183 protein-coding genes, 6 pseudogenes and 4 riboswitches (2 of these 193 running past the window's edge) are annotated in these 230,686 nt (G+C 37.3%); of the genes and pseudogenes, 125 read left to right on the top strand and 64 right to left on the bottom strand.

All coding sequences use genetic code 11. From position 1 onward, the window contains the following. The 4 genes from tnpB to KHA87_RS13870 form a co-directional block, all read left to right on the top strand. Positions 1-403, top strand: the 3' portion of a protein-coding gene (gene tnpB / locus KHA87_RS13885) for an IS200/IS605 family element RNA-guided endonuclease TnpB (protein ID WP_213094755.1). The gene continues 773 nt to the left of window position 1, outside the view; only the last 403 of its 1,176 coding nucleotides appear in the window; its start codon lies off the left edge, out of view; it ends in the stop codon at positions 401-403. Between the two features lie 381 nt (positions 404-784). Beyond that, positions 785-997: a VOC family protein gene (locus tag KHA87_RS22215; RefSeq protein ID WP_249310393.1), complete on the top strand. Its 213-nt coding sequence runs from the start codon at positions 785-787 to the stop codon at positions 995-997. A 168-nt stretch (positions 998-1,165) separates the two neighbouring features. Continuing rightward, positions 1,166-1,888: a DsbA family oxidoreductase gene (locus KHA87_RS13875; protein ID WP_213094754.1), complete on the top strand. Its 723-nt coding sequence runs from the start codon at positions 1,166-1,168 to the stop codon at positions 1,886-1,888. A gap of 276 nt (positions 1,889-2,164) precedes the next feature. Next, on the top strand, positions 2,165-2,674 hold the full coding sequence (locus KHA87_RS13870; RefSeq protein WP_213094753.1) for a DinB family protein: 510 nt from the start codon (positions 2,165-2,167) through the stop codon (positions 2,672-2,674). A 622-nt stretch (positions 2,675-3,296) separates the two neighbouring features. Here KHA87_RS13870 and KHA87_RS13865 read toward each other — a convergent pair. Beyond that, positions 3,297-3,800 carry a ferritin-like domain-containing protein gene (locus KHA87_RS13865; protein WP_249310392.1) on the bottom strand — a complete coding sequence of 168 codons (504 nt, stop codon included), beginning with the start codon at positions 3,798-3,800 and terminating at the stop codon, positions 3,297-3,299. A gap of 282 nt (positions 3,801-4,082) precedes the next feature. Between KHA87_RS13865 and KHA87_RS13860 the strand changes: the two genes are divergently transcribed. Then, a complete protein-coding gene (locus KHA87_RS13860; protein ID WP_213094752.1) occupies positions 4,083-4,787 on the top strand; it encodes a YjjG family noncanonical pyrimidine nucleotidase in 705 nt (234 codons plus the stop codon). An 87-nt stretch (positions 4,788-4,874) separates the two neighbouring features. Here the strand turns inward: KHA87_RS13860 and KHA87_RS13855 are convergent, their stop codons facing one another. Together KHA87_RS13855 and KHA87_RS13850 are read right to left on the bottom strand one after the other, a co-directional pair. Further along, entirely contained in the window at positions 4,875-5,012 is a 138-nt protein-coding gene (locus tag KHA87_RS13855; protein ID WP_213094751.1) for a hypothetical protein, read from the bottom strand. A gap of 92 nt (positions 5,013-5,104) precedes the next feature. Next, positions 5,105-5,998, bottom strand: a complete 894-nt coding sequence (locus tag KHA87_RS13850) for a LysR family transcriptional regulator (RefSeq protein WP_213094750.1) — start codon at positions 5,996-5,998, stop codon at positions 5,105-5,107. 131 nt (positions 5,999-6,129) lie between these two features. On the opposite strand from KHA87_RS13850, the gene KHA87_RS13845 reads away from it, so the two are divergent. After that, entirely contained in the window at positions 6,130-7,029 is a 900-nt protein-coding gene (locus KHA87_RS13845; protein WP_213094749.1) for a 3-hydroxyacyl-CoA dehydrogenase, read from the top strand. A 409-nt stretch (positions 7,030-7,438) separates the two neighbouring features. On the opposite strand, the gene pstA is transcribed toward KHA87_RS13845, so the two are convergent. From pstA to KHA87_RS13830, 3 genes are all read right to left on the bottom strand, one after another. Continuing rightward, a complete protein-coding gene (gene pstA, locus KHA87_RS13840) occupies positions 7,439-8,302 on the bottom strand; it encodes a phosphate ABC transporter permease PstA (RefSeq protein WP_213094748.1) in 864 nt (287 codons plus the stop codon). 4 nt (positions 8,303-8,306) lie between these two features. Then, positions 8,307-9,236, bottom strand: coding sequence for a phosphate ABC transporter permease subunit PstC (gene pstC, locus KHA87_RS13835; protein ID WP_213094747.1), 930 nt, complete (start codon positions 9,234-9,236; stop codon positions 8,307-8,309). A 97-nt stretch (positions 9,237-9,333) separates the two neighbouring features. Then, positions 9,334-10,188 (bottom strand): phosphate ABC transporter substrate-binding protein, encoded by an 855-nt coding sequence (locus KHA87_RS13830; RefSeq protein ID WP_213094746.1) that lies wholly within the window; start codon positions 10,186-10,188, stop codon positions 9,334-9,336. Between the two features lie 318 nt (positions 10,189-10,506). On the opposite strand from KHA87_RS13830, the gene KHA87_RS13825 reads away from it, so the two are divergent. After that, positions 10,507-11,142 (top strand): hypothetical protein, encoded by a 636-nt coding sequence (locus tag KHA87_RS13825; protein ID WP_213094745.1) that lies wholly within the window; start codon positions 10,507-10,509, stop codon positions 11,140-11,142. 553 nt (positions 11,143-11,695) lie between these two features. Here KHA87_RS13825 and KHA87_RS13820 read toward each other — a convergent pair. Continuing rightward, the gene (locus KHA87_RS13820) at positions 11,696-11,884 is read right to left on the bottom strand and encodes a Fur-regulated basic protein FbpA (RefSeq protein WP_213094744.1); all 189 of its coding nucleotides are present in this window, start codon (positions 11,882-11,884) and stop codon (positions 11,696-11,698) included. Between the two features lie 71 nt (positions 11,885-11,955). After that, positions 11,956-12,059, bottom strand: a riboswitch (SAM riboswitch). Positions 12,060-12,226: 167 nt separating this feature from the next. Here KHA87_RS13820 and KHA87_RS13815 point away from each other — a divergent pair. From KHA87_RS13815 to lepB, 16 genes are all read left to right on the top strand, one after another. Continuing rightward, on the top strand, positions 12,227-12,748 hold the full coding sequence (locus tag KHA87_RS13815) for an N-acetyltransferase family protein (protein WP_481748361.1): 522 nt from the start codon (positions 12,227-12,229) through the stop codon (positions 12,746-12,748). A 1,071-nt stretch (positions 12,749-13,819) separates the two neighbouring features. Next, positions 13,820-14,089, top strand: coding sequence for a hypothetical protein (locus KHA87_RS13810; RefSeq protein ID WP_213094742.1), 270 nt, complete (start codon positions 13,820-13,822; stop codon positions 14,087-14,089). A gap of 313 nt (positions 14,090-14,402) precedes the next feature. Further along, entirely contained in the window at positions 14,403-15,590 is a 1,188-nt protein-coding gene (locus KHA87_RS13805; protein ID WP_213094741.1) for a M20 family metallopeptidase, read from the top strand. Positions 15,591-15,949: 359 nt separating this feature from the next. After that, positions 15,950-17,173 (top strand): MFS transporter, encoded by a 1,224-nt coding sequence (locus tag KHA87_RS13800; protein ID WP_213094740.1) that lies wholly within the window; start codon positions 15,950-15,952, stop codon positions 17,171-17,173. 535 nt (positions 17,174-17,708) lie between these two features. Next, a complete protein-coding gene (locus KHA87_RS13795) occupies positions 17,709-21,164 on the top strand; it encodes a S8 family peptidase (protein WP_213094739.1) in 3,456 nt (1,151 codons plus the stop codon). 149 nt (positions 21,165-21,313) lie between these two features. After that, positions 21,314-23,038: a transglycosylase SLT domain-containing protein gene (locus KHA87_RS13790; protein ID WP_213094738.1), complete on the top strand. Its 1,725-nt coding sequence runs from the start codon at positions 21,314-21,316 to the stop codon at positions 23,036-23,038. A 437-nt stretch (positions 23,039-23,475) separates the two neighbouring features. Next, a complete protein-coding gene (locus tag KHA87_RS13785; RefSeq protein ID WP_213094737.1) occupies positions 23,476-24,027 on the top strand; it encodes a signal peptidase I in 552 nt (183 codons plus the stop codon). Positions 24,028-24,067: 40 nt separating this feature from the next. After that, positions 24,068-24,976, top strand: a complete 909-nt coding sequence (locus tag KHA87_RS13780; protein WP_213094736.1) for a hypothetical protein — start codon at positions 24,068-24,070, stop codon at positions 24,974-24,976. A 78-nt stretch (positions 24,977-25,054) separates the two neighbouring features. Beyond that, positions 25,055-25,582, top strand: coding sequence for a hypothetical protein (locus KHA87_RS13775; RefSeq protein WP_213094735.1), 528 nt, complete (start codon positions 25,055-25,057; stop codon positions 25,580-25,582). A 180-nt stretch (positions 25,583-25,762) separates the two neighbouring features. Then, the gene (gene pxpB / locus KHA87_RS13770) at positions 25,763-26,455 is read left to right on the top strand and encodes a 5-oxoprolinase subunit PxpB (protein ID WP_213094734.1); all 693 of its coding nucleotides are present in this window, start codon (positions 25,763-25,765) and stop codon (positions 26,453-26,455) included. After that, positions 26,437-27,363 (top strand): 5-oxoprolinase subunit C family protein, encoded by a 927-nt coding sequence (locus tag KHA87_RS13765; protein ID WP_213094733.1) that lies wholly within the window; start codon positions 26,437-26,439, stop codon positions 27,361-27,363. Before pxpB ends, KHA87_RS13765 begins: the two co-directional genes overlap by 19 nt. A 2-nt stretch (positions 27,364-27,365) precedes the next feature. Next, entirely contained in the window at positions 27,366-28,100 is a 735-nt protein-coding gene (locus KHA87_RS13760) for a 5-oxoprolinase subunit PxpA (protein ID WP_213094732.1), read from the top strand. Between the two features lie 411 nt (positions 28,101-28,511). Beyond that, the gene (locus KHA87_RS13755; RefSeq protein ID WP_213094731.1) at positions 28,512-28,955 is read left to right on the top strand and encodes a hypothetical protein; all 444 of its coding nucleotides are present in this window, start codon (positions 28,512-28,514) and stop codon (positions 28,953-28,955) included. 26 nt (positions 28,956-28,981) lie between these two features. Continuing rightward, complete coding sequence (locus tag KHA87_RS13750) at positions 28,982-29,749, top strand: hypothetical protein (RefSeq protein ID WP_213094730.1); 768 nt, start codon at positions 28,982-28,984, stop codon at positions 29,747-29,749. Positions 29,750-29,819: 70 nt separating this feature from the next. After that, the gene (locus KHA87_RS13745; protein ID WP_213094729.1) at positions 29,820-30,404 is read left to right on the top strand and encodes a hypothetical protein; all 585 of its coding nucleotides are present in this window, start codon (positions 29,820-29,822) and stop codon (positions 30,402-30,404) included. Between the two features lie 20 nt (positions 30,405-30,424). Next, on the top strand, positions 30,425-30,946 hold the full coding sequence (gene lepB, locus KHA87_RS13740) for a signal peptidase I (RefSeq protein ID WP_213094728.1): 522 nt from the start codon (positions 30,425-30,427) through the stop codon (positions 30,944-30,946). Positions 30,947-31,451: 505 nt separating this feature from the next. On the opposite strand, the gene KHA87_RS22525 is transcribed toward lepB, so the two are convergent. Then, the gene (locus KHA87_RS22525; protein WP_213094727.1) at positions 31,452-32,768 is read right to left on the bottom strand and encodes a C40 family peptidase; all 1,317 of its coding nucleotides are present in this window, start codon (positions 32,766-32,768) and stop codon (positions 31,452-31,454) included. A 142-nt stretch (positions 32,769-32,910) separates the two neighbouring features. Here KHA87_RS22525 and KHA87_RS13730 point away from each other — a divergent pair, with 142 nt between their 5' ends. Together KHA87_RS13730 and KHA87_RS13725 are read left to right on the top strand one after the other, a co-directional pair. Further along, complete coding sequence (locus tag KHA87_RS13730) at positions 32,911-34,920, top strand: penicillin-binding transpeptidase domain-containing protein (protein ID WP_213094726.1); 2,010 nt, start codon at positions 32,911-32,913, stop codon at positions 34,918-34,920. A 447-nt stretch (positions 34,921-35,367) separates the two neighbouring features. Further along, positions 35,368-36,081 carry a polysaccharide deacetylase family protein gene (locus KHA87_RS13725; RefSeq protein ID WP_213094725.1) on the top strand — a complete coding sequence of 238 codons (714 nt, stop codon included), beginning with the start codon at positions 35,368-35,370 and terminating at the stop codon, positions 36,079-36,081. Between the two features lie 67 nt (positions 36,082-36,148). Here the strand turns inward: KHA87_RS13725 and tagU are convergent, their stop codons facing one another. Further along, the gene (gene tagU, locus KHA87_RS13720; protein WP_213094724.1) at positions 36,149-37,144 is read right to left on the bottom strand and encodes a polyisoprenyl-teichoic acid--peptidoglycan teichoic acid transferase TagU; all 996 of its coding nucleotides are present in this window, start codon (positions 37,142-37,144) and stop codon (positions 36,149-36,151) included. A gap of 442 nt (positions 37,145-37,586) precedes the next feature. On the opposite strand from tagU, the gene KHA87_RS13715 reads away from it, so the two are divergent. Together KHA87_RS13715 and KHA87_RS13710 are read left to right on the top strand one after the other, a co-directional pair. After that, positions 37,587-39,371, top strand: coding sequence for an N-acetylmuramoyl-L-alanine amidase (locus tag KHA87_RS13715; protein WP_213094723.1), 1,785 nt, complete (start codon positions 37,587-37,589; stop codon positions 39,369-39,371). 631 nt (positions 39,372-40,002) lie between these two features. Next, entirely contained in the window at positions 40,003-42,753 is a 2,751-nt protein-coding gene (locus KHA87_RS13710; protein ID WP_213094722.1) for an Ig-like domain-containing protein, read from the top strand. Positions 42,754-43,246: 493 nt separating this feature from the next. Here the strand turns inward: KHA87_RS13710 and KHA87_RS13705 are convergent, their stop codons facing one another. Further along, positions 43,247-43,669, bottom strand: a complete 423-nt coding sequence (locus KHA87_RS13705; RefSeq protein WP_213094721.1) for an OsmC family protein — start codon at positions 43,667-43,669, stop codon at positions 43,247-43,249. 1,203 nt (positions 43,670-44,872) lie between these two features. Here KHA87_RS13705 and KHA87_RS13700 point away from each other — a divergent pair. Beyond that, positions 44,873-49,297, top strand: coding sequence for an OmpL47-type beta-barrel domain-containing protein (locus tag KHA87_RS13700; RefSeq protein WP_213094720.1), 4,425 nt, complete (start codon positions 44,873-44,875; stop codon positions 49,295-49,297). A gap of 498 nt (positions 49,298-49,795) precedes the next feature. Next, a complete protein-coding gene (locus tag KHA87_RS13695; protein WP_213094719.1) occupies positions 49,796-50,158 on the top strand; it encodes a hypothetical protein in 363 nt (120 codons plus the stop codon). Between the two features lie 159 nt (positions 50,159-50,317). Here the strand turns inward: KHA87_RS13695 and KHA87_RS13690 are convergent, their stop codons facing one another. The 5 genes from KHA87_RS13690 to KHA87_RS13670 all read right to left on the bottom strand — a co-directional run bounded on the left by KHA87_RS13690 (position 50,318) and on the right by KHA87_RS13670 (position 55,298). Further along, the gene (locus KHA87_RS13690) at positions 50,318-50,500 is read right to left on the bottom strand and encodes a DUF2187 family protein (protein WP_213094718.1); all 183 of its coding nucleotides are present in this window, start codon (positions 50,498-50,500) and stop codon (positions 50,318-50,320) included. Positions 50,501-50,595: 95 nt separating this feature from the next. Then, positions 50,596-50,681: riboswitch (cyclic di-GMP riboswitch) on the bottom strand. A 456-nt stretch (positions 50,682-51,137) separates the two neighbouring features. Beyond that, on the bottom strand, positions 51,138-52,247 hold the full coding sequence (locus tag KHA87_RS13685) for a GerAB/ArcD/ProY family transporter (protein ID WP_213094717.1): 1,110 nt from the start codon (positions 52,245-52,247) through the stop codon (positions 51,138-51,140). A gap of 107 nt (positions 52,248-52,354) precedes the next feature. Then, positions 52,355-52,579, bottom strand: a complete 225-nt coding sequence (locus KHA87_RS13680; RefSeq protein WP_213094716.1) for a hypothetical protein — start codon at positions 52,577-52,579, stop codon at positions 52,355-52,357. Positions 52,580-52,601: 22 nt separating this feature from the next. After that, positions 52,602-53,756 (bottom strand): Ger(x)C family spore germination protein, encoded by a 1,155-nt coding sequence (locus tag KHA87_RS13675; RefSeq protein ID WP_213094715.1) that lies wholly within the window; start codon positions 53,754-53,756, stop codon positions 52,602-52,604. Between the two features lie 12 nt (positions 53,757-53,768). Further along, positions 53,769-55,298, bottom strand: a complete 1,530-nt coding sequence (locus tag KHA87_RS13670; RefSeq protein WP_213094714.1) for a spore germination protein — start codon at positions 55,296-55,298, stop codon at positions 53,769-53,771. 401 nt (positions 55,299-55,699) lie between these two features. Between KHA87_RS13670 and KHA87_RS13665 the strand changes: the two genes are divergently transcribed. After that, complete coding sequence (locus KHA87_RS13665) at positions 55,700-56,212, top strand: DUF3189 family protein (RefSeq protein WP_213094713.1); 513 nt, start codon at positions 55,700-55,702, stop codon at positions 56,210-56,212. A 56-nt stretch (positions 56,213-56,268) separates the two neighbouring features. On the opposite strand, the gene KHA87_RS13660 is transcribed toward KHA87_RS13665, so the two are convergent. The 5 genes and pseudogenes from KHA87_RS13660 to KHA87_RS22660 form a co-directional block, all read right to left on the bottom strand. After that, positions 56,269-56,949, bottom strand: a complete 681-nt coding sequence (locus KHA87_RS13660) for an ABC transporter ATP-binding protein (protein WP_213094712.1) — start codon at positions 56,947-56,949, stop codon at positions 56,269-56,271. After that, positions 56,949-58,070 carry an ABC transporter permease gene (locus KHA87_RS13655; protein ID WP_213094711.1) on the bottom strand — a complete coding sequence of 374 codons (1,122 nt, stop codon included), beginning with the start codon at positions 58,068-58,070 and terminating at the stop codon, positions 56,949-56,951. The genes KHA87_RS13660 and KHA87_RS13655 overlap by 1 nt, the downstream gene beginning before the upstream one ends. 158 nt (positions 58,071-58,228) lie before the next feature. Then, entirely contained in the window at positions 58,229-58,747 is a 519-nt protein-coding gene (locus KHA87_RS13650) for a PadR family transcriptional regulator (protein ID WP_213094710.1), read from the bottom strand. 150 nt (positions 58,748-58,897) lie between these two features. Then, positions 58,898-59,461 (bottom strand): methyl-accepting chemotaxis protein, encoded by a 564-nt coding sequence (locus KHA87_RS22665; protein WP_481748372.1) that lies wholly within the window; start codon positions 59,459-59,461, stop codon positions 58,898-58,900. Positions 59,462-59,665: 204 nt separating this feature from the next. Beyond that, positions 59,666-60,148: pseudogene (locus KHA87_RS22660) on the bottom strand (protoglobin domain-containing protein); the annotation flags it as partial. Between the two features lie 305 nt (positions 60,149-60,453). On the opposite strand from KHA87_RS22660, the pseudogene KHA87_RS22655 reads away from it, so the two are divergent. The 3 genes and pseudogenes from KHA87_RS22655 to KHA87_RS13635 form a co-directional block, all read left to right on the top strand. Beyond that, positions 60,454-60,852 (top strand): annotated as a pseudogene (locus KHA87_RS22655) (PAS domain-containing protein); the annotation flags it as partial. A gap of 177 nt (positions 60,853-61,029) precedes the next feature. Further along, a pseudogene (locus tag KHA87_RS22650) lies at positions 61,030-61,383 on the top strand (methyl-accepting chemotaxis protein); the annotation flags it as partial. Positions 61,384-61,616: 233 nt separating this feature from the next. Beyond that, on the top strand, positions 61,617-62,516 hold the full coding sequence (locus KHA87_RS13635) for a MerR family transcriptional regulator (protein ID WP_213094707.1): 900 nt from the start codon (positions 61,617-61,619) through the stop codon (positions 62,514-62,516). A 121-nt stretch (positions 62,517-62,637) separates the two neighbouring features. Here the strand turns inward: KHA87_RS13635 and KHA87_RS13630 are convergent, their stop codons facing one another. Next, positions 62,638-63,216: a DUF421 domain-containing protein gene (locus KHA87_RS13630; protein ID WP_213094706.1), complete on the bottom strand. Its 579-nt coding sequence runs from the start codon at positions 63,214-63,216 to the stop codon at positions 62,638-62,640. Positions 63,217-63,552: 336 nt separating this feature from the next. Between KHA87_RS13630 and KHA87_RS13625 the strand changes: the two genes are divergently transcribed. Both KHA87_RS13625 and KHA87_RS13620 read left to right on the top strand, forming a co-directional pair. After that, positions 63,553-64,590 (top strand): threonine aldolase family protein, encoded by a 1,038-nt coding sequence (locus KHA87_RS13625; RefSeq protein WP_213094705.1) that lies wholly within the window; start codon positions 63,553-63,555, stop codon positions 64,588-64,590. A gap of 359 nt (positions 64,591-64,949) precedes the next feature. Further along, the gene (locus KHA87_RS13620) at positions 64,950-65,480 is read left to right on the top strand and encodes a hypothetical protein (RefSeq protein ID WP_213094704.1); all 531 of its coding nucleotides are present in this window, start codon (positions 64,950-64,952) and stop codon (positions 65,478-65,480) included. Positions 65,481-65,509: 29 nt separating this feature from the next. Here KHA87_RS13620 and KHA87_RS13615 read toward each other — a convergent pair whose 3' ends face one another. Next, positions 65,510-65,914: a helix-turn-helix domain-containing protein gene (locus KHA87_RS13615; protein WP_213094703.1), complete on the bottom strand. Its 405-nt coding sequence runs from the start codon at positions 65,912-65,914 to the stop codon at positions 65,510-65,512. Between the two features lie 239 nt (positions 65,915-66,153). Here KHA87_RS13615 and KHA87_RS13610 point away from each other — a divergent pair, with 239 nt between their 5' ends. From KHA87_RS13610 to KHA87_RS13590, 5 genes are all read left to right on the top strand, one after another. Next, complete coding sequence (locus KHA87_RS13610) at positions 66,154-67,206, top strand: PIN domain-containing protein (protein ID WP_213094702.1); 1,053 nt, start codon at positions 66,154-66,156, stop codon at positions 67,204-67,206. A gap of 25 nt (positions 67,207-67,231) precedes the next feature. After that, complete coding sequence (locus tag KHA87_RS13605; RefSeq protein WP_213094701.1) at positions 67,232-67,699, top strand: hypothetical protein; 468 nt, start codon at positions 67,232-67,234, stop codon at positions 67,697-67,699. Positions 67,700-67,724: 25 nt separating this feature from the next. Continuing rightward, positions 67,725-68,870, top strand: a complete 1,146-nt coding sequence (locus KHA87_RS13600) for a hypothetical protein (RefSeq protein WP_213094700.1) — start codon at positions 67,725-67,727, stop codon at positions 68,868-68,870. A gap of 122 nt (positions 68,871-68,992) precedes the next feature. Continuing rightward, the gene (locus KHA87_RS13595; protein WP_213094699.1) at positions 68,993-69,325 is read left to right on the top strand and encodes a hypothetical protein; all 333 of its coding nucleotides are present in this window, start codon (positions 68,993-68,995) and stop codon (positions 69,323-69,325) included. Between the two features lie 30 nt (positions 69,326-69,355). Further along, complete coding sequence (locus KHA87_RS13590) at positions 69,356-71,539, top strand: WG repeat-containing protein (protein WP_213094698.1); 2,184 nt, start codon at positions 69,356-69,358, stop codon at positions 71,537-71,539. Positions 71,540-71,888: 349 nt separating this feature from the next. On the opposite strand, the gene KHA87_RS13585 is transcribed toward KHA87_RS13590, so the two are convergent. After that, complete coding sequence (locus KHA87_RS13585; protein ID WP_213094697.1) at positions 71,889-72,584, bottom strand: hypothetical protein; 696 nt, start codon at positions 72,582-72,584, stop codon at positions 71,889-71,891. A 192-nt stretch (positions 72,585-72,776) separates the two neighbouring features. Between KHA87_RS13585 and KHA87_RS13580 the strand changes: the two genes are divergently transcribed. Next, positions 72,777-73,592, top strand: coding sequence for a hypothetical protein (locus tag KHA87_RS13580; RefSeq protein ID WP_213094696.1), 816 nt, complete (start codon positions 72,777-72,779; stop codon positions 73,590-73,592). Positions 73,593-73,666: 74 nt separating this feature from the next. On the opposite strand, the gene KHA87_RS13575 is transcribed toward KHA87_RS13580, so the two are convergent. Beyond that, the gene (locus KHA87_RS13575; protein WP_213094695.1) at positions 73,667-74,104 is read right to left on the bottom strand and encodes a YfmQ family protein; all 438 of its coding nucleotides are present in this window, start codon (positions 74,102-74,104) and stop codon (positions 73,667-73,669) included. A gap of 410 nt (positions 74,105-74,514) precedes the next feature. On the opposite strand from KHA87_RS13575, the gene KHA87_RS22200 reads away from it, so the two are divergent. Next, positions 74,515-74,724: a GntR family transcriptional regulator gene (locus tag KHA87_RS22200; protein WP_481748360.1), complete on the top strand. Its 210-nt coding sequence runs from the start codon at positions 74,515-74,517 to the stop codon at positions 74,722-74,724. Between the two features lie 328 nt (positions 74,725-75,052). Here the strand turns inward: KHA87_RS22200 and KHA87_RS13565 are convergent, their stop codons facing one another. Together KHA87_RS13565 and KHA87_RS22645 are read right to left on the bottom strand one after the other, a co-directional pair. Further along, entirely contained in the window at positions 75,053-75,424 is a 372-nt protein-coding gene (locus tag KHA87_RS13565; RefSeq protein WP_213094694.1) for a VOC family protein, read from the bottom strand. A 90-nt stretch (positions 75,425-75,514) separates the two neighbouring features. Then, positions 75,515-75,619 (bottom strand): annotated as a pseudogene (locus KHA87_RS22645) (IS1595 family transposase); the annotation flags it as partial. An 18-nt stretch (positions 75,620-75,637) separates the two neighbouring features. Here KHA87_RS22645 and KHA87_RS22195 point away from each other — a divergent pair. Beyond that, a pseudogene (locus KHA87_RS22195) lies at positions 75,638-75,811 on the top strand (enoyl-CoA hydratase); the annotation flags it as partial. 508 nt (positions 75,812-76,319) lie between these two features. Here the strand turns inward: KHA87_RS22195 and KHA87_RS13560 are convergent. The 5 genes from KHA87_RS13560 to KHA87_RS13540 all read right to left on the bottom strand — a co-directional run bounded on the left by KHA87_RS13560 (position 76,320) and on the right by KHA87_RS13540 (position 80,634). Next, positions 76,320-76,853, bottom strand: a complete 534-nt coding sequence (locus tag KHA87_RS13560) for a hypothetical protein (RefSeq protein WP_213094693.1) — start codon at positions 76,851-76,853, stop codon at positions 76,320-76,322. A gap of 451 nt (positions 76,854-77,304) precedes the next feature. Then, entirely contained in the window at positions 77,305-77,613 is a 309-nt protein-coding gene (locus KHA87_RS13555) for a hypothetical protein (RefSeq protein WP_213094692.1), read from the bottom strand. A 95-nt stretch (positions 77,614-77,708) separates the two neighbouring features. Then, complete coding sequence (locus KHA87_RS13550) at positions 77,709-79,439, bottom strand: hypothetical protein (protein WP_213094691.1); 1,731 nt, start codon at positions 79,437-79,439, stop codon at positions 77,709-77,711. A gap of 3 nt (positions 79,440-79,442) precedes the next feature. Further along, positions 79,443-80,354: a hypothetical protein gene (locus KHA87_RS13545; protein ID WP_213094690.1), complete on the bottom strand. Its 912-nt coding sequence runs from the start codon at positions 80,352-80,354 to the stop codon at positions 79,443-79,445. 1 nt (position 80,355) lies between these two features. Next, positions 80,356-80,634, bottom strand: coding sequence for a hypothetical protein (locus KHA87_RS13540; RefSeq protein ID WP_213094689.1), 279 nt, complete (start codon positions 80,632-80,634; stop codon positions 80,356-80,358). A 346-nt stretch (positions 80,635-80,980) separates the two neighbouring features. Between KHA87_RS13540 and KHA87_RS13535 the strand changes: the two genes are divergently transcribed. From KHA87_RS13535 to KHA87_RS13525, 3 genes are all read left to right on the top strand, one after another. Continuing rightward, the gene (locus KHA87_RS13535; protein WP_213094688.1) at positions 80,981-81,553 is read left to right on the top strand and encodes a dihydrofolate reductase family protein; all 573 of its coding nucleotides are present in this window, start codon (positions 80,981-80,983) and stop codon (positions 81,551-81,553) included. A 59-nt stretch (positions 81,554-81,612) separates the two neighbouring features. Further along, entirely contained in the window at positions 81,613-81,936 is a 324-nt protein-coding gene (locus KHA87_RS13530) for a YnfA family protein (RefSeq protein WP_213094687.1), read from the top strand. Positions 81,937-82,207: 271 nt separating this feature from the next. Further along, a complete protein-coding gene (locus tag KHA87_RS13525; protein ID WP_213094686.1) occupies positions 82,208-83,080 on the top strand; it encodes a YitT family protein in 873 nt (290 codons plus the stop codon). Positions 83,081-83,277: 197 nt separating this feature from the next. Here the strand turns inward: KHA87_RS13525 and KHA87_RS13520 are convergent, their stop codons facing one another. After that, the gene (locus tag KHA87_RS13520) at positions 83,278-84,282 is read right to left on the bottom strand and encodes a DUF3231 family protein (RefSeq protein WP_213094685.1); all 1,005 of its coding nucleotides are present in this window, start codon (positions 84,280-84,282) and stop codon (positions 83,278-83,280) included. Between the two features lie 970 nt (positions 84,283-85,252). On the opposite strand from KHA87_RS13520, the gene KHA87_RS13515 reads away from it, so the two are divergent. The 5 genes from KHA87_RS13515 to KHA87_RS13495 all read left to right on the top strand — a co-directional run bounded on the left by KHA87_RS13515 (position 85,253) and on the right by KHA87_RS13495 (position 92,873). After that, positions 85,253-86,635 (top strand): L,D-transpeptidase family protein, encoded by a 1,383-nt coding sequence (locus tag KHA87_RS13515; RefSeq protein ID WP_213094684.1) that lies wholly within the window; start codon positions 85,253-85,255, stop codon positions 86,633-86,635. A 534-nt stretch (positions 86,636-87,169) separates the two neighbouring features. Next, on the top strand, positions 87,170-88,795 hold the full coding sequence (locus KHA87_RS13510; protein ID WP_213094683.1) for a GGDEF domain-containing response regulator: 1,626 nt from the start codon (positions 87,170-87,172) through the stop codon (positions 88,793-88,795). 39 nt (positions 88,796-88,834) lie between these two features. Further along, positions 88,835-89,203, top strand: coding sequence for a response regulator transcription factor (locus tag KHA87_RS13505; RefSeq protein ID WP_213094682.1), 369 nt, complete (start codon positions 88,835-88,837; stop codon positions 89,201-89,203). Between the two features lie 94 nt (positions 89,204-89,297). Next, complete coding sequence (locus KHA87_RS13500) at positions 89,298-92,054, top strand: ATP-binding protein (RefSeq protein ID WP_213094681.1); 2,757 nt, start codon at positions 89,298-89,300, stop codon at positions 92,052-92,054. 423 nt (positions 92,055-92,477) lie between these two features. Then, positions 92,478-92,873 (top strand): hypothetical protein, encoded by a 396-nt coding sequence (locus tag KHA87_RS13495; protein WP_213094680.1) that lies wholly within the window; start codon positions 92,478-92,480, stop codon positions 92,871-92,873. Positions 92,874-92,933: 60 nt separating this feature from the next. On the opposite strand, the gene KHA87_RS13490 is transcribed toward KHA87_RS13495, so the two are convergent. Both KHA87_RS13490 and KHA87_RS13485 read right to left on the bottom strand, forming a co-directional pair. Further along, complete coding sequence (locus KHA87_RS13490; RefSeq protein ID WP_213094679.1) at positions 92,934-94,172, bottom strand: polysaccharide deacetylase family protein; 1,239 nt, start codon at positions 94,170-94,172, stop codon at positions 92,934-92,936. 36 nt (positions 94,173-94,208) lie between these two features. After that, positions 94,209-94,940 (bottom strand): AAA family ATPase, encoded by a 732-nt coding sequence (locus tag KHA87_RS13485; protein ID WP_249310391.1) that lies wholly within the window; start codon positions 94,938-94,940, stop codon positions 94,209-94,211. A gap of 379 nt (positions 94,941-95,319) precedes the next feature. Between KHA87_RS13485 and KHA87_RS13480 the strand changes: the two genes are divergently transcribed. The 3 genes from KHA87_RS13480 (at position 95,320) to KHA87_RS13470 (ending at position 97,695) form a co-directional block, all read left to right on the top strand. Next, entirely contained in the window at positions 95,320-95,799 is a 480-nt protein-coding gene (locus KHA87_RS13480; protein WP_213094678.1) for a hypothetical protein, read from the top strand. A 147-nt stretch (positions 95,800-95,946) separates the two neighbouring features. Beyond that, positions 95,947-96,492, top strand: coding sequence for a DL-endopeptidase inhibitor IseA family protein (locus KHA87_RS13475; RefSeq protein ID WP_213094677.1), 546 nt, complete (start codon positions 95,947-95,949; stop codon positions 96,490-96,492). A gap of 234 nt (positions 96,493-96,726) precedes the next feature. Then, entirely contained in the window at positions 96,727-97,695 is a 969-nt protein-coding gene (locus KHA87_RS13470; RefSeq protein ID WP_213094676.1) for a nuclease-related domain-containing protein, read from the top strand. Between the two features lie 434 nt (positions 97,696-98,129). On the opposite strand, the gene KHA87_RS22640 is transcribed toward KHA87_RS13470, so the two are convergent. After that, complete coding sequence (locus tag KHA87_RS22640; protein ID WP_481748371.1) at positions 98,130-98,759, bottom strand: methyl-accepting chemotaxis protein; 630 nt, start codon at positions 98,757-98,759, stop codon at positions 98,130-98,132. Between the two features lie 1,400 nt (positions 98,760-100,159). Further along, positions 100,160-101,719 (bottom strand): stalk domain-containing protein, encoded by a 1,560-nt coding sequence (locus KHA87_RS13460; RefSeq protein ID WP_213094674.1) that lies wholly within the window; start codon positions 101,717-101,719, stop codon positions 100,160-100,162. 172 nt (positions 101,720-101,891) lie between these two features. Continuing rightward, positions 101,892-101,978, bottom strand: a riboswitch (cyclic di-GMP riboswitch). A 721-nt stretch (positions 101,979-102,699) separates the two neighbouring features. Between KHA87_RS13460 and KHA87_RS13455 the strand changes: the two genes are divergently transcribed. The 7 genes from KHA87_RS13455 to KHA87_RS13425 all read left to right on the top strand — a co-directional run bounded on the left by KHA87_RS13455 (position 102,700) and on the right by KHA87_RS13425 (position 122,166). After that, on the top strand, positions 102,700-105,717 hold the full coding sequence (locus KHA87_RS13455) for an ATP-binding protein (protein ID WP_249310390.1): 3,018 nt from the start codon (positions 102,700-102,702) through the stop codon (positions 105,715-105,717). Further along, positions 105,714-106,811 (top strand): response regulator, encoded by a 1,098-nt coding sequence (locus tag KHA87_RS13450; protein ID WP_213094673.1) that lies wholly within the window; start codon positions 105,714-105,716, stop codon positions 106,809-106,811. The genes KHA87_RS13455 and KHA87_RS13450 overlap by 4 nt, the downstream gene beginning before the upstream one ends. Positions 106,812-106,974: 163 nt before the next feature. Continuing rightward, positions 106,975-111,201: an InlB B-repeat-containing protein gene (locus tag KHA87_RS13445; protein ID WP_213094672.1), complete on the top strand. Its 4,227-nt coding sequence runs from the start codon at positions 106,975-106,977 to the stop codon at positions 111,199-111,201. An 80-nt stretch (positions 111,202-111,281) separates the two neighbouring features. Further along, positions 111,282-114,284, top strand: a complete 3,003-nt coding sequence (locus KHA87_RS13440) for a tandem-95 repeat protein (RefSeq protein ID WP_213094671.1) — start codon at positions 111,282-111,284, stop codon at positions 114,282-114,284. A gap of 12 nt (positions 114,285-114,296) precedes the next feature. Continuing rightward, a complete protein-coding gene (locus KHA87_RS13435) occupies positions 114,297-116,150 on the top strand; it encodes a cohesin domain-containing protein (RefSeq protein WP_213094670.1) in 1,854 nt (617 codons plus the stop codon). 189 nt (positions 116,151-116,339) lie between these two features. After that, on the top strand, positions 116,340-116,504 hold the full coding sequence (locus KHA87_RS13430; RefSeq protein WP_213094669.1) for a hypothetical protein: 165 nt from the start codon (positions 116,340-116,342) through the stop codon (positions 116,502-116,504). Between the two features lie 331 nt (positions 116,505-116,835). Next, entirely contained in the window at positions 116,836-122,166 is a 5,331-nt protein-coding gene (locus tag KHA87_RS13425; RefSeq protein ID WP_213094668.1) for an InlB B-repeat-containing protein, read from the top strand. A gap of 247 nt (positions 122,167-122,413) precedes the next feature. Here the strand turns inward: KHA87_RS13425 and KHA87_RS13420 are convergent, their stop codons facing one another. Beyond that, positions 122,414-123,202 (bottom strand): CsxC family protein, encoded by a 789-nt coding sequence (locus KHA87_RS13420; RefSeq protein ID WP_213094667.1) that lies wholly within the window; start codon positions 123,200-123,202, stop codon positions 122,414-122,416. Positions 123,203-123,319: 117 nt separating this feature from the next. After that, the gene (locus KHA87_RS13415) at positions 123,320-123,916 is read right to left on the bottom strand and encodes a hypothetical protein (protein ID WP_213094666.1); all 597 of its coding nucleotides are present in this window, start codon (positions 123,914-123,916) and stop codon (positions 123,320-123,322) included. A gap of 602 nt (positions 123,917-124,518) precedes the next feature. Between KHA87_RS13415 and KHA87_RS13410 the strand changes: the two genes are divergently transcribed. The 6 genes from KHA87_RS13410 (at position 124,519) to KHA87_RS13385 (ending at position 130,558) form a co-directional block, all read left to right on the top strand. After that, positions 124,519-126,600, top strand: a complete 2,082-nt coding sequence (locus KHA87_RS13410; RefSeq protein WP_213094665.1) for a BglG family transcription antiterminator — start codon at positions 124,519-124,521, stop codon at positions 126,598-126,600. 6 nt (positions 126,601-126,606) lie between these two features. Continuing rightward, positions 126,607-126,894, top strand: coding sequence for a PTS sugar transporter subunit IIB (locus KHA87_RS13405; protein ID WP_213094664.1), 288 nt, complete (start codon positions 126,607-126,609; stop codon positions 126,892-126,894). A 30-nt stretch (positions 126,895-126,924) separates the two neighbouring features. Further along, complete coding sequence (locus KHA87_RS13400; RefSeq protein WP_213094663.1) at positions 126,925-128,292, top strand: PTS ascorbate transporter subunit IIC; 1,368 nt, start codon at positions 126,925-126,927, stop codon at positions 128,290-128,292. A gap of 10 nt (positions 128,293-128,302) precedes the next feature. Beyond that, positions 128,303-129,013 (top strand): transaldolase, encoded by a 711-nt coding sequence (locus tag KHA87_RS13395; protein WP_213094662.1) that lies wholly within the window; start codon positions 128,303-128,305, stop codon positions 129,011-129,013. 165 nt (positions 129,014-129,178) lie between these two features. After that, positions 129,179-130,099, top strand: a complete 921-nt coding sequence (locus KHA87_RS13390; RefSeq protein ID WP_213094661.1) for a helix-turn-helix transcriptional regulator — start codon at positions 129,179-129,181, stop codon at positions 130,097-130,099. 201 nt (positions 130,100-130,300) lie between these two features. Further along, a complete protein-coding gene (locus KHA87_RS13385; protein ID WP_213094660.1) occupies positions 130,301-130,558 on the top strand; it encodes a zinc ribbon domain-containing protein in 258 nt (85 codons plus the stop codon). Between the two features lie 250 nt (positions 130,559-130,808). On the opposite strand, the gene KHA87_RS13380 is transcribed toward KHA87_RS13385, so the two are convergent. The 5 genes from KHA87_RS13380 to KHA87_RS13360 are packed head-to-tail and all read right to left on the bottom strand — an operon-like array spanning position 130,809 to position 133,123. Then, the gene (locus tag KHA87_RS13380) at positions 130,809-131,108 is read right to left on the bottom strand and encodes a spore coat protein (RefSeq protein WP_213094659.1); all 300 of its coding nucleotides are present in this window, start codon (positions 131,106-131,108) and stop codon (positions 130,809-130,811) included. Between the two features lie 17 nt (positions 131,109-131,125). Then, positions 131,126-131,320, bottom strand: coding sequence for a hypothetical protein (locus KHA87_RS13375; RefSeq protein ID WP_213094658.1), 195 nt, complete (start codon positions 131,318-131,320; stop codon positions 131,126-131,128). A gap of 17 nt (positions 131,321-131,337) precedes the next feature. Further along, a complete protein-coding gene (locus KHA87_RS13370) occupies positions 131,338-132,474 on the bottom strand; it encodes a zinc-dependent alcohol dehydrogenase (RefSeq protein WP_213094657.1) in 1,137 nt (378 codons plus the stop codon). A gap of 17 nt (positions 132,475-132,491) precedes the next feature. Continuing rightward, positions 132,492-132,860, bottom strand: coding sequence for a spore coat protein (locus KHA87_RS13365; protein ID WP_213094656.1), 369 nt, complete (start codon positions 132,858-132,860; stop codon positions 132,492-132,494). Then, complete coding sequence (locus tag KHA87_RS13360; protein ID WP_213094655.1) at positions 132,857-133,123, bottom strand: spore gernimation protein GerQ; 267 nt, start codon at positions 133,121-133,123, stop codon at positions 132,857-132,859. The genes KHA87_RS13365 and KHA87_RS13360 overlap by 4 nt, the downstream gene beginning before the upstream one ends. Before the next feature lie 346 nt (positions 133,124-133,469). Here KHA87_RS13360 and KHA87_RS13355 point away from each other — a divergent pair, with 346 nt between their 5' ends. Further along, positions 133,470-134,366 carry a DMT family transporter gene (locus KHA87_RS13355; protein ID WP_213094654.1) on the top strand — a complete coding sequence of 299 codons (897 nt, stop codon included), beginning with the start codon at positions 133,470-133,472 and terminating at the stop codon, positions 134,364-134,366. Positions 134,367-134,609: 243 nt separating this feature from the next. Here the strand turns inward: KHA87_RS13355 and KHA87_RS13350 are convergent, their stop codons facing one another. After that, positions 134,610-136,301 carry a methyl-accepting chemotaxis protein gene (locus tag KHA87_RS13350; RefSeq protein ID WP_213094653.1) on the bottom strand — a complete coding sequence of 564 codons (1,692 nt, stop codon included), beginning with the start codon at positions 136,299-136,301 and terminating at the stop codon, positions 134,610-134,612. 597 nt (positions 136,302-136,898) lie between these two features. After that, on the bottom strand, positions 136,899-137,585 hold the full coding sequence (locus KHA87_RS13345) for a hypothetical protein (RefSeq protein ID WP_213094652.1): 687 nt from the start codon (positions 137,583-137,585) through the stop codon (positions 136,899-136,901). A 301-nt stretch (positions 137,586-137,886) separates the two neighbouring features. On the opposite strand from KHA87_RS13345, the gene KHA87_RS13340 reads away from it, so the two are divergent. The 11 genes from KHA87_RS13340 to KHA87_RS13290 all read left to right on the top strand — a co-directional run bounded on the left by KHA87_RS13340 (position 137,887) and on the right by KHA87_RS13290 (position 152,786). Further along, the gene (locus KHA87_RS13340) at positions 137,887-138,603 is read left to right on the top strand and encodes a cell division site-positioning protein MapZ family protein (RefSeq protein ID WP_213094651.1); all 717 of its coding nucleotides are present in this window, start codon (positions 137,887-137,889) and stop codon (positions 138,601-138,603) included. 81 nt (positions 138,604-138,684) lie between these two features. Then, entirely contained in the window at positions 138,685-138,960 is a 276-nt protein-coding gene (locus KHA87_RS13335; protein WP_213094650.1) for a hypothetical protein, read from the top strand. A gap of 417 nt (positions 138,961-139,377) precedes the next feature. After that, positions 139,378-141,429, top strand: coding sequence for a glycosyltransferase (locus KHA87_RS13330; protein ID WP_213094649.1), 2,052 nt, complete (start codon positions 139,378-139,380; stop codon positions 141,427-141,429). A gap of 1,353 nt (positions 141,430-142,782) precedes the next feature. Next, entirely contained in the window at positions 142,783-143,058 is a 276-nt protein-coding gene (locus KHA87_RS13325) for a DUF4190 domain-containing protein (protein ID WP_213094648.1), read from the top strand. 113 nt (positions 143,059-143,171) lie between these two features. Next, positions 143,172-143,660 carry a zinc ribbon domain-containing protein gene (locus tag KHA87_RS13320; RefSeq protein WP_213094647.1) on the top strand — a complete coding sequence of 163 codons (489 nt, stop codon included), beginning with the start codon at positions 143,172-143,174 and terminating at the stop codon, positions 143,658-143,660. A 129-nt stretch (positions 143,661-143,789) separates the two neighbouring features. Further along, positions 143,790-145,421, top strand: coding sequence for a zinc ribbon domain-containing protein (locus tag KHA87_RS13315; RefSeq protein WP_213094646.1), 1,632 nt, complete (start codon positions 143,790-143,792; stop codon positions 145,419-145,421). Positions 145,422-145,435: 14 nt separating this feature from the next. Next, positions 145,436-146,818: a zinc ribbon domain-containing protein gene (locus KHA87_RS13310; protein WP_213094645.1), complete on the top strand. Its 1,383-nt coding sequence runs from the start codon at positions 145,436-145,438 to the stop codon at positions 146,816-146,818. 290 nt (positions 146,819-147,108) lie between these two features. Next, a riboswitch (cyclic di-GMP riboswitch) is annotated at positions 147,109-147,191 on the top strand. Between the two features lie 80 nt (positions 147,192-147,271). Further along, positions 147,272-147,697, top strand: a complete 426-nt coding sequence (locus tag KHA87_RS13305; RefSeq protein WP_213094644.1) for a hypothetical protein — start codon at positions 147,272-147,274, stop codon at positions 147,695-147,697. A gap of 11 nt (positions 147,698-147,708) precedes the next feature. Further along, positions 147,709-148,224: a PilZ domain-containing protein gene (locus KHA87_RS13300; RefSeq protein ID WP_249310469.1), complete on the top strand. Its 516-nt coding sequence runs from the start codon at positions 147,709-147,711 to the stop codon at positions 148,222-148,224. 442 nt (positions 148,225-148,666) lie between these two features. Beyond that, positions 148,667-151,033, top strand: coding sequence for an EAL domain-containing protein (locus KHA87_RS13295; protein WP_213094642.1), 2,367 nt, complete (start codon positions 148,667-148,669; stop codon positions 151,031-151,033). A gap of 58 nt (positions 151,034-151,091) precedes the next feature. After that, positions 151,092-152,786, top strand: a complete 1,695-nt coding sequence (locus tag KHA87_RS13290; protein WP_213094641.1) for a methyl-accepting chemotaxis protein — start codon at positions 151,092-151,094, stop codon at positions 152,784-152,786. Between the two features lie 257 nt (positions 152,787-153,043). On the opposite strand, the gene KHA87_RS13285 is transcribed toward KHA87_RS13290, so the two are convergent. Continuing rightward, positions 153,044-154,393, bottom strand: coding sequence for a helix-turn-helix domain-containing protein (locus KHA87_RS13285; RefSeq protein ID WP_213094640.1), 1,350 nt, complete (start codon positions 154,391-154,393; stop codon positions 153,044-153,046). 299 nt (positions 154,394-154,692) lie between these two features. Between KHA87_RS13285 and KHA87_RS13280 the strand changes: the two genes are divergently transcribed. Beyond that, on the top strand, positions 154,693-155,412 hold the full coding sequence (locus KHA87_RS13280; RefSeq protein ID WP_213094639.1) for an EAL domain-containing protein: 720 nt from the start codon (positions 154,693-154,695) through the stop codon (positions 155,410-155,412). Between the two features lie 30 nt (positions 155,413-155,442). Continuing rightward, entirely contained in the window at positions 155,443-156,009 is a 567-nt protein-coding gene (locus KHA87_RS13275; protein WP_213094638.1) for a hypothetical protein, read from the top strand. 396 nt (positions 156,010-156,405) lie between these two features. On the opposite strand, the gene KHA87_RS13270 is transcribed toward KHA87_RS13275, so the two are convergent. The 3 genes from KHA87_RS13270 to KHA87_RS13260 all read right to left on the bottom strand — a co-directional run bounded on the left by KHA87_RS13270 (position 156,406) and on the right by KHA87_RS13260 (position 158,193). Further along, positions 156,406-157,278 (bottom strand): IS3 family transposase, encoded by an 873-nt coding sequence (locus tag KHA87_RS13270; RefSeq protein ID WP_213092307.1) that lies wholly within the window; start codon positions 157,276-157,278, stop codon positions 156,406-156,408. Next, positions 157,275-157,565 (bottom strand): helix-turn-helix domain-containing protein, encoded by a 291-nt coding sequence (locus KHA87_RS13265; protein WP_213092306.1) that lies wholly within the window; start codon positions 157,563-157,565, stop codon positions 157,275-157,277. The genes KHA87_RS13270 and KHA87_RS13265 overlap by 4 nt, the downstream gene beginning before the upstream one ends. 130 nt (positions 157,566-157,695) lie before the next feature. After that, the gene (locus KHA87_RS13260) at positions 157,696-158,193 is read right to left on the bottom strand and encodes a sigma-70 family RNA polymerase sigma factor (protein ID WP_213094637.1); all 498 of its coding nucleotides are present in this window, start codon (positions 158,191-158,193) and stop codon (positions 157,696-157,698) included. Between the two features lie 283 nt (positions 158,194-158,476). Here KHA87_RS13260 and KHA87_RS13255 point away from each other — a divergent pair, with 283 nt between their 5' ends. After that, the gene (locus KHA87_RS13255; protein ID WP_213094636.1) at positions 158,477-158,743 is read left to right on the top strand and encodes a hypothetical protein; all 267 of its coding nucleotides are present in this window, start codon (positions 158,477-158,479) and stop codon (positions 158,741-158,743) included. Positions 158,744-159,112: 369 nt separating this feature from the next. Here the strand turns inward: KHA87_RS13255 and KHA87_RS13250 are convergent, their stop codons facing one another. Then, positions 159,113-160,051 (bottom strand): hypothetical protein, encoded by a 939-nt coding sequence (locus tag KHA87_RS13250; protein ID WP_213094635.1) that lies wholly within the window; start codon positions 160,049-160,051, stop codon positions 159,113-159,115. Between the two features lie 350 nt (positions 160,052-160,401). Here KHA87_RS13250 and KHA87_RS13245 point away from each other — a divergent pair, with 350 nt between their 5' ends. After that, on the top strand, positions 160,402-161,958 hold the full coding sequence (locus tag KHA87_RS13245; RefSeq protein ID WP_213094634.1) for a M14 family metallopeptidase: 1,557 nt from the start codon (positions 160,402-160,404) through the stop codon (positions 161,956-161,958). 118 nt (positions 161,959-162,076) lie between these two features. Here the strand turns inward: KHA87_RS13245 and KHA87_RS13240 are convergent, their stop codons facing one another. After that, positions 162,077-163,741: a C39 family peptidase gene (locus tag KHA87_RS13240; protein WP_213094633.1), complete on the bottom strand. Its 1,665-nt coding sequence runs from the start codon at positions 163,739-163,741 to the stop codon at positions 162,077-162,079. Positions 163,742-164,006: 265 nt separating this feature from the next. Between KHA87_RS13240 and KHA87_RS13235 the strand changes: the two genes are divergently transcribed. The 5 genes from KHA87_RS13235 to KHA87_RS13215 all read left to right on the top strand — a co-directional run bounded on the left by KHA87_RS13235 (position 164,007) and on the right by KHA87_RS13215 (position 167,422). Further along, positions 164,007-164,459, top strand: coding sequence for a hypothetical protein (locus tag KHA87_RS13235; RefSeq protein ID WP_213094632.1), 453 nt, complete (start codon positions 164,007-164,009; stop codon positions 164,457-164,459). 3 nt (positions 164,460-164,462) lie between these two features. Next, the gene (locus tag KHA87_RS13230; protein ID WP_213094631.1) at positions 164,463-164,855 is read left to right on the top strand and encodes a DUF5684 domain-containing protein; all 393 of its coding nucleotides are present in this window, start codon (positions 164,463-164,465) and stop codon (positions 164,853-164,855) included. Positions 164,856-164,988: 133 nt separating this feature from the next. Next, on the top strand, positions 164,989-165,657 hold the full coding sequence (locus tag KHA87_RS13225; RefSeq protein ID WP_249310389.1) for a L,D-transpeptidase family protein: 669 nt from the start codon (positions 164,989-164,991) through the stop codon (positions 165,655-165,657). A gap of 45 nt (positions 165,658-165,702) precedes the next feature. After that, entirely contained in the window at positions 165,703-166,533 is an 831-nt protein-coding gene (locus KHA87_RS13220) for a glycerophosphodiester phosphodiesterase family protein (RefSeq protein WP_213094630.1), read from the top strand. Positions 166,534-166,912: 379 nt separating this feature from the next. Then, positions 166,913-167,422, top strand: coding sequence for an SH3 domain-containing protein (locus KHA87_RS13215; RefSeq protein WP_213094629.1), 510 nt, complete (start codon positions 166,913-166,915; stop codon positions 167,420-167,422). Positions 167,423-167,630: 208 nt separating this feature from the next. On the opposite strand, the gene KHA87_RS13210 is transcribed toward KHA87_RS13215, so the two are convergent. The 3 genes from KHA87_RS13210 to KHA87_RS13200 all read right to left on the bottom strand — a co-directional run bounded on the left by KHA87_RS13210 (position 167,631) and on the right by KHA87_RS13200 (position 170,208). Then, entirely contained in the window at positions 167,631-168,056 is a 426-nt protein-coding gene (locus KHA87_RS13210; RefSeq protein WP_213094628.1) for a hypothetical protein, read from the bottom strand. A gap of 161 nt (positions 168,057-168,217) precedes the next feature. Further along, positions 168,218-168,355, bottom strand: coding sequence for an RNA-binding protein (locus KHA87_RS13205; RefSeq protein ID WP_213094627.1), 138 nt, complete (start codon positions 168,353-168,355; stop codon positions 168,218-168,220). Between the two features lie 206 nt (positions 168,356-168,561). Next, positions 168,562-170,208, bottom strand: coding sequence for a glycerol-3-phosphate dehydrogenase/oxidase (locus tag KHA87_RS13200; RefSeq protein WP_213094626.1), 1,647 nt, complete (start codon positions 170,206-170,208; stop codon positions 168,562-168,564). Positions 170,209-170,417: 209 nt separating this feature from the next. Here KHA87_RS13200 and KHA87_RS13195 point away from each other — a divergent pair, with 209 nt between their 5' ends. Genes KHA87_RS13195 through KHA87_RS13185 form a run of 3 tightly spaced genes read left to right on the top strand, consistent with a single transcriptional unit; the run spans position 170,418 to position 174,073 of the window. Then, the gene (locus tag KHA87_RS13195; protein ID WP_213094625.1) at positions 170,418-170,792 is read left to right on the top strand and encodes a MerR family DNA-binding protein; all 375 of its coding nucleotides are present in this window, start codon (positions 170,418-170,420) and stop codon (positions 170,790-170,792) included. 50 nt (positions 170,793-170,842) lie between these two features. Further along, positions 170,843-172,330, top strand: coding sequence for a class I adenylate-forming enzyme family protein (locus tag KHA87_RS13190; protein ID WP_249310388.1), 1,488 nt, complete (start codon positions 170,843-170,845; stop codon positions 172,328-172,330). Between the two features lie 3 nt (positions 172,331-172,333). Then, entirely contained in the window at positions 172,334-174,073 is a 1,740-nt protein-coding gene (locus KHA87_RS13185; RefSeq protein ID WP_213094624.1) for an acyl-CoA dehydrogenase family protein, read from the top strand. 97 nt (positions 174,074-174,170) lie between these two features. On the opposite strand, the gene KHA87_RS13180 is transcribed toward KHA87_RS13185, so the two are convergent. Further along, positions 174,171-174,878, bottom strand: a complete 708-nt coding sequence (locus KHA87_RS13180; RefSeq protein WP_213094623.1) for an SH3 domain-containing protein — start codon at positions 174,876-174,878, stop codon at positions 174,171-174,173. A 254-nt stretch (positions 174,879-175,132) separates the two neighbouring features. On the opposite strand from KHA87_RS13180, the gene KHA87_RS13175 reads away from it, so the two are divergent. After that, positions 175,133-176,098, top strand: coding sequence for a bile acid:sodium symporter family protein (locus KHA87_RS13175; RefSeq protein ID WP_213094622.1), 966 nt, complete (start codon positions 175,133-175,135; stop codon positions 176,096-176,098). Between the two features lie 410 nt (positions 176,099-176,508). Here KHA87_RS13175 and KHA87_RS13170 read toward each other — a convergent pair whose 3' ends face one another. Then, positions 176,509-178,818, bottom strand: a complete 2,310-nt coding sequence (locus KHA87_RS13170; RefSeq protein WP_213094621.1) for an Ig-like domain-containing protein — start codon at positions 178,816-178,818, stop codon at positions 176,509-176,511. Positions 178,819-179,014: 196 nt separating this feature from the next. On the opposite strand from KHA87_RS13170, the gene KHA87_RS13165 reads away from it, so the two are divergent. Next, positions 179,015-180,265: an ATP-binding protein gene (locus tag KHA87_RS13165; RefSeq protein WP_213094620.1), complete on the top strand. Its 1,251-nt coding sequence runs from the start codon at positions 179,015-179,017 to the stop codon at positions 180,263-180,265. Positions 180,266-180,385: 120 nt separating this feature from the next. Here KHA87_RS13165 and KHA87_RS13160 read toward each other — a convergent pair whose 3' ends face one another. Next, entirely contained in the window at positions 180,386-181,483 is a 1,098-nt protein-coding gene (locus tag KHA87_RS13160; protein ID WP_213094619.1) for a site-2 protease family protein, read from the bottom strand. Positions 181,484-181,720: 237 nt separating this feature from the next. On the opposite strand from KHA87_RS13160, the gene KHA87_RS13155 reads away from it, so the two are divergent. Continuing rightward, the gene (locus tag KHA87_RS13155; RefSeq protein WP_213094618.1) at positions 181,721-182,716 is read left to right on the top strand and encodes a zinc-binding dehydrogenase; all 996 of its coding nucleotides are present in this window, start codon (positions 181,721-181,723) and stop codon (positions 182,714-182,716) included. A 93-nt stretch (positions 182,717-182,809) separates the two neighbouring features. Here KHA87_RS13155 and KHA87_RS13150 read toward each other — a convergent pair whose 3' ends face one another. Beyond that, the gene (locus tag KHA87_RS13150) at positions 182,810-183,682 is read right to left on the bottom strand and encodes a LysR family transcriptional regulator (protein ID WP_213094617.1); all 873 of its coding nucleotides are present in this window, start codon (positions 183,680-183,682) and stop codon (positions 182,810-182,812) included. A gap of 152 nt (positions 183,683-183,834) precedes the next feature. Between KHA87_RS13150 and KHA87_RS13145 the strand changes: the two genes are divergently transcribed. The 3 genes from KHA87_RS13145 to KHA87_RS13135 all read left to right on the top strand — a co-directional run bounded on the left by KHA87_RS13145 (position 183,835) and on the right by KHA87_RS13135 (position 186,657). Continuing rightward, positions 183,835-184,518 carry a CoA transferase subunit A gene (locus KHA87_RS13145; protein ID WP_213095165.1) on the top strand — a complete coding sequence of 228 codons (684 nt, stop codon included), beginning with the start codon at positions 183,835-183,837 and terminating at the stop codon, positions 184,516-184,518. A gap of 26 nt (positions 184,519-184,544) precedes the next feature. Continuing rightward, the gene (locus KHA87_RS13140; protein ID WP_213094616.1) at positions 184,545-185,204 is read left to right on the top strand and encodes a CoA transferase subunit B; all 660 of its coding nucleotides are present in this window, start codon (positions 184,545-184,547) and stop codon (positions 185,202-185,204) included. 130 nt (positions 185,205-185,334) lie between these two features. After that, positions 185,335-186,657, top strand: a complete 1,323-nt coding sequence (locus tag KHA87_RS13135; RefSeq protein WP_213094615.1) for a TIGR00366 family protein — start codon at positions 185,335-185,337, stop codon at positions 186,655-186,657. An 86-nt stretch (positions 186,658-186,743) separates the two neighbouring features. Here KHA87_RS13135 and KHA87_RS22520 read toward each other — a convergent pair whose 3' ends face one another. After that, positions 186,744-188,951: an Ig-like domain-containing protein gene (locus tag KHA87_RS22520; protein ID WP_213094614.1), complete on the bottom strand. Its 2,208-nt coding sequence runs from the start codon at positions 188,949-188,951 to the stop codon at positions 186,744-186,746. A 370-nt stretch (positions 188,952-189,321) separates the two neighbouring features. Here KHA87_RS22520 and KHA87_RS13125 point away from each other — a divergent pair, with 370 nt between their 5' ends. Then, entirely contained in the window at positions 189,322-191,538 is a 2,217-nt protein-coding gene (locus KHA87_RS13125; protein WP_213094613.1) for a phosphodiester glycosidase family protein, read from the top strand. Between the two features lie 40 nt (positions 191,539-191,578). Here the strand turns inward: KHA87_RS13125 and KHA87_RS13120 are convergent, their stop codons facing one another. Further along, entirely contained in the window at positions 191,579-191,944 is a 366-nt protein-coding gene (locus KHA87_RS13120; RefSeq protein WP_213094612.1) for a transporter, read from the bottom strand. Positions 191,945-192,257: 313 nt separating this feature from the next. Here KHA87_RS13120 and KHA87_RS13115 point away from each other — a divergent pair, with 313 nt between their 5' ends. The 24 genes and pseudogenes from KHA87_RS13115 to KHA87_RS13000 all read left to right on the top strand — a co-directional run bounded on the left by KHA87_RS13115 (position 192,258) and on the right by KHA87_RS13000 (position 220,152). Continuing rightward, entirely contained in the window at positions 192,258-193,196 is a 939-nt protein-coding gene (locus KHA87_RS13115; protein WP_249310387.1) for a S66 peptidase family protein, read from the top strand. A 335-nt stretch (positions 193,197-193,531) separates the two neighbouring features. Beyond that, the gene (locus KHA87_RS13110) at positions 193,532-194,251 is read left to right on the top strand and encodes a GntR family transcriptional regulator (protein ID WP_213094610.1); all 720 of its coding nucleotides are present in this window, start codon (positions 193,532-193,534) and stop codon (positions 194,249-194,251) included. A 153-nt stretch (positions 194,252-194,404) separates the two neighbouring features. Next, entirely contained in the window at positions 194,405-195,586 is a 1,182-nt protein-coding gene (locus tag KHA87_RS13105; RefSeq protein ID WP_249310386.1) for an SIS domain-containing protein, read from the top strand. A gap of 20 nt (positions 195,587-195,606) precedes the next feature. After that, positions 195,607-196,314, top strand: coding sequence for a glucosamine-6-phosphate deaminase (locus tag KHA87_RS13100; RefSeq protein WP_249310461.1), 708 nt, complete (start codon positions 195,607-195,609; stop codon positions 196,312-196,314). Positions 196,315-196,692: 378 nt separating this feature from the next. Continuing rightward, a complete protein-coding gene (gene agaB, locus KHA87_RS13095) occupies positions 196,693-197,160 on the top strand; it encodes a PTS galactosamine transporter subunit IIB (protein ID WP_213094607.1) in 468 nt (155 codons plus the stop codon). A 12-nt stretch (positions 197,161-197,172) separates the two neighbouring features. Then, a complete protein-coding gene (agaC, locus tag KHA87_RS13090) occupies positions 197,173-197,973 on the top strand; it encodes a PTS galactosamine transporter subunit IIC (RefSeq protein WP_213094606.1) in 801 nt (266 codons plus the stop codon). Then, on the top strand, positions 197,963-198,784 hold the full coding sequence (gene agaD, locus KHA87_RS13085) for a PTS galactosamine transporter subunit IID (RefSeq protein ID WP_249310385.1): 822 nt from the start codon (positions 197,963-197,965) through the stop codon (positions 198,782-198,784). Before agaC ends, agaD begins: the two co-directional genes overlap by 11 nt. A gap of 1 nt (position 198,785) precedes the next feature. Next, entirely contained in the window at positions 198,786-199,211 is a 426-nt protein-coding gene (locus KHA87_RS13080; protein ID WP_213094605.1) for a PTS sugar transporter subunit IIA domain-containing protein, read from the top strand. Positions 199,212-199,308: 97 nt separating this feature from the next. Further along, the gene (locus KHA87_RS13075) at positions 199,309-200,250 is read left to right on the top strand and encodes a hexose kinase (RefSeq protein ID WP_213094604.1); all 942 of its coding nucleotides are present in this window, start codon (positions 199,309-199,311) and stop codon (positions 200,248-200,250) included. A gap of 12 nt (positions 200,251-200,262) precedes the next feature. Continuing rightward, positions 200,263-201,252, top strand: a complete 990-nt coding sequence (gene lacD, locus KHA87_RS13070) for a tagatose-bisphosphate aldolase (protein WP_213094603.1) — start codon at positions 200,263-200,265, stop codon at positions 201,250-201,252. Positions 201,253-201,540: 288 nt separating this feature from the next. Then, complete coding sequence (locus KHA87_RS13065; RefSeq protein ID WP_213094602.1) at positions 201,541-202,542, top strand: LacI family DNA-binding transcriptional regulator; 1,002 nt, start codon at positions 201,541-201,543, stop codon at positions 202,540-202,542. A gap of 104 nt (positions 202,543-202,646) precedes the next feature. Continuing rightward, a complete protein-coding gene (locus KHA87_RS13060; RefSeq protein ID WP_213094601.1) occupies positions 202,647-203,597 on the top strand; it encodes a substrate-binding domain-containing protein in 951 nt (316 codons plus the stop codon). 76 nt (positions 203,598-203,673) lie between these two features. Then, entirely contained in the window at positions 203,674-205,179 is a 1,506-nt protein-coding gene (locus KHA87_RS13055; protein ID WP_213094600.1) for a sugar ABC transporter ATP-binding protein, read from the top strand. Positions 205,180-205,223: 44 nt separating this feature from the next. Further along, complete coding sequence (locus tag KHA87_RS13050) at positions 205,224-206,198, top strand: ABC transporter permease (RefSeq protein WP_249310384.1); 975 nt, start codon at positions 205,224-205,226, stop codon at positions 206,196-206,198. A gap of 12 nt (positions 206,199-206,210) precedes the next feature. After that, on the top strand, positions 206,211-207,140 hold the full coding sequence (locus tag KHA87_RS13045) for a sugar kinase (protein ID WP_213094599.1): 930 nt from the start codon (positions 206,211-206,213) through the stop codon (positions 207,138-207,140). Positions 207,141-207,183: 43 nt separating this feature from the next. Then, a complete protein-coding gene (lacD, locus tag KHA87_RS13040; protein ID WP_213094598.1) occupies positions 207,184-208,173 on the top strand; it encodes a tagatose-bisphosphate aldolase in 990 nt (329 codons plus the stop codon). A gap of 298 nt (positions 208,174-208,471) precedes the next feature. Beyond that, complete coding sequence (locus KHA87_RS13035; protein ID WP_213094597.1) at positions 208,472-209,155, top strand: response regulator transcription factor; 684 nt, start codon at positions 208,472-208,474, stop codon at positions 209,153-209,155. A gap of 1 nt (position 209,156) precedes the next feature. Then, on the top strand, positions 209,157-210,158 hold the full coding sequence (locus KHA87_RS13030; RefSeq protein WP_213094596.1) for a sensor histidine kinase: 1,002 nt from the start codon (positions 209,157-209,159) through the stop codon (positions 210,156-210,158). Positions 210,159-210,333: 175 nt separating this feature from the next. After that, entirely contained in the window at positions 210,334-211,017 is a 684-nt protein-coding gene (locus KHA87_RS13025; RefSeq protein ID WP_213094595.1) for an ABC transporter ATP-binding protein, read from the top strand. Beyond that, entirely contained in the window at positions 211,014-213,611 is a 2,598-nt protein-coding gene (locus KHA87_RS13020; RefSeq protein ID WP_213094594.1) for an FtsX-like permease family protein, read from the top strand. The genes KHA87_RS13025 and KHA87_RS13020 overlap by 4 nt, the downstream gene beginning before the upstream one ends. Before the next feature lie 370 nt (positions 213,612-213,981). Continuing rightward, positions 213,982-215,003 (top strand): annotated as a pseudogene (locus KHA87_RS13015) (asparaginase). Between the two features lie 284 nt (positions 215,004-215,287). Then, positions 215,288-215,581 (top strand): DUF5658 family protein, encoded by a 294-nt coding sequence (locus KHA87_RS13010; RefSeq protein ID WP_213094593.1) that lies wholly within the window; start codon positions 215,288-215,290, stop codon positions 215,579-215,581. A 248-nt stretch (positions 215,582-215,829) separates the two neighbouring features. Next, positions 215,830-218,625 carry a sensor domain-containing phosphodiesterase gene (locus tag KHA87_RS13005; RefSeq protein ID WP_213094592.1) on the top strand — a complete coding sequence of 932 codons (2,796 nt, stop codon included), beginning with the start codon at positions 215,830-215,832 and terminating at the stop codon, positions 218,623-218,625. Between the two features lie 172 nt (positions 218,626-218,797). Continuing rightward, a protein-coding gene (locus KHA87_RS13000; RefSeq protein ID WP_213094591.1) for an IS3 family transposase occupies positions 218,798-220,152 on the top strand; the annotation gives its coding sequence in 2 pieces (ribosomal slippage) (positions 218,798-219,251 and positions 219,251-220,152; 1,356 coding nt in all). 58 nt (positions 220,153-220,210) lie between these two features. Here the strand turns inward: KHA87_RS13000 and KHA87_RS12995 are convergent. Next, positions 220,211-222,508: a glucosaminidase domain-containing protein gene (locus KHA87_RS12995; protein ID WP_213094590.1), complete on the bottom strand. Its 2,298-nt coding sequence runs from the start codon at positions 222,506-222,508 to the stop codon at positions 220,211-220,213. A 424-nt stretch (positions 222,509-222,932) separates the two neighbouring features. On the opposite strand from KHA87_RS12995, the gene KHA87_RS12990 reads away from it, so the two are divergent. Next, positions 222,933-224,117: a metallophosphoesterase gene (locus KHA87_RS12990; protein WP_213094589.1), complete on the top strand. Its 1,185-nt coding sequence runs from the start codon at positions 222,933-222,935 to the stop codon at positions 224,115-224,117. A gap of 17 nt (positions 224,118-224,134) precedes the next feature. Here the strand turns inward: KHA87_RS12990 and KHA87_RS12985 are convergent, their stop codons facing one another. Both KHA87_RS12985 and secA2 read right to left on the bottom strand, forming a co-directional pair. Further along, positions 224,135-225,010 (bottom strand): accessory Sec system S-layer assembly protein, encoded by an 876-nt coding sequence (locus KHA87_RS12985; RefSeq protein WP_213094588.1) that lies wholly within the window; start codon positions 225,008-225,010, stop codon positions 224,135-224,137. 14 nt (positions 225,011-225,024) lie between these two features. Next, positions 225,025-227,439, bottom strand: coding sequence for an accessory Sec system translocase SecA2 (secA2, locus tag KHA87_RS12980; protein WP_213094587.1), 2,415 nt, complete (start codon positions 227,437-227,439; stop codon positions 225,025-225,027). Positions 227,440-227,776: 337 nt separating this feature from the next. Between secA2 and KHA87_RS12975 the strand changes: the two genes are divergently transcribed. Together KHA87_RS12975 and KHA87_RS12970 are read left to right on the top strand one after the other, a co-directional pair. Next, positions 227,777-228,508: a WecB/TagA/CpsF family glycosyltransferase gene (locus KHA87_RS12975; protein WP_213094586.1), complete on the top strand. Its 732-nt coding sequence runs from the start codon at positions 227,777-227,779 to the stop codon at positions 228,506-228,508. Positions 228,509-228,826: 318 nt separating this feature from the next. Continuing rightward, positions 228,827-229,879: an MraY family glycosyltransferase gene (locus KHA87_RS12970; protein ID WP_213094585.1), complete on the top strand. Its 1,053-nt coding sequence runs from the start codon at positions 228,827-228,829 to the stop codon at positions 229,877-229,879. A 242-nt stretch (positions 229,880-230,121) separates the two neighbouring features. On the opposite strand, the gene KHA87_RS12965 is transcribed toward KHA87_RS12970, so the two are convergent. After that, on the bottom strand, positions 230,122-230,686 hold the 3' portion of the coding sequence (locus tag KHA87_RS12965; protein ID WP_213094584.1) for a YigZ family protein. It continues 68 nt past the right edge of the window; only the last 565 of its 633 coding nucleotides appear in the window; the start codon falls outside the window, past its right edge — the gene reads right to left on this strand; it ends in the stop codon at positions 230,122-230,124.

Raw genomic sequence — 230,686 nt, 5'->3', positions numbered from 1 at the left:
AAAGATTGCGAATGCAAGAAAAGATTATTTGGACAAGCTTTCTACCGAGATTGTCAAAAACCACGACACGATTGGAATGGAAGACTTGTCAGTAGTCAACATGTTAAAGAATCATCATCTTGCAAAAGCCATTAGCGATGTATCATGGTGGCAATTCAAAAGCATGCTTGAATACAAAGCAAAATGGTACGGTAAGCAAGTCATAACCGTTTCAAAACACCTCGCCAGTAGCCAACTGTGCTCTCATTGTGGCTACAAAAATCAAGAAGTTAAAAACCTCGCAACTCGTGAATGGAATTGCCCCAACTGCGATACTCATCATCATCGCGATATGAACGCAGCAATAAATCTTAAGAATGAAGCGATAAGACTTTTAACCGCAGGAACTGCGGGGATCGCCTAATCAATAACTGGTGGGTACACCGGTGTTCTTAGGAATCCCCTTCTTCAAACAACCCGTTAAGGGGGTTAAGAAGGGGTAGTTCAAGGTGATAGGCTTAATCGCTTATAAACACGATATTTCTAAATTTAGAGAGAATAAAATAAGGTTTTTAAAAAAGTGTTTTGGGAAATAACATTCGAACATTAATTGAAAAAATAGAAAAATAATGTTGAAAAAGGAGCTCTATATATGTCGGATCTGTTCAAAAGAATTGATACTGTTTTTCAACCTGTTAAGGATTTTGAAAAAGCAATAGACTGGTATTGTGAGGTTTAAGGTTTCCAAATTGGCTGGAAAGATGAAATTGGCGGTTATGCGGCATTAAATATTGTAGAAACACCATTGACCCTAGTACGGACTGCAGAGGATGAAATACGGAACAAAAAGAGTCTTGTTACCTTCAATTTCTTTACTCCAAATATAGAAAAGGCACATGAACACTTAGTGAATAATGAGGTCGATATTGAACCCATCCATGATGAAGGGGATGTCAAATGGTTCAAATTTAAGGGCCTAGAAGGAAACCCTTTGGAAGTCTGCCATTTTAAAGAATAAATTACAAAATGAAAAGCCGATGCTTTATCGGCTTTTCATTTTGTGTGCACTATCTAACAGGGAGAAACAGAACCTCTGAATCATAATATTTGAAATATGATGTGTGAAAGATAATAATGAAGAGAATGTTTAACATCTATTATGGAATTAGAAATCGGAGGTTTTAGGATGAAGGTAGAAGTGTGGTCTGATTTTGTCTGCCCTTTTTGTTATATAGGTAAACGTCATTTTGAAGAGGCATTGAAGCAATTTGAGGGTAAGTCCAATGTAGAAGTTGTATTTAAAAGCTTTGAGCTGGATCCGAATGCGAAATTACATTATGACATGGACATGCATCATTTGCTTGCAGCGAAATATGGCATGAGTCTGGAGCAAGCAAAAGCAGCTAATGAGAATGTTGGACGACAGGCGGCTCAAGTAGGTTTAACCTATCATTTTGATACAATGAAGCCGACAAACACATTTAATGCCCACCGCTTAACCCATTTCGCAGCACAACATGGAAAGATGACGGAAATGGCAGAGCGCTTATTTAAAGCGTATTTTACCGAGTCAAGACATATTGGTGAACACGAAACATTAAAGGAACTAGCAGCCGAAATTGGCTTGGACCCGGAGAAGGTATCGGAAATGTTAAACGGAGATGCTTTTTCGAAAGAGGTTCGTGCAGATGAACAGGAAGCTGGAATGTTAGGTATACAAGGTGTGCCATTCTTTGTCATCAATAGAAAATATGCTGTTTCAGGGGCGCAGCCGGTAGATGTATTTGTTAATGCATTACAAAAGGCAAGCGAAGAGGAAAGCTCATTTACAATCCTAAATGACAGTAAGAATGAATCCAATGATCCGTATTGTGCGGATGGGAAATGTGAAGTTCCTAATAATAAATAAGAAAAAAGAAGATTTGGAGCCGTATCCAAGTCTTCTTTTTTTGTTAAAATGCCTAAATGAAAACAATAAATTATGTTATTTCATATGGAAAGCGTAGAACACTTTATACGGATGTTGGATTATTAGTTATTTCAGTATTTCTTCCACGCCACAATTCCATAAGGAAGACTAAAAGGAATTAAAATAATTTTACAGAATATATAGAAAAGATGGTTAGGATTAATCCCGTGCGCAGTGATATGGCACAAGGATATTACAGTAAAAGGTGGGGATAAATTGAGTGATTTTAAAATGCTAGAAACATTCAAAAGCGATTTGTTAAATTATTCGTTGGAAAAACTAAGATATATTTCGGCTGAAGGTGTTTGGTCCATTGGTCAAATGTATGATCATTTAATCGTTGTAGCACATGAGTACCTAGATAACGTAGAAATTTGTGCATCTGCAAAGGATGAACAAACGCTTGGGAAAACGGAGTTTGGAGAGAATTTATATAAAATGGGGGGATTCCCGCCAATTAAAATCAAATTGCCGGATGAATTAAATTCCCCACCCAATAATGCGGATAGCAGAGAAGAACTTATGAAGAGGATGGATCAGTTAATTCTCAGAATGAAACAATGGGAAACAAAAGTAGATGCCATCCATCCAAATTACAAGGTGAAGCACGGGGGATTTGGCTGGCTAAATACTAGAGAGTGGTATGATTTAGTTTTTATGCATTTCCGTCATCATCTTCGTCAAAAGGAAGAATTAGAGGAAAGTCTTGAGAAAGTATTTAAATAAATGTAAAGAGATATCGATAGTTAGAGTGCTAGTTTTGTTGTGGTGAATTAGGCGATAGTCAGAGTTTCCTAAACAATATATAAAATGAATTTTTACTAGGGGTTTATGTGATGAATCTTAAATTATTGAAATATAGCATATTTATATTAGGTTTAATATCAGTATTCTATGGTTGGACACAAGGGTTCTCATTCAGTGCTATGTCGTCTGAATACACTAATTTATTGATGCTAAGAACTGTAAGACATTATGTATTTCTCGCTTCAGGAGGAATTTTAATTATCCTTAGTTTCATAATAGAGTTTATTGAGAATAAATTTAAAGATTTAACAAACCTTAGCAACAAATAATTTTATATTTTGATGGAATGAATTCCAATATAAGGGGAGCCTCAAGGAACAACGTTTTTCTTATAAAATGGAATTTGGGTTGATTTTATTGAATAGGTATAGTTCCTATTTATGGATGTTGCATTAGGTATTTATATAGCTAAATAACTATATTACGGAAATATATAGTAAGCAAATAAAAGTGGTGCTAGGCACCACTTTTTTCATTGAGATTTGATATTGATATACATATATCTTGCCGAGTTTTCCCTAGCCTTTAGTTTGTTCTTTCTTTATATATACCTCATGAAGTACAGAAACCAAACAGCGTGATTTTGTTCGTCAAGCGCTGCTTGTTGAAATGGTTCTTTTAGATACTTCTCCTTTATATTCCGTGCAACAGCATGGTAAAAGTCCGTCGTATTTTGTTCATCCTTAAAGGCGGCTATTATTCCGCTTTTAAAATCCGGAGGGCATTTTTTGGTCATGGAAACAGGCGGGTGGGTATTTGTAAGAGAAAGATAAAGATTGTAGAAAGTTTCGTAGTGGCAAATTTCATCATTTCTAATTTCTATCAATTGCTCTCTTATCTCAGGATTAGTAGTTTGGTTTATTAAATACTCGTAACATTGGATCGCTTCATATTCGCCATTAATAGCTTTTGATAAATCCGAAATTAACTCTGGCGTAAAATGGGAACCAAGATTACTATAAGGACCAGCAGAATTGTAATAATGCTTGGCAACACACCCTCCACCTTTAGGATGAGGCCCGGTTACAATCGTATGATCGGGCAATGAAAACACCTCCAAGAATGCTTTTGAACCATAATATGACGACTGGGCATTTTTAGTGCGCCTTTGGTACTTGGCACCACAATGCAAGATTCGAAAAGAATAAATACATCATCATCATAAAAAACATGGAAATACACAGGAGATTTACAATTTGCATTACAAATTATTTGGAAATAATTGATACAAGCGTAATTATACTAATCTAGTACAAATATGTTTTCAAGGCAGGCAAAAATTATGTAAACTAATAAAGGTATAAACACATCGAGGGAGACGATATCGGTGAAAACATATAAAGCCTTATTTTTTGATATAGATGATACATTGTTGGATTTTGGTGCTGCTGAGAGTGCAGCATTGAGAATGCTTTTTCAAGAGGAGCAAATTACGCTCACACCTCAGATGGAACAGCATTATAAAACAATAAATCAAGCACTTTGGAGAGAGTTTGAAGAAGGAAAACGTAATAGGGACCAAGTGGTTAATACCCGATTCGCTGCATTTTTTAAAGAATACGGGAAAGAAGTGGATGGAGTATTATTGGAAAATAAATACCGCACTTACTTGGAACAAGGCCATCAGCTTATAAGTGGCGCACTGGAATTAATTATGGAACTGAAGGAACATTATGAATTATATATCGTGACTAACGGTGATTCTGCAACACAGGACAAACGTCTTCGTGCTTCGGGTTTACAGCCACTATTTAGACAGATTTTTGTTTCGGAGGAAATAGGTTACCAGAAGCCGATGAAGGAGTTTTTCGATTATGTGTTTGCACGCATTCCGGGATTAACACCGGAACAAGGACTAATTATTGGTGATTCACTAAGTGCAGACATAAAAGGCGGCAATCTGTATGGACTTGATACATGTTGGTTTAACCCTGGACGAAAAGCAAACAACACAGGTATCAAACCAACGTATGAAATTGAAAAGCTTAGTGATCTGTATGCTATTATTAATATGTATATGGTGGAAGGATAAACTAATCATCCATCCAAAAATCTCAATCATAAATCAGTTACCATTACAGAGAGAAAGAAACCGATCGATATGACCGGTTTCTTTTTCTTATATTACGCCGTCGGTCTTGTCTCTCTTATCCTTATTTCTCTTATTCCCTTTACTATTATCCCCGCTAACTGGGTTTTGCCCGTGAAGGGAAGGAGAATTTTGATTGCCGCTGCCTTTATTGAATTTCTTTGTCATATGCTTTCAGCTCCTTTCATATATCAACTACAGTTTGTCCGATTTCTTCAAACTTATGATAACTGGTGCCATGCACCTTTTTAACACTTTCTCTAAATATCCAACCGCAGTCGATCTATGAATGTTTTAGCTATTTGCGAGGAGGGTTTGCTTTTGTGGCGGACCCACCCGTATGGAATCGTTTGGTTTTCGGGAGTTTTTAAATCGATGGTAATGATTTGCTCGTGGTTCCCGCGATTTTTATGAAAGGAAAAATCGAGGCCGATAGTCACCGCAGCGCCTTCCACGACGGCATAATCAATTGCGTAAGTATTATTGGTTGAGAACAAGACATCCAACTTATCATATTCTGCGATATTTTTTTCTATAAAATTTCTGATGATTTCATCCTCGTAAAGGACTAGTGTTTCTTCCTTCAACATGTCCGGAGTAACGAATTTTTCTGTTGATAAAGCGGAATTTTTGTTCACCCCAACGACCATTTTTCCTTCCAAAGCAATTTCAAAAACTAAATCATTGCTCTTCGGAACGTGGTCCTCATCCAACACCATTAAGCCAATATCCATTTGATTGGCAAGAATGTTCTCAACGATTTCCTTCGGTCCCTTTTCCAAAATTTCAATTTTCACATTGGGATAGTCCTTTTTGAACCGCGCTACCGTTTCGACAAGTAAATGGGTTGGCCCGGGAATCGTAGCAATTCTTAATTCGCCAGCTAATGTATGATTAAATTGATTTGCTTCCTCTTTAAGCTCATTTACTTTCATTAGGATTTTCGTTGCTTTTTCGATGATTCGTTGTCCCTCAGGCGTTGGCACTGCACTTTGCCCACGTGAACGAGTGAACAACGTAACCCCTAATTCATTTTCCAATAAGGATATGGACTGGCTGATGGCGGATAACGTAATATGGGATTTTTGTGCGGCCATCGTAAGGGAACCCGATTTCGAGACTTCCATAATATATTGCAGTTGCTCTAGATTCATTTTTCTCATCCTTATATTAAGTTTTAATTAATTATTAATTAGTATATATAAATTTTTTTAAATATAACAGACTGTTAAAATAAAGAGGTAATGATATTTATAACCTTTCTTTGGAAAAGAGGAGAATTGTGATGAATTACAAGAATATCACGGTTGCCGGCAGCGGCGTATTAGGAAGTCAAATTGCGTATCAAACGGCATTCAAAGGATTTAATGTGTGTGTATATGATATAAATGATGAAGCACTAAATCGTGCAAAAGATAGAATCACAACTTTAAAAGATCGTTATCAAGAAGATTTAGGAGCTTCAGAGGAAGAAGTAAATGCTGCTTTTAATCGTATTTCCTTTTATTGTGATTTAGCGAAAGCGACTGCAGATGCGGATCTCGTGATCGAGGCAATCCCTGAAGTGGTTAAAATAAAAATAGATTTTTACAAGCAATTAGGAAAAGTAGCACCTGAAAAAACTATTTTCGCAAGCAACTCATCTACATTATTGCCAAGCCAATTCGCAGAGGCTACCGGTCGTCCGGAAAAATTCTTGGCACTGCATTTTGCCAACGAGATATGGAAGAACAATACCGCAGAAATCATGAAGCATCCAGGCACAGATAAGAAAGTGTTTGAGGAAGTCATTGAATTTGCAAAAGCCATTGGCATGGTTGCATTACCTCTCCACAAAGAGCAGCCTGGTTATATTTTAAATTCCTTACTTGTTCCACTATTAGATGCAGCACAAATGCTGTTATTAAAAGAAGTTGCAGATCCTGAAACCATCGATAAGACATGGATGGTCGCAACAGGAGCTCCAATGGGACCTTTTGCTATCTTGGATGTTGTTGGAATCACAACTGCTTATAATATTACACTTGCAAAAGCGGAAGCAACAGGAGACGCAGAGTATAAAAAGCTTGCTGATCTACTGAAATCAGAGTATATCGATAAAGGAAAGCTTGGAAGAGGAACTGGCGAAGGCTTTTATAAATATCCGAATCCAACATTCATGGATCCAAATTTCTTGGAAAATTAATATAGAGATGGAGCTACCGCTGCAGGTAGCTCTTTTTTTGTAGTGTGTTATCCAAATGAATGTTGAACTCTTTTAAAAAGTATTAAGTTGCGGGTGTTAAAAAATGACCCATATAATGGAGTGTTCCAACAAAAAGGCATTTTTCATCGTGTCTTTCTTTAGGGTTACTTAGCCGCAACCCATGTCATGATGAACCACTTTTTAGGAGGACACAGAGTACGTTATTTGGATGAAAAAAGCTATTTTGGAGGAGTTCACGGACACAGGATACGCTATTTGCCGAAAATTGCGTTAAAATGACAACATGGAATAAAGGAACGTGTGCTCGCTAAAAACGTAATACCCCCCACTTTTTTCACAGATAACGGAACCCCTGTCCGCCAAGAACCCTTTACTATTAGATGTGAAATTATTTTCTCAACCGATACCCACGGATCCATGCCGGAATTCGGATGGCGATGCTCATGAGTAAAATGATGATCACTAAAACAGCTGCTGATTTATCCGCGATTTGCTTGGCATCCGGTACCAGTGCCTCTGACTGCACATACCATAAATGGACAGGTAAATTGGCGCCTTGGGAAAGTAAATCGAAATTCCACATCGTATCGGATGCGGCAGTTCCACCCGCAATTAAGATAACAGCCGATTCTCCAAAAGCACGGCAGGCAACTAAGCTGATTCCTGTTAAAATTCCCGATAATGCCGCAGGTAACACTACTTTCAGAATGGTAGCGGATTTCGTAACTCCAAGTGCATAGGAGGCTTCCCGTATATTTTGCGGGACATTATGGATGGCTTCCTCCGTTACTCGTGTGAGGATTGGCAAATTTAATAATGCTAAGCTGATTCCAGCGCCAAGAACACTTAAGCCAAGATGAAAAAAGTTAACGAATAATACATATCCAAATAACCCAAAGATGATAGAAGGAACCGATGCCAGGCTCTCAATACAGGTTCGAATAATCTCTGTTACCCGATTATTTGGGGCATACTCCGCCAAATAGATGCCAGACCCGATTCCGATGGGCAAGGAAACGGCTAAGGAAATAACTAGTATGTAAAAAGAATTGAATAAAAACGGTCCGATTCCGCCACCTGCATTAATTTCACTTGGAAGTCCAAACAAAAAGGAAAAGGAAAGATGACGAAGTCCTTTAGATAATATGAAATATAGGATAACGAGAAGAATCCCGACAATGAACAAACTGACGACCCAAAGTAATCCCGTAAAGATTCGGTCTGTAATAAGTCTTACATTTTTGTTCTTCATTCTATTAAACTCCTTTTGCCCTAAGTTTGCGGATGATGACAATGCTTAAGGTGGAAATGATTAATAATAAAAATGCCATCATGAATAAAGCCTTGTACCAGGTAGAATCGAACGGAACCTCCAAAATTTGCATAACGATATTGCTAGTTAACACCGCTGTCGGAGTGGTTAAACTATGTGGAAGCTGTGCCGTATTTCCGATTACCATCACTACTGCCATTGTTTCCCCAAGTGCGCGCGCCATCCCTAATATAGAAGCGGTTAAAATTCCCTTTTTGGCAGCGGGAAGTATGGTTCGAAACACGGTTTGAAAACGTGTAGCTCCTAGTGCGTAGCTGGCTTCACGAACCTCTGTCGGCACTGAAGCAATAGCATTGTCGCTTACCTGAGTAATAGTCGGAAGCACCATAAAGGCTAATACCAGTGCAGATGCCAGCAAGCCTTCTCCCATTATCGAACCAGTCACTTGCATAATAAGTGGGATAAGAATCGTCAATCCTAAATATCCGAAGATGATGGATGGAATCCCTACTATGATATCTAATATTGGCCGCAGGATTTTCTTCACCCAATTTGGTGCCACCTCTCCGATAAAAATGGCCATGGCAATCGATGCCGGAACTGCAATCAGCATCGTAAGTACAGTTAAGGCAATCGTTCCAATAATGAAAACAGCTGCCCCGTAATGATCTGTGCTCGGATCCCAATGCTTGGAAAAAAAGAAAGTAAAGACGGAAACATGCTTAAAAACGGACAACCCGCTTTTTCCAACAAACAAAATAATCGCTAATAGAATGATGCATAGTATAATTGCACAGCCAAAGGTTGCTCGTTGAAAGAGTGCATTTTTTACATATTTCATCTTCAATTTCTTTTCTGGAAGGGTGTCGCTGGTGAGGATGCCCCCATTTTGAACCTTTTCAATGCTCGCCATATAAACCTCCAATTAAGAAAAGGGGCTACCCCATAGGGTGCAAGGCACCATTGGAACAGCCCTCTCTATATATTTGAAAAATTAGGGGAAACAATTATTACTTAACGTTTTTAAAAGGAACAAAGTCTAACTTCTTTAAAGAACCATTTTGGAACTTGTTACTTTGCATGTATTGAATGAACTTAAGATTATCGCCTTTGGCAGCTCCTTTTGTAAGCAAGTAGCCGTAGCCCCAAACTGGGTATTTGCCATTTTTAACATTTTCAACAGTAGGAGAAACATTATTGTATTGTAGGGCCTTTACGGACTTGTCAACATAAGCTAAATCCACATATCCAATTGCATTTGGATTAGATTGAATGCTAGCGATCATTTCTCCGCTTTTTCCAACCTCTTTGTAGTTGCCGGATGTCATGAATTTCGAACCCTTCAATGCTTTAGCTTGGAAGTTTACACGAGTACCAGAACCAAATTTTCGATTCACGACTACGATTTTTGCATCTTTTCCGCCAACTTCCTTCCAGTTTTTGATCTTTCCAGAAAAGATACCTTGTAATTGCTTCGTTGATAAATTCTTCACTTTATTTGATTTATTAACAATCGTTGCAAATGGAGTTACCGCAACCTTGTATGCTCTTAATTCTTTGTATGCCTTGAACCCTCCTTGAGCAACGGTAGCATCCCAATCACATGCTCCAATGGTAGCGGTTCCTTTCATAACAGATTCCGGACCATCGATAGAGGAGGAGCCAGATACGGAAATTGAAACATCTTTATTTGTTTTTTGATATTCTACTTTTGCTTGCTGAGTAAGTGGAAGCAAAGCAGTGGAACCAGCTACCACTACATTGGATGAGGCAGCCTTTGCTTGATAAGAAAAGCCTCCAAAAAGCAACCCTGTAGTAGCTGCTACCGCAACCGCAGTAGACGTAATTCGTTTTACAAGTTTCATACTTAACATTCTCCTTTGTTAATAGAATTTAAGATTGTAATACGGATTAATAGTAAAAAACGTGTCTTCCCCCCCTTAAATATGTACGGATGTGTAATTAGTAAGCTTGGATGCCTGGAGAACTAAGTCGTTTTTACTAGTACAATGCCATTATATTGGGTGAATATTAAGACAATATGGACAAAAGGTAAATTTTGTGAATTTAATGTAATATGAATATTAAGATTTTTTAATGGTTTGTTAAAGATAAATAGAAGAAATGAGGGGGGAGAAATACTTGAAAAATATAAATGTGATTTGGGGGTATGTTTTCTAGTTTTGGTTTTTTTATATATTCATTCTGAAAGCGAGAGAAAGTCTTATGAAAGATTCCTTTCGGATAAGCTTGCAAATGAAATTGCCGTGATATCACAATATCCGTTATACAGCTTGGGATTATTGCAAGAGGTTTTAAAAAGCGGGGAGATTACACAAGGGCAGCTTGCGGAACTTCAAATAGCCTTTCGTGATATCGCCATGCAAACACAGGAAGTTAGGGAAATGGGAGTATCGAATGGTCGATTATCAAATGAAAGGGACAATAATGTAATATCCATAAATAATAATTACAGCTTATTTTTTGTAAAAATAAATAATGAAAAAGAAAAAATTCAATTATCAAACGATCAAATAGAAAGCTTAAGGAAAATGGAAGATTTGATGAAGGAATATAATAAGATTGTCAAAGATACAATGCCCGTTAGAAAGGAAATAGGAGTAAAAGGTGTTCCGGACAAATTCATGATCTATTATCGGGAAAAAGGAATTACCGATGATTATCGGATCAAGCTGATAGATGGGTTAAAAAGCGTTACGGATTCGAGTTACCGAATTTTTAGTATATGTGTCGACAGTCCCAAAAAAACCCCCCAGCTACTGAGTCTAGAGGGATTAAAGGACATTTTTCAAGGATAAGTCGGCATTTTGTCTTTGCATCTAGTTGATGAAGGACATTTTTTAGGGTAAAGCCGAAATTTTGTCTTTCATCTGGTTGATGAAGGACATTTTTTAGGGTAAAGCCGAAATTTTGTCTTTCATCTGGTTGATGAAGGACATTTTTTAGGGTAAAGCCGAAATTTTGTCTTTCATTTGGTTGATGAAGGACATTTTTGTAGGGTAAAGACGAAATTTTGTCTTTCATACGGTAGATGAAGGACATTTTTGTAGGGTAAAGCCGAAATTTTGTCTTTCATACGGTAGATGAAGGACATTTTTGTAGGGTAAAGCCGAAATTTTGTCTTTCATTTGGTAGATGAAGGACATTTTTGGAGGTAAAGCCGAAATTTTGTCTTTCATTTGGGTGATGAAGGACATTTTTGTAGGGTAAAGCCGAAATTTTGTCTTTCATTTGGGTGATGAAGGACATTTTTGTAGGGTAAAGCCGAAATTTTGTCTTTCATCCCGCGGATATTTTGGCATCTGGTATGTGATAAAAGCTTTATTTAAACAAACATATTTTAAAATATTGCTACTCGATGGACTCCACTCTGCTATGTGTATCGTTTTTGGATTGCATTTTAAAATATTCAAGCTCAAGGTCGGATAAAGTTAATTCAAATAGATGCTTATCGTCTTTTTTATATTGTCCGAGCTTAATCAATTTGTTAATCAATTCGTTCCGTCTCGATTCCACTGCTTCTCTAAGTAATTTTCCCATAAAAAAAATCCACTCCTTTTTTCATTCAATAAAAGATAAGAAGAGGATTACTTATATATTTTACTCGCCTCAACTCATCTACCAAGCAATTGCTTGCAGGAATTAGCACAGGATTCAATAAGAATCTGCTGCTGAGGCTTCATAGGGCCAGTCCCTCCGCCTCTCTTGATAAGTTTGGTGTATGCTATTGTAATTTTAATATATTATTATATCCAATAAATCCGACTTGTCAACTTATCATTTAGTTTTAGTAATAGACAAGTTTTAAGGCGAATATTCTTTTTGTGGAAACTAAAGAGAAAAAAAGTTTTGCTAGTGATTTTACAATAAGGGGGTATGGGTATGTCCAATATTATTATTCGGACGGCGACCATAAAGGATGCAAAGCAAATCTTGGATTTGGAGTACGAAGTAATTTCAGAGGGCAAGTACTTCATTTCCGTGCCGGATGAATTAGAAAAGCCGGCATTAAGGAAGCAAAAAGAGTGGATCCAAAGCATTTTGGAAAATGAAAAAGAAACCTTAATGGTTGCTGAATTGAATCTTGAAGTTCTCGGATGGATCGTATTTCAATCGAATAATAAAAAGAGATTATCCCATATGGGTACTATCACCATGCTGGTTGGGGAAGGACATAGAGGGAAGGGAATTGGAAAAATGCTGTTAAAAGCATTACTTGCTTGGGCCGAGAATAATCCTTTCATTGAAAAGGTAAGCCTAGGAGTTTTTTCTACTAATGAGCGGGCAATATCTCTGTATAGGAGTATGGGATTTATAGAAGAAGGCCGCAAAGTAAAAGAGTTTAAATTAAGTGATAACGAGTATGCGGATGATGTTCTTATGTATAAATTGGTCAAAGAATGATTTTAAAAAAAGAATAGAGTCATTGGGTAATCAGCCGATATTTAAGTGAACGAAAAAGACCGTAGCAGAGCGAAAAGGGCAACCAAACGTGGTGATTGGTGACCGAAAAAGAGGAAACGGAGTCAAAAGGGTAACCAAACGTGGTGATTGGTGACCGAAAAAGAGGAAGCAGAGCGAAAAGGGTAACCAAACGTGGTGATTGGTGACTGAAAAAGAGGAAACAGAGCCAAAAGGGTAACCAATTACCGAGATAGGTGACCGAAAAGGAGGAAGCAGAACCAAATGGGTAACCAATCACCAAGTTAGGTGACCGAAAAAAGAAAAGCAGAGCCAAAAGAGTAACCAAACGCCGAGTTAGGTAACCGTAAAAGAGAAAGCGAAGCCAAAAGGGTAACCAAACGCCGAGTTAGGTGACCGAAAAAGGAAAAGAGGAACCAAAAGGGTAACCAAACGTGGTGATTGGTGACTGAAAAAGAGAAAGCAGAGCGAAAAGGGTAACCAAACGCCGAGTTAGGTGACCGAAAAAGGAAAAGAGGAACCAAAAGGGTAACCAAACGTGGTGATTGGTGACCGAAAAAGAGGAAGCGAAGCCAAAAGGGTAACCAAACGCCGAGTTAGGTGACCGAAAAAGGAAAAGAGGAACCAAAAGGGTAACCAAACGTGGTGATTGGTGACCGAAAAAAGAAAAGCAGAGCCAAAAGAGTAACCAAACGCCGAGTTAGGTGACCGAAAAAAGAAAAGCAGAGCGAAAAGGGTAACCAATCGCCGAGTTAGGTGACCCAAAAAGAAAAAGCGTAGCGAAAAGGGTAACCAATCGTGGTGTTTGGTGACTGAAAAAGGGGAAGCAGAGCCAAATGGGTAACTAACCGCCGAGTTAGGTGACCGAAAAAGGAAAAGCAGAGCCAAATGGGTAACCAACCGCCGAGTTAGGTGACCGTAAAAGAGAAAGAGGAGCATTATGGATAACTAAACTAGGTAAAAACCCATTTTGATAAAAACTATGCTCCTTTCCTAGGTAATTCGCATAGCATGAAATTGGTTAAACATTCTAATAAAAAAGTAGGTGAAAAAATGCTACCAGATCAAAGAATTTATTATGGGATGGGAGTTAACCCCTATATGATGGGGTACGGATATCCTTCCTCCTATGGAATGGGTTATCCTATGATGGGATATCCATCCTACGGAATGATGCATGATCCGTACCATCACTGTGGGCATCATCACTGGGGACATCATCACCATGGGCACCACCACCATCATGGGTATCCGGAAAATACCCAGATGCAAGCTCAATCCATGTCTCTTCACATGGGGATGCCAGGTATGATGTACAACTAATATAGAAAGATTTTTCGCTGTACAATAATATGTTTATTTTAAAAGTGGATTAGGTGTGATTAAATTTTTCGAGGTTTCAATATTTTAGGCATATAACTTTATGCTTTTGTTCTGAAAACGTTACACGTGAGATGCTACTTTGCCCTTTGGATATAAGTTATTTGGTAATATCATTTCCACTAAAAACAGCCCAATTTCAGTTGGGCTCGTTTTTTTGTTTTTCAGTTAAACCTACGACCCCCTTTTACGAAAATCCTCCATCCTGCATACGATTAAACTAAAGTGGTATAACTAAATCAGAGGTGTTTAAATTATGCTACTAACAGAAATAATGGAAAAATTAGATGCTAAAAAGGAGCGGATGATTGAAATACGCCGTTACCTTCATGAGAATCCTGAGCTATCTTTTCAGGAGGAAAAAACAGCTACATATATTAGAGATTTCTATAAAAATGTGCCAGTAGATGCAGTGGAAACGGATGTAGGCGGACAGCGAGGAATCGTAGTTACTATTAAGGGAGCGAAGCCTGGGAAGACCATTGCTATTCGTGCAGATTTTGATGCGTTACCGATTCAAGAGGAAACGGGGCTTCCATTTGCTTCAAAAAATGATGGAGTCATGCATGCATGCGGTCATGATGCCCATACTGCCTATATGCTCGTGCTTGCAGAAACATTGGCAGAGGTGAAACATCAATTGGCAGGTGTTGTGAAAGTAATCCATCAGCCGGCGGAGGAAACACCCCCTGGCGGAGCAATTGGGATGATTAAGGCTGGTGTATTAGATGGAGTGGATGCTATATTTGGAATTCATGTTATGTCGACAATGAAGACAGGCAATATTTATTACCGAAGCGGAAATACCCAAACTGGAAGAGCCTATTTTAAGCTACATGTGCAGGGAAAAGGAGGTCATGGCTCTTCACCACATATGGCTAATGACGCTATCGTTGCCGCTAGTGCATTTGTTATGAATTGCCAAACCATTGTCAGCCGTAGAATTAATCCATTTGATACCGCGGTCGTTACTATTGGTTCCTTCGATGGGAAGGGGCAGTTTAATGTGATTAAGGATGCTGTAACATTGGAGGGAGACGTCCGCACGATGTCGCAGGAAGCGCAGCAAATCGTGGAAGAGCAAGTTCGGCAATTTGCTGAAGGTCTCGAGGCTTCCTATGGTGTAAAGGCAACCATAGAATACGAAAATGATTATCCAGTGCTATACAATGACCCGGAAATCACTGAACAGGTTCGTAAAGCATTAGAGTCTGCCAGGATTCCTGAGGTGGATGCCGTTGTGGAAGCAGAACCTCAGCCCCCATCTGAGGACTTCGCCTATTATCTGAAGGAAAAACCAGGCTGCTTTTTCTATGTGGGTGCAATGCCTCGATCAAAAGAATGGTACCCACATCACCATCCAAAATTCGATATTGATGAAAGCAGCTTAATTATCTGTGCAAAGGCAATGGCCACAGTAGTCGCATCCTATTGTGGTGCCTGACACCACATGAAAATACAATTGTGGGATTTTGTTGAAAAAAATCCTATTGATTGTTAAAAACAAATCGGTTAAACTGAAAACACCAATACAAAGGGAGTGAACCAAAGGGCGATGATCTACTAATCCTATTCTTTAGAAAACATTCGTATATTCACGGTGCTTTTTCGGAAAATGGGATTAGTCTATGCATTAATATATGTGATATTGGTACAGAAAAAAGATGTGTACTGTGTCCTTTTATGGTTCATGACGGCTATTGACCCCCTATTTTTGCGAAAAGCAGGATAGGGGGCTTTTTATGTGGATATAACTATTTTAGGTCATTCATAAAAAAATTCGATTATAAAGAGGAGAATGTTATGAAACAATTATTAGGAAATCGGTTTGTTCAGGCTATTTTTATCTCAGCCTTATTTTTGCAAGTAGGAATTTGGGTTCGAAACTTTGCAGTACTTTTATTCGTTATGGAAAAAACAAATGGAGACGCGTTTGCGATTTCTATGATTTCCGTAGCGGAATTTGCACCAATATTTATTTTTTCCTTTATCGGAGGAACATTCGCGGACCGCTGGCGTCCAAAAAGAACGATGATTTGGTGTGATGCTTTAAGTGCGGTTTCCGTTTTTGCCGTTATTTTAGCTTTAGTGTTTGGAACGTGGAAAGCGGTGTTCTTTGCAACGTTAATTTCGTCCATTCTATCTCAGTTCTCCCAGCCATCAGGGATGAAGCTATTTAAAATGCACTTGCCGGAAGACTTAATTCAGTCTGCTATGTCTATTTACCAAACAATTTTTGCAATCTTTATGATCTTTGGACCAATTGTTGGAACCTTTGTATACCAGACCTTTGGTATTAAAGTTTCGATTATGGTTACAGGGATTGCCTTCATTTTATCCGCCTTATCCTTGATGCTTATTCCTGCCGATCATTCCGTAGAAAAGGCAACGAAGCAGTCAACACTTTGGCAGGAAATGAAAGGCGGAATCCAATATGTTTTAGCGAAAAAAGAGCTGAGACTATTGGGAATTTGTTTTATGGCGGCTGGACTTGCGATTGGATTAATGCAGCCATTAAACATATTTTTAGTTACAGAACGGTTAGGGCTAGCTAAGGAACATTTGCAATGGCTACTCACTGTTAACGGTATCGGGATGATTTTAGGTGGAGCGGCTACGATGGGATTTTCGAAAAAAGTCACACCAGCTAAGCTGCTTGTGATTGGGATGCTGGTGAATGCAATCGGTGTTGGTATTATAGGATTTTCCACAACACTTTGGATTACGCTAGTAACGGAATTCTTCTGCGGCTTGTTCATGCCTTGTATCCAAATCGGAATCAACACACTCATTCTGCAAAACACAGAAGCGGATTTTATTGGCCGTGTGAATGGAACATTGAGTCCGTTATTCACAGGGGCGATGGTTGTTACGATGAGTATAGCCGGCTCTCTTAAAAATTTATTATCGCTAGTAACTATCTTTGAAATCTCAGCTGTTTTATTTATCATAGGACTCCTATTTATTGTGCCTCTTTATAACAAAGCAGTGCCAAAAAAGATGGAGATTCAGAAGGATAGTATGTAAATAATATAAGGAAAAAAGATGGGCACCTTCAGTGGACGTTTATGTAAAAGTTCATGGGGGTGCTTTTTTAATTGTACTATTTTATTTTATTCCACTCTACCAAAATGTGAGAGGGGAGTGCTATACGGAAAAATGCCGGTGATGGAGAGAGCGGTCACGAAAGAGGAGGAACAGGTTCACACGTGGTAATTGGTACAATTTCACCACTAACCGTTGCAAGAAAATACTGTGTAAAATGGTTCGCCGGTCGGGAACAAATACCTACAAATGGTGCCAGGCACCATGTAATTTGTCGGAAAAAAATCCTTCCAATATTACCAATTGTTAGTGTATGATATTGCTAGTTTTATATTTTGGGCTGTTTTCAAAGGATAGCTGCTTTTAAGAATTGGTTATAAATCCTACCATAGACAAAGTTTGGGGATATCTATTTCCGAATAGGACATCTATCCTATCCCGAAAAGGATTTTTACAAATGAGTATCATTAATAAAAGCATCCGATTGTGAAAATAGCCATATGAAAAGAGGGAATGTATGAAGCGAGTATTGAAAAAGGTAACTGCACTCGGCCTTGGGGCCACTTTGGTTGCAACATCATCGTTTCTATCAACAAATGCATGGGCTGCATCGTCTGCCCCAACTGTGAAAAAGCAATCTATTACTCTCGAACACAAAGTGAAAGCGTTACAGGATAAAATGGGTGATGCGAAAACATCACCATTCAGTGAAGACACCTTTTTGGTGAAGTATAGTCCATCCTTTTCCGTCGGCACTGTTAAGGGGAATGGCAGGGATTTCAATGTCATTGAAAAAGTGGACAAGCTGCAATATATGGTTATCAAAGTTCGCCAAAAGGATAATTTGGCGAAGGTAATGGAGGCATTTCAGAAGAATAGCCGCGTTCTTTCGGTAAGTCGAAGTGCACTTTATAAAACATATAGCGGTTTCGGGGATCCTAAAAAGTCAGAACAATACCAATTGTCACAATTGAAAATTGATGAAGCCCAAAAATTAGCTGGCAAGCATAAGGTAACTGTGGCAGTCATCGATACTGGTGTGGATAAAAATCACCCGGAATTAAAAGGCATTTTTACAAAGGATAGCTACAATGTAATCAATCCAATGGGCCAGGGAACACCTGATGTACATGGAACACATGTATCAGGAATTATCGCTGCCAAAAAGGGAAATGGCATTGGCGGATATGGCATTAATCCGAATGTGAATATACTATCGATCGATGTTTTTGACCGTGGCTTTTTTACTTCAGACTATACCATTGCACAGGGGATACTTTATGCCGTACAGCACGGTGCAAAGGTCATCAATATGAGCCTTGGTTCATCTGTCCCTTCTCCTCTTTTAGAGGAAGCAGTTAAATCCGCAATTTCGAAAGGGGTAACAATCGTAGCATCTGCAGGTAATAACGGCAATGATGCTCCTAATTATCCAGCAAGCTATGAAGGAGTAATTAGTGTTGGCTCCGTCAACAAATCCAAGCAATTGAGCTATTATTCCAGCTATGGGCCTTCCCTTGATATCGTGGCACCTGGAGAAAACATCTATGCCCCAATCTATGATTTGGAGAAAAAATCCAGCTTTGAAACATTGAGCGGTACTTCGATGGCATCTCCAATGGTTGCTGGGACAGCATCATTGCTGCTATCTAAATACCCTAACCTAAAGCCAGAGCAAGTGGAGTATATTTTAGAGCATACTGCTACTGATTTGGGAGCAAAGGGATATGATTTAAAATACGGAAATGGCCTTGTCAACCCAGTAGCGGCACTGAAATATAATGTGAAAAAGCTACCTACATTTGTAAAGAGCACATGGTCCAAAAAGGAAATTTTAGAAAAAGCGGCACCATTAGCTTTTTCCAGCACTATTTCCAAAGAAGGCAATATCACAAAGCCATTTGAGCAAAAATGGTATCAATTTAGAGTGGAAAAAGGAGAATACATCCAAACGCAGCTAACAAGTGCTCCTGAATATGACAATAAATTGATGATTCGTTTTTATTCAGAGGATGGTTCACAATCTCAAACGATGGATGTCAATGATGTAAGAGCAGGAAAAACGGAAGGAAAACTGGTCAAAGCACCTTTTTCCGGAACGATAGCAATCGGTGTGAAGGATGTAAACGGCAATTACGATGATTCTTCCTCCAAAAAGTCAAAATATAAGCTTTCCTTAACCCGTACAATAGACGGACCGCAGTCTGAGTCAACATTAGAGAACCCGCTGGAAGTAAAAGGCTTCCCATATCAATCTGGACCGTTGAAATTATTCGGAGAAAATGGCGATGACGACTATTTCACTTTTAAAACCAATGATGAACAAGTAGTAAGAATGACCGTTAGTGGTATCCCTGGAGTAACCTCGGCCATTGAAGTATATACAAAGGAATCGCTCGGTTTACCAACAGGTGGGGAAGCTGATCAGGAACAACCTTCATCCGACGATCCAGCTCCTTCTATCCCAATCGATCAAGTTCAGCCTCAGTGGCAAACAAACAGCAGTGAGGTAGGATCTGGAGAAACATTAACGATACCGACAACACCGCAAACCGAATATATTGTAAAGGTGACGAATAAAGTAACCGTGTCCCCTTGGGATTTTTGGTCCTTTATGGGATCTGGAATTTCCTTCATGGGAAAACAAGCGGAACCACAATCATCTCTCTTACCGTATACTTTGAATATGGAAGGAAAGGTAATTCCACCTGATGAGGATACTTTGCCAATTCAGGATGATGGGCAAAATCAAAATAACTATATTCAAACTGTACTCGATAATGCTCTTCCATATACGCTAGGTGGTACTATATCCGGATATATTCAAACAGGTGATGATGAGGATTGGTACAAGTTTGTTCCTAGTAAAACAGGAGTCTATCAGTTTACGATACCTCAGCCTGCATCTAGCAAACCATATGTGGAAGTAATGAAGGTTGTGAAGGAAAAGGATGATAAAGGTAAACCGTATTTAGATGCAGAGATTATAGGATTCAATGATTCCTACGACTACAATGGCTTTACGATGGCTGGAAGCTTTTATACCGGATTGAAAAAAGGAGAGACATATTTAATTCATTTAAGCGGAAATCCGTTTGGGACAGGAAATATTTCCTTTGACCCGTATAAATTGCAAACGAAGCTGATCGAGACGAACTTGGGAAAAACGTACGGCTACAGTAACGGGGAAGCTATCAAGAACATCTCGACGAAGACATTCCAAGGAACCTTTGCCATGCCATATGAGGACCATCTCTTCTATCTAGAGGGTAAGAAATCAGCAGTTTACAGTCTGCTTTTTGAAGGCGGAAAACCTTCGCCGGAATTACTGCGCAAATATCCGAAGGAATTGCTTTCCGATGTGTATGGAGTTGCGATTATTTATGAGGATGTGAATAAGAACCGCAAGCTGGATGACGCAGATATCGAGCGTGGAAATATTATTGCCACATCTCTTTATACAGGATCAAGTACGAACTATGGTTCATTTAAAGTAACAAAAGGCAAAAACTATATTATTGATTTCATCGGCTTGATTGATGGAATTGCGCCAATATCGCTGGTTCCTTATAAAGCAACCGTTGTACCAGTGGCAACGAAGGATGAGGATAAAGGCTCTGTCGTGAAAAAGAATGTGCCATCCAAACCGTTGAAACTGAAGAAGGTAAAGACAAATACATGGACCGCTACCGGTCAATTGAACAGTGGCGTAGCCTTTGGTGATGATGATTGGTACGTGCTCGACTTGAAGAAAGATTTCACAGGGTATATTTCCCTTGAAACTGGTAAAGAAGTCGACGGGGTTATCTCACTCTATCAGAACGGCAAACGCATTCAGTATTCCAACTATTACGGTGCCGGTCAAACAGAAGCCATGCCTGTTAAACTCAAAAAGGGCAAGTACTACATCAAAGTAAACGACTTCTTCGGCAACTCCACCATCACGCCATACACACTCAAGGTTGGCAAATAATAGTGAAAAATAAAATGGTGCCTGGCACTACCTGTGGACAATGGTTCGCGTGGTGCCGCACCATTTTTGTTTTAACGTTAAGATGATTCCAATATTTTCAATTTACAAGTATAATAGGTTAGGAGAGAATGGAAATCGAGGTGAAGTAGTTGAAATTAATACGAATTGCTTTAATCATGGCTTCCGTCCTTTTATTTTCAACGGTTGGACATCACTATACAGAGGCGGCCAGCAAAACAGACAGTTTAGTAGCTTCCGCTGTGAAAGCCGCAAAGGTTTTATCCAATGCCACAACAGTTGAAAATAAAGCGACCGGAAAAAATATACCGACAAAGGAATACAACGATGCCAAAAAGAAATACAACACAGCACTTGCTGCTGTAAAGAAACAAACAGGTAAGCAAAAGAGCACGAATCTTTCCAAGCTCAAGGATGTAAAAACAAAGATCGATAGAGGAAAAAAATATATAGACGCAGTCACATACGGAAAAAAGCTTTTAGCGAAAAAAGCAACTTTAGACAAGTATGTTAAGACTGGAATCATGGACACTAATACAATCAATGCCTACACATCCCTGTCCAGCACTCTTAAGAGCTATGCTCCAAAATTCACCGCTGTGTATGGAAAAAAGACACAGGATAAAATAAAGTCACTTTATAAAACACCAGTAGACAAGGTGCTGAGCGACCTTCAGTATCCTGTTACCGTAAAACAAGCTTTAAATGAAACCAATAAACTTGTAAAAGCGTCTGCAGCTCCAAGCAAAATAGCCGATTCATACAAAAAAATCGTCTTTAACATCGATCTTATAAAACAAGCAAACTATCAAAAGCAGCTTTACTCAGAACTTCATCAGCTAAATGAGGGAATCCCTGAAAATCTAAATACGGGAAATCTCTCCAATTTGATGACGATTGAAGCACAGTTCGAGCAGCTAGACGGGCTTGTTTCAAAAGGAAAATCCGATGAAAAAGTGCCTGGGATCTATCAATCTTTAAAAACAGGGATTGCAGATTTTAATTCAAGTGCCGATCAAGCTCTCCTAAATAAACGATTCACACGTATTATGGATCAATTAAAAGTGAGCACTTCAGAGTTGAAGGGAATGCTGACAAGTGCAGCGGTTGCAAAAGGGGTTCCTCCCGAAATCGTTAAAGCGATTGCCGTAACAGAGAATAGCAAGCTTCAACAATTCCTAACAAACGGAGAGGTTTTTAAAAGCGATGATAATGGCTACGGTATCATGCAGGTAACTCCAACCTCGGAGGATGATCAACGCTTTAATTGGGATCGGGTAAAATACGATTTGCGATACAATATTGAGGTAGGCATTGACATTCTGCTTGAAAAATGGAATTATGCATTTTTGACGAAGCCAATCATACCAACGATTAATAAAGGCGAAAAAAACGTCCTGGAAAATTGGTATTTTGCGATTATGGCTTATAATGGGCTGTCCTTTAAAAATGATCCAAATAAAAACAGCAAGGCATACCAGTTAAAAGTCTATTCGAATTTGAAGGACCGAACTATGATGGAGCCGGAAGTAATGAAGGGAGTTGTAATGACTTTGGACCCGATCACTCAACTTCCATCCTTTCAGCAAAAAATGTCCTACTCAACGAAAAAGAGAACATTATCAACCCAGCTTTATAAAAAAGACAAGCAAATTACTCTATCTGCAAAAGCGAACTTTAGAAAGGTACCTTCTACCGTCAACAATACGCCAAAATCATTTCCTGCCGGCACAAAGGTAACCCTTCTCAGCGGACCAATCGAAGACAACAGCAGCGCAAACCTCTTCGCCTGGTACAAAGTTTCGATCAAAGGCACAACCGGTACCTGGTACCTAGCCTCCAGCAACTTGCAGTAATTCGAAAGTAAGGAGCCAAGCACCCCTAATTAGGTGCCTGGCTCCTTTTATTGTGTGTGAAATCCCCAAAATAAAAAAATGTTCTCTCAAAAGCACAAAATTTAATAAAAACACTTGAATGATTCTGTATTATCCGCTAAAATCAAATTAATTGTTCTTCATCAAGAACAAAATAGATATTCAAAACTATGAAACTAGTCATTTTTAAAGGAGGGACTAATCAAAAAATACCTTTGTGAATATTTCCTATATCGGACAAGCTACTAAAACGATCGTTTGATTGGAAATACTCCAAAAATGAATCCTTTTATATTTTTCATCTATGGGATGATACAAAAGTAGTGTAACACGGATAGGGGAAGGGAAACTTTACCTTGGTTTGTTGTTGTCTTGTTGTTCTTTAATGAGAACAAAATGTAATAAAAGGGGGCTATATAGTGATCAAGAAATCTATTAAATGGTTCGGGAGACTCATCTTTATTGTACTGCTAATTCTCGGTATTTCTTCCGTCTATTCCATTTATCAAGCAAAAAAACATCCGGGAGAGCTGCCATCCATCTTAGGCTACAAGGTGATGACGGTGTTATCGGGCAGTATGTCCCCACGGGTGGAAGCGGGAGACGTAGTGATAGTGAAACCATCCGATCCTATGCAGGCAAAGGTGAATGATGTCATTACCTATAAGCTTGATTCCAACACATTAGTTACCCATCGAATTGTAAAAGTAATGAACAAGGATGGGAAAGTATTTTTTCAAACAAAGGGTGATGCAAATAATGTGGCGGATGAAAAGTTAGTAGCGACGGACCAAGTAGTAGGATCACTATTTTTCCATATTCCGAAAGCGGGGTATGTAGCCAACTTTTTAAGAAGCTCTACCGGTTTAATGATTCTTTTTGCAATTCCTTTGCTTCCAATTACAATCGGTGCATTAAAGAACATTTTTTCCATAAGGAAAAGAGAAGAAAACACTGACCTAAAAGCTTAAACTATATTCTTTTGAAAATAATTAGAGGGGGAAAATGAAAATGAATAAGAAGAAACTGTTTAGCTCCTTTGCTGTTCTACTATGTGTAGCTGCGATTATGGGGACGATGGCTTATTTTACAAAAAATTTCTCTAGTGATAATAACGTGGCGAAGGCGGCAATCTTTGATGTAGATGCAGTCAACGCACAAGGAAAGACAATTGGAAATGCTCAATTTAACCTAGGCGACAAATTATACCCTGGAATGGATCCATTAGAAGTATATAGCTTTCAAATCAACAAAAATAACACCGAAGTTCCTGTTGCATATAAGTTGGATGTAAATCCTAGTGGAGATCTTTTCCCGCAAAGCGGAGCATCTCCGGTTAAAATTACAATGCAAAGAAAAGTGAATAATCAATGGGTGAATTTTGACTATACCAATAGCTTTAAACCGGACAGTGGTACAGAAAGCTTTAAAATTCTTGTAGATTGGCCACACGGAAATAATGACATTGACTTCCAAGGGAAAACAGGAAATGTTCGCTTAGGAGTAACAGCAACACAAGTAGATAAAGAACAAGGGCCGACGGGACCTCCTTATTTTACAAAGAAGATTGAATTTAAGGCTACCCCAAATGGATCGACACGTACTACAACCAATAAAGAAGTGAATTTCTACCTTGATAGTAAGGGAGAAAAAGTAATTGAGGTTAAAATGGGAGACGGTAACGGGGATTTTGAAAAAAATGTAGGTAATTTTACTGTGACAACAGAATATACAAATGGTGTTAAGTATTACCGAGTGATTACAGATAAGGAATACTATGCAAGCAAGACACAGCTTTGGAGAATAAATGCAGAAAGAGTGGATACATCTGTAAAAGGAACTATTAAATTCCCTGGAGTACTCGCAGATTATTTACTAATCGAATCTGACGAACTTTACAATTGGTTTATTAAAAATTAATAGATATCTCATACTAGCATAGGGTTTCATTACCTATGCTAGTATAGCTGTAAATAATGCAGGGGGGCTTGAATTTGGATGAATTCTAGAAAGCAAGGTTTTGGAATGATGTTTCTTTTAACTTTAAGCTTAATTCTTTATCAAATGGTTATTTCAAATGGAAAAACATATGCCCTTTTTTCCAATAGTTTTCAAGAGGAAATTCAAGTGTCCGCTGCATCAGCTGAAGATACAATAAAAGATGTAGAAATTAATGAACAACCAAACGATGAACTGGAGATAGAAATTGAAAAGAGTGACAGCAATGGCTACCAGCCGGAAATATCTATTGATGTAGAGGGAGAATTAGGAAAATACATAGAACCAATTGATCCAATTACTGTAAGTGAATCTGCGAGCTACCCATTAGAAATGTTGCCTATGGTAGGGGCCAAACAGGACCTAATGCAATTGAAGTCCAGTGGTGAAAAAACACTTTCCGGGTCGTTAGTGGTGAGGAACTTTAACGGGAAAAAGATAACTTCAAAGAAAATGAAAATAAGTGTGGATTCCCTATTAAGCAAAATGAACAAGGAATCGGAAGACAGTGAAAAGGAAGGAAATTAGATTCTTTAACAGTATGGTGCCAGGAACCTAAACACAACAATCGAATACTTCTTACCTCCATCCTTAGATAGGGTGGAATTTTATTTTTGTTTGAAGTCATGTGTCAAACCAACTTCTTATTCCACTGGTCGTCGGAATAATGGTACAATTCTATCAAAATGAGCGAATGGAGGGGATTGGATGTTTCCGCTTGGAGATTCAGCCATCATGATAGAGTTTGGGAGTGAAATATCCAAGTCCGTTAATGAGAAGGTCCTGCAAGCAGCGGATTATTTTATTCGCAACCCTTTTCGCGGCATGGTGGAAGTTGTGCCGGCCTATACTACTCTAACTATCCATTACAATCCAATCGAAATACAATATGAAAAAGTTTGCCACACGATCAAAACAGGGTTATCCAATTTGAAGATCATTCCTATTAAAAAAGGAAAAAAGATACGAATTCCGGTCTGCTATGAACAGGAATTTGCTCTCGATATAGACCTCGTGGCGGAGGAAAACCAACTAACCTCTAACGAAGTCATTTCTATTCACACAAAGAAAATATATGATGTGTACTTTCTCGGCTTCGCACCCGGTTTTCCCTTTCTCGGAGGAATGGACCCGAGAATCGCTGCACCAAGGAAGCAGTCTCCGAGGTTAAAAATTCCAGCTGGATCCGTCGGTATCGCAGGTGGTCAAACAGGAGTCTATCCTCTTGCAACACCTGGCGGCTGGCAGATTATCGGGCGAACACCTGTCGAGCTTTTTTCCTTAGAAAAAACACCTCCTACCTTATTGGAGCCAGGAGATAAAGTTCAGTTCGTTTCGATAACCAAGCAAGAGTATAACCGTATCGAAAGGGGCGAGCACAAGTGGGCATTCGAATTTTAAAAGGAGGCATGCTGACAACTTTGCAGGATAGCGGCCGTACGGGATTTCAACGGTTCGGCTTCGTCGTCAGTGGTGCTATGGATTCATGGGCCATGCAATTAGCGAATAGTTGCCTCGGCAATAATCAGAATGAGGCAGTGCTTGAAATGACCCTTTTGGGTGCAACGTTCGAGTTCGAGGCAGATACCGAAGTATGCTTTTGTGGTGCAAATATGAATCCGACTTTAAATGGTAAACCGGTTTACAATGGCACACCTATTTCCGTAAAAAAAGGGGATATACTTGAGTTTCATAACGCTGAACATGGCTGCCGAGCGTATCTAGCTGTAAAAGGCGGTTTTATATCAGAGGATATTTTACATAGTAAAAGTACATACATAAAGGCTGGAATTGGGAAAAAGCTTGAAGCGGGAGATCGGCTATTAATTCGTGAAATACCCATGACGGCCAATAAAAAATGGAGGCTAAGCCCTTCCCTTTTCACCTATATCAATTCAGAGACCATTCGTTTTACTGAAGGACGGCAGTATGGCTGGTTATCACCGAATGCATTTGAAACGCGATCGTATCAAGTAGAAGTAAATTCCGACAGAATGGGCTACCGATTAAACGGCGATCCTGTTTTTTTACAAGAAAAAAGAGAGCTTATCACGGAGGGGGCAGCCTTTGGAACGATTCAAATACCGCCAAATGGACAGCCTATCATCCTTATGGTCGATCGGCAGCCGACTGGGGGGTACCCGAAAATAGGTGAGGTCATCACAGCAGACTTGCCAAAAATCGCACAGCGCAAACCGGGAGATTTTATTCGTTTTCAAAAGGTTTCGATACAAGAAGCGCAAGCAACACTCCTCGAAAGAAACAAATTGCTGAATATGCTACAGACCATCATCAGGAAAGGAAGATAGATATGCGTAAAATCGATTTGAACTGTGACCTTGGCGAAAGCTTTGGCCGCTATACGGTTGGCAATGATAAAGAGATCATGAAATATATTACGTCCGCAAATATTGCTTGTGGTATGCATGCAGGGGACCCGGATATCATGAATGAAACCGTGCAACTTGCAATGAAGCACGGGGTTAAACTTGGTGCACATCCTGGCTATCCTGATCTCCAAGGCTTCGGGCGACGTAATATGAACCTTTCTGCTAAGGAAACATACAATCTGATTATCTATCAAATTGGAGCACTAGATGCATTTGTAAAAATGCATGGCGGTGTTCTGCATCATGTGAAGCCGCACGGGGCTCTGTATAATATGGCTGCAGTGGATCCACAGCTTGCGGAGGCAATCGCTAAATCGGTGTATGATTACAATCCTGCTCTGAATTTATACGGATTATCCGGAAGTGAACTGACAAAAGCCGGTGAGAGAGTAGGGCTGAAAGTAGCTCACGAAGTCTTCGCAGACCGAACCTATCAATCAAACGGAACACTAACACCAAGAAATCAACCTAATGCTCTAATCCAAAACGACCAAGATAGCATCAATCAAGTTCTCAAAATGGTGAAAGAAGGGAAAGTAACCACCGCTGATGGTCGGGAAATTACCATCCAAGCGGACACCATCTGCATCCACGGCGACGGCCCCCACTCCCTCACCTTCGCCAAACTGGTGTCACAAGTACTGTCTTCTTGTTAGGAGGTAGCGCCATCTAAAAACCAGATTCTCTTTAGGAATCTGGTTTTTATTTATAGAAAAGAAAGTATAAAATTTGTGGTCTACCATAGTCTTATGGACTGTTTTATACATATCCTTTACTGTTTTTGTAACATTGACCACCTAAAATGTTCATATACCTCGCTACTGCTACTAATAATATTTTTTTCAATCCCTCTCGATAATTCAATATAAAGAACAAAACAGTTCAACAAAAAGAACAAAATAAAGAGATAGAATAAGAATTAAATAGGAATGATGAGAAAAACCTATTTTTTCCTTGGATATTTCCGGAATTTGGAGGTTTTCATATCAAAATATGTTCTATATAATCGACTTGTAGGTTCTTTATAAAGAACAACTAAATGGATAATCACAATCAAAAGGAGGGCGGTGAACATTCACAAACTGGCAAAAGTCAGCATTGCAGGCATTCTAATTCTCAGTATCAGCACCACTTTTGCATTCCCTGACGAGGCAACAAAGCTTAGAAACTGGTACAAGCATCAATTGGAAGAAAGTGCAGTCTCCATTGGTGTCTCAACGATGAACAAATTAGCCACAACATTCAAGCAGATACAAAACGCTCTACAGCAAAACAAGTCAAATTCAGACAAATCCATCCTAGATTACCAATCTACTTTACTCCAAGATTCATCCAACACCATCACGAAACATAACGAACATTACATCCTTCAGTTACACACCGTCACCAAAAACCTCGAAGAACAAAGCGACCAGCAAATGGCGGCATACACAAAACAAAAGACCCAAGAGGAAACAGAACAAATCACCCAAGACGTGCAAGATATTTTAGAAGATTTATTAAAAAATTAATTTTAAAAAGGAAAGGGAGTATTTAAATGTTTAAAACAGTGAAGGGGAAAATCGTAGCAGGAGTTGTATCAGTTGGATTATTATCAGGGGTTGGGGCAGCATTCGCGAGTGTGAATATTGCTGACCAGTTGCAAAATTGGTATGACAAAACATTTGCGAGTTTCGTGAATACCCTTAAGGATGATGTAACAGAGTATGCTATTAAAAAGACTGCAGGTCTGCCTGCAGAATATGATAAACAAAAAACAGATACAGGAAATAACATTGATGCTGCGAAAGTGGATCAAACTAAGTGGGCTCAGAATGAAATTTCGAATGCTACGACTAGTCGTATAAAGGATTTGAATGCGAAATCAGAAGAAATTAAAGGGGGAATGGAAGCTCAATTTAATCAATTAGTTACTGATGCTCAGGCTGAAATTAATAGAGCATTTAGAGTAGCAGGTGAGTTAGCAGAACAAGACTTAACCAATTATACATCTGATAAAGGAACAAAAGCGCGTGCTGAAATGGATGCTGAACTTAATAAAGCTAAGGATCAAGCGACTAGTGATTTACAAAAAGCTATTACTAGTGCCAAAGCACAACTTCAAGGACAGCTAAAGATCAATTCAAGCACTTCCAAAAAGAAATTAACGGATACAATCGACGCTAAAATCAGCGAGCTAAGAGCCCTTATTACGAAAAAAGCAGATGAACTACTGGAAAAAGAAAAACAACTAATCGCCGAAAGAGCGGATCAAGACGTACAGGCAGCAAAAGATGCATTAGACCAAGTGATTTCAGGAATCTAAAGAACAACACCGCTATCAGGGTTCCGTATCGGGACTCTGATAGCTTTAAAAAGTTGGAGGAATGACGCTGATGAAAAAAGTAAAAATTCTAATTGGAGTTCTTTTTTTAACCGTATCCATCGGAGGGGGAATCGGGGTCGCATTTGCCGACTCGGATATCAACGGTCTTTTAACGAGTTGGTTTAAGCAAAAGGGAGAGGAATCCATCTCATCGATGGAGCAAGCCATCCTTTCGGAAAAAGAAACACAAAAACAACGCTTAAAGGATGAATTGCAATTAGAAATACAAGCGTCTCAAAAAAAGCTATCTGATTTTACTAAAGAAGAAACATCCATACGTGTGCAAGAGATACAAGACTATGCGGAAAAACTGATCGCTAATTTGAAAATCGATACGTTCGCGGATGAGCAGCAAATAAAAGCGGAGTTAGATGCCATTGTGGAAAAAGCAAAATCGGATATGGATAAGATAGGAAGCAATCCAGTAAATGAATCTGGTGAAAAGGATAACAGTGATTCATCTGATAACCCGGTTGATGGAAAATCAGATCAACCTGTGCCTGAGGGTCCTCCAGAATTATCAGCTATTAATACAAAGCCCGGCAATCAACAACCGGATACAATTAATCCGAATCAAGAAATTCAACCATTTTAAATAAAACGGAGGAAAAACGTATGGCTCAATTAGGTATTGCAATGGATACAAAGGAATCGACACTTCCAAAAAAATCAACAAAATCATCCATCTTCAGTTGGATTCGTTTTATTCTATTGATAGTCGTTATTTACGGTGTGCTTCATTATGGTGTTGCAATCAAGATGGTGAGCGGCAATTCGATGAACCCAACACTTCATGACAAGGGATTCATGTTGGTTAATAAATTATTTTACACACCGGAAAGAGGAGACATCGTCATCGTCCAGGATCCGGATGGCTTTGATATTGTGAAAAGGATAATCGGAATGCCGAACGATCGAATTTCCATTAATAAGGGCATCGTGTATGTAAATGGGAAGGCTCTCCAAGAGAGCTACACGAAAGGCACGTCAATGGATATGGGAGAAATAACAGTAGGTGATCATTCCTACTTCATTATGGGCGACAACAGAACCCCGGGAGAGAGTCTTGACAGCCGCGATCCAAGACTTGGCCCTGTTACCTCCGACCAAATTATTGGGGAAGTTTTCCTGCATTAATGTCTAGTTGGGTGCTATGGTGACCGGCGCCCGGAGGACACCAGTTCCGTTATCTGTGACAAAAATCGGGCTTTTTCCATATGATTTTGGACTCACGTTCCGTTATTTTGCAATAATCCAGTGGTTATCCTATGTTTTTTGTGAATAGCGGAACGTGAGTCCTCGAAGCTATGAAAATAGGGTTATTTTGTTAAAATAATGGAACCAGTGTCCACTAAAATTGGTATTCGAATCGTTTTTTGAAGAGAAATGATTGTTTCGCGGAATTATAGCTGATATTGGCGGGATTTAGCCAAAGTTTGGCGGGATTATCGTCTAAACCCGCGGGATTATATCAAAGTTCGGCGGGATTATTTATTCTGTAGGAGGAATTTCCCGCATTCATATAAAATAACAATCAAAGTTTAAAGGGAGCGTTTCCCTTACAACCGTTGTTTTCACACCAGAAAAAAATAACGCCCAAAAACTTGAGCGTTATCCATCCTACCATCTGATAAAATCAAAATCACACTACCTCATATAACCTCTTAAACCCATCAAAATGATTTTTCCAATATGCCTCATCCAGGGAAGAAATCTCCACGCCATTATCACTCGCATGGATGAATTGATTGTTTCCTAGGTAGATGCCTAAGTGGGAGATACCCTTTTGATATGTATCAGAGAAAAAGACGAGATCGCCGGGCTGCGGATTATTCACATAAAATGAACGATTATAATACCCTGCACTGGACGTGCGGGGAAGAGATACACCAACTTGGTTGTATACGTAATAAATAAATCCGCTGCAGTCAAAGCCAGACAAGGTGGACCCTGCCCAGACATACGGTGTCCCTAATAGCTTAGTAGCATTCTTGATCAAATTACTTGCTGTTAATCCATCCATTGCACCTACCGGAGTTCCGACAACATTATCGGTTGGAGGAGGAGGTGGTGGCTGCTGTGTTTGAGCCTTCCCGGAGCCGACGTTCAATTTTTGGCCTACGTAAATATTATCAAAGGTTAACCCGTTTAATTTCTTTAAATCTGCGATTGAAATACCAAATTGAAGGGCTATGCCGGAGAGGGTATCCCCTGATTTTACTGTGTATGTATTTTGTGCTGAATCACTAGGCTTAGTAGCTGGTGTTGTTGTATTAGTAGTTGGCGTTTTAGTAGTTGTGGATGCCTGTCCCTTTGATACCTGAAGGACATTTCCAGGAAAAATAACCGACGTAGGCTTCAGCTTGTTCCAAGCAAGAAGATCGGCAAGACTAATCTTGTTTTTGGTGGCAATCCCACTGAGTGTATCGCCCTTTTTAACCGTATAGGTCTTAACACCAGCCGCGGGTTTGGAACTAGTTGCGGGCTTCGCAGCAGGCTTTGCCGTAACAGTCGTCGCCTTTTTAACAGAGCTCGCACTTACCTTTACAGCCCCTTTTGAAACGACCAATACCTGGTTAATGCTAAGAGCATCGCTTTTTAGCTTGTTTAATTCTTTTAATTGCTTTACCGTTGTTTTGTATTTTAAGGCAATACTCGAAAGGGAATCGCCTTTTTTTACTTTATAGGTCTGTGCACTAGCGCTAGCTATGACCTTTTTTACGGAGCTTGCACTTACCTTCACAGCTTCCTTTGAAACGGTCAGCATTTGATTTGGAAAAATAGCATCATTCTTAAGCTTGTTTAGATCTTTTAGTTGTTTGATCGTTGTGTCATATTTATAGGCGATACTCGAAAGTGAATCCCCTTTTTTCACCTTGTACGTCGCCGCAAATGCCTGTGAGCTAAAGGCCGAGGCAATAATCGTCGTTGCAGCAACCGACACAATCGTTTTTTTCACGCCATTCTTCCCCCTTTTTCATCTATTTTCCTATTATTCTACCAAAATTTGCGCCAGAATGAACCCCCTTCAAGCAAATTTATCGGAATAATCCTATCGACTTCCTGTATAATAAAGAGAGAGGGAAAGAAGGAGGTCTATTTTGAAAAAAATCAGTGTATTTGTTGTTGTGTTTCTGGTAGCCATTGGCCTTTTATCCGCCTGTCAAAAGGAAGCTTCACCGAATGACAGATTAAAAGACTATGTGAAGCTTTGGGACAAGGGTAATTTTAATAAAATGTACAATGACTTTCTTTCATCAAGCAGTAAAAAGGAATATAAAACGGCCGATTTTGTCGACCGCTATCCAAAGATTTACAAGGATCTTGAAGTGAAAAATATCAAAATCACATATAGCAAGCTTAAAGAAGATGCATACAAGAAAAAGGATAAAGTATCAATTCCTGTGAATATTTCCTTCGATACGTTTGCCGGACCGGTTCAATATACGGAAAAGGTCTCGTTGAAAAAGGAAGAACGAGATAAAAATACAACCTGGTATATCGATTGGAAACCAAGTCTGATTTTACCAGGGCTGGCAAAAGGAGATAAAATCGTTCCGGAGACCATCGAACCGAAACGCGGAGAGATTCGTGACCGAAATGGACAAGGCTTGGCAGTCAACGGAACCGCCTATCAAATCGGCGTGATTCCGGAAAAAATGGCCACGAAGGAGCCGGAAATAAAGGAACAGCTTTCAAAATTACTCGGCCTTACTGTCAAAGAAATTGATCAGAAGTTAAATGCATCCTGGGTAAAACCGAACCTGTTTGTTCCTATTAAAAAGATCTCGACAAACAATGAAGGGCTATTAGCCAAGCTGTATGATTTGCCGGGTGTAGACAAGCAAGACACGACTGCACGCGTCTATCCGTTTGGAAAAGCTGCCGCTCACCTTGTTGGTTATATCGGGCCGATTAGCGCGGAGGAGCTTAAGGAAGAACAGGGCAAGGGCTATGACGCAAACAGTGTTATTGGAAAAAGAGGGCTGGAGCAGCTGTACGAGGATCGCCTCCGTGGAACAGCCGGCACTTCGATCTCTATTTTAAAAGAAGATGGCACGAAAAAAGTAGTCGCGCAAAGAGAAGTGAAAGACGGTGACAATATTGCCGTTACCATCGATGCGAACCTTCAAGAAAAAATTTACAACCAACTGAAGGGCAGTGCTGGCACAGCTGCAGCCATCCAACCGATTACCGGCGAGGTGCTGTCTCTAGTAAGCTCACCGTCCTTTGATCCAAACGATTTTGTACTGGGAATGTCCGGATCTGAATACAGCAAGCTTGAAAAGGATCCGCTGCAGCCGTTAATCAATCGCTTTGCTTTATCCTATGCACCTGGTTCCTCGATTAAACCGATTACAGCAGCAATCGCCTTGCAAAATGGAACCTTGAAGCCAAACTCCACGAAAAACATTGAAGGCAAATCATGGGGCAAAGGCGGCAGCTGGGGCGACTATAAGGTCAGTCGAGTGCACGTACAAAATGGAGCGGTTAGCTTATCGGATGCGATGATGTATTCCGATAACATCTTTTTCGCACAAACCGCACTAGATATGGGCGGCAATAAATTTGTGCAAGGGTTGAAGAACTTTGGCTTTACCGAACAGCTACCTTTCGACTATCCATTGAAAAAATCACAAGTTTCCTCGGACGGCAAACTGGATAGGGAAATTTTGCTTGCTGACAGCGGCTACGGCCAAGGCCAGGTACAAATGAATATTTTACACCTGGCAGACACTTACACTACCTTTGTCAATAACGGAAACATGATTAAGCCGTACCTGCTTTTGAATGACAAAAACAAAGGTATCTGGAAGGAAAACGTCATCAGTCCCGAAAATGCGAAGGCAGTCGCAGGACTTCTCCGCAAGGTTGTTGCAGATCCGCGCGGAACCGGACACGGAGCAGACCTGCCAAACGTGACCTTAGCCGGTAAAACCGGTACGGCAGAATTGAAAAAATCCAAGGACGAAAAGGGCAAGGAGAACGGCTTGTTTGTAGCCTACGATCAAAATAAGAAAAACCTTCTCGTCGCAGTCATGATCGAAGGCGTTGAAAAAGGCGGCGGAAGCCATCTAGTAGTAAGTAAAGTTGCGAATATCTTTAAATAAGTTTTAGTAGAAACCATGGATTCTTATTGGATCCATGGTTTTTGTTTGGATAGGACTTTTCTTCTGATTTGTGCGGTTCATTCGTGCGGTTTGATGTCTATATTGTGCAGTTCAACATCGTTTCTTGCAGTTAGACGTCTATTTCGTGCAGTTGAGAAAAAAAGGGACGGTTCCTTCGTTTCAGTAAACATAAGAACCGTCCTTTTGCTTATTTCTATTTGGTTTGGATAGGACCTTATTCACAATTCGGGCCGTTTAACAAGATTTTCGTGCCATTTGTTCAATGAATCGTGCCATTCGAGGTTCCATTCGTGCTATTTGGAAACAAACTCGTGCCAATAGTCAGGTGCCGGGCATCCTATATTTATCTTTCTGGACAATTCATCAATTGACCCCCACACGCATACTTTCCCCATATAGAGATAAAAAATTTAGGGGGAATTTTATATGAAAAGGAAATTAGGCTTATTGCTCCTAATCCTCGGTTTTCTATCAAGTCTTCTCGTACCTCACCAATCCGAGGCAAAAGAAACACCAAAACCACCGCACCGAGTTGCCTACCTGACCTTTGATGACGGTCCAAACAGCAGTGTAGAAAGAATCCTCAGCATTCTGGATAAATATCATGCAAAAGCAACCTTCTTTATGATGGATCCTCATATGAAACAGCACCAGGCATCTGTGAAAAAAATGGTGGCAAAAGGCCATGGAGTTGCGTGCCATGGCGTCACCCACGACAAAAACAAATTCTACAAATCTCCAACAAGTGCAGCTACAGAAATGAAAACCTGTCTAGCAACCTTAAAAAAGATTACAAAAACCAGCTCCATTATGATTCGCGTTCCCTACGGAAGCAAGCCTTGGATGACCGCGCCATACCGAAAGGAAATGGAACGTTACGGCTACAAGATGTGGGACTGGAATGTGGATAGTCTTGATTGGAAATGGCTAAACGGATCTAAGACCGCCTCTTATACCATCCAGCAAATCAAAACCCTGCAAAAACGGGGTATATCGCCGCTAATCCTATTCCACGATAAACCGACAACCGCCGATGCACTGCCTGCTGTTTTGAAATATCTCATAGACAATGGCTATGAATTGAAACCGCTAACGAACAATATGAAACCGTATAATTTCTGGAACCCGATTAAAATTTAGAAATTTTGGTGCCAACAGCACAAACTAAGATGAACAAAAAAACATGGCGCCTTGGCACCATGTTTTTTCACGACTTCGGCGGAACACTGCTTGCCCCCGTATCGTTATTACTTTCCCCAATACTAGCCCCATGCTGCCCATCCAGCTGCAGATGGTCGCGAAGCTTCTTGGAAATGGCAAGGCGTTCTGATTCCGGTACGATGTAGTACCAGACATCATTAATAATTTGCCCATCTCCACTTATTTGCATTTCATTAATATTGTGGCGCAGGTCTTTATAGTTGCTTTGAATGTCGACCATGTCCTGGAAGCTCAAATTCGTTTTCACATTCTTGGCGAGAGCATCCATGATATCATTATAATTCCATAAGGAGGAGATGCTGGCACCCTTATCTAAAATGGAGTCAATGATTTCCCTTTGCCGCTTTTGCCGGCCGAAATCGCCGCGCGGATCATCATGGCGCATTCTAGAATATTTTAAAGCCTGCTCGCCATTTAGATGCAGCTGCCCAACAGGAAAGTTTTGCCCACCGGCAGAGAATGCCAGGTCATTGTTGACCGTAACACCATCCACCGCATCAACAAGATCCTTAAATCCTTCCATATTTACCTTAATATAATAGTCGATCGGGATATTGAGAAAATGCTCGACCGTATTCATCGACATTTCCACATCTCCGAACGCATAAGCATGATTAATTTTATCTACGGTTCCCTTGCCGACGATTTCCGTTCTTGTATCGCGGGGAATACTTAGCATATCAATCGATTTCTTATTAGGATTGACCGTTAGCACAATCATCGTATCGGAACGCCCCTTGTCATGCTCCCGTTGATCTACACCCAATAGCAAAATCGAAAATGGATCTCGTTTTTTAATCGTTACTTCCTTTTCACGCTTCACCGCATTATCGCGCTTAACCGGATGATGCATGGTGTTAATCGCTTTATGGACAGAATGATAGACCATATATGCGTAGGCGCTGCCTCCAAACACCAGCACGGCCAAAAAACTAAATGTGATGGTTAGCCATAACTTCTTCCTGCTCTTCTTCTGTTTCATGGCTCGCTTCCTTTCTTTTTTAAAAGTAAAGTAAATTAGTTTATATCTGTAAAATGATCAAACGGGGACAAGCGTCTTTCCCCTTCATACCCAGTCCAGTACTCAAAAATTGGCACACCAAATATGAGTGCTTCGTGCGATGTAATAATTTGAAAATTAAAACAATTCAAAGGGTAAAAATTATACATCATATGAAATTTGCTTTACTAGTATGCTAGAAAAAATCGAAATAGAACTTTATACATAGTCTCGGAAAATCGCAATAAACGACAAATTACTTCCATTTTATAATAATATACTAATTTTTGCAGTAATTTTCTAGGTAAAAAGACGTAAAAGAAGAAAGTATTGCATGATTTTTAAAAATTTTACCAAAAAACCTCCTAATTTTGTGATAAACTATGACATGAATAGACAAGGAGAAAGGGGGGGCAAAAAAGGAATGATAAAAGTACGTAAAATCATCGTCGCGCTCATTGCATTATTGGTTATTTTTCAACCGGCGATGAACAGCAAGGGATACGCAGCCACTTCTTTCAAGGATATACCGGCTCAATATAATACCGAGATTGGTTATTTAATAGGAAAGAAAATTTTGGTTGGCAATGGTGGAAGCTTTCGTCCAAAGGATGGAATCACTAGAGAAGATGCTGTTGTAATGGTTGGACGAGCATTGGGTTTAAGCAGCAAAAAGCAGAACACGAGCTTTAAGGATGTCACATCCAAATCAGCTGCATCTGGTTATATTCAATCCGCGTACAAAAAAGGCCTAATTAAAGGTTACAGCAATAAAACATTCAAGCCAAAAGCGAAGATTACCAAATCCGATGCCGCTTACATGCTTGCAAAAGCTTACGCGTTAAAGCAAACAAGCAATCTCACCTTTAAGGATGTATCCAAATCCAACTCTAGGTACACAGTATTCAATCAAATCGTTACGGCAGGAATCATCAATAAGGCGAACGGCTCCGCATTCTACCCATCCGCAAGTGTTTCCAGACAGGATTTCTCTGTTTTTTTAGCACGCGGAATGAATAAGAGCTACCGAATCCCTGCTGTCACACCGCCAAATATTGCGAAGACAAAACCTGTCGGCCAATATTCTGTTAATGCAACATCATTGAATGTTCGACAGGGTCCAAGCACCTATTATCCTGCAGTAGGAATATTGAAAAATGCAAAAAAAGTCACAGTCTATCAAATCAAAAATGGCTGGGCTTATGTAACAGATGGAAAACTGAAAGGATATGCGAGCTCGCAATATCTCAAGCTAGTGAAAGCTTCCAATACGGTTACCACACCACCTAAGGAAGATCCGAAGCCAGATCCGAACCAACCGGATCCAAATAGCCCGGACTCGAACAACCCGGATCCAAACAATCCCGGTTCCGATGATTCAGCCAACCTGCCTGGACAGGATGATCCGGACAATCCTCAAGGTGTAACCGATCCGAAACCACCTGTAAAGCAGCCAACGGTCGATCAAAGGATTGTTACGGCAGACTTAAATGTTCGAAAAGGACCCGGAACCAGCTATGCTGTCCTTACTGTGTTAAAGAAAAACACAAAAGTCACAGTTCTAAAAGAATCGAATGGCTGGGCGAATATCGAATTTGGAACATTAAAGGGCTATGTAAGTACCAGCTACCTCAAAGTAGTTACCAGCAATCAAAAAATCATCGTTCTCGATCCAGGTCACGGTGGTAAGGATCCCGGCGCAAGCGGAAATGGAATTGTTGAAAAGGAAGTAACCCTATCCGTCGCCCAGCGTGTCCAAAAGCTGCTGGAAAAGAACGGCATTAAAGTTGTAATGACTCGCACAGGAGATACATATCCAACCTTATCGGAGCGCAATGACATTGCTGCGAAATCAGGCGCGGATGCGTTCATTAGTATTCATGTCAATACGGCAGGTGCTGTCACGGCAAGCGGTACGGAAACGTATTATAACTCCGGTGGGGACAAGACAAGAGCTGCACAAAGCAAACAGCTCGCAAGCTTTGTACAGGATCGCCTATACAAAGCAATGAAAACAACCAACCGCGGCTACAAGGAACAGGAATTCCAGGTAATTAAATATAACCCACTTCCTTCTATATTAGTGGAGTTAGGCTTCCTATCCAATAAAGACGATGCAGCCAAGTTAAAATCGGATCAATATCGAGATACAGCGGCCCAAGCCATTTATCAAGGAATTCTCGATTTCTACAAATATATAGGAAAATAAAGCGGACTTTTGGTCCGTTTTATTTTTTTGGAGTAATCTTTTGTATGGAATCTGCATATAAATGGATTTGGTGGGGAGGAATGAAAAAATTTCCGGAAGTATTACATGCAAATAACAAATAAAACAATGGAGAGTGGCATGTAATATTTTCAACTATTAATATTTTTATAGAAAATTGCAAAAAAAAATTGCATTTTTTATTATTAATGGTAAAATTTTATCCATATTATACCTAAATTCTTCGGGAAACTTGTCGATATAAGGAATGTAGATGCAAAAAACATCTGTTACCGCAGAATTGGTAATATATACTACCGCCATTTCTATTGTAATTTTAGTAATCTGCGGTAAAATAATTGTAATGGGTAAATTAATCCACTTAATAGAAAATATAGTAGTAGAAGAATATTATGGTTGACTAGTATTTATTTACTGGTTATACTGTATTAAGTGGAAATATATTAATTTACTTACTCGTATTTTACTAATATCCATGAGGCGACATAAGTATTAGATCTATAGATATAAAGACTAGAATTGACGAATTTCGTCAATCTTCTATTCTTCTAAACTATGTCTCTGGAATTAGTTAAATAAGTATAGAGGTAAAAAAGGGAGGAAATAAGGAACGATGGCTTATCAACCAAAATCTTATCGTAAATTTCTTGCTGGAGCAGCAACTGCTGCAGTAGTAGCAAGCGCTATCGCACCAGTTGGAGCTAGTGCAGCTACAGCTACTGTGAAAAGTGTTAGCCCACTTAAATCAGTAACAGCATACAAAGGTCAAAGTGTAAAATCTGTTAAACTTCCAACAAAAGTAACAGTAACTTACACAAACGGCAAAAAAGCTTCTGTTGCTGTTAAATGGAGTACTTTAAGCACTTCATCTACAGGAACAAAAACTTTAAAAGGTACTATCAAAGGTACAAGCAAAAAAGCTACTCTTAAAGTAGTAGTTAAAGCTGACTCTATCAAGAGTGTAGCAGCTCAAAAAGCTGTATCTGTAAAAGCTGGTGCTACTGCTAGCCTACCTAAAACTGTAAAAGTTACATACTACAGCGGCAAAACTGCTAATGTAGCAGTAACTTGGGGTAAAGTAGATACTACAAAAGCAGCAGCTGCTAAAACAGTTTCTGGTACAGTAAAAGGAACATCTAAAAAAGCTTCTATTAAAGTTACAGTTGTTCGTCCACTTGTAAAAGGCAACGTTGCAACTGTTGTAGATGCAAAACATGTAAAAGTAACTTTCGATAATGGTAAAACAGTTAACGTTACTCTTTCAAATGAATTAGAAGATGGAGCTACTACTGTAGATTTCACTTACTATGGAAATGGCTACAAGAAAGTTAAGTTAGACAAAACTTTCGTAGCAGATCCAATTGTTAAGAGTGTAAGTGCGATTAACGGTTCACAATTAGAAGTGAAATTTAATAAAGCTGTAGATCAAACGTCTGCAGAAAACACTGCTAACTATACTATCTTAAGAAATGCAACTCCTGATACAAGTTTTACTGCTGAACTTCAAGATGATGGTAAAACAGTAATTCTTACATTCAGTACACCTGTTGCTAATACATTAGCAGAGAACTTTTCAGTTACAATTCAAAATGTATTACTTGAAGGTTCATATTACGATACAATAAATTATTATGCTACTTCATTGACTGTGGCTGATACTAAAGCACCTGAGATTGTTTCAGTTTCATCTAAAACTAATGCTGATACAGCATCATCAGTTACAGTAACTTTCTCTGAACCAGTAGCATTACCTACATTAAAGGTAGATGGGGTTACAAAATCAGTTTCCTTATCAGCAGATGGATATACTGCAACAATTAATAACTTAGATTTACCTTCAACAGGTTCACATACTATTGAAGCTATAAACCTAACTGATCTTTCTGGTAACGTAACACCAACAACTACTAAGTCTTTCACTGTTACAAAAGATACAAGTGCAGCATCCTATGTAGTTTCAACTTCTAGTGATAATGCAATCTTGTTAACATTCAATAAAGCAATGAACGTTTCTAGTGTACTTTCAGGTGTTACTTTAAAAGGTGAAGATTTAAATGACTTATCATTAGGTACTGATTATACTGTTTCTCAAGTAGGAACTAGCAATAAAGTATTTAAGATTCAAGTTCTTACAAATCCATTCACTACTACAAAAACATCTAATAAGTATACAATTGTAACTAAAAATACAATTGCAGATAGCTTAGGTAACTTATCACCAGCTACAACAAACAGCGCGACTTTATCTGTTGACACTACATCACCAACAGTTCAATCTGTTAATTATGTGAAAGATACTAATGGTAAAGTAGCAAAATTGTTGGTTAAATATAGCGAATCTGTGACTCCACAAGCAGGAACAATCAATATTGTTGATTTAACTGACGGTACAACTGCTGCTTCAGTAACTGCAACTGGTACTCTATTAGCTGATGGTCAGACTGTAGAATATACTTTAGCTTCTGCAACTGCTTTAGCAGGTGATTATCAAGTACAATTACCAGCAAGTATTGTTAAAGATACTTCATTTGCTAAAAATGCATCACTATTAACAAAACAAACTGTAAACTTTGGTGCAGCAAGTTCTACTGCATTAAAAGTAGCATCAGCGACTATCGTAGCTAACGTTGCAACTGTAAACTTTGACAGAGATGTTACTTATGCAAGTGCAACAAATCCTGCTAATTACACAATTAATGGCGTAGCATTACCTGCTGATACTGTAATCACTTATGCTACTACTAAAAAGGTAACATTTACATTACCAACTAACTTTATTGCTACTACTGATACAGGTGCTGTATTACGCGTAGCGAATGTTAAAACTCCAGATGGTGTAACAGTTTCTACTAACCAAACTGTTGTATCTGTTGTTGACAATACACTTCCATTATTCTCTAAATCATTAATTAATGGTGATGGAACTGTTTCATTAACATTCAGTGAAGCTGTAGTAGCTTCTGCAGGAACAATTGGAGACTTTACATTTGCAGTTAATAATAAAGCTGTAACTGTAGGTAACGGTAACGTTTCAGTTGCTGATGGTACTGGTTCAGATGCTGGTAAATATGTATTTAAATTCAGTACATCTGTAGCTACAACTGCAGAAACTGTTGCAACTCATGACGCTACTGCAACTATTTACTTTGACGTAAATGGTGATGGGAATTACACAGCAGGAACTGACATTTTAATCCAATCAGTTACTGGTTTGCAAGATGCTGATTTAGCAAATTATTCAAGTACAACTTATAACGCATCAAAATTCTCATCAGTAGTAATTGGTTCAATTGCATCACCACTTGTTGTAAAAGATCTAGAAGGTAATGCTCTTAAAGGCAACCAAGCAATTACAGTAAAATAAGAGAAAGATATCTGTCTCAAACCGAGGTTATACTAAGGATTGTTGGACATAAATTCTTTCAAAAGATGAAGCCACATAGAGATTTCTCTATGTGGTTTTTTAGATTCACAATGTGAGAATGGGGACCGTTTTTGAGAGTGTCTAATAGCTTAAAGGTCAGAAATAATCTACAGAAAATGTATATGTATGAAATGAAGAAAGAGCAATGAGAGAAAATTTCCAATGCAAGATTGGTAATCGACATGCACATTATATTAGCGGAGGTGTCGTTTGCAGTTCCTTTTGATGCATCCAAGGTGATGAGAAAAACTTAGGGACAGTTCTAATGTTACCAAAAAAGAAACACTAGAACCGTCCCTACGTTATAAAGCTAGTTGTAAGTAGAGGCTTTTACAAAAGAGTAAAGGTATTAGAGAACTTTTGGATTTACCATTGCTCTATTGGTTAATGTGTTCTATTAGATATAGATGTGATACTTACCTTCCCTAACTATTTACATGCCTTTTGTTTCCATGCCATTAATGGAGTAACTTGCATGAATAGTCGCGCTTAAAGAATGGGCTACTGAGCAATATTTATCTACAGAAAGCTGGATGGCACGAACAACCTTCTCTTCAGGAAGGTCACCTTCTAATGAATAATGAATGTGAATCTCCGTAAATTTTTTGGGGTGATCGTCTGCCCGCTGGCCTTCCACATCCATGTAAAATTTAGTAGGGCTCAATCGCATCTTTGTCAAAATAGAGATTATATCAATTCCTGTACAGCCTGCTACTGCATTAAGGAGTAGTTCAGTTGGTCTTGCTCCACTATTTGATCCCCCGTCTGCTTCGGCAGCATCCATTTTTATTTCATGACCGGATGGTGTTGTACCCGAAAATGCCATTTTACTATTCCAATCTAAGCTAATCTTCATTGTTTTGAACCTCCTAGTTTTTCTATATAAATATATGTACTATTTATCATGTTAGTTTAATGCATCTTATTATATTTCCAATTAGTTGGATTTTAAACTGATTGTTCATAAAAAGAAAATAGCAAGTTTTGGAATTTTTATTTGCGTCTAAATTGGTAAGGGAAGTGATTGAGAGAAAATATTTCAAGAATCAATCTGGATAGTTCGGACGGAACATCTCAAACTCGGCGGAATCGTCACTTTTAAGGTGTTATTTTTATAACAATAAACAAAGTTAAGAATTGGAATGGTAAAATTTTATCTAGTAATAATTAGGTGGGGTTTAAGTTCATTGTTTATATAGATATTTTTGCTTGAGTGGATATACGGTACAGAACGTACTATTTATCATGATATCTAGCTAGTGAATGTTTTTCATTAGTCTTTTCCATTTTTGGAAAGCTCTTTTCTTATATATTACTGTTGAGTATATTCTTAAGATTCTGGAGTATTTATCCTACTACTAAAATCCTACCTATTCTTTTTCTCTGATACACTCTTCCCATAAAGAGCAAGTACTGCATATTTTCTTTTCAAATGTTACTCGTAAAAACTAAAAATACCCTCCATTACCTAAATTCCGTATTCCATAACTATGTCGAATGAATAAAAAAGTTCTTATGCATGTCTATTTTTGCAAAGAATATTACTTGTTGAATCTATGTACCTAAGTATTTTGTCGTATTGAGCTATTTTAATAGAGGAATGATTTATTACCAGCTATTATGTGTAGAAATTATGGATGGAAATTCCGATTTCTTTGTTTACCCACTGTAATATTTTTTATTTTTGCTAAGTGTGTTCTGAGATAAAACAAAATAGAAAGAAAAAGTGGAACATCTTTCTACAGCATTTGTCTATTTTAATAAAAACTATGTCGAAATAATAATAGAAAACTCGCAAAATAAATTTTTGAATATTGTAAAAATAAACAAAAACCCCTATTTATCGCTATTTACAATGAGATTTTCGTCATGGTACATTTTGTACAACCTGATTAATTTTGACTTAATAGGAAGCCTATTCAGGTCTATTTTCCAGGAAGGGGGATATTTTATTATTTTAAAATAATAAAAGTTGAAGACGCTAGTAAAAAAAATTTAAGGGTTTTTGCAAAAAAAGGTTGGACTTAGAAAGAGATGAAAGTAGAGAGGGGAAATATGCTTGAAACTGAGGGACTATCGGAAATTATTTAGTAGTTTACTAGCATTAACTATTATTTTCACCATGCTATTCCCATTGTATGGTTCTGCTGCGACTAAAGATCTGGTTAAGAACCCTGTTAATTTGGACAGTGGCACACTAAAGCAAATGAAGGCAATTATTGACCAAGAGAAGTCTCATTTACTAAAACAACCTGTATTACATCCTGATTTACAAAACCTCTATGGCGATCAAGATGTATCGGTTATTGTTGGGCTGTCCGAATATCCAGTCGCTTTAGAAAGAGGTATAAACAAAATTGCAGGGAAAAGCTTTACAAAAGCGATGGAAAATACTGCTCGACAAAATGTATTGAATCAGCAGCGCACTTTTGAAAAAAGTCTAAGTAACAAAGGTATAAAAGCAGAACTTGGCTTCCGTTATAATGAAGTTTTAAACGGTATTGCAATGAAAATAAAAGCGAGCCAAGTAAAAGATTTGCTTTCGATACCAGGAGTACAATTTGTAGAGCCGGATATTGAAATGAAAGCATTTGGTGAACCATCAGGTGATGACCTATCCGCCGATGGAATGTTGAACACGGATAACCCATACCTAAATGTGCCAGATGTATGGAACTTAGGTTATAAAGGACAAGGGGTAAAAGTAGGAGTTATTGACACAGGAATTGACTACTTACATCCTGAATTAAGAGATGTCTATAAAGGTGGACACAATTTCATCGATCAATCCAACCCTGCTAACTATGCTAGGGACAGAGGTGATGATCCATATGAAACTACACCACTTGATCGTCCAACTGGAAAACCGGAGTTTGATACAAACGGTAGTTCTTTTTACACGGAACATGGAACACACGTTGCGGGAACAATTGCGGCACAAGGCAAGAAAGTTATAGGTATTGCACCGAAAGTAGAATTGTATGCATACAGAGTGTTAGGAGCGTATGGTAGTGGAGCTAACTCTGGTGTCATTGCAGGTATTGAAAAAGCTGTCCAAGAAAAAATGGATATCATAAATTTGTCTCTTGGAAGCACTTCTAATAACTCAGTAGCTTCTGATGCTATTGCTATTAATAATGCTGTGCTTAATGGTACAACAGCAGTTGTTGCAACAGGTAACAGCGGACCAAACAGAGGTACAATCGGAAGCCCTTCAACAGCGGCATTTGCCATTTCTGTTGCAAACTCTACTGTTCCTGAAGTGACGAAGAAAGCAACTGTAAAAGTTGTCGCTGGTGAATATACAAAAGAATCCGACCTTGATATGATGGCTTGGAAATCCGGACAGGATCCTTCGGGGGTACTTTCGGGTGAAATGGACTTAGTACCAGTACCAGGCGTTGGATCAAAAGACAACTATAAAGGTATAGATGTTAAAGACAAGGTTGCACTTGTTGTTCGTGGAGATATTCCTTATGTTGATAAACTAGCAGCGGCAAAGGAAGCTGGAGCAAAAGGGATCATTATTTATAATTCTTCAACAGGTTCTGGAACACCGGGTCCACCTGATAATGCCTTTTTAGGAGATTCATTTGCGTTTATTCCATCATTTGCAATGTCCTATACAGATGGAAAAGCACTTAGTGATGCATTAGGTGGAAAGCCTGGCAAGGTGACATTCAGTAACTATACAACTGGCCAGACTGCTGGTGATGATGTGAATTCTTCCAGTTCTCGTGGTCCAGCAAATCCTAATTTTGATCTAAAGCCGGATATTACAGCACCGGGAACGAATATTATGTCATCCGTTCCAGCTTATGGTAAGGACTACCCAGATGCATCATATGATGAAGCATATGACCGTTTTACAGGTACAAGTATGGCTACTCCACATATCGCAGGTGTGGCTGCATTACTCAAATCACAACATCCAAATTGGTCTCCATTCGATATTAAAGTAGCAATCTCTAACACGGCAAAACAACTTGATGTAAAAAAATTTGATGTCTTTGCACAAGGTCCGGGACGGGTTCAGCCACTTAAAGCTGCTACAACAGAAGCGATGGCGTATTCGTATGATGAAACTTCATTTAGCGGAAAACCATATCCTAATACAAAAGGCACGGTTACTTTCGGAAATGTTCCAACAGGTAATGAAGTAACCATTACGAAAGATATCACTGTGAAAAACTTAACTGGTAATGTAAGTGATTATTCGGTTACTGTTGAAACTACAAAGGCTGCAACGGGTACACTAGCCAATGCAAAGGTTACGGTTGACAAGTCAGATTTTGAGCTACCAGGTTCTGGTGAGCAAGCATTGAAGGTAACTTTAACTGTTCCAAAGGGAACAGGATCAACTGGTAATGAGCTATTAGGATTTATTCACATTACCAATGGCAAAACAGAACTAATTTTGCCATTCGCTGCAAACTTTGCTCCTCCAACAGGAATAAAGAGCTATTCAATTGATAGCTATGATATTTCACCAAATGGAGATGGTAAATTAGATAATACTACAGTTCGTTATGAATTTTATGATCGTCAGTATACCACTTATATTGAATTATGGGATGCATCGAATCCGGAAGGTGGAGCATATGAAGACGGTTATCTAGGATATCTTGTTGCGGCTAGTTCAACAACTACAGGACCTAAGACAGTAAAATTTGATGGAAGCTATACTTCATGGGAAACTGGCAAAAAGACAAATGCACCAGATGGAGTATATACAGTCGATTTAACTACAATTAACCAGGCGCAAACAGCTATTGTTGCATCAGCATGGCTCGGTCCAATTTTTATCAAAACGAAAGCTCCAAAAATTGTAACAGAAAATAGCTATTCAGCTACAAGTTCGAACTTTGAATTGTCAGGTAGTATTGATGATGAGTATATTGATTGGGTTCCAGTTGTAGAAGATGTGTTTGGAGAAAATTTCGATGTTAATTCAAAATTACATGCAAAGTATGAATTAACAAACAGCAGCGGTGAAAAACAAGAAGGTACAACACCAATTACTCTTAGTCAAGATGGGAAATTTAAAGCATCCATCAATGGATTAACATTAGGCGAAAATAAAGTAAAGATTATTGTGGATGATGAGGCACAAAATTCTGCAACTAAGGAAATTGTTATTAATGTAACAGATGGATCACCTCCTGTCACAACAGCGAAGTTTGATGGAACTGAAGGCGAAAATGGCTGGTATACTTCTGATGTTTCAGTTGAACTGACTGCTACAGATGATCTCACAGGTGTAAAGTCTACTCAGTATAGAGTAAATGGTGGTAACTGGCAAGATTACTTAGAACCAATTGAATTTTCTAAAGAAGGTACATCTGTCCTTGAATATAAAAGTACAGACAATGCAGGTAATAAGGAAGATGTTCAAACAAAAGAAATAAAAATTGATAAAACAGCTCCAGCTACAAAAGCTGAAGTAACTGGGATTAAAGATAAAAATGGTTGGTATACATCTGATGTGACCATAAAGCTTTCTGCATCCGATCATAATTCTGGTGTAAAAACAACACATTACAGAGTAAATAATGGTGAATGGAAAGATTACTCTGGAGAAATTAAGCTATCTAATAACGGAACATTCACTGTTGAGTATCGCAGTATGGATAAAGCAGGTAATGTAGAAGATGTTAATTCACTAGAAGTGAAAATTAATAAACCAAGTCCAGGTACACCAGGTCCAGGCGCGCCAGCAGACTCAACAGCACCAGTTACAACAGCTAAAGTATCAGGAACTAAAGGTGATAATGGTTGGTATACTTCTGATGTTACAGTAGGGCTTACTGCAACGGATGATAGTTCTGGAGTAAAATCAACACAATACAGAGTAAATAATGGTGAATGGAAAGATTACTCAGGAGCTATTAAGCTATCTGTAGATGGTAAATACACCGTTGAGTACCGTAGTGTAGATAATGCTGGAAATACAGAAAAAACAAAATCTGTAGAAGTGAATATTGATAAAACCGCACCAAAAGCACCGGCTATTGATCTAGTTTCAGATAAGTCTACGAAAGTAACTGGAAAAACAGAAGCAAATGCTGTTGTGAAGCTTTACATTGCTGGAAAGCTTAAACAATCAGTGAATGCTGACAAATCTGGAAAATATAGCTTTACCATATCCAAGCAAAAGGCTGGAACACAAATTAAAGTTACCGCTACAGATAAAGCTGGAAATGTAAGCAAAGCTACTTCTACTAAGGTAGTAGACAAAACTCCACCGTCAAAACCGTCAGTGGATAAAGTAACATCTAAATCTACTTATGTTTCAGGTAAGGCAGAAAAAGGTTCAACCGTCTATGTTTACAAAGGAAAGTCACTACTTGGAAAAGGTACTGCTAACAGTAAAGGAGCTTATAAGATTACGATAAAAGCTCAGAAGAAAGGTACATCTTTAACGGTATATGCGGTAGATAAGTCAGGAAATAAGAGTAATTCGACAACGGTTAAAGTAAAATAAATAAGACCTTCAGATAGCCTGTGATGATATCATACTTCTCTTGGCAAAAGTGACAAATGTATCATCACGTTATGAGATTTAAAAGGGGTATTGAGGGGCCAAAAGGAGGGAGCTATCGATAATCGGTAGCTCCCTTCATTGCGTCTGAAAAAATGCAATGACAATTAACCATAGCATTTCTTTTTTATGGCAACTATACAATCATAGTACTGATTCAGCACATTAGACTCACCGCTTTGTATCCTCAGAAAACATCAGTGATTTGTAATCATTTGGAGACGGTATAACGAAAGGATGGTTCACTTGCTTCTATTTAAGAAACAAGTGAACCATCCCTTTGTAAAACGGTGAAATAAAAAAATCCGAACAAATAGTGTAATGTTAAGTTTTTGTAAAGGTGTGTTAAAACTCTAAAATATTCTAATAATTAGCCGATGATAATAAAGGAATATATAAAATACATGTTTTGGTTTTTGTTTATTAGAAAGGATTATAAACATGGAACTAAGAGAAATAATGACCGAAATTGCAAAGAGTTTAGATGATCATGATCTTATATCCGTAAGAAAAAACATAGAGGATAATATAGAAATCTTGAGTCAAAATAAGCATCGATTAAAAGGAAAGCTAAAGTCAGCATTTGATTTTTTGACAAACCAATCGAATAAGGAGCCTCTGAATCGAAGTGATGTTGCAGTCATTAATACTATTAATCATTATGCAACGAACTTTGATGTGAGGGGGATAAGAATCGTACTGAAAGATCATTTTATTTTATTCTTTAAAGATGAAACGGTGGAATTTTTAAGCTCGGATGCAAAGATTATTTTAGAAAGTATGGGTGCAATACCTAAAAAATGACCAAAAAAAGTGTATGACTTGGTTATCGTAATAGCAAAATATTATTACACCCTAGAGCCACTCAAACACAATAAAGCCCCTCCAGCTAGAGGGGCTTTATTGTAATTTCAATTATTTCTTTTTACTTCCTTTAAATACTTCTAATTACATGTGATTTATTCATTTATTTGCGATTAAATATTTTTTATGCGAAATAATCGTTTTATTATTTAGAAATTCCTTACCGGAATTATTTTCAGTGATATTAATTAAAACAGAATTTTGATATATTTTTTGTACAATTCCTTTAATCTCGCTGATAGAGATGATTTCATCACCTAAATTTGCTATTTTGTTTCTCATTAATAAAGCCTCCTCACAATCACTGTGTTTATCTTTTGGGAATTGTCCCCATAGACTCCAAAAAACTCAGCATCCTTTATAGAAGCTCAAAAGAAAACGGCGGCTCGGCTACCATAGCATTCAATGCTTTAGGCCCGCAGCTTTGCGTCCTTATTTTTCAATAAGTATGCTTTTATCGGAAACTGATTCCGTCATCATTATCAAATTTCGACACGATACTATTAATATCGACATTTATATTTGGGTTTTAAGATATTTTAAAAATAAATTGATTGAAGTAACATGGGGACGGTTCTTTTGTTTCTTTTTTGAAAACATGAAAACCGTCCCTGTGATTTTTCCAGAGATTTATTGGACAAAATCAGTTATGTGGTAAAAATCGGAAATAAGCAAAGGTTGACTGTGCCCTGAAATGACGATAGATGGGATAAGCGGGGACGATCACAGGTTGAACGTGCCTGAAAAAGATGATGTGATGGAAAAACGGAAAACGAGCTTATTGGAACAAAATCAGTGAGTAGACGAGTGGAATTTTCCCATAATAATGTGCTATTTGAACAATATAACTCAATAGACAAAGCGAAATACATCGGGACATTCTCGAGTTTTTGGTAAACATAAGAACTGTCCCTCTGTTTTAACCGCTGGATTGCTTCCCTTTTAATACTTTATTTTTAACACTATTAATAATGAGTATAAGAAATGGTATACCAATAAAGAAAGTGAAATGATACATCGGTAAATAATGAAGGATGAAACTTGCTACCTGTTGAACACTTTTGGAAGCCCATATACTACTGATTAAAAGTAAAAAACCTAGAGGGAAGATCAGTGTTTTTTCATCAGGCAGGTTCAGCCACTGAGAGGCTACCTTTATAACGATATAATAAAGTGTTGTAATCTTGATGAAGGTCCCTATCAACCATATGGCTAGAAGCCCCGCTTCAACATGCTGAAAAAATTCGCCTAGACTTATGTAACGCACTACCGTAAGTAATGGGGTTACCGCATAGAAAGAAAATCTTCCTAAAACAAAAATCGTGACAAGATTAACAAACATAAAGGTAAAGGTTATCAAAATTCCTGTATAGATTCCCCACTTTAACCCTTTGGATTTCTCTTTGATATATGGCAAGAAAAAGGAAATGAGAAATAATTCACTGTACCATGAGGAAAGAACAATCCCGCCTTTAATAGAAGGGAGTATACCACGCTCCATAATTGGTAATATATTTTTCGGATGCATAAAGATAAGTAATATAAATAATAAAAGACATAGTGGGAAGAAAAAGAACGGAAAAAGGATTTGACCTAGTCGAGCAATCACCTCCAGGCCGCCATAAATAGCATAAGCACTAAAAATAATCATAATAGCAGAAATAATAATCATCGGCGTATCATTTAAAAAGGAACCCCAAACAAACTGGGTATACTCTCTTACGACGAATCCATTGATATGGAGGAGAAAGAATAGATATAAAAAGCCAATTATTTTTCCAATAAATTTCCCAACTACAACTTCAGAATATTGGATAAAGGATTTGTCAGGGAAGCTCTTATTTAATTGATACGCAATCCATACAGCAATGACGCCGATGAAGGATCCCCAAATGGGAGAAATCCAGGCATCTTGTTTCGCTACTTGGCCTGTTATAAGAGGTAAATTTATTATCCCCGTTGCGATGACGGATGGGTACATGAGAAGTCCCATTTGGGAGGCTGATATGTTTATTTTTTTTGCCGACATTTGTTTCTTCCCTCCTGATGCACCCTATCTCCAATTTATTTTAGGCACAAAGAAAACTATAGATATTCATTCTCTTAGTGAAAAAGCTATTTGCTCTATATAAGGATCTATTTAAGTATTCTTGATAAATTTGGATAAAGTCTCTCTACCAGTTGAGTTGGTCCAGGTAAATCAGGCTTTACAATGAGCAGAGCGGCAATAGCCAAGCTCATGAATGTGATAATAGTATAAGCCCATTTTTCTTTTTTGGTCTTCTTCTTTAAATATGGTAGCTGCGATAACGTAAGTATGAATGTAAATAAGATGACCCCTATCACTTTGATTACTACCAACGGCTCTTCACTCCTGTCTTTCTTAATCAGAAGGAATAGTCAGAAGTCCAGGGCCAATGATATGCGCATCTATTTGAATATCAAGCGGCAAAGTATGAAAAATATCATCCCAATGTTTTTCTTCCCTATTCCATTCCTTTGGATATTTACGATGGAACTCCTCCGCAAAGCCGACAATGTCCGTATTGTTCTTTCTTTGCAATTGGTTAAAGGATTGCCTTATACGTGTGCTAATATCCTTCTCCATTGCTTTCTCAACCTTTTTGACTGTATTCGGGTTCATGACATTAAGATTAGTCACATTTTCTGTAATTTCACCTTTTGCAGAAGCCTTGGCAATCATTTTCCAGCGACCATCTTGAATGAGAGGAATCAATTTAATGGTTGCTTGAAAGGGAGCTAATGTAATGGTCCCTTTTTCACCTAAAGGATTTTGTACAACCACCTGACTTTCTTTTACCTCATTTCTCAACCACATGATTCCGCGAGTTAGTGAATCATCTAAAATGCCAACCATTTTCCCGTTTTTTAAAAGTGCTGTTCCTTTAATATAAGGTATCGTTCCTTGTGGTGGATCTGTTGGATTCGGTGGCAATTTCGTTATATATGGAAGGAAGGTGTTGTTTGTAGACCCTAACTTCATTTCCATAAAATCCTTTACAGAAACACTCAATAATATATGCTGTTTGGACAGTAAGGTTAAAACTCGTCCTGCCTGTTTCTCCAATGGCGGGTCTACATTCAAGCACTCCTTTGCATCGCCATCACTTATAAATAAAAGAGCTTGCTCTCTTGTTTGAGGAGCACGAACAATATAATCAACAGCGTCCAGTATTCCTTGACGGGCTAACCTTTTCCCGAATATAAAGACATTACAATGTCCCCAAAATATTTTTCGTGGAATAACTTCTTGAAGCTTGGAAATGGCGTCGGCAACGGTTAACCCTTTTGCAGAACGAACAATGGTGAATTTTCCTCCGCCGCCACCAGCTCCACCACCTCCGCTCGAACTGGTACTATGAGGATTTAAAAATTGAACGGTTAGATCAATTTCTCCTTTTTCAGTTAAATCGATAGCTGCTCCTAATATAATGGCTAGTTCATTAAGCTCCTTCACATTTCCACAACCACTTAACAAAAGTGAGATGACGAATAAAGGCAACATGAATTTATACATGAATAACTCCCTCTATAAAGATTCCTTTGGTGGTTTCGGTTTTTGGTTACGGGATTGTCGAAATTTATTATACTTTCCTGTTAGTCGCGGTCGTGTATTAAACTTCCAAAACGGAGCCCGAACTAAGGTATCCTTATATTCGTCTGCATGGGCAGGAGCCAAGGTGGATAAATAAGGGACTCCGAACGATCGAAGTTTACATAAGTGGATCAGTATCCCACAAAGGCCAAGAATAATGCCAAGTATCCCTAAAGTTCCTGCTAAAATCATCATAGGGAATCGTAATAATCTGATGGAAAAACCTAAATAATATCTTGGAATCATGAACGAGGCGATTCCAGTTATCGATACAACAATGACCATAGCAGGGGAAACAATTCCCGCTTGAACGGCTGCTTGACCGATAACGAGTGCCCCTACAATACTAACAGCCGATCCAATTTGTTTTGGCAGACGTACCCCAGCTTCTCGCAATGCTTCGAACGTAACTTCCATTAGCAAAGCTTCGAAAAAGGTAGGAAAAGGAACAAACTCTCTTGCTGATGCCATGGAAATGAGCAAATCAGTTGGAATCATTTCCTGATGAAAGGTTGTCAGCGCAATATAAATAGAAGGCAGCAGTAATGAGACTAAAAAGAAGGGATATCGAATCCATCTAATCAAGGTACTTATGATATATCTTTCATAATAGTCCTCCGATGATTGCAAAAATGAGAATAAGGTTACCGGGGCTATTAATGAGAAAGGTGTCCCGTCTACCAGGATGGCTATTCGTCCTTCCAGCAAATTGGCTACCACCGTATCTGGTCTTTCCGTTGCTAATAATTGTGGGAAAGGCGATAGAGGTGTGTCTTCAATCATTTCTTCAATATAACTGCTTTCTAATACCCCATCAATGTCAATCTTGTCTAACCTTTGCTTCACTTCCTCTATGAGTGGAGCAGTTGCCAGCCCCTCAATATAGGTTAAGACGACGGTTGTTTGCGAATACTTTCCAATTTTCATTTGGATCATTTTTAATTGAGGACTACGTATTTTTCTTCTTAATAAAGATGTGTTAATGGCGATTACTTCATTAAATCCCTCGCGCGGCCCGCGGATAACGGATTCTCCTACAGGCTCCTCAATACTTCGATTTTCTTGTTTTGCAAGTCCCAATGAAAGAGCGGAGGGGGCACCATCTATAATAAGAATTGGGAGGCCGGAACTAATGGACTCGATACACTCACTGTACGTTTTCTTTTTTATTATTTGCGAAACAGGAATTATTGGATATGTTTCTTCCGAAAGTGTTGGAATCGACATTAGAGTTTTTATCACGTTTTCATTTAATTCTTGTGTATTGGATAGCCCTTGAATATATATGAGGGCTGCCTGTTTCTTTTCTAATGTTTCAAAGCAATGAAAAACAACATCAAAGCAATCTTTATAGATATTCTGAAAAAATTGTAGGTTTTCACTGAAAATGCTTGCTATTTCTCCTTGCTTGTACTCATTTTCTGATTCTCGAGCGACATTTTTTCGGAAAAATTTACCGATCATCCAAGTGAACACCTACCGTCTTTTCCATAACTAATTTTCTATAATTTGGCATAATTTATATTGTGTATATTTATCCTTTTTCATACATTTCTTTTTATCTATGGCTCTTTTCTTAAACTTTTTGCTTTTTCAGACAAAAATGATCTTTGATTATGAAAGAATAACTTTTTTAAGAAAAGTTGCCCGAGCTAAGACTATATTAGGATATATAACAATATACGAAAAACAACAATCTATAACAAAACAGCCTTAGCTAAAAATGGAGATAAGTGGCGGGGGCACAATTTGGATAAATGTAGGTAAAGATGTATTATAAAAAATTCGAAAAAGGACAAACCATAAATAGAATTAGGAATGGAAGGAAGGAACATAATATTTATAAACAATATAGGGATGATAACATGATATATATCTATAACGATTATGGTGGAACACATACCACTTCCTTGGCTGCTGCATATCATTTAAAGCAATTACCACAATCCCAAAAAAAGCTAACTACAGAACAAATATTAAATGTGAAGTATTTTAATAAATTAACGAAAAAGGATTTTGGGAAACTTATTTTTCACGGGATCGATGAAGAGGGAAATTCCGTCTATACCATAGGTCGAAAAAGAAACAAGTTGGTTGTTAAAGCATTAAAAGAATGGACTCTATTACTGGAAGATAAACATCACTTTCAGGAAAAGATTGTTTTCTCCAATACTTCACCAACTGTACCAATGGTTATGTCCATAGGTGGATTTTTCTCGAGAGGATTAGGAATTGATTTTATTGGAGTACCATTATTAGTCATGGGTGCCAAACAGTGCTGCGATAATATTTATCGTTTAGTGGAAAATACGAAAAAAATAGGGGAAGCCGAAAATGGAGAAAAAGTGGTTATATTAGAAAATAAATCTTACAAGTGAAAACATGGGGACGGTTCTGATGTTTCTTTAGAAAACGCGAGAACCGTCCCTCTGTATTACGAATTTGCAAGCTCGAGTTTGCCATCTTCCATTCGATAAACTTTATCACAGTACTCCAACATTCGTTCATCATGTGTAACCATAATAGCTGCCTTATTTCTTGATCTTACTTCCTTTGCAATGAGCTGAACAACCTCATGAGCCTTTTTCGTATCTAGGCTTGCGGTTGGCTCATCGGCAAGAATAATGGAAGGATTATTGATAAAGGAGCGAGCAATAGCAGTACGTTGTCGTTCACCGCCTGATAACTGTTCTGGTAGTTTTTTTAGCTTGTCTCCTAATCCTAGGTGTTGCAATAATTCTTTGGCGTATTCCGTATCTTTTGTTGTTAGTTTGCCAGCCATCTTTTTAACAACTAGTAGTTGATCAAGAACATTTAAGTAGGGAATGAGATTACTAGTTTGCAATATAAATCCTATTTCTTCAAGGCGTACTCTGGATAATTCTTTAGGACTTAATTGGTTAATGCTTTTTCCATTAAGGATAACTTCTCCTTTTGATGCATGAAGCAGTGCACCAGCAATGGATAAAAAGGTACTTTTGCCTGATCCCGATGGACCAATGATTGCTATAAACTCTCCTGTTTCAGCTGAAAAAGATACATCTTGAAGAGCAACTACTTGTGATTCCCCTTGCTTGTATATCTTTGAAACATTCTTAAATTGTATTCCGGACATTACTCCATCCTCCCAATTGCTTGAAGTGGGTCTATCTTCGTTATCTTTCGAACAGAAATCAAGGAACTTAAGATAGAAATAACAAGTAATAATATTGCATATAGAATAACTAGTTTAATATCAAGTGCGAATGGCATTGCATTTGGTAGGATAATTGCTGTTCCATATGTTAGCAGTATCCCAATAACAATACTGGATAACGATAATAAAAATACTTGTGATACAATTGCTTTTCCTAGAAAACGATTACTAGCGCCAATCGCCTTCAAAATACCGAACTGATTTGATTTTTGTAAGGTGAGCACATAAAAGAAGACGGCAAGTACAAATGCAGAAATGGCAAGAAGGAAAGCAAGCATCATTGTGATGGTTCCATTTTCTTCTTTGTAGCCAGGCATCCCCTGGACAGCAGCTGCCTTCGTAACAATTTCCGTTCTTGGAAATTGTTTATTTAATTTTTGGGCGTCAATATTTTCTCCCTGCAGCATAATACCATTAACCGGATCCTTTATCCCCTTAGTGGAACCTGGTGCTGCAAATTGGATAGAGCGCCATTTATCTAACGTGGTAAAAATGGCAGGTAAGTGATTATACGTTTCATTTTTAACAAACCCAACAATACGCATCTTTTCTAAAGATCCATCGATGGTGAGTGTATCCCCGATTTTAAAGCCCTTCTCTTTTAATGTATCATTGGCGATAACGTCTAGAGAGTTATTTTTATTTAGAGGGTTTCCTTCTATTACTGTTGGTTCAAGAAAACTTCCGGGAGTAATCCCTAATATAGCAATATCTACTTTTTCCTCTTCACTAGAGGCTTTTCCTTTTAAAACCGTTCCCATTGTTGAACCCATTGACGAAGCTGCTTTGACATTATCCTGTTTTTCTAGCTCCTGGACTAATGATTCGCTTAAGAGAGAGCGGCTCATGGAGGCGTTTGAACCTTTCTCGAATGTAACGTAATTTGCATTCATATTTTTAAATGCCGCAGCGCTCAGCGTAGAAAGTCCGTTACCTAACCCTGAAAGGATAAAGACAAGCCAAGCTATAAGAACTGTAATAATTCCAATCATCATAAATCGAAACTTGCCATGCTTTAACTCTTTTAAAGCAAGAAACAAAGTAAGTCACTCCTTTTTAATATTTTATGATTAGTCAATTGTGACTAATTAATAATCATTATATTGCTTAGACTATGATTAGTCAATTGTGACTATATTTTTTCTATTAAATAAAAAAAGAACCTGTAGTAGGTTCTCTTGTACTTTGCCGTATCTTATTATTTTAATTGTGAAAGGTTATTTATCGTTTTTTCGAGAAATTGAATTTCTGCTTCTAGCATGATAATTTTATGTTCAACTGCTAGGTTAACGCCAAAACGTATTCCATGTGTCGGCGTTTGTTTGAACATTTTAATTAATTTCTTATTGCCCTCAAGTCTGTCCTTTAATGCTGGTATTGCTTGATCCATCGGAAGAAAATCAATAAACATTAACCCAATATCGCTTTGGTAATTAACCTGTTCAGCAGAAGACAAGTTATCAATAAGTAGTTTGTAAAAATACTGCTTTCCACTTTCATTAATGGAATATACTTTGCGAGTTGGCCTATTTCCTTCTTGTTCCAAATGAATATCAATATATCCATTTTGACTTAATTTATCTAATGTAGCATATGCAGTTGGTTTCTTCATATCGGTTACAGTACTCAAATTTCTTTCAATAAATTCATTGATTTGATAGCCATGCTGACTTTGTCCCATTAGTAATCCAAGTAATATTAGTGAGCGCTGTTTCACTGATTAATCCTCCTTTCTACCATCATTTCTTTCTATATTTTCTACTATATTTTTTGTCTAGTCAATTGTTGCATGCTGTTTTAAAGTGAGACCAGAAAACATGGGGACGTTTCTGATGCTCCGTCCCCGTTTTTTTAGTAAGCCCTATTTTCATTTATTCATTTCTTCCGCTAAGGTATTCAGATGGTCAGCGGAGAGTGCAACATCATCGAATGCTTTTCCTAATTCTTGAATAATTTGACTGAAGGAAATAAGTTCCTCTTTCATTTTGTTATTTTGTGCCTTAGTCTCCACCACATTTCCGTGGATTTCTAGAAAATGCTCCTTTGTTTCTTCCATATTACGATTTCCGTCATGCACTTCATTCTTTATTGTTTCAAGGGACATAGTAAGCTTTTCTGTTTGAGCGTTCATACTGGATATTAGGGTGGAAACATTTGTTACAGATTCTTTCGTTACATCCGATAGTTTCCTAACTTCACCAGCAACAACAGAGAAGCCAAGACCATTCTCCCCAGCTCTTGCTGCTTCAATCGCCGCATTTAAAGATAGCAAATTGGTTTGATCCGCTATGTTCGTTACTAAACTAATAATTTCTTGCATTTGTTTGGTAGTTTCTAGTAAGACATGAACATCTTCTGAAATATCTGACACGGAACCTTGAATATTTGTCATATTGATATTTTGTTTTTGCAGCTGCTCTTTTCCTTGCATCGCCCGTTTTTCAGCAAGTTGAGATAATTCGGCACCTTTTGTAGCATGAGAAATAATTCCTTTTGATTCTGAGTTTAATTGATGAAAAGATGCATTTGTTTCATCCGTAATAGAAGCGAGTTGTTGTGCTGCATGAGTTACTTTATTTCTAATTAAGTTCTTTTGTTGTTCTGTTTCTGTTTTTAGTTTTTCAAGTTGTGCGTCATATGCTTCCAGTACTAATTGCTGTTCTAGATTTAACAGTTTGGAGACGGCACGAATCGATGAAAAGGATTCTTCACTGTTGCCTAATTTATCTTGGACAATATGTAAAATAGACAGGAATAAATCTTGAAAAGCACACATATACCATTTCGTTTGCAGGCCAATTTTAACATGGACGTGTGCAATGCGAATTCTTTTTTGCAAGTATTCATCATTAATGATTCCTGTAAACATTTCTGTTATATGTCTTTTTAGCGTAATCTTTAATCTTTCTATGGAACTATTATGATCAATGATAGACAGCAGGGAGGGCTCATTTTCCAAATTAGAATAAAATCGATCGACAATATAATTTATATTTTCATCGATAAACGGCTTTAACCTCATAATTTGTTGTAAATCAGTTAGAGTAAGCTCAATCATTTTGATTTGTTTATACACTTCACTGTTCTTATCTACTCGTATTTCGGGAGTTCCAAACATATTTACTTTCATCTCATTTTTTCGCGTTCTGGATATTTTGAAAACCAACTATTCCACCTCATTATTTTTCACGTAAAGAACCTATACATGATAATCTATAGCACTATATGTATTGTTTCGACATGTTTCGAGAAACCTTAACAATACTAATTTGAAATATTTATGATTGATTACTGAATTTCTTTTATTTCTCAAAAAACATTCTCTGTTTTAGATGAAAAAAAGATTCTTGTAAGGATTATGAAAGATTTGTATAATGTTTGTATAATATATTTTGTGTAACATTATACAACGTTATAAAAGAGGTGAACACTTTGAATGGATTAAAAAATGAAAAAGATAATCATATATTGGATCAAAGCCCTGTTTTTACTGCTATCAAAAGATCTTTAGCAATAATTGAGTTTGATACTACCGGTAAAGTGTTGTGGGCAAATGATAATTTTGCAAAGGCAATGGAATATGAAACGAATGAAATGCCAGGCATGATGCACAGACAATTTTGTACAGAGGATTTTATACATAGTGCAGATTATGTGACATTCTGGAATGAATTAAGGTTAGGAAAAACATTCCAAGAAAAAATTTTGCGGGTCACAAAAAATGGTCGGCACAAATGGTTTGAGGCAACTTATACTCCTGTGTATAACACAGAAGGTCGTGTTCAATCTGTTGTGAAAGTAGCAACTGATGTAACAACGCGTGAAAATACTACTACTGTACTAAAAACAGAACTTCAGCAAATGGCGGAGGAATTATTGAAAAGAGCTGAAATTGGAATTTCTAATAGTCATCAAATTACATCAGTTATTGATCGAGTCGTTAAAGAATCCAACGAAAACATAAAATTACTTCAGTTGTTAGAGAGTAAATCCAATTCTATACGTGACATTCTTAAAACAATTAGAGAAATTGCCATGCAAACCAATCTGCTAGCATTAAATGCCGCCATAGAGGCAGCACATGCAGGACAGTATGGACGAGGCTTTAACGTAGTGGCAAATGAAGTTCGTAAATTGTCTAAGAAAGTGGAAGAAGCTACAAAGGAAGTTCATTCTAATTTGGAAGGAATTGCATCTCAGGTTGCAGATATTGCTGATGGTACGAAGCGTTCGCAAACGGTAATTATGGATAGTCAATCTAAAACAAAACAGGCCGTTGATGAATTTACAGGAATTGGACAAGCGGCGCGTAAACTTGATCAACAGGCGAGAATTTTAGCTGAAGCATTATAGGCAAAAGTTGCTAGCTTAGACATTCTCAAGGAATTCAATTCGAACCGATTTTATTTGTACTATTTCAAACAAAATCTAGTTACTTAATCTATTATTTCCCTTCTCTCTCTAACATGAAGAACCATACTTTTTTTGTCTAGCGTATGTAAAACGTTTTGAAACAATCCTTTTACAATGGAAAGTGATTCGATATACTTAATATGTAAATTGCTAGTATAGGAAGGATGAAATTCATGATCCACTCAGACCCAAATGGATGGTATACGATCCAGCAGGTCGCAGATTTGACAGGGTTGTCCAAACAAGTCATTCGCAAATGGGAAGAACGATATCTAATCATTCAACCATCTCGGCAAGAGAATGGGTATAGAATATACAGTACGAAGGATGTACATATCCTTTTGAATATGAAGTTGCTTACAGAACAAGGCCACACGGTTAAACAGGCATCCACTCTTATTAAGGATATGGTGGATGATCCCCCAATTTTATTGGATAAAGATATATCCATAGAATATGAATATTTGAATGAGTATGTCTTCAGACTGCTGGAAAAAGGCAAGCATTGTGATGAATTAGAATTGAATTTCATTTTAAAACAATCTTACCATCACTTGGGATTAGATCCATTTTTGTCAACGGTTGTGATTCCTTTCTTAAAGGAAGTAGGCAACAAGTGGGAAAAAAAAGAATGGGATGAATTTCAGGAATCTGTATCAAGTCTTGTTGTAAGGGATTTTTTAGTTCAGATTCGAAGGAATTATCAATATCGAGAAAATGCTCCTTTTGTTCTCGGTGCGTGTCTCCCATATGAACAACATGAAGTGCCAGTGCATCTCGTTTTAATGCAATTCATGTTGAAGGGTTGGAAAACACAGTTAATAGGTGCCTCACCCGCACCTGGTGCGATTGAATCATTAGTGCTTAAATTAAAGCCAGATGTTGTTATTTTATCAGCAAGTACCACTACTCCATTTGAAACAGATTCGCAAATAATCAAGAGTTTAGATCAATTTGCGGAGAATCATAAAGAAATCCAATTCTATTTAGGTGGTTACGGAGCAGTCAGCTATTTTGCCAATAACCAACCACGTGCAATTAAGGTGACAAACTCTGTCGAAGATATTCTTTAAGCGTGGGGGCGGTTCTTGCGTTTTCAGTAAATAATGGAACCATCCCGTGCTATAAAAAGTAGTCGTTTAAGATAAAACGTCTCCATTTAAAAATACTAAAAGTGGTTGATAGGTTTTTTCACTACTCTAACGAATCTGGTCGTATTGGGGTTGTGGATTGAATTTGAACCGTTTCCTTTTGCTCCATAGTGCTAATCTGTTGAAGAATAGCTGTTTGAAGTTGCTCTATATTTTTTTCTAAGTCTCCAACTGTTACAGTCTTTGCATGATTCATTAACTCATACCCAAACTGTCCAGTAATTTCAATGGATGCTGTTTTTACATCTTTGACAGAAGAAATTCCGTTTTCTCGTAATCTTGCTTCCAACTGATCAACGGAGATACGCAGCTTTTTTAGATTGTTAAAAATAATTTCGCCGTCTTGAATTACAGATGTTGCCTTCCCTATCATTAATCTTTTAACAAAATTAAATTTAATGGCTAAATACTGAACGAGCATAAGTAATGCCACGAGAGAACACAGGGCAAGTATGGTTTTCAACAAGCCTTGTTCTGAAATAGCATGCCCAGTTGTGGATGCAATCGCTAAAATGGTAATCACTTCTAAACCTGACATTTGTGCAACTGTTTTCTTTCCTGCAATCCGTATTAAGCAAACACCGGTCAATAAGATTACCATTGCTTCCCAAATATAATACATAGCTACCCTCGTTTTAGACGTTATAGTAAACGGTTTTTTTAAAATTTCCCCTTTTTTTCAATTAAATATACTGCTTTAGCTTTACCAAAAATGCGTTTCTACTCATGGAAACGCATTTTTAGCTTTAAAACAGATAAAAAAAATAATGCAAAAGGAGTAATATAAGGGCAAAAGCTGCTAGTCGAATCCCAATAAATTAACTTGTGCATAGGTGAAAATGCTATTATAAAAGTAAAGTATTAAGACTTTATGGAAAAATAGAAACGATCATCCAACATAAACATGGTGATTGTCCGTTTTATTTTAATTAAATTGTTGAGAAGAAGGGTGAGAAGAATGATACGGTTTGAAAATGATTATACGGAAGGTGCTCATAAGCAAATTCTAACTAGGATTATGGAAACGAATGAAGAGCAGACACCCGGATATGGTTTGGATGAGCATTGTGAAAAAGCCAGAGATTATATTAGAAAAGCGTGTGATGCAGAAAATGCGGATGTACACTTTTTAGTTGGCGGAACACAAACAAATACTACGATTATCGCTTCTATTTTACGCCCGCATCAGGGGGCAGTTGCTGCGATTACGGGACATATTGCAGGGCATGAAACTGGGGCCATTGAAGCTACTGGTCATAAGGTGCTGACCTTGCCGAGTGATGATGGGAAAATTCAAGCGGAACAGGTCAAAGAATTATATGATGCTCATTGGAATGATGCCACTCATGAGCATATGGTGCAGCCAGGCTTAGTTTACATTTCTCACCCTACCGAGAACGGAACGACTTACAGTAAATCGGAATTGGAAGAACTAAGCAAAGTTTGTAGGGAATGTGGTTTGCCATTGTTTATGGATGGAGCCAGATTAGGCTATGGTCTGGCTTCAAGAGACAGCGATTTAGCCTTAGCGGATATTGCAAGACTTTGTGATGTGTTTTATATCGGAGGAACAAAAGTAGGAGCATTATTCGGTGAAGCTGTAGTCATCATGAATGATGCCTTAAAAAAAGACTTTCGGTATTTCATCAAACAAAATGGAGGAATGCTGGCAAAGGGAAGATTGCTCGGGATTCAATTTGAAACTCTGTTTGAAAATGGCTTGTACTATGAAATTTCCAATCATGCAGTGGAAATGGCAATGATGATACGAGATGCATTTGTGGATAAAGGTTTCTCTTTACGATATGATTCCAAAACCAATCAACAGTTTCCTATTTTACCAAATGAAGTGTTAACCAAATTGGGCGAAAAGTATTCATTTTCCCTTTGGGAGAAAGTCGATGCTAGACACAGCGTTGTAAGATTTTGTACTAGTTGGGCTACAAAAAAGGAAAATGTTGAAATGCTAATTAAGGATATTAAAGAATTAGAATAGGGGTAAAACGTGGGGACGGTTCTTTTGTTTGGAAAATGAGGGAACTGTCCCCCGTATTTTATCGAAAAAATGCTGGGTTCAATAACCAAGTTTACTCCAAGTGCAATTCACGTATAAAGTGATGCAGTTCCAGCTGGAATTCATGCAGTTCCATATCAAAGTGATGCAGTTCCCCAAAAATTCGATGCAGTTTGAAAAATATAGGGACGGTTCTGGTCTTTATAGAATACGTACAGAACCGTCACCCTGGTTACTTCTAGGCATTTATTCCTAAAAATAACTTCAAATGAATGAATTATTTGGTAAAATATATATATATTAAGATTACTAGTTGAAATTACTATAAAAGAGGGGTATTTGTGTCCAATAGTGATTATAGTCAAAAGCTGCGGAAAGTAATGTATAAACATAATGAAATATTCGCAGATAGTAGTACCGGAACGTATGAAGTGTATGCTGTTAATTATGTGGAGGAGCCCTTAAAAGCACTTCTCCCGCTTAGTTTTCAAAAAGTCTTAAAATATATTGCTGCAAATAGTGATAAATTTATCGCGAAAGTAGGAATAAAGTCAGAGCGTGAAGAGGATGAATTATTTAACTGGTTACTTACCAATACTAAGCAATCCAATAGCTTTGATTTAATTTTCTATATACCGGAGGAATTTTGGCCATCCTTTCGATATGATAGTGAAAATGTAATAGATGAATTCTTTGTTAAAGGTTATATAGAAATGGATCAAGTCAGCTGCTTTAAAGGTGAAAAAATGCCACTCGATTTTGAAGTATTTGATGTTCCGCTAAAAGATGTAAGGGATTATTTAGATGAGCAAGAAGTGATCTTCATCATTGAATATATTGCAAGCTTTCTTTCCAAACGCTACAGAAAGTGAACAGTTTCAACCTCGATGCTGTTCACTTTTTAACTCATAAGCGTTTCTGCAATGATTAGCAGCTTTCTTTTATCTTCAGGTGATAACACCTTATCCCCTAATATGAGTACTTTTGAGCTTAGGAGTAATTCCTTTATGTTGATTACACTTTTATCTTCCTCTATCGTACTATTAAACCCCGCTAAGAATAATAACTCTTCGATCGGATATTCATACGCAGCAGAAATTTTTTTCAGTATCTCCGGAGTAACCTGGACGGGACGGTTATTTCTAGGGTCGAATCCTTTTTCCAGAATAGATAGGTAGTTATGGGATATTCCAATTAATTCAGAAGCTTTTCGTAAAGAAAGCTTTAAGTGTTCCGAACGGAGATAGAATAATACCTCTCCCAGTGTCTTGTCTTTCAGGTTTTTTTCTAAAAATTCCTCTGTCATTCTCTCACCTCCTAAAATACTGTTCCTATTTGTCATCAGTTGATTACTTGTATTATTTTATATTAATAGCCCCTGTCATATCAACCATTCATAGCTTGTTTTTAAGGGATTGACACTTTGTAATCAATTTGTTACTGTAATCATGTATTACAATAAAGTCGCACTCACTATAAAAATAATTATTCAGAATGGTTTTTATAAATATCTACAATATTATTAGAATGCTAGGGGATAGGTTTATGGACAAAAGCTCTAAGTATTTATGGGGATTTTTAAAGCCTTATTTAGGAAAAGGATTTGTTTTTGCACCGGATACGAATGTATTCATGAATGCCCCTGACGTGATCATGGAATTAAGAAAACAGGGAGAAAGTGTTACTGTTTGTAATCAATCCTTTCAAGAATTAGATAAAAATAAAAAGTCAAATGACGAATCATCCGAGGAGCACAAGATAAGAGCGAAAAGATGCAGGGATGCCTTATCCATCATTGATAAGTATTCCGTTAATAAATCTCTCTACCATCCTGACCATACCTATATAAAATCAAAAGGACTATCAGTAGGCAAGGAATTTCCTGATGATAAAATTATTGCCGAATATATGATGCTTCAAGAAAAGGAAAATAAACAATGTGTTTTCATCACTTTGGACAGAGGTCCAAGGACTACGGCAAGGTCATGTAAGATGATTTGTTCCGAACATGACATTGATACCTTCTTCCGTTATTTTAATGAGAATGCACATAAGGGTGTGAAAAAGCATACAAAAAGGAAACATAGATCATCTAATCTACTAGTGTTAGTTGCTATTATTATTTGTTTTCTTATTTTCTCGCATCTTGGGAAGGGGATAAAAGAAAATGCATATACCATTAAAAAGGTAATTATTCCATCGAACGCTATTTCTGTTTCCAATATGAAGATTACAAAGGAACATCAATCATACAATGTGAAATTTGTTGTGAAGAATAACACCAATCTTCATATTAGTTTTCCCGAAAATGCTTGGAAGTCAAAGAAACCTCCTAAATATATGAAAGATAGATATGAACAAATGATTTATCAACAAAATCGGCAAATGGAGCGCTTTAAGATTTTATATAAAAATGGAAAAGTAAAGTATACATATGGCTATATGGAGGATGGGGATTTGCTCAATCCTAAGGATATCAGAGATGCTAGTGTAACGGTCGATGGGGCAATAAAAGATGTTCAATACATTGAAACCTCTTTTATTGAACGGGAGAATAATAAACAGATTAAATTCAAATTGATTCCAACCGCCAAATAATTTTTATATAAAGGAGGGAATTGGTATGGGGGGAGCTTTTATTCTCCGTTTTTTGGAAAAGTCAATGGAACAAAACCTACTTTCAACAGTAATAAACATTTTAATCATTATCCTTTACACGGTGCTTGCCTATTTGTTTTTTCGCAAGGTGAAGGTCAAGTCTCCTCAGCAAATTTGGATCGTATGTCTATCCGTACTAAGTCCAGGAATTGGGCAGTTTTATAAAAAAAGATATACAAAAGGCTGGATATTTGCTGTTTTATTTATAGCGGGAATGGTAGGGGGCGCCTATGATATTTTGCCATACAACATTATAACAGGGCTAGTTTTAACTGGAATAACTGTATCCATCTTAGATGCCTTATTTGGACATAGCGGGAAATGGGCAAAATCATATAGATATCGCGGTGGAAATGGCAAAAGAAGTTATGATGCATTAGATCAAGTAATGGATAATATGAATCGAGAATTTACAGAACACAATTGGCATTAAAATGAGTATTACATAGGGGGAATAAATGATGAAAAAAATAATCGGGTTATTGGTAGTCTTATTTTGTTTTCTAACTTCATCCGTTATGGGACAAGCAGCAAGTGTGAAAACGACATACAAAGAACAATTTGAAAAAACATTTGGTAAGGGCAATTTCTATAACACAGATGTGATTCTTCAAATGGATGATCAATCCTATTTTATGGCGGGAACAAAATTATTAGATACCGATCCTAGATTTACTGGATGGTACTCTAAATTTGATAAAAATGGGAAGCTCTTATGGAGTAAAGACGTAAAATCAAGCTCTGGATATAGCTTTGGATTTAAGAAGGGCAAGGGAGACGTGGAATTATGGGAGATGAAGGATTCCAAGATCTATATTACACTTGTTCATTCTAATGGCAGCTATACAGTGAAGAAATATGCACCACCGAAATTCTCTTTTAACTATGATTTAGAAAAAGTAATCAAGGCAAAGGACGGGGGCTACCTAGTAGTCCTAACAGATGATCAGGCGTTGGAATATATTAAATTAAATGCTAATTATCAAACCAAATGGGATACGAAATATTCCTTCAAGGAGTATCAAACGATCGAATCCGTCACCGAAGCAAAAGATGGCAGCTTCTTATTAACAGGAGCAATGAAAAGCAACATCGTGCTTTATAAAGTAGACAAAAATGGGAAGCAAACGATTAAAAGTCCAACATTTAGCCTTTCCAAAACAGAAATGGAGAGCGGAAAATTTATTGCTCAAAGAAGTAATGGGGAATATGTTCTAGTAACCGAAATTCGTAAGGACTATGATGAAAATAGAAGAAATCGTTTCGTCCTATTGAGTAAGGATTTGAAGCCGAAAAGCGCCGTAATAAGCAGTCAAATTAACGTTAATATTTATGATGCAGCACTTGCGAAGGATGGAAGCATTCTAATTTCTGGTGGAAAAGGGGCGTCTTTATATCAAGCAAACTTTATTAAAGCAACAATCTCCGGAAAGAAATTAGTGGACAAGGCCATTGTAGATTTTAAACCATACTACAGCTTTACTGTAAGTAGAATTATCGAAACAAAAGATGGCGGTGTAGCTGTAGCTAACACAGTATTACCAAATATGGAAACGGCTTATATGGAAGGTGAACGATTTTTACTGTTTACAAAGTTCAAGTAGACTATTACTCTTCAGAATTGGACAAAAGACCAGTAAGAAAGCTTTGTTGAAGGAGACCTTTCTACAAAGCTGGAATTAATCCTTGTTTTATAGCAAAAATATATTAGGTGTGAGGGAGAATCATGGGGGTTATTTTTCTAGTATTTTTCATCATTTTAGGTTGGTGTATATTTCAACAAATAAAATTTGCAACGGGATTAAAATCTTGGGCAGGTATATTAAAGAGAAAAGATGCCTCCCAATCAGAGTCGGAAGAGGTTTTAACTTTTCTTATGAAGACTAAGTGGGTACCGAATCATCCAAAATATTGGGGATACTGTAAAACCATATATCATTCAATTCTGGTTTCAAAGGATGTCCATTTTGAAACTAAAATGGATATTTTTCATCGTTTGGACAAGTTAAAGTGTTATGGAATAGTAAGACCGATTGACAAAAGTAAAAAATTTACTTAACAGAACGTGGGGGACGGTGAACTTAAAAAGATGAAAAAGATTTTCTTTATTATTCTTACCATTATTTTATTACCGATAACTTTTATTTTTTCAAATGAAAAGGTATTTGCTCTGAAGAATGGCGGAAGTAGTGATATAAAAGCTATATATGCTGGAAACTATCATTCTTTGACATTAAAAAAGGATGGTACAGTTTGGGCGTGGGGTAGTAATGAGGACGGTCAATTAGGTACATCTAATAATGTAGATAAATCTACACCTGTTCAAGTATTAGGTTTAAAGAATATTATTGCCATTTCTGGAGGGGAAAAACATTCGTTAGCCCTAACGAAGGATGGGACTGTATGGGCGTGGGGAGGAAATGATTATGGACAACTGGGTGATGGTACTTACATCAATAAAAGTAAACCGGTTAAAGTAAAAAAGCTCGCGGATGTTGTTTCCATTTCTGCAAATTCCTATTATTCCCTTGCATTGAAGAAAGATGGTAGTGTATGGGCTTGGGGTGCGAATTTAGGAGGTACTATTGGAGATAGTAGTATAGAAAAAAGTAATGTACCAATTCAAATACCAGAACTTAGTAATATAAAAAGCATTTCAGCTGGTAGTTTTCACTCTATAGCACTGGAAAAGGATAGCTCAATTTGGGTATGGGGATTGAGAACATATAAACCTCAAAAGATTACCGGGATTGAAAATGTTAAAGATGTTACTGCAGGAAACCAAAGTTCATTAGTATTAAAAAATGATGGAACTGTTTGGGAATGGAAAAGGGATAGAAACTATTATACTAGTATTGCAGACCAGTTTAAAAATGGCTTAGCGCAGATATCAGGACTTTCAAATATTATTTCAGTTTCGGTGCTTGACTATCATTCAATGGCATTAAAAAAGGATGGAACTATTTGGTCATGGGGATATAATACGAATGGTTCACTAGGAGACGGGACTAACAAGGATAGTATGAAACCGGTTATGGCAAAAGGATTAAAAAATATTTCTACCATTTCTGCTGGCAGTGGTTATTCACTCGCTATATACAATGGGGAAGTGTTGGGCTGGGGAGGAAATTTCAAAGGGATTCAGTCCATATCTTCATTGCCCAATTATGCAATTGAACCTAAATATAATGACGTACAGGATTTTAGCGAAGGGCTAGTTTGGGTGAAGACGGGAAACTTATGGGGTGTCATTGATAAAAGCGGGGTTACCATAGTGGAGCCTAAGTATAAAAATGATGATCTCTATACTTTTAAATTTCATGAAGGGCTGTCTCGTACCAAGGATGATAAATGGAAATACATTAATACAAAAGGAAAAGTCGTTATCAGTACGAACTATACAGAAGTGATGAGTTTCTGGGAGGGTTTAGCGGCCGTTAATAAAAATGGAAAATGGGGTTTTATTAATAAGGCTGGAAAAGAGGTCATCAAGCCGCAATACCAAGATATTGGTGATATATTTGATAGTGGCTATAAAGAGAAAGGATTCTCACAAGGTCTAGCAGCTGTAGAAATCAAAGGTAAGTGGGGGGCAATTAATAAATCAGGAAAAGTGGTTATTAAACCTATTTATGAGAATCTTACCTCGTTCAGGGAAGGCATATCAGTTATAAGGTTAAAGGGAAAAGAAGGATATATAAATAAATCAGGAAAAGTAATATCTAAAATGTATAGTAGTGCAGCTACATTTAGTGATGGTTTGGGATGTGTATGGACTAGTAATGGAAAAATTGGATTCGTGAATAAGTCCGGTAAGGAAGTAATTAAACCACAGTTTGATGATATTGGCGCTTCTCTAGGGGAAGGAATCTCAGATAATCTTGGCTTCAGTGACGGCGTTGCGACGGTAATGAAGAATTATAACTGGCAAGTGATCAATAAAAGTGGAAAAACATTATTTGTAAATAAAAGCATTAATGATATTAGTGATTATAGGAATGGACTAGCTGTTTATACTATTTATAAAAATGGTGACATTAGCTCACGAGGGTATATCGATAAAAAGGGGAAGGTAATATATAAGACAAGCACGGTCTTACCATTCAATGAAGGCTATGGCCAAGTATCTACCAAAAAAGGTCAAACATTTGTTAACAATAAAGGAAAAATTGTAACACCATACTATGAAAATACGAAATATGTTTTTGAGGGATTTGCGGCAGTACAAGATAAAAACAAAAAATGGGGATTTATTTCCTTACCTAAGCATTAGAGACAACTAAAATAGGAAATCAACTGAAAATATAAGAATTAGTTTCGATTGGATCAATTATTTTACACAATATAATATTTTGTTATGCATTGTATTCAAAGGGGTATAAGTATAATTCTGTAAAAATCATAGGGACTGTTCTGGTGTTTCTTAAAAAAACGCTAGAACCGTCCCCATGTTCTTCTAGAATTTTTATAGCTGTCATAGAAAAAGCACTCTGAATGCAGAGTGCTTTTTCTTATATTTAGGAGTAATCTACTCATTGTTTTGGCACTGATCAGCCATCTTCAATGCATTGAGCATCGAAACTATCAACGTATTCCCCTCTATATTAAGCATGCTCTATTTATTACTTCCAATCTTTTCGCCAATGTTTAATCATGGACTTTCCTGACTCAAATGTATAGGATTTGATTGATTTTCTTTTGAATGAAGTTTGATTAGGTGGAAAATTATATACCATCATTGTCCATGGTTTATTTTCTTCTGCATTATTATAGGAAGCAATTTGGAGTTGGTTTTTGCCCGTAATTTGTGGTCTTACAGTATAATCTAAGCCACCTTTTACTTTCTTTAGTTTCCCACTTTGAATATAATATACATCCGCTGCTTCACTATTGGATGACCATGTTTCCGCTATGAATAAAAGATCCGGTTGACCTTTAGATTTGCTTGGAATCCAATATATCATTTTTCGAGTAGAATTATATACATAATTTTTCTTTTCTACACCAGTATATGAAATAGATTTCGATCCATATTTTTGGATATATATACGATAATTGCCTTTGTAGAGTGTGTCCCCTTCATTAACTCCCGCCCAGGGCATTGCCCATGTATCTTTTGCTGAAAAACTTCCTTTTGCCTTAACTTCATTGGATCCAATGATATATAACTTAAATTTCTTTCCGTTTGCATCCTTGAAAGTATAAGTTACACGACTTTTTTTAGTGTTTACAGAACTGGCAAATGAATACTGGTTATATGAAACAGTAATGGAAAGACCTAAAAACAAAAGGATCAAAATTTTAATTGCTCTTTTCATAGTACCTCCTATATTTTTGTAAATTAAGATAAAAATAGATTATAGGATAATTGTATCATGAAGAACAAAGGGACGATTCTCTTTTTTTCGGTATGGCAGTTATCTTTTGGAGGCACAGGTGGAAGAAGGAGTGACACTTTCATTTGTAGAATAAGTAAGACAAGAGAGTAAGTTGATGAAAGTAGGAGCCCTATGAAATATCTTAAAAATAAAAAACGATTGTTTCTGATACCATTCATTCTGATTTTACTAAGTGGTTGTGTTACAGAAAAAGATCTTAAAGTGCCTCTAAGTAGATACCTTTCCGAACATTATCAAATAAAGCAAAAGGAATTTCGGTTTTTAACTTGGGATAACAATTGGTTAGAAGGAATTGACCACCAAACGGCTATTGAAATAAAGGAACCATATCATACAACAGCTTTTATTACGATATTACGAGATTCATATAAAATAGATAATGCTAACAGTGATGATGTATATATGGAATTATTTAAAGGAGCTTATATTAAGCAGCATCCCGAAGTAATTTCGGCATTAAATCAAGTAATAGCTAAAAATAGTTTAATGAAAAAGTCACCTACCGAATATGACGTAGCAAAAGGAAACTTTTATTACTTTCTTAACATAAGGATAGATGAACAGCAGGAAGAAAAGTTGATGGATGAATTTAAGCAGACTCCATTAATAGATACTATTACATTACTACCTACTTTAAAAAACAGTGAAAAAAAGGAAGAGAAACGGTTCAGAGGAGTCGTGAACTTCAACTTTTATTACAATACCTATAAACATAGTAAAAGGATTCCTCGGGCGGAAAGTATATTAAATGATTTTAAGAAAAATCGGGTATTACAAGAAGGCTTGTACTGTATAACAGTAAATACCATGAATTCAAGTCCCAAGTCGATTGAATATGGGCTGGACCCACGAAACAGCAATGTGCGCTTTAGAGTCGATTCCAAAGGAAAAATACAAGACGTAGATGTGTTATCGCCGGAGGAATAGTAATTCTTTACTAGCAGATGGTGTGGAATGTTATAGAGAAAGGCGGCCTTTTATGGCCGCCTTTTTTTGAAAAGTTATACCATTGCCGGAAAAGTCCTTTGAAGACTATCAGAGCGCACACTATAGGCAAGCATTTTTTTCCTATACTGTTTAACCACATCCACATGATCCTCATAGCGGTATACAAATAGCTTTACATTGATTTTACCTCTTTTAGTATCAATTACTAAGGGAGTACCGCCGTTATCCGGCTGCAGGATTAACTTCTCGTTTCCTGGGTGTACATAATACCGCTCTAGAAACGTAGCCTCATTAAAAGAATGAATAAATTCCTGTTTATCTTCCCCTTCTAAGCGTTTGCCGTCCAACGTTATGATGGTACTTGCTTCCTGAAGTTTCGAATGTAATTCGAATTTACTTAAAAGCCATTCTACAGCACTTGTGGGAGGGCAGGTCAAAATTATTTTAACACTCCCTGCAAGGACTAACGAAAGTATAAAAATCCAAGTCATATTCCTTCATCTCCGTTGTTTTATTTAAAATGGAAAATCAATCGGTGCTTGTGTTGTGATATATTTCACAAAGAATAATAAATCTGGATGATAAGAATTCATCGATAAGTGGTTTTATAATTTAATAAAATAATAGAACGAATCTCTTCCTTTACTATAATAGAATAATTTACTGGTAAAGAAACCATCCAATTACTGAACAATGTTTCCAACCACTTTTATATGAAAAATAACATTACGATATTATTCTATTATGAAAAGGTTTTATATGAAATGCTTTACATGTATATGTACCAAAAAGGACATAATCCATAAGTAGTTATACATGGGATATCCGTTACAAAAATGGGAGCATAGAAACTCCTATTTTTTTAACTCTAGTTTAGTAATATTCTTGAAAGGGACTGTTCATGATGGAATGGAAGCCAGATAGAAACTTGAAAAAACCAGTGTATAAACAAATAGCGGAGCATATTGAAAATGGTATTGCAGATGGTACGTTTCCATTAGATAAGCCGCTACCTTCCGAAAGAGGATTGGCTAATTTATATGGTGTTAATCGCAGACTATCGTTGCAGCTTACTCAGTGTCATATCATTGTCCTCCTTTATACAACATGATTATGTGAATATGATAATTCATCTTCCAATCATATATTAAAGGAAGAACACAACGAATGGACCATCCATTTGATCATAAAAAAACTCATCCACTTTTTCTTTTTATTAAATAGTGAATATTGCTTGGAACAGTTTTATCGTAAAAGCATGGCAATGAGACAAAGTATTATTTTTACGATAATCACATTTTTAAACGAGGGGGACGGTTTCAATCTTTTTATTTGGCTTTGTTAAATAGTATTGTTGTTTTTTAGGAAAAAATGGGAACGTCTGATTTCGACGTTCCCGTTCTTAATCCGTTAAAGCACCAAATTTTTTTACTATAATCTTACCAGTGTACTTGAAGTTTATTACCATTTGGGTCATAAAAGTGGAAAAAGGCATGACCATTATCCTCTTTTATATCCTCGACCTTAACTTGATTATCAATTAAGTGTTGGTGAAATTCAGATAATTCTCGACTTGTAAAGCCAATGCTAAATTCTTGTTCATTATCAATTGTAAAATGTGCAAATGTTTCATCTCTGGTAGGGATTAAGATCAGTAAGAAAGGTCCTTCATTTACTTTTAAAATCGCAAGTTCCTCAGTAATGTTTAATAACTGGAGCCCTAACACATCTCTATACCATTGTGCAGACAGTTCTAAATCTTTTACAGGAATTCTAATATAATGTACTTGTTCAATAAATGATTTACTCATAGGCTTCTCTCCATTATTCTATTCTGGTATATATAATAGTTCCCTTTCTATATACCTTTTTCCTTCCGATTATTGAAACCTGCTCGTTCGAACGATTTTGGTTATAGTAAAGTTATCTTTTATATGTTTGATAGTGTCTAATAATTGGAACCAGCTTAAATAATGGTCTGGATATTTAGTCGCTACACAATTAAAACTGACTTACTCTCAGTATTTTTATTCCTTTATCGAACAACCGTGACGGGAGATACAATAATTTGTGAAGTAACCATTGAACATTTTGAAAAGCAAGATAATAATAGAATCGCTATTATGGCATCTTTCTCATGTACAAATCAGAATGAGAAACAAGTGTTAAGAGGGAACTTTGCTGGTGTGATATTATAAAATGAATATTCTTGATATGGGGTAAATTCGGATATGCAAAATGTAAATAGTCTTTCTTAGATTAAGGTCACAGGATCCCTTATTTTCATGAAAACAGCAATTTTGAGCTATTTGAGGACAGGGAATCCGCTATTCACCTATTAACAGGTAAATTGGGGTTGATTTTTGCCCAATAGCGGTACGTCATTCCTCTAAAGTCGTGAAATCGCTGCTTTTTTCACAAATCAAGGAACGTGTGTCCACAAGAGGAACCTTATATAAAAAGTATGTCACTCAATATAACCTCCAATGAAAATACTATAGCAGCAAGAAACTTCCCCACTATTGGATCAAGCTGATAGAAGGTTTTGAAAGCGTGACGGATTCGAGTTACCGAATTTTTTAGCATATTTGTAGATAGTTCAACTAATCCCTCTAGCAATTAAGACTAGAGGGATTAGTTGGAATTTTGTTTTTGCATCCGGTTGTTGAAGGACATTTTCCGAGGGTAAAGCCGAAATTTTGTCTTTCATTCGGTAGATGAAGGACATTTTCTGGGGGTAAAGCCGAAATTTTGTCTTTCATCCGGTAGATGAAGGACATTTTCAAGGGAAAAGTCGAAATTTTGTCTTTCATCCGGTAGATGAAGGACATTTTTTAAGGAAAAGCCGAAATTTTGTCTTTCATTCGGTAGATGAAGGACATTTTCAAGGGAAAAGCCGAAATTTTGTCTTTCATTCGGTAGATGAAGGACATTTTCAAGGGAAAAGTCGAAATTTTGTCTTTCATCCGGTAGATGAAGGACATTTTCAAGGGAAAAACCAAAATTTTGTCTTTCATTCGGTAGATGAAGGACATTTTCAAGGGAAAAGTCGAAATTTTGTCTTTCATCCGGTAGATGAAGGACATTTTTTAAGGAAAAGCCGAAATTTTGTCTTTCATCCGGTAGATGAAGGACATTTTTTAAGGAAAAGCCGAAATTTTGTCTTTCATCCGGTAGATGAAGGACATTTTTCAAGGCTAAAGCCGAAATTTTGTCTTTCATTCGGTAGATGAAGGACATTTTTTAAGGAAAAACCAAAATTTTGTCTTTCATTCGGTAGATGAAGGACATTTTCAAGGGAAAAGTCGAAATTTTGTCTTTCATCCGGTAGATGAAGGACATTTTTTAAGGTAAAGCCGAAATTTTGTCTTTCATCCGGTAGATGAAGGACATTTTCAAGGGAAAAGTCGAAATTTTGTCTTTCATCCGGTAGATGAAGGACATTTTTTAAGGAAAAGCCGAAATTTTGTCTTTCATCCGGTAGATGAAGGACATTTTTTAAGGAAAAACCAAAATTTTGTCTTTCATTCGGTAGATGAAGGACATTTTTTAAGGAAAAGCCGAAATTTTGTCTTTCATCCGGTAGATGAAGGACATTTTTTAAGGAAAAACCAAAATTTTGTCTTTCATCCGGTAGATGAAGGACATTTTTCAGGGGAAATCCGAAATTTTGTCTTTCATCGGGTACTCCCTAAAACCTTCTCACCATTTCTTCAGCAGAAAGCGAGGGATTGGCTATTTCCAGCAGCTTATTTTCTGACAGCCCAGCCTCGATTGCCCATAATATAGCGCGAATTTGTTCAACATTGAAGTGAGGCACGGCCAAAAGTTTAAGTTTTTCCATTGGAAAGCCTTGTTCGAGACCCCACCTGATTTGTTCCATTTGTTCTTCATTGAAGGCAGGGTTAGCGTATAAGGCAAGTTGCTTCTCTTCTAGACCGTGCTGCTTACCTAATTCAATTTGACACCATTGGGCATCCGTAAATTTTTCTTCTTTCATCCCGCTTCGCCTACCTACTGTTAAGTTTGGCAAATCCCCACAATAAAATAATGACGATGATTACTATGATTAATATTGGCATTCACTATTTCCCCCTAGCTAGTATGGGCAACGGCCATGAATTGCAGCCATTCATTTTCAAAATCAATGTTCATGTTAAACATTTTATTAACTCGGTCAAGATGCTCTGTGGCGGAATCGGCATACACATCAAAATCTGCAAGCCTTTCTTCCAAACTATCAATCTCTTTACTCGCCTTATCCAAGATATTTCTTACCTCCAGATCCGTAGCCTCTTCCACTAATTGAAGCTCTCGGTCATATGTTTCACTTGTCTCCTTAAACACCTTTTCAAGATTGGCTACTAAGATGCCATAACGGACGTCAAATAGATCTACTTTTTGTAAAATGAGCATGACGATATTGGAAGTGATGACAATGGCTAAGAGTTCAATAACCTCCGTCACAAAATCTGGCAGCCCAAGCTGTTTACTTATATACTCAATGAGGGCTTGGACGACAGCGTTAGTGACTGTCACCGAGACGAGATTAAACACGGCATCCGCTTTTTGCGCTTTGGTTGCACTTTTGTTAAATAGTATTTTCATCGAATCGACGACAGCCAATACTAGATCTTTCACTAGGCCCATCACTTTCTTCACAGTGCTTTTTAAAATTGATAACAAAATATCGAAGAAAGATTTCAAGAATTTCTTAACGACATTGTTTGATAGGTTAATCAGGATTTGCTTCAACTTAGAAGATACATATTGAATAACACGTTTAGATGCTTTTTTAATCTCAGGAAAAAATGTCTCCAGCGTTATATGTCGGTTTTTAATAATCGTTTTTGTCTCATATACAAGTGGAGGAAGTGTGTAATAAATGAGTTGCCCTGTAATAATTTTGCCAACCGCTTTCCCCGTGTCCTTGGCGGCATCGGAGCCCATTTTTTTATAGTTTGCATGCTTGAGCGCTGCGCGACTTTCTACATTTCCAATATGCCGATAATTTTTTTCTAATTCCTTCTTCACATGTTTAGGAACTTTACCTTCTTCATTCAAATACCCCATTTTCATTAAATGGTCACGAGCTACACTGTCTTCATTTTCCCATTTCTGAATGGTTTCCTCTGGCGTTGCGGCAGCTCCTTTAACGATATTGGCTCTACCATCGATCCATTGCATATTTTCTACTGAGTTATAAGCCTTCTCCATTTCTTGGCGATAGCCCTCACCCAAGTAACGCTCATTATAGGTGGCGCTTTTCACAGCCCTTACATGATCGCCCTGGATAGTCTCCTTTCTGACTTTCCTACCCGTTAAGTCATCCTTCATATAGTCACTATCTGGGTCAATGGCATTCGTTTTATAAACGGTTCGACTCGTATATTCGGTTCCATTTTGATCATAATAGTGCTCTGCTTTGCGGTCTCCCTCATGAAAGGCTTTAACGGAAGCGGCACTTCGTTCATTGATGCTTTTTAGAGTGGAATTATAGTATTTACTATCACGATCATTATAGTTATAGACTTCTTTTTGATATTCTTTGTTCCCGGCTAATGGATCATATTCATTTTTATAATCAAACTGAACGATTCGCTTTGCCAGTTGATCGGCAGTTATGTATAAATCCCCCAAATTAAAAAAACGTCTGACCACTTGACCTGAGAGATCTCTTACACTTGCATGAACAAGCTGGGTTCCAAAGTTGTTTGTAAGCAGATCCTTTGATCGCGTGTTTAGCTGGGTTACGGCATTCAAATAAATTTTCTTTTCTTGTTCTGCCAGAGCATTTCGGCGCTTAACAACTTCTTTCAATTCCATAGCTTAGGCTCCTTGAACCATGTTTTGCTTTAACACGGTTTCTTGATCTTCTAGAATTCGGGCTTGTTTTTCAAGCTCTACCTTATCTTCCTTTGATAGCTTTTCATTTAAAAGTCGCGTGAGAACCGGCGTATTATAGACCTTCTTACTTACGATGAAGAAAAGGAAGGTATTTTTTATAAAATTATAATGTTTTTCATACAACGTTCCTTTTAATAGACTAATATCTTTGTTCATCGGGATATTCTCTAATTCTTGTTTTGCAAGAATGTAATTTTTGATCACTTCAGCGTCCATCATAGCTTCGATTAATTCCATTTCAGGAAGGATTTTTTCCTTTACGGTCTGATCAATCGTTTGGATGTTCCGTTTATATAAATCACTTATTTCCATGTCCCACAGGACCGACTTTTCTTTTAAATCCATCTTCTTTTCGGTACTTTTGGCTTCAAGCCTGTATTCATGAAGCTCTTCTCGCATGGAGAGATTTTGTTTTCTCGTTTCCGACCTTGCGCCAAAGACCGTTTTGAAAAAAGTCTTTTTAAACACTTCATCCTTGCTCCAGTCAATGTCCTGAATATAATCTTCCATCTCTTCGAACCTTTTATCTGGAAGATCAAGAATCTCTTTTTCCTCTTCATTTGCAAACCGGTTGGCTTTTTCAAGGCTCCCAAATTTGCTTAAAAACGCATGTAGTGCATCAATGGTGATCTTAACCTTCTCTTTTCTAAAGATATTAAGGAAATGAATCTTTTGGTTAAATTCCTTAATAAGCCGATTAATGATCATGAGTTTCGATTCAACCGTAGCTCTGTGTTGGCTATAAATCGTTTTTGTTTCTTCGACTAATGCTCTTCTTTCTGACTCACCAGTAAAGGACTGGACTTTATCTGTTGCCCAATCTAACAGTCCCATGTTATCCCTCCGTATAGTAAATGAAATCCGAATGTCGGCTCTTATCCTTGCAAGCTACAATCATTCCATTTTCAATTAAAAATTCAAAGCGATCATCTTTTTTGATCACAAAACGATCACTCGTCCCGTCGGCCACATATGTACTATTGCTGTTTGAATACGTGGCATGAATCGCGGTGGGAGATATTGGATCCAATTGTTTGGCTGTTTTGCCTCGTTGTTTTAGCCAACCAACGAGGACAAAGGCAATGATAATAACTAGTAAAGTCACCCAAAACATACAAATCCCCCCGAATAAAAAAAATCTCAAAAACCAGTAAAATATACCTACTCCCATTTTACAACAAAATCCAAATTTCGAGTATTTTTTTCATATAGTAACGGAAGAATGACTGTCTGCGGTTCTACCAAAAGAATGTGCGGCTATTTTCTTTTTTGACTAGTGTGGAAGTTTTGATAAATAAAAGGGAAAGGAGTACAACTGCGAGTGCCGGCTTTTTTTGTTGTATTCAGTTTATGGATAAAGCTATTCGAAAAATTTTCTTTCTAAAAAAAACAGCAGGTTTGTACATGAATAATGGAGAAATCTATAATGTAAATACATTGTTTAGTGGGGAGGAAGAATAATGTCTACCAACGTAAGAACAAGAAGAGTAATTTTAGATTTAGCTGTTACTCTAGACGGATTTATTGAAGGGAAACATGGAGAAATCGATTGGTGCATCATGGACCCTGATATGGGGTTTACTAATTTCTTAAATCAAATTGATACGATATTTTATGGAAGAAAAAGCTACGATTTGTGGGGACAATATACTCCAAATATGGATGCTAGTGAAACAGAAAGAGAACTATGGGATCTAGTTCACAGTAAGAAGAAATATGTGTTTTCCAGAACGCAAAAAGGGGATAATAAAGCGATATTTATCCATGATAATATTCTGGAAGAAGTCAATAGAATAAAGAGTATACCTGGCAAAGATATTTGGCTATATGGCGGTTCAAGTCTTATTACAACGTTTATAAATTTAGGGCTTGTGGATGAATTTCGATTATCTGTTCACCCTGTTATTTTGGGAGAAGGAAAACCGTTGTTTATGGATATTGAAAAGAGAGTCGGTTTGAAAATGGTTGAAACAAAAACATTCTCCTCCGGTGTAGTGCAATTAATATATCATTTGGATAAGAATGAAGAATAAAAGATGCTTGAATAAATTTTAAGAAACGGTCTTAGCAGTTAAATAGCAAGAAGGTGGACATGATTGCAATAGTAATTTTTATTTTAGCAGGGATTGCGGAAATTGGTGGAGGATATCTTATTTGGCAATGGCTAAGAGAAGATAAACCTTTGATCTGGGGGATTTTTGGAGGTATAGTGTTATTTATATATGGTGTAATCGCCACCTTCCAATCCTTCTCATCGTTTGGTAGGGTATACGCAGCTTACGGCGGGATATTTATCATACTATCTGTTTTATGGGGATGGGGTATGGATAAGAAAACACCTGATTTATATGACTGGCTCGGTGCAGGTATCTGTTTATTAGGAGTTTTGGTTATGTTATTTGCACCAAGACATTAGCAAAAGCTAACATTTTGTTGGCTTTTTTTATTGCGCATCATGAAATTCTAATCTTTGTAAATGCTTATAAATGTAGAAGTAGATAAATATTGTAATCATTGAGTTCCAAAGAAATGCCTTATTTATTACTGATAATCTAATGCAGGATGAAAGATATAATTTTTGTTTGCAAGAATTTCACTTAATGGGCGCATGTATTCTACAAGACTTCAGGGCAAAATAAAACAGGACTTTTGTGGTACAATTTAATAAAAAGGAAGCGAGGAATCATATGAATTCAATCAGAAAACAAAAAGCCAATAAACTGCTAATTATTTTACGAGGATTATTAGTCATTATAGGGGGATTTATAGCTGCATATGGACTAGAAACGGTATTAATCCCAAACAACGTCTCAGATGGCGGTGTGACCGGTTTAAGCATTGTTAGTTCGGAACTATTTGGCCTTCCATTAGGAGCTCTAATAGCTATTATTAATATCCCATTTATCTGGTTAGGTTATAAACAAATTGGAAAAACATTTGCGCTTTTTTCGATTATCGGAATTATATCGCTAGCTGTGGGCACAGTATTATTTCATCATACGTCCGCTATTATTGAGGGAGATACTTTGTTAGTCACTGTTGTTGGTGGTATTATCCTTGGCTTTGGGATGGGATTAGCTTTGCGTAATGGCGGTGCATTAGATGGAATCGATATGCTTGCCGTACTACTATCTCGAAAATTACCTTTTGGGACAAGTGATTTTATTCTTTTCCTGAACGTATTTGTATTTATCATCGTCTCAACCGTATTCGGTCTTCAAGGGGCAATTCTTTCGGCGATTGCTTACTTTATTGCTTCAAAGGTAATTCACATAGTGGAAGAAGGTTTGAGTGGTTCTAAAACCTTTAAAGTAATCACAACTCAACCCGAATTATTGGTAGAAACTATACGGGACCGTTTAGGAAGAAGTGCTACGTATAACGAAGTTTATGGAGGGTTCTCACACGAAAAGTTTAAAGAAATCACCTGTGTCATTAACCGATTGGAAGAAACCAAACTAAAGGAAATTCTCAATGAAATTGACCCAAAATCCTTTGTTACCGTTTATGACGTAGCGGAAGTCAGAGGTGGTAACTTTAGAAAGAATAATATACATTAAAAAAAGCTTTGTGTACCATGGGAAAAACATCATCTTCAAAGCAAAAAGTATGACCTTTTATGATTGCTTTGTCTTGCGGATAAAACAATAACAAAAGAGCATACTTTTTTTCCTGTTTTTGTCGGAGGGTCTTTTCTTGTTTTGAACGGAAAAACAAGAAAAAAGACCCTCCCTTTGTTATTTTGCTGGAGCTTTGTTTATTTATTATCGGCTAAATCTTTTCGATTTACCGCGCTTGGTGGCTGTTCCATCCATCCTTTTTCAATCATTATACTGGTAGTATCCTCAGCAAATAATAATAATTTGGAAATTATTTTTATATTAAGGGCACTTAAATCCGTTCGAGGGCTAAGTCCGAGACTGGTTCCATACAATCCTATACCCATATTTATTAAAGATGCTAAGTGAAATAAAATTAATTTATCCGAATATGGTGAAGTGGTGGATGTAGTTACCAATGTATCCCATGGTTCAGGAGCTGGCAGGTGACTTTCTCTGACTTTCTCATCATAAGTATCAATATTATTTTTGAGAATTTCCAGACCTTTTTTGATAATTTTGCTGACATCATTATCTTTTACAACCTGGGAAAAGCCAATCAATGTTGTTTGAAAGAGAATGTTTCGTTGCTTATTTGCAAAAAGGTTTGCAATCTCTATGGTTGTTAATGGTCTTCTCTCACCGAACCACCCTGATAAAAAGCTTTCCTTGTGAATGAAATCAACCTTTTCGGGGATAGGTATGTAAGGTGTCTTTATAAAAGCTCCCTTTGCAAGTAATATATTGGATGTTCGATTTAACAGTTCCTTTGATTCATCTATACATTTCGAAAAATATTGGATAACCTCTTCGTTAGCCGCTAATAGTAGTGATAGTCCGTATCCATTGAGTCCTGTTGCACCCCAAAATTGTAAAAAGTATAAATAATACATATCGGAATATAATCTAGGTGCCTGTAGATTAACATCCTCTTTAGTAAAGCCAATTGGTATCGGGAAATTATGCTTTTGAAATAAATTGGTCAATGTTTCAATATGGGATTCAGACAATTCAAGCGCATATTCGATTATTGGAAGAACTTCCTGATCTTCCACGTTTTCCTTGAAGTACGATAGCATACAAATGGCCATGCTATCGTTCATGTAATTGGCCCAAAGTTGAGAAATCTCTCCAGATATAAGATTTTGATCATTTTCACTCATTCCAGTACCTCCAAATTACTATTCGCTAACTCTTTTTGGTCTGTTGCTGGTGGTGATCATTCAAGCTTTCCTTTTAAAAAATCATTATTTTGGCTCCTGCATCCGCCATTTCGCGGACAAAGTGAAACAGTTACATATGCTGCTCATAAGATAGGGAGAGTTGTGCAAATTCGAAACAAGTAAGGCAAACATTTTGTTCTGTTCTCACAGGAATCCAGCCATTGTTAGCATTAGTTATTTTTCCTGTTTTTTTGGGGGAATATTCATTTTAAAGGAAACATAGCTACTGTTCCTTTAAAATCTCTGTAGGGAAAATCCTATAGGGCTTCTTTAATGCTAGCCGTGTGGCGGAATCTCTGGCTGTATTTCGGAACAATGAACGAAAGAAGCAAAGGTTAGGAGATAGTTTGAAACTTAAAAAAATGTAAAACACATATTTTTTGGAAGGAGAGAATAGCATAGATCGTACTTGGAATAATATTAATTCTTCATGAGATTTTTTAGATCTCTAAACTAGAGTGGGTGTGGTCTGTTTCAGAAAGTTGGGTCCAATAGTGGCAGTGAACCATCCGAATTATAATTTTGTTGACATGTGGTAGCGGTTTTTTTTAGGTATAGGTATTGTTGTTTTCATTGGAACTTTTTTTAAAATAATAAGGAATCCTCTCCACTGTCTTATCCCTCGATTTTCATATTATTTAGTTCTAATCGGTTTGTATTGCTAAGCAATATTGATTAGACTAATTGCATTCCAAAACATTTGCAAATATTGATTTATCCTCTTCATTTCATTACCCAAATCACCCACTTACTCCGATATCGTAAGAAACCGTTGTACTCACTTCAACTTCTGCATAATTGATATATATACATTAGAATTTTTGTTCATTTCCTCTCATACAATAGATACGTAGTATCCGATTAGCATTCTGTTAATCTGTTAACGAATGCAGTTTTTTGAGGTGAAGTAATGCGTAAAAAGCATATTATTATATTAAGTAGTACGATGGTTGTTATCATCCTCGCGTTAAGTGCTATTTTCTACTATCAGTGCACCCATTTTAATGCTAAAGTCATGATCAATGATACAAAAGTGGGTGGATTGACCGCTGAAAAAGCAATTCAAAAATTAAAGGAATCTAACTTAAAAAATGATGTCTATGTCGGGGAGAGGCTTATTCTCAAAGGAAAAACTACGAAGGCGGGTTTTACCGATAAGGACCTGCCAGAAGTTGAAAACCTATTAAAAAAACAGAGAACGTTTTTTCCTTCCTTCAAGGTAAAAAGTTATTCGTTGCTGCCGGTCAACGCGGATCAAAACCGAAGCCAAACGATGAAAAAGAAACTAGAGAAAAAGCTCCTATCGATGAATAAGAGCTTAAAAGCTCCAAAAGACGCTCATGCCCAGTTGAAACAAGGGAAAATCATTGTTTTGAAAAGCGAGGCAGGAGAGCGATATGATGTAGCAAAGTTACTAGAGGATTACAGCAAACACGAATATAATAGTGTAGTCCGCTTAAAAGCCGTATACTTACAGCCTATCAAGGAAGACAGTCCGAGTGTGGAAATGGAAAAGGCAAAGCTGCAGGAGCTCATCGGGCGAACGGTCGATTATAAAGTGCAGAACAAGGTCTATTCCTTTAAAGGCAGTGGAGTCATTAAGAATGCAACGGTGTCTAAAACCATGAAGTATACAATGGATATGGATGTGATTGAGAAAAAGCTTACCGATATTAATCGAACACAATCCACTCTCGGTAAAAATTACACCTTTAAAACTCATTCAGGTAAAGTAATATCCATAAAAGGGGAAACCTATGGCTGGGCGATAAATGTCACCGAGGAAGCGAAACGGATTCAAGAAGCTTTTGATAAAGGAACTACATCGATTCTTGCCTATAATGTCTATGGAATAGGCTGGAACGTGAATGGTGTTGGCTATCATACAACCACAAACAATGGCATTGGCGACACATATGCGGAAGTATCCATAGAGGACCAACGTATATGGATCTATAAAAATGGCAAACTGCAAGTCACCACACATGTAGTTACTGGCAGACATAATACAAATGAAGATACGCCAAAGGGTGTGTGGTACATCATGTATAAAAGGGCACCATCGATCCTTCGAGGCAGTGAAGTAGGTAACCCGAATTATTCGATTAAAGTCAACTATTGGGCACCTTTTACGAATAGTGGCTGCGGGTTCCATGATGCTTATTGGAGAACCAACTGGGCAAGTGACGCCTACCTTGAGCATGGTTCTGGTGGCTGTGTCAATACTCCTCCAAGTATTATGAAAGCTGTGTACGACAATCTTGAACAATATGAGCCGGTTATCATTTATTGAGAATATAACGACAAAAGCAGTGGGATGGCCTCACTGCTTTTGTCATGTAGAGCTCTACGTGCTAGGCACTATTTTTTCGGACCAACCTTTCTATATAGATGGTCAAAGTCTAAAAAAATTGAAATTTTAGCTGGAACAAAGGGGCGAATCTCAAGTTCTTAAACTTCGGATTCGTCCCTTATTTTTGTCGCATCTAGTAGATTTATGTCGTTTTGTGTGATATGATTTTGTTCTGAAAATAGTAAATAAATCTTACATTGAAAAATGTCAATTTTATTGATATATAGGAGCGCAAAGCTTCAAAGTTAAAGTATGAGTGATGCCTTGCAACTGAAAGAGAAATGGAAACCAAAAACACACAGTCCTATTGAAGTGGTTGTGTGTTTTATTTGTGAATACCACTCTTTTGTTATTGGTTACTGCTTTTGTAGACGGAAAGCTAATGAACATTCATCTATTGCTTATGTTGACGAGCCCTTTGAAGCTTTTCTAATTTCTCAGTTGGATAAATTTTATTTTAGCGGAGTGGAATATATGGACCTATCTAAATATAGAAAAGTATTTTTTAAAAAAATCAAAGAGCAATTCGTTCAATGGTTTGAAGATGGTGAAGAAACTAGCATTCCTAATACAGAAGTGTATCGCTTCATACATTCTATAAAAGGAACGTCGGGAACACTTCAGCTTGGAGGGATTCTTCAGGTATCAGGAGTGCTGCTGGAACAAATGAAGGACCGTAATAAAGAAGAGTGGGAGAGAAGGGAGCTGCGCGAATTTCTATCCGAATTAATGGAGCTCACCTTTAGCTATGACCATTATGAGGAAATCGAGGTTGGAAAAAAGCATTTTCGTCGCGAGAATATTCCGCTCATCCAAATTATTGATGATGATATTTCTTTGCTTATTATATTGAAGGATTTTCTGGAGAAGCAAGGCTGGATGGTTATTACGAATTCTAACTCCGACAAAGCAATCTCCCAGTATTTTGATCTGCATCCCGATTGTGTTGTCTTAGATGTGAATTTACCGAATAAAAATGGCTTTGAAATCCTAAGAGATTTACAGAGTCATAGTAACAAGGTTTTCGTTCCGATCATTATGATGAGTATTTTATATGATCGAGATACTCGAATAAATGCCTTCAAAATGGGGGCAGATGACTTTATTGCGAAGCCGATTGATCTTGAAGAATTGGCTGTTCATATTGAACGCCATCTCCAAAGAAAGAAAATTTATGACCAATCCGTATTATTGGATGAGCTAACGAATGTTTATAACCGAAAATACTTAAAGGTTGTTTTTGATGTCAGCATGGATGAATTGAATCGTTTTAGCCAACCATTTAGCCTTGCTATTCTTGATATTGATTATTTTAAAAAAGTTAATGACCGCTACGGGCATCTCACAGGGGATAAGGTGCTTTCACAGTTTGCTTCATTCTTAGAAGAAAATACACGAAGCTTTGATACTGTGTTTAGATATGGTGGAGAAGAGTTTATCATTCTATTTCAAAATACGGAGCAACAAAAAGCGAATGAGATAGTCACCAGATTATTGGAGCGTTTTTCTAAACAGCGCTTTGAGATAGATGGAGAAGACACGTATGTTTCTTTTTCCGCTGGCATTCATACGATCTCTACACTGGATACAACTATAGAGTCTGCGATAAGTGCCGCAGATAAGGCTTTATACAAAGCAAAGGAATTAGGACGAGCAAGAGTGGAATGCTTCCATGAACCATCAACAGAATTGGAAAAGAAAAAGTTATATATATCCATTATTGATGATGATCCAATTATTCGCTCTATGCTTGCGAAGAGTTTACAAGAATTAGAGATAAGTCAATATGAAATAAATATACAGGTCTTCGAAAATGGTCATGTATTCTTTGACTCCAGTCATCTTGAAATAGAAGGGGAGCATTTTCTGATCTTAGATGGGGTGATGCCTATCATGGACGGACTGGATATTTTACAAAAAGTAAGAGAAACAGAGAAACATGAGAAGGTATTGGTCATTATGCTGACAGGAAGAAATAGCCAGGAGGATATAGCAAAAGCTCTCAAGCTCGGAGCGGATGACTATATGACAAAACCATTTGAAATAGCAGACTTGCAAGCTAGAATTATGCAGCTGATTCACAGAAAGAAAATCAGATGAGAACGATCAATAGAAAAACATATAAGGGTGAATAAGGGAATGAAACGAATTTTACTAGCAGAAGACGAAGAAGTATTAAGAATGCTGATTACAGATACTCTGGAGGACCAAGATTTCGCGGTACAAGAAGCAGAGGATGGTCAGGAAGCAATCCAATACTTAGAAGAAAATAAATATGACTTGCTTATTTTGGACTATATGATGCCTAAGGTTTCCGGGATAGAGGTCATTAAATATATTAGAGAAAAGCAAAAAGACCACCACTTAAAAATTCTTATGCTTTCTGCAAAAAGCCAGCAGTTTGAACAGGAAAAGGTATTCGATGCAGGGGCGAACTTTTTTATGGCGAAACCTTTTAGTCCTATTGAATTATTAGCGAAAATCGAGGGAATCCTCTATGAAAATTAACAAAAAGAGTTTGTCCAGGCGGTTTATAATATTAATGGGATGCTTTTTTGTCTTCTTTGTCATAGGAGCCGCCGCTCTTCTAATGGTGCATCATATGCTAAATACTGACAATTATAAAGAGCGGAGTAAAATAGCCGAGAAGGAAAAAATTGCCCAGGCGATTAATGTGGACTTTAATCAAGCTTTTTTTGATGCTAGAGGATATTTAGCATTTGGAAGTGCAAGTATGAAGGATAGTGCGCTTGCACAAGAGAAAAAAATCAAAAGGTCGGCAAAAAAGTTCGAAAAAATTACGACGACAGATGATGACGAAAAATTCTTGGATAATGTCAATGAATTCACTAGCTTCTATTTTGAAGATACATTGCCGTTAGTAATTTCCAATTATAAAGTTGGAAATAGACAAGAGATAGCAAAGATGGCTAATGAACAGGTGACCTCAAAAGTCACGACTTTTCAAAAACAAATGCAAGATTATATACAAGATCTAGACCATAGTCTAGATAGCCATTTTCAAAAGCTTATTACTATGCAATCTTATATTCAACTAATCTTTCTGCTATTTGTGTTAATCGTAATGGTCATCCTATTAGTAATTATGATGTATATGTTTAGGCAGTTGGGCCAGCCTTTGGCGAGATTATCCATTGCTGCAAATGAAATGGCAAGCGGAAAAGAAGTATCCATTTCACTAGAAACGAAGCGGGAAGATGAAATCGGACTACTATCAAAATCATTCCAACAAATGGTGGAAAAGGTCCAAGAAAAAGAACAGGATCTATTAGCTCATAATGAAGAGCTTATTGCGCAGCAGGATGAACTTCAAGCACAGCAGGCCGAGCTTCAAAACGCTATGCAAACACTGAATGAGAACAGTGAAAAGTTAAAAAATCGAAACAAATTAGTCAATCAGCTCTCGGGCAACATCGATTTGCAGTATCTATTGGATAGCAGCGTGGTGAATATGTGCAAGATCATTCAAGCCGATAAAGGGATTATCGCTTTGGCAGAGGAACCAGCTTATGCTTCATTCGGTATTTCACCTAGTGGTGCAAATCAATTTTTGCAAAATATGAAAGATAGCTTGTGTGAACAGCTAAGGATCACCAAAAGGCCTTATTCCTTCAAACGAAAATTGGATGTTTCCGAAAAGGGCTACCATGAAGGAGATTTTTATGGATATGATCTTTACCTTCCAGTACTTTCATCCGATGAAGATTTGATTGCTGTCATGATTTTTACCAGGTATGGATCTCCTTTTGAGGAATCACAAATGGAAGAGTTCCTGGCACTTTCGAATAGTGTTGGGGTTAGCCTCGATAAAATTTCCCTTTTCCAAAAGTCAGAAAAGGATCGGAAGCAAAATCAGGATATTCTCAATACACTTCAAGAAGGGGTCCAGCTAATTGATAAAAATGGGCGGACGCTGCAAATCAATGATCATTTGCAGGAGCTACTTGAATGTGAGGATTACGTTCTTTTAGGGATGTCGTGGGAAGAATGGATTGAATTTGTGAAAGAGAAAGTAAAGGAGAAACAAATTGTTTTATTTTTGGAAAATGCCTTGCATTCCAATTCTGAATTAGACACCTTTATTTATACGTTAGAAAGTTCACAGAAAGTAATAAAAGTCTATAGCAAAAAGCTATATCATGATGGGGTAAAAATTGGGACCGTTCTAGTTCATCGCGATATTACAAAAGAATATGAAGTGGATCAGATGAAATCCGAATTTGTTAGCACGGTTAGTCATGAATTAAGAACTCCGCTTTCCAGCATTCTCGGTTTTACAGAATTAATGATCAACCGTGAATTGAAGCCTGAGCGGCAGAAAAAGTATTTAACAACGATTTGGAATGAATCCAAGCGCTTAACAGCGCTCATTAATGATTTTCTTGATGTCCAAAGAATGGAAGCAGGAAAACAAACCTATGAGAAAAAATATTTCAATTTACTGCCGATGCTCAGTAAAGTAATCGAAGCCCAGCAGGTTAGTACAAAGTTGCATCAAATCATTCTCGAACCATGTTCACCACCGCCATTTATTCTCGGGGATAGAGAGAAAATGGAGCAAGTATTTACAAACTTGATCAATAATGCTGTTAAGTATTCCCCTGATGGTGGAATGATAAAGGTCAAGTTAACATACATTGATCAGCAGGTAAAAGTCGAGATCATAGACCATGGATTAGGAATTCCGGAAGAAGCTATGAATAAATTATTTACGAAGTTTTATAGAGTGGATAATTCAGATCGAAGGAAAATAGGTGGAACAGGGCTCGGCCTATCTATCGTACAAGAGATCGTAAAGAACCACGATGGGGAAATCTCCGTTCAATCGACATTAGGCAGTGGCAGTACGTTTACGGTTTTATTGCCTGCAGCACTAAGTAAAGAGATGGACATGGAACAAAATGATATGCGGGAATCCACAGAAGGCTATCATATTTTACTAATCGAGGACGATAAAAGTCTGGCCGAATTGATCAAACACGAGCTTGTCGAAAATGGATTCCAGGTTATTTATCACAATAATGGAGCGGATGGACTCCAATCTTTACATAAAACCATTCCAGATGCAATCGTTTTAGATATTTTACTAGAAGATGATGAATTCGATGGATGGAGAATCATGCAGGAAATTAAACAAAGTAGCAGATTACAACATATTCCTATCATCATCTCTACCGCTCTTGATGAAAAGGAAAAAGGCATTTCCCTAGGAGCAATGGCCTATTTAGTAAAGCCATACCAACCTAGTCAATTATCGAAAACAATCATGCAAACTTTGCTCAAGGTTGGAAAAGAAGGGCAGATATTGGTTCCTCAGGAGGAGCATGCGGAAGGATGAACGTTTGAAGCTACTGTTTTTGGAGGAATAAAGGATTCATAACGTTGTATAGATAGTAAAGGAGTGAACAATCTATTATAGTAGGTTGATTGCTCCTTTTTCCTATTAAAAAGTGGTGGCGAACCTTAACCTGTTTTCTTTGAGGACACAGGATCTCTTATTTTCAATAAAACAGCGATATTGGAGAGCATGGTGGAGACAGGATCCGCTATTGATCAAAAAATGACTTGAAATGGTGCCATTTAGGCCATTAGCGGGACGTCTGTCCTCTAAAGTAATGAAATCACTGCTTTTTTCACAAATTTGGGAATATGTGCCCGCTGGCATAAATAGAATCAAGAGGACCGTCCTCTTGTTATGTTAAATCTGTGTCTATTCTCTAAAATATTCAAAACCTTAGTCGATAATAAGAAAGTGGGATTTATGAATATACTCTCGAATAAATATGGGGGAGAGGATATAGACATGGAGCTAATAGAACTGATTTCTGAAATTAATGATAGCATGGAAAGATACGATCTTGTTACGGCACGAATTTACATAGAAGAAAATATAGAATTATTAAGTGAAAATAAACATCGTTTAAAAGGCAATTCGAGTAAAGTTTTAGACTTTTTAACAGATGAATCGAACCAACAACCACTTAATAGAGATGACTTTGCGATTATTAGTAAGGTAAATCTCTATGCATCCGAATTTGATGTGAGTGGGATAAGGATTGTATTAAAGAATAATATAGCCTTATTTCTAAAAGAAGATGTGTTGGAGTATTTAAACTCAGATGCAAAAATTATTTTAGAGAGCATGGGAACTATTTAGAAGCAAGTGGTGCCAGACACCACTATAATGATTGAGGGGTGCCTGGCACTATCCGTACTACTATTCCAGGTTAACTATTTTTATTTTTTGGCTTTCTAAGTAATTAATAATACTTGGTAAAGCATCGACTACTGCCTCGGATTCATGCAGAATAATGATAGACCCTGAGGGGTGATTGCTCTTTATATAATGAACAATTTTTTTTGGATCGTGGTTTTGCCAATCCCTAGGATCCTTATTCCAAAGAACCATCTTGTAATGATGATTATTCAATAATTTCCGTGTATTATTGTCGATTGAACCATAGGGCGGTCTAAAAAGCCGAACAGGCTCGTGTGTGATTTGTTTAATTAATTGATTGGTTTCTAGCAACTCCCTCTCCTGTTTTTCATAGGAAAGCTTCGTGAACTCCGGATGAGTCATAGAATGGTTGCCAATCACGAATCCATTCTTATGAGTATATTGCACAGATTCTGGATATTTTTTCACATTTTGACCGATATAAAAAAATGTTCCACCTACATGATATTTCTTTAATATATCCACAATCTCCTTTGAATATCTTGACGGGCCGTCATCAAAGGTAAGTGCTACATAACCATCGGGCACACTATAGCTTGAATTCTTTTGGAGATCCAGAGTGAAGAACTTCGTAATAGAGTGTTGCGTTGGTGCTTGTTTTTTTACCGAAGGCTCTACCGCTTCTTTTTGGCTTTCCACCCTAATTACTTTTTCCTTACTAACTGCATTGACATATTGTTTTTGAGCAAATACGGTTTTAATGAGGTCCGAATTGCCAACGTATAGTACCAGTGTGATACAAATAGCAGTAATAACAGCAACAGAAAACCAAGCTAATGAATGATGGCCAGATTTAGCCTGTTCTTGTCTTTGTTTTTCAGCTGCTTCATTATTACCATCATTACCGGGAATCTTGCTCATAAGAAAAGGTAGAGAGTGAAGCTTACTTGAGTCATAGATGCGCTTAATGGCTGATAGGTTATTTTTATACTCCTTTGAGCATGAAAAATAGATTTTGTCACTTTGTTCTCTATACGTCCTCGTGACATAGCTTATGTATTGATTTTCGCCAGATTCCCAGGAATGGAAAGACAATCTGTACATATATTTATCATCATCAAAAGTAGTAGCAGCTCTTAAATTCTCCGCAGTCTCATGGTCAATCTCCCAAAAAAGCAATTCATCCTGGTCCATTGATAAGTTAATTTGCAGGTAAGAGTGATGGTATTCTTTTTCAATGGATACTAGTTCCATTAACTTTCCATGGTAGATTTCCATGGGGATCCGCCTTTCTATAAAACTGTAAATAGTAATCTATTCGGTTTGGCTAGAAGAATCAGTTGAATGGGAGAACGAGAATGACATCCGTTCTGTAAAATCATTGATTGACTTCATTAACTGATTTTTTTCCTCTTGAATTTTACGGTATTGTTCCAGATAATTTTGATTCTCTACTTCTAATTCGCGGATTCTTTCTTCCAGCTGATTAATTTTTTGGATATGCTGATGCTGAATAGCAGTAGATTCCTCATAAAGTCTATTATATTTATTATTCTCTATCTCTAGTAGATTGGAAACCTTTTCATATTCCAAATTAGAAGTATTTTGATAGTCTTTATAGTCTTCTAATAGCTGATCATAGCTCATTTGTTTCTTCGTAAGCTTGCCTTCGATAACACTTAATTCCTTACTTTTTTCTTGTAAAAGCTGGTCTTTCTTCATTTGCTCATGCTTTAAACGACTGATGATTTCATTTAAGGAATACAATTGCTCCTCTAAATCTTTATTTTTATAAAGAATAAGCTGGCGATCCTTTAGCATATTTTCCAATGAAACGATTATATCTAATGAAACCTTGTCTTGATTCTCTTTTGAAAAAAGGTTTTTCGTGTTGGTAGTATCTGTTGGTTCGATTTCCTCTGGAAAGGTTTGTACTAACTCAGTAGCAATAGCGGATATGCTTTCTTGCTCATCACTTTTTTCCAGCTGGCTTTGATTACCAAGCTTTCCAATCAGCCAACCTCTTGATTTACTTTTATTCTCCATATTGATTATCAGCTCCAATCTATTATCTTATAATCCTATCATTTGGCGTTTGTAAAAAGTAGAAACAATTAAATAATTTAAGAATTTCTTCCTCCATTTTTGTGGTCTTCAGACCTTTATTATATTTATCGGCATAGTAATAAGATATTTTTAGGAAAGGTTGGCAACTTTAATATTTTGAGGGAAATATTATTAAAAATTGGTTTATGTATCCAACAGTAAGGGGAGTGAGGAAAATAATTGGAAATTATCCCTAAAAAACTCTAGGTAGGAAGAGTAATAGGATTTATTATATTTTTTACACAATTTACCTGTAGTAGTATAATATAGTAAGAAATTACTAGAGGATAAAATCATTATATAGATGGAGAGTGTAAGTATGAAAAAAATCCTATTAATTATTGTGGCACTTTTTTTAGTCACATCACCCATATCTGCAGCAACGAACAATGGCCTAGCCACTGCCAAAAATAAATACAAGGATTATCTTTTAAGTTATGTAAAGGAAAAGAACAATGAACCAAACGAATGGTATTTTCTCGTTGATTTAGATCGGGATGGAATTCCCGAATTGTTCGGAGGATCAGAAGCACAAATATTTTCACCAATAAACATGGCTATCACCTTTAAAAATAATAAAGTATCTAACATTAAATTCACAGGGGATAACGGTGTTTCTGGACTCGAACGAGATACTAAAGGCAATATGAATATAGGCTTACCGACAATAGAAGGTTTAAAGTTATATAGCGATAAAAAAACAAAGAAATATACATTTATTGGTTCTGATTATACGGGAAGATATAATGCTTGGACAGAGGCAATCTATGAAATAATCTTTAGCAAAGGAAATTTGTAAGCAAAAAAACTCTTTCGTAAAGAAGTAAATAATGAGGTACAGCCTAAATATACCTATTACTTTATAGGTGGCAAAAAGGTAAAAAAAGCTCAGTATGACTCAAGCTACAAAAGCTATTTTAAGAATCTTCAAAAGGTACCATTAAAAATGCATAGAAGTGGATTCTGGAATTTTGATGCAAACCAAGAAGTGCAGGTATATAAATTTATTAATGATGGATTTAAAAAATACGGGTATGTTGAGCCGGTATCTAAGGGAGACCTCACTGCTAAACAAGCAGTTGATTTGGCGATAAAAGGAAAAAATATTTACTGGAATGTAGAATCTGGAGAATGTAATGCAAGATCTTTAATGTATAAGGGCGATTACTATCGTTACTTGTGTCCGGTTGTAAATACAAAAGCAAAACTGACCAATTATTTAGCTCAGGCTTATTCCAGCAGTGCAATTAAAAAGGCATTTAGTAATTATCATTTAGTTGAGTATAAAGGGAAAATGATTCAACCTGATGCAGATAAGGGTTCGATACTTGATTGGAATAAGTCAAAAGCAGAAATTATTTACAAACAGGGAAATACACGCAAAGTGGAGTTTACCGTTCCGTGTGGTTATGATGATACGGCAACAATCATTGCTACCTTTATGAAAGAAAAGGGCAAATGGAAAATAAATAATTTCGGCAGTATTTTTTAGTAGGAATATGGGGCGGTTCTCTTGTTTCTTTTAGGAAATGGGAGAACTGTCCATTTGTATTCCTCCGTCTTATGTTGTATGTGCAGTTCGCGTGTAAAATGATGTAGTTTCTCTTTTAGTCCGTGCAATTGGATGCCAGAATGATGCAGTTCCATGGACATTTCGTTCAGTTTAGGAGGGATTTTGAAGATTTTAGTAGAATATAGTCGATATTACACAAAAGGAGTTGAATAAATGATTGTAAAAGAACGGGATTTTCCTATTAAGATAAGAAAATTGGAGGCTTTACACAGAAGAATACCTCCTTTACATCCGAAAAGGTCAGTGATTCTCGACGAATTGGCTAGAAGAAGATCGGGGCACTACGGAGAAGAGTCATTAGATTACCATCTAAGTTTTTTAAATGATAAAAAGTACCATATTTTGCATACCTTAAGATTGCTTAACAATCAAAAACACCATTTTCAAATCGATACACTAATCCTAAGCTCCTCATTCATCGCAATTATAGAGGTGAAAAGCCACGGCGGAACCATCATATTCGACCATCGACTCCAGCAACTTATCCATCGAAATGGCGACAAAGAAAGAGCATATCAAGATCCAATCATTCAGGTAAAACGACATCAACTTCAATGGAGAGAATGGCTAAAACGGCACAAGTTCCCAAATATTCCGATTCTTCCTTTAATTATCATCAGCAATCCTTCTACAATCATCAAAACAATCGGTCCGTTCAAGGAATACCAATGGATCATTCGCAGTAGCAATTTAATATTTGAATTCCAAAAATATGAGCAGATGTACCATAACGAAAGTATAACGAAAAAGGATATAACAAAGCTGTCCAGGCTTCTTATTAAAAATCATTTATCTGAAGACTACGATGTATTAAAAAAATTCAACATCGATGAAAGTGAGTTATTAACTGGAGTTCACTGCCCGAAGTGCTCATCCATCCCGATGAAAAGATCTGCTGGAAATTGGGTATGCACAGCATGTTCCTATTCCTCAAAAACTGCTCATTCAGACACTTTAAAAGACTACACACTTTTAATCCAAACTAACACTACCAAACGTGATCTTCAAAAATTCCTTCATCTCGATTCCAGGATGGTTATGACAAATATAATAAAAGCACTAAACTTACCTGGCTTTGGTCAAGGAAAAGCACGGATATATCAATTAGACGAGCTTCTTTAAAAAAGGTACTCAAACATGGGTACGGTTCTTGAGTTTTGAATAAACATATGGAAATAGCAATAAGGACATTCACGCCAAATGCAGGTAACAAAAGGAGCGAATCATTAGTAGGTAATTCGCTCCATTTCATCCTTATCGGTGTTTCCGAAACTGCGACTGCCGAAGCCTTTGAGGGCATCACGGGCAGTTTTCGGAATGAAATTGTTTTTCCTTTTGCAAGGAGTACACCTCATTTTTAATTGATTTTAGTACTAATATAGTTTAGTTGTTTTCCCTAATTTATACCAGAGTATAAGATGAGAAGGGTACTTCTCAATGACATGAACACAAATGTCTCAGTCTAATAAAGTAATATGTATTCGGAAAAGCAGAATAAAGGGCTGCTGGAGCAACCCTTTATTCACAACTTCTATGAATCTTGAATGAATACAGATTTATAATTCAAACCGTTTAACAAGTGCTTGTAATTCTTCAGCAAGATTGGATAGATGATGAGTCGAAGATGAAATTTCTTGCATAGATGCTAATTGCTCATCAGTTGCAGCCGCCACTTCATCTGACAATTTGCTATTCTCCGTAGCCTGGTGCGTTATTTCACTACTGATAGTTGAGATTTTTTCGGTACCTGTTGAAATTTCCGCAGCTATACTTGATAACTCTTCCATTCTATTAGAAATCTGTTCCACTTGTGATTGGATATTTTTAAATTTATTTTCACTTTCCATAGTAAGCTGGACTCCAGCCTCCACATTTTCGGAAACATGATTCATAAGTTTAACGGAATCTTCAGCATCCTGTTGCATCATATGAATAAAGCCTCCTATCTGCTTAGCTGACTCTTGAGTTTGTTCCGCAAGCTTTCTTACTTCTCCAGCGACTACGGCGAATCCTTTACCGCTTTCTCCAGCTCTCGCACTTTCAATAGCTGCATTTAACGCTAGAAGATTTGTCTGCTCGGCAATCTGAGTAATAATTTCAATAATTTTACCTATCTGAAGTGAACTTTGATTTAAGGATTGTACTTTATTATTTGTATCTTCAACAGATTGTTGGATGCTACTCATTTGCTCCACTACTTTTCTTATATCAGAGCTACCGACTGCAGCATAATCATTTGCACTAACCGTGATATCCTTGACCTTTGCTGTTTCTGAATTGATTTTTTCAACCTCATTCCCAACTTTGGAAAGCGATTCTTCGGAATAGGCGATGTCTTTTGTTTGTTTACCTGTACCATCAGACACTTTTTGAATAGAACCTGAAACATGTTCACTTGCTGCAGTTGCTTCCTGCACACTTGCATATAATTGTTCAGAGGAAGAAGCAAGTTGCTGGGATGATTCTGTAACCTTATTTAATATCTCCGTGATTCCCTGGAACATTTCAAGAGAACTTTTATGTAAATGAGAAATCTCATCTTTCTGTTTTAATCTGATCTCATTTAATAATTGCTTACCTTCTCTTAATTTTCCGGTAGTTGCTAATGAAAATGCCCTATTAAGTATATTTAAAGGCTGCATTAATTTAGCCAGATACAGAAAAACCATAGCAGAGGCAATGACTGAAATAACTATAATCAAGACAAAAAAGATAGTACCTAATTGTTCTATATCATGGTTAACGATACTAGTTACCTTTTTCGCGGATGTATCTACACCTAAAATTCCAATAATTTTGCCATCCTTATTTTTTATCGGGGCAAATGCTGAAACATAATCACCATATTCAGGATCATGATTAATATCGGTATGTGCAAGTTCACCGTTTAAGACAGTTCCAACCTGAGAATATGTATTACTAGCAGTTGATTCGCCTATTTCTGATGCATTTTTGGAATCCTTAAGTTGTCCATCTATAAGGATTTTAACTTTCTTGTCATTCGTTACTTCCATCGTATATACGTACAATGCCCCCGTTTTTTCCCGGAAATCATTTAATTGATTACGTAAATCCCAGTAATCATTGCTTTCTGATTGATTAGTGAGAAATCTTTCATAAGCCTCTCCATCAAAATGCTTTGATATATTCTCAGCATTTAATGTAGTAAATTCAGAGATAGATTGAGTAGCTGTTGTTTTTATTGAGTAATACATAAATCCTAGATTAATAATTGCAACTAACAATAATAGAATACCAACAATCGCACTTATTTTTCTGCCCAATTTACTCTGTAGAATCTTCCTCATCTTGTCATCTCCGTCATATGAAATATGTACCTATTAAAAGAATATATAAAACTTTTTTACTAGTCAAACTAGTGGTACTTATTCACTATATTTCGGTTACTTATGTGTATTGTTAGTGTGAAGGAGCAATAGCTAATGGCAGGACTATTAAGGAATTTGAAGGAATCTAGGTCCATTAGCCTTTTATAGGCTGTGACCGAATCTATCAGGCTTCAGAAGAATTAAAAAAGCCGATTCCCATTGTTTCATCAAAGGAAACAAGAGAACCGGCCCAGTCCTTACTTTTTCTTACCAACTTGAAAATAAAGACTGCCAGTGGCTTTAATGAAAGACACTTTTACTGTTCTTCCATTTGCGGTGAACTTATCTGGAATATCACCTTTGTCACAATATTTCCAAACACGAGTTGCGTCTTTGCCAAAATATAGTTTGAAAAGTTCCTTTGCAACAATTGGAACCCGATATTCCTGTGGTATAGCACCGTTAGCATCTCCGTCCCAACAGAAAAATTGGAAGGTTACTTCTGTGTTTCCAGAGTCACCAAGTACTATGATTGCTTTAGATGCTTTGTAAACTCCGAAGATATGACCATTATCGGTAAATCCAAGTTCATTTTGTAATGTTTTGAAGTTGGTTGCTTGGTTTGGACTCCATTTCGACTTTAGAACGGGTGCCACCCAGCCATCAGGATACATTTTTCCTTTGGCAGGAGTTTTTCCTATTTTTAATTTGTTTTTTTCAACATAACCAATTTGTTTTCCAACTTTAATTTTGTACCATTTTGCTTGTGAAGAATAGATAGTGACTTGTTGATTTTTTACAAGTGCATTTATGGAATAGATACCGCCTGGTGATTTAGAAACACCAGCGTACTCTGTTGTGGCATAGCCTAACTTGTTAATCGGTTGTTGTAAACCAGCAGGAAGTTCCCCAACATAAATGGTCGTTTTAGTATTATCCTTTACCGTTTCTACATAAAAATTCATGCCGTCAGATAAGGAAATAAACTCAACTGGAACAAAAATTTGTCCGTTTTTATAGATGGCTTTTGCATTGGAATTCATTGTGTTTCCGTGTATGGTATTCATCTTTAAAGGTATCTTTGTATACACGTCATTCCCTTTGTATGGATCATATCTGAAAGCCGATGTTTGCCCGGCTTTTACAGTTGTATATTTTAAATTAGTTAATGAAACGGTTACTTGGTTTTTGCGCGGAGTAGTATCAGATCCCATTTTCTTAGAGATTTCATCTAAAGGAACATAAGTTGTATCCGCCTGAACAAATGGTTTGTATTTGTCACTTACTTGTTTATTATTTACTTTTAAAATGATGTTGTTATTTCGATTTTGAATATTTACCGGTAGTTTCCCAATATAGATGGTTGTCGTGTGATTTTCGTTGACTGTATCCACCGGGTAGGTCATCCCATTGCCGTTCGAAATAAATTCAATCGGTACATATATTTCGCCGTTTTTATAGATAGCCTTTACATTTGCATTAACCTCTTTACCATCCACTGTTTTCGTTTTCAATGGAAGTGTTCTCCCATTAATAAAACCAACTATATAACCTTCACATACACTAGCTTTAAAATCCTTCCCTTCAATCGAGACTTCATTTCGATAAGAAAGTGAAGTTACCTTGTCTCCCATTAATCTAGCAATTTCATTTAAAGGTACATAAGTTGTTCCATTTTCAACAAAAGGACTGTAATTACTGTCTACTTGTTCATTATTCACTTTTAGAATAATAGAAGAAGCTGCAGTTGATGTATGGGTGATTGTTGGAACGATGAAAGAAAATAATAAGGTAATTGTAAGAAATAATTTTTTCATAGATGCCCCCTGAAATATGTGGACGGTACCTGGTTCCCTTTAGGAATGATCACAGTTACGCCCCGAAATTATGTGCTTGTATACTTATGGAGAAAAGGTCTATCAGGAGCCATAAATGCTATTAAAGTAAAACAAAAAACGCCATGGGAAAATAGCCACGGCATTACTGTTCTATGGCAACCTGACGATCATAGTACGATAGCACCTTAGACTCACGGCTTTGCGTCCTTCCCTTTCGAAAAGTTTGCCTTTATCACTTTTATTAAATTGATAGGTTAGATTATTATGGAAGTAATTTAATTATAAAGTACTACCTGCAACAATGTAAATACTTGGATGTTTTGTTTCTTTTTCAAGGAAAATAATATTAGTTTTTCAATATAGGAAAATATCTGTTAACGGAAAAACTCGATTTTAGTCGCTTGAACTACCAGATTTTTATTTCAAAGTAAGGACATAAATATCTATTTTCACGTTATATGAAGCTTTCCGATATAACTTCCTACTTTTTATGGATTTAAAAACGTCATGACATCACTGCATTCAAAGTTAATTTTTTTTTTTGTAGTTTACTAGCACTAAATTTCGTAAGGTAAACTTGGATAAGTCCTATAATATAAGGATTTCAAAGTAACATTAAGCAATACGTAGATAAGGAATGATGGATATTAGAAGATATATCAATATATCTATTACTGAGGTAAACTTCTTTAATGCGACGGGGAGTGATCGTGGAGATTAAGGTTAAGTACAATACTAATACACATACCTCATTAAATTTATCCATTTCCCAATAATTTCATGCAATTTAATGTTTTTCTAAGCTTTAATTTCATTAGAGTATGGTCGATATATTATATTATGTGGGAAATATTCATCCTTGGTTGAAGACTATTGATCATAGATGAAAATAAGAAGATCTAGGTTCATTGCAAGGGGAGATTCAACTGAACTCAGTTCGTGTTATAAAGATTCTTTTCATGTTTATTATTGCTTTTTCCATTGTAGGAATAACGGTTCATTATCATCAATCATCAAATAAGAGTGTATCAGCACAAAAAGGAGTACTGGATCTAAGCCATTATAACTTGCAAAAAGAGCATCCGTTTCCATTGGATGGAGAATGGCAATTTGTTCCGGGGAAATTAGTTGATCACTCTTATTTTGCTCAAAATAATCGAAAACCTACATATATAAAAGTTCCGTCCATTTGGAGTAAAAATAAAATAGAAGGTAAAAATCTACCCGTCTATTCAAGTGGTACGTATCGATTAGTGGTACATACTAAAAATGGAAATAGCGTATTAGGAATAAAAACCTCGAATATCCGGATGTCGAACTCTATCTATATTAACGGAAAGTTGATAGGAAGTAGTGGGGTTCCAAAGAATGATACCTCTTATATACCGCAAAATACGCCTTACGTAAAATACTTTTATTCGAAAGATACGGAAATTGAGCTCATTGTTCATGTTGCTAATTTCGATTATGCTTCGGGTGGCGGCATTATGGAACCGATCTATCTTGGTTCGAGCGAAGGTATTCAAGTGATGCGGGAAAAAGCAGTTGCTTATGATTTAATCATGATTGCAGCTTTTTTGATAATAGGCGTTTACTTTATTGGGTTTTATATTCGCCTGCGAAAAAACAAGTCGTTATTATATTTTTCATTGTTTTCCTTTGCAGTTGGTATTTATTCCGCAACCCATGGTGAGAAATTAATCTATCTAGTTGCCTCAGGGATTCCGTATGCTATTTTTGAACGATTACAGGGGCTCTCATCAGATCTCCTTGGTTTATTTTTGCTGCTCTTTTTTCATCATTCCTTACGAGCATTTTCAAATAAACGGACTGTAAAATACATTGTTTTCTTCGGAATGTTTTTAATGATCTCTATGATGTTTCCGATTCGTATCAATTCGAAACTGGAGCTTTTGCATCCGTTCTATCTTGTCATAGTATTTCTGTATCTTGTGTGGATACAGCTTAAGGCAGTCATGAAGCGAACGTTAGGTGGAACGTATTTAATGTTAGGTTCCATTACTATTATTGTGTATTTTGTCTTCAATGTATTAAATTTGATCGGCAAATTATCGATCAATTCATTACCGCCATTTTTACCATATATTTATCTTTCCTTTCTTTCGTTATATATGGCAAATTTATTTGCTGCCACTTATCGAAAAAACGAGGAAATGTCTATTAAACTTCTTGAAGTGGATCGATTTAAGGATGAGTTCTTAGAAAAAACATCCCATGAATTTCGGACACCGCTTCATGCGATAATTGCGATTTTGCAATCCATGATAAGCAGTCCTTCTTCTACGCTTACAAAAGGACAAACGGAAAAAGTGAATCTAGCTGTGGGTTCAGCGAAACGATTGTCCAATCTTGTGAATGATATTTTGGATCTTTCCAAGCTTAAGCGAGGAGAGCTAGTAATCAAGAAAACACAAGTCAATTTATATTCTGTTACCCATTTATTAACGGAAATGTTTTCCTATATTTTGAACAAAGACGTCATTTTACGAAATGAAATACCAAAGAATGTATCCTATGTTTATGCAGATGAAGATAGGTTAAGACAAATATTATATAACCTAGTTGGAAATGCGATTAAACATACAGACCAGGGAGAAATTGTGGTTTCAGCTCATAAGAAAAATGATTTTATTCATATTTTCATTCGTGACACAGGTATAGGGATTTCCGAACAGCAACTTGAGGCGATATTTGATTTATATAATAGAGGTGATGTTTCTACTCAAAACGGATTTGGGCTAGGATTAAACATTACGAAGCAATTAGTAGAGCTTCAGGGAGGAAGCATTTGGGTGGAATCAGAGATAGGGAAGGGCTCTGTATTTACTTTTAGCGTGCCAATCGCATTGATGGAGGGCAACCCTAATAGAAATGCAAGTGAAAGCTCTTATGAGATTCCAACTATATCCGTCTATCAAACCTCTTTTCCTTTCATTACGGGTAGCGGAAAAAAAATACTCGTAGCGGATGATGATCATACAAATTTAGCCGTGTTAATAGAGGCACTTGTGCCAGAAGGTTATCAAGTCATTGCGGTTGATAATGGAAATGATGTGCTAGATCAATTAACGAAGCATCCGGATATTAGTATCGTTCTTTTAGACATAATGATGCCAAAATTATCTGGCTATGAGGTATGTAAGCTGATTAGAAGGAAGTATTCTTTATCAGAATTACCAATCTTAATGCTGACTGCAGCTGTATTGCCAGAGGATTTAGTCGCTGCTTTTCAATCTGGGGCAAATGATTTTATTCACAAGCCTTTTGATTTGATGGAATTAAAGGCGAGAGTAAGCAATTTAATCATGATTAAGGAATCGGCAAAAGCTGCGACAGATATGGAAGTTGCGTTTTTACAAGCGCAAATTAAGCCGCATTTCCTGTACAACGTTCTCAATTCCATCCTTTCCTTGAGCTATACGGATGTGAATGCGTCTCGAAAAATGATTACAGACTTTGCACAATTTTTAAGAGGTAGCTTTGATTTTAGCAATACGATCCAACTCGTTCCATTGAAAAAAGAGCTTACCTTGGTTCAGGCGTATGTAGAAATTGAAAAGGTACGATTTACGGGGAAAATACAATTTCATATGGACGATATTAATAATATTGATTGTCTTGTGCCACCACTGTTTCTACAACCAATTATTGAAAATGCTATTCGTCATGGGGTTACTAAAAAGGTAGATGGTGGCAAGGTCAGCCTAAGGATTAGAAAAGTAGAGAAGACGGTAGTGTTTGAAATCGAGGATAATGGAGTGGGGATGTCACAAGAAAGAATTCATGAGGTTCTTACTGACCGATCTACTGGTGGAGTAGGAATTCATAATATTTCAAGACGACTCAAGCAATACCAACATACCTCTTTTTCTTTTCAAAGTGAAGTAAACCAAGGAACAAAAGTAGTAATTTCGTTTCCTTACATTGATGCGAGTGAAAAAAGGAGTCATGAATGATGTTAAAGGCTATTTTAGTAGATGACGAGGTTCTTGCCAACACATTATTGGAAAACTTATTATTGGATGTCGGTGGAATAGAAATTATCGGGAAATCGACAAACCCAGATGAGGCTCTAATGCTTGTATCTGACTTAATGCCTGATATCGTATTTTTGGATATCGAAATGCCAAATAAAAATGGATTGCAGGTTGCAAATCAAATTAAGCAACATCATGAGCAGATCGAAATCGTATTTGTCACAGCATATAATCAATATGCTCTAGAAGCCTTTGATATCTATGCGTCCGGTTATTTACTTAAACCGATTGAAAAAGGGAGATTAGAAAAAACGGTTTCCCTTTTAGAAAGAAGGAAGAAGGGCAACTCTGGTGTTAAGAAGGAGCCTACAAAAACATTAAAAGCCCAGCTTATGGGGGATTTTGTATTGTTCGATCTTGAAGGGGAACCAATTAAATGGAGAACGAAAAAAGTAAAAGAGCTTTGTGCGTATTTACTCCATCACCAACACCCTGTTCATCGGACAAAGCTAATGGAGGATCTCTGGCCAGATACATCACTTGATAAAGTTTCTACGCATATTCACTCAAGTATTTATCAATTGAGAAAAGAACTTAAAAAACATGGATTTAGTGACGCCATTATTTATAGGGACGAACGGTATTCTATTAAGTTGGAGCTTGAATGTGACTTTTTCAATCTGCAAACAATGCTCGGCCAGTCTGTCCAACCGGAGGAACAAATCCATCAAATGATTGAATGGTATAAGAACGATTATCTCGTGCATGAAGGTTACACATGGGCATTAAGTCAGTCGGAAAAAATAAAAAACCAGTTTAAAAGAATGCTGGAAGATTGGATAGTAAACATAGGTCAGGTACAAAACGATTTTAAGAGGATAGTACTTGAAAAGCTAATAGAGCTGGACCCCCTTGATGAAGCCTATTCAAAGGAATTAATGAAATATTATGTTTCAGATGGAAATGTTCAAAAAGCACTAGAAATATATAAACAGTTAGAGAAGGTTTTATGGGAAGAGCTTGAAGTGAGACCAAAGGATGAAACGGAAAAAGTCTTGCAAGCTTTATTATAAATAGTAATATTTAAGCAAATAGACAAGAGCAATCGCTCTTGTCTATTTTTGTCGAAAATGTTCAGATTTTGTTCAGTGCTGTCTATTACAATATTTAAAGTGAGGATATATTTGCATTTTTTTTATCTATAAAAAGTTAATTTTCATAAAGGTGGGTGAAAGCGTGAAGAAAAAAATTATAACTTATTCGTTTTTAGCTGTTTTGATATTAAATAACTTAGTATTTTTGCATGCTGGGAAGAGCTATGCGGATGGGACGGAAGGTACTATTGATGTTCCGGTAAGTATGGATACGTCTATAGATAATTCTGGATATTATCCAGATGATTTTCAAAACTGGGTAGGAGACACTATTGAATATGGTGAGGCTAAGTCTGCATTAAAATTTGATTTGTCTCAATATACAGGAACATTTAGTAGTGCAAAATTGAATATTTATATTGATCAAACTCAGGGGAGTTATAACAGTATAGCATCTGTAGATGTATGGGGATCAAATAACGACACTTGGAAAGAGGATACGGAGACCATTCCTACTAGTGATGTTGAAATTAATGGAGCTCATTCTGATATTTATAACATAGGCTGGGTTTCAATAGATGTAACATCTTTTGTGAATCAAAAAATGACAGGGAATAAAATAGTATCTTTAGTCCTTACTGGAGGAAAAGGTGGAGGCTCTAGTTTTGCCTTTGATTCAGATGATAGTCCGAGAAAAGCTTATTTGAAATTGACACCTAGTCAGGTATCTGATGACAAACCTGCTGAAGATCCAAGACTAATTGCTTTTAATCAAGCAGCAACGGTGGCAGGTATGCAAAAGGCGATGGAAGATGATCCGGAATACGCGTTTGACAATGAATATAATCAATCTTCGGCGTTTTTTGATAATCTCCAAGTTGATAAAGAATTTGTTTATCAATATATGTTAGATCATCGTCCAAGTGGAGGATATCTGGATCGTGCGACATTGCAAAGTATTTGTAAGGATGCAAATAATATTAGAAGTCCATATATGATGCTGAATCTTTATCCATTTAAGGAAATTTTCGATATGGCATTATTGTCGCCAGAAGGATTTAATTTTGGTATCGATTTAACGGATTTATCAACTTTTGTAAATAATAACGATGAGGAAAATCCTTATTCAAAAGTAGAAGATATCGTAGAAAAGCTAATTAGCAGTGCTCCATCTAGTGGTTTTATTGGGCCAATTGATTTACAAGCAGCCCTGAATAAATGTATTCAAGATTATATAACTGAAAACCTAGAAATTACTTATGCAAATGGAGATGATGCGAGTAAAGTAACTCAGAATCTAGAGTTATCTTCTAAGGTTGATGGTGGTGCTGAAATCACTTGGACAAGCAATTACCCACAATATGTGTCTCCTGATGGAACGGTTCATCGACCTGCATATTTAGAGGGAAATAAGTCTGTTACATTAACCGCAACTATTCAAAGAGGATCTCAAAGTACGACGAAAAACTTTGTTGTAACTGTTAAATCTTTAGATCCAAGTGGTTACACGGTATCTTTCAATACAGATACTGGCAGCAGTGTTCCCCCAGTAACGCTTAAGGAAAATGAAACAATTACAAAACCAGAGAATCCAACGAAAGATGGATACATCTTTGATGGATGGTATACAGACGCTCAATTTACGACACTATTTGATTTTAACCAACCTATTCATTCGGATGTCGCATTGTATGCTAAATGGGTTAGACAAAGCTACACTGTAAACTTTGAAACAGCCGGTGGAGGTATAGTTCAAAGTCAAAAGGTTGATGGTGCAGGAAAGGTTACACAACCAACAGATCCAGTAAAAGAAGGATATAACTTCAAAGGCTGGTATAAAGACAGTAATTTTGCGACAGCCTGGGATTTCGCAACAAATCAAGTAACAAGTAATACGACGTTATATGCGAAGTGGGAGAAACAAAGCTGCAGAGTAAGCTTTATAGATGGAAGCCAGGTAACAGATCAAAATGTTGAATACGGTGATAAGGCGACAGTACCACAATCCACAGAAAAGGAAGGATACATTTTCTTGGGTTGGTTTGTGGATAACAATTTGCTCGTACCTTTCGATTTTAGCCAACCGATCAAATCTGATGTGACTTTAGTCGCAATGTGGGCAAAACAAAATTATACTGTTCAATTTAATACATTGGGTGGAAATAATATCCCAAATAAGATGGTGGAATCAGGTGCAACGGTTCAAAAGCCTCAGGATCCAACGAGAGATGGCTACACTTTTAAAGGATGGTACACAGATATAACCTTCTTAACTCCTTACGATTTTGACCAACCTGTAACATCGAGTTTGGTACTACATGCGAAATGGGATAAGGACGGGTACACTGTTCGCTTTGTCTCAAATGGTGGAGAGGACGTTACAGATGAAGTGGTGAAATATGGAGAAATGGCCACCGAACCAACGAATCCACAAAGAGAAGGATATAACTTCAAAGGCTGGTATAAGGACAGTGATTTAACGACAGCTTGGGATTTTACAGCAGATCAAGTAACAAATGAAACTACTTTATATGCAAAGTGGGAAAAACAAACCTACACTGTTCATTTTGATACAAACGGCGGCAATCCTGTTGAAAATGAAAGTGCGAAATATCAAGCAAAGGCAACAAAACCAGAGAATCCAATAAGAGCTGGATATTCGTTTGCTGGCTGGTATACAGATAATACATTCCAATCTGAATATAATTTCGACCAAGAAATCACAAAGGATACGACTTTATATGCAAAATGGTTATCTAACAATGCGACACTTACTTCCTTATCATTATCTGGAAATATTGTTCTTTCTCCTGCATTTGACCCAACGATAGAGCATTATACAACCAATGTAGGAAATAACGTAGATCACCTATCAGTTACAGCAATTATAGCAAATGATAAAGCAACGAAAACAGTAAATGGACAAGTCTCAAGTGAGGACATCCATTTAAATGAAGGGAAAAATGATATTACAATCGTTGTTACAGCACAAGACGGCACAACAAAAACGTATACGATAAGTGTCAACCGTGCAGCACCGACGCCATCGACCCCAGCAACACCACCATCTAATAATGGAAGCACTCGACAAGTAGACGTAACCGTAGGTCAAGATGGAAATGGCGCAGCAGCAACGGTAGATATTGTTCGAAAAGTAGAGAATGGTGTTAAAGTGGATGCGGTTGACTTCGATGAAAGCAAAGCGCAAGAGGTCGTACAAAAAGCGATTGCACAAAAGAAAGATATCTCCACTATCGTTCTGACTGATTTGCCAGAAGATAAAGCGGATGAGATGCATGTGAATGTTTTACAAAAGGCTCTCAGTCAATTAGGAGATAATCATATTGCCTTACAAATTGATACACCTAGCGCATCAGTTTCTCTACCGAAAGAGACGGTTCAATCCTTGAATGAGGCGGGAAATGACCTTTATTTCCGAGTAGCTCCCATTCGAAAAGAAGATGAGCAACAAAAAGCTATTCAACAAACATTTTCATCTAGTGTAGTGAAGCAAGCGGTGGGCGAAAGAACAAAGGATATTCAAGTATACGGAAATCCAATTACGATTGAAACAAATTATAAAAACTATAAAACAAACGTGTTGTTTCCATTAAAAGATATCTCTCTTCCATCTGATCCAGCTGCAAGAAATGCTTTCTTAAATACGTTACATGTTTATGTTAAGCATACGGATGGTACAGAGGAATTTTTAAAGGGAGAGATTGTTAAGGATTCTAGTGGTAATCCTGTAAGTATTAAAATCCAGATTAGTAAGTTTAGCACGTTCACAGTTCTTGGCGTTCCAAGTAAAGAGATAGTGAACAAAGCTCCTGTAGTGAACCATGTCGCCATTTCAGGTTCGAAAACAGTAGGATATGTCTTAAAAGGAACGTACAAATATGCAGATGCAGAACATGATTCCCAGGGTAAAACTACGTTTAAATGGTATCGTGCCGACAACCGTAAGGGTCACAATAAAAAGGTGATCAAAGGGGCTACCCATTCCACCTATACACTGACCAATAAGGACAAAGGTAAATACATTGGATTTGAAGTCACTCCAGTTGCTTCGAAGGGAAGTAAGTATGGAAAGGCAGCTACAAGTGCATTTGTTGGTAAGATTGTTGCCAAGAAAATAGTAGTGAAGAAACAATACAATGGTCACCTTGATTTAGGCGTGATTAGAAGCAAGTCATATGTTGAAAGAGTAGGATCTGTTATTAAAACAGATTATCATGGGCAAGTCGTCATTAAAAAGTCCGGATCCTATTATAAACTCTCAGCAAACTTTAAAACAAGAAAAGAAGCAACTTGGGTTGCGAAGAAATTAAAGAGTAGAAAATTAATTATTCACTACTCAATTCATTAGGAAAGAACAGGGAGAAGGTTCTTCTGCTTCTTTAAAGGGGGCAAAAGAACCTTCCCTTTGCTTTGAAAGGAGGTTTTTCCATGTACAACCAAATGATTCATTTTTTTACAAAAAGTAAAAAGATTTTCCTTCCGTTACTGGGAGCATCGGTTATCGCAATTTTTCCTCTTACAAGTAATCAGCATGTAAAGGTGCATGCAGATAGTAATCCGCGAATTTCCTTTGTGAATGGTGCGGAGTGGATGAAATCGAAAGCTACCAAGACAGGGGATACCATTTCGATTGATTTTAGTAATCGATTTACATCTTATTTGGATCCAAGTTCTATTCAATTAAATGCTACCACCGAGCAAGAGAGTGTTTCCTTGTCAACCAATCAGCTTATTTTGAATATGAATGTAAACCATTTTGGAGATTCAAAAATAAAGGTTACCGCTACAGACCAACAGGGACGCAAAGTAATAGATCAATTTAAAATCTCAATAAGTAAAATTGGTGACATTAACGGAGACGGTATTGTTAATCCGTCCGATGCACTTCTCATTTATCAGGTCATAAACGGTAAAACCACTCTTAATGAGGAGCAGCTGAAGCTATTAGATATTGATGGGGATGGGATAATTACAAGTGCGGATGCTAGTTTGCTGATGAGCAAATATGTTGGCAAGCCTGCAACCTCTATAGCTAATAACAACTATATTATTCAATTAAGTGATATCAATGATGCCCCATTAGTAAATACAGATTCCTTTGATGTTGATGAAGATCAAACATTAAATACAAATCTATCGTCTAGTATTCTAAACAATGACTTCGATATTGAAGGGAATACGTTAACAGCTATAAAAGTAAAGGATCCTACTCACGGTAAAGTCACTTTGCGAGGGGACGGAACGTTCAGCTATATTCCGAATGATAATTTTTTTGGGGAAGATCAATTTACATATACAGTGAATGACGGGATGGCTGACTCCGAGGAACAAACGGTGAATATTCATGTTCATCCCGTTAATGATGCCCCAGTGGCGAATGAGGATGAATATACTGTTAATGAAGATGAAACGCTTCAAGTAGACTTAAATTCCAGTATTCTTCTAAATGATACAGATATTGAAAGTGATTTATTGAAGGCGATTAAAGTCAGTAATCCAAGTCATGGTACCCTCACTCTACATGAGGACGGAACCTTTACTTATGACCCGGACGCTAATTTTAACGGAACAGATGAGTTTACCTATAAAGCCAATGACGGTACGGCAGATTCTAATGTGCAAACCGTGGTGATTTATGTAATAGCGGTGAATGATCCTCCAGTTGCCAATAAAGATGATTTCACGGTAATAGAGGGTGAAACACTGGAAGTGGATCAGGATCATAGCATTCTACTAAATGACGAGGATGTAGAACATGATTCTTTGATGGCCATATTAGTGAAGGGTCCAAGTCATGGCACACTTGATTTGAAAAAAGATGGAACCTTTACGTATACACCAGAAGCCTCATTTGTCGGGAAAGATCAATTTACGTATAAAGCGAATGACGGTACAGACGATTCGAATGAGCAAACCGTTACGATTTATGTGAAAAAAGCAAATGAAGCTCCTACCGTTTCGAATGTAGGAATGACGGGTAATTTTACCGCTGGCGAAATGATCCATGGTCAATACACATATGCTGATAATGAACAAGACCCGGAAGGTACGTCAAAGTACCAATGGTATCGAAGTACACAGCAGGATGGCAGTGATAAAGAAGCGATCAGTGGAGCAACGGGGAAAGATTATACCATTCAGGATGAAGATGAAAATCACTACTTATTCTTTGAAGTAACACCAGTGGCTTTATCTGGAAGACAAACGGGTCAAGCGGTTTTAAGTGGTGTTAGTGAAAAAGTAAAAGAAGGTGACAAGCTTCCACCCGTATTGATGATCCTATCACCAGAGAAAAATGCTTCCGATGTAGCGATTGATTCAGATTTATCAGCAACCTTCGATGAAACCATCGTTGGCAATGATGGAAAGATTTCAATTTATAAAGCGAGTGATGACTCTTTGGTCACTTCCTATAGTGGGAATGATACGAGCCATATCACAATCGAAAATCATACTATCACAATTCATCATTCCGCACTGGAGTTTGGAACAAGTTATTATATCCTATTTGAACGAGGAGCCATTACGGATGTAAGAGGAAATGCCTTTACAGGGAAATCTAATAAGTCAGATTGGGCGTTCACAACGAGCATTCAAGAGACGCCTGCCACAGTGACGGCTACCCCAACAAGTACATTAATGGAATCAAGCCTCCGTAAAGGAAATTCGGTAACATTGGTACTTAGCGGAGATACATTTAAGCAATCTATTTCAGCAAGAGATTTTCGATTGAATAATGCACCACAGGGGCTATCTATTGGATCGGTAAATTATATAAATGACGAATCAGTACAAGTTGTATTTGTTTCTGATGGGACAGATTTTGACACGGACTTTAACAACTTTTCTATCAACATTCTTTCATCTGCTACTGTAAAAGGGAAAACAGCTACGTCAAATACAATGAAGATTACGGCTGAAATTGAACTACCTTCAGCATTTTTCTCTGAATATTTGGATGGTGGAAATGGAAGGATTGCAGTTGAGGTATTCCCTGGGAGAGTTGGAGGTGCCGATGGGAAAATATCGGGGCTTTCGATTGATGTCTACCAGTGGAATTTGAAGACGAATGCACGACAAGTGATTACACAGACTCTCTTTGAACAGTACCCGAATATGGATTATGTAATGATTAACTCTATATTTTACGACTACATGGATCTAACTAATGCTGCTTATTACAATGACGAAATGTATTTAGATATGCCTGGCAATTGTGTAACGACGGGATTCGTTCTCAAGCAAAATGGTCAAGTAGTGGATATCCTCGGTGACCCAAATGCTACGGGTCCAAAGGAAATCTTACCTAACGGCGGTACTTTAGAGAGGCTTCCACGTTTAATGCATGGATCTTCAGATGGTTTCTATTTATCCCAATGGACCCTTTATCCTATAGGGACTTATCAATATATTACCCATTATAATTATTAAAGAGGTGGAGATATGAAGTTAATCATGACAGGTATGAAGCTCATAGGAATCATTGCTCTACTTATGATGCTTGTCATTCCAAATCAAATACAGGCCGTCGCCCTTCCACCCTCTTCTGATATACATGTTACCATCGGAAATATTCAGGGTTATGTGGGTCAAATCGTTGATGTTCCTGTGAAAATCAGTAAACCAACAAGTGGGATTGCTTCCTATGGAATCGAAATAAATTATGATCATACAGCACTAAAGGTAAAGGGAATTAAGCCAAATGGAGTAAGTGAAACATGCTCTAATTCAAAAGATAAATGCTTCTGGTCCTCCTATGATGATTCGAAAGGCTTTGTAAGAACCGCCTGGGTGGATACTACAGGAGGGGACAAGCCGATTTCTGATAGTACAACTCTTTTTACGATTCAATTTGAAATCATGGGTACCAATAGCAAAGGACTAACGGTTCAAACATCGGATCAAGAGGCACTAAGCTTCACAGACTCTGATAATCTGCCGTTATCAGTTACGGTACAAGGTGGCATCTTTATAGCATCACGACCGCCTTCTCCCGGCAGTGGGAACACACGTCAAGTGAGTGTAACAGTAGGTCAAAATGAGAATGCTGCAGCCGCAACGGTTGACATTTCACGTAAAATAGAAAATGGTGTCAAAGTGGATGAAGTCAATTTTGACGGAAGCAAGGCACAAGAGGTCGTACAAAAAGCGATTGACGGAAAAAAAGACATTACAACCATTTTACTGACGGATCTACCACAGGATAAAGCGGATGAAATGAAAGTGAATGTTTTACAAATGGCACTTAGTCAGCTAGGAAGTCATCGAATTGCCCTACAAATCGAGACACCAAGTGCAACCGTTTTGCTTCCTAAGGAGACCGTTCAATTGTTGAATGAGCAAGGAAATGACCTTTATTTCCGAGTGGCTCCAATTCGAAAAGAAGATGCTCAACAAAAGGTGATCCATGAGACGCTTTCCTCCCCAATTGTGAAAAAAGCGGTTGGTGAAAATACTAAGAATATTAAAGTCTATGGAAATCCCATTAATATTGAAACCAATTATAAAAACTATAAAACCAATGTTTTGTTCCCTTTAAGTGGAATTTCTCTTCCATCCGATCAAGCTGCTAGAGATGCTTTCTTAAATACCTTACGAGTTTATGTAAGGCATACCGATGGCTCAGAGGAATTTTTAAAGGGTGATATTGTAAAGGATTCGAGTGGAAATCCTGTAAGCATAAAAATTCAGATTAATAAATTTAGCACGTTCACGGTTCTGGGTGTCCCAAGTAAAGTGGTAGCAGCGAACAAAGCTCCAGTGACAAGCCATGTCACTATTTCCGGTTCAAAAACCGTTGGATCCCGATTAAAAGGAACGTATCATTATGCAGATGCAGAGCATGATTCACAAGGGAATTCAACGTTCAAATGGTATCGGGCTGATAACAGTAAGGGTCACAATAAACAGGTGATCAAAGGGGCTTTCCATTCAACCTATACACTGACCAATAAGGACAAAGGAAAATACATTGGATTTGAAGTCATTCCTGTTGCTTCGAAGGGAAGTAAGCACGGAAAGGCTGCTTTCAGTACCTATATCGGTAAGATTGTTGCCAAAAACATTGACATGAAAAAACAATACAATGGAAATCTTGAATTAGGTGTGATTCGAAGTAAGTCATATGTGGAAAGACTTAGTACCATCATGAAGAAAGACTACCATGGAAAGATGGTTATTAAAAAATCAGGTTCATATTATAAACTTTCTGCAAGTTTTAAAACAAAAGCAGAAGCAGCAATAGTAGGAAAAGACCTGAAAAAAAGAAAGTTAATTATCCATTACTCGGTACATTGAGACGAAGGAACGTTCCTCCTGTTTATTTAAGGATGCAGGGGAACTTCGCTGATTTATGCACTTCGAAAAGTTTTTTCAAACTGGTCACTACTATTCCAAACAAGCCGGTGATTTATTAGGTAAGTACCAAGCGGTTGCAAATGAGTATTAAAAGTAAAAAGTTACTTAGTGAAAACGGTATCCAGTGCAATGATGAACTTATCTAAGAAAGTAGAAACCGATTTCCTTATAACCTTTGTGAAGAAGAACGTAAAAAATTCTAGTAGCGCAGGTGTTATTATCAAGGATATGAAGAAACAAAAAATAGACACCAAAGCTCTTGTGAAGTATCAAAAAGAAGCTGCAAAAGGATAAGGCTAGTAAGAAAAAATAAAGTTATTTATGACAGAAGCAAGGAAAGACAACCTTGCTTCTTTTCTTTTTGGAAAATGATTAAAAAGCCTTGGAAATTAAAATAATTCCGAACAGCCCTCTAAGACCGAAGCTAATATCAAGCCCAAAGTTGAAAAAAGTCAGGAGGTAGTTTATTGATAAGAGGCATGTCATTTTTTGTCGGAATTGTATGCAATTGTTCAGAATATGTTTAGTCATGTAGTTTAGAATGTCATTGTAAAGATTTATCTGGTTTAGGAAGATTCCTAGTTTTATTGGCATAGTACTAAATTTATAGGAAAGGAATGAGAAAATGAATAGTTTATTTCGTAATATGAAATGGGTAACGATAGTTTGTATGGTAATTTACATATTGAATCCCATTGCCTCTATATTTACTTCGGTAAAAGCCTATGCGACAGCATCGACACCAAGAAGTGAGAATTTCGAAAGTGCTTCCGCGGATATTGGAAAATCTAATCCTCAAATGGTAGGAGATTGGACTTTTAGTTTTCCGAATAACAATAGTAATCAAAATAAAACGCAAATAAAATCAGCACTTGCACCAAATGTAACAAACGATCTATATTTTGCAGGCTTTGCTAGCACTGGTGCCACTGACTATGCGTTAGTCCACTCTAATACGGGTGCTTTTAAACTTAACTCATTTAAAGTGATAGAGAGGAATTCTCCCTCTGATCAGTATACTATCCAAGGATATCTTTCAGGGCAACCGGTACAGGACGCAAAATTAACTTTTACGCCGCCAAGTAGGGATTTTTATACAGTTGATGTTGCTTCTAATCCAGCTTGGCAAAACATTGATGAGTTTAGAATATATGCGAAAACAACAATCAAAATAGAGATCGATGATCTGACCGTGAGTGATCCGGTTGTTTCTTCTAACGGGAATGATGCAAATCCCCCTATTTCAAACACTTGGAAAGTATACCAATCCAATGAAGTAGATGGCGGTTTCTACGATATAGCATATGACGGAAATAAATGGCTGGCCATTTCAAGTCACTTAAGTGATTTTGGTGGAGGGGCTATATATTCATTAAACAGCGACCATACATGGACCAAACAAACAATTAATTTTACCCCAGATTTAAATTACACTCGGAGTTTTACAGGTCTATATTATTCAGGGGATAAATGGGTTTTAACAGGAAATCAACAGGGGATTGGAGGTTCTGATGCCTTTGTTGCAACATCTTCCGATGGTATTAATTGGAGTGTTCAAAATCCTGTCATTTTGCATAATAGTCATGGGCAAGGTAATTTTTTCTCAGCCGCTAGTCATGGAAATACCTATGTAGTAGTAGGTGGAGTTAATAGTAAAGTTGATGGAAAAATTTATACATCAACAGATGGTGGCATCAATTGGACAAACACTCTGGATAATTCAAATATTTGTCTTTATAAGGTGATTTATGTTGGAGACCACTTCGTAGCAATCGGAAATCAAGGAGCGATTTACAATTCTACAGATGGAGTAAATTGGAGTAAGGCATACATTAATGACCCTGTAGAGTTTTATGATATAAGTTACGGGAATAATCAGTATATTGCTGTTTCGGGGGATGGAGTGATTGAAAAATCTAATGACGGTATTCATTGGAGCTCTTCCTCGGCCAATACCCCAATGTACAGTATTGCCTATGCAAATGGAGAATTCGTAGCCATTGGAGAAGATGCATTCTATTCATCACATGATGGAGAGGATTGGACTTCTGAGAATTCAGATCCATTAGGGATTCCAAATTCAAATGAATTCATGAATAGTGTGTCATATGGTAACGGAGTGTTCATTGCAGTTGGGGCAAATGGTATAAGCGCTGTAAGACAATCTACCATTACAGCAAGTGTACCTACTGTTACAACTTCACAACCATTAGATATTACGACTACAGGTGCAACAGTAGGTGGGAATGTAACTTCAGATGGAAATACGTCTATTACTGAGAGAGGAATTGTATATTCTAGCAATCTCAATCCTACTATCATTGACAAAAAGGTAACAACAGAGGGGAATATAGGTGATTTTACAGCGAAATTAACAGGATTAGATGCAAGTACAACTTACCACTACCGAGCTTATGCAACGAATTCACAAGGGACAAGCTATGGGGAAAATCAAACCTTTACGACATTCCCTTTAGGCAAGTTCAATCAAGCTACTACGGTTGCAGAGATGCAAGAGGCAATGGAGACATATCCGGAGTATGCTTTTTACAAACATGAAGGATCTAGCGGTTTCTTTGCTGAATTGAAAAATGATAAAGAATTTGTGTATAAATACATGCTGGAGAATCGACCGCAGGGTGGATTTCCTAATCAACAGACTGTTAGAGATATTTGTAGCAAGGGAATAGATGTGAGAACTATATATATGATGCTACATGATTTACGTGATTATACGGCACTTGAATTTGCTTTGATGTTTCCAGATGATTTTGATTTTGGAATAGACTTATCTGTTCTTAAAACTTTTGTAAATGATAGTGATTATACCGAAGTAGATGCAATTGCTGAGAAACTAGTAGACCGCATACCTGAAGATGGCTTTATTGGACCGGTAGATCTGCAGAAAGCCCTTGATGAATGTATTCAGGAATATTTAAAGGAATCAGTAGAGAATGATAAGCAAAATCTCGAAATTACATTTGCTACTGGTGACGATGAGAATCATGTAACAAAAAATATCAGCTTGCCTACAAAAGGTGAGAAAGGATCAGATATAAGTTGGACAAGCAGTGATCTTGAAGCGGTAGGTAACGATGGAACAGTTTCTGCTTCACAGGAAAACAAAGTGGTTACATTAACAGCTACTATTACAAGGGGTACACAAACTGTAACGAAAACCTTTACGATTACGGTCTTAGCTATGCTTATAAACCATTACACCGTATCGTTTAATACGAATCAAGGCAGTGATATCCCAAGCATTTCCGTAAAAGAAAATGGAACTGTTACAAAACCTACCGATCCAGTAAAAGAGGGTTATACGTTCGATGGCTGGTATACAGATATAAATTTCTTATCAGCATATGATTTCAATCAAGAAGTAACATCCAATCTGAATTTAGTAGCAAAATGGAAAATCAATAACTATACCGTAACCTTCGATTCTAATGGAGGAAGTACAGTAACAAATAAAATAGCGGAGTACAACACGAAAATATCAGCTCCTGAAGTACCGACACGTACAGGCTATTCTTTTGTAAACTGGTTCAAGGACAGAGAATTTACTCAAGTATGGAAATTTAATACGGATAAAGTAACAAACGACACAACTCTCTATGCGAAGTGGGAAAAACAAAGCTATACTGTCCATTTCGATACAAATGGAGGAAGTAATGTCACAGATGAAACTGTGGAATATCATGAAAAAGCAACAAAACCTACCGATCCAGTAAAAGAGGGTTATACGTTCGATGGCTGGTATACAGATATAAATTTCTTATCAGTATATGATTTCAATCAAGAAGTAACATCCACTCTGAATTTAGTAGCAAAATGGAAAATCAATAACTATACCGTAACCTTCGATTCTAATGGAGGAAGTACAGTAACAAATAAAATAGCGGAGTACAACACGAAAATATCAGCTCCTGAAGTACCAACACGTACAGGCTATTCTTTTGTAAACTGGTTCAAGGACAGAGAATTTACTCAAGTATGGAAATTTAATACGGACAAAGTAACAAACGACACAACTCTCTATGCGAAGTGGCAGTCAAGCGATGCCACCTTGTCCAAGCTAGAACTATCCAATAATGCGACGATTTCTCCTGCCTTTGATGCAGAGAAAGCAAACTATACTGCAAATGTAGGATATAGTACGACAAGCCTAACCGTTACACCGACTAAATCAAATACAAATGCAACCATAACGGTAAATGGAAAATTATCAGACACAACAGTTGATCTACAAGTTGGTGAAAATATAATTACGATAATGGTCACTGCACAAGATGGCATTGTAAGTAAAACATATACCATTACTGTTTACCGTGCTGCAGCACCGTCTCCATCTCCTGGACCATCGAATCCAAGTGAAGGAAGTACTCGAGTAGTAGACGTGACCGTCGGCCAAGGACAGAATGGGACAGCAGCAACGGTTGAAATTGTGCGCAAAATAGAAAATGGTGTAAAAGTGGATGAAGTTAATTTCGATGAAAGCAAGGCACAAGAGGTTGTCCAAAAAGCCATCGCTCAAAAACAAGATATCTCTACAATCATTTTGACAGATCTTCCACAAGATATAGCTGACGAAATGAAGGTGAATGTCTTAAAGAAGTCGCTTGGTCAATTAGGGGATAACCATATCGCCTTACAAATTCAAACACCAAGTGCAACCGTTTCACTTCCAAAAGACACGGTACAATCATTGAATGAACTTGGTAATGATCTTTATTTTCGAGTAGTACCAATTCGGAAAGAAGCCGATCAGCAAAAGACAATTCAGGAAACACTTTCATCTGATGCAGTGAAGAATGCAGTAGGGGACAAAACAAAGGATATTCATGTATATGGAAATCCAGTTACGATAGAAACGAACTATTCTAATTATAAAACAAATGTTTTATTTCCGTTAAAAGATTTATCTCTACCTCTAAATCCATCCGCAAGAAAGGCATTCTTAAATACATTGCGTGTATATGTGAAGCATACAGATGGAACAGAAGAATTATTAAATGGAGAAGTTGTAACGGATAAAAAGGGAGTACCTATAAGCTTGAAAATCCAAATTAATAAATTTAGTACCTTTACGGTTTTGGGTGTTCCAAGTACGGAAAATGTAAATACAGCTCCATTAGCAAAACACGTTACGATTTCTGGATCAAAAGTAGTGGGCTCTGTTTTAAAAGGAACTTATAAATATGAAGATGCAGACCGTGATACGCAAGGAAAATCCCTATTCCAGTGGTACCGAGCTGATAATAGTAAAGGGCTAAATAAACAGGTCATAAAAGGGGCAGTACATTCCACTTATAAACTAACAGCAAATGATACGGGAAAATATATCGGGTTTGAGGTTACTCCGGTTGCCTCTAAAGGAAACAAAAATGGTAAACCAGTGGTGAGTATTTTCATTGGAAAAATCGTTTCCAAAAATACAGCACCGTCTGTAAGTGGTGTGAAAATTTTAGGGGAAACAGCAGTTGGAAAAACCTTGCACGTTACCTATAAGTATCAAGATGCTGAAGGAGATAAAGAAGGAAAAACGATTATTAATTGGTACCGTGTAATAAACGGCAAAAAACAACTTATTAAAGGTGCTCATAAAACCAGTTATACACTCACAGCTAAAGATGTCTTAAATCGTCTTGTAGTAGAGGTGACACCGATTCCTAAAACCGGTGTTAAAACCGGTGTGAAAAAAGTAAGTACTACAAGTAAGGCTATTAAGCAGGAACAGTATATGGGACACCTTGATTTAGGAGTAATTAGAAGTAAATCTTATGTCGAAAGTATTGGAGCTATTCTCAAAACAAAATACAACGGTCTTGTAATTATTAAAAAGGCAGGTTCCTATTATAAACTTTCTGCTGATTTCAAAACGAAAAAAGAAGCGATAAGAGTAGCAAGAGAACTGAAGAAAAAGAAACTAATCATTAATTATTCTATTAGGTAATATACAAAACGCAGGGACGGTTGCGTCCCTGATTAGCATATTTTACGACTTTAATATTTCTAATTTGATAGAAGAGATAGATTACCGCTAAATGTTAATATCTAAGATACAGGGAAAGGTGCTCTTTTACCGTTTAGGAAACGAGACACCTTCCCGTTTTTATCAGAATTGCTTTTTAAATGTTTGATAATTGGTTTAAATGGAGTTATCTTTAAGCAACAATTCTTTCATTACTAGATGGGTGTAATTATGAAGATTCCCAGTCATCGCTACTTTCATTGTGACTATAGTCTTGTAAATGCACTTGTTGATTTTGTAAAACTTTAAACGTTAGTTCAATAACCATTTTTTCCTCGATTGTTCTAAATGTTCCTTCTTCAAACGGAGCGGTAATTTTAAAACCTGAATGGTTCTCAACGACCCCAAAGTGCCTATCAAGTGGTTCATCGTATTCAATAAATTTGCTGGAGATCAGTTCACAAAATGGTAGTTCATTAAAGATTTCTTCGCTTATTTGGTTGTGTTCCGTGAAATCCCCTGAAAGTAAATGTTCTTTTGATGAAAATCCTGATGGAAGTTTAGACGATTGAAAGTAATTAAATTCTCTTGTTGGTGGAGTCGCTCTAAAGTCTGGTTCGCTAATAAGATCGATTCTTGTCACCACTTGGAATGGTACATCTACAGTCAGTGAATGAATAGTAGACGATACATGATCTTTGCCTCCGCGCAGTGGTGTCGCATACTGAATATTTTTGCGAACAAACCCTTTTAAAAATAGTTTATTGGTAGGCAATAGTAAGCGACATTGAACAAGCTTTATATTCTTTCGGATCTTTTTAATTTCTAGAACAGGTTCTGGGAATTTAATAATGGAATCTAAATCAATTTGAACAGTTTGTTCGCCTAAAACAACCGGTACTTTCATAAAGGGATGTGCATTAATGACTCGAGGCTGAACAGGCCTATTACTTGCCTCCTGTTGTACAGAAGAATGAACAACTTTTCTTTGGTTACCCTTGGATTTGGACCGCGACATATATTTTCTCCTTTCAATTAATTTGTTAGTTTCCATTTCAGTTTATGATGAAAATATCATAAAGCTTGGACAAATTAACTGAAGGATTAGCACATTTTTAGGGAGAATAGGCTTGGTTTAGGGTTCAAATGGATGGATTTGGTTCTGGAGAATTCGGTATTCCATTTCACAATTCACGTTCAGCAGGAGGTATGCGTATTTATCTTTTTTCTCCATGGAATGAGAAGTAATCACTTTTGTCTGGATAACCTCGAATTTAGGGATCTCATTGTTGTAAATAATTTGCTCATAATGAATGATTTCCGTATTATGATCTGCTTCTGTAAACTCGTATTGCCTTTTTTGATTACTTTGCGTATAGAGCGGCGGTGACTTATACTCCAATTTGGATGTTGTTTTCCAAGGTAACTTAATCATTTGAAGATGAATTTTCGTGTCTTTTCCTTTTGTATAGGTAATTTCACCAATCAGTTTACCGGAGACCCATATATGATTTGCGGAAAGATTTATTTGATATTTAACAGGATGGATGGACCAATTAATATCCAAAATTTTATTAACCGTACCGTTCGTTTTTACTTTTTTCGATAATTTAAAGTCAAGATTGGAGTGGACTATTTCTGTAAGAATTTTATATTTTTGTTGAAGAGGATGAAGATTATCTAATTCGTCTAATTCATCCCTTTGTAGATCCTGCTGTTCGTTCGAATTCATGTATCCCTCTCCCTTCATATTTATATCAGACTGTTAGCGCATATATTGTTGCTTTTCGCAAATTGTTCTCCATCTTAATATAGACTTGCTGTCGGGGCATCTTTTCTAAAGATAATTTTCGTCACCAAAACCAAGAAAGTTTAAGAAAAGAGCCTTATATAAAAATATGTTCCGTGTTAACAATATAAAACCTCAATTGAAATATGAATTAATAACGCTTGGACGATTCATTTGATGCAGACGGCCTAACGGGGCTGGTCAAATTCAAATGGTTAAATAACAAAAAAAGTTTGGGGATAATCTTTTGGATTGTAATTCCCGTAAGCTGCAATGCATGTTTTTCGTCTACCACTCGTAAAGAAATATTAATTGCTAGTTGACTGGAACATTGGTCATTCCAAAAGTGACCAGCATCATGAAAAGTTGAAAGTTACGGAAAAAAAGAAGGATTCTTTTACGGAAAGATGTCTTTTTTTCTTTTTTTTGTTTTGTAAACCATCCTTAACCCAATCTTGTGCATTTCAATGTACCAAAAAAGGTACAAATGAAAGCGTTATCATTAATAGAAACACATATATATGTAGAGTAAGGGGAGGAAAAGTATGTTAGATGAGCGAGCCGCTAACCTATTAAGAGTAATTTTATCTAATCGATTAGTAACTTTAAAGCAGTTGGAGCAACAGACTAATTGTTCCCGCCGCCAGGTTCAATATGATTTGCAAAAAATTAATAATTGGCTAGGGGAACAGAAACTACCTCTTATTGTTAACAAACGTGCGCACGGTTTAATGATTGAGGAAGAGATTAGGAGATTTGTACCAAAGGTGTTTGAGTTTGAGCCGAATACCTATGCTCCATCCCATGAAGAAAGAATTACGATGATATTAGTATTAACGTTTCTGAAAAAGGAGTATTTATCGCTTAACCATCTGACGCAGGTTCTGAGAATCAGTCGAAATACAGCATTGTCTTATGTAAAACTGGCTAATTCAGCTGCAAATCAGTTTGGATTACAAATAGAGTACTCGCGTAGGAACGGTTATTATTTTTCCGGAAATGAATTGGATATAAGGCATTTACTATTAAAGAGACTTGCCAATTTCATTCAAAATCCAAACGGAATTAAGCTTCTTAAAGAGATATTTCAGGAGAGTGAAGAGGTAATATCCTTTCAGAGTCATTACGAGAAAATTTATTCCTCTCTAATCTGCATAGAAAAGGAATTAAACGTAACATTTGTGGAAGAAAAAATGATGGAGCTAGCTACTTTTTTTACATTTTTATTTGAAAGAGTAAAAAGATCTAGTTTTTCCCTATTTCCTGGTCACATAGAAGATGCTCTGGAAAATACCGACTTTCTAAATGTGGCAATGATCTTTTTGGAAAGATTAGAAATAACTCTGCCTCCTGATGAAATCATGTATATTTCTATGCAGCTAATGGGGTTAAATATCCGCTATCATCATGAACTATTTCAAAAAGAGAATGATGGTGAGCTTCATAAGGTTTTGGATGAAATAGTTAATGAATTTGAGAAGTTGGCTTGCGTAACTTTTGCCAATCGCGAGCAGGCCATCCAATCCCTATATATGCATATTCGTCCGGCTTATTATCGAATGGTGTTCAATATCCCGATATCCAATCCCTACTTATCGAGGATAAAGAAAGAATACTTTGATCTTTTCATTCTAGTGAAAAAATCATTAAAACGGCTTGAGGAATATGTGAAAGTTCCTATTTCTGAGGATGAAATTGGTTATATAGCTTTACATTTTGGATCATTTTTAAAATCTCAAGGGTTACCTATTCGGCGAAAAAGGGCCATCATTGTATGTCCGAATGGAATTGGTACCTCCAATATGCTTAAAAGTCAATTGGAAAAATTAATCCCAGAAATCGAAATTACTAAAATTATTTCTCTTAGAGAATATGATTTTGGAAAAGAAAGTGAAATAGATGTGGTTTTTTCTACTGTTTTTATTCAAACCAATGTTCCTTTAATCGTGATCAATCCAATCCTATCGGCTATCGATAAAGCAAGAATCATTCAAGAAGTAGATATTATTCTACATGGATCAGGCTCCATTCACCCAAATATTAATAGTCTCTTGCAGGTAATAAAACTATTTTCCACCGTTCATGATGAGGAAGGATTAAGCCGGGCAATTGCTGATATATTGGTTGGAACTATCGCTGAAAAAATTGGGAGGTATAAACCTGTGCTAAATGAACTTCTAACTAGTGAGATGCTGCAACTGGAAGAAAGAGTGGACAGTTGGGAGGAAGCCATCTCTCTTGCCGCCAAACCATTATTAGAAACGCAAGCAATTGACCAGGAATATATCAACGCAATGATACAAAATGTTATTGATTTAGGTCCGTATATTGTAATGGCACCAAATGTCGCAATTCCACATGCACGACCGGAACAGGGTGTAAAAAAACTGGGGATGAGTTTGCTTAGGTTGAAAAGTCCCGTCTGCTTTTCATCAACCAATCCAGATAAAAAAGCTAACATTATTATAGTGCTTGCAGCGGTCGATAGTGAAACTCATTTGAAAGCATTGAGCCAATTAACAGAATTACTGGAGGAGGAATCGAATATTGCTCATTTAATTGCAGCAAACACGGTGGAAGATATGCTTCCGGTAATTATGAAATATAGTCATAAAGAAAAGGAGTGAGGGGTGTTGATTAGTATTGTTACGGTTTGCGGGAATGGAATTGGAAGCAGCCTTATGCTGAAAATGAAAATTGAAGAAATCTGTGCAGAACACGGAATAAAGGCATCTGTAGAATCATCCGATTTCAATGCGGCAAATGGGAGGAATTGTGATTTAATCGTTACGATTCAGGAGCTGGCACAGCAATTCGGTGCGGGACAAAAAGTAGCAGTAATTCGAAGTTATATTAATAAAAAGAAAATCAAGGAGGATATACTGGACACGCTTTTAGAAATAGCCTCGCAAAAAGGATAAATAAAATAGGGGAAACGGGAGGAATTACGAATGGGATTCTTAGAGTTTTTAAAGGATGTTTTTTCTCAGCCTGCATTGCTTATTGGTATCATGGCTTTTGTTGGTTTGATTGCTTTAAGAAAACCTGGGCATAAGGTGTTGACAGGAACACTTGGCCCGATATTGGGGTATCTTATGTTGAGTGCGGGAGCCGACTTCATCGTTTCCAATTTAGATCCTCTTGGAAAGATGATTGAAAAGGGTTTTCATATAAAGGGTGTAGTCCCAAATAATGAAGCGGTAGTAGCCACTGCGCAGAAAATCCTTGGCGTAGAAACGATGTCTATTTTAGTTTTAGGGTTAGTGCTGAATATTGTATTTGCAAGACTTACGAAATATAAATATGTGTTTTTAACAGGGCATCATAGCTTTTTTATGGCTTGTTTATTATCTGCTGTTTTAGGTGCATCCGGTTTAAAAGGTGCAACTTTAGTAGTAGTCGGAGGAATTGTTCTTGGGGCATGGAGTGCCATTTCGCCTGCTATCGGTCAACGCTATACAAGGAAGGTTACGGATGGCGATGAAGTTGCAATGGGTCACTTCGGAAGTCTAGGATATTATTTATCTGCTTGGGTAGGATCGAAGGTAGGAAAGCCCGAGGATAGTACGGAAAAAATGAATATTCCGGAAAGGTGGGCTTTCCTTCGAAATACAACCATATCTACTGCACTAACAATGGTTTTCTTTTATTTAGTTGCGGCAATTGTAGCAGGACCAACCTATGTTTCTAGTATTTCAGGCGGAATGTCGCCATACTTGTTTGCTATTATGGCTGGCTTGAAATTTGCCATTGGTGTTACCATCGTTTATTCAGGTGTTCGTATGATTTTAGCCGATTTGATTCCTGCCTTCCAGGGTATTGCGACCAAAATTATTCCAAATGCTGTTCCAGCGGTCGATTGTGCAGTCTTTTTCACATATGCACAAACAGCCGTCATAATCGGTTTTGTGTGCAGCTTTATTGGCGGTATTATTGGAATGCTTATTCTTGGATTAAGTGGCGGTGTACTCATTATTCCTGGTCTTGTTCCACATTTTTTCTGTGGGGCTACAGCAGGAATTTACGGAAATGCAACAGGTGGACGACGTGGTGCTGTTATCGGCTCCTTTGTTAATGGCTTAGCCATTACCTTTCTGCCGGCATTTTTGCTCCCGGTACTCGGAACGTTAGGCTTTGCGAACACAACCTTTGGTGATTTTGATTTTACTATTATTGGAATTTTGTTCGGTCAGGCAGGTAATCTATTAAGCACAATTGGTATTTATGCATTGGTTATCATTCTTTTATTAGTTCTTTTTATACCGAACTTCATGAAAACAAAGTCCACAACTATTAATAACTTTGAAGATATTGATTGAGGTGCGTAAATTGGAGGAATTAAATATTAAGATTTTTGCAGACGGTGCTGTCATCGAAGATATGTTAACTGCTAAGCGGACGGGAATAATTAAAGGATTTACCACGAACCCATCCCTAATGAAACAAGCGGGGATTACTAGTTATAAGGACTTTGCCAAGCAAGTTTTACAGGAAATTAATGATTTACCTGTTTCCTTTGAGGTATTTGCTGATGATTTTGACAGTATGGAAAAAGAGGCAAGGAAGATTGGGAGCTGGGGGGAAAATGTCTATATTAAAATTCCAATAACCAATTCCAAAGGGGAAAGCTCTATTCCACTTATTAGAAAGTTATCGGCTTCGGGACTATCCTTAAATGTAACAGCAATATTAACAATCGATCAGGTTCGCGAATCAGTGAATGCCTTCCATCCAGGCACGCGAAATATTGTTTCTGTATTTGCTGGCAGAATAGCTGATTCGGGAATAGATCCTGTACCATACATGAGAGAAGCAGCCTATATTTGCCACGAAAAGAACGGAACAGAATTATTATGGGCGAGCACTAGAGAATTATATAATATATTTCAAGCGGAGGATTGCGGCTGTGATATTATAACCTGCACCCCAGCGATTATCAAAAAACTGCCGAATATTGGCAAGGATTTAAAGCAAATATCTCTAGAAACGGTGCAGATGTTTCATAAGGATATTCAATCTTTGGGGTATTCTATTTTGTAAACGGAGAACGTCTAAGTATTGCTGAAAGTGAGAATTCACGAAGGGACGGTTTACTTGTTTTCTTAGGAAAATAAGTAGACCGTTTTTACATGCATAAAATAAAGGATTTTTCTTATTACATAGAAAATACTTCAAGAAAGCAGTTTTAAAATGGAGGGTTCCAAATTGAAATTAGACCGATTATTGGCGATGACCATGATTCTTATCAATCGTCGAAGGGTAAGGGCACAAGAATTGGCTGAAATGTTTGAGGTGTCTATCCGGACAATCTATAGAGATATCGAGACACTTGGCCAGGCCGGAATTCCAGTCGTTACCTTTAAAGGCTCAAATGGTGGGATTGGGCTAATGGATGGGTATCGATTAGATAAAAACGTCCTTACCGAGGAAGAGTTGAACGCCATCTCTACTGCATTAAAAAGTGTTTCTACTTCCTTTCATGATGAGCATGGTTCTTCCGTATTAGAGAAAATAAAAGGTATAACCGGAGAGGTGAAAAAGGAATCCATAGTCGTTGACTTTAGTCCGTGGGGGCAAAATGAAGCATTAAGGATAAAAGTTGATCAATTAAAAGAGGCGATTGAAGCGTCTATATGTGTGAAATTCAACTATTCTAGCAGTGCCGGGCAAGGAACCGAAAGAACTGTCGAGCCTCATATGATAATTTTAAAAGGGAAGGCATGGTATCTGTATGCTCATTGCCAGCTAAGAGGCAGCTTTCGATTGTTCAAAATATCAAGGATCCGCAATCTTCAGCTAACAAAGGTAGTATTTTCAAGAAAGGAATTTACAATTGAAGAAATCCCATGGGAAAAGGAGTGGTTCCAATCAAGCAGTGCCATCAAGCTAACCTTATCCTTTGATGAAAGCCTTTTGGCTTCCGTTGAGGACATGTTTGATGCGGAAAATGTGATAAAAGGGGAGGATGGGAGGTATCTAGTTGTAACAGAAATGCCCGAGGATGATTGGTTGTACGGATTTCTATTAAGCTTCTTAGACAAGCTCGAGGTGCTTGACCCACCACATGTTCGAGAAAAACTACTTCAGATTACTTCCAAAATGGAAAATTTATATAAAAATTATTAAGGAAGGCACTTTTCTTTAGCGTAGTTGCATTTCAATGCAAAATCTTTAATACGACCTCTCTATTAAGAAAGGATGCCCCGAGCTAAAGAATTATAACAATATAAGAAAAATAACAATCTATAAGAAAAACTTTTTTGAGAAATATGACATAATGATGTCATATTAAGGCTTCTATAATAAGGGCAAAAGGGAGGAATGAAAATGGAACAACCAATTTTTTGTCAAAGCTGTGGAATGCCACTGAACGAGGAGAAGCTATTCGGAACGGAAAAAGAGGGGGGACGAAGCAAGGAGTATTGCTATTATTGCTATGAGAATGGAGAATTCACACAACCAAATATGACATTGGAAGAAATGATAGACTTTTGTATCCCATTTTTAGTAGAGGATGGCATGAGCAAAGAGGAAGCGGAAAAAGTATTAAAGAACTCCGTACCATATTTAAAAAGGTGGAATTAGGTAGTTAAACTAAAAAAGGAAAACACTGAAAAATCTTATGTTTTCAGTGTTTTAATATTTTGTCCGGAATTAATTATGTAAGCGGGAATATAAATGGATAATTTTTTTCCTTCTTCTAAGTTCCGCTTTTGGTTAAAATTTGGTCAAAATGTCATCCATTTAGGCAAATAGCGGAACGTCTGTCCTCTCACGGAGGAGAAACCCAAAACATCAGGACGGTTCATGAAACATAAACCGTCCCTGTTTTTTTCTATAAAGTTGGCAAGTTTAAAGCAGTGTCGATATTATTTAAATTGAGATTGATTTGTTCGGTGGTGTCCCAAGCATGATACCAGCCTTTTTCGGCCATATAAGTGGAAATCTGTTCATGCATATCAAGAGCTTCGACTAAATGGCGCGTAAGGATTTCTTTGATTTCAGGTGTCCCCGCTTCTGTTACGGCCATTGCATAATTTCTAACCCCGCTTTTAGCTGCAATTAATAAATCCATTGCCACTACCTGGTCCGTTAATGCATCCATGCCAGTTAAATATTCAATGATTGGATTCAAGTTCATTCCACTCCTAATTAATGCAGTGTATTGGATAAGATGGAGGCATATTCCTCTAACTGCTTAGTAGTTATATCAACGTCCTGCTGCATGATTTCTTTCAATCTAGGGTCTGTTACTAAAGCCTTCATTGTTTTGGATTTTGTTAAACAAAGCGTTTTAAAGGCAGCCATTTCTTGGACTTCCAGAATTTCATGTAATGCATAATCCATCATGAAAACCTCCCTTTTTATGGTTTCAGCACGACTTTTATACAATTATCTGTTTTTGCGTCAAAGATCTCATATCCATGCCTTGCTTCACTAAGTGGAAGGACATGGCTCACGACATCGCCAGGATCGATTTTTCCAGTCGAAACCAATTCAAACATATAAGGCATATAGTGAATCACCGGTGCTTGTCCCGTTCGGATGTTCACATTGCGATTCATAATATCCCCCATCGGGAATGCATTATATCTTCCTCCGTAAATGCCTGTTACTTGAATGGTTCCGCCTTTTCGAACCGCTTGTGATGCTATTATAAACGCACTAAATGCTCCACTTTGAAGTTTCATCCCACTTGCAATAAACTCCATGTCGGTCATTTTTCCATCCATCCCAACAGCATCAATGACAACATCCGCACCACCTTTCGTAATTTCCTTCAAATAACTTCCTACATTCTCATGGTCCTCAAAGTTAACAATTTCTACTTTATTTGTTCGTTTAGCATGCTGCAAACGGTAATCAACATAATCCACAGCAATGACGCGTTTTGCCCCTTTTAGCCAACAAAACTTCTGAGCAAAAAGTCCGACTGGACCGCAGCCTAAAACAATTACCGTATCTCCGTCCTTTACACCTGCGTTATCAACGCTCCAAAATCCAGTGGTCATCGCATCCGCAATGACTGTTAACTTTTCATCCGGTTCTTCACAAGTCTCTGGGATTTTGAAATGAGTAAAGTTAGCAAAGGGAACTCGCAAATATTCCGCTTGACCTCCTGGATAACCACCGGTTGTACCGGAATATCCGAAATAGGCCCCCATGTCTCCATTGTCATTTGAATTGTCACATTGACTTTCCAAATGGTTTTTGCAATAGAAACATTCACCACATGCTATATTAAAAGGAATGATGACACGATCTCCTTTTTTCAGATTTGTCACTCCTGAACCAACCTCTTCGACTATTCCCATTGGTTCATGACCAATAACATAATTCTCTTGCATGTTCGGTATCATACCGTGAATTAAATGTAAATCAGAACCACATATAGCTGTGCTGGTTACCTTAATGATCATATCATCGGGTTTTTCAATCTTTGGATCCGGAACATCTTTTACCACCACATTTTTAATCCCTTGATAAGTTACCGCCTTCATTCTACACACCTCCGTCTTTAATGTTCATCAGGTACCCGATCAAACATCCCTTTTCTATTTGTCTCCACAGGATAAAGATTCATTTTGCTAATCATCATTGTATTGTTGGCAGAGAGTTGATCCAATTTATACTGTTCACTTAATTCGTATGGATGGAACCATTTTTTACGAATCATCAGTTCGGAAATTTCTTGGTGCATGGCAATCCCTTGCATTAATTGTTTGCGGAGAGCAGCTCTAACGTCAGGTGATGCAGATTCGGTAAATGCCACAGCAATATTTCGAACACCCTCTTTGGCACGAAGGAGTAAATCCATCGCAAGGGTGGTATCTGCCAGCTCAGGCATGTGTAATGAGTTTATAGGATCTAAGTAGTCATTATTCAATGGACTGTTCCTTCCTTTCCATCCATTATTGGTGTAGGGCGATTTTGAGGGACAGGAGCTTGAAAAGGTGCTCGTTCATAAATAGATTGCAATTCTGTCAGGGCTTGAATGGATTGTTCTACATCTTTTTGCATTAATGCTCTTAGATCTTGATCAAATACAAGTCCTTGCATTAATTTTGATTTCGCTAAACATAAAGTTTTAAAATTAATCACTTCGTGTAAATCCAATGATTCATGGGGAGCTAATTTTTGAATATCCATCTTGAATTCCTCTCTTTTTTTTTATTCAAGGTTATTGTTTCAAATATAGGATGAATCATACTTAAAAACATGGCTTTTGCGTTAAGATTGTTGTTTTTATTTATTGTTATTAATTCTAATAGAGTCTTAGCTCGGGGCTTCTTTTCTTAAGTTATTCATTCATAACTAAAGTTCTTGGCGTTATTATGATTTACGAGTGAGAAAGCAACAAAGTTTAAAAAAAGAGGCTTAAACAAGGAGATGGCTGCTTTGTTTACATTCAGGTCCTAGGATTTGTTTCCTCTTGAATCCTCTCTATTTCAGTGATACGCTTGGGATTATGAAAAATTAGATGGGAGGTTAAGAGTTGAATAAAGCATTTATTTTTGGATTTATAACCATAGTCATTTGGGCTTCTTCCTTTGCTGCAATTCGTGCCGGATTGGCAGGAGGATTTTCAGCTGGACATTTAGTTCTTAGCCGTTATCTAATTGCATCCACTATATTTGCAATTTACGCACTATGGCCAAAAACAAAATTTCGGTTGCCAAGAAAAAAGGATATCCTACAAATTACGTTACTTGGTCTAACTGGGATTAGTATTTATCATATTGGAATTACATTCGGTGAATTATCTGTTTCAGCTGGGACAGCTGGTATGCTGGTAGGGTCTGCCCCATTATTTACTGCACTTATAGCCATTTTTGTTTTAAAGGAAAGGGTGGGCAAGATTGGCTGGATCGGATTAGGCATTGGTTTCCTTGGAATTATCCTCATTACTGCAGGAACTTCCGCTTCCTCTTTTGAGATTTCGAAGGGAGCTCTATTAATCATAATGTCTGCCGTTGCAACTTCTATACTATTTGCTTTTCAAAAATCACTTTTGAATCGCTATACATCCATTGAACTAACAGCATTTTTTTCCTGGATTGGAACCATTCCATTCCTTGTGTTTTTTCCGGGTATTCTCCATGATATCCAGCACGCGACGATGGAGGCCCATTTGTCTGCCATTTATATTGGGATTTTTCCGACTGCGATTGGCTATGTGACGTGGGCATTGGCTTTATCCTCAGGTAAAGCTAGTGCGGTCACAAGCTTGTTATATATTGAACCAATATTTGTGATTTTAATTGCAGGATTTTGGCTTCATGAATGGCCGGGCATGCTTTCCATCATCGGACGAATTGTTGCTATAGCAGGAGTTATAGTCGTGAATATGTTAGGTAATAAGCAACCTGTTATCCACAAAAAAGCAGCGTAAATAAAATATGGGCCGGTGTGCTCTTGTTTCTTATAAGGGCACCGGCTATCGTATTTTAAAGAAGAAGTCTGGAAGAATAAAGAAGATATCCGCAGAATTCAAAATACAATGGGAATGAACTAACCTCAAGACAAGAACCTCAGGAGTTATCACCTCAAAATTATACAATTTCACTTTATTTAAAACGAAGGGAGGGTTTTCACAAATGTGAAAACCCTCCTGGTATTAATAACACGATAGATTTTAAATTTTAAACTTACTAACATGCATTTGCAGATCCTCTGCCATTTTTGATAAAGCAGATGCGGATGCGGCAATTTCCTCCATAGAGGCTAGCTGTTCCTCTGAAGCAGAGGCTACATTTTGTGTGTTATTGGCTGATTCCTGTGCAATTTTTGCGATTTCTTCCATTGATGCATTAATCTCTTCTGCGCTAGCAGACATTTCTTCCGAAACGGCTGTAGCTTCTTGGATTTGTGCAGTGACTTGTTCAATTAGCATTAGAATTTTTTGGAACTTCGTTTCCGCCTCTTGAACAACCTCCATACCAACCTCAACCTCGTGAGTACCTTGGTCCATTACCTCAACAGCATGTGTAGTGTCACCCTGGATTTTTGTGATTAAGGAAGCTATTTGATCTGCGGAGTCTTTTGATTGCTCTGCAAGTTTTCTCACTTCATCCGCTACAACGGCAAAACCTTTTCCGTGTTCCCCGGCACGAGCAGATTCAATCGCAGCATTGAGTGCCAATAAATTGGTTTGTTCTGCAATAGAGGTTATTACTTCAATTATTTTCCCAATTTCGATGGAGTGCTCTCCTAGGTTTTTCACAACGGAAGCAGAATTATCTACCACCTCATGAATGGTGCTCATTTGATGTTTAACTCTTTGCATGGAATTATTCCCATCGTTTGCTTCTTTGTTAGTTTCCGTCGCTAACTCTGATACGGAGGTTGTGGTCTCAGCAACCTGCTGAATTCCGATCGTCATCTCTCTCATTGCTTGTGAGCTTTCTGTTGCTCCTGAACCTTGGATTTCTGCACCGTTCGCAATCTCTTGAATAGCTGTAGCGATTTGGTTGGTTGCTTGAGAAGTTTGCTCGGCACTAGCTGTTAATTCCTCTGAAGACGAAGCAACCTGAACGGAACTTAAGCCTACTTTTTCGATTAATTGCTTCAGATTCATCGCCATCTGATTAAAGGAGTTTGCTAATTCGCCAACTTCATCCTTATTTTTTACCTTAATGACATCTACCGTTAAATCACCTTCAGAAATTCTCGATGCTGTTTGTGCGATGGTAACGATAGGCTTTGAAATAAGACGCCCCATGATTAAAGCTGTTCCTATTCCGAGGATAACGGCAATAATTCCTAGAGTAAGAATTTGTGATATCGTATTTTTTGCTTTTTGGGTAGTTTCTTTATTTCCTTTTTCTAGAATACCACCTTGATAAGCGGATAGTTTTTCTGCTTGTGCATCAAACCTTTTTATAATATCGCGCCCTTGTGTTGTCAATAGCGCAGTATATTCTTCCGTTTTATTTTGTTTTTTGAGCTCAATTACTTGATCTGCAAATTGGTTGTATTCTTTTTCAATTTGATCCAGATCCTTTAGCATTTGGATTGCTTGTGGAATTTGAAATCTGCCTAATAAATTTTCATATTTCTTATGATAGGCATTTTTGGAGTCTGTATAGGCTTGAAGTGCTTGGTCATCCCCTAAAATTAAATATCCCCTCAAAGTAATCATTTCTTGCTTTACAGCTACTTGCAGGTCTTTAATATCGACCGCTTTTTTGGCTTTGTCTTGTAATAAAACGGTGTAGTCATCATTAACCCTGCTTATTTGATAGTAACTTACTCCAATCGTCATAATTAAAATAGCGATGACTATTAAAAAACTCCCTAAGAGCTTTCTATTAATGGTCCATTTCATACTAATCCCCTCATTAAATATATATGTTTTTGAAAAAATGGTGCATGCGATTTAAGATAGCTATCATTTAAAGATAAGCTATCTTCAACCTTTTATTGTAAATAGGATAAAACTAATATGCCTCGAGACCCCCTCATTATAGATAAGCCTATATGAATTGGCAAGAAATTTGTAGTAAATTTAGCATATTTTGTCGAGATAGAACGAAATTTGATGAAAAAAAGTAAGTTTATTGTAAAGCAGGTAAAAAATGAATGTGGAAAGGGTGAACAGGAAGAAACGGCCTAAAGTAATATTAGACCGCTTTCGTACAAATATAAATTTGCTTGGAACCACATTGTGAATAATGGTATGCAAAAAACAGTTAGATGTACAAGTAGTGTAATTGCCGACGAAAAGTGTCTTCTTTTCTTCGGAATAGTAATTTGGGAGTTAGGATAGGATTTTTTTCTCTTTCTAAGCATAAACCCCTATCTTTTTTTACCGATAAAGGAAAAAAGTCAAGAAATTATCTTTTTTACACTAATAGGGAACGTGGGCTCTTTATAAGAGAAAGGGGTATTTAATAGTGATGGTGTATTAAAACCATATTTATCACTAAATATTAATGAACTCTTCTATTTCATTAGATAGAATATTTGTATCCCACGGTGCCCAGAAGTAATGAACACCATCATACTGTAACCAAAAGTTATATGCGATTGATTCATCCGTGTAAAAAACCATGTCATAGGAAATCGGGTCTCCCTTATCGGTATTGGGGCTAAAATTGGGCTGCTCGCTTCCATTACTTAAGATATGGAGGAACCGCTTTATTATATCGCTTTCCTTTATTTCTTTAGTACGTTTTGGGCCGTCCGGTGATTCAATGCCTTTATAAATTTCAATCCGATTTACTTTACTCAAAGGCAAGTCCTTAAAATGCAAGCTAGTTCGGACTGAGTACACTCGATATCCATGTACTACATTTGAATCCTTAACGGCTAAACTTTGTGGATTGCCTTCTATAGAATAAATCGGTGTTCCTTTTTTATGAAAAGCTGCATCTCCATCTTTGATTTGATAATTAGGATCATCTATATTATCCGCTACTTTAAATTTTACTTCTCCAATCTTTTTTCCAAGATATTTTTCATCAGATAATACTTTTGTATATATCCCCTTATAGATTTTGCCGTTCCATTTAATGAAATCTACCCAATCAATAGCGATATGAGTTGTTGTTGTATTTGTACAGCCGGATAATGTAAGCAATAACAACAGGACAAGCCACATTTTTCGCATCCTAATTCCCCCTTTTTATATTAGACGTAACTGTGGAGCTATTGTTTCTCGTTGAATCATTTTAGTTTTCTTATAATTTCGCAAAACTAAATAGTTGAATTAATATGGTAAAATAATACTAAAGGAAATATGGGTAAAAAGTTCTATTATGATTATACTTTGAAACTAGGATTGTCCACCTTACTCTCCATTTCCTTTAGATTAAAAGAAAGAGAGGTTTCCATTTTAGTTAAGTGGACTTATAAAAAATATATTTAAAATGGGTTATTTCAAGAAGGAAAATATAAAAGGGGTTATGAAAATGAAATATATAAAAAGCTTGATTCTTTTAGGAATGATATTAGGAAGTGTTTTGTTTGCTGTTGGTTGTGACGATTCTTCGGATACAGCAAAGAAAGTTAAGGATGATCTAAATGACACTATTCAGTCAGTAGCAAACAAGGATAATAAATATGTTCTTTTTGTTAAAAATGGGAATTTAAACGGATATCCTGATGTAACGGTAGGAGATGCCTTTGCTAATTTCTTTTCTTCACCGAAGTGGAAATACTTCAAAGCCGATAGCGGAGAGCAAGTGGTTGAATTTACAGGATTCTGTACATATATGGATAAAGAGGTAAAGGCGAAGCTGCAATTTATTGTATATGATGACAGTGATCAATTTGACATCGGTGCTCTTGAATTTAACGAGGTCCCACAAAATGCCTTGACTAGAGCAGCTTTAATAAAAGCTGTCTATGAAGAACAGGAAACGGGAACAGATGATGATACTACTGCCCAATCAAGTCAAAGTGACTCCGATTATTCCGAAAATGCATATGAATGGGCTCCCGGAGTAAAGGAGAAATTTGAAGAAGATCTGCTGGAAAATGGTTATATAGATTCCTTGGATAATATTACATATGAAAAGTCCGACGTAATTAATAATGAAGGATACTACAGTGTATATACGGAAGTGGATGGAGAAGACCAATATGTTGTTACTGTTAATGTAAAAACAGGAGACTATCACGGGTAAGTAATGGTGCAGGGCACCATGAGCAAAATGCCGAATATTAAACCGCCCTGTAGAGAGTGAGTATCTCTGCAGGGCTTTTTGTTGGCAAGAACAACAATTATTTCGATCCTTCAAGAAAATACTCAGAAATATAAGCAAAGATTTAATCCAAGCTATCAGGATCTACTATCATCAGCTGTGAATGAATTAAATGAATCGGCAAACCTCCAGATTCAAATAATTAAAGACCTTTTATCAGATAGTGATTACAAAAATATTAAAGATGAATATGATCGTGCAAATAATGAGTATAATTCTGCTTTAAAGAAAATAGATAAATTGGAAAGTACATTAGGTGTACATTATGAGGAAAACTGAAGTAAAGAGCTCATATCATTAATTAATATAAAATTGCGCTAATGGCTATGCTAATTTTATACAGAGCTGAACTACTTTAATTGTGTATAGTACGATAAGGAAAATCAATATATTGTTACCTTCATTATTAAAACGGGATGAACAAGGGATCAGACATTAAATTCACTGTTTCCATTGTGAAATTTATAACTCAAAAAAGGGGAGTATGTATTTACTCCCCCTTTTTTAAGTTCCGGAAAAACAGAAAAAATGTCCCAATCTTTTAACTAAACCAAATAAATGGGGAATCTTTGTAAATATCTAGAAACTAATGTATATTTTTATATAGTAATATAACTTTCTCACTCTATCGAAAGAAAGTAAAACGCAAGTAAATAATCTATAGTGATTGATAATAATGAAAAGTGGAGGGGTTTGATGGAAGGCATGGACAAAACGAATCCATACTTTATATTAAACACGATTGGAATGCAGAAGGCTGGGCTTACGAAGGCTGTTATTGCAAGAATGAATATGATTTGTGAGCAAATGCCCGATAGGAATGTGAATCTGTTAACTCTTTATTTTCAAAGGGATTTTTATCAAGAGGTAGAAGAAATGAAAAGAAAGGGTGCACTTCATCCGAATGTTAAGGTGTTTAATTTCTTCCTAGATCAAGACCCAACAAAGGACGAGAGAGATTACACTGTTACACATGAAGTAGAAGAAGAGGGCCTTATACATTTTAAAGTAAAGGGTCAAGAGTTACCTTCATACAGGTATTATCAAGATGGTTTTTATGTAAAGTATAAACGCTTTGATGAAAATCATAAATTAATTTTTATGAATTCTATTAATGAATATGGAGTTACTTATAAGAGAGAAGAATTTTTGCCAAATGGGCAGTGTATAAGAGAGATTTATTACGATATTACAACGAAGAAGGCAAGGCTTCATCGATATTTAGACAAAAATGGAAAGTGCTACCTATCGCTATGGATGGATGAAGATAGAAATTGGACAAGGATTCAATTATTTACTGATGTAAATATGGAATTTACAGATGCTGCCGATTTTTATACATATTGGTTCGAAAAAGTAATTGAGAAGGATCCGGCACCGGTATTATTTACGGAGTTTCGAGATCGTCTTATTAATTTACCGAAGAAAAATTTAGATCTTGCAGTTTTGAATGTCAAACATCCAGCTGTAAGAAAGGTCGCTTTTGCCCACAGTAATCACTATGCTTCACCTTACTCGTATGGTTCCCCTGTTAGTGCTGTCTGGGATAATCTATTTGCTCGTTTAGATGACTTAGATCAGTTCATTTTTCTAACAGAAGGTCAAAAAAATTCTGTTGGAGCGCTATATGGTGAGCGGGATACATTTCGAGTTATACCTCATTTTGTTGAAAAGCCTCCAGTGAATGGCAAAGATAATTATAATCCTAAATTAATTACAGTGGCTGCACGCTTACAGCATAAAAAGCGTATTGAAGATGCGGTGAAAGCTATTTCATATGCAGCCAAAAAGGTTCCGGACGTTCGATTAGAGATATATGGATTTGGGTATGGGGATGAATATGAAGAGTCCATCCATGAACTTATTGCTCAATTGAACATACAAAAGAATGTTATTTTAAAAGGATTCACAGAAAATCAAACGGATATATACAATAATGCATGCTTTACATTGCTGACATCAAAATCGGAAGGCTTCGGCATGGCTATCACCGAAAGCTTAGCATATGGAACACCTGTGATTGCATATGACATTAATTTTGGCCCCCGTGATATTATTATAGATGGTAAAAATGGTTTTTTAGTAGAGGATGGCAATGTAAAAAAACTTGCCGAAAAAATGTTGCTCTTATTACAAAATAGTGAATTAAGGGAGCAAATGTCTAAGAATGCACCAAAAATATTGCAGAAATTTAGCTATGAACATTTTATTGAAGATTGGAAGGAAGCTTTTTACGATTTAGATAACTGTGTTCCAAAAATTACGCAAACAAAAGTAAAATTGAATATGAAGCCATTTATTAAAGAAGTCAAAGAGGATACGGAAATTATTAAAATCATTATTAATGTTGAAAAAAGCGAAGATACAAGACTATTTTCCTCTTACATCATGGAAAGGGAAACGACTAGGCTTCATTTTGGAGAGGTTCGAGAAATAGACACTAATGTATATGAAATAAGCTTTTCAAAGAATATGTTCGATCACCTAGAAACGATAGGGAATGTCTATGTAAGGGCAGCCAATGATTATTTCATAAAAGATTTTAGAGTTTTTAATGAGAATAATGTTGAGTTCCTATACCAACAAGGAGAAAGACTATATAGGATTTACAGAACGAAACAAAGTCGATTATCTGTCAAATTTGAAATTGTTCCAATCGAAGAGGAACCAGTAGTAGAGGAACCTGTAACACCTCCAAAGAAAGAAAGCAGGATTAGACGAGGGTTAAGAAGGCTGATAAAAGGATAATATCAAGGGAATGGTTCTTTTGTATCTTTTATAGAAGCAGTAGAACCGTTTTCTTTTTTTCAATCTTCACAACTAATAACTAGGTATTTTATACTAAAATAGTAATTTTTAACTACATACATAAATGATTGAGCTGACGATCATGACATCACCTGATCAAATCATGTAGATGCTTGGAAGAAAATATATGGTCGTTTTAAAGATCAGCTTTCTACTGTTTTATTTGTAAAAGATGAAGTACAAGGACAACCACAACCACCTCTCTATTGGATCCTTTATCGGGAAGGGCTAAAAACTGCTGATATATATGAGGCGAAATCTTCTGGTTTCTATAGTGATAAATAAACGAAACGGCAGCGCTCTTGTTTATTGAGCATTGCCGTTTTGTTTTTTACTACACTAGGAATTAATAAAATGAAACCTTATGGATAATTTTTGGAAAGACGTATACGTTTAGCTTCAAGTGAAATGGTCAGTTCAAATTCAACTCATCCATACGCCGATGGTAAGTCGCCTCGCGCTTTTGTTCAAAGGTAAGAAAGTATTTTTTTAGTATAGGAAAGAATTGATTCTTTGTCATATTAGCATTTTAAATGAGGCGTTGTAGGACAAAATCTGTGATGTGGTGGAAAAAAACGGGAACTATCATAGGCAGAACGTGCCTGAAGAAGACGATAGCTAGGATGAGCGGGAACAATCAGAGGCAGAACGTGCCGGAAAAAGATAGAGTGGTGGGAAAATGGGAACGAAAACGAGCTCTATTGGCACAAATTCAGTGAGCAGATGCGTGAGAATGTCATCGTATCATTTTCTTCTGCAGTTTTATACATATCCTTTACTGTATTTGCAGCATTGCTTTCACCTGAACAACCACCTAATATGTCTTACAAATCGCTACTGCCATTAATAATATTTTTTTGAAAATAATTTCCCCCCGTATTATTTAATATAAGCCCCTTTTTCTGCTTAGCAGCCTTTTCCAAATGATAATAGAGCAACTGCCATGACAAATAGCCTTAGCATATTTTTTTACCATGGTAACTAGACACTTACTGCACCTTAGATTCGCGCCTCTATATCCTCTTCTTTCTACAAAGTTTACCTTTTTCATATGTTTATAGGTATAAAGTTGTATTAAGGCATAATGATAATATATAAATGAATTTTATGAGTAAAGGGATTTTAATGAATCAAATAGGATAAAAGTTATAGAAATATATCGAATTATCATCTTTTTTTGTAAAAATTTAGCGAAATATGTTGACACAAATTCGTAAAAATCTTAGATTTATATATAGTAGGTAATTTATCCTGAAAATAGAAAATGGTCTATATTGGAAAGGGGGGGAAGACATGAGTAACGAGAATCAACAAACAATTATCGTACAGAAGCCCGAAGGTAATGGATTAGCAGTTGCCTCATTAGTATTAGGGATTGTTGGTGTTGTTTTAAATCTTATTCCATTTTTACCATATGTGATTGGCGCTTTGGCGATCATCTTTGGAGCTGTTGGAATCAAGAAACCTATTAAAAAAGGTATGTCCATTGCAGGTATCATCCTTGGTGTTATTGCAATTGTAATGAAAATTTTATTCTGGATGGGTATTGCTGTATTAGGAAACCTGTAAGAATTAATAATGCAATTATTTTATATTTTACGAGGAGGCGACCGAATTTTGGTCGCCAAATTCATGGAATTCAATTGGAAAGAAAAGGGTATTTCTTTGTCGGAGGGGACATTATGAGCGATTTACAAACGAAATTGGGTGGAGGAATTAATATTCTCCAAGACAGTTTACAGCAGGGAAAGCAAATGCTGCAAACAGCACAGGAAATTAGTCAATTGAAAAAAGTAGTACAGGAAACTGCTACAAAGCGTGCGGAACTAATCCAGCAATTAGGGGAGACAGTTTATAGAATTCATCGTGACGGTGAACTACATAATCCAGAGTTACAGGAGCTCACACAATCCATTATCGGTTTAGATAAAATAATCTTCAATGCTCAAAAAAGTATGGAGCTGCAAAGCAAAAAGAATCCAACCTCCTATAAATGTCAATGTGGTGCCACTATTAGTGAAAATGACAAGTTTTGCGGTGGGTGCGGTACAAAGGTGGAGATTCAAAAAGAAGTGGAATCTGGCCCAACTATCGTTTGCCAATCATGCGAGGAAGAAATCCCAGCTGCTTCGAATTTCTGTAAATGCTGCGGTATGAAGGTTGTTAAGTAAGTCTCTTTTTCATTATATGTTGTAGGATGAAACATATCTTTTGGTTATTACACTTTCAAACAGCCATTTCATAATGAAAAGCAATAAGGATAGGGAAGCGCCATTTAATATACGGGGGGAAACATAGTTATGTATTGTAATACATGTGGACATTTAAATGGGAAGCATGATATGTATTGCTCAAATGATGGAACATTGTTAAGAAAACAAGATATGAAGATGGATATCCACCCGAATGGTGGAGTTTTTTGTTCGTCATGTGGTACAAAAACAAGTAATGAAGATTTGTATTGTTCCTCATGCGGGCAATCTTTAGTAACAACGAAAGTACAGACACGTGGCGGTTTAAGCGATATCTCATGGACAAAAACAACAGAAATTAATGTCCCAGCTGCTCGCAAACTTCTTTCATTTCCTTTGGATATAAAGAATTCGTTGATTTCTACAGCAATCGCTCTTGGAGTGGTAGTTATTTTTGCATTGGTGTTAATGCTTGGTGCGAAATCCATTATGAATAACTTAATGAGCGAAGGAATGCAAGGGATGGAGCTTTCGGATATGATGTCCGAATTGGAATACAATACAGATACGGACTTGCCGAAACTGGATTCCATTGTTGGGTTTACTGATTTTGTCATGGCAGAGCACCTGCAAATACCAAAAATTGTTGCAAAGGTTCAAGGTAGTAGTATCTTAGATGTTGGCCATTTTAACGGCAGTGTAAAAATTGGTATTGGAATGTTGATTTACATAATAGGACCGTTTTTAGGATTATTTATTGCCGGTCTATATATAGGAAGACAAAAAGTAACAAAAACCATAACGGAAAAACTCTATCAAGCTCTTAGTATCGGAATATGCTATGCCATTATTCTTTCTATCTTTTCATTATTCAGCGGTTTTTCAAAGAAAATGAGCATTTCGGAGGATGGCCTCCATATGTCCTTCCACTTAGGAGTAAATTACTCATTCTTTGGTGTTCTTATTACTAGCTTGTTATTTGGGGTGTTCTTCAGCTTCTTAGGAATTCTATTTTCTGTTAATTTCAAACGAACAACCGGTAATCTTAGGGAAATTTCTACCTATGGACAGGCATTTCATCAAGGGTTTGCCGTCTTTTACAGAGGATTTGGATTGTGTGCACTAGTCTGTATTATTGGTTTAAGTATATGGGGAGCCAAGTATAATGTGTTTGACTATCTTGAGCAGCATATAGACTTTCTTACTGTAAGCAAAATGAAAGTATTTTATTATTTAACACTGGGCTTGCAATTTGGATTATATATTTGGTCGCTTCTTCATATAGCACCTTTAAGCTTCGGTACTAATATTGGCGGGGATAATGGTACACTCACCTATCAAATATTCTCCGGATTCAAAGGAACTGGTGCAGCGGATCAAGATTATTGGATGTTAGAAAATGCTTTAAGCACTCATAATATTGACCTTTATTTGAAATTAGCGATTATTATTCCAATAGCATTGTTCTTATATGCGGGATTCCGAATGGCGAAGTCAGCATCTTTCAGCTGGAAGTCCATTGTTCTATTCGCACTCGTTTACTCCTTATTTATGAGCATTGCAGCAGGATATACGAATATGGAAATGGGATTATCATTTAGCGGTACAGGCTTGCCTAGCAAGTCACAATTCTTATTTTTTGGCTTCCATCCGTTTGGGATGTTTATTCGAAGCTTCCTATTCTCCTTTTTAATATCCTATGGTGGAGCATTTTTACGGAAAATTATCAAGAATAATTAGAGGGAGATAGGAAAATGAGTTTTTGTAAAAATTGTGGAAGCAAGTTAGTCCCAGGACAATCTTTTTGTAAAGAATGTGGAACGAAAAATACGGAAGCAGCCCCTGTAGAAGCATCGCCTACTCGTGTGCAAAAGTCGTATAGTATATCGAAAAAAGCTTGGTATTATATTATTCCAGCTGCAGTTCTTATCGTTGCAATCATTGGCGCATTTATTTTCTTTTCGGTTCAATTCAAACCGGAGAAGGTAGTCAGCAAGTTTGAGCATGCTGTAAAAGCAAAAGATACGAAAACGTTAGCGAAAATGATTAATGATGGACAAACAGATATTCTCGTGAAGCAAGAGGATTTGGATGGCTATATTTCCTATTTGACAAAGGAAAATGATTTCCCTGCATTAGAAAGGCAGCTTGAAATGCAAAGCCAACAAATTAAAGGCTATAAAAGAATGCATCCTATCCAGGATCAATACGGAAATGATTTATTCATTTTACAAAAGAAATCCTCCAAAAAATGGGGACTCTTTAATCAATATGTAGTAAAAGTCATACCATTTGATGTTAATATTTCTTCCGAATATCCGGATACAACCGTTTATATTAAAGGGAAAAAGTTTAAAACGCTTAAGAATGAAGATGAAAAGGTAGAGCTTACGAAAACACTTCCAGGCAGCTTAGAAGTGGAAGCGGAAAGTAAAGGAGAGTATTCCACCTTTAAAACAAAGGAAAAAGTGGACTTTTCTGAGGCAAGTGATAATGTTGTGGATTACCAGCTAACCTTTGATGGTGCATATGTAGACGTATATTCTAATTACGGTGATGCAGAACTTTACATCAATGATAAGGATACTGGAATGACGGTCGATCAGGCACAAAGTATCGGACCATTATCAATAGATGGATCTATCAAAATGTATGCCCAAAGGGAATTTCCAACTGGTATGAAAAAGTCTCAGGTCGTTACTGTTACTAGCGGTGATGATATTGATCTATCCTTTGAAGAGTCTGCAACAGAGAAAATTGAGGATCCTAAGTATGCGTTGGAAGAATTTTTGAACGATTATTTATATGATAGTGTTTCTGCCGTTAATAACGGAGACTTTTCCTACGTTTCGGATAAAATTGATCCCGATGGTCCGGTATACAAGGAATCAAAGGATTATGTAAAATATCTTTACGACAAAGGAATTACGGAAGAAAAGCTAAAACTAGAGGTAACTGATTATAAGATACTCGATGCGAACACCTTTGAAGTCTTTACCTATGAAGAGTTTAATATCTACTCTCCAGAAAAAGAGGAGAACGAATTCCGAGCTTTTAAATCAGACTATAAGATTAAAGTGGATGAATTTGGTGATTTCAAGGTTAACACTCTTGTTAAGACGAAGGAAATTAAGTAATTATTGGACGGTTCTCTTGTTTCTTGAACAGAAGCAAGAGAACCGTTTTTATATTTTAAAGAAAGAAAGTTACGATATATAAAAAGTGAAATTACCGATGTATGTTCTACTAAAACGACACACATTTCTTTATTTAAGAAAGAAATTATTATCTTATTCATAGTAAAAAAGTAACAGAGAATCAAATAGGATAATAGTCTAGTGTTTTCTTAATTTTGTAAAAACATTGTAGACTTTTGTCATATTTTTTGATAGTATAATCCTCGAAATAAATAGTAGAAGATACCTGTACACGATAATGGCAAACTTATTGAAAAATAAGGGCGCAAAGCTTCAGACCTAAAGCAAACGCTATGGTGGCTGAGTTACCGAATGAGTGGGGGCAACAAACAAACACAATCCCATTCTTTTGGATTGTGTTTTTTAATTTGGAAAAAAGGGGGTAAGAAGTGGTTGATTTTAAGCAGCGTAATCAAAATCGAATTCTTTCATCACTTTCAACCTATTTTTGATATACAAGATCGGGAAGTAGTGAGGTATAAAGAACTTCTTCAATCCGAAGAGTTATTTGAACCGGAAATCACTTTTACTAAACCAATCAAGAAAAAAAAGCCTTATGAACTAGATTCGCGGTCTGTCCATAAAGCTTTGAAAACCTACAACGAAGTAGGCCATACGCTAAGTAATGAAACAACTTTTTTCAATGTTTTTCCGACAACATTAATAATTTCATTATTTCACGCCTTAGTAAATAAGATTATTAACGAAAAATGGGTTTTAAGTCAACAGATAATACTTGGAATAAATAAAATTATGGTCCAATTTGTAGAGGGGTTTTCTCTCAGAAGACCTGCACCATTACTAAAAGGTGTGAGGTGATACAATTGGATATGCTTATGCTTTTGTTGGCATTCATTCTCTTATTTTGTAGTTTCATCATTATCCTATTTATTATTTTCATAAATAATAAGAATAAAAAGATGGATCAAGTAGATCTCAGCCTTGATCAAATGGAAGAAGCAATGATACCTCAACCGTTTATTAATAAACGGAAAAACTTTCGAGTGGAAGTAGATAATCTTTATTGTATTATTAAATTTAACCACTTTGGAAATCCGAAGTATGAGAAGCTCAAGGATAAAACAATTGAGGGATATATAGAGGATATAAGCTTATCTGGAATGAAATTTTCAAGTGATTATGAATTACCGGTACGGTCTGATATTAACATCCTTATTAGTTTTCAACTAGACCACTTAGTATTTTCTGTAAAGGGCAAAATTGTTCGTAGACAAGATCATTTAAATAATGAAAATGTAACATACGGAATCGAATTTGCAGAATTACTGCCAAATCAGGAAAAGCAATTAAGTAGCTGGTTAAACAGAAAAATAGTATCAAAATGAAACGTGGGGATGGTTCTCGCGTTTTTTTCATTTTTACTGATCTGTTCCTCCACTCTATAAATCTAATATCAAAGTAGGCTCAACAATTTTTCACATTTTTAAAACAAAAATTAAGTTAGTCCCTATAGTTTTTCATTTACTTCTTTCGAAATGTCTGCCATTTCAAAGAAGTTAAGACAGTGTCTATTAATTTACTACAATTAATTCTACAAATATTGACAGAATTATATTAAAAAACACAGCATTTTGTCAAAAAAACTCGAAAAAATGGAAAAATTGTAATATGTTATCGCTTTATGTGGTATTATATAGTTGCTTTTCACTAATTTTACATTAGGAATGTGCAATATTTCACACGATGATTTAATTCAAATACATCTCTGTTTACATAAATGCTAGTTTATATAGGAAAGGGTGCAAGTCATATATTGGGGCGTAAACCATGGGAATAAAAGTAGATATAAGTATTGTGATTGTAGTATTTTTCATTGTGATTATAAGCATGTATTTTATCATGCGCAGGAAGCAGGCTTTATCTTTAAAGAATCCAGAAAACCAAAGGGTGGAAGAGTTAAAGAATGAACTTCGAAATGCTTTAGAGCGAGAGGAGCTATTCTTACTTTATCAGCCGAAGCTTTGTCTCAGCTCTGGGAAAATAGTTGGGGTGGAGGCGTTGCTTCGTTGGAAGCATCCTGAGAAAGGGGTCATAACCCCAGATGAATTTATTCCACTTGCGGAGGATACAGGGCTTATTCTACCGATTGGAGAATGGGTATTGCGAACGGCATGTATGCAAAATAAGATTTGGCAGAAGGCTGGTCTTCCACCCATTGTGATATCCGTGAATCTTTCAGTTCGGCAGTTCTACCAACCGAATTTAACGGAAATGGTTCGCAATATAATAGAGGAAACGGGGCTACAACCAGAATTTTTGGAGCTAGAAGTGACAGAAAGTATGTTGATGGATATTCAACATGGAATCACTGTTCTGAAGAAATTAAGGGGCTTAGGAGTAAAAGTTAGTCTGGATGATTTTGGAACCGGGTATAGTTCACTTCTTCATTTAAAGGAACTTCCGATAAATAAATTAAAGATTGATCAATCATTTATCAAAAATTGTACCGAGGATAGCGATGATGCAACGATTGTCAAAACCATTATTGCAATGGCCCATCAACTAAAACTTACTGTTGTTGCTGAAGGCATCGAAACCATTGAGCATCTTGTTTTACTTCAAAGAAATGTATGTAATGAGGGGCAAGGTTATTTATTTAGTAAACCCATCCCTCCTGATGAAATTGTCCAAAGGTATGAGGAGATTGAACAATTCATCGCTCAAAACGGTATTCCGAAAGAACTATCGAATCAGAAGTGGATGGAAGAGGCATTGCAAATTGCCCGACAAGAATTAGTGGATACGATTAGAAATCAGCAAGGAATGATTTTTAAGTTTATCAAAAAGGAAGACAAATTTATTCATACTATTTGGGATGGTGAATTACTTAATCGGATGGGGCTATTACCGGAACAAATTATCGGAAAAGAGTTAGCAGACTTTCTTCCAGATAATATTGCCGCAGAAATGATTGAATTTTATCAAAGAGCCTGGGATGGCGAGGATAAAGTAAGCTTTGAAAGTGAAATAAACGGAATTTATTATATTGCTTCGTTGCGTCCAATACAAAGAGGTGGACAAGTAGTAGAAGTAATTGGTTCTGGCATTGATATTACGGAAAAAAGGAATGTAGAGAAAGCGTTAAAGCAAAGTGAATTTACGCACCGTCTCATTGCAGAAAATATGAAAGACTTAGTTAGTGTCTGTGATGTAAATGGAAGAATAACTTATGCATCCCCGTCCCATAAAATAGTATTGGGATTTTCTCCAGAATTGAATAATGACAATTTGGACTATGACTGGGTCCATCTAGATGATATTCCACTTCTACAGCAAAGATTTACTCAAATTATTTCAAGTAAAAAACCTGGTCAAATCGAGTTTCGTGTTAAACATGTAAACGGTCATTGGATGCATATTGAAGCACAGCTAAATCCGGTGCTGGGGGAACATGGCGAAGTTGACTATTTCGTTGTCGTAGGACGCGATATTTCAGAGCGTAAGAAAACAGATGAATTTATCCAGAAGACTGGTACTTTATCGGTTGTGGGCCAGCTAGCAGCAGGTATTGCACATGAAATTAGGAATCCACTTACTTCTATAAAGGGGTTTCTGCAAATGATGCGGAATGAAGCAACTATGCCACGTTCCTATATTGATATTGCCTTGTCTGAAATTAATGATATCGAAGTGATTATCAATGAATTCCTGTCTTTTTCCAAACCACAGCCAATGAATTTATCAAAAGTAGATGTTTATGCACTATTGCAAAAGGTTGTTAGATTGATTGAAACACAAACAATTTTAAAAAATGTGGACATAATACAAGAAATAGAACCGGAAATGCCATTCATTTATGGTGACTATCGCCAGATCAAACAAGTTTTTATCAATATTCTTTATAATTCCTTGGATGCTATATCTGGAGGGGGAAGCATTACCATTCAGGCTAAGAAGCTTGAAACGGATCAAGTTATCTTCCGTTTTATTGATAATGGATGCGGCATCACGGAGGACCGTTTGATGAGAATTGCAGAGCCATTTTATAGCACGAAGGAAAAGGGAACTGGTTTAGGCATAATGGTTTGTCATAAAATCATTGGGGAGCACAAGGGTAAAATTAATTTTGCAAGTAAACCTGGGGAAGGGACTACCGTAGAAATAATCTTACCAATTAATGAGCGAACCCATTAACGGCTACGGAAACGTAAAGTAAATGAATAGAGAAAGATCATTAACAGGGGTGTTTATAATGAAATTAACTATAAGTAAAAAGCTAATTTTATCATTTTTAAGTATTGCTATTCTATTGGGTATAGCCAGCAGCATTTCTATTTACTATCTTCATAAAATAGATGATTCAGATACCGATCTAATTAACCGTCGGGCTGTTGTTTTAACGAATGCACAGAAAATACAAGTTGAAACGGAAAAACAACTCAGTAATCTGCGAGGCTACTTAATCAAAAACGATATGCAATATAAAATGGAATTAAATTCGGCAAATGAAAACACGGCAAAGTTGATTAAAAGTACGATTAAATTGACTAAAAGGGATGTAGATAAACAACGCCTTAGAAATTTGGATGAACTTAATCAGCAGATGAATCAAAAATATGAACAATTATTCCAATTGGTGCAGGAAAATAAGAAGCCGGAGGATATCCTTTATTTTTATGAACGCGAATTACTTCCGATAGGTAAAAAAATGGCACCAATATCGGATGAAATGGCGAATGAACAGCAAAAATTAATGAATGAAGGCAGCGAGAGCAATTCGAAAATGGTTAATGCTGCAGTCCTGATTGTTACGATAATTAGTATTATTGCATTTCTGCTGTCCATTGTAATTGGGGTAATTATGTCTGGAAAAATATCCAAGCCTATCGTAAAGGTAGTAAAAGTAGCAGAGCAAATTGCTCATGGTGATTTAACTCCAGATGATATTCAAGTGAAAAATACAGATGAAATAGGCATTTTGGCAGCAGCATTTAATCAAATGAAGGAAAATCTTCGTCTTTTAGTTAGCAAAGTGAGCCTAAGTGCTGAACAAGTAGCTTCCGCATCTGAAGAGTTGACTGCCAGCGCGGAACAAACTAGTAAGGCAACGGAAATGATAACCTTTACGATACAAGAAATGGCAGTAAGCTCCGAAAAACAATTGGAGAGCGTGCATGAAGGTGTTGAATCTATGAATGAAATGTCAACCGATATTCATGAGATTGCCGAAAATGGAAAAGTGACCTCCAATGTGTCCGTTCAAGCGTCGGAAAAAGCGATGGAAGGGAACAAAGCCATTCAGCTTGCTGTAAAACAAATGGATTCCGTCAATTCTACCATGACTAAACTAGCTCAAGTAGTTCGTGTGATGGATGAGCATTCCAAAGAGATTGGAAATATTATTGAAGTGATAACGAATATAGCATCTCAGACGAACCTCTTAGCACTTAATGCAGCAATAGAGGCTGCGAGGGCAGGGGAAAATGGAAAAGGATTTGCAGTCGTAGCAGAAGAGGTCCGTACATTAGCGGAACAGTCGTCTGAATCGGCGAAGCAAATTACCCAATTAATTACGAATATTCAAGACTATACATCGGAAGCAGTTCAACAAATGGAAGCCGGAACAAGAGAAGTTAATCAAGGTACCCAATTAGTTGATACAGCAGGAAGATTATTTGAGGAAATTAAGAGCTCTGTTGATCAAGTTGCTTCTCAGATACAAGAAATTTCCGGTGCTTCTGAGCAAATGTCGGCAAGTTCCACACAAGTAGTTCACTCAATAGATACGATTTCTAAGGAATCTCAAAACGTATCTATAGAAACACAAAATATCTCTTCTGCATCTGAGGAGCAATTGGCCTCGATGGAAGAAATCTCCGCTTCTGCTTCCTCCTTAGCTAAAATGGCCGAGGAATTACAGCAGCTAATCGGAACATTTAAAGTATAACTAGCTTTCTATGCGATTGTTCGTAATATACGATTTTAATAGAGGACACTCGTTCCGTTATTTTTATAAAAATAGCTATATTAATGATGTTTATGGACCATGGTTCCGCTATTTGCTTAATCTCAGGCCAAATAGCATCCATAATAGCTAAATAACGGAACGTTGTCCTACAAAATCGTGAAGACCCTCTATTTGTCATAGATAACGGAATGTGAGTCCTCCCAAACTGCTTATTTCATCTCGAGAAAAAGACCCAATCAATATTTAAAGTTAGGCAATATCAATTCATAGAATTGGTTGAACAGGTAATTATTTTTTTGGTGCTGGTGGTACAATTCCAATGCAAGTACTGCAGGAGTTTGACTACTTGGCTCTATTTGTTTGCTTATTTCATAAAGAATATCTGCTTTAAGCAGTCCATCATAGTCAGCACCTAGGAAGGAAAGCGCCTCCTCTAATAGATCAACTGAATGGATACCAGATTGGCTTTGAAAGATTCCTTCCAGATATAAATTTCTGGCTTTTAATAAGTTATTAGACACCTTAGGTAGGAGGGATTTGGTTTTGTCCAATAGCATTTTGACAAAGGATTTTTCGATATTTTGGAACAAACAGCCTCGAATGGCTAGCTGATATATTGCTAATGCTTGTTCTTGAAGGTGAGGAACCTCGGTTATGGTACACATATCCTTTATAAATGTATCCCTCCATTTATTAAAGTTGTATTCATTTGGTGTCGCTTTTATTAATGAGTAAGTAGTAAGGGCCCAGCCACGCAGAATATTTGTTGGATCTTTTGTTTGATCGAGTTTTTCCCTGTATGAAAGTAATTCACTCTTTATAGTATTTGCAGTTTCTCCACTAGAAAATTGAATTAGAAGTTTCATGTAATCTGTTTCCAATGGATAAATAATATAATGGTTGATTTGATTGATATAGAATAACGCTTGATTAAAAGCTCCAATATATAAATAAACGATGGAAAGATTAAAGTATATATTATCTCTTTCCTCCTTCAAAATGGTTGGATTTTCCTTTGAGATGTCTAATGCTTTCATCAGTATTTCAGTACTTTTTGTTACTCTCTTCTGTGAAAAAAACATGCTGGCCAAGGCATTATAAGATTTCATTTTCAGCTTCAAATTATACTTATTGTCAGGTTCTTGATGGACTTTGTTTAAAAAATTACTTGCTTCTTCGTAATGAGATAATTTTAAAGAAAAGATACCGGATAAATAATAAAAATCAATCATTCTTGTGGAAACATCATATTCTTGTATTTTGCTTTTAAATAGGGTTAATTCTCTTTTTACAGCCTTCCAATGCTGCAATCCGAGCAAATCTCCAATTTTTTGTTTTCTATAATCAAGCTCTTTTATCTTTTCATCTATGTCTGGGTCGGAAAAATGAAAGATCGGGAAATTTAACCGTTCACTCAATTTTACTAGCTCTTCATTCGTTACGGGTCTGTGCCCATTTTCGATTTGACTCAATTTCCCTAAAGAGCAGATTCCCTTTGCTAATTCCTCTAGGGTCATTCCTCTTGCTTTTCGAGCTTCTCTAATTTTTCCTCCGGTGGCATTATGTCTTGGTATTTGTCGATTCATGTTAGTTCCTGCTTCCAATGATATATTTAAGCATATTTCATTATACAGAATTATGACGAAAACGGGATAAATGTAACACGAATTATGAAGTTTTTTGTGTTTTTATGACGATAAATGTTGAAAATTTCATTCTAGTTGTTATAATCTTCTTTGTGTGTAAAAAACTACTTTATTAGTATTGCTTTTTTATTAGTACAATAGTCACAATTATTATTATAGTATTCGTGAAAATTTTTTAAATAGATACATAGTGTTTTGGAGCCGGAAAGAGCGAAAAAACTGAAGGAGTTAAATGAAGAATGGAATTAGATCAGCCTGCTATACAGCGTTTAATAAAAGATCGCTTATTTTACAATGAGTTTCAACCTCTTTGGAATACTTCGAAAGATACCATCTTTGCCTACGAGGCATTTATTAGAACAAAACCGTTTATGGATCCTTTAATGCTTTTTGACGTAGCTCGTAATATGGGGCTTTTATATAAATTGGATACTGCATCCATATCGAATGCTATTAAAGAATATCCGTACGGTCATTTAGATAAATATTTACTTTTTGTGAATGTTTTTCCTTCTACTATTATTCATCCAGATTTCCCTGAATTTATTGATGGACTATTACGGATTTATGAAGAAATCAAGAGCAAAGTAGTGTTTGAGATTAATGAAGATCCTGCAGAAGAGCATTATTGGGAGGAGCCATCTTTTAGAAATCGATTATCTTTCCTGCGGGATAGTGGCTTTTTGATTGCCTATGATGATTTAACCTATACTTCGTCATCCATAAGAAAAATTCGCCAATATGTCCCTGATTTCACAAAGTTGGATAGATCCTGTTCACAGAACTTATCCGATTCTTTAGAAAAGCAGAAACACGTCGGTTATTTCGTTTCCAATTCCTTTAAAGAAATGGTAGTGGTTTTAGAGGGAATTGAAACAAATGATGACTTTTTAACAGCAAAGCAACTAGGTGTTCCACTTCTTCAGGGATACTTTATTGCGAAGCCGCATCGATTATAAGACGACCTTGCAAAGGATATGAGGAATGTTATGACTAGGAGAAGTTGGACAGAAGAAGAAATTCGCTTTTTAAAAGAAAATGTGGGAAGAATGAAAATCGAAACAATCTCTGGAAAGCTAGATCGATCTGAGGGTTCCATTTTAAGCAAAATGAAGAGAATGGGAATTGGTTACACAAAAAATCAAACAGGGCATCTATCCACTCATCAGTTGGCACAATTACTCTCCGTTGATCGAAATACGATATTGGGGTGGATGAAAAGACATGGCTTAAAGTATACCAAAAAGGTAACAAGATCGACGAAAAGCTTTTATTTCATCGACCCAATAGATTTTTGGGATTGGGCCGACAGAAACCGCGGAAAAGTAGATTTTTCGAAGATTGAATATAATGCCATCGCTCCTGAGCCAGAATGGGTAAAACAAGAAAGAAATAGTAAAAAAGAGGAGCATTATAAAGTTTGGAGTGTGAAGGAAGAAAGAGAACTGGAAATGATGGTTTTATCAGGATATTCACTCAACGAAGTAGCGCAGAGATTGTCACGGTCAAAAATAAGTGTACAACGCAAATATCAACGCATGATGAAAATAAAGTAGGAGACAAAAAGGGACGGATTTCTTGTTTTGCATTTGGAATCACGAAATTCGTCCTCCTGCATTGAAAGGGGGAATGTAGCAACAGCATACTCGCATCAACGAAATAAAACAACGAGAAGGGAAGAACATGGGATTGAACTGCACCCAATTGGAGGTGCAGTTCAAATTCCATGTGTTTTTTATTATGGAATGATTTTATAGGACAGTGGTTCCGTAATTTTGATAAAATCCGCTATTTAAGCGATGTTGGAGGACCCTGGGTCCGTTATATTTGCCTCAATACACACCAAAATGCTGCTTATTTGCGGAACGAGTAAAATCCTGAATACCATCATTTTGTCACAGATAGCGGATTGAACATGTACCCGTCAAGTAGACAAACTAAAAACCGCACAATTATCCTGCATTTAATCGATATTGAACAGGACTCATTTTAAGTTTTGTTTGTATACGATTATTGTTATAATAATTAATGAATGATTCTACAGCTTCGTAAACTTCTAGAACTGTTTCAGGTTGGCTGAAATGGTTCATTTCACACTTCATGTGACCAAAGAAGTTTTCGATGCAAGCATTGTCCCAGCAGTTGCCTCTGCGGGACATAGACTGGGTAATCCCCATGTCTTTCAAACGCTTAATGTAGCCACGGTTTGTGAATTGGACGCCTTGATCACTGTGCAAAAGTGCTCCTTTCACAAACCCTTTCTTTTTTAGGGTATCTAATGCTCTATACACTAATTTCATCTCTTGACTTGTGCCAACAGAATAGGCAATAATCTCCCCATTGAATAAATCTTTTATAGCACATACATAAACCCAGCGTTGTGATCCTTTTTTTACCTCCATATAACTAATATCAATCGATAATTTAATTCCAGGCTTTATTGCTTTAAAATTTCTATTTAATATATTGGAAAATTCCCCATGTGGTTGTGGCCTATTCTTAAAGCGTTTCCTTCTAATCTTGCAATATATTCCATACTTCCTCATCATTCTGGAGATGCGCTTCTCATTTACTTTTAAATGATACTCATTTTCTAAGGCTATCTTCATTCGCTTTCTTCCATAGGTACCCTTACTTTCTTTATATATCTTAAATATAAAAGGTAGTAATTCTTCATCCTTTTTATCTTGCTCATTATTCCCTAATCTTTTTACCCATTTATAGTACCCAGCCCGAGATACTTCTGTTATGGTGACTAATTTAGATATCGGATATTGTTTGGAGTTTGCATGTATAAAAGCAAAATGTACTTCTTTGTCATTCACCCCCTTTTTAGATCCAATAACTTTTTTAAATACATGTTCTCCAACTGAAGTTTCTCATATTTCTCTTGTAGGGATTCTTCCTCTTTTTTTCTTTTGCCTTTGCTTTTTATTCCTCTACTATCCACTAAGGCTTGAAACCCTCCTGCTTTTACTCTCTTTACCCAATCATGAACTCGTCTACGATCCACATCATACTTTTCCCCCAACTCACTTGCGGAGTTTCCCTCCATGTATTCCTCTACTACCTGTTTTTTTAACTCGTATGGATATATTTTTTTTGCTTTCATATAAACCGTTCCCCTTTCCCCACAAAAAAACTATAACATGGTTTTCAAGAGTGCGGTTTTCTAAAACTGTCTACTATATGGGTACAATATCAGATTGTGTGTCCGTTCGATTTCGTTTTCACAACTCTTTTCACGCATGAATAGATCCATTCAGAACCCTTACCCGAATCTTCTCCATCGCCCCCCGTTTCCATTTCTTCACCGCCGACTCCGATACCTCTTCATAAGTCGCAATCTCTGCAACACTCATACCTAAATAAAATGTGGCAACCACCCATTTTATTTGATTTTTCGTTAGTCCCGTACAATATGCTAGTAAAGTCTCTATTTCTAAAGGCTCCACCGCACATTCTTCCTGTTGATAATCCCAGAATTCCTCCTTCGGATATAGCTGGCGGTCATCGATAATCGCTGATTTTTTCATCTCGCTAAGCACCCTACCTTTAATCGTCATATACGCATAGCTTGAAAATGCCCCCTTGCTCGGATCGAATTTTCTTCTTGCCTCCCACAAAGCTATTAATCCTATTTGAAAAAATTCGTCATAGTTTTTGTAAATATGCAAGGAATGCAAAATATGATGAATCATCGCCTCAAATTCTTTGAATACATACTGAAAATCTTCCATTCGACATGCCTTTCACAAAAGGCGCCTTTTGTCATGTATTCCCGGGTTAAGTCCACTCTACCTGAAAAAAATGTATTCTATCGAATTGTCATTTTGACATATTTAGAGGGGAAAATACGGGAAAGTGAGTTTTTTCCTAAAAGATTTTGAGGTTTTCCTATAATACGACAGCAAAAAAAGCATGAATTCAATTCTATTAAAAATATTCGGTGAATTTGCGTTTATTATAATTTGGAGAGAAATATGTAGAATACTGTATCCAAAGGAGGTTATGAAAGCTTAAATGGAAAACTATCATGTGATGAAAAGCAAAGTAGAACTGATAGATGTCTATCATTATAAATTTATGATAATAGTTTTTGATTTTATAGTATTTTTATTCAAAACAAACAACAAAGGAAATTCGTGGGATTGGCGGGATTATAGTAAAGTTCGGCGGAATTATTGTTTGATTTGGCGGGATTATGATCCAAAATGGCGGGATTATGCCGGAGTATGGCGGAATAACATCGGAAATGGCAGGATTATACCGTTAGTATGGCGAGAATAACATCCTAAACGGAGGAATGATGCCGGAGTATGGAGGAAATAATATCCGATTTAGCAGGAAAAGCGAAATTACTCGTTAGACTATCACTTGAAATGGCAAGAATAAGATCAATTTTCGCGAGAATACAATATAGATTAGTGAGTTGACAAAGTTCTACTGGAAAATAATTATTAACTGCGAATACGTTAGAATCATTGCTTAGAGCAGCTGAAAAATTCCCAAAAGCAGTAGAATTTTCGCTTCAATTGTCAGAAATTCCGCTTGAAGTTTTGAAATTTTTGTTTAAGAGACCAACTTATTTTCCAAAGGACCCAAAAAAAAACCTATGTTCCTCCACAAGTGAAGAACATAGGGGATATAATAATTGTTTTAAAGTCTTTTCAAGGCAAGTTCATTTAGCTCCGTTGCCAAATCCAAATCGAGTGGAGTTAAACTTTTAATTTCCTGCAAGTAAGTTTGATTGATAGATTTCAATGACTTAATAGTTTCGGATAGCTCTTGTTCACTGTCTAAGTAGGTTTCTAAGTTAACCTTATCAATCGCTTTTTTGCCAAAGGCATGTATTTCAATAGCCTTCTTCGTTTTGTTATATTCATTTTTATAGAAAGTAAGTCTTGTTTTCATATCTTTACTTTTGCTGTATTTTTTTAAAAGGGAAGAGTATTTCTTATCAAACTGTTTTTCCCGTTTGATTAGATCATTATAAAAGTATTTTTGCATGTTTTGTGCAGATAATGCGGCAATATATGAATGCCATAGCTCCAGCTCTTCCTTCTCGATTAAGTTGTTTCCGTCTTCTAACAACAGTTCTATGAAAATGGTTTCCTGTGTTAGAACAATATCATCCATTGTCCAGCTTAAATAGTCCTTGTATCCCTTTTTATAAGCGGTATTGAATTCACTGTTCTTTTTGGAGCGGCTTAGTTTTTTATCATTATATATCTTTAAAAGCTTATCGTTTGCTTTCTTATTATCATATGCTTTTCTTTCATTAACGCTATCAATAACCTTTTGTGTAGTATTTAATATGGTGTCAAGATACGTCTTTGCATCTGGCGTTAAATTCAATTTCCCAATGGAGCTTTTATCTTTATTGTATTGTGCTAACGCTTTTAAAGTGAGTTTTTTTCCTTCGTCATTTGATTTGTTTGCAGTATAAGCTTTCATAAAGTAGAATTCGGTTTTTATTTTATCATTCAATTGTTTATTAACGGTTGCTGCTTCTACTTTAGTTGCTGTACCTATTCCCATTGTTGAAATTCCAAGAAGAAGAACTGCAGTTATTAGGCAAGCTACCCATTTTTTCATCTTATTTCCCCCTTTTTTATTTGCCTTTTGAAAATATATCATGTTTAGGAAAAAATTGGTGTATTATTTTAATAATTGATTTAAATTGAGACCTTTGCATCATTTGGAAAATCGTTCTTTTTTACCATATCCCAATATAAAAACACCGTAATATGATAATAGTGATATGCATCTATTGGGGAGATTAGAATAAATAAAAAATGGCCTCCAAGCACTATATTCCACTTTTCCCCTACTAAAATTCCAATTTTTCTCCAAAAAACCCAGCTTCTTATTGCGCATTCCGTGATATAATCATAAAGTACTAATTTCACAAAACTAATAGATTAATAACAGCAAGAGGTGGGGAAATGAGGAAATTAGCTTGGGTTGTGGTATGCGTTCTTTTGCTTGGATTCTTTCCAACTCCAAAGGCGCAGGCAGCAATTGTAAATTCGAAAAAGATGTATACGTATGAACAATTAACGAAGGATGTTCAGCTTTTAGCAAAGAAATACCCTTCCCTTATTACTGTCCGATCCATCGGTAAAACCCCCTATGGACGTACTATTTGGGCAGTTAAGCTTGGAAAGGGCGATGCTACGTTGTTGATCAATGCGGCGCACCATGCGAGAGAGTGGCCGACTACAAACTTAACGATGGAAATGATCGAGCAATATGCGGAGGCATATACGAAAAATACAAATATTTCAGGTTATTCCGCGAAAAAGGTGTTAGATCAAACATCCATATGGTTTGTGCCAATGGTGAATCCGGATGGCGTTACACTACAGCAAAAGGGAGTAAAAGCCTTTCCGCAAAAGGTGCGGAAATCATTGATCTCCATGAATGGTGGAAGCACGAATTTTAAAAGATGGAAGGCAAACGCCCAAGGAATCGATTTAAATCGTCAATATCCAGGCGGCTGGTATAAAGGATCTATCAAACACAGATGGTATATGAACTACTCTGGCTCGCGTCCGCTTGAAGCTCCTGAAGCAAAAGCGATGTATAATTTTACAAAATGGGTGAATCCAGAGGTAGAAGTATCCTATCATTCCAGCGGTCATATTTTATATTGGGGCTATAAACAAACCGGAAGCCAGTACAAGCGAGATCTTTCTCTAGCAAAAACTTTACATGGTATAACTGGCTACAGTATCGTGCCACATACTCGTAATCAAAAAGGGTCAGGGTATACCGATTGGTTCACCTATTCTTTTAAAAGACCGGGATTTACGCTGGAAATATCCCGGATTGTGAATAATTCTAATCCTCCGTTAAGTATCATGGGGGACGAATGGAATCGTAATAAGAAAGTAGGGCTTTACCTTGCTTCACTAAGTGATACTTATTGGGAAAAGCGGTTAACGCATGTTAATAAGGTGATTACTACTTTTACTAACAAAAAGGTCTACACTCGTCCAGAGAAGGAGCAATCGACTAAACTATCTCTTCCGGCCGGAACCTATCAAGTTAACGCTACTAAAGGCAGCTGGTATCGCATTTCTGATCTAACATTAGGAACCATATGGATTGACGGAGAGCATGTATTCAATGGATCTTCACAGAATATAGATGAGAACGTATTAATTAATAATGACACCGTTGTAAGAGACGAGCCTAAGGATGGTGCTCCATCTACAGCCATTAAGGTGCAAGTCGTTCACGCAGTAAAAACTTTTGGGTCATATATTGGAATTGAGATGAATGGCGGAATCAAGTGGATCTCTTCAAAAGAGGTAACTCGACGCTTTAACCCAGTTTCCACTGAAACTTCCTTATTATTAGAGCAAGATACAGATATTTATCCATATCCAACATCTAATGCAGAAAAGCTAGGCACCATTCAAGCAGGTACGTCGATCATTGCCACTGCGGAATGGAATGGATGGTTGCAAACGGAATCTGGTTGGATTAAGCAATAAATAAAAATAGCCGGTACTTTAGCCTCTAAGTAGGAGGTCTGGTACCGGCTTTTTGTTTTGGAGAGTTGGATGAATGATGGGAAGATTCAGCTTAAAATGGGGCCATGCTCCATTTTTATTAGTAATAGCTTACCGCTTGGTTTCCGAATTGTTTCCAGCCTTCCATGAAGGATTTCATGTTTAGTTTTTTATTTTTTTTGCCATAGAGTGGGTCGTTTACATAAACATATTTACTGTCATAACCCGTTATTAGAACTGCATGTTCTTTATAAGTAATGCGAATTTTTCCTGTTGGTGTATACCACGTTTGCCAGTGGCTGCTTGGTACATAACGGAAAGTACTAGTTGTAACTACCCATACAGGGTGGCCGGCTCCAACATAATCTTTCACTACATCAAAGGAGCTTCCGGTCAAATCGATAATTCTGTCTGGTAAATATGTGTTAGCTAAATCCGCAATTGGCTTGTGATACACACCAAGACCGGGCTTGCCAAAGGTATACATATTTCCGACAAAACCATTATTTGGATTGCCAAAGTACACTTTTTTTCTACTCTTAACCCTATAAGGGGTAGGGTCTTTTTTTACCTTTTTTGCAAGAGTAAGATTGCTAACCTTGACGCCTGCATGATCTAGAAGCATCGATAAGGATGTAACCTCACAGCCTCTTGGCAGCTTCGGCATTTGTTTCACAAGCCTTGCAGACAGAACCTTCTTACTTGGTCTATTTTTCTTGCTGACTCTTACCTTCGTGACCGCACTTTTATTTCCAGCTTTATCGACTGCGTAGAATTCAAATAATGTATTTGCCTTCTGAAGGGGTATTTTCACAGTAAAGTTCCCACTAGAATTAGCTTGAACCGATTTGTATGATTTACCATTTTTTAAAATGTATATTTTTGAATTTACTTCGGAATTTCCTTTTATAAAAAATGACTGACTCGTAATGTCAGAAACAACAGGTATTTTTGGTGGTATTTTATCCAAAACAGTTATCGTGATTCTTGGACTTTCCTTTCCAAGTCGGTTAATAGTATAAGTGGATATTTTTGTTCCAGCCGGTAATTTTTCACTTAATTCAAAGGAAAACTCAGTGTTATCCTCAAGCAAGGTGGAATACCATTTCCCATTAATGAAAAACATAACCTGGCTATATGGTTCTGCAGTTCCTGTAATTCTATCCGCATTATTATAAATGCCATTTATTTTTGGAATGGCGGGTATGGAAGCATCTTCAGTGCCGAAAAAGATACCGTTTTTTACACCATCTGTCTCCGAAACTACCTTGATAAGTTCAGTAGGCTGAATTCTTGAAGGAAGGTAGAAGACGAAGCTTCCATTTTCAGGACGGAAATCCTTCATTGGCAAGCTTTGGTCCCCAACATACGCGTATATGTTTGCATCTTTTCCCTCTACCCAGCCAGTTAAAAGATTTTGTTGAATATCAATAGATGTAATGCTTGCAGGATGGTATGTAATAGAATGGCTCTCTATGTAGCCGTCTTGATCCTTTATTTGAACGGTTAAAATGGATTGTGCAGCTATGTATCTATTAAATTTTATGGTAAAAGGGCCTTGTTCACTTAACTCTAGCTCACCTAAGCTTTCACCATTCACCGAAACAGTTATTGTACCCCTTCCCGAATAGGTTCCTAGCAATTGATTAGAATCTAGTTCCTCTACTATTAAAGTGTGCTGTTCTTCTGCATTAACCGGATGTGCAAAAGGCACACAAAAAGACACCAGTAATGTAAACAACATTACCAACTTCATCTTAGGCATGATACAATCCTCCTGATGCTATTTTACTATAATGAAAGTATAGCATAATATTAGCGATTGGTGGGTCGATATACACTAAAAATGTAATGATTTTACTATTTTGGTAGATTAGCATGTGAGGCAATAGTAGTGCATCAGAAATCTATTAATTTTGGTGCAGGGCACAGCAGATTTTGTCGAAAAAATAAAAGCTGTTGAATTATGTCGTAATTATATATTATGATGTCATGGACTCATTTATTAATAGAGGGGAGGGGAAGCAATAGTGAACAAGCAAGGGATATTTGTAATGGGGTTGATTGGCTCTATCCTAGGGATACTTGGTTCTATTGTTTGGCTTTTTATTGGTACGTTCTTCTACGGTGGAATGATAGATTATGATAATCCCAGTGATGACGTATCGGATGCTGCACTTGGTTTAGGTCTTATATTTTCATTCTTGCAAAGCGGCATTACGATCTCCGGTTTTATCATAACTCTTGTAAAATCGACACCGGGAAGCATGGAAAAGAAAGGATTGCGAAATGCAGGCATATGGCTTTTAGTAGTAGGTATTGTCTGCCTTGTCATGAATTTATTTAATCTAATTCCAGCAATTCTGATTATTGTAGCCGGTGCTCTAGCGATTGGTTCAGCGAAAAGTAACAACGGGGAAATAAGGGTAGAAACGAATAACTTGTCTAATGGAATATCGTTAACAAAAGAAGAGGGGAACTAATATATGTTCGAGTTTTTAATATTTATTTATGTTGTAATTTGTGTGGCATTCTATGTTCTTTATGGTATCTCCTTTATGAAATTGGCGAAAATTGCCGGACGTAATGATATTGCTTGGATGGCATGGGTTCCAGTGTGTAATAGCATTCAGCAATTATTACTGATTAAAAAGAGCGGCTGGTGGGTATTAATGTACTTTGTTCCAATCGCAAATTTCATATTCGCGATACTTTGGCAAATTGAACTGTTAAATGCATATAAAAAGAACGGGGCTTATGTACTATTTAACATCTTCTTATCACCAGTCTATCTCATCCTCTGGGTTGTTTGGGCATTCTCGGCGGATACGAGATATGTATTGGATGAGAAACCACCTATTAACACTGTATCCATATAATAATGAAAGGACATGGCTTAGTGGTCATGTCCTTTTTCCATATTTTACATCGCATCATTAGCTTAAGTTATATTCAGTATAATCTGATTTTCTGCTATCCTAAAGTGAGAATTACACATCTAAGGAGACAACCATGAAAAAATTCATCACGATAAGCATCACTATTTTTATTACATTATTCTTTTTCCATCTGGACGGCCATAATGTAAAGGCCCAAATCAGCAAGGCAGCATCATTAAAATCAGCAGCTTCGCAGATGCTTCTGGTTACGCCATCCAAGAAGGTAAAAACCACCGCAACCTTAACAAGATATGAAAAGCAAAAAGGAAAATGGGTGAAGGTAGGCTCATCCATGCAAGCCGTAATCGGAAAAAAAGGAGCAGGGAAGACGAAGGAAGGCGATGCGCTTACTCCGCGCGGCACCTTCCTGCTTGGCACTTCATTTGGCTGGGGAACAAAGCCTTCCGGATTAAAATATCCATTTCGAAGTGTAACTAAAAACGATTATTGGATTGATGATGTAAAATCACCAGATTACAATAAGTGGATTAATTATAAAGGCGATCCGTATAAAAGATGGCGATCCTTTGAACGACTTACACATCCCCTTTATAAATACGCAGTTGTTATACGTTATAATGACGACCCAATAGTCAAAGGGGCAGGCAGCGCCATCTTTCTTCATATTAAAAAAAGCTCCACACGCTATACATTAGGCTGTATCGCGATAAGTGAAAAGGATCTTTTGAAGGTTATCAAATGGCTGGACACCAAAAAGAAGCCGATTATTACCATTGAATAAATAAGTTCTGTGACTAAATACCCGTTACTTTGGTAATATAAGTGTATGAAGACACTACAAATAATACTAATCATTGGAATATTTATTCTTACTGTTATTGGTTATTCCGAAATAGCAAACGCTGCAAAATCTGTTAAAATAATTGCTCACAGGGGTGCCAGTGACCGGGCACCAGAGGAAACAATGAGCGCTTTCAAATTGGCGGTCAAGAATAAGGCTGATTATATCGAAATGGATTTGCGCCTAACGAAAGATAATCAGCTTATATTAATGCATGATCAAACGGTAGATAGAACCACGAATGGCCATGGAAATGTTGGCAGCTTTTCTTTCCAACAGCTAAAACAGCTCGATGCGGGAACTTGGTTCCATGAAAAATATAAAAATGAACGCCTCATTTCATTGGAGGAGCTTCTTCATCAATTCGGGTCCCGGACTCAATATTTTATTGAAACAAGAGAAGTCGACAATGAGCTGAAAATGGAAAAGCCCTTATTGGATTTGCTGAATCAGAAGGGACTCATCACAAAAAATAAAGTCATCATTGAATCGTTCTCTGATAAAAGCTTGAAAAAAATCCATGAAATGAATGATAAAATTCCACTAGTGCAATTAGTGAAATTGCAATCCAAACACGATTTTACAATGGAAAAAATAACAGAATGGAAAAAATATGCATTAGGCATAGGCATGAACTCGGATCTGGCGGACAAAGAATTAATTCGCACATTACATCGGAATAATTTAAAGGTATATATTTTCTTTTTCGATGTGAATTCGGAGAAAGCGGAACAAAAGCGAGTGATGGAAGCTGGTGCAGATGGCATTTTTACCAATCATATACTATATACACAGTCATTGTTGAGGAAAAGATGAAAAGGTTGTTCTATTTTACTTTTTGCTCTATAAATGTCATGTAAAAAATATAAGCAAAGGCACCAATTAAATCGAGAATGAAAAGGGAGTTCAAAAGTGGTTCCATTTTCTACACCTCCGAGATTTATACTATGGTGGAGTCGCAATAATTGGATCGCATATTGCTAGGTCACATTTACATATTCTGTTCATCTTTTATATTCAGTATACATTGGAAATGTGTAGAATTTGTTAATTAGAGCTAAACAGTCTGTTAATATTCATTTTACCTACCAAAAATATCTATAGGCTAGGACTTACTATTTTAATATGGGTATTCTAGATTTCTCCCAAGTAACTTATAATAAAAATCGTAATAAAAGGAAAATGGGGGATTAATGTGAAAAAATTACGCTATTTATTAGTTAGTCTACTATCGATAGCTATTACCTTTGGACTGGGGCATATTACTGCAAAACCGGCAGAGGCTGCCAGTAAATCGGGTACGATTACTGCGACAGTAAAAGTATATTCAAGTTATTCAACGCATTCTAAGGTAATCGGCAAAAAGTCAAAAGGAAATAAAGTAAGTGTTCTAGCATCTAAAAAAGGATTTTCCCAGATTAAATTTGGCAAGAAAACAGGGTGGGTGCTAACTAAAAATATTAAACTGCAAAATGCAAATGATCCGAGTTGCTCATTAAAGGAGTTTAACCAAATTAGGAATGGGATGACCATTTCTCAGGTAAGAGCAATTATTGGCAGTAACGGGACATTAACGGCGGAAGCAAGCGCTGGTGGTTTTACTTCTAAAATCTATCAATTTAAAGGAAACACCGAGTTTAGCTCCGTTGCGATTTCCTTTATGAATGGCAAAGTTAGTGCAAAATCACAGGTTGGTTTGAAATAAACAAAGAAAAAAGGACGGTCATTCGTATCATTGCGGTACCGCCCCTTTTTTACCATTTGAAATGTCTTACTTGGTATCGAATATATATTATTTCGAAGGATAGTTTGGCAAACTCCACTTTATTGGGGAAAACAATAATATTAAAAAAGATAAAGACGGTTCTCTTCCGCTTCTTTTAAAATAAGCGAATGAACCGTCTTTATTCTACCTATTGGGCATCATGAATAAATTCTATGACTCTAACAGTTGCATCACTAAGATTTTCTTTTGATTGTGCCTTTGTTAAGTCCGCTTTTGTTTTGATGCTTGCAATCACTAAATCCACGTGTTTTTCGTTTTCTCCAGGTCCTTGGACGAATATTTTCATTTTAATTTCGTACCAACGCTTTGATGGTTTTACCGTATGGTCATTATGAATCGATAGCTTGGTAATTGCATCCGGTTTCCACATTGCCTGTTCTCCATGTTCCTCTTTTACAGCCTCCGTTACGGCAGGGGTAACTAATTCAATTAACACATTTGGATTTGTCGCTTGAATTTCTGTTATCTTTTTCAGATTAACCTGCTCGGCCTTTGCGATGGATAAACTTCCAGCAAAAAAGAATAAAAGGAATAGTATAGCAGCCTTTTTCATTTGCATCACCTCGGTGATAATGTTTCCAAGTATATTTTTTTCTATTCATCTATTTTGGAGCGGAATCTTTCACTATGGTTTTCCACTTAAAGGGGAGTACGCAGTGGTACCAGTCCCGTAAGGATAAATGGGTGCCAGGCACTATAAAAAAGGTGTCGAAGCTATTCTAAATCTTCTTCCTCGTGCTCCGTTAAATATCGGTTTTCGGAAGCGGCGAATTGAACAGATTGGAGGCTCATGTCCGGCTCTACTCCAAAAAGGTCTTTTATTGTTTTCTCTTCATTTTTCACGTCTTTCATTTCAAATGCACTCCTTCATTTTGTTGTGCTACTATAATGTGCAAATATAAGTGAAATATCCATGGAAAATGTAAAAGAATAATACGTCTTAAATGGGAGAAAAATATATTGAAAATTGAGATGTGTCGGATTGCAATGCTACAAGGAAGTGGTATTTTTATAAGTAATGCAATAAAGACGTCAAATCAATCAATAAATTTTCCTGATCAGCACTTAACCTGAGGAGTCACCGCATGATGCAGTTCATCCTCCAATTCCTTTTTCATGCTATCTGCTTCTTCCGAGCTCCATCCCATAATTTCTTTCATTTCTGCCACTACTTGCTTCTTCCATTGATGAACCCATGCGATGTTAAAGTAAAGACTGCCCGTTCTTCTGATAAAAAAATCCACCGGCTTTACTACCATTTCCTGTTCAATGCAATACATTAATTGCGCATAGATAAATGGGGGTAATGGCGAGTTAGCTTTTTCGGCATAATCAAACAGAGTATCTACATTGCTTCCGTATTTTTGTATAAGTATTCTGGCTTCTGCTTCGGTCATTTTATTATGGGTGGCTTCTTTCGTTTTTCTTTCAATAAAATCAGCCAAATGATCGAGGTGCCCTCCAGAAATAGGATGATATTTGGTTTGGCACGGTTGAAACCTTATACCCGAAGTTGCAGTCAACTGTTTCATGATAAGGTCCACAACATTTTCAGCCATTTTGCGATATCCTGTCAGTTTTCCTCCGGCAATGGTGATAAGTCCACTGTCTGATTCCCAAATTTCATCCTTTCGGGATATTTCCGAGGGGTCCTTACCTTCCTCATAAATGAGCGGTCGAACACCGGCCCAGCTAGATTCAACATCCTCTTCGGTGAGAGTAAGTTTGGGAAACATATAATGGATAGCGTGGATGAGATAGTTTCGGTCTTGCACTGTAACCTGCGGATGTTGGATCTCCTGATCATAAAAGGTATCGGTTGTGCCCACATAGGTTTTTCCGTCACGTGGAATCGCGAACACCATGCGATTATCGGGGGCATCGAAATAAACGGATTGTTTTAAAGGAAACACACTTTGATCGAGGACAATATGTATCCCTTTTGTTAACCGAAGCTGTTTGTTATTTTTAGAGAAATCCATTGAACGGACATGATCAACCCAAGGACCGGCAGCATTAACTATTCTTTTCGCCTTCACTTGATAGGTTTTATTCGTAAAAGTATCCTTAATAATCATGCCATTTACCTTATTATGTGTGTCATATTGAAAGGCTTCGGTCTTAGTGTAGTTAACTATATGCGCCCCAGCTTCCACTGCTGCTTTAATCACCTCAATAGTCAATCTGGCGTCATCTGTTCGATATTCCACGTAATAGCCGCTGCCTCTTAAGCCTTCACTTTTTAGTAGCGGCTCTTTTTGCAGCGTCTCAGCTGGATTCAGCATTCTGCGTCTTTCTTCTTTTTTTACCCTTGCTAAAAAATCATAGAGCCTAAGACCAATCGATGTAGTAGTTTTTCCGAACGTTCCACCTTTATGAATTGGCAGCAGCATCCATTGGGGGATGGTTACATGGGGGCCGTTTTGATACACAATGGCCCGTTCTTTTCCGACTTCTGACACCACATTTATTTCGAATTGCTTTAAATAACGGAGACCGCCGTGAACAAGCTTCGTGGAGCGGCTCGAAGTACCTCCAGCAAAATCCTGCATTTCGACGAGAGCCACTTTTAATCCGCGCGTGGCCGCATCTAAGGCAATACCGGCACCTGTTATGCCGCCACCGATTATGAATACATCGTATTGGTTCTGTTCCATGGTTGCTAATATACTTGCTCTCATTTTCCCTGAAAATGGTACACTCATGCTGCTTCCACTCCTTCATGATCCATTTATATATACTTATGTCTCCCCAGATAAAATAACAGAAACTATACAAAATATTTATGGTGTGGTACCAGGCACAAAGTTTGTTAAATTTCAGAATAGTGTTGCTATTAGATCGGAAGTAAATTACAATAATATTAATAGTTGACGTTAACGTCAACTTAATTGCATAAAAGGAGGGAAGGTGGATGGCGGAAAGAGAATTTTTAATTAGCGAGATTGCTTCAATGTTTGATATTAGCTCGAGGACTATTCGTTATTATGAAGAATTAGGTCTGATTAACTCCGAACAAAGGGTGGAGCCTAATCAGCAACGTGTTTTTACCGATAGTCAAAGACGACGGCTGAAATTAATACTGCGCGGAAAGCGCCTCGGATTTAGTCTGGATGAAATTCGGGAAATGGTGAATCTCTATGAAAACAACCCGACTGGTGAAGCAGAGAAACAAAGAATACTAGAATATTCGGACCGGAAGCTGCAAGAAATAGAGGAAAAAATATTGGATTTACAGACCGTTAAATCCGAAATTCTGGCACATCGCGAACGACTTTTAAATGAATGAAAATGATCCAGGGATTTTTGCGATCAAACATAATAAAAGGAGGAAATGGTTTGATTACCATTCATCGTGTCTTAGAAAGAAATGCAAGGAAGCATTCCAAAAAAGAAGCATTCATTTCCAAAACAGCACGATTAACCTATCCAGATATGAACAGTGCAGCAAACCGTCTTGCCCGCTACCTTCAGGAAAAAGGAGTGAAGCGAAAGGATCATGTTGCTGTGCTCTCCCGAAATAATGAACACTTCTTTTATGCTTACTTTGCTTTAATGAAGCTTGGTGCTATACCCATTCCGCTTAATGGCCGCCTCACTGCCAATGAAATGATTCCTATCTTAGAAAATATGGACACAGTTGGAGTCCTTTTTGAAAGCGTTTTCTCAACAGTTATTCATGAAGTGAACAATCAGCTGAACATCCCGCATCCTTTTTCCATTGAAAAAGCGGTGGAGCAATCCTTAAGTTATTCTACTGATAATTTACATTTACCGATTGACCATAGGGATATTTGCCAAATTGTGCTTACTTCCGGTACAACAGGTGTTCCAAAGGGAGTGCAGTTCACCCATGAACAGATTATTGCAGCAGCGACAGGGATTGCGATTGAATTTCACATTTCAAGTAAGGACCGTGCGCTTACCCTTATGCCGCTGTCCCATTCTGCACCGCTTAACTTATTTTTCATGGCGCCTTTTTATTGCGGTGCCACACATATAATAGGAGATTACGCGCCGCAAGACTTTTTAAAATGGATACAAGAGGAGAAGACAACGCTAACCTTCGCAGCTCCAATTGCCTATCTACTGGCAGCGAAGGATCAGGGACTAGCAACGTCTGATTTATCCAGTATGAGATTGTTTGCCTACGGTGGCGGTGCCATGCCGCTTGCATCCTTTCAATTCGTCAGCCAAGCTTTTAATAATAAAAACTTTTATCAGGTGTACGGACTAACGGAAGCTGGTCCGAATGGATGTTATTTAAGACCGGAGGAGCATCAACTAAAGCCTGGTAGTATCGGAAAAACATCAGTAGTGAACGTTGAAATGAAGGTATTAACGGATGAAGGTACCGAAACGGCTCCAGGGGAATATGGAGAAATTGTGTTAAAAGGTGATAGTTTAATGGCTGGCTACTATAAAAATGATGCCGATACTCTGGATGCTCTAAAAGATGGATGGCTCCATTCCGGTGATATTGCGTACCGTGATGAAGACGGTTTTTTTTACATTGTGGATCGGAAAAAGGATGTCATCATCCCAGGCGGTGTGAATGTGTACCCGCGTGAGATTGAAGAGGTTCTTACAAGGCATCCTGATGTATCCCAAGCTTGTGTGGTCGGAGTAGAGCACGGGGAGTGGGGAGAAACGATTAAGGCGGTCATTGTTTTAAAAGAGGATTCTCTTGTAGAGGAAAGGGAGCTGAGACAATTTGTCGCAGATCACCTTGCCGAATACAAGAATCCACGGTTGTATAGCTTTGTTAAAGAACTTCCATACAATGCGAGTGGGAAAATTTTAAAACAAAAGGTAAAGGAGATGTAGCTGGTGTCAAAAAGTATAAAAGATAGTACAAAACTGCATTATGAAAAATGGGAAAGCGGGAATGAAGCTAACTGGTATAGTGACGATCCGATTTTAACCCGTTATGCCCGCCGTTATTTATCGAAAGCCATTTTGGAATATGTGGAGCCTGTATTCGAAAAGACTGGGAAGATAGCCGCGGGGGAAATTGATAAAAGAGCGGTTTATTCAGATCGAGATGGTGCTCCTAAGCTAGTACGCTACAACCGAAAAGGTGAGGAAATAAATGAGATATGGTATAACGAAGGGTATTTGCAAACGGTAAAAGATGGGTTTGGAACAGGGGTAGTTTCGCTTCGTTATGACGAGGACGCACCGGAAAAAATCCCGTTTATGGTGAATTCTATTTTGCTATATTTACTGTGTGAAGCAGAAACTGGTTTTACCTGTCCGGTAGGTCTTTCGCAATCTGCTGCCTTCGTTCTTGAAAAGTTTGGTTCGGTGCAACAAAAAAGAGAGTATCTTACGCGTCTAGCCTCTACAGATCCGGAGCTGCACGCGCAAGGTGCAACCTTCTTGACCGAAATTCAAGGCGGTTCAGATGTTGGGGCTACGGAAACGAAGGCTGTAAAACAAGGGAATCACTATCTTTTAACAGGGGAAAAGTGGTTTGCCAGCAATTGTGATGCAGAAGTAGCCATTACTTTGGCTCGAGTAAATGATAAGCCATCGACACGTGGCCTTGGTCTTTTCTTGGTACCGAGGACACTTCCGGATGGTACGAGAAATCGTGTAACCATCCGCAGATTAAAGGATAAATTGGGCGTAAGAGCGGTTCCCTGTGGGGAGTTAATTTTACAAGAGGCTGTGGGGTATCTCATTGGGGAAGAGGATCACGGATTCAAATATATGGCGGAAGCATTGAATGTCTCGAGGCTTGGGACTGCTATTGCCGGACTTGGAATTGCCAGACGAGCGTTTTTAGAGGCAGCTATTTACACAAGTCATCGAAATGCATTTGGTCAAACTATTAATCGCTTCCCAATGGTTCAGGAAACGCTGGCGAATATGATAACAGAAATTGAGGCAGGGTGGACAATCACCGTACAAATGATTCGTTTATTTGACCATGTTCATACGTACGGAAATCATTCGGAAAAAGATTATACGCTTTTGAGAATTTTGCTATCACTAGCAAAATACCGCTGCAGTGAGCTTGGTGTGTCAGCGGCAAAGGATGCTCTTGAGCTCCATGGCGGAAATGGATATATAGAGGAATATGTAACACCAAGATTGCTTCGGGATGCGATTGTGAACCCGGTGTGGGAGGGAACGGCCAACATTCAATCATTAGAGGTGATGAAACTGCTTCAAAAAGGCGGTGGAGTTCCGTTTGTAGAAGAACTTTTACAAACACTTCAGAAAATTAATCAGCCGGAGCTTTTATCTATAAAAGAGAAGGTTATGAAAGAGGTTATGCGAACGGAAAGTCTTATGGAGCATGCCCTCAAACAGGATATAGACGCTCAAAATGCGGTCGCTAAAAAACTCGCTGATTTTATGTATGATGTTTTTACAGCAGCTCATCTTCTGGAGGAAGCGCAATATGATATCGGGATCACGGGAGATAAAAGAAGGTTTTACGCGGCGGAAAATTGGGTAACTAAATGCTTTGAACATTCTCCTGACCGTGGTATTCTCTCTACCTCCCGCCTCACACCGGAAATATTCGAGAGCCTTGTCTGCTTCGATTATGCTTTGTAGGATTGAATGATCATGGTGCCGGGCACAGAGGTTTACCGAAGGGTGCCCGGCACCATATGCCCAAATTTAATGCACCAATTATTCTGTGCCCATTTTATTAAGGAGAGTATTTTACTTGATGATCAAATAATAGCCACTTGGATCCCTTTTTAATGAAACAGATGGTGGTCGTCTTATTGCCCGTTTCTTCATTTAGATGGTATTGAGAAACGTATAGATATTCTTTCCCGCTTTTAAAGTAGTGTGTAACCGTTGGCTTTTTCGGTTCATACTCTGGCTTCCAATCCATTGGATAAAGTGCCAATCCCCAAATTTCTGTTTCAATAATATGATAAAGCTGGTTTCCTTTGCGATCCTTCCCAGCTGTTCTAAACTGTTGTTTAAAGTATTTATCGATATATGTTTTAGTAAATCCGGGTGCCATTATAGAATAAATTTGTGATTTCGTGTAATTTTCCTCCCAAGTTTTTCTTTCCATTAACATTGCCTTGTCGGTAATCTTTTTTGCTTCAGTAGCGGATATCGGGGTATAAATTCTTAGATATTTATCTGAAACATAGCCCTTTGTGTGGCCATATTTGATCTGAACCCATCCTCTTTTTACGGAGTAGACAGCAACTTTTTCTTTGTATTTTAACGAACCGACTTTTGGATAATGAATCCCGGGTCCACTTCTAACATTAAGGACTCCACTCTCCATGTCAACGACACCTGTCTTTGTTGCCGCACTCGTTTCATGTAATGGGGCAAATACAATTATGGTTAGAAAAAATGATATTAAAACTTGAAAAGCTTTATTTTTCATATATATCCTCCCCATCATTCGGTCCTTTTCCACTAAATACTATAACAGTGTTTTCCTGTGTACAATGATAATCATTAGTCAAATAGTTATCGCTTTTGACAAATAGTGAGTAGTTACTGGTGAAGTTTGTAACTTGATAAGAGGAATACTCCAGGATCAAAGATATTTTATATAGGCTGCAGCAATTTTGATAAAATGGAAGGGAGGAAAAATGCGTCTTTGTTTTTACACCATGAATGTAGGAGATGTTATTGTTGTTAGCTATTATGAATAAACGGCTTGAGAAATGGATGCCTTTTATTACACCAATTAGTGTTATTCTCGGAGTATTATTATCGGTGTATTTGAAGGATTTTTCCTTCTTGATCCCATGGATTTTTGCTTTTATGACCTTTGCAGGAAGCCTTGGATCCAATTTCCATTCATTGAAGAAGGTAATGACCCATCCATTTTCGATTATTATTGCACTTCTAATTTTACATATTGTGATGCCGATATGGGCTTGGGGAATGGGGCATGTCTTTTTCCATGGGGATTCTTATACCATGACCGGGCTAATATTGGGCATGGTTATCCCGACAGGTGTTACGAGTGTTATTTGGGTTTCCATTTATAGAGGGAATATGGCATTAACTTTGTCCCTTATTTTAATAGATACGTTTTTGTCGCCATTTATTGTGCCTTATACGCTTTCCATTTTTGTGGGGCAGAGGGTAGAGTTGAACACTCTCGGCATTATGAAGGGGCTCTTTGAAATGGTAGTAGCGCCGTCCATTCTCGCAATGCTTTTAAATCAAATAACTAAAGGAAGAATCAAGGATACTTTGGGAACAAAACTCGCTCCTTTTTCAAAGGTATGTCTTGGACTTGTAGTAATGCTGAATGGCGCAGTCATTGCTCCGCATTTAAAACATATTAGTTTAAAGCTGTTCGGTATTGGCGCGGTTGTGTTGCTAATTGCTTTTACCGGTTATCTATTTTCGTTCCTAATTGGCAGATTGCTTAGGAGGGATAATGAAACAACGGTTGCTTTAACCTTTTTGGGTGGAATGAGGAATATCAGTGCAGGCGCTGTAATCGCAGTTACGTATTTTCATCCGAGTGTTGCCACCCCTGTTATTATTTCGATGCTGTTTCAGCAAGTCCTGGCATCTTTTTTTGGATTTGTGATAGATAGGTATTTTCGTATAAATGGGAATAGCAGGAGAGAGATTGCATAAAAAATGGGACAATTGCCAATGATTTTGGCAGAGAAATATTACATTCATTTAAAAAGCCTAAATCACTATGGATTTAGGCTTATATCAAATTTGTTAGACCAAGTAGTTTAGAAACTGGGTTGTATAAAAAAGTACTAGTCACAATGGTTTTTGTTCTCTTGTAGTTAGAGTTTGCTAATAGGGATGCTATTTATGTGGAACGGTTGCGGAAATACTTTCCGTTCTTTGTGACAAAAGTGGTGTTTTTAGGAATTAAAAGGACACCAAGTTCCGTTATTATGGCAAAATCCAGCTGAAATTATGTGAATTTCATTAAATAACGGAATGTGTGTGTCCGGTAAAATACAGAAACATGAAAAATCTCATCGATCACAGCTTAAGCGATGCTTTGAATATGGTGCCTGGCACCACTATTGTACTTTTATTGTTATTTGTTTGCTTTGGTTGGCGGATGGGTCGATTAGGTAGGCGCGTAAAACCGTGCCTTTTTTTTGTTTTGGAATTCCTAATTTAAATAAGCCGCTTTTTCCCACTTTTGTTTTTCCAAGAAGTGATGTATTACGATAGACATACAGGGTACAGTAGTTTTCCCCTTTTCCAGTTAAGGAAGTAGATTTGCTTGTTACCTTGTTTATAATAGGTGCTACTGGAGGGATTTTATCTAGTACCTTTGTAGTTACTGCAGGACTTGCTTGCTGTAATTTGTTAATGGAAACAATTTTGATTTCTTTTCCGGCTCGCTGCCTGCTAATCGTTGCTTTGAAATTACCTTTTCCATTTGCCTTGATGCTCTTAATATATTTACCGTCAATATATAATTTGATTGTTTCATATGGCAATGTTTTTCCGGAAAGTGAAGTTGATTTATTGCTAACCGGATTTAGAGTTGGCGCATAGACGACCTTTGTTGTTTTCCAATTGCTTGTATTGCCTGCCATGTCAGTAGCATTTACTTTGATTACCGTATTGATTTCTAGCTTAGGAATGGAAAAGGAATAGACTCCTTTTGCATTCACTTTAACCTTTTTCAGATACTTGCCATTGATGACAAGTCTTGTTGTAGTGCCTGCTTCCGCTTTTCCGGTTACAGTGGTTGAGTTTTGAGTAACCGTATTGATTGTCGGTGTAAAAGGAGCTGTTTTATCAACGACAAAACGAATTTGCTCTTTTTTAGTATCTTTGGAGGTAGAGTAGGAAACAGCATACTTTCCTTCACTAGAGATGCTAAAATTTTTCTTCAAGGCTGTTACTTTGTTATTGCTGTCAATCAGACTTACTGTTTGGTTTGTTGGAACTCCTACTTTGACATTTGTATTAAAAAAGAGTGCATCGTTGTCATCCGTATTTTCAGTGGAAACAGTATCGTTAACGGTAATCCAGCGATAATTTTTGTAAGTATAGTTTTGTGTATGGCTTTGGACAGAATAAGTGATTAAATATAAGCCGTTCTCGTTTGTATCTACATTTCCTGCTGTTTGAATTTTATCCGTTAGATCCCCTTCCGTTGGAGAATATGCCTTGATACCTTCAAGTGGGTCAAAGGATGTTCCCCGCATGATATCCATTGAATTGACACCGGTGAAAAAAGGGAGGATTGTCAGCGTCGGAAATTGTTCATCCGTAAGGCTAGGGTGAACAAAACGAATATTACCATCCTTATCGGTAATATCAATTTGATCAATATAATAGTCCCCGCTCATTTGACTAAGAGAAATGGGAAAATCCGCCTTATACATATTTGAATTTCCTACCTGCTCCATAGGGCTCCAAAAATTGTTCTCTGTGCCTATATGATGAAAGGATATGTTTACACGGTCAATTCCGCTTTCTTTATCCTCGGCATTTACATATGCAGTGAAGCTGTTTCCGGGATACACATTGGTCTCAGACAATTTTACGGAATGAAAAATTGGAGGTGTAAAATCGTTAGATCCGCCTGTAACTTGGAGTGTTCTTCCAGCCAAGGATGGTTCTTTTGTGATAAAATACATTTTCTCATTGCCAAACTTATCAGCCAAATCTGCATAATCGAATTCCCATACTCCATTTTTTGCGTTTGGTGGTATTGGAATAATCGCTTCATACTGCTTCGTGTTTTTATTATACGATAGCGGCCCGCTTAGATAGGTATCTGTCTTTTTATGTCTGATGCTGACAAGTCCCGTTACGTTTGGACTTTCATCATAAATAGTAAGTACTAGTTTCGCTTCTCCATTCGCCTTCACATTAGGGGTTAAAACCTTTACATCTGTAAGCTTGGGAGGTGTAACATCACTAATTCCATTAAGGACCGTAAATTTTAATTTTTGTAGGAGGGAGTCGGAACCATAATATCTACTTATATTTCCTGCATTATCGGAAAGCTCCGCATAGGCAACAGACCACTCACCATTTTGCATTGTATTGTCTACCTTCCAGCGAAATTCATATTTATTGTTCCCAATATACTTCATCATGGTGAGAATTTTTTTTCCGGAAGGATTACTTAATTGTATTAAAGTACTATCACTTTCTTCATTTGGCCCAGATTCCAGATCGGGTGCTACTTCGAAGGTCATGACGATCGTGTCACCAATTTTTACTTCTGTTTGATTAAGAGAAGTTTTGATGAGCTTTAAGGGTGTTACATCATTTTCTGCAAAAACCTTTGAATAATTGGGTATGGTCGCTAGTGTAAGAAAGGCTAATAGGACAAGCGCCAGCCATTTTTTTATACGCATTTTTTTCTCCTTTATTTTGAAAAGCTATTAATATACTAATTATTTTATAAAACGGTAGATTTATATTCTATGTGTAAAATTTGCCAATAATATATCCGAAAAAGGTCTTAGGTATTTTGCTTTATGTTGAAGGATATTTGTAAAAATAGTCGAATTACTTTAATAAAAAACTCAGGATCATGAGGTAAAACATTGTATGCTCGCAGAAAAATTGCTTCTACATGTACTCATTATTTTAGCGCCGGTGCTTATCTACAGTATGATTTTTGAAAATCGGAAGCTCGGCAAATCCCCATATATAATCGGAATTCTTTATGGTATTTCAGGTGCACTTTGTTTATTATGCACCTATACTGGTTATGGTCTTTATTGGGACCTTCGGTATATACCACTTATTTTATCGATTATATATGGAGGACCATTAGCCGGGGGGATAACTTTCTTTAGTATTTTTATTACGAGGGTGTATGTAGGAGGGGATACTCTCTTAATCGGTTTTGCCAGCGTTTTGGGTACCGCCATTGTCCCTTTTATATGTGCAAAGTTTTTTATGAAACTGCCAAAACGGAGACGAATGTGGTCAGCCATTCTGATGGGATTTTGGCCGGAGGTTATTCAACTATGTATTCTGTTCTCCCATCAACTTTTTTTACAGGATGAAGTTGTTACTAGAAAACTGATATCCTTCATTTTTATTTTCGGCTTGATTCAAATATTGGGCATTGGAATTGCCTCATGGCTTCACGAAGCCATTATTGAGAGAGGGTTAGTGAAAAAGGAGATTGAACGTGCAGAAAAGCTGAATACTTTAGGGGACCTTGCTGCTTCCATCGCTCATGAGGTACGCAATCCTTTGACGGTAGTAAAGGGGTTTCTGCAGCTGATTCAGAAAGAGGAAAAAGGAAATAATTACGAATATTTGAGTATTGTACTAAACGAGCTGGGAAGGGCAGAAAGTATTATTAGTGATTACTTGAATTTTGCAAAGCCAAAAGCCTTCCAAAAGCCGGAAAATATAAGAATGGATCAAGTAGTTTCGGAGGTTGTTTTTTTACTGGAATCAATGGCCATAAAAAATGGGGTTGTATTAGAACATAATATTGAAGAAGCTGTAGAGTATCAAGCGGATAAAAATCAGTTAAAGCAAGCACTTGTAAACCTTATTAAGAATTCAATTGAAGCGACGCCTAATGGGGGAAAGGTATGGGTTTCTCTAACTCAGGAAGGCGGGCAAATAAAAATAGTCATTAAAGATAATGGGAAAGGAATGACGGAGGCGCAGCTTTCCCGGATTGGAACATTATTTTACACGACAAAAGACAAAGGTACAGGCCTTGGCACCACCGTCTCCTTGAATATTATCGAATCTATGAACGGTAAAGTAAAATATAGCAGTCAACTAAACGCAGGAACAAAAATCAGCATCACATTTAGAAATCATGTTTAAGTTTCCATACGTTTTGGTACTATAGGTTTTGGTGCCAGGCACCCTTTGTGAACAATTTGCAATTTGTCCACTCGTATGGTTAGTTGAACTCAGGATGCCTGGCACTACATCCAAATGTATCTACCTAAAAACCTGGCGGGCTTGGTCTAGGTCTAGGGTTTGCAGGGAGTACACCATGCAGCCCGATAGGATCAAGATTAACAGAAGGTAGAATATAAAGACGATCAGTTTATCTTTCTTTGTTGTATTTTTATAGAAATGGATTTTCTGCAGCTGCTGCTCGACTTCTGCCTGGGCTGAATAGATCGGTTCTTGAGCCAAATCCCCATCATATAAGGACTCAAGCTGAGAGACAATCATTCGATACGCATGCATTCTTGCCTCGTAAATAGCTTCTGATTTTTGATCGCGCTTTCCGGATAATGCGTTATTGGTGGAATGAAGAATCCCTTTGTATTCGTAGATTACTCCGTTTAACCATGCTAACTTCTCGGCATCGTCTGGAAGATTCATATACTCCGTTTTTAATTTTTCCCACTCCTGTATTCTTTCCTTCCATTCCAACGATTGGTTAAGAAAATACTTTTCTCTCCTGTCCTCGCTTTTCATCGCAAAAACCTGAAAGATTCCAAAAATCACTAGTAAAATAAGAATAGGATCAGGACTGATAATGGCAGCGATTGCTATGACAACCAATCCAATGATAATTAATTTTTTGCTAAGCATTTTTGCTATGCGACCGCCGTCTAATGGCATCATTGGTATCAGATTGAATAAATTAATCATTGCACCGACCTGGAATAATGCCAACCAGAACAATTCATGTGTCATGTAATAAAGAACAAAAAAGGGTAGGATGGATAATAAACCGGCAACCGGTCCCATAAATGAAATATACACATCATCTTTGATAGATTTTGGCTTTTCTTTTATTCCTACGGCTGCTCCGATAAACGGAATGAAAACTGCCGCAGTGGTTGGAACTCCTTTTTGGCGTGCCGCCACCATATGCCCCATTTCATGTATAAACAGCAAATACACGAGTCCGACGCCAAACTTCCATCCGTATAGCAATGTGTAAGCCCCAACGCTGATTAATAAAGAAATTAACGTATGAAGCTTAGCAATTTTTAACACAACGATAAGATATTTTAATTTGGAAAGTAGTACGAGTAATGCCCCGCCAATTACTCCTAAAATGCTTTTTCTATTTTTCATTTTTACCTCCTCGACCACTAGATTTTGTATATAAAAATCAAAAAATTTAAAAGAATTCCATCATAAAACATTGTCCAAACTCATCTAATTATACGATGATATTGGAGAAAAGTTTTACTTTTTTAACATTCTGTAAAAAAACTCCCCATTCGATGTAGATGCTTTGGTATAACTGGAAAAAAGGTATAAAATATATAGTAGTTTCTGACAAAAATAAATAAAAAGGAGCACCTGAAAATGAAAGCACTCATACACGCTGAAAAGGCAGGTTTTGAAGGATTACGATTAAGGGAAGTGGAAGAAAAACTTCCGCAAGCAGGAGAAGTAAGGGTAAAATTAAAAACCGCTGGCTTAAACCACCGTGATTTATTTGTAGTTCTCACCCGCCACAAGCCTACAGATCCACCGGTGATTGTTGGTTCTGATGGAGCTGGGATAGTTGATGCAATTGGTGAGGGGGTAACTGGTGTTCAAGTTGGGGATGAGGTGATGATTAATCCTAGCTTAGGATGGAAGGAAAAAAGCGATGCACCACCGGCTGGATTTGATATCTTAGGACATCCAACTGATGGTACTTTTTCCGAAAAAATAATTGTTCCGGCGGCAAATGTTGTGGCTAAACCATCGTATTTAACCTGGGAAGAAGCTGGGGTTCTATCACTCGCAGCATTGACAGCCTATAGAGCATTGGTGACAAGAGGGAAAGTACAATCTGGAATGAAAGTGTTCATACCTGGGATTGGGAGCGGTGTTGCAACCTTTCTATTACAATTTGCAAAGGCGGCCGGTGCTTCGGTATATGTATCCTCTCGTTCAAAGGAAAAGTGTGAAAAAGCACTAGCACTTGGAGCTGATCAAGCGTTCGATACAGGTGCAGATTGGGAGCAAGAGTTTAACGGTGAAAAAATGGATCTTATCATCGAATGTGTAGGAGCCGCCACATTTAATAGATCTCTGAATCAATTGCGTCCTGGCGGTACGATTGTAACATTTGGATCTTCTACAGGGGATAGTATCCAATTCGATCTCCGTGCTTTCTTCTATGGGCAATTTAATCTTTTAGGTTCTACTATGGGTAGCGGTGAAGAATATAAAGAAATGATCGAGTTCATGGAAAAACACCAGATACGGCCAGCTGTGGATCGAATTTTTCCACTTGAGCAATATAAAGAGGCATTTGACAGATTGGAAAACGCAAAGCAATTGGGAAAAATCGGATTATCTATTAGTTAGTAATAACTAAGTAAAAAAACTAACAATCTATGATAGATTGTTAGTTTTTAGTATTTATAGGGCATGTCCGTCAACATTTTTCCAAGTAAAGAATTATGTTGTTAGCATTTCTAAAAGCTTCTTTAACGCATAAGAATGGTAAGCATCTTTTTTTGTAATAATGCCTAATCTCCAGAGAAGGGATGGTTCCTTAATTGGTATCATTTTAATATTGGCATGATTTTGTTTGTTAAATATTAATTTTGGTAATATGGTGATCCCCATTCTGGAGGAAACTAGCTCCACAATCAAATCCCATTGAGTGCTTTCATAGGAAACTATCGGTTCAAATCCCGCTTCGTTGCAAGCTTTTATGACCACATCATGTAGGGTAAAATCCTCGGTAAATAATATAAATTTTTCATCCTTTAATTCGCTTAATGTAATAGACTGTTTCTGGGCAAGCCGATGTTCCGTATGGATGTATAAAACAAACTCATCGGTAATAAAGGGGTAGAGGTTGAATTTTTCCTCATCAACCGGCAGGACAATGATTCCTAGGTCTATTTGATTATCATCAATAATTTGCGTAATTCTTTTTGCACCGAGCTCTACAAGTTGGAGTTTTACCTTTGGGTAAGCTGCATGGAAACGCCGTGCAATATCAGGGAAAAAAAGGGTTCCGATTAGTGGCGGAATTCCAATTCTTAGTTCGCCGGTTTCTACATTTCTTAATTCATCTAACAGTGTGGCTAACTCATTTAAAGAGGCAAGTGCCCTGCGTCCTTGCTGATAGACAATGCGCCCGGCATCTGTTAAGCGCAGGTGGCGGGTAGATCGATCAAATAATTCCACTTGAAGTTCTTCTTCTAGCTTCCTTACCGCTTTACTGAGAGAAGGCTGGGACAAGTATGAATGCTCAGCTGCTTTAGTAAAGCTATTATGATCTGCCACTTCGATAAACATTTTAATTTCTCTTATATCCATTCATGAAGCTCCTATTTATTCCTTATATTCATACAATTTATTCTATATATGTATTTTACTAATAAAAAGCAGAACTGTAAACTTGATATCGGACCATTCTGAACTTTGTGATAAAGGGAAAAGGGGGAAAATGAGTGGAGAACAGTAAATGGATGACTTCATTTTCGGAAGCGGTTTCAGACATTCAAGATGGCGCAACCATTATTGTCGGGGGATTCGGACTTTCCGGAATTCCTGAGTGTTCTATACAAGCACTGAAAGAACAAGGTACAAAAGATTTGACGGTTGTTTCCAATAATTGTGGAGTGGATGACTGGGGACTAGGTCTTTTACTTGCGAACAAACAAATAAAAAAAATGGTGTCTTCCTATGTAGGAGAAAATAAGATTTTTGAACAGCAGTTTTTAAGTGGTGAATTAGAGGTTGAATTAGTGCCCCAAGGAACACTTGCAGAAAGGATTCGTGCTGGCGGTGCAGGCATTCCGGGCTTTTATACAGCAACGGGTGTTGGAACACCTATTGAGGAAGGGAAGGAAACAAAGATATTTGACGGTAAAACGTATTTGTTAGAACGGGGAATTGTGGGAGATTTTGCGCTGGTGAAGGCGTGGAAGGCAGATACATTAGGAAACCTCGTGTACCGTAAAACAGCTCGTAATTTTAACCCATTAGCTGCAATGGCAGGCAAAATCACCATTGCGGAAGTGGAAGAGATTGTGGAACCCGGTGAATTAAATCCGGATGAAATTCATACTCCAGGAATTTTTGTACAGCGTTTATTACTTGGTACAAATTATCAAAAGCGAATTGAACGGCGAACCGTTGTAAAAGCATAAGATTTTCATAGATTGGAGGACTGAATATGAAAGATTCGCATCTTATAATTGTGCAAAGAGCAGTAAAGGAAATTAAGGATGGAATGAATGTAAATCTTGGTATTGGAATTCCAACCCTTGTAGCGAATGAAATCCCGGCAGATTTCAAAGTCTTGCTGCAATCTGAAAACGGTTTGTTAGGGATTGGGCCCTATCCTATAGAAGGTCAAGAAGATCCGGATTTGATCAATGCGGGAAAAGAAACAGTGACAGCTGTTCCGGGCGCATCTTTCTTCGATAGTGCAGAGTCCTTTGCCATGATTCGAGGCGGTCATATTGATCTGGCAATCCTTGGCGGGATGGAAGTATCAGAACAAGGAGATTTAGCGAACTGGATGATACCCGGAAAAATGGTCAAAGGCATGGGTGGCGCGATGGACCTGGTGAATGGCGCAAAACGGGTCATTGTTATTATGGAGCATGTAAATAAATTTGGAGAATCAAAGGTAAAAAGAACATGCACATTACCGCTTACTGGAAAGCAAGTGGTCCATCGTTTAATCACGGACTTAGCTGTATTTGATTTTACGCCATCTGGAATGGTTCTTGTTGAAACACACGAAAATGTAACCGTTTCCGAAGTGAAAGAGAAGACGGAAGCACAATTTATTGTCGCACCAGAACTATTGGCCAAACACAAGAATTAGAGTTTCAAAGAGCTGTCTCTAAATTTAAAGAGTATATGTCTTATTGATAGATTCATTGGAAAATAGAATTCGCTTAATATTTGGAGAGCTCTTTTTTAAGAAACTTTTCATCAAAGAACGGAGGAAGAAAATGGTTGGTTCTGTAACAAAATTTTTCACAAAAATAGTGGAACGATATTTACCGGATCCACTCATCTTTGCAATGATCTTAACGCTGATTGTCTTTATTCTTAGTGCAACGATAACTCCAAGTACTCCAATGGATGTCGTACAAATGTGGGGAGATGGAGTCTGGGGGCTCTTAGCATTTTCCATGCAAATGGCTTTGGTTCTTGTAACAGGCCATGCCTTGGCCAGCTCGCCTCTTTTGCGTAAATGGATGGGGAAAATTGCTTCATTGGCGCATACTCCAACGCAGGGTGTTTTACTTGTAACATTCATGTCTGCTTTTTGCTGTATTATCAACTGGGGATTTGGTCTTGTTGTCGGTGCTCTATTTGCACGCGAGGTCGCACGCCGCGTTCCAAAGGCAGATTATCGCCTATTAATTGCTAGCGCATACATTGGTTTTTTAACTTGGCATGGAGGCTTATCGGGCTCTGTTCCATTATCGGCTGCAACTGCGGGGAATCCCGTGGAAAAACTAGGTGGACTTATTCCTATATCGCATACATTAATAACGCCATTTAATATTTTTATTACGGCTGCCTTGTTAGTTACTTTGCCGATATTAACGAAATTGATGATGCGACCTGAAAACGAAATAGTGGCTGTTGATCCAGATTTATTGAAAGAAGAAACTTCAACATCCAGAAAGCTTCCTCCCACAGCAAGTATCGCGGAAAAATTAGAGGAAAGCAGAATTCTTGCTTATATAATTGGTTTACTTGGCATTGTCTATATTATTTACTATTTCATTCATCATGGTTTCGATATTAATATCAATATTGTGAATCTCATTTTCTTTATTTTTGGTATTATTCTACATGGAACACCGATGTCTTATATGCGCGCTGTTCAAAGAGCTGTTGGTGGAACTGCAGGTATTTTGGTTCAATTTCCATTTTATGCAGGGATACAAATCATGATGGAACAATCTGGACTTGGTCAAATGATTACGAATTTCTTTATTGAAGTTTCAAATAAAGACACATTCCCGCTTTTAACATTTCTCAGTTCAGGTATTGTTAACCTAGCAGTGCCTTCAGGCGGTGGACATTGGGTGGTGCAAGGTCCCTATGTTATTCCTGCTGCACAGGCAATTGGAGCCGACTTAGGAAAAGCAACGATGGCGATTGCCTACGGAGAAGCATGGATGAATATGGCACAGCCATTTTGGGCGTTGCCTGCCCTAGCTATCGCTGGTCTTAAAGCACGTGATATCATGGGATTTTGTATTACCGCATTAATATATTCGGGAATTATTTTTGTTATAGGATTGTATTTCTTTTAGATTTTGATTAATTGTGTTTTGTACTCATGTAAAGAAATGTTATCTGAAATATAGAACAATCCCCCACTTCCGAAGTGGGGGATTGTTTATTTTACTTTGATTACTGTCGATTTGCTTTTATTACCGGAGGAATCCTTCGCATATATAGTAATAGAGGTTCCTTTTTTCTGAGATATAATCTTAATTTTGTAGTGGCCCTTAGAATTTGCTTTGCCTTTTGAGATGAATTTGCCACCCTTGTATATATATACAGTAGAACCTTTCTCGGATGTTCCGTAGACCGATTTTGATTTTGACGTTAGCCTGTTCACACTTGGTCGCTTTGGAGGTGTTTTATCCAACACTTTGGTAGACGCGGAGCTGCTTTGATTGCCTGCTTTGTCCGTTGCAGAAACGGTTATTACCGTACCTGTCTTCAGCCTCGTCTTAAGTTTCACCTTGTATTTGCCGGATGAATCAGCTGCTGTCTTCCCAATGTTAGTCCGTCCATTTTTTATCATTACATTCGAGCCCTTCTCTGCTTTACCCGAAATATAAAGCTGGTTATCTCCAATTGGATTGATTGTTGGGCGAGCGGGAGGTGTTTTATCCAGAACCGTAATAGTGACAAGGCTACTCGTATTTCCATATGCATCCTCTGCATAGAGCGTCAATTTTGTTCCTGCTTTTTGCTTCGGAATGGAAACGGAGAAATTTGGGTTATTTTTAACGGATTGTGAACCTAATGTCTTGCTTCCACTTTTAACAAAGATGGTAGTATAAACGTCGGCTTTTCCTTTTACAGTAGTATCCCGGTCACTTACCGGACTAACTGTCGGCTTCGTCGGATTTAAGACGTTCAGAGTACTCCCATCCCTATTTAAATAGGTGTACGTAATATTTTCCCCTTTATTGCTTGGTATGACCGTTGTTGCATTGCTTCCTTCCACGGCAATCGCTCCGCCGCCACGCAAATAGGTGGTGGAACCCGAATATAATCGCGGCTGCAGTGCGTTAAAGCTCGAATCTCCTTTAAAACCGTAAAGTCCTGTTGGCAATTTTAATAAGAGTGCCGCCCTGAAATCAGTCATAAACCTTCCAAATGATAGATTCGGATCGATATATTTATGGATAACATTTTCTATGGCTTGATAATTACTGTTCGGATCATCGATGATTTCCTTGAATATCTTATTCCCTTGACCAGCTTGAATCTTCAAGTACTGAAAAAATAGATAGGATAAGGAATAGTTTGCTAGAACATCACCGGAATCATCCCAATATAGCAGGGATTGTCCATTTGCAATCGAGTCTGTTCTGTTATAGTAATCGATTCGATTGGTTAAGGCTTGTCCGGTGTAGATTTGTTCAGCAGCCATAGACAGACCTTCATCCATCCAGACATCCATTTCGCGATGTCTTTCTACTAATACGTTCTGGTTATAATTCACCATATGCTGAAATTCATGTGCTAAGGTCTCATATACAGCTGTGACGTCTTTAGAAGCAGAATTGCGCCCCATTGCCGGATAGGTATCAATATAGAAAATCTCCGATTCATTGGAGGTAGGATTATAAGATTTGTCATATAAATCGCCCGCATAAAAATATCCTGCCACATAGCCACCGGAACCATTAAAGCCATCTTGAATGTCATAGCATAAAATATTAATTTTTCCGTCCCCGTTTACGTCGGATTCTTTTCCAAAGTTACTCGTAACAGTCGGGTAAATATGCACATCAAATTCCTGGCCAAGCTCTTTGGCTTGTTCTGCCGTTAAATAGTTATTATTCACCCAAACATTAGCACGGGTGCCGCTGTATAATAATTCTGCGTTGATTTGGTAGTCCTTATCGGTTTCAAGATTGGATACCCAGAAATCTTTTTTTGCCCCGACCTGATATGTTAACCCTTGAATCAAAAATCTTTTATTAAACAATCTTTGTTTATCCGGTTTTACTGTAAAGGGCTTGTTGAAGTCAACAGGATAGGCGCCTATTTTATTAAAGGCATTACCCCATTTCATGCTTCCCACTGATTGTGTATTGCTGCCATCTACCGATTCATTGCTGATAATAACATAATCCCCTTTTAGGTCAGGGGAGATGGTGATGCTTCTGGTTGAAGCGGAAGGATTTAGGTAGTCATCCTTATTATTGCCTTGGACCTGTTTTAGCAGGTTAGGAACATTTTGTTGCGATGATAAATTTTGCTTCGTAGCTGTTGTACTTATTTCTTCGCCATTTGCCAAAGTTGGCCATGCTAGCAGCAAAAAAACTAGTAAAATACTGAATGATTTCTTTGTCCATTTCACTCTATATCCCTCCCTTCTACTAGTTTACTATTTTGCGAAAATTTTTGGTATTATTCTGATAAAAAATACATCACAAGAAAATTGTGGAAGAGGGGGAGATTACTAGTTTGACTGCATGGCAATAAAAGACGTTGTTACTATAGCAAAATAGAATGTAAAAGTTACAAAAGGTGCCAAGCACCAAGAGGTACATATGCACACTTAGCATGGACGATTGTATCCACGGAAGGTGCAGGGAGCCATTTGATAGGTACTATTTAATATATTTAACCATAATATTTCCAGTTTACCCTTGGATTTCCTGATTAATTGAGATTATAATGGTACTAGATTACAAAAAATATATATTACTAGGGGGATCAATTTCATAATGAAAGGTCGTTTTTTTAAAGGTTTGTGTGTGCTGCAGGCAATCTTACTGACTGCATCCGTCTTTGCATGGACAAAGCCCGCAAACGCTGCAACTAGTGTATACCAACAATTCAAGGTATCTGCAGGTGTTACATATCAGGATAATAGATTTAGCATATCAGCAGGCAAGCAAGCTGCTAGAGTGATGAAGGTAAATTTGAATGATCGCTATACTCAAATCGAAGTAGGAATTCCTAATCCGTTGAATAAATTGTCAAAAACAACGGCGCGGGCAACCTCCAATTCATTACCAGGTCATCAAGTGGTTGGAACTGTGAATGGTTCTTTTTTTGCCCCAACCAGTCTTCCCGTCTATTTAATTGCCAATAAAGACCAACTTGTGAATGCCGGAAAGCTGCCAATCGGAAAAACAGAATATGCGAATGAGCCAATTGCATTTGGAGTGAAGGATGGAAAAGGAATTATTGACCACTTTCAATTAGATCTTCATTTTGACCATAATGGAGTATCCTATCCGATAACCGCTTCTAATAAACCAAGAGCCACGGGCCAGATTATCCTCTATACACCAAATAATCCAAGTGATTATACCGATAATGGAGAAAAGGGAATTGAAGTAGTTGTTCAAAACTTAGATTCTCCACTAAATCTCAACTTTGGTTCAACCGTAACAGGTGTTGTTACCCAAATAAGGAATTACGGGGATACAACTAAGTTACAAATACCGAAGGACGGCTTTGTCTTGTCCGCATCGGGAGATGGTAGAGCAGCGTTAAAAAATATAAAAAACGGTGATAATATCGCTCTTTCTGTAAATATTGATGATACTTGGATGGGCGCAGACTTTATGCTGGCAAGCGGTCCGATGCTTGTGGATAACGGGAAGGTCCAATTGTCCATGGATCCAAACAGCCCAAAAGCAAAGGAGCGGGCAGCTCGTACAGCCGTCGCTATTGATAAAACGGGTCAAAATGTTTTTTTTGTAACGGTGGACAGAGGTAAGCTTGGCTATAGCAACGGAATGAATTTAACAGAGTTTGCTAAGTATTTAGTGAGCATTGGGGCATACCGAGCCTTAAATATGGATGGTGGCGGGTCCACAGCGATGGGAGTTCGTCTCCCTGGTGCAACCGGTGTCAAACTGGTGAATTCGCCATCCGATGGTTTTGAACGTTCTGTAGCCACAACTTTAATGGCTGTTTCGACTGCGCCAGTTGGACAAGCGAAAACATTAGCTGTACACAAATCAAGCAATTCCGTGCTTTTAAAAGGTTCATCTGTAAAAGTATTGCTAGATTACGTAATGGATCAATACTATAATCCGTTAAAAGCATCAGAAAAGGATTTAAAGATTACCAGTAAACTTGGTACTGGAAAAGCAAATACCTTTACAGCAAATAAAACCGGAAAAAGCACTTTAACGGTCCAATACGGTAATGCATCCAAAACGTTGCCAATGGAAGTGGTAGACAAGCTGGCAAAATTACAAATTTCACAATCCAATCTGCTGGTTCGGAATGGTGACAAGGTTAAACTCTCGCTAAAAGGCTATGACAGCAAGGGAAGAGCCGTAATCGTCAACCCCAATACAGTTAAATGGTCTGTATCAGGCAAGGTTGGTAAGGTATCAAGGGATGGAGAGTTTTCCGTAACTGGTACTAAGGGTACCGGAAAAATTACAGCATCCTACGGTAAAACAAAGGCAACCGTGTCCGTTAAGATTGGTCCTAATCAAGAAGTAATCGACAGTTTTGACACTGCTGCCAATTGGTCAGCCTCTGCAATTCGAGGAACTGCTAGTAGCAGAGTCAGTGGAAAAGGAGAGCCGGTTCATAACGGAAAAGCCTCTTTACGATTAGCCTATGACTTTACGACAAGTACATCCGGTACTTCTGCAGCTTATTTAAATGCCAAAAAGAATTTCGTTTTTACCAGCAAACCTAATCACATTGGTATGTATGTATATGGTGATGGAAAAAGCCATTGGTTAAGAGCTCTTATAGTCGATGGAAAAGGAAACAGCTATGTGATTGATATCACGAAGGATAAAGGATTAACGTGGAGGGGCTGGAAATATGTCCGGGCCGATATTCCACAAAATTTACCATTACCAATCAAAATTAAACAAATCTATTTAGCTCAGCCGCATCAGGAGTTAAAAAGTAAAGGAAGCGTTTATTTTGATCAGTTTCAGGTATTTTATGGGGCTAAGTAAAAAAAGCAGCCTTTGCGGCTGCTTTTCCTTTTAAAAAATATTATGCATTTTGTAAGTTTTTTTGTCTCAATGTAAAAATAGCTGCCAGCACTACTAAAACAAAGGCTGGGAATGCTAATGCCATTGTAATAACAAAGCAACCACATCCGATGATGCCCAAAATATGGCCTACAATCGAAATTCTTGCTTTTTTAGATTGTACTAATCCTACAATATGAAGAATAAGACCGATAATTGCTATTACATAGAAAACAGCAGCTACTCCACCAGTAACATGACCAGAACCATTAGCAGCAGCTTCACCAACAGCCGCAAATAGAACAACTCCCCATGAGATCATAATCATGAAAGCGTTAATGATGTCGAAAATTCCAGCAAGCACATTAATCTTTAATTTTCTTTTCAATGTATTTCCCCCCATTATCATATTTATTAGCGTGTAAAAACACTATGTAAAAAAAATAACATTCCTATTATAGGCATAACTTCGTAAAATATCTACATGTAATATATTGATGAAGTTGAATAAAATTCCAAATGTAAAAGAACAATCATCCCGAATTACTGTGAGAAAGGCATGAGTTAAACATTAAACATCCCGATTCCTTAGACAAATATCCCGAAATTCAAGAAGAATGGCCCGAATTGAGTATATATACCTATAGGAACTTTTCCGGCAGTAATAGAATTCTAACAATAATACAAAGGAGGAGATGGGATTGAAAAGAATCAAAGGGAAAAAGCTAATAAAAGGAGATACAATCGGCATAACTGCACCTGCAGGACCTTCCAAAGCAGAAAGAGTGCCTTTGGCAATAGAGGCCATTAAAGAACTCGGATTTCAAGTGAAAGTTGGGAAAAGCTGTTACGAAGAGTATGGTGGATATTTAGCCGGTACTCCGCAGAGCCGTGCGGAGGAATTAAATGAAATGTTTGCAGACCCTGAAATCGATGCGATTCTTTGTTTGCGCGGCGGTTATGGTTCGGCTCAATTGCTGGATTTATTGGACTATGAAGTGGTAACCGAGCATCCAAAGCTATTTATCGGTTATAGCGATATTACGGCATTACATATTGCTTTTTTCCAAAAATGCGGGCTGGCAACCATTCATGGTCCAATGGCAACAACGGAGCTTATCGATTGTGATGAATTTTCGCGATCATCCCTTTTAGCGACTTTAACGAAAGCGGAGCCTCTCGGTGAGATAAAGAATCCCGATGGTCAAGGGATTTCTTGCTTAGTAGAAGGGACTGTGGAAGGAGAAATGGTTGGAGGGAATCTCTCACTTGTTACTGCGTTATTGTGTACTCCATACGAATTGGATACGAAAGGAAAACTTCTATTTCTGGAGGATATAGGTGAGGAACCATATAAGGTTGATCGGATGTTAACACAGCTTGCATTAGCCGGGAAAATAGAGGATGCAGCCGGACTTATTTTCGGTACATTTACGGAAAGCGAATCCCCTAACTATGCTCATGGCTTCGATATTCTTGATGTAATTGAAAATATCGTTGTCCCTTTTGGTAAGCCTGTAATTTACAATCTTCAGGCAGGTCATTGCAAGGAAAAAATAACATTGCCGTTTGGGGTAAAGGCGACTCTGGATGCTAATAATAAACGTTTAATCGTGGAAGAGAGCGTCGTTCAGTCGTGAAGTTGCAATGAAACGTTGGCAATTCTGTTACATATAACTTTTCCCACTGAACTGACAATAAATATGTAGGTATAAGAGTAGCTTCTCCAGGCTCAGACATATAGTCGCATATGATTTGGAGCCATTAGTTGGCTCCTTTTTTGGTGTTTGGCACCATAAAAGAGTACTATTTAAAGACAAATAACAGAGGTACTCATAAATTGACACTTTTTAGACATGATTGAAAGCGTTGACAAAAAAGCGGTTACATGGTTAGATAGAATTGTTGGTCAAATAATGATAAGTTAACTGGTAATGACAACATTATAATTATGCTGCGAGGGAGGGGGAAAGAGATGATTAATAAAAAGAGTCGTGTGCCTTTATATGCTCAATTGATAGATATCATTGTTGAAAAAATTAGATCCGGTGAGTGGAAAGAGTTTGATAAGCTGCCATCAGAGCGTGAGCTATGTGATATGTACGACATTAGTCGCACTACTATTCGGCAGGCAATGATAGAACTTGAAAATGAGGGGTATATCTACAAGGAGCATGGAAAAGGAAGCTTTGTATCACCGCAGGCATTCACACAAAATCTCGTGACATTTTATAGCTTCACAGAGGAAATGAAAAAGTTAGGTAAGAAGCCGTCAACGAAAATTCTCTCATTTAAAATCATACCAGCCCCTAAAAAGATTGCTTTAAAACTGGGACTTGCCGAGGATGAGGATGTATTCGAATTTGCTCGTTTACGATTAGCGGATGACGAGCCGATTATATACGAAACTACTTATTTGCCATATTATCAATTTCCAAAATTAACAGAGCTGGAGCTATCATTGAATTCTATGTATGAACTATTTCAAAAAAAATACGATATTCGCATTACAAATGCGAATGAACGATTTAAAGCCGTTGGAGTTGGCCTTAAAGAAGCGCCATTTTTGACGGAAAAGGTAGGAGCACCAGCATTGAACATTGAGCGATTGGCTTTTTTTAATGGTCGTGCTGTTGAATATACACTTTCTGTTGCAAGAGGCGATAAATTTGTCTATGAAACAGAATTGAAATAAGATTATATACGCTCTTTCGAGAGGCTGGTAAGCAAACACATAACTTGCCAGCCTACAAAGATTGCTCTGCTTTGTCAGGGCATTACAGAATGGTGCAAAAGGCATAATCACTGGCACCAATTTTAAAAAAAAGATATGAATGAGGTGTGTACATTGTTTTTAAACGAAACAGAGGAACGATTACATGAGCTTGGTGTGTATCACACTCACCGCGAAATTTCCCATCAGCCTTTGCTTTGGGAGAAGGCATATCAGTATGTACAGAAGGAACAGGAAAGAATTCAAGCATATTTTCAAATGATTACGGGGAAACATGAGAAGGTTAAGGTTATTTTAACAGGAGCCGGAACTTCCGCGTTTGTAGGGGATACGGTGGCACCATACTTAGCTAAGGTTTGTGATAATCAAGTATTTACGATTCATAGCATTCCTACAACTAATATTGTCTCAAACCCGGAATATTATTTGGAGGAAAATATCCCAACAATAATGGTTTCTTTTGCAAGATCCGGAAATAGCCCTGAGAGTGTTGCGGCTGTTGAATTAGGTGGGCAATTAATCAAGGATTTCTATCCAATTCACATTACGTGCAACCCGGATGGATACTTAGCTAGAAAAAGTGATGACAGAACATTATTGCTTTTAATGCCGGAAGGAAGCAATGACAAAAGCTTTGCAATGACAAGCAGCTTCTCCTGCATGATGCTAACAGTACTCTTAATTTTCCAAATGGACAAATTAAACCAATTAAAAAGCACTGTTAACTGGGTAACGGAGTCCGGAAAAAATGTCTTCAATACTGCTGCTGCAGTCTTAAAGGAAATCTCTTTAATCCCATTTACAAATGTTATTTATCTGGGGTCAGGAACCTTATTAGGATTATCACATGAGGCATCCTTGAAAATGCTGGAATTGACTGATGGAAATGTTTTTTCTTATTTTGAATCTCCAATGGGATTCCGTCACGGTCCCAAAACGATTTTAAATGATGAGTCACTTGCAGTGGTATTTATCGGCAATAATCCATACACACAAAAATATGATATGGATATTTTAAAAGAGCTATATGCAGAAAAACAAAGAAGTCAATTGAAGGTTTTGGCTATCTCTAATCAATTTATGGAAGATGCCAAAGAAAATAGTGATTATTACGTACATCTTCAAGCGGAACCGTCTACCTTCGATGATGTATGGCTTTCATTCCCGTACATTATCAATGCACAAATTCTTGCGGTCTATAAATCGCTGAATTTGAAATTTACACCGGATAATCCAGTACCAAATGGCAGTGTAAACCGAGTGGTACAGGGAGTAACCATATATCCGTTTAAATAATAGAAGGGAATGGCTTGAAAATGAAAATAATCGTTTCTAACACATACGAAGAAATGAGTAAAAACGCGGCTGATTTTTTGATGAAAAGAATGGCACAGGAGAAAAGGGTAAACCTTGGTTTAGCCACGGGAAATACTCCAACTGGTATGTATCGTCAATTGGTTGAATACCTTAATCTTGGATATGGAATCGAACATGTGCATTTTTACAATATTGATGAGTATTGCGACGTCGATGAAACGGTCCCTGGCACTTGTGCTTATTATTTGCAAGTGGAATTTTTCGGGAAAACGAAGATTAGTTCAGACAATATTCACCTGCTGACAGAACATAATTATGCTGGTTATGATACGGTTATTGAGAAAAATGGCGGCTTTGATACGGTTATTTTAGGGATTGGTGAGAATGGCCATATTGCCTATAACGAGCCGAACACCCCGTTCGACACTCTCACAAATGTATTAGCGTTAACACATGAATCTAAGGTACAGCATAGTGAAGAATTTGGCGGCTATGATCATGTTCCAAACAAAGCGGTTACGATAGGAATAAAAACAATCATGAATGCGCAGAATATCCTACTAATGGCTAATGGTTCAAAAAAGGCAGAAATTATCAAGGAAAGCTTAACTGGTAAAATTACAGAGGATGTTCCAGGTTCCATTCTACAATTACATCCACGTGTCGTAGTTTTATTGGACCGAGAAGCTGCAGGGAAATTATCATAGGATTAGGTTTAGCCAAGTCAGGTCTTTTATTAGACAAATTGACCGAAGAGACAAGTGAAAATGTCTTATAAAAAAGCTCTAACGGACAGAAAAACTAAATATTTGATCAGCGTAAATGTTTTAATTTCTAAAACACCAAATATTAAAAAAAGAGTTTTAAGTAATTGACACTGGTTTGAAAGCGTTTTATAATTATTTTGTAACTGGTAATGACATCATGTTATTACACTGACATGACGTAAATATAACATCATAGAAAAAGTGAAATGAACCTAGGTCATTTTTTGTAGAAAAAGAGATTATCCATCTGGACTTAGGTTCATTCCATTAATCTATTAATTTAAGCGGTTTCAAGCTGCTGAATTAGGAGGAAGAAAAATGCCAAATATTTTGTTAACACGCATCGATAATCGTCTTGTACACGGACAGGTTGGAGTTATTTGGACAACATCGCTTGGTGCAAATCTTCTAGTAGTGGTGGATGATCAAACAGCAAATGAACCTTTACAACAGCAATTGATGGAGGTAACAGCTAAATCATCTGGTGCAGATATTCGTTTCTTCACTGTACAAAAAACAATTGATATCATCCACAAAGCAGCTGATAGACAAAAGATTTTTATCGTTTGTAAAACTCCTCAGGTAGTACGTCAGCTTGTTGATGGCGGAGTACCAATCAAGGATCTTAATGTTGGAAACATGCATTTTTCAGAAGGTAAAAAGCAAATTACGAAAAAAGTATATGTAGATGACCAAGATCTTGAGGATTTACGCTATATCGAATCTAAGGGAGTAAATGTATTCATTCAAGATACTCCAGATGACACAAAACATTCTATTAAATAGGAAGTGATCAATATGGACATTACATTAACGCAAGGTATAATCCTTGCACTTGTTGCCATCATCTGCGGCTTCGATTTTTGGTTGGAAGGCTTATACATCTTCCGTCCAATGATCGTTTGTACTCTCACCGGGATTATCCTTGGGGATGTAAAGATGGGCGTTATGGCCGGGGGCTTAACAGAGTTAGCGTTTGCTGGATTAACACCAGCTGGTGGAACTCAACCACCAAACCCGATTTTGGCGGGGGTTATGACAGTTGTTATTGCACATACAACCGGACACAATCCAGCTACATCTATTGGACTAGCATTACCATTTAGTTTTCTAATGCAATATATTATCTTATTCTTCTATTCTTCTTTTTCTGTATTTATGGGCAAAGCAGACAAATATGCTGCAGAGGCTGATACAAAGGCATTTGGTAGGATTACGATTTTGCCAATGATCATCGTAGCATTAACTTACGGAATTGTTGTATTCCTATGTGGTTATATTGCACAAGAACCAATGAAGCACTTAGTTGCTTCCATGCCAGGCTGGTTAAGCCATGGATTTGAAATTGCAGGTGGAATTTTACCAGCAGTCGGATTTGGTTTGTTGTTAAAGGTTATGTTAAAAGGAAAATTCATGCCATATTTATTAATCGGATTTGTTGTTGCTTCTTTCATCCAATTCGGAAACCTTTTACCAGTAGCGGTAATTGGTGTAGCAGCAGCCTTATACCAATTCTATAATGACAAAGAAAAACAAAAGCTGGAAGAGAAGCTTGCTGAAAGCGCTGCACATGGAGGTGGCTACGAAGATGGAATCTAATACAACTCAAAACCATGAAGAAAAACGTGTGTTATCGAAGAAAGATATAACTAAATTAGGTTTACGCTCTGTTTTCTTACAAGCAAGCTTTAACTATGAAAGAATGCAAGCTGGTGGTTGGTTATACTCCATGCTGCCATTTTTAAAGAAAATATATAAAAACGATAAGCAAGGCTTATCTAATTCAATGAAGGATAATATGGAGTTCATTAATACAAGCCCTCCAATGGTGCCTTTCTTAATGGGTCTTTTATTATCACTAGAAGAAAATAAGGAAAATCGCAGCACCATTAAAGGTTTAAAGGTTGCCTTGTTCGGTCCGTTAGCAGGTATCGGAGATGCGATTTTCTGGTTTACGATTCTACCAATTGTTGCAGGTATAACAGCATCATTCGCGAAAGACGGAAACCTTTTAGGACCAATTATCTTCTTCCTTGTATATGTTGGAATCTTCTTCTTAAGAATTTTTTGGGCACATATGGGATATAACCTGGGAACCAGGGCGATAACGGTCATAAAAGAGAACTCGGAAGTTATTTCCAAGGCGGCAACGATTTTAGGGGTAACGGTAATTGGTGGTTTGATCGCATCCTATGTTCATATTGATGTAGCAGCAGCGTTTAAAATAAGCTCGGGACATAAGATTTATTTACAAAAAGATTTCTTCGATCATATTTTCCCGAATATTTTACCGTTCGGATACACATTCTTAATGTATTACTTCTTAAAATACAAAAAAGTAAGTCCAGTATTGCTTATTGTTGTAACATTTGTGCTGGCTATTATTCTTTCATTCTTAGGAGTGCTTTAATATGAAGAAAATCATCGTGACAGGACATGGTCATTTTGCAACTGGATTGCAAAATGCTGTGGAATTGCTTGCAGGAAAAAATGAAGATGTTTTCTTTGTGGACTTCCTTGAAAGTGATTCAGATGTCATTTTAAAAGAAAAACTGGAAAAAGTAGCTCATGAAAATGCCGATTCTGATATTCTTTTCTTCTGTGATCTAGTAGGCGGAACACCTTATAAAATGGCTGCAACCATAGCGTTTGAAAATGAACGCTATGAGGTTGTTGCTGGCTGTAATATCGGTTCGTTAATTGAGATTTTGTTCACGAAGGAAAGCTATGAAATCTCTGAATTAGCGCAAAAGATTATTTCCATCAGCCATTCTGCGACTGGGTATTTCGAAAAGAGAATAACAAAAAAGGAAGAAGAGATTACAGACGGTATTTAAGGTCAAGGTTCCTCCAAAAGAGGGGCCTTTTCGTTCTTTATATTTGAGAGATTTCTCACCGGAAATACTACCTAATGACATAAAGGGGAATAGGAAAATGATCATAAGCGTAACGATGAACCCATCGGTAGATATTTCTTACCAATTGGAAGACTTTAAGTTGAATGATGTCAATCGCGCTGCAAGTGTAATAAAGACGGCGGGCGGAAAAGGATTGAACGTGGCAAGAGTTGTACACCAGCTGGATGTTCCTGTTTTAGCAACCGGAATTTTAGGAGGCACTATCGGTGATTTTATAGTAAGCCAGCTGCAGAAAGACGGTATACGCAATGATTTTTTAAAAACAGAACAGGAATCCCGGAACTGTATTGCCATTCTTCATAACGGAAATCAGACGGAAATTTTGGAGGCGGGTCCGACGCTTTCGGAAAAGGAAAAAGCAGAATTTATTGTTCACTTCTCAAAGCTCTTGGAGAAAGGTAAAGTTGTGACAATATCGGGCAGCTTGCCAAAAGGATTGGATGCTTCTGTTTACTTGGAAATGATGCTTTTAGCTGATCAATGGCAAGTTCCCGTCATTCTCGATTGTTCGGGACCTGTATTAGAGCAGGTATTAAGCCATCAAGAGACAAAGCCTTTTGCTATTAAACCTAATACAGACGAGCTTAATCAATTGCTTGGCTTGAATTTATCGCCCGATGATTTGGATGGACTTCGTTCTGCGGTATCACAGCCCCTTTTTAATGGAATTGAATGGGTGGTGATTTCTCTAGGGGCGAAAGGAGCATTTGTTAAGCATCGTGATGAGTACTTTCTTGCCAGCATTCCGAAAGTGTCAGTCGTGAATCCGGTTGGCTCTGGTGATTCCGTCGTCGCAGGATTTGCGACAGCAATTTTACAGGCAAAGGCTCGAGAAGATGTGATAAGAACAGCTATGACTACAGGAGTGCTAAATGCAATGGAAGCACAAACAGGGTTTGTAGACGTGGCAAAGTATGATGCAATTTATAATGAAGTAAAAGTAGAAAAATGGTCCTAAGGAGTGATATACATGTTAAAGTTAACACAAAACAAACAAGAAGCCTTGAAACGATTATCAGATGAGAATGGCATTATTGGGGCACTAGCCATCGACCAACGTGGATCATTGAAAAAAATGATTGCAAGCGCCAGCTCAAAGGATATTGGCGACAATGGAATTATTGATTTTAAAAAATTAGTAAGCAGTGAGCTGACTAAATATGCTTCCTCTATTTTGCTGGATCCTGAATACGGACTGCCGGCTGCAGAGGTAAGAGACGAAAATGCCGGTTTGTTATTGGCTTATGAAAAGACTGGTTACGACGCAACGGTTCCTGGTCGTTTGCCAGATTTACTTGACGTGTGGTCTGCGAAGCGATTAAAAGAAGCGGGTGCAGATGCCGTTAAATTCTTATTGTATTATGACATTGATGAAGATGAGGCAATTAATAACGTGAAGCATGCCTTTGTGGAACGCTTAGGTTCTGAATGCGTAGCGGAGGATATTCCGTTTTTCCTAGAGCTAGTTTCGTACGATGCGAATAATGATGACGTAAAGAGTGTCGAATATGCCAAAGTGAAGCCTCATAAAGTGAATGACATGATGAAGGAATTCTCTAAGCCCAGATATCATGTGGATGTGTTGAAGGTAGAGGTTCCGGTCAACATGAACTTTGTAGAGGGTTATGCAGAAGGCGAGTTTGTATATACAGCAGAACAAGCTAAGCAATACTTCAAGGAGCAGAGTGAAGCGACTGATCTTCCTTATATTTATTTAAGTGCGGGAGTAAGTGCCGAGCTATTCCGTGAAACTCTCGAATTTGCCGCAGCTGCAGGAGCAGAATTCAATGGTGTTCTCTGCGGACGCGCAACATGGAAAAATGGCGTTCAGCCATTTGCAGAGCAAGGCGAAAAAGCTGGTAGACAATGGCTTCAATCAGAGGGTAAGCAAAACATTACGGAACTGAATGAAGTATTGAAAAAGACCGCGAAATCTTGGTTTAGTAAGGTGGAAATGTAACAGAATACTTTTTACCATTAGATTATTGTGATACACGAAGAGTTTTGAACAAAATATTTTTACCAAGCGCCAGGAAAATTTTCTGGCGCTTTTTAGTACTTTTATTAACAGGAAAGAATTAAATTCTGGGCCATTTTACCAATAAATATTTAGTCATTTTGTCTTAGAAATATTTAATTTCGATATTGACAAAGAGTCCGAATTAATACAAAATTAAAAATGTAAACGTTTCAATTTTATTTTAAATAAAAATTGAAACGTTTCAAATAAAATAAATTGGTGGTAAAAATGTCTACTATAAAAGATGTGTCACGATTATCGGGAATATCTATTGGTACCGTTTCAAGGTACTTAAATGGATACAAGGTAAAGGAAGTTAACCAGCTAAAAATAGAAAAGGCCATTAAGGAGCTTGGTTATAAAGTAAATCCTATGGCAAGAGGCTTAAAGACAAATAAAACTTATACCATTGGTGTTTTAGTACCAAGTGTTACGGATGTATTTAGTAATCAAGTAGTGGAAGGTATGGAAGAAATACTTGATAACGAGAATTACAGCATCATTGTATGTAGTTCCAGAAATAGTCTGGAAACCGAAAAAGAAAAAATTTCATTTTTGAAAGAAAAAAGAGTAGATGGAATTATCTTGATGCCGGTATCTGATCATAGTGATCATGTTAAAGAATTACTACAGGAAGATATCCCATTAATTTTAATTGACCGTTTATTAGATGGTGTTGAATGTGATGCAGTTGTATGTGATAACGTCAATGGTTCATATCGAGCGATTGAGGAATTAATTAAATATGGTCACAGGAGAATAGGAATCATCGCCGGTCCTAGTAATGTATTTACGGCTAGAGAACGATTGAATGGCTATGTTCGAGCATTGCAGGACTATCAAATTCCTTTAGATGATGAACTCATAGTTTACGCCAAATATGAAAAAGGCGGAGGCTTAGATGGTTATAAGAAACTGTTTCATCTTTCTGATTCGCCAACAGCAATATTCGCAACAAACTATGAAACTACTATGACAGGTATTAAATACATGATGGAACAGGGGATTAAAATTGGTGACAATATTTCCTTGTTCGGATATGACAATACAGATGTTTTTCAAATGCTTACTCCGTCCATTGCAACGGTTGTGCAACCAATGAATGAGATCGGCGAACAAGCAGCAAAGCTTATATTAAAGAGAATTGAAAGCGATTACGAATTATATCCAATCGTCCATCGCTTAAAAACAAAAATCCTTTCAGGAGCATCCGTAAAAAAATTAATCTGATTTTTACATTCAACTTTAAGGAGGTGAGAGGAAGTAGTCGTCTCTGCATAAATTCCACAGCATAATAAATCTAGTCTTTTTGAAAATATAGGAGGAGCAAAAATATGAAAAAAATAATAGCTTTCGTATTAATTTTAACGATGGTAGCTTTAGGAGCTTGTAGTAATGATACTTCATCAAATGGTAAAAAGAAAATTGTTATTGGTGCATCCTTATTGACAGCATCACACCCGTTCCAAGTGGCAGTTAAAAATGCCATTGAAAAGGAAGCAAAAAATGAAAATGTTAAGGTTGACGTAGCAATAGCGGATCAAGATTTAAACCGCCAAATATCTTCTATTGAAGACTTTATTAATAAAAATGTTGATGCAATTATCGTAACGCCTGTTGATTCTGATGGTGTAAAGGGTGCTCTTTTAAAAGCGAAGGATGCAGGTATTCCAGTAATTACAGTGGACGTTAAAGCAAATGGTGTTTCTGTTGATTCACATATTGCAACAGATAACTATACAGGCGGTATGATCGCTGCCGAAGCAATGGCTAAATATACTGGTGACAAAGGTGACATCGGTCTAATTACTTACCCAGAAGTTCAATCTGTTCGTGACCGTATTAATGGATTTAAAAAGAATGCTGCTAATCATCCAAATATGAAAATTGTAACAGAATTACCAGGTCGTACAAGAGACGAGGCAAAATCTGCTTCTGAAGATATGCTAACTGCAAATCCAAATTTAAAAGGTATCTTCGGTTTTGGTGATGATATGGCACTTGCTGCTAATGCTGCCATTACGGAAAAAGGTACAAAAGCAGTAGTTATTGGCTTTGATGGATTGGAAGAAGCAAGAAAATCAGTGGACCAAGATAATGCATTCCAAGCAGTAGTTGTACAATACCCTGATAAGATGGGAACAGAAGCAGTGAAGAATGCTGTTAAACTTGCAAAGGGTGAAAAAGTTAAAAAGTTGGTTCCTATTACTCCTGGACTTTACATTCATGGTAAAGGCTTTGTGGATGTAAAAGTGGATAATGGAAAAGTAACAATTAACGATTAACGATAAATAAATAATCGATAATGTGGGAAATACCAGTAATCAGGGTATTTCTTTACATTTAAAGGAAGTGAATCTGATGACTACTATTCTCGAAATGAATGGCATACGAAAGGAATTTCCAGGTGTCGTTGCTCTTGACGGCGTTAACATAAGTGTTGAAGCAGGACAGGTATTAGCTCTACTTGGTGAAAATGGAGCGGGTAAATCTACTTTAATGAAAATTTTATCAGGTTCTTATCAACCAAATGGCGGCCAAATAAGTATTTATGGTAAAAAGGTAGAAATCAAAAATGTTGTTCACGCTAAGGATTTGGGAATTTCCATCATCTATCAGGAGCTCAGCCTTAGTCCAAATATGACAGTGGCTGAAAATATTTTTGCATTAAATGAACCTGTAAAATTTGGATTAATCGATGATAAAGAAATGAATCGTAAAACCAAAGAGTTGTTTGAAGAGCTTGGGATTTCTATTTCTCCTACAACAGTAGTTAAGGATCTTTCCATCTCCAGCCAACAAATGGTTGAGATTGCAAAGGCAATAAGTTCTGATCCGAAGATTATTATTATGGATGAACCGACATCTGCTTTGAGTAGTAAAGAAACAGAAATTTTATTTACCATCATACGAAAACTTAAGAGTAAAGGCTGTGCAATAATTTATATATCTCACCGTATGGATGAAATTTTTGAAATTACGGATGTAGTAAGTGTGTTAAGGGATGGCAAATACATAGGAACAGTTAAAACACAGGAAACAACATCAGATGAATTGATTACGATGATGGTTGGACGAAACATGGAAGAAATCTACCCACATAAGGATTTTCCGTATGTTAGCGATGAAACCTTATTTGAAGTAAAGGGATATCATCGTGATGGGGACTATCATAATATTTCTTTTTCCCTTCGACCTGGAGAAATATTAGGATTTTATGGATTAATGGGCTCCGGTAGAACGGAAATTGCTCAAGGAATATTTGGAATGCTGAAGAAGGAACGCGGGGAAATGTTTATTAAAGGTAAGCAGGTAAAAGTGAATAGTCCAATTGACGCTATTGAGAAAAAGATTGCGTTTGTGACAGAGGATAGAAAACATGAAGGCCTTGTTTTAACTGCATCCGTATATGAAAATATGACACTCGCAAACTTAGAAAAAGTGTTAAACAAGTTCAAATTAATTAACCATAATAAAGAGATTTCCATTACTAATAAACACGTGAATAACTTGAAAATAAAGACACCATCCATCTATCAAACGGTGAATAAATTAAGTGGAGGAAATCAACAAAAGATTGTTTTATCCAAATGGTTTGAAATTGAACCTGAGATATTAATTTTAGATGAACCTACAAGAGGAATAGATGTTGGAGCAAAGTTTGAAATCTATAAATTGATGATTGAGCTTGCACAAAAGGGTGTAGGAATTATTATCATTTCTTCTGAACTTCCCGAAGTTCTTAACACATCTGACCGCTTGCTAGTGGTAAGAGACCATGAAATTGTAGCAGAACTAAATTCAAAAGAAACGTCTCAGGAAGAAATTATGAATTACATTACATCAAAGAAAATTTCAAATGAATAAGTTTTAACTGAATTATTATTAGGTTCGGTTAAAGAAGGGAGATAATGATGAAATCTAAAGGTCTCAAGGCAATTCAAGATAATAATTTCTACAAAAGCTACGGCGGAGTGATGATTGCTCTAATCGTTCTTGTTATTCTATTTTCTATTTTAAGTCCCTACTTTTTTGGTGCTAATAATCTATTAACCATTCTCTCTCAGGTTTCTATCATAGCTATAATGGCTTTCGGAATGACCTTTGTTTTAATGATTGGGGAGATTGATTTATCCGTTGGTTCCATTGCGGCCCTTAGTGGTTTGGTTCTGGGACTCATGCTTTCATTTGGAATAAATGGCCCACTTTCTATACTTATTACTCTATTGGTCGGGGCTTTAGCTGGGGGAATTAACGGCTTTATCAGTGCGCGCTGGAGAATTCCTACTTTCATCGTGACTGTAGCGACGATGGGAATATTCCGCGGAATTGGTTACTCATTCACGAATGCGAAACCAATTCAAATTGACAATTCCTTTATTTTGTTTTTAGGTAACAGAAAAATATTCGATGTAATACCTGTTCCCGTTGTAATTGTTGTTATTTTACTAGTTGCCTTTCATATTTGGTTATCGAAAACTAAATTTGGTCGACGTGCGAAGATGACAGGTGGGAATAAAACAGCAGCTGAATATGTTGGTATTAATACAAGATCACTACAAATTAAGATCTTTATGATAGCAGGTGTTGCTTCAGCGATCAGTGGTATTTTACTTACTTCACGTCTTTATTCAGCACAACCGAATTCAGCAACAGGCTATGAATTGGATGCAATCGCGGCAGCTGTATTAGGTGGAACAAGCTTAACTGGTGGATATGGAACCGTATTTGGTACGTTTATTGGTGCACTTATTATGGGTGTTATTAACAATGGGATGAACTTAATTGGACTTCCATACTTTTATCAACAAATTGTAAAGGGTGTCATCATTATCATTGCGGTATACATTGATGTTCGCAACAAGGGGAAAATACTTGGCAAGTAAGGAGATACAACAGTGACAGATATACTAACAATGGGCGAGATTTTAGTAGAGGTAATGGCAAAATCAGTAGGTCAATCGTTCGAGGAAACTGGCGAATTAGTTGGTCCATTTCCTAGCGGAGCCCCAGCTATTTTTATTAATCAGGCATCAAAAATTGGAAGTAGTGCAGGGATTATTTCTACAATTGGTAACGACGCATTTGGACAGATGAATTACAAAAAGTTAAAAAAGGACGGTGTTGATGTTTCTTACATTAAAACAACCGATCTATTAACTACTGGCGTTGCTTTTGTAACCTATCATGACAATGGAGACCGAGACTTTATTTTTCATCTTCAAAACTCAGCATCATCATTGCTAACGGCTGAAGACATCAAGGAAGAGTATTTCCGAAACTGCAAGTATTTCCATGTAATGGGGAGTTCTCTTTTTAACCAAAACATACGTTCAGCCGTTAAAAAGGCTATAGCAATATGTAAACAAACAGGTACAAAGATTTCTTTTGATCCTAATATTCGTAAGGAATTACTCAAAGATGAAGAAATAAAGGATTGTTTATTCTTCGTATTTGAAAATTGTGATATTTTTCTTCCAAGTGGAGAGGAGTTTTCCATTTTTACTGGGGAATCGGATGAAAAAAAAGCTATCGCAGCTTTATTTGAAAAAGGGATTCAATATATCGTGATAAAAAAAGGAAGTAAAGGCTGTGCAGCATATAGCAAGGAGTCGTCATTTATACTAGACCCACTAAAGGTAGTGGAAGTAGATCCTACGGGAGCAGGTGATTGCTTTGGAGGAACGCTTATATCCTGCTTAAATCAAGGATTTAGTTTTAGAAAATCAGTTATGTATGCAAGTACAGCAGGAGCACTAGCTGTTACAAAAAAAGGACCAATGGAAGGAAATACAACATTAGCACAAGTAAAAGAGTTTCTTACATGAAATCTCCTACTTAATTCAAAAATGGTCCTAAGGAGTGATATACATGTTAAAGTTAACACAAAACAAACAAGAAGCCTTGAAACGATTATCAGATGAGAATGGCATTATTGGGGCACTAGCCATCGACCAACGTGGATCATTGAAAAAAATGATTGCAAGCGCCAGCTCAAAGGATATTGGCGACAATGGAATTATTGATTTTAAAAAATTAGTAAGCAGTGAGCTGACTAAATATGCTTCCTCTATTTTGCTGGATCCTGAATACGGACTGCCGGCTGCAGAGGTAAGAGACGAAAATGCCGGTTTGTTATTGGCTTATGAAAAGACTGGTTACGACGCAACGGTTCCTGGTCGTTTGCCAGATTTACTTGACGTGTGGTCTGCGAAGCGATTAAAAGAAGCGGGTGCAGATGCCGTTAAATTCTTATTGTATTATGACATTGATGAAGATGAGGCAATTAATAACGTGAAGCATGCCTTTGTGGAACGCTTAGGTTCTGAATGCGTAGCGGAGGATATTCCGTTTTTCCTAGAGCTAGTTTCGTACGATGCGAATAATGATGACGTAAAGAGTGTCGAATATGCCAAAGTGAAGCCTCATAAAGTGAATGACATGATGAAGGAATTCTCTAAGCCCAGATATCATGTGGATGTGTTGAAGGTAGAGGTTCCGGTCAACATGAACTTTGTAGAGGGTTATGCAGAAGGCGAGTTTGTATATACAGCAGAACAAGCTAAGCAATACTTCAAGGAGCAGAGTGAAGCGACTGATCTTCCTTATATTTATTTAAGTGCGGGAGTAAGTGCCGAGCTATTCCGTGAAACTCTCGAATTTGCCGCAGCTGCAGGAGCAGAATTCAATGGTGTTCTCTGCGGACGCGCAACATGGAAAAATGGCGTTCAGCCATTTGCAGAGCAAGGCGAAAAAGCTGGTAGACAATGGCTTCAATCAGAGGGTAAGCAAAACATTACAGAACTGAATGAAGTTTTAAAGAAAACGGCTAGATCTTGGTTTAGTAAAGTAGTAATGTAAGTGGTTAAGGTGCCAGGTACCGCCCGTGGACAAATGTTCTGGGCGGGTGCCTGGCACATTTTTTTGTTTTTAGTTGGGTGTTCGTGTTGTATCCAATTTTTGTATTCTAGGGAAATAAGGTAGATGCAGTATATATATCGCTTTGTACAAGGCAGGAATAAAAATATAATGGGAGGTGCTGTTTAAAACGTGATCAGGCACCATACCCCAAAATAAGGGGATGACAATTGGAGATAAATGCGGGATGATGGGATTAGGAAGATAGGAATTTTAATATAATAGTAGGCAGGATGATTTGATGAAAATATTATTGGTGGAAGATGATAAAACGATCGCTTCTGGGCTTGAGTATTCGTTGCAGCAGGATCATTTTTCTACAGTTTGCTGCCATGATGCTGAATCAGCCCAAAAAGTAATAGAAGAGCAATTAGCTGATTTTGATTTATGCTTACTGGATGTAGGCTTGCCGGATGGAAGCGGCTATGATTTGTGCACCATGATAAAAAAGCAGCGGGATATCCCGGTGATATTTCTAACGGCTATTGATGATGAGGTCAATGTGGTAATGGGGCTCGATATGGGGGCAGATGATTATATTACGAAGCCCTTTCGGATCCGCGAGCTTATTTCCAGGATGAAGACCGTTTTGCGCAGATACCAAAAGCAAACACCTGCAAAAGCATGGATAGAGCTAAATGGTATACAAGTTCATACCCAGGAGGGAAAGGTCTTTAAAAATGGTCAGGAAATTTTGCTAACCGCCTTGGAATATCGCCTATTATTGATTTTTGCGAATCACGTCGGGCAAGTTCTCACAAGAAGTCAGCTGCTAGAGCAAATTTGGGATGTAGCCGGAGACTTTGTGAATGACAATACATTAACTGTGTACATAAAGCGGCTTCGGGAAAAATTAGAGGACAACCCGCAAAACCCGCAAATTATCAAAACAGTTCGCGGTTTAGGCTATAGGGTTGGTGATTAAATTGCTTCGGAATAAGGAAATTCAAATGCATCTTTTCACGATGTGCATCATAAGCTTAGCCGCCGTTACTGCCGCGGTTTTCTTTTCCATCGCAGCCATGCTGCTAATAATTATAGTCTCTATCTTGTTGATTGGCTGCAGCCTTCTTTTTACAAAGAGAAGATATCTGGATATCGAAAGGCTTTCCGGGTATTTACGGCAAATTCATAGCGGTGACTATTCATTGGACGTTCGAGATAATGTCGAAGGCGAGCTTAGTATTTTAAAAAATGATATTTATAAAGTGACAATGATGCTGTCAGAGCAAAGAGCACTGCTGCAAAAGGATAAGATACAGCTCACCAACGCCATTTCGGATATATCCCATCAACTAAAAACTCCGCTTACATCGATGATGATGATGTCCGATTTGCTTCGCGATCGCAATTTGCCTGCAGAAAAAAGAAGAGAATTCACGAAAAGCTTACGTAACCAGCTCGAACGATTAGAATGGCTCGTTTCCTCATTATTGAAGCTTTCTAAAATTGATGCAGGCACAGCTCATTTTAAGCAGGAGCCTGTGGTTGTGGAAAGGCTCGTCCAAAAAGCACTAGAGCATGTGCTAATTCCGATGGAAATAAAGGAACAAACCGTATCTATTATAGGGGAACATTCCGTAACCTTTTTGGGTGATTTTCATTGGACAGTCGAGGCACTAATCAATATTTTAAAAAACTGTGTCGAGCATACATCGGAAAATGGTGTCATTACCATTTTCTACTCGGAAAATGTTCTTTTTACGGAAATACGCATAAGTGATAATGGAATCGGTATCGAGAAGGCAGACCTGCTCAATATTTTTAAGCGTTTTTATAAAGGAAAAAATGCTGCCAAGGAAAGTGTGGGAATCGGCCTGGCAATGGCACATAGCATTATTACAAGTCAAAATGGCGATATCGAAGTGAAGAGTAAAAAAGGGGAAGGGACAAGCTTTCAAATAAAATTTTATAAACAAGTAATTTAGTTAGAGGTTTGTCAAAAGGAACTTCGTTTCGGTTATTAAAATAGCATTTTCTATAAAAGCAAAATGGTTAGTTCAAGAGCCTAAAGTTAAGTGACAAAACTGTCATTTTTATAGTCACTGCAATGTCATCTAAGCCAGTTAGACTAGACTTAAGCAAATATTTGGAGGTTTTCGTATGGAAATTTTAAAAATAGAACATCTGTCTAAACAATACGGCAAAGGTGAAACGGCAGTAAAGGCGCTTGATGATGTATCCTTTTCAGTAAAAAAAGGCGAATTTGTCGCTATTATTGGTCCTTCCGGATCCGGTAAATCCACGCTGTTGCATTTACTGGGAGGTGTTGATCGACCGACGAGCGGTAAGGTTTTTGTAGATAATACCGATATTTATAGTCTGAATGAAACACAGCTTGCTATTTTCCGCAGAAGACAAATCGGATTAATCTATCAATTTTATAATCTAATTCCGGTTTTAACAGTGGAGGAAAATATTACGCTTCCTCTACTGCTGGACGGACATAAGGTGGATAAGAAGCAATTTCAAGATACGGTAAAGCTTTTAAACCTGGAAAATCGTTTACACCATCTCCCAAACCAGCTATCGGGTGGGCAGCAGCAGAGAGTTTCAATCGGCCGGGCACTCATCAGCAATCCTGCCATCATGCTGGCTGATGAGCCAACTGGTAATCTTGATAGCAAGAACAGTAAGGAAATCATTGATTTATTAAAAATGTTCAATAAAACCTTCAACCAAACCTTGATAGTCATTACTCATGATGAAGGCATTGCTCTTCAAGCAGACCGAGTTATCAGCATTGAAGACGGAAAGATTGCCAGCGATGAGGTGATTCGTCCGTGAATATTGTCAACAAGCTTACGTTAAGACATATGAAGCTGAACAAACGAAGAACACTTGTCACCATAATAGGGGTTATTATTTCCGTTGCGATGATAACAGCGGTTGCAACTCTTTTCGTGTCGTTTTTGGATTTGATGAAAAGGCAGGAAATTGCCGACAATGGGGAATGGCATGTTTTATATAAAGATGTAAATATAAAACAGTTAGAAGCTATTGAAAAAGATGATGCCACTAAAAAGACGGTCATTACACGGGATGTTGGCTATGCTCCATTAAAGGGTGGACAAAATAAAAGCAAGCCTTACTTGTTTATCAAACAATATGATTCTAATGGGTTAAAACAGTTTCCGATTGAGATGGAAAAAGGGAGACTGCCACACGCTGCAAATGAGGTTATCATTTCTGACCATATTTCCACTAATGCAAAAGTGAATTTAAGCATCGGGGATAGCATTACGCTGAACATTGGTGAGCGAAAAATGACAGATGGTGGCCAAACAGATCATGTGCCCGGGCAAATAGATCCGTTGCAAATGGAAAACGGAAAGGTAGTCGAGACTTTTCAAAAGAAATTAACAAAAACCTTTACGGTTGTCGGTATAATGAAACGGCCAACCTGGGAGCCAACCTGGGCACCAGGGTATACCGTTATTAACTATGTGGATAAAGGGGTGCTTGGTCCGAAGGAAACGGTTGATGTTGCTGTAATTTTAAAAAAAGTAAATGGTTCTTTATACAAGCATGCAAAAGAACTTGCAAAGAAAAACGATATCCAAACGGTACAGTTTAATAATGAATTACTTCGCTATTATGGAGTTACTAGTAATGATGGGTTAAAACGCACTTTATTTACCTTAACGGCTATTATTATGGGAGTTATCATCCTTGGCTCCGTTTCTTTGATTTATAACGCCTTTGCGATCTCGGTATCCGAGCGTTCCCGTCATTTAGGAATGCTGTCCAGCGTTGGAGCTACAAGGAGACAGAAACGGAATTCCGTTTTATTTGAAGGAGCTGTCATTGGTTTGATTAGTATACCGCTTGGTATCTTTTTCGGACTTGGTGGTATTGGAATAACCTTTTTATTTATTAATACAATCATAAAAGGTGCACTAGGGATGGAGGAAAAGCTTCATTTGACCATTACTCCGACCTCCATCTTGATAGCCTGTGCAATCTCAATGCTTACCATTATGATTTCTGCATATTTTCCGGCAAGAAGGGCTTCCAAAGTTTCTGCCATTGATGCGATCCGCCAATCAACGGATGTAAAACTTACAGGGAAAACGGTTAAAACATCTAAATTTGTGCGGAAGGTTTTCGGCTTTGAAGCGGAAGTAGGATTGAAGAATCTAAAGAGAAATAAACGAAGATACCATGCGACGGTTTTTTCCCTCGTGATAAGTATTGTCCTGTTTTTAGCGGTTTCTTTCTTCACAGACAATTTGAAAAAGTCGCTTGTTCTTTCGCAGGATAATGTGAATTATGATATACAGGTATCCATAGATGGCAAAATGACGAAGGCGGAAGCGGATTTGTTTAAGTCCATTGCCGGGCTTGGCGATGTTACGGAAGCCAGTGAAATAAGAGAAATGAATGGGAATGCTTGGGTTGACAAAGCACATATCGCCAAGGAATTAAAAGTTGAGGGCTATGAAAGTCAGCTTCAGAATGGCAAATTTCCGTATTTTATTCAAGTACATGAATTAAGTGATAAAAATTTAAAGGCTTATGCAAAATCAGTTGGTGCTGATTATCGGCAGCTGATAGATCCGAATCATGTGTCAGGGATCGTCATCGATACTATCTCTTATGAGGATAGGGATGCGAAAAAGTATGTAGAAACAAAAGCTATTTATGCTGAAGCAGGTCAAAGTATTGATGTAAGCTATATGAATCCGGAGACTGAAAAAGAAGAAAGACTAGGGAAAGTGACCTTTGCAGCCTTGACGGACCAATTGCCGATTGGCATATCGCCGCCAGGTGTGGGTGGCTTAGAAATTATTGTATCGAAGCAAGGTATGAGTCAATTGCTTAGAAACTATCCTACAGGCGATATTCAATCATTTCTTTATTTAAAGAGTAAGGATCCGTTAAAAACGCAAGATGAAATTGTAAAAATCGCACCAGGCAATACGTATGTCTACAATGTGTATAAATATCGACAGCAACAAGAACAGATGATTCTGTTAATGTCAGTCTTTTCGTATGGATTTATCGCACTGATGACAGCGATCTCTGTAGCGAATATCTTAAATACGATTACAACCTCCATCTCACTGAGAAAAAGGGAATTTGCGATGCTCAAATCTGTCGGTATGACTCCAAAAGGCTTTAATAAAATGATTAATTATGAAAGCATCTTCTATGGCATGAAATCATTGTTATACGGTCTTCCGGCTAGCGCTGTCATCATGTATTTGATCTATCTGGCATTGAGGAACAGCTTCCGTTACGGATTCTCGTTTCCATGGTTGGATGTTATCTACGTCATCGTAGCAGTATTCATCATTGTCAGCATCGCAATGCTATACTCTAGCTCCAAGGTAAAAAGGGAAAACATTATCGACTCTCTCAAACAGGAAAGTATTTAAGAGGATGGTGCTAGGCACCATCCTCTCCATATTTAGAGGACATGAGTTCCCTTATTTGTGAATAAACAGGTAAAATCCTTATTCTTGAGAACACACAATCCGTTATCTAGCTAGTTAACGGTGATTTTTAGCGTTTTTTTTTTTTTGTAAATAGGGTATCCTGTGTCCTTTTAGCCAAAAAAATATCGCTATTTTTGATGAATAAAGGATCCTTTTGTCCTTTTTAACATTATGGCAGGATATCCCCAAAAAACTACCAATGCTACTAAGTTTAAGAACTCATCTTCCCATAAAATAGTATTGCAATTTCGTATTTTCTGTTTTATTGTTATTTCGAATAACTAAATAATTTTATAATGGGGATGAGGAAATGGAAGCCGCACAACTTGTACATGTTCATAGAGGGAAAATGCTGGAGAGTGTTCATAAAGGTCATATTGCTGTTGTGGATTCAGAGGGGAATCTTCTCTATCAGGCGGGAAATCCGTACCAAATGGTATTTGCCCGTTCGTCCATGAAACCCGTTCAGGCGATTCCGCTCATTGAGACGGGGGCGGCTGATTTCTATCAATTTGACGATGCAGATATTGCTCTTAGTTGTGCATCACATAATGCAGAAAAGCAGCATACAAATCGAGTATTATCTATTCTAAGCAGAATTGGTCTAGAAGTGAAGGATCTCAAATGTGGCACACATAACCCTAGATGGGAAGAGGTATACGAGGAGTTAATCCGTGATGGAAAGCCAATCACACCGTTATATAATAACTGCTCAGGTAAGCATAGCGGGATGCTCACAACTGCTCAGCATATGAATGAAACAGTGGAAGACTACTATAAATTAGATCATCCTGTTCAGCAACGAATTTTAGAAGCAATTAGCAGCATAGCCGAATATCCTATTGAGAAAATAGAGATTGGCATCGATGGATGTGGAGTTCCCGTTCATGGAATGCCTTTAGATAAATTGGCATATTGCTATGCGCGTATGGCCAAACCTACCGGCTTAAGCAATGAGAGAACAACTGTTGTGAAACGGATCGTTCAAGCGATGATGAACGCACCGGCGTTGGCGGTACAAATCGTTTTTGCTCAGATTTTATGAGGGTAGCAGCTGGCAAAGCATTTGGAAAAGCTGGCGCAGAAGCAGTGTACTGTATTGGAGATATGGAAACAGGAATTGGAATTGCTATAAAAGTAGAAGATGGAAATGGCAGGGGAACCAATCCGGTAGCTGTTGAAGTATTAAAGCAATTAAAGCTATTAAATGATGAACAGTTGGAGCAATTAAAGGACTATCATTATCCTCAATTAAAAAATTGTCGTGAGGAAACGATTGGGCAACTGTCACCTGTATTTCAGTTGGAAAGTGTAAAAAGCCAAGTGCAATAGGAGCAATAAAAGTAGTGCAAAAATGCAAAGATAGTTCTTTGCATTTTTTTGTTCTTTAGGACAGGAATTTAACCCTGTGCAACAGCTTCTTAATAAATTGACTATGTCTAGCTACACTGTTTTTCTTTCTAAATGTAAAAGTCGAAAACATTTTAAACTTTCCTTTCAAAGTTCGGGGAATTTCCCTTTCATCCTTTGGTATAAAAAGAATAACAAACAGTGAAAATGGAAGAGGGATTTTTTTGTTGAATGTTCGTTATTAAGAACTTACAAAGGAGATTAAAATGCGTGCACTTTTATATTATTTAGCCATTCTGAATTTAATGGACGCCTTCATTACCTTTTTTGGGCTGTACTATTCGTATATTGCCGAGGCAAATCCTCTTATGAATCTACTCTACGAAATTAATCCTTATCTATTTATTAGCTTGAAAGTTGGCTTAACTATTTTATTACTATTCCTTACGAACAAATGGAAGGCTTTCCATTCTCCACTTCCAAAGATGCTGGTCGTATTCGCCTCCACCCTATACACTCTTGCCTTCCTGCTTCACAGTTACTGGCTTTGGAATGTGTGATCTAGGAACGTGCTGGGTGCTAGTCACCACCGCTAGGAATTCCACGTCCACCACAGTGCTGTTTTTTGGGTGCATGACACCACGAATCATAGCGCCACACAAGGGTTAAATTACTAAAAAGTATTTAATATTTGGTGAATTTTGTCGAAATAATATATAGAGGTATAAGTTGACGTGATTTCCCGCATTATTGATAGCCTATGAGTTTTCGGGAATTCTAAATTTGTTATGGAAATGGAGAAAGAGTGATGTTGAATGAACAAACGAGGTATTCTCGCCTCGCGAATTTAACGAAGCTGATCAATACGAAACACGAATTGCGTGAAGTGTTGGAGCATGTGGTCACTGCCATATCAGAAGAAATCGTTCAATGTGACTCTGTTGGTATTTATTTACCTCAGGAGAATGGTACATATAGAGGATATGTTGGGAAGCCAGATACCATTAATGGAATGACGCTCGATATGCATGTCATTGATTTGGAAATGGACCTCCTGGCAAAGGAAGTAATTGAAACGAAAAAGACAATCTACATACCAGATACTTCGAAGGATAACCGGCCCGATCCGAGGGCGGTGGAAGGATTTCAAATCAAATCGTTGTTATGCCTCCCCATTTCCTATGAGAATGAAATATTCGGCCTTGCCTTTTTGTTTGATTATGGCATACCGATGAATCTAACAGAGTCCGAGATTCAATCGGTAGAGGCTTATGTCAATATGGCCGCTGTTGCGATACGAAATGCAAATTATTTATCCTACAAAGAAAATCTGATTACGGAGAAACAGCTTTTACTTGACGTGACGCAGGAACTATCTATGTGCTCTTCCTTGCAGGATGCAATTGATAAATGTTTTTCCTATGTCGGCAAGGTTCTCAATAATTTCAATGTTGGTGTTCATCTCCTTGATCCGATTGCGGAGAAAAGAATAAAGCCTGCCAAATTAAGCAAGGAAAGTGATTGGACAGAAGAGGACTGGATGGAGACACATAATAAGATCAAGATTGATCAAAGCAATGATCCTGTTATCCAAGAAGTCATTCGCACGAAAAAAGCGGTTCTTATTCCGGATGTATTTGCTGACGACAGACCTAATCATGAACTATGCAGAGAATTTGGTATGAAAAGTCTATTTATGATCCCGATGGTATCCTTGGGAGAAGTACTAGGAATTATTGTCATTGTTAATCTAAATGAGGAGGCCCATATTTATTCGAAGGCCGAAATTCGTTTGACCCAATCTATAGCAGATGCTACAGCATCCACACTTTCCAACCTATTATATATGGAAAAGCAGGAGCTTATTATAGAAGAAAGAACGCTTGAAGTAACGGAAAAAAATAAAGAGCTTGAGAGAGTTGTAGCAGAATTGCAGCAGCTGAGTCGTGAAAATGAATTAATTCTTAATTCCGCTGGGGAAGGTATATTCGGCCTGGATCTTAATGGGAAAATCACCTTCTGCAATCCTGCTGGAGAATTTATGTTGGGGTATAAAACGAAAGGTGAACTGATTGGCAAGCCATCCAGCGTTATTTTTAATCATTTAGAATACGCAAAGATATTCACGGAATCATCTAGTAAAAAAAGCCAATATAATACGGATACGGAGTTTTTTCGACAAGATCAATCAAGCTTTCCAGTTGAATTTGTCATTTCCGTGATACGGGAAGAAAATAACATCGTCGGTTATGTTGTCACCTTCAAGGATATTACAGAAAGAAAGCAAATGGAGGAAAAAATTCGTTATCACGCCTATTATGATAGTGTGACCGATTTGCCTAATAGGCTGCTTTTAACGGACAGGTTGAAACAAGGGCTTTCTTATGCAGGAGTTCATCATGAAAAAGCAGCTTTGCTTTATCTTGATCTAGATCGTTTTAAGTATCTAAACGATACACTTGGACACAGCTACGGGGATCTTTTACTTCAAGAGGTTGCAAAACGATTAAATCATTGTACGCCAAACAGTGCTACCGTTTCCCGGCAGGGCGGAGACGAGTTCACCATCTTTTTGCCTAATATAAAAGGGAAGAAAGATGTATTAACGGTCGTGAACAAAGTAATAGATTCCTTTTCAAAGCCTTTTTATCTCAAAGGGAATGAGCTTTATATTAAAACAAGTATTGGTATCAGTGTTTTTCCAGAGAACGGAGAGACGTCAGAAGCCTTAATTAAAAATGCCGATACAGCGATGTATAAAGCAAAGGAAATTTCAGGTAATAGCTATCATTTCTTTAGTACAGGAATGGATGCACGAACGATTGAAAAAGTGGAACTTGAAAGTGCATTATATAAGGCATTGGATCAGGAAGAACTGGTCGTTTATTATCAGCCGCAAATCGATTATATGACAAAAAAAATAGTCGGCGTGGAAGCCTTACTAAGATGGAAGCACCCTGACAAGGGAATTATTTCTCCGGACAAATTCATACCGATCGCAGAGGATACCGGGTTGATTGTTCCGATTGGGGAATGGGTTTTGAAGGAGGCCAGCAGCCAATTGAAAAAATGGCAGGCGCAAGGCTATTCCGACATCAGTATGGCGGTTAACTTATCGGTTCGCCAATTTGAACAGAATAATTTATTTTCGATGATTAAAAACACATTAAAAGAAGTGGGGTTATCACCTGAGTTTTTACATCTGGAGCTAACGGAAAACCATATTGTAAAAAACACCGGGACCACCGTACAGACAATAAAGCAATTGAAAGATTACGGTATTATCATTGCGATTGATGATTTTGGAACAGGCTATTCATCCCTCGGTTATTTAAAGGATCTGCCTATTAATGCATTAAAAATTGATAAATCCTTTATTCAAGATATGACATGGGATAATGATAACGCGGCCATAACGAATTCTATTATTACGTTAGCGCAAAACTTGAATTTGAATGTTATTGCGGAGGGTGTTGAAACCGTAGAACATGCAGAATTTTTAGCAGATAGAAGCTGTTACTTGATGCAGGGGTATTATTTCGGCCGTCCTATGACTGCTGAGGACATTGAAGAGGAATTCCTGAAAAAAGCCGTTATCCAATAGTCCTTGTTATAGAGAAGTTCATATGAATGAGCTTTTATACCAGGTGAGCAGCAAAATTATTTAATTTCATGCGATGACAGTACATTAAAAATCTATTAAAAACGACAAAGGCTATTATGAACTGCACCCCAATTGTTAGACACGTAATCTAACAATTGGGGTGTATTTTTTTATGGCGAAATTTAATGCAGAAGAAAAATTACAAGCTGTTACTCGTTATTTAAATGGGAATGAGAGTTACAGAGAAATCGGAAAATCTCTAGGGCTAGATTTTAGACACATCTATAAATGGGTGAAGCAATTTGAACATAATGGGGTAGAAGCTTTTATTAAACAATGTACAAGTTATACACAACAGTTTAAACTGGATGTACTAAATTTTATGACTGAAAATGGCGCATCCTTAACCCAAACAGCAGCTATATTTAATATTCCTGCACCTTCTAGTATTCTTGTTTGGAAAAATCAACTCGAAACACAAGGTATTGATTCCCTTCAGTCAAAGAAAAAGGGGCGTCCATCCATGAAAAACGAGTCAAATAAACAACCAAAACAAGCACTAGCTGAAGGTTCTGTTGAAGCATTAGAAGCGCGTATTAAACAGCTTGAAATGGAAAACGAGTATCTAAAAAAGTTGAATGCCTTAGTTCAAAACAAGGAAAAATCACCAAACAAGACAAAGCGCAAATAGTCTATGAGTTAAGGCATAAATATTCGGTGAAAGCACTTGTAAAGCTCGCTGGCATTCCACGTAGCACGTATTATGACTTAGTGAAACGAATGAATAAGCCTGATCCAGATGCCGATTTAAAAGTAGAAATTAAAGCGATTTATGAAGAACACGAAGATCGTTATGGTTACCGTCGTATTCGTGATGAGCTAGCGAATCGTGGGAAGAAAGTGAATCATAAGAAGGTTCAGCGTATCATGAAAGAGCTAGGGTTAAAATGCCTTGTACGTATGAAAAAATATATATCTTATAAAGGTACTGTCGGTAAAATTGCGCCGAATCATTTAGACCGTCAATTTACAGCGGACGCCCCAAACGAAAAATGGGTGACAGATATTACGGAATTTAAATTATTTGGAGAAAAGCTGTATTTATCGCCTGTATTAGATTTATTTAATCGTGAGATTATAACGTATACCATCGGCTCTCGACCAACGTATTCATTAGTATCGGACATGTTAGAGAAAGCATTAGAACGCCTACCGGAAGAGCACCAACTACTGATGCATTCAGATCAAGGCTGGCACTATCAAATGAAACAATACCGCCATCAGCTTCAAGCAAGGGGAATAAAACAAAGTATGTCTCGTAAAGGAAACTGTTACGACAACTCTGTGATGGAGAACTTTTTCGGGATACTGAAATCAGAATTCCTTTACTATAAGGAATTTGAAAGTGTAGGACATTTTAAACTAGAATTAAAAATATATATCGAATATTATAATACGAAACGGATGAAGGCAAAATTAAAAATGAGTCCGGTACAATACCGAACTCATTTTGAGCAAGCTGCCTAATGAAATAACCGTGTCTAACTTTTTGGGGTCACTTCATTATAGCCTTTGTCGTTTTCTTTTATAGATAAACTGGAACTTCATATAGTAATGTGAATTTTGTTAATTGATTATAGAGCATTGCTAAGGTTGAAGTTTGTTTTACTGCCCAGCCTACATCTGTTGCATATTGATGGTTTGCTCTGTTTAAGGTCGCCATCGCATCTGGGTTCCAACGCATTTTATACAATGTGTCTTGTCCATTGTTAATATAGTTAGCAGAAACAAATTGTGCACCTTCAATAATGGCTTTATCAATCGATGTCCATCCATGATCATATGCATATTGGGCACCGAGTTGAGTAGGGTTACTATCGTATGCTCCGATGCCATATACGTTATAGACCGTTTTGCCATTGATTTTAACACCTTTAGCTAATGCACTTGTTCCATTGCCCGTCTCTAAGAAGGAATGGCTAATTAAATATAATTCACTAATATTATATGTTTTTGCGGCCGTAATAAAAGCCTGCCCATGTCCTGCAAGAACACCTTTTCCCTTTAAAATATTATTATTCAGCTCTTTTGCATCTGTTCCGGCGTAGCTGGATAGAATAAGGAACTGATAATAATCCGTAGAACCTTGAGAGAAATTGGTCGGATCCATATAATATGCAACTTGGGCTGCTGTTGCATTCACTTTTCCTTGACCGTCTGCCTTAGGGCTAGCCTTCATTTGCATCGCAACGGCATCGGAAAGGCTTAGGTTATAGTTGGTTAGCTTTTGAATGCTGACATCGCTTTTACGAATATAGCCGTTAGTTGCTACACCATTAATATATACGACACATTCATACCAGTTCGATGTAAATGTTTTGTAGGAAAGAATGGTGAATTTGCTATAGCTTTTTAGCACCTTTGTACTTGTAGCTGGCCCAGAGTAGATGACAGTTGGGCTCTTTTGGGCAATCCCCTTCAATGATTGCTGTGGGGATACCGCATTTTCTACATCACTTGCTTCAATATAACCTTGCGTTGCTTTTCCTTTAATATAGACAGTAGCTACGTACCAATCAGCTGTAAAGGTTGTGTATTTCAATACAGCACCTTGTGCATATGTTTTTAATGATTTAGAACTAGAGGAAGCCTTCGTATAAACATTTGTTTGTGTATATCTGCCGATTCCTCTTAAAGTTACCGGAGACGTAGTAATTTCCTCTACATCGTACGCACTAATGTAACCGGTAGTTGCCTGTCCATTTATGTACACTGTACATTCATACCAATCAGAGGTGAAGGTTTTATATGCTAAAATACTTCCTTCATCATATTTTTTTATTACTTTTGATGTAGTGGAGGCTTTTGAGTAAATTGCTGTTGGACTGTTTAATCCAATACCTCTCTTAGATTGTTGATTGTCAACAACGTCTTCCACATCGGATGCACTAATGTAGCCTGTCATCGCAGTGCCATTGATAATAACCGTACAACTATACCAATCATAGATTGGCGCTTTCATTTTCAAGGTAGATCCTTGAGAATAGCTTTTGATTACGGTTGAATCCGTTGACGGCTCAGAATAAATATTAGTTGGACTAGCTAGACTAGTTCCGTATAAGAATGGCTGGGAATCTTCTGTGATTTCCACATCGCTAGCATTTATATAACCTGTTGTTGCTACTCCGTTAATAATAACGGTACATTCGTAAAACGCTGCCACTGGAACATTATATTTTAATATAGATCCTTCAGGATAGCTTTTCAGGATACTTCCATTTGCGTCTTGCGAGGAATAAACATTTGTTGTGCTATTTAAAGCAATTCCCCTTCGCACTTGATAAGCTGTGTCTATGGATGCTTTGGCAACAAATGTCTTAATAGTGGATGTCTGATTACTTGCATCTTTGGAAGATTCTAGATCAGAAGCACTTGCAGCTTCTTTAGTATCCTTGCTAGGAGCTAGAATTCTTGCCTTTTGTACAGGTTCATTCTTTATTTTTGACTGATCATCCTGCTTAGAGGTATCAGTCTCCGTATTGTTTTGTTCCTGATTCACCAAACAATCATTTTTAATGAACCCTGTCACAGATTCTTGTGAATTAGGGTCATTATACATAACCTTTGAGAATTCGGTACCCTTTTCTATAATTGTAACTTCTGATGATGAAGGGATTGTTGTAAGAATACTACTATCCTCCGAATCCTCTGACCAAAGATTAACAGAATCTGATCCATTTTGGTCCGCTACAACTATAGCCTTACTAGTGTTATTTGTTTGGACTATTTGCTCATTTGTCTCTGCTTTACCGACAACTGGAAAAATAGATAGAAGCAGCAAGAAAGCTACAAGAAACCTACCTATTTTCTTTGTTGTTTGCATGGAATCCCCCCTAAATTATAAAATTGGTAGCTAATAATTGCTGTTTTCGTATAAATTACTGCCTTCGTACATTGCTATAAATCCTAATAATGGGTTAGTTTCTGGGCATCTTTTCTTTAAAAGATGATTGATTCTTAACCCAATTAGAATGTTTTGAAAGTATTAGACTACAAAAGCAACATTATATAAGAAAAGAGCCTTATTAATCTACTAAATTATTCTAACATATTTCTGATTTCGAAAAATAGGAGATTGTAAGTATTTGTAGAAATTAGCTGAAAAAACTAGTTTTTTGGATGGTAATTGGGAAAAAAGTCATAGAAACATAGAAACGATAAGAATGTATTAAATGCGAATGATACATATACTTCCTGCAAAAACTATTAATCCAAAACTTATTTATGTGGAGGGGGTGAAGTTTATTTTGACTATACGAAGAATGCTTATGGCAGTGCTGTTGATTTTCTTTATCATTTTTTCTAATACCAATCGCCCGTCATTGGCAGAAGAATTATCAACATCATCCATTGTCCATTTACGGATCCTAGAAACGACGGATATACATGGTCATATTTTGAATTACGACTATTTAAGAGGCAGATATACAAATGAATATGGGCTTGTTCGGACATCTACTCTTATAAAGCAGGCACGTAGGGAGGTTCTAAATACTCTCTTATTCGATAACGGAGATTTACTTCAGGGTAATGTTTTAACCAATTATGTAGCGAGGGAAGGGAAGGTCCTACTAGGGGAGACGCATCCAATTTATAAGGCAATGAATTTGTTGGGATATGATGCAGCAACCTTTGGAAATCATGATTTTCATTACGGATTCCCCTTTTTGCAAGCATCCATTAAAGGAGCGAACTTCCCATATGTAAATGCGAATATGTACATCGAAGACCATGATAACATTGGCATTAATGATATTCATTATTTTAATCCATATATGATTTTAGATAAAAAAGTAACCGATATTAATGGTTTCCGTCATCATTTAAAGGTTGGTGTAATCGGATTTGTCACGCCGAAAGTGATGGATTGGGAAAAAAGAGCTCTTGGTGGACGTGTAAGAGTAAGGGATATTACGGCTACAGCGGAAGAACTCGTGCCAAGAATGAAGGAAGCAGGGGCTGATATTGTAATCGTTCTAGCACACACCGGTTTAACTTCTCCGTATAACATAAATGAGGAAAATTCGGTATACCCTCTTAGTAAGGTTCCCGGCATAGATGCCATTCTTTTTGGACATTCGCATAAAGTTTTTCCTGATCGATCGAAATACAAAAGGGTACCTGGAATTGATAATAAAAGAGGTACCATTAATGGTGTTGCTGCCGTACAAGCAGGGAGCTGGGGAAGTCACTTAGGACTTATTGATTTACTTTTGGAATATAAAAATGGCCAATGGACTGTCATTCATTCACAATCATCTGCCAGATCTATTTTTAAACGAACGAAAAACGGGATTGAGCCGACGGTGAAATCTGATGAAGAAGTAAAGAATGCAATTATAGATACACATAATAAAGCAATCCGAAATTATGAAATTGAAAGCAGGGACATTCGAGTAGAAGCAGAGCTAACAAAAAAGCCGGATATCTAATATCCGGCTTTTGACTGTTATTGACGTGGATACACTCTCCAAGTGGAGAAATCTGGATTTTTCTTAGAAACAAGCGATTTTGGGAAAATAAATGTCCACGGTTTGCTTGTATTTGCCTTCACTTCAAATTCAGAAAGCTGAAAACCGCCTTGGGCAACGATATCTCTAGCAGCGTCCTCCACAATAAGCGGAAGAGATTCAATAGAAATATTCTTATCGGCACCATTACGTATGAGTATCGTTACGTGTAAATCGCCATTATCAGCATGTTTAATTTGCAAGCCCATAAAATTTACTTCGCCTGGTCCTGGCGGATTCATATTTCCTATCAATTGCTTTAATTTTTCTTTCTCTGTTTCAGGAAGGCTATTTTCCCAAGTCTCTGCCAGATCAAGTCTATGCTCAGGCTTTAATTCAAAAGCAAGCTTCCAGCCCTCTTGGGGAATTGTTTCTGAAACAATGCTATCAGCATCAAAAGTAAAATGCCAAGGGCGGCTGCTGCGCGGTGGCAGCTCACCTAGTCCACTTAAATCAAACGTTTTTCGGGCTAATAATTCTTCGTCCGTACCAAGCAGAACAAGGGCAACTTGGTCAAACTTAATTGCCTTATCCAAGCTGCTTCTTACAAATGCTGTAATTGTAAGCTCACCGTTTTCCCCATCTACATGCTCGATTCCAGCTAATGAAATTTGATTTGGCTTTAATGGTGCACATTCATTATTCAAAAAACGTAACACATATTCCTGTTCAGGTGAGTCCACCCAATTAGGAGGAAGGGATAATGATGTTTCTATTTCTAATTCATCACTTTGGATAGGAGCTTCCTCATTCAATAACTCCTTTGAAGAAAAGGTACTATCTTTTCCGAGCTTCTTCTTTCCTGAAAATAACATATTAATCCCCCTAATTATTCAACATCCTCATCGATAAACATTTCGATATCTTCTATTTCTTCGATCTCATCTATTTCTTCATCTTCTGGTGCAATATAATCTCTTACATAGGAAGCTGCCAGTTGACATACTTCTTCTTCCATATTGTAAAACGTATAGGAAAAGATACTTAACCCTTCCTTTTGATAGGTGATAACCGGATCTTCCTGACCGTAGCCGCGCAGACCTATTCCTTCTTTAAGACGGGACATGTACTCTAAATGCTGCATCCAATTGCGGTCCAAAATACGTAAGATAGATTCATTTAATTCAAAATAAAAATATGGCTGATCCTCATAAATTTTTTCAAATGTTTCTTTTGATTCCATCATAAGCTTTTTCGCAAGCTCCATGATCGCTTCCTGTTCTTCAAAGTCGATTTCCTCATCTTCTAATTCATCGAAAATGGAAATTTCCTTGACCTTGGAAAGAAATTCGGGAAGATTTTGCTTCCCTTTCTCATCCGTATGATAATACTTTTCAACATAATGGTCAAAAATACTTTGTTGTGTCGATTGGATATACTCAAAAGGATCTTCGTTTTCAAGAAGGTTATTACGCAATGTATAGATAATTTTGCGTTGTTCATTTACCACATCATCTAATTTAAGCGTATATTCCCGAGCAGAATAATTAGAGCCTTCACAAATTTTTTGAACACGGTCCACAAAGTCAAGAATGTTTTTATTCAGTATAAGCCCTTCGTCATTTGTTTTTATCGTCTTTTTGAATTTTTCAAGCTGTTCCGGTGCAAATCGGCGAATAATCTCATCCTCAATTGAAATGAAGAATTGGCTTGAACCTGGATCTCCCTGTCTGCCCGCACGACCCTTTAATTGATTGTCAATCCGTCTACTTTCGTGGCGTTCCGTACCTATCACATGAAGTCCGCCAAGTTCTGCAACACCATCACCAAGCATAATATCGGTACCACGGCCGGCCATGTTGGTCGCGATAGTGATTTGATCCTTCTGACCTGCATTTGAAATAAGCTCCGCTTCCTTTTCTACGCTTTTAGCATTTAATAGCTGGAAAGGAAGTTTTTCTTTATTTAAGTATTCAGCGACAATTTCCGATTGTTCGATAGAAGTAGTCCCAATCAGGATTGGTTGACCTTTTCTATATCTTTTTATGACTTCATTTGTCATGGCAGTGTATTTTTGTGCTGCCGTTTCGAAGACTAGGTCATTCATATCTTCTCTTATTTTCGGTTTATTGGTCGGAATCTGGATAACATCCATTCCGTATATTTGCTGAAATTCCTTTTCCTCCGATTTTGCGGTACCGGTCATACCAGAAAGAATAGGGTACATTCGGAAGTAATTTTGAATGGTGATAGAAGCCTGCATCTTATTTTCATCTGTCAGCTCCAAGCCTTCCTTTGCCTCAATTGCTTGGTGCAGCCCGTCGCTTAAGCTTCTACCTTCTAAAATACGGCCAGTAAACATATCAATCAGTTCGATTTTTCCATCTTTAACGATATAATCAACATCTTTACGGAATACGACTTCTGCCCTTAGGGATTGGATCATGTAATGATATAGTGTTTGATGCGTCAAATCGTACAGGTTATCAATGCCAAATGTTTTTTCAATTTTGGTAATACCTTCATCTGTAAAGCTTACAGCCTTTGTTTCTACATCAAGATTATAATCGATATCTACTTTAAATCGTTTAATAACCTGAGTAACTATTTTAAATAGCTCGGAATTCAATGATGTTTTTCCGGCAATGATTAGAGGCGTTTTGGCTTCATCAATAAGAATGCTATCCACTTCATCAATGATGGCGAAATGATATGGTCTTTGTACTCGCTGCTCCACATCCATTATCATATGATCTCTTAAGTAATCAAAACCAAATTCCGTACCGATTCCATATGTAATATCCGCTTCATAAGCTGCTTGTTTTTCCACAGGAGACATTTCAGCAAGGTTTAATCCGATGGTCAATCCTAAAAATTCATGGACTTTACCGTTGATTTCTTTATCTCTTTTTGCAAGGTATTCGTTCACTGTAATAACATGAACGCCTTTCCCCTCAAGAGCCCGCAAATAACTTGGAAGGGAAGCGACTAGTGTTTTACCTTCTCCCGTTGGCATTTCAGATATATTTCCTTCTAATAAGGAAAGCCCGCCAATTAATTGAACATCATAATGACGCATGCCGAGAACTCTTTTAGCAGCCTCTCGCACCACGGCAAATGCTTCTGCCGTAATATCATGGATTGTTCCATTATTTGCTAGAATATTCTTAAATTCGTCCGTTTTATTTCTTAGCTCTGAGTCTGATAATCTCTCAAACTCCGGCTCTAGTGAATTTATTTTATCTACAATTTTTTGATATTTTTTAATTGTCCGTTCTTGTGGACTCTTGAGATATTTAATCATTCTTGTCTCTCCTTAAAAACTGGTAGGTATATTATAACATAAGAAATCACTGGAGAACTTACTAGAATATTTTGGGAAATTGTCGCAAGGTGTAAAAAAACGGTAGTATACGTGGTGGACTTCTGATATGTTAAATAATAGTAAAGGCAACTAAGTTTTAATGTTCGCGAATTTAGGTATAATTAGTTGTTAAGAAATTCATAACAAACAATGCTTCATAAGGTATCTCGGATATGTTAGGAATAATTTTTGAAGGCTTTAAAAGAGGGTTATTAGGATTAATAACATGTATACGAAAAATGCCTTTAAAAAACGCTTCAGAGGTGAAATTTTTTACATGAAACAGACTTTTTTCACGATTTTTGGGATACCAATTATTCATACGGACCACAAATCGTTTATAAATACTTTGGAAAATAGAATCAAAAGTGAGCACAAATCTTTTGTTGTAACAGCGAATCCTGAAATTGTCATGAAGGCCAATCAGGAAAAGGAATATGCCGAATATCTGAAAAGAGCCGATTTTATCACTGCCGATGGAATCGGAATCGTCATTGCTTCCAAAATCTTAAATCAGCCCTTACCGGGAAGGGTGTCAGGCACCGACATGATGGTGGATTTATTGGAAAGAGCAAACGATCACCAGTATCGTGTGTACTTTTTAGGGGCTCAGCCGGATGTATTGGAATTATTTTTGGAAAATGTTCACAAGCAATTCCCGAAAGTAGAAATTGTTGGTTCACATAATGGTTTTTTTGATTGGAATGATAATACTATAAAAGAAGAAATTCAATCGCTTAAGCCAGATCTTGTCTTTGTTGCATTAGGTGTGCCGAGACAAGAAAAGTGGATTGCAGAAAATTACGATTCCTTTCAAAAAGGTGTTTTCATGGGTGTCGGCGGCAGCTTTGATGTAGTAGCAGGTGTAGTAAAACGAGCGCCAAAGGCATGGCAAAAAATGAATCTCGAATGGCTTTACCGTTTAATCCACCAGCCATCAAGATGGAAACGCATGCTTGTGATCCCCGTTTTTTTATTCAAGGTTATTGGACAGAAATTTCGGAACTAGTAATGAAAATTAGTGGAAATGAATATGGTAAGAACATTAGTAACTGCGTACAATAAAAAAATATTCTATAATAAATCATGCATATGTGTTATAATGCACTTGATTACAAAATTCGACTATAATTAGGCACTTTTCTAAAAATATATTGCTTTTATAGAAGGAATACATTTGATTCTTTTAAGAAAAGATGCCTTAAAGAAAACACAACAATTTAATGAAACTGCAATAATAATACAGGCTTTATTGTATACAATTTAAAAGACGAATATCCATACTATTTTCTCACATGAAGGGTCTTGAACGTTAGGGAGGATGTAAATGTTTTGGTTAACAATGTTTATATGCTTTATTTGTTCTATAATAATAACTCCTTTAGTGAAAAAGCTTGCCCTTAAATTAAATGTTACAGATCTTCCGAATAAACGAAAAGTTCATCAGCATGTGATGCCGTTAATGGGCGGTTTGGCCATCTATATCAGTTTTATGGTTGGCTTTTTGATTCTGACCCCAACGGATATACACTATTCCGTTTCATGGATTCTTTTAGGCGGATTAATCATTATTATCACCGGGATATTGGATGATAAATTTGAATTAAGTCCTAAATTGAAGTTACTGGGACAATTACTTGCAGCAATAGCAGTAATTATGGGCGGAATTGAAATTGACTTTATTAACCTGCCATTCGGAGGAAAATTGGAATTTGGCATTTTCGCCATTCCGTTCACTATCATTTGGATAGTGGGAGTAACGAATGCTATTAATTTCTTAGATGGATTAGATGGACTTGCAGCCGGCGTTTGCAGCATAGCTTTAATTACCATCTCAGGTATGGCGGTTTTAATGGGGAATTTTTTCGCAGCTACATTAGGAGCTATTTTACTGGCAAGTACATTAGGATTTTTAATTTATAATTTTCATCCGGCGAAAATTTTTATGGGGGATACAGGATCCTTATTTCTCGGATATATGATTTCCGTATTATCACTTCTTGGATTTAAAAATATTGCCTTTATTTCATTGGTGATTCCTGTCATTATCCTCGGAGTACCTTTATCCGATACATTTTTTGCAATGGTTCGTCGTTTTTCAAATAAACAGCCTATATCAACGGCAGATAAATCGCATTTGCATCACTGCTTGCTCCGTATGGGATTTTCCCATCGTCAAACAGTGCTAATTATTTATGCGATTGCAACCATGTTTGGATTAGCAGCGATTATTTTCTCTATGTCTACGATGTGGGGCTCCATCATACTAGTAACTGTTCTTTTACTAGCTATTGAAATTTTTGTAGAAAGCATAGAGCTTGCAGGAGAAAATTATAAGCCACTATTAAAAATAATGAAGCCGAAGCGATCTTCGGAATAAAAAAGCGGATCTAATAGGGATCCGCTTTTTTTTGATGTCTGGCATCAAAAATGTTTTATGAGGACAGAGGTTTCGTTACGCATATCATTTAATGGTTTCGAGGACAGAAGATCCCTTATTGTAAATGCGGTAGAAAATCACTGTGTTTTTTTGCAAAAATAAAGGATCCTGTGTCCGCTAGAATATCAAATAAACCCGTTTTATCACGGATAACGGAACGTGTTTCCTCACAAACTAAACAATCAAACTTCTGTTTCTAAATACAGCACTTCTCCCTCTGAAATCTCTACCTGCCCGTTCGTTAATTCAATCATCCATTCGAAAAAATGATGAACCTGCCCCTCTTCTACAAACGTTTCGATTTCCACATTATCAAGATAATGAATTTCTTTTATATTATAAATAGAAGAACGAAGTTCATTTTCTACCTTTCCAAGCCATGTATAGTCTATTTTCGTATGAACGATCTTCATGAGCTTTCGTTCCACGATGCCTACTTGATTTATTCCTTCAGAGGTAGATTTCCCGTATGCCCGAATAAGACCGCCGGCACCAAGCTTAATCCCACCAAAATAGCGTGTTACCACTACAACCGTGTCTTTTAAGTCCTTTTTTTTAAGTACCTCCAACATGGGCACGCCTGCGGTTCCGCTTGGTTCCCCGTCATCATTCGCTTTTTGAATCTCATTATGTTGCCCAATCATGTAGGCTGAACAGTTATGAGTAGCGTCCCAGTGCTTCTTTTTGATTTCCTGTATAAAATCCTGTGCCTCTTGCTCTGTTGTGGCACGATTTATATGGGCGATA

Origin of the sequence: Bacillus sp. FJAT-49736 (genome assembly GCF_018343615.1) — a bacterium.
Classification (GTDB): domain Bacteria; phylum Bacillota; class Bacilli; order Bacillales; family Bacillaceae_C; genus Margalitia.
This window is presented reverse-complemented; position numbering and strand designations above follow the sequence as displayed.

Coding starts and splice junctions, on each gene's coding strand:
- KHA87_RS13875 (WP_213094754.1), top strand. CDS start 1,166: ATGAAGGTAGAAGTGTGGTCTGATTTTGTCTGCCCTTTTTGTTATATA.
- KHA87_RS13855 (WP_213094751.1), bottom strand. CDS start 5,012: ATGACAAAGAAATTCAATAAAGGCAGCGGCAATCAAAATTCTCCTTCC.
- KHA87_RS13850 (WP_213094750.1), bottom strand. CDS start 5,998: ATGAATCTAGAGCAACTGCAATATATTATGGAAGTCTCGAAATCGGGT.
- KHA87_RS13845 (WP_213094749.1), top strand. CDS start 6,130: ATGAATTACAAGAATATCACGGTTGCCGGCAGCGGCGTATTAGGAAGT.
- pstA (WP_213094748.1), bottom strand. CDS start 8,302: ATGAAGAACAAAAATGTAAGACTTATTACAGACCGAATCTTTACGGGA.
- pstC (WP_213094747.1), bottom strand. CDS start 9,236: ATGGCGAGCATTGAAAAGGTTCAAAATGGGGGCATCCTCACCAGCGAC.
- KHA87_RS13830 (WP_213094746.1), bottom strand. CDS start 10,188: ATGAAACTTGTAAAACGAATTACGTCTACTGCGGTTGCGGTAGCAGCT.
- KHA87_RS13820 (WP_213094744.1), bottom strand. CDS start 11,884: ATGGGAAAATTACTTAGAGAAGCAGTGGAATCGAGACGGAACGAATTG.
- KHA87_RS13815 (WP_481748361.1), top strand. CDS start 12,227: ATGTCCAATATTATTATTCGGACGGCGACCATAAAGGATGCAAAGCAA.
- KHA87_RS13810 (WP_213094742.1), top strand. CDS start 13,820: ATGCTACCAGATCAAAGAATTTATTATGGGATGGGAGTTAACCCCTAT.
- KHA87_RS13805 (WP_213094741.1), top strand. CDS start 14,403: ATGCTACTAACAGAAATAATGGAAAAATTAGATGCTAAAAAGGAGCGG.
- KHA87_RS13800 (WP_213094740.1), top strand. CDS start 15,950: ATGAAACAATTATTAGGAAATCGGTTTGTTCAGGCTATTTTTATCTCA.
- KHA87_RS13795 (WP_213094739.1), top strand. CDS start 17,709: ATGAAGCGAGTATTGAAAAAGGTAACTGCACTCGGCCTTGGGGCCACT.
- KHA87_RS13780 (WP_213094736.1), top strand. CDS start 24,068: ATGAATAAGAAGAAACTGTTTAGCTCCTTTGCTGTTCTACTATGTGTA.
- KHA87_RS13775 (WP_213094735.1), top strand. CDS start 25,055: ATGAATTCTAGAAAGCAAGGTTTTGGAATGATGTTTCTTTTAACTTTA.
- pxpB (WP_213094734.1), top strand. CDS start 25,763: ATGTTTCCGCTTGGAGATTCAGCCATCATGATAGAGTTTGGGAGTGAA.
- KHA87_RS13760 (WP_213094732.1), top strand. CDS start 27,366: ATGCGTAAAATCGATTTGAACTGTGACCTTGGCGAAAGCTTTGGCCGC.
- KHA87_RS13750 (WP_213094730.1), top strand. CDS start 28,982: ATGTTTAAAACAGTGAAGGGGAAAATCGTAGCAGGAGTTGTATCAGTT.
- KHA87_RS13745 (WP_213094729.1), top strand. CDS start 29,820: ATGAAAAAAGTAAAAATTCTAATTGGAGTTCTTTTTTTAACCGTATCC.
- lepB (WP_213094728.1), top strand. CDS start 30,425: ATGGCTCAATTAGGTATTGCAATGGATACAAAGGAATCGACACTTCCA.
- KHA87_RS13725 (WP_213094725.1), top strand. CDS start 35,368: ATGAAAAGGAAATTAGGCTTATTGCTCCTAATCCTCGGTTTTCTATCA.
- tagU (WP_213094724.1), bottom strand. CDS start 37,144: ATGAAACAGAAGAAGAGCAGGAAGAAGTTATGGCTAACCATCACATTT.
- KHA87_RS13715 (WP_213094723.1), top strand. CDS start 37,587: ATGATAAAAGTACGTAAAATCATCGTCGCGCTCATTGCATTATTGGTT.
- KHA87_RS13710 (WP_213094722.1), top strand. CDS start 40,003: ATGGCTTATCAACCAAAATCTTATCGTAAATTTCTTGCTGGAGCAGCA.
- KHA87_RS13705 (WP_213094721.1), bottom strand. CDS start 43,669: ATGAAGATTAGCTTAGATTGGAATAGTAAAATGGCATTTTCGGGTACA.
- KHA87_RS13695 (WP_213094719.1), top strand. CDS start 49,796: ATGGAACTAAGAGAAATAATGACCGAAATTGCAAAGAGTTTAGATGAT.
- KHA87_RS13690 (WP_213094718.1), bottom strand. CDS start 50,500: ATGAGAAACAAAATAGCAAATTTAGGTGATGAAATCATCTCTATCAGC.
- KHA87_RS13685 (WP_213094717.1), bottom strand. CDS start 52,247: ATGTCGGCAAAAAAAATAAACATATCAGCCTCCCAAATGGGACTTCTC.
- KHA87_RS13675 (WP_213094715.1), bottom strand. CDS start 53,756: ATGTATAAATTCATGTTGCCTTTATTCGTCATCTCACTTTTGTTAAGT.
- KHA87_RS13670 (WP_213094714.1), bottom strand. CDS start 55,298: ATGATCGGTAAATTTTTCCGAAAAAATGTCGCTCGAGAATCAGAAAAT.
- KHA87_RS13665 (WP_213094713.1), top strand. CDS start 55,700: ATGATATATATCTATAACGATTATGGTGGAACACATACCACTTCCTTG.
- KHA87_RS13660 (WP_213094712.1), bottom strand. CDS start 56,949: ATGTCCGGAATACAATTTAAGAATGTTTCAAAGATATACAAGCAAGGG.
- KHA87_RS22665 (WP_481748372.1), bottom strand. CDS start 59,461: ATGCAAGGAAAAGAGCAGCTGCAAAAACAAAATATCAATATGACAAAT.
- KHA87_RS13635 (WP_213094707.1), top strand. CDS start 61,617: ATGATCCACTCAGACCCAAATGGATGGTATACGATCCAGCAGGTCGCA.
- KHA87_RS13630 (WP_213094706.1), bottom strand. CDS start 63,216: ATGTATTATATTTGGGAAGCAATGGTAATCTTATTGACCGGTGTTTGC.
- KHA87_RS13625 (WP_213094705.1), top strand. CDS start 63,553: ATGATACGGTTTGAAAATGATTATACGGAAGGTGCTCATAAGCAAATT.
- KHA87_RS13615 (WP_213094703.1), bottom strand. CDS start 65,914: ATGACAGAGGAATTTTTAGAAAAAAACCTGAAAGACAAGACACTGGGA.
- KHA87_RS13610 (WP_213094702.1), top strand. CDS start 66,154: ATGGACAAAAGCTCTAAGTATTTATGGGGATTTTTAAAGCCTTATTTA.
- KHA87_RS13605 (WP_213094701.1), top strand. CDS start 67,232: ATGGGGGGAGCTTTTATTCTCCGTTTTTTGGAAAAGTCAATGGAACAA.
- KHA87_RS13600 (WP_213094700.1), top strand. CDS start 67,725: ATGATGAAAAAAATAATCGGGTTATTGGTAGTCTTATTTTGTTTTCTA.
- KHA87_RS13595 (WP_213094699.1), top strand. CDS start 68,993: ATGGGGGTTATTTTTCTAGTATTTTTCATCATTTTAGGTTGGTGTATA.
- KHA87_RS13590 (WP_213094698.1), top strand. CDS start 69,356: ATGAAAAAGATTTTCTTTATTATTCTTACCATTATTTTATTACCGATA.
- KHA87_RS13585 (WP_213094697.1), bottom strand. CDS start 72,584: ATGAAAAGAGCAATTAAAATTTTGATCCTTTTGTTTTTAGGTCTTTCC.
- KHA87_RS13580 (WP_213094696.1), top strand. CDS start 72,777: ATGAAATATCTTAAAAATAAAAAACGATTGTTTCTGATACCATTCATT.
- KHA87_RS13575 (WP_213094695.1), bottom strand. CDS start 74,104: ATGACTTGGATTTTTATACTTTCGTTAGTCCTTGCAGGGAGTGTTAAA.
- KHA87_RS22200 (WP_481748360.1), top strand. CDS start 74,515: ATGATGGAATGGAAGCCAGATAGAAACTTGAAAAAACCAGTGTATAAA.
- KHA87_RS13565 (WP_213094694.1), bottom strand. CDS start 75,424: ATGAGTAAATCATTTATTGAACAAGTACATTATATTAGAATTCCTGTA.
- KHA87_RS13560 (WP_213094693.1), bottom strand. CDS start 76,853: ATGTCCTTCATCTACCGAATGAAAGACAAAATTTCGGCTTTAGCCTTG.
- KHA87_RS13555 (WP_213094692.1), bottom strand. CDS start 77,613: ATGAAAGAAGAAAAATTTACGGATGCCCAATGGTGTCAAATTGAATTA.
- KHA87_RS13550 (WP_213094691.1), bottom strand. CDS start 79,439: ATGGAATTGAAAGAAGTTGTTAAGCGCCGAAATGCTCTGGCAGAACAA.
- KHA87_RS13545 (WP_213094690.1), bottom strand. CDS start 80,354: ATGGGACTGTTAGATTGGGCAACAGATAAAGTCCAGTCCTTTACTGGT.
- KHA87_RS13540 (WP_213094689.1), bottom strand. CDS start 80,634: ATGTTTTGGGTGACTTTACTAGTTATTATCATTGCCTTTGTCCTCGTT.
- KHA87_RS13535 (WP_213094688.1), top strand. CDS start 80,981: ATGTCTACCAACGTAAGAACAAGAAGAGTAATTTTAGATTTAGCTGTT.
- KHA87_RS13530 (WP_213094687.1), top strand. CDS start 81,613: ATGATTGCAATAGTAATTTTTATTTTAGCAGGGATTGCGGAAATTGGT.
- KHA87_RS13525 (WP_213094686.1), top strand. CDS start 82,208: ATGAATTCAATCAGAAAACAAAAAGCCAATAAACTGCTAATTATTTTA.
- KHA87_RS13520 (WP_213094685.1), bottom strand. CDS start 84,282: ATGAGTGAAAATGATCAAAATCTTATATCTGGAGAGATTTCTCAACTT.
- KHA87_RS13515 (WP_213094684.1), top strand. CDS start 85,253: ATGCGTAAAAAGCATATTATTATATTAAGTAGTACGATGGTTGTTATC.
- KHA87_RS13510 (WP_213094683.1), top strand. CDS start 87,170: ATGGACCTATCTAAATATAGAAAAGTATTTTTTAAAAAAATCAAAGAG.
- KHA87_RS13505 (WP_213094682.1), top strand. CDS start 88,835: ATGAAACGAATTTTACTAGCAGAAGACGAAGAAGTATTAAGAATGCTG.
- KHA87_RS13500 (WP_213094681.1), top strand. CDS start 89,298: ATGCTAAATACTGACAATTATAAAGAGCGGAGTAAAATAGCCGAGAAG.
- KHA87_RS13495 (WP_213094680.1), top strand. CDS start 92,478: ATGAATATACTCTCGAATAAATATGGGGGAGAGGATATAGACATGGAG.
- KHA87_RS13490 (WP_213094679.1), bottom strand. CDS start 94,172: ATGGAAATCTACCATGGAAAGTTAATGGAACTAGTATCCATTGAAAAA.
- KHA87_RS13485 (WP_249310391.1), bottom strand. CDS start 94,940: ATGGAGAATAAAAGTAAATCAAGAGGTTGGCTGATTGGAAAGCTTGGT.
- KHA87_RS13480 (WP_213094678.1), top strand. CDS start 95,320: ATGAAAAAAATCCTATTAATTATTGTGGCACTTTTTTTAGTCACATCA.
- KHA87_RS13475 (WP_213094677.1), top strand. CDS start 95,947: ATGCATAGAAGTGGATTCTGGAATTTTGATGCAAACCAAGAAGTGCAG.
- KHA87_RS13470 (WP_213094676.1), top strand. CDS start 96,727: ATGATTGTAAAAGAACGGGATTTTCCTATTAAGATAAGAAAATTGGAG.
- KHA87_RS22640 (WP_481748371.1), bottom strand. CDS start 98,759: ATGAGTAGCATCCAACAATCTGTTGAAGATACAAATAATAAAGTACAA.
- KHA87_RS13460 (WP_213094674.1), bottom strand. CDS start 101,719: ATGAAAAAATTATTTCTTACAATTACCTTATTATTTTCTTTCATCGTT.
- KHA87_RS13455 (WP_249310390.1), top strand. CDS start 102,700: ATGTTTATTATTGCTTTTTCCATTGTAGGAATAACGGTTCATTATCAT.
- KHA87_RS13450 (WP_213094673.1), top strand. CDS start 105,714: ATGATGTTAAAGGCTATTTTAGTAGATGACGAGGTTCTTGCCAACACA.
- KHA87_RS13440 (WP_213094671.1), top strand. CDS start 111,282: ATGTACAACCAAATGATTCATTTTTTTACAAAAAGTAAAAAGATTTTC.
- KHA87_RS13435 (WP_213094670.1), top strand. CDS start 114,297: ATGAAGTTAATCATGACAGGTATGAAGCTCATAGGAATCATTGCTCTA.
- KHA87_RS13430 (WP_213094669.1), top strand. CDS start 116,340: ATGATGAACTTATCTAAGAAAGTAGAAACCGATTTCCTTATAACCTTT.
- KHA87_RS13425 (WP_213094668.1), top strand. CDS start 116,836: ATGAATAGTTTATTTCGTAATATGAAATGGGTAACGATAGTTTGTATG.
- KHA87_RS13420 (WP_213094667.1), bottom strand. CDS start 123,202: ATGTCGCGGTCCAAATCCAAGGGTAACCAAAGAAAAGTTGTTCATTCT.
- KHA87_RS13415 (WP_213094666.1), bottom strand. CDS start 123,916: ATGAATTCGAACGAACAGCAGGATCTACAAAGGGATGAATTAGACGAA.
- KHA87_RS13410 (WP_213094665.1), top strand. CDS start 124,519: ATGTTAGATGAGCGAGCCGCTAACCTATTAAGAGTAATTTTATCTAAT.
- KHA87_RS13400 (WP_213094663.1), top strand. CDS start 126,925: ATGGGATTCTTAGAGTTTTTAAAGGATGTTTTTTCTCAGCCTGCATTG.
- KHA87_RS13385 (WP_213094660.1), top strand. CDS start 130,301: ATGGAACAACCAATTTTTTGTCAAAGCTGTGGAATGCCACTGAACGAG.
- KHA87_RS13375 (WP_213094658.1), bottom strand. CDS start 131,320: ATGGATTATGCATTACATGAAATTCTGGAAGTCCAAGAAATGGCTGCC.
- KHA87_RS13370 (WP_213094657.1), bottom strand. CDS start 132,474: ATGAAGGCGGTAACTTATCAAGGGATTAAAAATGTGGTGGTAAAAGAT.
- KHA87_RS13360 (WP_213094655.1), bottom strand. CDS start 133,123: ATGGATATTCAAAAATTAGCTCCCCATGAATCATTGGATTTACACGAA.
- KHA87_RS13350 (WP_213094653.1), bottom strand. CDS start 136,301: ATGAAATGGACCATTAATAGAAAGCTCTTAGGGAGTTTTTTAATAGTC.
- KHA87_RS13345 (WP_213094652.1), bottom strand. CDS start 137,585: ATGCGAAAAATGTGGCTTGTCCTGTTGTTATTGCTTACATTATCCGGC.
- KHA87_RS13340 (WP_213094651.1), top strand. CDS start 137,887: ATGAAATATATAAAAAGCTTGATTCTTTTAGGAATGATATTAGGAAGT.
- KHA87_RS13330 (WP_213094649.1), top strand. CDS start 139,378: ATGGAAGGCATGGACAAAACGAATCCATACTTTATATTAAACACGATT.
- KHA87_RS13325 (WP_213094648.1), top strand. CDS start 142,783: ATGAGTAACGAGAATCAACAAACAATTATCGTACAGAAGCCCGAAGGT.
- KHA87_RS13320 (WP_213094647.1), top strand. CDS start 143,172: ATGAGCGATTTACAAACGAAATTGGGTGGAGGAATTAATATTCTCCAA.
- KHA87_RS13315 (WP_213094646.1), top strand. CDS start 143,790: ATGTATTGTAATACATGTGGACATTTAAATGGGAAGCATGATATGTAT.
- KHA87_RS13310 (WP_213094645.1), top strand. CDS start 145,436: ATGAGTTTTTGTAAAAATTGTGGAAGCAAGTTAGTCCCAGGACAATCT.
- KHA87_RS13300 (WP_249310469.1), top strand. CDS start 147,709: ATGCTTATGCTTTTGTTGGCATTCATTCTCTTATTTTGTAGTTTCATC.
- KHA87_RS13295 (WP_213094642.1), top strand. CDS start 148,667: ATGGGAATAAAAGTAGATATAAGTATTGTGATTGTAGTATTTTTCATT.
- KHA87_RS13290 (WP_213094641.1), top strand. CDS start 151,092: ATGAAATTAACTATAAGTAAAAAGCTAATTTTATCATTTTTAAGTATT.
- KHA87_RS13285 (WP_213094640.1), bottom strand. CDS start 154,393: ATGAATCGACAAATACCAAGACATAATGCCACCGGAGGAAAAATTAGA.
- KHA87_RS13280 (WP_213094639.1), top strand. CDS start 154,693: ATGGAATTAGATCAGCCTGCTATACAGCGTTTAATAAAAGATCGCTTA.
- KHA87_RS13275 (WP_213094638.1), top strand. CDS start 155,443: ATGACTAGGAGAAGTTGGACAGAAGAAGAAATTCGCTTTTTAAAAGAA.
- KHA87_RS13265 (WP_213092306.1), bottom strand. CDS start 157,565: ATGAAAGCAAAAAAAATATATCCATACGAGTTAAAAAAACAGGTAGTA.
- KHA87_RS13260 (WP_213094637.1), bottom strand. CDS start 158,193: ATGGAAGATTTTCAGTATGTATTCAAAGAATTTGAGGCGATGATTCAT.
- KHA87_RS13255 (WP_213094636.1), top strand. CDS start 158,477: ATGGAAAACTATCATGTGATGAAAAGCAAAGTAGAACTGATAGATGTC.
- KHA87_RS13250 (WP_213094635.1), bottom strand. CDS start 160,051: ATGAAAAAATGGGTAGCTTGCCTAATAACTGCAGTTCTTCTTCTTGGA.
- KHA87_RS13245 (WP_213094634.1), top strand. CDS start 160,402: ATGAGGAAATTAGCTTGGGTTGTGGTATGCGTTCTTTTGCTTGGATTC.
- KHA87_RS13240 (WP_213094633.1), bottom strand. CDS start 163,741: ATGCCTAAGATGAAGTTGGTAATGTTGTTTACATTACTGGTGTCTTTT.
- KHA87_RS13230 (WP_213094631.1), top strand. CDS start 164,463: ATGTTCGAGTTTTTAATATTTATTTATGTTGTAATTTGTGTGGCATTC.
- KHA87_RS13225 (WP_249310389.1), top strand. CDS start 164,989: ATGAAAAAATTCATCACGATAAGCATCACTATTTTTATTACATTATTC.
- KHA87_RS13220 (WP_213094630.1), top strand. CDS start 165,703: ATGAAGACACTACAAATAATACTAATCATTGGAATATTTATTCTTACT.
- KHA87_RS13210 (WP_213094628.1), bottom strand. CDS start 168,056: ATGAAAAAGGCTGCTATACTATTCCTTTTATTCTTTTTTGCTGGAAGT.
- KHA87_RS13205 (WP_213094627.1), bottom strand. CDS start 168,355: ATGAAAGACGTGAAAAATGAAGAGAAAACAATAAAAGACCTTTTTGGA.
- KHA87_RS13200 (WP_213094626.1), bottom strand. CDS start 170,208: ATGAGTGTACCATTTTCAGGGAAAATGAGAGCAAGTATATTAGCAACC.
- KHA87_RS13195 (WP_213094625.1), top strand. CDS start 170,418: ATGGCGGAAAGAGAATTTTTAATTAGCGAGATTGCTTCAATGTTTGAT.
- KHA87_RS13180 (WP_213094623.1), bottom strand. CDS start 174,878: ATGAAAAATAAAGCTTTTCAAGTTTTAATATCATTTTTTCTAACCATA.
- KHA87_RS13170 (WP_213094621.1), bottom strand. CDS start 178,818: ATGCGTATAAAAAAATGGCTGGCGCTTGTCCTATTAGCCTTTCTTACA.
- KHA87_RS13165 (WP_213094620.1), top strand. CDS start 179,015: ATGCTCGCAGAAAAATTGCTTCTACATGTACTCATTATTTTAGCGCCG.
- KHA87_RS13160 (WP_213094619.1), bottom strand. CDS start 181,483: ATGAAAAATAGAAAAAGCATTTTAGGAGTAATTGGCGGGGCATTACTC.
- KHA87_RS13155 (WP_213094618.1), top strand. CDS start 181,721: ATGAAAGCACTCATACACGCTGAAAAGGCAGGTTTTGAAGGATTACGA.
- KHA87_RS13150 (WP_213094617.1), bottom strand. CDS start 183,682: ATGGATATAAGAGAAATTAAAATGTTTATCGAAGTGGCAGATCATAAT.
- KHA87_RS13145 (WP_213095165.1), top strand. CDS start 183,835: ATGACTTCATTTTCGGAAGCGGTTTCAGACATTCAAGATGGCGCAACC.
- KHA87_RS13140 (WP_213094616.1), top strand. CDS start 184,545: ATGAAAGATTCGCATCTTATAATTGTGCAAAGAGCAGTAAAGGAAATT.
- KHA87_RS13135 (WP_213094615.1), top strand. CDS start 185,335: ATGGTTGGTTCTGTAACAAAATTTTTCACAAAAATAGTGGAACGATAT.
- KHA87_RS13125 (WP_213094613.1), top strand. CDS start 189,322: ATGAAAGGTCGTTTTTTTAAAGGTTTGTGTGTGCTGCAGGCAATCTTA.
- KHA87_RS13110 (WP_213094610.1), top strand. CDS start 193,532: ATGATTAATAAAAAGAGTCGTGTGCCTTTATATGCTCAATTGATAGAT.
- KHA87_RS13100 (WP_249310461.1), top strand. CDS start 195,607: ATGAAAATAATCGTTTCTAACACATACGAAGAAATGAGTAAAAACGCG.
- agaB (WP_213094607.1), top strand. CDS start 196,693: ATGCCAAATATTTTGTTAACACGCATCGATAATCGTCTTGTACACGGA.
- agaC (WP_213094606.1), top strand. CDS start 197,173: ATGGACATTACATTAACGCAAGGTATAATCCTTGCACTTGTTGCCATC.
- agaD (WP_249310385.1), top strand. CDS start 197,963: ATGGAATCTAATACAACTCAAAACCATGAAGAAAAACGTGTGTTATCG.
- KHA87_RS13080 (WP_213094605.1), top strand. CDS start 198,786: ATGAAGAAAATCATCGTGACAGGACATGGTCATTTTGCAACTGGATTG.
- KHA87_RS13075 (WP_213094604.1), top strand. CDS start 199,309: ATGATCATAAGCGTAACGATGAACCCATCGGTAGATATTTCTTACCAA.
- lacD (WP_213094603.1), top strand. CDS start 200,263: ATGTTAAAGTTAACACAAAACAAACAAGAAGCCTTGAAACGATTATCA.
- KHA87_RS13065 (WP_213094602.1), top strand. CDS start 201,541: ATGTCTACTATAAAAGATGTGTCACGATTATCGGGAATATCTATTGGT.
- KHA87_RS13060 (WP_213094601.1), top strand. CDS start 202,647: ATGAAAAAAATAATAGCTTTCGTATTAATTTTAACGATGGTAGCTTTA.
- KHA87_RS13055 (WP_213094600.1), top strand. CDS start 203,674: ATGACTACTATTCTCGAAATGAATGGCATACGAAAGGAATTTCCAGGT.
- KHA87_RS13050 (WP_249310384.1), top strand. CDS start 205,224: ATGATGAAATCTAAAGGTCTCAAGGCAATTCAAGATAATAATTTCTAC.
- lacD (WP_213094598.1), top strand. CDS start 207,184: ATGTTAAAGTTAACACAAAACAAACAAGAAGCCTTGAAACGATTATCA.
- KHA87_RS13035 (WP_213094597.1), top strand. CDS start 208,472: ATGAAAATATTATTGGTGGAAGATGATAAAACGATCGCTTCTGGGCTT.
- KHA87_RS13025 (WP_213094595.1), top strand. CDS start 210,334: ATGGAAATTTTAAAAATAGAACATCTGTCTAAACAATACGGCAAAGGT.
- KHA87_RS13010 (WP_213094593.1), top strand. CDS start 215,288: ATGCGTGCACTTTTATATTATTTAGCCATTCTGAATTTAATGGACGCC.
- KHA87_RS13005 (WP_213094592.1), top strand. CDS start 215,830: ATGTTGAATGAACAAACGAGGTATTCTCGCCTCGCGAATTTAACGAAG.
- KHA87_RS12995 (WP_213094590.1), bottom strand. CDS start 222,508: ATGCAAACAACAAAGAAAATAGGTAGGTTTCTTGTAGCTTTCTTGCTG.
- KHA87_RS12985 (WP_213094588.1), bottom strand. CDS start 225,010: ATGTTATTTTCAGGAAAGAAGAAGCTCGGAAAAGATAGTACCTTTTCT.
- secA2 (WP_213094587.1), bottom strand. CDS start 227,439: ATGATTAAATATCTCAAGAGTCCACAAGAACGGACAATTAAAAAATAT.
- KHA87_RS12975 (WP_213094586.1), top strand. CDS start 227,777: ATGAAACAGACTTTTTTCACGATTTTTGGGATACCAATTATTCATACG.
- KHA87_RS12970 (WP_213094585.1), top strand. CDS start 228,827: ATGTTTTGGTTAACAATGTTTATATGCTTTATTTGTTCTATAATAATA.